General features: G+C 65.9%; 218 protein-coding genes, 3 tRNA genes and 4 pseudogenes (1 of these 225 only partly in view). 93 read left to right on the forward strand and 132 right to left on the reverse strand.

All coding sequences use genetic code 11. The features are described 5' to 3' along the window. The first annotated feature begins 1 nt into the window (after position 1). On the forward strand, positions 2-619 hold the full coding sequence (locus FOB72_RS08320) for a class I SAM-dependent methyltransferase (RefSeq protein WP_150372092.1): 618 nt from the start codon (positions 2-4) through the stop codon (positions 617-619). A gap of 183 nt (positions 620-802) precedes the next feature. Beyond that, on the forward strand, positions 803-1,159 hold the full coding sequence (locus FOB72_RS08325; protein ID WP_317889537.1) for an XRE family transcriptional regulator: 357 nt from the start codon (positions 803-805) through the stop codon (positions 1,157-1,159). A 73-nt stretch (positions 1,160-1,232) separates the two neighbouring features. Here the strand turns inward: FOB72_RS08325 and FOB72_RS08330 are convergent, their stop codons facing one another. Further along, a complete protein-coding gene (locus FOB72_RS08330) occupies positions 1,233-1,433 on the reverse strand; it encodes a hypothetical protein (protein ID WP_223851467.1) in 201 nt (66 codons plus the stop codon). A gap of 91 nt (positions 1,434-1,524) precedes the next feature. Beyond that, on the reverse strand, positions 1,525-2,358 hold the full coding sequence (locus FOB72_RS08335) for an HIRAN domain-containing protein (protein WP_150372093.1): 834 nt from the start codon (positions 2,356-2,358) through the stop codon (positions 1,525-1,527). 229 nt (positions 2,359-2,587) lie between these two features. On the opposite strand from FOB72_RS08335, the gene FOB72_RS08340 reads away from it, so the two are divergent. Beyond that, a complete protein-coding gene (locus FOB72_RS08340) occupies positions 2,588-3,067 on the forward strand; it encodes a hypothetical protein (RefSeq protein WP_150372094.1) in 480 nt (159 codons plus the stop codon). Between the two features lie 133 nt (positions 3,068-3,200). On the opposite strand, the gene FOB72_RS08345 is transcribed toward FOB72_RS08340, so the two are convergent. From FOB72_RS08345 to FOB72_RS08405, 13 genes are all read right to left on the reverse strand, one after another. Further along, positions 3,201-3,277 (reverse strand) — tRNA-Pro (locus FOB72_RS08345). Between the two features lie 56 nt (positions 3,278-3,333). After that, positions 3,334-3,768, reverse strand: coding sequence for a MerR family transcriptional regulator (locus tag FOB72_RS08350; protein WP_150372095.1), 435 nt, complete (start codon positions 3,766-3,768; stop codon positions 3,334-3,336). A gap of 167 nt (positions 3,769-3,935) precedes the next feature. Beyond that, the gene (locus FOB72_RS08355) at positions 3,936-4,355 is read right to left on the reverse strand and encodes an integration host factor subunit alpha (protein ID WP_150372096.1); all 420 of its coding nucleotides are present in this window, start codon (positions 4,353-4,355) and stop codon (positions 3,936-3,938) included. 75 nt (positions 4,356-4,430) lie between these two features. Next, the gene (gene pheT / locus FOB72_RS08360; RefSeq protein WP_150372097.1) at positions 4,431-6,878 is read right to left on the reverse strand and encodes a phenylalanine--tRNA ligase subunit beta; all 2,448 of its coding nucleotides are present in this window, start codon (positions 6,876-6,878) and stop codon (positions 4,431-4,433) included. Between the two features lie 42 nt (positions 6,879-6,920). After that, the gene (gene pheS, locus FOB72_RS08365; RefSeq protein WP_150372098.1) at positions 6,921-7,952 is read right to left on the reverse strand and encodes a phenylalanine--tRNA ligase subunit alpha; all 1,032 of its coding nucleotides are present in this window, start codon (positions 7,950-7,952) and stop codon (positions 6,921-6,923) included. 126 nt (positions 7,953-8,078) lie between these two features. Further along, positions 8,079-8,435 (reverse strand): 50S ribosomal protein L20, encoded by a 357-nt coding sequence (gene rplT, locus FOB72_RS08370; RefSeq protein WP_092595867.1) that lies wholly within the window; start codon positions 8,433-8,435, stop codon positions 8,079-8,081. Positions 8,436-8,462: 27 nt separating this feature from the next. After that, entirely contained in the window at positions 8,463-8,660 is a 198-nt protein-coding gene (gene rpmI / locus FOB72_RS08375; protein WP_011297448.1) for a 50S ribosomal protein L35, read from the reverse strand. Positions 8,661-8,824: 164 nt separating this feature from the next. Beyond that, complete coding sequence (infC, locus tag FOB72_RS08380; RefSeq protein ID WP_150372099.1) at positions 8,825-9,346, reverse strand: translation initiation factor IF-3; 522 nt, start codon at positions 9,344-9,346, stop codon at positions 8,825-8,827. Positions 9,347-9,392: 46 nt separating this feature from the next. Beyond that, on the reverse strand, positions 9,393-11,300 hold the full coding sequence (gene thrS, locus FOB72_RS08385) for a threonine--tRNA ligase (protein WP_150372100.1): 1,908 nt from the start codon (positions 11,298-11,300) through the stop codon (positions 9,393-9,395). A 228-nt stretch (positions 11,301-11,528) separates the two neighbouring features. Continuing rightward, a tRNA-Val gene (locus tag FOB72_RS08390) sits at positions 11,529-11,605 on the reverse strand. Between the two features lie 21 nt (positions 11,606-11,626). Then, positions 11,627-13,876: a RelA/SpoT family protein gene (locus FOB72_RS08395; protein ID WP_150372101.1), complete on the reverse strand. Its 2,250-nt coding sequence runs from the start codon at positions 13,874-13,876 to the stop codon at positions 11,627-11,629. A gap of 16 nt (positions 13,877-13,892) precedes the next feature. After that, positions 13,893-14,261: a RidA family protein gene (locus FOB72_RS08400; RefSeq protein ID WP_150372102.1), complete on the reverse strand. Its 369-nt coding sequence runs from the start codon at positions 14,259-14,261 to the stop codon at positions 13,893-13,895. Positions 14,262-14,304: 43 nt separating this feature from the next. Further along, positions 14,305-15,195, reverse strand: coding sequence for an alpha/beta fold hydrolase (locus FOB72_RS08405; RefSeq protein WP_150372103.1), 891 nt, complete (start codon positions 15,193-15,195; stop codon positions 14,305-14,307). Between the two features lie 123 nt (positions 15,196-15,318). On the opposite strand from FOB72_RS08405, the gene FOB72_RS08410 reads away from it, so the two are divergent. Further along, complete coding sequence (locus tag FOB72_RS08410) at positions 15,319-16,095, forward strand: 3-hydroxybutyrate dehydrogenase (RefSeq protein WP_150372104.1); 777 nt, start codon at positions 15,319-15,321, stop codon at positions 16,093-16,095. 34 nt (positions 16,096-16,129) lie between these two features. Here the strand turns inward: FOB72_RS08410 and FOB72_RS08415 are convergent, their stop codons facing one another. Both FOB72_RS08415 and FOB72_RS08420 read right to left on the reverse strand, forming a co-directional pair. Then, positions 16,130-16,768, reverse strand: coding sequence for a CoA transferase subunit B (locus FOB72_RS08415; protein ID WP_150372105.1), 639 nt, complete (start codon positions 16,766-16,768; stop codon positions 16,130-16,132). A gap of 10 nt (positions 16,769-16,778) precedes the next feature. Then, complete coding sequence (locus tag FOB72_RS08420; protein ID WP_150372106.1) at positions 16,779-17,477, reverse strand: CoA transferase subunit A; 699 nt, start codon at positions 17,475-17,477, stop codon at positions 16,779-16,781. Between the two features lie 188 nt (positions 17,478-17,665). Between FOB72_RS08420 and FOB72_RS08425 the strand changes: the two genes are divergently transcribed. Beyond that, complete coding sequence (locus tag FOB72_RS08425; RefSeq protein WP_150373808.1) at positions 17,666-18,211, forward strand: PAS and helix-turn-helix domain-containing protein; 546 nt, start codon at positions 17,666-17,668, stop codon at positions 18,209-18,211. A gap of 63 nt (positions 18,212-18,274) precedes the next feature. Here the strand turns inward: FOB72_RS08425 and FOB72_RS08430 are convergent, their stop codons facing one another. The 4 genes from FOB72_RS08430 to FOB72_RS08445 form a co-directional block, all read right to left on the reverse strand. Further along, positions 18,275-19,303, reverse strand: a complete 1,029-nt coding sequence (locus FOB72_RS08430) for a DctP family TRAP transporter solute-binding subunit (protein ID WP_150372107.1) — start codon at positions 19,301-19,303, stop codon at positions 18,275-18,277. Between the two features lie 36 nt (positions 19,304-19,339). Then, positions 19,340-20,644 (reverse strand): TRAP transporter large permease, encoded by a 1,305-nt coding sequence (locus FOB72_RS08435; protein WP_150372108.1) that lies wholly within the window; start codon positions 20,642-20,644, stop codon positions 19,340-19,342. Continuing rightward, complete coding sequence (locus FOB72_RS08440; RefSeq protein ID WP_150372109.1) at positions 20,641-21,264, reverse strand: TRAP transporter small permease; 624 nt, start codon at positions 21,262-21,264, stop codon at positions 20,641-20,643. The genes FOB72_RS08435 and FOB72_RS08440 overlap by 4 nt, the downstream gene beginning before the upstream one ends. Before the next feature lie 209 nt (positions 21,265-21,473). After that, entirely contained in the window at positions 21,474-22,259 is a 786-nt protein-coding gene (locus tag FOB72_RS08445) for an SDR family oxidoreductase (RefSeq protein WP_150372110.1), read from the reverse strand. A gap of 332 nt (positions 22,260-22,591) precedes the next feature. Between FOB72_RS08445 and FOB72_RS08450 the strand changes: the two genes are divergently transcribed. Together FOB72_RS08450 and FOB72_RS08455 are read left to right on the forward strand one after the other, a co-directional pair. Beyond that, complete coding sequence (locus FOB72_RS08450) at positions 22,592-24,277, forward strand: electron transfer flavoprotein-ubiquinone oxidoreductase (RefSeq protein WP_150372111.1); 1,686 nt, start codon at positions 22,592-22,594, stop codon at positions 24,275-24,277. A 188-nt stretch (positions 24,278-24,465) separates the two neighbouring features. Then, positions 24,466-25,389 (forward strand): hypothetical protein, encoded by a 924-nt coding sequence (locus FOB72_RS08455; protein ID WP_150372112.1) that lies wholly within the window; start codon positions 24,466-24,468, stop codon positions 25,387-25,389. A gap of 40 nt (positions 25,390-25,429) precedes the next feature. Here the strand turns inward: FOB72_RS08455 and FOB72_RS08460 are convergent, their stop codons facing one another. Continuing rightward, a complete protein-coding gene (locus tag FOB72_RS08460) occupies positions 25,430-26,317 on the reverse strand; it encodes a flagellar brake protein (RefSeq protein ID WP_150372113.1) in 888 nt (295 codons plus the stop codon). A 242-nt stretch (positions 26,318-26,559) separates the two neighbouring features. Between FOB72_RS08460 and FOB72_RS08465 the strand changes: the two genes are divergently transcribed. After that, positions 26,560-27,267 carry a FadR/GntR family transcriptional regulator gene (locus tag FOB72_RS08465; protein WP_150372114.1) on the forward strand — a complete coding sequence of 236 codons (708 nt, stop codon included), beginning with the start codon at positions 26,560-26,562 and terminating at the stop codon, positions 27,265-27,267. A 27-nt stretch (positions 27,268-27,294) separates the two neighbouring features. Further along, positions 27,295-28,392, forward strand: a complete 1,098-nt coding sequence (locus FOB72_RS08470; protein ID WP_150372115.1) for an NAD(P)/FAD-dependent oxidoreductase — start codon at positions 27,295-27,297, stop codon at positions 28,390-28,392. On the opposite strand, the pseudogene FOB72_RS08475 reads toward FOB72_RS08470, so the two are convergent. The 5 genes and pseudogenes from FOB72_RS08475 to FOB72_RS08495 form a co-directional block, all read right to left on the reverse strand. After that, positions 28,320-29,556: pseudogene (locus tag FOB72_RS08475) on the reverse strand (MFS transporter); the annotation flags it as partial. The gene FOB72_RS08470 and the pseudogene FOB72_RS08475 sit on opposite strands and share 73 nt — an antisense overlap. A gap of 77 nt (positions 29,557-29,633) precedes the next feature. Beyond that, positions 29,634-30,731: a chorismate synthase gene (gene aroC, locus FOB72_RS08480; protein WP_150372116.1), complete on the reverse strand. Its 1,098-nt coding sequence runs from the start codon at positions 30,729-30,731 to the stop codon at positions 29,634-29,636. Between the two features lie 80 nt (positions 30,732-30,811). Further along, complete coding sequence (locus tag FOB72_RS08485; protein ID WP_150372117.1) at positions 30,812-31,606, reverse strand: glutathione S-transferase C-terminal domain-containing protein; 795 nt, start codon at positions 31,604-31,606, stop codon at positions 30,812-30,814. A gap of 11 nt (positions 31,607-31,617) precedes the next feature. After that, complete coding sequence (locus tag FOB72_RS08490; protein ID WP_150372118.1) at positions 31,618-33,519, reverse strand: MFS transporter; 1,902 nt, start codon at positions 33,517-33,519, stop codon at positions 31,618-31,620. An 82-nt stretch (positions 33,520-33,601) separates the two neighbouring features. Further along, the gene (locus tag FOB72_RS08495) at positions 33,602-34,078 is read right to left on the reverse strand and encodes a CBS domain-containing protein (protein ID WP_150372119.1); all 477 of its coding nucleotides are present in this window, start codon (positions 34,076-34,078) and stop codon (positions 33,602-33,604) included. A gap of 228 nt (positions 34,079-34,306) precedes the next feature. On the opposite strand from FOB72_RS08495, the gene FOB72_RS08500 reads away from it, so the two are divergent. Then, positions 34,307-35,623 (forward strand): O-acetylhomoserine aminocarboxypropyltransferase, encoded by a 1,317-nt coding sequence (locus tag FOB72_RS08500; protein WP_150372120.1) that lies wholly within the window; start codon positions 34,307-34,309, stop codon positions 35,621-35,623. Beyond that, positions 35,623-36,444, forward strand: a complete 822-nt coding sequence (locus tag FOB72_RS08505) for an alpha/beta fold hydrolase (RefSeq protein ID WP_150372121.1) — start codon at positions 35,623-35,625, stop codon at positions 36,442-36,444. The genes FOB72_RS08500 and FOB72_RS08505 overlap by 1 nt, the downstream gene beginning before the upstream one ends. A 27-nt stretch (positions 36,445-36,471) precedes the next feature. Here FOB72_RS08505 and FOB72_RS08510 read toward each other — a convergent pair whose 3' ends face one another. Continuing rightward, on the reverse strand, positions 36,472-37,782 hold the full coding sequence (locus FOB72_RS08510; RefSeq protein WP_150372122.1) for a YihY family inner membrane protein: 1,311 nt from the start codon (positions 37,780-37,782) through the stop codon (positions 36,472-36,474). 90 nt (positions 37,783-37,872) lie between these two features. Between FOB72_RS08510 and wrbA the strand changes: the two genes are divergently transcribed. Genes wrbA through FOB72_RS08525 form a run of 3 tightly spaced genes read left to right on the forward strand, consistent with a single transcriptional unit; the run spans position 37,873 to position 40,316 of the window. Beyond that, positions 37,873-38,475 carry an NAD(P)H:quinone oxidoreductase gene (wrbA, locus tag FOB72_RS08515; protein ID WP_150372123.1) on the forward strand — a complete coding sequence of 201 codons (603 nt, stop codon included), beginning with the start codon at positions 37,873-37,875 and terminating at the stop codon, positions 38,473-38,475. Then, positions 38,472-38,864 (forward strand): DUF2069 domain-containing protein, encoded by a 393-nt coding sequence (locus FOB72_RS08520; protein WP_150372124.1) that lies wholly within the window; start codon positions 38,472-38,474, stop codon positions 38,862-38,864. The genes wrbA and FOB72_RS08520 overlap by 4 nt, the downstream gene beginning before the upstream one ends. 18 nt (positions 38,865-38,882) lie before the next feature. Next, the gene (locus FOB72_RS08525; RefSeq protein WP_150372125.1) at positions 38,883-40,316 is read left to right on the forward strand and encodes an FAD-binding oxidoreductase; all 1,434 of its coding nucleotides are present in this window, start codon (positions 38,883-38,885) and stop codon (positions 40,314-40,316) included. Positions 40,317-40,476: 160 nt separating this feature from the next. Here the strand turns inward: FOB72_RS08525 and FOB72_RS08530 are convergent, their stop codons facing one another. From FOB72_RS08530 to FOB72_RS08565, 8 genes are all read right to left on the reverse strand, one after another. After that, on the reverse strand, positions 40,477-40,788 hold the full coding sequence (locus tag FOB72_RS08530; protein ID WP_150372126.1) for an ArsR family transcriptional regulator: 312 nt from the start codon (positions 40,786-40,788) through the stop codon (positions 40,477-40,479). Positions 40,789-40,808: 20 nt separating this feature from the next. Next, positions 40,809-42,254: a PLP-dependent aminotransferase family protein gene (locus tag FOB72_RS08535; RefSeq protein WP_150373810.1), complete on the reverse strand. Its 1,446-nt coding sequence runs from the start codon at positions 42,252-42,254 to the stop codon at positions 40,809-40,811. 58 nt (positions 42,255-42,312) lie between these two features. Next, positions 42,313-43,194 (reverse strand): molybdopterin-binding protein, encoded by an 882-nt coding sequence (locus tag FOB72_RS08540; RefSeq protein WP_150372127.1) that lies wholly within the window; start codon positions 43,192-43,194, stop codon positions 42,313-42,315. A gap of 9 nt (positions 43,195-43,203) precedes the next feature. Beyond that, the gene (gene moaB, locus FOB72_RS08545) at positions 43,204-43,707 is read right to left on the reverse strand and encodes a molybdenum cofactor biosynthesis protein B (protein ID WP_150372128.1); all 504 of its coding nucleotides are present in this window, start codon (positions 43,705-43,707) and stop codon (positions 43,204-43,206) included. Positions 43,708-43,722: 15 nt separating this feature from the next. Next, entirely contained in the window at positions 43,723-44,592 is an 870-nt protein-coding gene (gene fdhD, locus FOB72_RS08550; RefSeq protein ID WP_150372129.1) for a formate dehydrogenase accessory sulfurtransferase FdhD, read from the reverse strand. Positions 44,593-44,725: 133 nt separating this feature from the next. After that, on the reverse strand, positions 44,726-47,038 hold the full coding sequence (locus tag FOB72_RS08555; protein ID WP_150372130.1) for an FdhF/YdeP family oxidoreductase: 2,313 nt from the start codon (positions 47,036-47,038) through the stop codon (positions 44,726-44,728). 179 nt (positions 47,039-47,217) lie between these two features. Then, a complete protein-coding gene (locus FOB72_RS08560) occupies positions 47,218-48,441 on the reverse strand; it encodes a cytochrome P450 (RefSeq protein ID WP_150372131.1) in 1,224 nt (407 codons plus the stop codon). A gap of 117 nt (positions 48,442-48,558) precedes the next feature. Beyond that, positions 48,559-50,148, reverse strand: a complete 1,590-nt coding sequence (locus FOB72_RS08565) for a hypothetical protein (protein WP_150372132.1) — start codon at positions 50,146-50,148, stop codon at positions 48,559-48,561. A 204-nt stretch (positions 50,149-50,352) separates the two neighbouring features. Between FOB72_RS08565 and FOB72_RS08570 the strand changes: the two genes are divergently transcribed. The 3 genes from FOB72_RS08570 to FOB72_RS08580 are packed head-to-tail and all read left to right on the forward strand — an operon-like array spanning position 50,353 to position 53,098. Beyond that, positions 50,353-51,324 (forward strand): Bug family tripartite tricarboxylate transporter substrate binding protein, encoded by a 972-nt coding sequence (locus tag FOB72_RS08570; RefSeq protein ID WP_223851270.1) that lies wholly within the window; start codon positions 50,353-50,355, stop codon positions 51,322-51,324. 40 nt (positions 51,325-51,364) lie between these two features. Continuing rightward, positions 51,365-52,720, forward strand: a complete 1,356-nt coding sequence (locus FOB72_RS08575; RefSeq protein WP_150372133.1) for an acyclic terpene utilization AtuA family protein — start codon at positions 51,365-51,367, stop codon at positions 52,718-52,720. A gap of 12 nt (positions 52,721-52,732) precedes the next feature. Then, positions 52,733-53,098: a hypothetical protein gene (locus tag FOB72_RS08580; RefSeq protein ID WP_150372134.1), complete on the forward strand. Its 366-nt coding sequence runs from the start codon at positions 52,733-52,735 to the stop codon at positions 53,096-53,098. Here FOB72_RS08580 and FOB72_RS08585 read toward each other — a convergent pair. Genes FOB72_RS08585 through FOB72_RS08610 form a run of 6 tightly spaced genes read right to left on the reverse strand, consistent with a single transcriptional unit; the run spans position 52,993 to position 58,345 of the window. Then, positions 52,993-53,901, reverse strand: coding sequence for an IclR family transcriptional regulator (locus FOB72_RS08585; RefSeq protein WP_150372135.1), 909 nt, complete (start codon positions 53,899-53,901; stop codon positions 52,993-52,995). The two genes, FOB72_RS08580 and FOB72_RS08585, sit on opposite strands and share 106 nt — an antisense overlap. Before the next feature lie 26 nt (positions 53,902-53,927). Continuing rightward, entirely contained in the window at positions 53,928-54,572 is a 645-nt protein-coding gene (locus tag FOB72_RS08590; RefSeq protein WP_150372136.1) for a 3-oxoacid CoA-transferase subunit B, read from the reverse strand. Between the two features lie 15 nt (positions 54,573-54,587). Beyond that, positions 54,588-55,286, reverse strand: coding sequence for a CoA transferase subunit A (locus FOB72_RS08595; RefSeq protein ID WP_150372137.1), 699 nt, complete (start codon positions 55,284-55,286; stop codon positions 54,588-54,590). A 35-nt stretch (positions 55,287-55,321) separates the two neighbouring features. Further along, positions 55,322-56,377 (reverse strand): phosphotransferase, encoded by a 1,056-nt coding sequence (locus FOB72_RS08600; RefSeq protein ID WP_150372138.1) that lies wholly within the window; start codon positions 56,375-56,377, stop codon positions 55,322-55,324. Continuing rightward, positions 56,370-57,563, reverse strand: a complete 1,194-nt coding sequence (locus tag FOB72_RS08605; protein WP_150372139.1) for an acyl-CoA dehydrogenase family protein — start codon at positions 57,561-57,563, stop codon at positions 56,370-56,372. The genes FOB72_RS08600 and FOB72_RS08605 overlap by 8 nt, the downstream gene beginning before the upstream one ends. A gap of 29 nt (positions 57,564-57,592) precedes the next feature. Then, positions 57,593-58,345 carry an SDR family NAD(P)-dependent oxidoreductase gene (locus FOB72_RS08610; protein WP_150372140.1) on the reverse strand — a complete coding sequence of 251 codons (753 nt, stop codon included), beginning with the start codon at positions 58,343-58,345 and terminating at the stop codon, positions 57,593-57,595. A 101-nt stretch (positions 58,346-58,446) separates the two neighbouring features. Between FOB72_RS08610 and FOB72_RS08615 the strand changes: the two genes are divergently transcribed. Beyond that, positions 58,447-59,154 carry a GntR family transcriptional regulator gene (locus tag FOB72_RS08615; protein WP_223851271.1) on the forward strand — a complete coding sequence of 236 codons (708 nt, stop codon included), beginning with the start codon at positions 58,447-58,449 and terminating at the stop codon, positions 59,152-59,154. 36 nt (positions 59,155-59,190) lie between these two features. Here the strand turns inward: FOB72_RS08615 and FOB72_RS08620 are convergent, their stop codons facing one another. The 7 genes from FOB72_RS08620 to FOB72_RS08650 form a co-directional block, all read right to left on the reverse strand. Next, on the reverse strand, positions 59,191-59,991 hold the full coding sequence (locus FOB72_RS08620) for an HpcH/HpaI aldolase family protein (RefSeq protein WP_150372141.1): 801 nt from the start codon (positions 59,989-59,991) through the stop codon (positions 59,191-59,193). An 8-nt stretch (positions 59,992-59,999) separates the two neighbouring features. Beyond that, positions 60,000-61,022, reverse strand: a complete 1,023-nt coding sequence (locus FOB72_RS08625; RefSeq protein WP_150372142.1) for a Bug family tripartite tricarboxylate transporter substrate binding protein — start codon at positions 61,020-61,022, stop codon at positions 60,000-60,002. Positions 61,023-61,064: 42 nt separating this feature from the next. Then, positions 61,065-61,955: an oxaloacetate decarboxylase gene (locus tag FOB72_RS08630; RefSeq protein ID WP_150372143.1), complete on the reverse strand. Its 891-nt coding sequence runs from the start codon at positions 61,953-61,955 to the stop codon at positions 61,065-61,067. A 10-nt stretch (positions 61,956-61,965) separates the two neighbouring features. After that, entirely contained in the window at positions 61,966-62,904 is a 939-nt protein-coding gene (locus tag FOB72_RS08635) for an SMP-30/gluconolactonase/LRE family protein (protein ID WP_150373813.1), read from the reverse strand. Positions 62,905-62,918: 14 nt separating this feature from the next. Beyond that, entirely contained in the window at positions 62,919-63,899 is a 981-nt protein-coding gene (locus tag FOB72_RS08640; protein ID WP_223851272.1) for a Bug family tripartite tricarboxylate transporter substrate binding protein, read from the reverse strand. Positions 63,900-64,021: 122 nt separating this feature from the next. After that, on the reverse strand, positions 64,022-64,789 hold the full coding sequence (locus tag FOB72_RS08645) for an IclR family transcriptional regulator (protein WP_191002113.1): 768 nt from the start codon (positions 64,787-64,789) through the stop codon (positions 64,022-64,024). Beyond that, complete coding sequence (locus tag FOB72_RS08650) at positions 64,782-65,477, reverse strand: GntR family transcriptional regulator (RefSeq protein WP_150372145.1); 696 nt, start codon at positions 65,475-65,477, stop codon at positions 64,782-64,784. Before FOB72_RS08650 ends, FOB72_RS08645 begins: the two co-directional genes overlap by 8 nt. A gap of 80 nt (positions 65,478-65,557) precedes the next feature. Between FOB72_RS08650 and FOB72_RS08655 the strand changes: the two genes are divergently transcribed. From FOB72_RS08655 to FOB72_RS08665, 3 genes are all read left to right on the forward strand, one after another. Further along, positions 65,558-66,319, forward strand: coding sequence for an enoyl-CoA hydratase/isomerase family protein (locus FOB72_RS08655; protein WP_150372146.1), 762 nt, complete (start codon positions 65,558-65,560; stop codon positions 66,317-66,319). A gap of 82 nt (positions 66,320-66,401) precedes the next feature. Beyond that, positions 66,402-67,397 (forward strand): tripartite tricarboxylate transporter substrate binding protein, encoded by a 996-nt coding sequence (locus FOB72_RS08660; RefSeq protein WP_223851273.1) that lies wholly within the window; start codon positions 66,402-66,404, stop codon positions 67,395-67,397. 16 nt (positions 67,398-67,413) lie between these two features. After that, positions 67,414-68,583 carry a CaiB/BaiF CoA transferase family protein gene (locus FOB72_RS08665; RefSeq protein WP_150372147.1) on the forward strand — a complete coding sequence of 390 codons (1,170 nt, stop codon included), beginning with the start codon at positions 67,414-67,416 and terminating at the stop codon, positions 68,581-68,583. An 18-nt stretch (positions 68,584-68,601) separates the two neighbouring features. Here FOB72_RS08665 and FOB72_RS08670 read toward each other — a convergent pair whose 3' ends face one another. After that, a complete protein-coding gene (locus FOB72_RS08670; RefSeq protein WP_150372148.1) occupies positions 68,602-69,501 on the reverse strand; it encodes a glutamate/aspartate ABC transporter substrate-binding protein in 900 nt (299 codons plus the stop codon). A gap of 275 nt (positions 69,502-69,776) precedes the next feature. On the opposite strand from FOB72_RS08670, the gene ybaL reads away from it, so the two are divergent. Continuing rightward, the gene (gene ybaL / locus FOB72_RS08675; protein ID WP_150372149.1) at positions 69,777-71,534 is read left to right on the forward strand and encodes a YbaL family putative K(+) efflux transporter; all 1,758 of its coding nucleotides are present in this window, start codon (positions 69,777-69,779) and stop codon (positions 71,532-71,534) included. A gap of 67 nt (positions 71,535-71,601) precedes the next feature. On the opposite strand, the gene FOB72_RS32860 is transcribed toward ybaL, so the two are convergent. Then, positions 71,602-73,209 carry a methyl-accepting chemotaxis protein gene (locus FOB72_RS32860; protein WP_150372150.1) on the reverse strand — a complete coding sequence of 536 codons (1,608 nt, stop codon included), beginning with the start codon at positions 73,207-73,209 and terminating at the stop codon, positions 71,602-71,604. A gap of 67 nt (positions 73,210-73,276) precedes the next feature. After that, positions 73,277-74,452 carry a patatin-like phospholipase family protein gene (locus FOB72_RS08685; protein ID WP_223851274.1) on the reverse strand — a complete coding sequence of 392 codons (1,176 nt, stop codon included), beginning with the start codon at positions 74,450-74,452 and terminating at the stop codon, positions 73,277-73,279. Between the two features lie 332 nt (positions 74,453-74,784). Between FOB72_RS08685 and FOB72_RS08690 the strand changes: the two genes are divergently transcribed. Next, a complete protein-coding gene (locus FOB72_RS08690; RefSeq protein ID WP_223851275.1) occupies positions 74,785-75,687 on the forward strand; it encodes an AEC family transporter in 903 nt (300 codons plus the stop codon). Positions 75,688-75,743: 56 nt separating this feature from the next. Here the strand turns inward: FOB72_RS08690 and FOB72_RS32165 are convergent, their stop codons facing one another. Further along, the gene (locus FOB72_RS32165; RefSeq protein WP_191002114.1) at positions 75,744-75,881 is read right to left on the reverse strand and encodes a hypothetical protein; all 138 of its coding nucleotides are present in this window, start codon (positions 75,879-75,881) and stop codon (positions 75,744-75,746) included. A 163-nt stretch (positions 75,882-76,044) separates the two neighbouring features. Continuing rightward, positions 76,045-76,758, reverse strand: a complete 714-nt coding sequence (locus FOB72_RS08695; RefSeq protein ID WP_150372152.1) for a Crp/Fnr family transcriptional regulator — start codon at positions 76,756-76,758, stop codon at positions 76,045-76,047. 96 nt (positions 76,759-76,854) lie between these two features. Here FOB72_RS08695 and FOB72_RS08700 point away from each other — a divergent pair, with 96 nt between their 5' ends. Further along, positions 76,855-77,934: a glycosyltransferase family 4 protein gene (locus tag FOB72_RS08700; RefSeq protein WP_150372153.1), complete on the forward strand. Its 1,080-nt coding sequence runs from the start codon at positions 76,855-76,857 to the stop codon at positions 77,932-77,934. Between the two features lie 11 nt (positions 77,935-77,945). Then, a complete protein-coding gene (locus FOB72_RS08705; RefSeq protein ID WP_150372154.1) occupies positions 77,946-80,156 on the forward strand; it encodes an amylo-alpha-1,6-glucosidase in 2,211 nt (736 codons plus the stop codon). Positions 80,157-80,378: 222 nt separating this feature from the next. Here the strand turns inward: FOB72_RS08705 and FOB72_RS08710 are convergent, their stop codons facing one another. The 7 genes from FOB72_RS08710 to FOB72_RS08740 form a co-directional block, all read right to left on the reverse strand. Continuing rightward, a complete protein-coding gene (locus tag FOB72_RS08710) occupies positions 80,379-81,116 on the reverse strand; it encodes an SDR family NAD(P)-dependent oxidoreductase (protein ID WP_150372155.1) in 738 nt (245 codons plus the stop codon). Between the two features lie 150 nt (positions 81,117-81,266). Then, positions 81,267-82,223, reverse strand: a complete 957-nt coding sequence (locus FOB72_RS08715; protein ID WP_150372156.1) for a phosphatidate cytidylyltransferase — start codon at positions 82,221-82,223, stop codon at positions 81,267-81,269. Positions 82,224-82,228: 5 nt separating this feature from the next. Next, positions 82,229-82,897, reverse strand: a complete 669-nt coding sequence (locus FOB72_RS08720; RefSeq protein ID WP_150372157.1) for a lysophospholipid acyltransferase family protein — start codon at positions 82,895-82,897, stop codon at positions 82,229-82,231. 28 nt (positions 82,898-82,925) lie between these two features. Then, positions 82,926-83,396, reverse strand: coding sequence for a hypothetical protein (locus tag FOB72_RS08725; RefSeq protein ID WP_223851276.1), 471 nt, complete (start codon positions 83,394-83,396; stop codon positions 82,926-82,928). Next, positions 83,383-84,771, reverse strand: coding sequence for a phosphatase PAP2/dual specificity phosphatase family protein (locus tag FOB72_RS08730; RefSeq protein WP_150372158.1), 1,389 nt, complete (start codon positions 84,769-84,771; stop codon positions 83,383-83,385). The genes FOB72_RS08725 and FOB72_RS08730 overlap by 14 nt, the downstream gene beginning before the upstream one ends. Then, a complete protein-coding gene (locus FOB72_RS08735) occupies positions 84,771-86,567 on the reverse strand; it encodes a bifunctional alpha/beta hydrolase/class I SAM-dependent methyltransferase (RefSeq protein WP_191002115.1) in 1,797 nt (598 codons plus the stop codon). Before FOB72_RS08735 ends, FOB72_RS08730 begins: the two co-directional genes overlap by 1 nt. Before the next feature lie 5 nt (positions 86,568-86,572). Then, positions 86,573-87,211, reverse strand: coding sequence for a CDP-alcohol phosphatidyltransferase family protein (locus tag FOB72_RS08740; RefSeq protein ID WP_150372159.1), 639 nt, complete (start codon positions 87,209-87,211; stop codon positions 86,573-86,575). 243 nt (positions 87,212-87,454) lie between these two features. On the opposite strand from FOB72_RS08740, the gene FOB72_RS08745 reads away from it, so the two are divergent. The 3 genes from FOB72_RS08745 to FOB72_RS08755 are packed head-to-tail and all read left to right on the forward strand — an operon-like array spanning position 87,455 to position 90,291. Beyond that, a complete protein-coding gene (locus FOB72_RS08745; protein WP_150372160.1) occupies positions 87,455-88,921 on the forward strand; it encodes an ATPase domain-containing protein in 1,467 nt (488 codons plus the stop codon). Positions 88,922-88,924: 3 nt separating this feature from the next. Then, positions 88,925-89,359 (forward strand): response regulator, encoded by a 435-nt coding sequence (locus tag FOB72_RS08750; RefSeq protein WP_150372161.1) that lies wholly within the window; start codon positions 88,925-88,927, stop codon positions 89,357-89,359. After that, entirely contained in the window at positions 89,356-90,291 is a 936-nt protein-coding gene (locus FOB72_RS08755; RefSeq protein ID WP_150372162.1) for a LysR family transcriptional regulator, read from the forward strand. The genes FOB72_RS08750 and FOB72_RS08755 overlap by 4 nt, the downstream gene beginning before the upstream one ends. On the opposite strand, the gene gcvA is transcribed toward FOB72_RS08755, so the two are convergent. After that, complete coding sequence (gcvA, locus tag FOB72_RS08760) at positions 90,232-91,173, reverse strand: transcriptional regulator GcvA (protein WP_150372163.1); 942 nt, start codon at positions 91,171-91,173, stop codon at positions 90,232-90,234. The genes FOB72_RS08755 and gcvA overlap by 60 nt on opposite strands. A 113-nt stretch (positions 91,174-91,286) precedes the next feature. Between gcvA and FOB72_RS08765 the strand changes: the two genes are divergently transcribed. Next, positions 91,287-92,129, forward strand: coding sequence for a DMT family transporter (locus FOB72_RS08765; protein ID WP_150372164.1), 843 nt, complete (start codon positions 91,287-91,289; stop codon positions 92,127-92,129). Between the two features lie 63 nt (positions 92,130-92,192). Further along, the gene (locus FOB72_RS08770; protein ID WP_150372165.1) at positions 92,193-92,954 is read left to right on the forward strand and encodes an SDR family oxidoreductase; all 762 of its coding nucleotides are present in this window, start codon (positions 92,193-92,195) and stop codon (positions 92,952-92,954) included. A 30-nt stretch (positions 92,955-92,984) separates the two neighbouring features. On the opposite strand, the gene yddG is transcribed toward FOB72_RS08770, so the two are convergent. Both yddG and FOB72_RS08780 read right to left on the reverse strand, forming a co-directional pair. After that, positions 92,985-93,914 carry an aromatic amino acid DMT transporter YddG gene (gene yddG / locus FOB72_RS08775; protein ID WP_150372166.1) on the reverse strand — a complete coding sequence of 310 codons (930 nt, stop codon included), beginning with the start codon at positions 93,912-93,914 and terminating at the stop codon, positions 92,985-92,987. 60 nt (positions 93,915-93,974) lie between these two features. After that, a complete protein-coding gene (locus FOB72_RS08780) occupies positions 93,975-94,577 on the reverse strand; it encodes a TetR/AcrR family transcriptional regulator (protein ID WP_317889521.1) in 603 nt (200 codons plus the stop codon). A gap of 120 nt (positions 94,578-94,697) precedes the next feature. On the opposite strand from FOB72_RS08780, the gene FOB72_RS08785 reads away from it, so the two are divergent. Beyond that, on the forward strand, positions 94,698-95,897 hold the full coding sequence (locus FOB72_RS08785) for an MFS transporter (RefSeq protein WP_411859780.1): 1,200 nt from the start codon (positions 94,698-94,700) through the stop codon (positions 95,895-95,897). 112 nt (positions 95,898-96,009) lie between these two features. Then, entirely contained in the window at positions 96,010-96,606 is a 597-nt protein-coding gene (locus FOB72_RS08790) for a cupin domain-containing protein (RefSeq protein ID WP_150372168.1), read from the forward strand. A 16-nt stretch (positions 96,607-96,622) separates the two neighbouring features. Here the strand turns inward: FOB72_RS08790 and FOB72_RS08795 are convergent, their stop codons facing one another. Then, on the reverse strand, positions 96,623-97,537 hold the full coding sequence (locus FOB72_RS08795) for a LysR substrate-binding domain-containing protein (protein WP_150372169.1): 915 nt from the start codon (positions 97,535-97,537) through the stop codon (positions 96,623-96,625). A 147-nt stretch (positions 97,538-97,684) separates the two neighbouring features. Here FOB72_RS08795 and FOB72_RS32465 point away from each other — a divergent pair, with 147 nt between their 5' ends. The 6 genes and pseudogenes from FOB72_RS32465 (at position 97,685) to FOB72_RS08815 (ending at position 103,456) form a co-directional block, all read left to right on the forward strand. Then, positions 97,685-98,665: a Bug family tripartite tricarboxylate transporter substrate binding protein gene (locus FOB72_RS32465; protein ID WP_223851277.1), complete on the forward strand. Its 981-nt coding sequence runs from the start codon at positions 97,685-97,687 to the stop codon at positions 98,663-98,665. Continuing rightward, a pseudogene (locus FOB72_RS32470) lies at positions 98,650-99,102 on the forward strand (NAD(P)-dependent oxidoreductase); the annotation flags it as partial. The gene FOB72_RS32465 and the pseudogene FOB72_RS32470, both read left to right, overlap by 16 nt. A gap of 102 nt (positions 99,103-99,204) precedes the next feature. Then, positions 99,205-99,570: an NAD-binding protein gene (locus FOB72_RS32475; RefSeq protein ID WP_263364776.1), complete on the forward strand. Its 366-nt coding sequence runs from the start codon at positions 99,205-99,207 to the stop codon at positions 99,568-99,570. Between the two features lie 44 nt (positions 99,571-99,614). Further along, entirely contained in the window at positions 99,615-101,045 is a 1,431-nt protein-coding gene (locus FOB72_RS08805) for an NAD-dependent succinate-semialdehyde dehydrogenase (RefSeq protein WP_150372171.1), read from the forward strand. Positions 101,046-101,082: 37 nt separating this feature from the next. Next, positions 101,083-102,393 (forward strand): MFS transporter, encoded by a 1,311-nt coding sequence (locus FOB72_RS08810; protein WP_150372172.1) that lies wholly within the window; start codon positions 101,083-101,085, stop codon positions 102,391-102,393. Between the two features lie 4 nt (positions 102,394-102,397). Then, a complete protein-coding gene (locus FOB72_RS08815; protein WP_150372173.1) occupies positions 102,398-103,456 on the forward strand; it encodes an amidohydrolase family protein in 1,059 nt (352 codons plus the stop codon). Here FOB72_RS08815 and FOB72_RS08820 read toward each other — a convergent pair. Genes FOB72_RS08820 through FOB72_RS08835 form a run of 4 tightly spaced genes read right to left on the reverse strand, consistent with a single transcriptional unit; the run spans position 103,453 to position 108,465 of the window. Further along, positions 103,453-103,938, reverse strand: coding sequence for a (2Fe-2S)-binding protein (locus FOB72_RS08820; RefSeq protein WP_150372174.1), 486 nt, complete (start codon positions 103,936-103,938; stop codon positions 103,453-103,455). The two genes, FOB72_RS08815 and FOB72_RS08820, sit on opposite strands and share 4 nt — an antisense overlap. Beyond that, positions 103,935-104,792 (reverse strand): FAD binding domain-containing protein, encoded by an 858-nt coding sequence (locus FOB72_RS08825; RefSeq protein ID WP_150372175.1) that lies wholly within the window; start codon positions 104,790-104,792, stop codon positions 103,935-103,937. Before FOB72_RS08825 ends, FOB72_RS08820 begins: the two co-directional genes overlap by 4 nt. Then, positions 104,789-107,152 carry a xanthine dehydrogenase family protein molybdopterin-binding subunit gene (locus FOB72_RS08830; protein WP_223851278.1) on the reverse strand — a complete coding sequence of 788 codons (2,364 nt, stop codon included), beginning with the start codon at positions 107,150-107,152 and terminating at the stop codon, positions 104,789-104,791. Before FOB72_RS08830 ends, FOB72_RS08825 begins: the two co-directional genes overlap by 4 nt. Then, positions 107,149-108,465: an MFS transporter gene (locus tag FOB72_RS08835; RefSeq protein WP_150372177.1), complete on the reverse strand. Its 1,317-nt coding sequence runs from the start codon at positions 108,463-108,465 to the stop codon at positions 107,149-107,151. Before FOB72_RS08835 ends, FOB72_RS08830 begins: the two co-directional genes overlap by 4 nt. Before the next feature lie 222 nt (positions 108,466-108,687). On the opposite strand from FOB72_RS08835, the gene FOB72_RS08840 reads away from it, so the two are divergent. From FOB72_RS08840 to FOB72_RS08855, 4 genes are all read left to right on the forward strand, one after another. Then, positions 108,688-109,449, forward strand: coding sequence for an enoyl-CoA hydratase/isomerase family protein (locus tag FOB72_RS08840; RefSeq protein ID WP_150372178.1), 762 nt, complete (start codon positions 108,688-108,690; stop codon positions 109,447-109,449). Next, entirely contained in the window at positions 109,446-110,432 is a 987-nt protein-coding gene (locus FOB72_RS08845; RefSeq protein WP_150372179.1) for a Bug family tripartite tricarboxylate transporter substrate binding protein, read from the forward strand. Before FOB72_RS08840 ends, FOB72_RS08845 begins: the two co-directional genes overlap by 4 nt. Before the next feature lie 78 nt (positions 110,433-110,510). Beyond that, a complete protein-coding gene (locus FOB72_RS08850) occupies positions 110,511-111,248 on the forward strand; it encodes a TetR/AcrR family transcriptional regulator (RefSeq protein WP_150372180.1) in 738 nt (245 codons plus the stop codon). Between the two features lie 68 nt (positions 111,249-111,316). Continuing rightward, positions 111,317-112,498 carry a thiolase family protein gene (locus FOB72_RS08855; protein WP_150372181.1) on the forward strand — a complete coding sequence of 394 codons (1,182 nt, stop codon included), beginning with the start codon at positions 111,317-111,319 and terminating at the stop codon, positions 112,496-112,498. Positions 112,499-112,508: 10 nt separating this feature from the next. Here FOB72_RS08855 and FOB72_RS08860 read toward each other — a convergent pair whose 3' ends face one another. After that, a complete protein-coding gene (locus FOB72_RS08860) occupies positions 112,509-113,141 on the reverse strand; it encodes a TetR/AcrR family transcriptional regulator (protein WP_317889522.1) in 633 nt (210 codons plus the stop codon). A 182-nt stretch (positions 113,142-113,323) separates the two neighbouring features. Between FOB72_RS08860 and FOB72_RS08865 the strand changes: the two genes are divergently transcribed. After that, positions 113,324-113,797, forward strand: a complete 474-nt coding sequence (locus FOB72_RS08865) for a nuclear transport factor 2 family protein (RefSeq protein WP_150372182.1) — start codon at positions 113,324-113,326, stop codon at positions 113,795-113,797. A 25-nt stretch (positions 113,798-113,822) separates the two neighbouring features. Next, on the forward strand, positions 113,823-115,304 hold the full coding sequence (locus FOB72_RS08870) for an MFS transporter (RefSeq protein ID WP_150372183.1): 1,482 nt from the start codon (positions 113,823-113,825) through the stop codon (positions 115,302-115,304). Here FOB72_RS08870 and FOB72_RS08875 read toward each other — a convergent pair. Continuing rightward, positions 115,290-116,342, reverse strand: coding sequence for a pyridoxal-dependent decarboxylase (locus FOB72_RS08875; protein ID WP_150372184.1), 1,053 nt, complete (start codon positions 116,340-116,342; stop codon positions 115,290-115,292). The two genes, FOB72_RS08870 and FOB72_RS08875, sit on opposite strands and share 15 nt — an antisense overlap. Positions 116,343-116,840: 498 nt before the next feature. On the opposite strand from FOB72_RS08875, the gene FOB72_RS08880 reads away from it, so the two are divergent. Beyond that, positions 116,841-118,301: a benzaldehyde dehydrogenase gene (locus FOB72_RS08880; protein WP_150373821.1), complete on the forward strand. Its 1,461-nt coding sequence runs from the start codon at positions 116,841-116,843 to the stop codon at positions 118,299-118,301. A 66-nt stretch (positions 118,302-118,367) separates the two neighbouring features. Here the strand turns inward: FOB72_RS08880 and FOB72_RS32480 are convergent, their stop codons facing one another. After that, positions 118,368-118,619, reverse strand: a complete 252-nt coding sequence (locus FOB72_RS32480) for a hypothetical protein (RefSeq protein WP_223851542.1) — start codon at positions 118,617-118,619, stop codon at positions 118,368-118,370. Here FOB72_RS32480 and FOB72_RS08885 point away from each other — a divergent pair. Both FOB72_RS08885 and FOB72_RS08890 read left to right on the forward strand, forming a co-directional pair. After that, positions 118,587-118,871, forward strand: a pseudogene (locus tag FOB72_RS08885) (class II aldolase/adducin family protein); the annotation flags it as partial. The gene FOB72_RS32480 and the pseudogene FOB72_RS08885 sit on opposite strands and share 33 nt — an antisense overlap. A gap of 103 nt (positions 118,872-118,974) precedes the next feature. Then, complete coding sequence (locus tag FOB72_RS08890; protein WP_317889523.1) at positions 118,975-120,621, forward strand: methyl-accepting chemotaxis protein; 1,647 nt, start codon at positions 118,975-118,977, stop codon at positions 120,619-120,621. Here the strand turns inward: FOB72_RS08890 and FOB72_RS08895 are convergent. Then, a complete protein-coding gene (locus FOB72_RS08895; RefSeq protein WP_150372186.1) occupies positions 120,604-122,064 on the reverse strand; it encodes an amidase in 1,461 nt (486 codons plus the stop codon). The two genes, FOB72_RS08890 and FOB72_RS08895, sit on opposite strands and share 18 nt — an antisense overlap. Positions 122,065-122,174: 110 nt before the next feature. Here FOB72_RS08895 and FOB72_RS08900 point away from each other — a divergent pair, with 110 nt between their 5' ends. Continuing rightward, positions 122,175-123,116 carry a LysR family transcriptional regulator gene (locus FOB72_RS08900; protein ID WP_223851279.1) on the forward strand — a complete coding sequence of 314 codons (942 nt, stop codon included), beginning with the start codon at positions 122,175-122,177 and terminating at the stop codon, positions 123,114-123,116. Between the two features lie 60 nt (positions 123,117-123,176). On the opposite strand, the gene FOB72_RS08905 is transcribed toward FOB72_RS08900, so the two are convergent. Continuing rightward, the gene (locus tag FOB72_RS08905; RefSeq protein WP_150372187.1) at positions 123,177-124,292 is read right to left on the reverse strand and encodes a tripartite tricarboxylate transporter substrate-binding protein; all 1,116 of its coding nucleotides are present in this window, start codon (positions 124,290-124,292) and stop codon (positions 123,177-123,179) included. A 3-nt stretch (positions 124,293-124,295) separates the two neighbouring features. Then, entirely contained in the window at positions 124,296-125,285 is a 990-nt protein-coding gene (locus FOB72_RS08910) for a LysR family transcriptional regulator (RefSeq protein ID WP_191002117.1), read from the reverse strand. A gap of 84 nt (positions 125,286-125,369) precedes the next feature. On the opposite strand from FOB72_RS08910, the gene FOB72_RS08915 reads away from it, so the two are divergent. The 3 genes from FOB72_RS08915 to FOB72_RS08925 all read left to right on the forward strand — a co-directional run bounded on the left by FOB72_RS08915 (position 125,370) and on the right by FOB72_RS08925 (position 128,660). Continuing rightward, on the forward strand, positions 125,370-126,866 hold the full coding sequence (locus FOB72_RS08915; protein ID WP_150372189.1) for a M81 family metallopeptidase: 1,497 nt from the start codon (positions 125,370-125,372) through the stop codon (positions 126,864-126,866). 142 nt (positions 126,867-127,008) lie between these two features. Continuing rightward, positions 127,009-128,121 carry a catalase family peroxidase gene (locus FOB72_RS08920; RefSeq protein WP_150372190.1) on the forward strand — a complete coding sequence of 371 codons (1,113 nt, stop codon included), beginning with the start codon at positions 127,009-127,011 and terminating at the stop codon, positions 128,119-128,121. After that, on the forward strand, positions 128,118-128,660 hold the full coding sequence (locus tag FOB72_RS08925; RefSeq protein ID WP_150372191.1) for a cytochrome b: 543 nt from the start codon (positions 128,118-128,120) through the stop codon (positions 128,658-128,660). Before FOB72_RS08920 ends, FOB72_RS08925 begins: the two co-directional genes overlap by 4 nt. Positions 128,661-128,671: 11 nt before the next feature. Here FOB72_RS08925 and FOB72_RS08930 read toward each other — a convergent pair whose 3' ends face one another. Further along, positions 128,672-128,914: a hypothetical protein gene (locus FOB72_RS08930; RefSeq protein ID WP_150372192.1), complete on the reverse strand. Its 243-nt coding sequence runs from the start codon at positions 128,912-128,914 to the stop codon at positions 128,672-128,674. A gap of 170 nt (positions 128,915-129,084) precedes the next feature. Between FOB72_RS08930 and FOB72_RS08935 the strand changes: the two genes are divergently transcribed. Beyond that, positions 129,085-129,351, forward strand: coding sequence for a hypothetical protein (locus FOB72_RS08935; protein WP_150372193.1), 267 nt, complete (start codon positions 129,085-129,087; stop codon positions 129,349-129,351). On the opposite strand, the gene FOB72_RS08940 is transcribed toward FOB72_RS08935, so the two are convergent. Then, positions 129,348-130,430 carry a glycosyltransferase gene (locus FOB72_RS08940; protein ID WP_223851280.1) on the reverse strand — a complete coding sequence of 361 codons (1,083 nt, stop codon included), beginning with the start codon at positions 130,428-130,430 and terminating at the stop codon, positions 129,348-129,350. The two genes, FOB72_RS08935 and FOB72_RS08940, sit on opposite strands and share 4 nt — an antisense overlap. Before the next feature lie 200 nt (positions 130,431-130,630). Next, positions 130,631-130,939 (reverse strand): hypothetical protein, encoded by a 309-nt coding sequence (locus FOB72_RS32485; protein WP_223851281.1) that lies wholly within the window; start codon positions 130,937-130,939, stop codon positions 130,631-130,633. Between FOB72_RS32485 and FOB72_RS32865 the strand changes: the two genes are divergently transcribed. Next, positions 130,926-131,972, forward strand: coding sequence for a phage tail protein (locus tag FOB72_RS32865; RefSeq protein ID WP_317889524.1), 1,047 nt, complete (start codon positions 130,926-130,928; stop codon positions 131,970-131,972). The genes FOB72_RS32485 and FOB72_RS32865 overlap by 14 nt on opposite strands. A 129-nt stretch (positions 131,973-132,101) precedes the next feature. Here the strand turns inward: FOB72_RS32865 and FOB72_RS08950 are convergent, their stop codons facing one another. Genes FOB72_RS08950 through FOB72_RS08990 form a run of 9 tightly spaced genes read right to left on the reverse strand, consistent with a single transcriptional unit; the run spans position 132,102 to position 140,034 of the window. Then, positions 132,102-132,986 (reverse strand): alpha/beta hydrolase, encoded by an 885-nt coding sequence (locus tag FOB72_RS08950; protein ID WP_150372194.1) that lies wholly within the window; start codon positions 132,984-132,986, stop codon positions 132,102-132,104. Beyond that, positions 132,983-133,426, reverse strand: a complete 444-nt coding sequence (locus FOB72_RS08955; RefSeq protein ID WP_150372195.1) for a nuclear transport factor 2 family protein — start codon at positions 133,424-133,426, stop codon at positions 132,983-132,985. Before FOB72_RS08955 ends, FOB72_RS08950 begins: the two co-directional genes overlap by 4 nt. A gap of 12 nt (positions 133,427-133,438) precedes the next feature. Beyond that, a complete protein-coding gene (locus tag FOB72_RS08960) occupies positions 133,439-134,224 on the reverse strand; it encodes an SDR family NAD(P)-dependent oxidoreductase (protein WP_223851282.1) in 786 nt (261 codons plus the stop codon). 17 nt (positions 134,225-134,241) lie between these two features. Beyond that, on the reverse strand, positions 134,242-134,778 hold the full coding sequence (locus FOB72_RS08965; RefSeq protein ID WP_150372196.1) for a DUF3833 domain-containing protein: 537 nt from the start codon (positions 134,776-134,778) through the stop codon (positions 134,242-134,244). Next, complete coding sequence (locus FOB72_RS08970) at positions 134,775-136,046, reverse strand: MFS transporter (protein WP_150372197.1); 1,272 nt, start codon at positions 136,044-136,046, stop codon at positions 134,775-134,777. The genes FOB72_RS08965 and FOB72_RS08970 overlap by 4 nt, the downstream gene beginning before the upstream one ends. After that, the gene (locus FOB72_RS08975) at positions 136,043-136,582 is read right to left on the reverse strand and encodes a chalcone isomerase family protein (RefSeq protein ID WP_150372198.1); all 540 of its coding nucleotides are present in this window, start codon (positions 136,580-136,582) and stop codon (positions 136,043-136,045) included. Before FOB72_RS08975 ends, FOB72_RS08970 begins: the two co-directional genes overlap by 4 nt. Positions 136,583-136,607: 25 nt before the next feature. Continuing rightward, the gene (locus FOB72_RS08980; RefSeq protein WP_411859781.1) at positions 136,608-137,864 is read right to left on the reverse strand and encodes a class I SAM-dependent methyltransferase; all 1,257 of its coding nucleotides are present in this window, start codon (positions 137,862-137,864) and stop codon (positions 136,608-136,610) included. Continuing rightward, positions 137,861-138,745 carry a DUF1365 domain-containing protein gene (locus tag FOB72_RS08985; protein WP_150372199.1) on the reverse strand — a complete coding sequence of 295 codons (885 nt, stop codon included), beginning with the start codon at positions 138,743-138,745 and terminating at the stop codon, positions 137,861-137,863. Before FOB72_RS08985 ends, FOB72_RS08980 begins: the two co-directional genes overlap by 4 nt. Further along, complete coding sequence (locus FOB72_RS08990; RefSeq protein ID WP_150372200.1) at positions 138,742-140,034, reverse strand: NAD(P)/FAD-dependent oxidoreductase; 1,293 nt, start codon at positions 140,032-140,034, stop codon at positions 138,742-138,744. The genes FOB72_RS08985 and FOB72_RS08990 overlap by 4 nt, the downstream gene beginning before the upstream one ends. Before the next feature lie 112 nt (positions 140,035-140,146). Between FOB72_RS08990 and FOB72_RS08995 the strand changes: the two genes are divergently transcribed. From FOB72_RS08995 to ada, 5 genes are all read left to right on the forward strand, one after another. Next, a complete protein-coding gene (locus FOB72_RS08995; RefSeq protein WP_150372201.1) occupies positions 140,147-140,770 on the forward strand; it encodes a TetR/AcrR family transcriptional regulator in 624 nt (207 codons plus the stop codon). Between the two features lie 924 nt (positions 140,771-141,694). Further along, complete coding sequence (locus FOB72_RS09000; RefSeq protein ID WP_150372202.1) at positions 141,695-142,159, forward strand: hypothetical protein; 465 nt, start codon at positions 141,695-141,697, stop codon at positions 142,157-142,159. A 178-nt stretch (positions 142,160-142,337) separates the two neighbouring features. Beyond that, complete coding sequence (locus tag FOB72_RS09005) at positions 142,338-142,847, forward strand: hypothetical protein (protein ID WP_150372203.1); 510 nt, start codon at positions 142,338-142,340, stop codon at positions 142,845-142,847. A gap of 426 nt (positions 142,848-143,273) precedes the next feature. Continuing rightward, a complete protein-coding gene (locus tag FOB72_RS09010) occupies positions 143,274-143,681 on the forward strand; it encodes a YybH family protein (RefSeq protein ID WP_150372204.1) in 408 nt (135 codons plus the stop codon). A 13-nt stretch (positions 143,682-143,694) separates the two neighbouring features. After that, complete coding sequence (ada, locus tag FOB72_RS09015) at positions 143,695-144,828, forward strand: bifunctional DNA-binding transcriptional regulator/O6-methylguanine-DNA methyltransferase Ada (protein WP_150372205.1); 1,134 nt, start codon at positions 143,695-143,697, stop codon at positions 144,826-144,828. Positions 144,829-144,933: 105 nt separating this feature from the next. On the opposite strand, the gene FOB72_RS09020 is transcribed toward ada, so the two are convergent. Further along, on the reverse strand, positions 144,934-145,380 hold the full coding sequence (locus FOB72_RS09020; protein WP_011546755.1) for a carboxymuconolactone decarboxylase family protein: 447 nt from the start codon (positions 145,378-145,380) through the stop codon (positions 144,934-144,936). 151 nt (positions 145,381-145,531) lie between these two features. On the opposite strand from FOB72_RS09020, the gene FOB72_RS09025 reads away from it, so the two are divergent. After that, positions 145,532-147,025, forward strand: a complete 1,494-nt coding sequence (locus tag FOB72_RS09025; RefSeq protein ID WP_150372206.1) for a PLP-dependent aminotransferase family protein — start codon at positions 145,532-145,534, stop codon at positions 147,023-147,025. 421 nt (positions 147,026-147,446) lie between these two features. Next, on the forward strand, positions 147,447-148,184 hold the full coding sequence (locus FOB72_RS09030) for an SDR family NAD(P)-dependent oxidoreductase (protein ID WP_150372207.1): 738 nt from the start codon (positions 147,447-147,449) through the stop codon (positions 148,182-148,184). A gap of 70 nt (positions 148,185-148,254) precedes the next feature. Here the strand turns inward: FOB72_RS09030 and FOB72_RS32940 are convergent, their stop codons facing one another. After that, entirely contained in the window at positions 148,255-148,389 is a 135-nt protein-coding gene (locus tag FOB72_RS32940) for a hypothetical protein (RefSeq protein WP_411859782.1), read from the reverse strand. A gap of 128 nt (positions 148,390-148,517) precedes the next feature. Here FOB72_RS32940 and FOB72_RS09040 point away from each other — a divergent pair, with 128 nt between their 5' ends. Continuing rightward, positions 148,518-149,399: a LysR family transcriptional regulator gene (locus FOB72_RS09040; RefSeq protein ID WP_150372208.1), complete on the forward strand. Its 882-nt coding sequence runs from the start codon at positions 148,518-148,520 to the stop codon at positions 149,397-149,399. 78 nt (positions 149,400-149,477) lie between these two features. Here the strand turns inward: FOB72_RS09040 and FOB72_RS32500 are convergent, their stop codons facing one another. The 3 genes from FOB72_RS32500 to FOB72_RS09055 form a co-directional block, all read right to left on the reverse strand. Beyond that, positions 149,478-149,630 (reverse strand): UBP-type zinc finger domain-containing protein, encoded by a 153-nt coding sequence (locus FOB72_RS32500; protein WP_223851283.1) that lies wholly within the window; start codon positions 149,628-149,630, stop codon positions 149,478-149,480. Beyond that, entirely contained in the window at positions 149,575-150,564 is a 990-nt protein-coding gene (locus tag FOB72_RS09050; RefSeq protein ID WP_223851284.1) for an alcohol dehydrogenase catalytic domain-containing protein, read from the reverse strand. Before FOB72_RS09050 ends, FOB72_RS32500 begins: the two co-directional genes overlap by 56 nt. 102 nt (positions 150,565-150,666) lie before the next feature. Further along, entirely contained in the window at positions 150,667-151,848 is a 1,182-nt protein-coding gene (locus tag FOB72_RS09055; RefSeq protein ID WP_150372210.1) for an alkene reductase, read from the reverse strand. A gap of 280 nt (positions 151,849-152,128) precedes the next feature. Here FOB72_RS09055 and FOB72_RS09060 point away from each other — a divergent pair, with 280 nt between their 5' ends. From FOB72_RS09060 to FOB72_RS32945, 8 genes are all read left to right on the forward strand, one after another. Next, entirely contained in the window at positions 152,129-153,130 is a 1,002-nt protein-coding gene (locus FOB72_RS09060) for an LLM class oxidoreductase (RefSeq protein ID WP_150373829.1), read from the forward strand. 48 nt (positions 153,131-153,178) lie between these two features. Then, entirely contained in the window at positions 153,179-154,378 is a 1,200-nt protein-coding gene (locus tag FOB72_RS09065; protein WP_150372211.1) for a hypothetical protein, read from the forward strand. Next, positions 154,350-154,859, forward strand: a complete 510-nt coding sequence (locus FOB72_RS09070; protein WP_150372212.1) for a phosphate-starvation-inducible PsiE family protein — start codon at positions 154,350-154,352, stop codon at positions 154,857-154,859. Before FOB72_RS09065 ends, FOB72_RS09070 begins: the two co-directional genes overlap by 29 nt. 149 nt (positions 154,860-155,008) lie before the next feature. After that, the gene (locus FOB72_RS09075) at positions 155,009-155,581 is read left to right on the forward strand and encodes an HdeD family acid-resistance protein (RefSeq protein WP_150372213.1); all 573 of its coding nucleotides are present in this window, start codon (positions 155,009-155,011) and stop codon (positions 155,579-155,581) included. A gap of 52 nt (positions 155,582-155,633) precedes the next feature. Then, on the forward strand, positions 155,634-156,056 hold the full coding sequence (locus FOB72_RS09080) for a PRC-barrel domain-containing protein (RefSeq protein ID WP_150372214.1): 423 nt from the start codon (positions 155,634-155,636) through the stop codon (positions 156,054-156,056). Between the two features lie 75 nt (positions 156,057-156,131). Next, positions 156,132-158,960, forward strand: a complete 2,829-nt coding sequence (locus FOB72_RS09085) for an ATP-dependent Clp protease ATP-binding subunit (protein ID WP_150372215.1) — start codon at positions 156,132-156,134, stop codon at positions 158,958-158,960. 328 nt (positions 158,961-159,288) lie between these two features. Then, entirely contained in the window at positions 159,289-159,447 is a 159-nt protein-coding gene (locus tag FOB72_RS09090; protein ID WP_317889526.1) for a helix-turn-helix transcriptional regulator, read from the forward strand. Between the two features lie 134 nt (positions 159,448-159,581). Beyond that, positions 159,582-159,692, forward strand: coding sequence for a helix-turn-helix domain-containing protein (locus FOB72_RS32945; protein ID WP_191002118.1), 111 nt, complete (start codon positions 159,582-159,584; stop codon positions 159,690-159,692). Positions 159,693-159,755: 63 nt separating this feature from the next. On the opposite strand, the gene FOB72_RS09100 is transcribed toward FOB72_RS32945, so the two are convergent. Beyond that, the gene (locus FOB72_RS09100) at positions 159,756-160,397 is read right to left on the reverse strand and encodes a hypothetical protein (protein WP_150372216.1); all 642 of its coding nucleotides are present in this window, start codon (positions 160,395-160,397) and stop codon (positions 159,756-159,758) included. Positions 160,398-160,950: 553 nt separating this feature from the next. Between FOB72_RS09100 and FOB72_RS09105 the strand changes: the two genes are divergently transcribed. Then, positions 160,951-161,481 (forward strand): DUF4145 domain-containing protein, encoded by a 531-nt coding sequence (locus FOB72_RS09105; protein WP_223851285.1) that lies wholly within the window; start codon positions 160,951-160,953, stop codon positions 161,479-161,481. A 1-nt stretch (position 161,482) separates the two neighbouring features. Here the strand turns inward: FOB72_RS09105 and FOB72_RS09110 are convergent, their stop codons facing one another. The 8 genes from FOB72_RS09110 to cysS form a co-directional block, all read right to left on the reverse strand. Next, positions 161,483-161,899, reverse strand: a complete 417-nt coding sequence (locus FOB72_RS09110; RefSeq protein WP_191002119.1) for a hypothetical protein — start codon at positions 161,897-161,899, stop codon at positions 161,483-161,485. Then, a complete protein-coding gene (locus tag FOB72_RS09115; protein WP_150372218.1) occupies positions 161,886-162,857 on the reverse strand; it encodes a DUF6538 domain-containing protein in 972 nt (323 codons plus the stop codon). Before FOB72_RS09115 ends, FOB72_RS09110 begins: the two co-directional genes overlap by 14 nt. A gap of 113 nt (positions 162,858-162,970) precedes the next feature. Beyond that, a tRNA-Ser gene (locus FOB72_RS09120) sits at positions 162,971-163,064 on the reverse strand. Positions 163,065-163,195: 131 nt separating this feature from the next. After that, entirely contained in the window at positions 163,196-164,446 is a 1,251-nt protein-coding gene (locus FOB72_RS09125) for an aspartate kinase (RefSeq protein WP_150372219.1), read from the reverse strand. Between the two features lie 87 nt (positions 164,447-164,533). Further along, positions 164,534-165,955 (reverse strand): tRNA lysidine(34) synthetase TilS, encoded by a 1,422-nt coding sequence (tilS, locus tag FOB72_RS09130; RefSeq protein ID WP_411859783.1) that lies wholly within the window; start codon positions 165,953-165,955, stop codon positions 164,534-164,536. Positions 165,956-165,983: 28 nt separating this feature from the next. Continuing rightward, on the reverse strand, positions 165,984-166,955 hold the full coding sequence (locus FOB72_RS09135; protein ID WP_150372220.1) for an acetyl-CoA carboxylase carboxyltransferase subunit alpha: 972 nt from the start codon (positions 166,953-166,955) through the stop codon (positions 165,984-165,986). 124 nt (positions 166,956-167,079) lie between these two features. Beyond that, the gene (locus tag FOB72_RS09140) at positions 167,080-168,000 is read right to left on the reverse strand and encodes a DNA-3-methyladenine glycosylase family protein (RefSeq protein ID WP_191002121.1); all 921 of its coding nucleotides are present in this window, start codon (positions 167,998-168,000) and stop codon (positions 167,080-167,082) included. Next, positions 167,985-169,373 carry a cysteine--tRNA ligase gene (cysS, locus tag FOB72_RS09145; protein WP_150372221.1) on the reverse strand — a complete coding sequence of 463 codons (1,389 nt, stop codon included), beginning with the start codon at positions 169,371-169,373 and terminating at the stop codon, positions 167,985-167,987. The genes FOB72_RS09140 and cysS overlap by 16 nt, the downstream gene beginning before the upstream one ends. Positions 169,374-169,497: 124 nt before the next feature. Here cysS and FOB72_RS09150 point away from each other — a divergent pair, with 124 nt between their 5' ends. The 4 genes from FOB72_RS09150 to FOB72_RS09165 are packed head-to-tail and all read left to right on the forward strand — an operon-like array spanning position 169,498 to position 172,201. After that, on the forward strand, positions 169,498-170,244 hold the full coding sequence (locus FOB72_RS09150) for a tetratricopeptide repeat protein (protein ID WP_411859784.1): 747 nt from the start codon (positions 169,498-169,500) through the stop codon (positions 170,242-170,244). Positions 170,245-170,259: 15 nt separating this feature from the next. Next, positions 170,260-170,865, forward strand: coding sequence for a peptidylprolyl isomerase (locus FOB72_RS09155; protein WP_150372223.1), 606 nt, complete (start codon positions 170,260-170,262; stop codon positions 170,863-170,865). A 34-nt stretch (positions 170,866-170,899) separates the two neighbouring features. After that, the gene (locus FOB72_RS09160) at positions 170,900-171,400 is read left to right on the forward strand and encodes a peptidylprolyl isomerase (RefSeq protein WP_150372224.1); all 501 of its coding nucleotides are present in this window, start codon (positions 170,900-170,902) and stop codon (positions 171,398-171,400) included. Positions 171,401-171,433: 33 nt separating this feature from the next. Continuing rightward, on the forward strand, positions 171,434-172,201 hold the full coding sequence (locus tag FOB72_RS09165; protein WP_150372225.1) for a UDP-2,3-diacylglucosamine diphosphatase: 768 nt from the start codon (positions 171,434-171,436) through the stop codon (positions 172,199-172,201). A gap of 3 nt (positions 172,202-172,204) precedes the next feature. Here FOB72_RS09165 and cysE read toward each other — a convergent pair whose 3' ends face one another. The 3 genes and pseudogenes from cysE to FOB72_RS09180 form a co-directional block, all read right to left on the reverse strand. Further along, positions 172,205-172,948, reverse strand: coding sequence for a serine O-acetyltransferase (gene cysE / locus FOB72_RS09170; RefSeq protein ID WP_150372226.1), 744 nt, complete (start codon positions 172,946-172,948; stop codon positions 172,205-172,207). A 289-nt stretch (positions 172,949-173,237) separates the two neighbouring features. Then, positions 173,238-173,741 (reverse strand): annotated as a pseudogene (locus tag FOB72_RS09175) (PrpF domain-containing protein); the annotation flags it as partial. A gap of 13 nt (positions 173,742-173,754) precedes the next feature. Continuing rightward, positions 173,755-174,618: an RNA methyltransferase gene (locus FOB72_RS09180; protein ID WP_223851286.1), complete on the reverse strand. Its 864-nt coding sequence runs from the start codon at positions 174,616-174,618 to the stop codon at positions 173,755-173,757. 199 nt (positions 174,619-174,817) lie between these two features. On the opposite strand from FOB72_RS09180, the gene FOB72_RS09185 reads away from it, so the two are divergent. From FOB72_RS09185 to FOB72_RS09200, 4 genes are all read left to right on the forward strand, one after another. Then, positions 174,818-175,648, forward strand: a complete 831-nt coding sequence (locus tag FOB72_RS09185) for an inositol monophosphatase family protein (protein WP_150372228.1) — start codon at positions 174,818-174,820, stop codon at positions 175,646-175,648. Between the two features lie 7 nt (positions 175,649-175,655). Further along, positions 175,656-175,904, forward strand: a complete 249-nt coding sequence (locus FOB72_RS09190; RefSeq protein ID WP_150372229.1) for a hypothetical protein — start codon at positions 175,656-175,658, stop codon at positions 175,902-175,904. Positions 175,905-176,153: 249 nt separating this feature from the next. After that, positions 176,154-178,769, forward strand: a complete 2,616-nt coding sequence (gene mutS, locus FOB72_RS09195; protein WP_150373834.1) for a DNA mismatch repair protein MutS — start codon at positions 176,154-176,156, stop codon at positions 178,767-178,769. An 89-nt stretch (positions 178,770-178,858) separates the two neighbouring features. Continuing rightward, complete coding sequence (locus FOB72_RS09200) at positions 178,859-179,854, forward strand: hypothetical protein (RefSeq protein WP_223851497.1); 996 nt, start codon at positions 178,859-178,861, stop codon at positions 179,852-179,854. A 72-nt stretch (positions 179,855-179,926) separates the two neighbouring features. Here FOB72_RS09200 and FOB72_RS09205 read toward each other — a convergent pair whose 3' ends face one another. Continuing rightward, a complete protein-coding gene (locus tag FOB72_RS09205; RefSeq protein ID WP_150372230.1) occupies positions 179,927-180,460 on the reverse strand; it encodes a peptidylprolyl isomerase in 534 nt (177 codons plus the stop codon). 11 nt (positions 180,461-180,471) lie between these two features. Between FOB72_RS09205 and FOB72_RS09210 the strand changes: the two genes are divergently transcribed. Next, the gene (locus FOB72_RS09210; RefSeq protein ID WP_150372231.1) at positions 180,472-181,680 is read left to right on the forward strand and encodes a cupin domain-containing protein; all 1,209 of its coding nucleotides are present in this window, start codon (positions 180,472-180,474) and stop codon (positions 181,678-181,680) included. A gap of 236 nt (positions 181,681-181,916) precedes the next feature. After that, positions 181,917-182,162 carry a hypothetical protein gene (locus FOB72_RS32505; RefSeq protein WP_150372232.1) on the forward strand — a complete coding sequence of 82 codons (246 nt, stop codon included), beginning with the start codon at positions 181,917-181,919 and terminating at the stop codon, positions 182,160-182,162. A gap of 155 nt (positions 182,163-182,317) precedes the next feature. On the opposite strand, the gene FOB72_RS09220 is transcribed toward FOB72_RS32505, so the two are convergent. The 7 genes from FOB72_RS09220 to FOB72_RS09250 all read right to left on the reverse strand — a co-directional run bounded on the left by FOB72_RS09220 (position 182,318) and on the right by FOB72_RS09250 (position 188,196). Then, positions 182,318-183,106 carry an MBL fold metallo-hydrolase gene (locus FOB72_RS09220; RefSeq protein WP_150373836.1) on the reverse strand — a complete coding sequence of 263 codons (789 nt, stop codon included), beginning with the start codon at positions 183,104-183,106 and terminating at the stop codon, positions 182,318-182,320. A 25-nt stretch (positions 183,107-183,131) separates the two neighbouring features. Further along, positions 183,132-184,385, reverse strand: a complete 1,254-nt coding sequence (gene bamC, locus FOB72_RS09225; RefSeq protein WP_150372233.1) for an outer membrane protein assembly factor BamC — start codon at positions 184,383-184,385, stop codon at positions 183,132-183,134. A 64-nt stretch (positions 184,386-184,449) separates the two neighbouring features. Further along, complete coding sequence (gene dapA, locus FOB72_RS09230) at positions 184,450-185,334, reverse strand: 4-hydroxy-tetrahydrodipicolinate synthase (protein ID WP_150372234.1); 885 nt, start codon at positions 185,332-185,334, stop codon at positions 184,450-184,452. Between the two features lie 86 nt (positions 185,335-185,420). Continuing rightward, on the reverse strand, positions 185,421-185,993 hold the full coding sequence (locus tag FOB72_RS09235) for a class I SAM-dependent methyltransferase (protein ID WP_150372235.1): 573 nt from the start codon (positions 185,991-185,993) through the stop codon (positions 185,421-185,423). After that, positions 185,990-186,655, reverse strand: a complete 666-nt coding sequence (locus FOB72_RS09240) for a site-2 protease family protein (RefSeq protein WP_150372236.1) — start codon at positions 186,653-186,655, stop codon at positions 185,990-185,992. The genes FOB72_RS09235 and FOB72_RS09240 overlap by 4 nt, the downstream gene beginning before the upstream one ends. Before the next feature lie 52 nt (positions 186,656-186,707). Then, on the reverse strand, positions 186,708-187,343 hold the full coding sequence (locus tag FOB72_RS09245) for an L-threonylcarbamoyladenylate synthase (protein ID WP_150372237.1): 636 nt from the start codon (positions 187,341-187,343) through the stop codon (positions 186,708-186,710). A 7-nt stretch (positions 187,344-187,350) separates the two neighbouring features. Then, entirely contained in the window at positions 187,351-188,196 is an 846-nt protein-coding gene (locus tag FOB72_RS09250) for a 3',5'-nucleoside bisphosphate phosphatase (protein ID WP_150372238.1), read from the reverse strand. 214 nt (positions 188,197-188,410) lie between these two features. Here FOB72_RS09250 and FOB72_RS09255 point away from each other — a divergent pair, with 214 nt between their 5' ends. After that, positions 188,411-189,463, forward strand: coding sequence for an NAD(P)/FAD-dependent oxidoreductase (locus FOB72_RS09255; RefSeq protein ID WP_150372239.1), 1,053 nt, complete (start codon positions 188,411-188,413; stop codon positions 189,461-189,463). 10 nt (positions 189,464-189,473) lie between these two features. On the opposite strand, the gene FOB72_RS09260 is transcribed toward FOB72_RS09255, so the two are convergent. Beyond that, complete coding sequence (locus FOB72_RS09260) at positions 189,474-190,370, reverse strand: alpha/beta fold hydrolase (protein ID WP_150372240.1); 897 nt, start codon at positions 190,368-190,370, stop codon at positions 189,474-189,476. Positions 190,371-190,486: 116 nt separating this feature from the next. On the opposite strand from FOB72_RS09260, the gene FOB72_RS09265 reads away from it, so the two are divergent. Beyond that, positions 190,487-192,208: an acyl-CoA synthetase gene (locus tag FOB72_RS09265; RefSeq protein ID WP_150372241.1), complete on the forward strand. Its 1,722-nt coding sequence runs from the start codon at positions 190,487-190,489 to the stop codon at positions 192,206-192,208. An 11-nt stretch (positions 192,209-192,219) separates the two neighbouring features. Here FOB72_RS09265 and FOB72_RS09270 read toward each other — a convergent pair whose 3' ends face one another. Further along, positions 192,220-193,092, reverse strand: coding sequence for a ferritin-like domain-containing protein (locus FOB72_RS09270; RefSeq protein ID WP_150372242.1), 873 nt, complete (start codon positions 193,090-193,092; stop codon positions 192,220-192,222). Positions 193,093-193,224: 132 nt separating this feature from the next. On the opposite strand from FOB72_RS09270, the gene FOB72_RS09275 reads away from it, so the two are divergent. Genes FOB72_RS09275 through FOB72_RS09285 form a run of 3 tightly spaced genes read left to right on the forward strand, consistent with a single transcriptional unit; the run spans position 193,225 to position 195,278 of the window. Beyond that, positions 193,225-193,749 (forward strand): gamma carbonic anhydrase family protein, encoded by a 525-nt coding sequence (locus FOB72_RS09275; protein WP_150372243.1) that lies wholly within the window; start codon positions 193,225-193,227, stop codon positions 193,747-193,749. A gap of 31 nt (positions 193,750-193,780) precedes the next feature. Beyond that, positions 193,781-194,803, forward strand: a complete 1,023-nt coding sequence (locus FOB72_RS09280; RefSeq protein WP_150372244.1) for an Hsp33 family molecular chaperone HslO — start codon at positions 193,781-193,783, stop codon at positions 194,801-194,803. Between the two features lie 40 nt (positions 194,804-194,843). Continuing rightward, positions 194,844-195,278, forward strand: a complete 435-nt coding sequence (locus FOB72_RS09285) for a hypothetical protein (RefSeq protein WP_411859785.1) — start codon at positions 194,844-194,846, stop codon at positions 195,276-195,278. A 57-nt stretch (positions 195,279-195,335) separates the two neighbouring features. Here FOB72_RS09285 and ftsB read toward each other — a convergent pair whose 3' ends face one another. The 10 genes from ftsB to edd all read right to left on the reverse strand — a co-directional run bounded on the left by ftsB (position 195,336) and on the right by edd (position 206,879). After that, a complete protein-coding gene (ftsB, locus tag FOB72_RS09290) occupies positions 195,336-195,680 on the reverse strand; it encodes a cell division protein FtsB (RefSeq protein ID WP_150372245.1) in 345 nt (114 codons plus the stop codon). Positions 195,681-195,883: 203 nt separating this feature from the next. Then, complete coding sequence (eno, locus tag FOB72_RS09295; protein ID WP_150372246.1) at positions 195,884-197,173, reverse strand: phosphopyruvate hydratase; 1,290 nt, start codon at positions 197,171-197,173, stop codon at positions 195,884-195,886. Positions 197,174-197,360: 187 nt separating this feature from the next. After that, the gene (gene kdsA / locus FOB72_RS09300; RefSeq protein WP_150372247.1) at positions 197,361-198,233 is read right to left on the reverse strand and encodes a 3-deoxy-8-phosphooctulonate synthase; all 873 of its coding nucleotides are present in this window, start codon (positions 198,231-198,233) and stop codon (positions 197,361-197,363) included. A 25-nt stretch (positions 198,234-198,258) separates the two neighbouring features. Further along, on the reverse strand, positions 198,259-199,911 hold the full coding sequence (locus FOB72_RS09305) for a CTP synthase (protein ID WP_150372248.1): 1,653 nt from the start codon (positions 199,909-199,911) through the stop codon (positions 198,259-198,261). A 46-nt stretch (positions 199,912-199,957) separates the two neighbouring features. Continuing rightward, positions 199,958-200,764 (reverse strand): peptidase, encoded by an 807-nt coding sequence (locus FOB72_RS09310; protein WP_150372249.1) that lies wholly within the window; start codon positions 200,762-200,764, stop codon positions 199,958-199,960. A gap of 108 nt (positions 200,765-200,872) precedes the next feature. Beyond that, the gene (locus FOB72_RS09315) at positions 200,873-201,691 is read right to left on the reverse strand and encodes a transglutaminase N-terminal domain-containing protein (RefSeq protein WP_150372250.1); all 819 of its coding nucleotides are present in this window, start codon (positions 201,689-201,691) and stop codon (positions 200,873-200,875) included. A gap of 75 nt (positions 201,692-201,766) precedes the next feature. Then, a complete protein-coding gene (locus FOB72_RS09320) occupies positions 201,767-202,717 on the reverse strand; it encodes an alpha-E domain-containing protein (RefSeq protein WP_150372251.1) in 951 nt (316 codons plus the stop codon). Between the two features lie 24 nt (positions 202,718-202,741). Further along, complete coding sequence (locus FOB72_RS09325; protein WP_150372252.1) at positions 202,742-204,217, reverse strand: circularly permuted type 2 ATP-grasp protein; 1,476 nt, start codon at positions 204,215-204,217, stop codon at positions 202,742-202,744. A gap of 150 nt (positions 204,218-204,367) precedes the next feature. Beyond that, complete coding sequence (locus FOB72_RS09330) at positions 204,368-204,859, reverse strand: gluconokinase (protein WP_150373838.1); 492 nt, start codon at positions 204,857-204,859, stop codon at positions 204,368-204,370. A gap of 127 nt (positions 204,860-204,986) precedes the next feature. After that, positions 204,987-206,879 carry a phosphogluconate dehydratase gene (edd, locus tag FOB72_RS09335; RefSeq protein WP_150372253.1) on the reverse strand — a complete coding sequence of 631 codons (1,893 nt, stop codon included), beginning with the start codon at positions 206,877-206,879 and terminating at the stop codon, positions 204,987-204,989. A 198-nt stretch (positions 206,880-207,077) separates the two neighbouring features. Here edd and FOB72_RS09340 point away from each other — a divergent pair, with 198 nt between their 5' ends. Then, positions 207,078-208,043, forward strand: coding sequence for a MurR/RpiR family transcriptional regulator (locus FOB72_RS09340; protein ID WP_150372254.1), 966 nt, complete (start codon positions 207,078-207,080; stop codon positions 208,041-208,043). A 78-nt stretch (positions 208,044-208,121) separates the two neighbouring features. Here the strand turns inward: FOB72_RS09340 and FOB72_RS32510 are convergent, their stop codons facing one another. After that, positions 208,122-211,784 carry a ComEC/Rec2 family competence protein gene (locus tag FOB72_RS32510; RefSeq protein ID WP_223851287.1) on the reverse strand — a complete coding sequence of 1,221 codons (3,663 nt, stop codon included), beginning with the start codon at positions 211,782-211,784 and terminating at the stop codon, positions 208,122-208,124. 208 nt (positions 211,785-211,992) lie between these two features. Between FOB72_RS32510 and FOB72_RS09350 the strand changes: the two genes are divergently transcribed. Further along, positions 211,993-212,385 (forward strand): hypothetical protein, encoded by a 393-nt coding sequence (locus tag FOB72_RS09350; protein WP_150372255.1) that lies wholly within the window; start codon positions 211,993-211,995, stop codon positions 212,383-212,385. Between the two features lie 9 nt (positions 212,386-212,394). Here the strand turns inward: FOB72_RS09350 and FOB72_RS09355 are convergent, their stop codons facing one another. The 3 genes from FOB72_RS09355 to FOB72_RS09365 are packed head-to-tail and all read right to left on the reverse strand — an operon-like array spanning position 212,395 to position 215,227. Then, positions 212,395-213,222, reverse strand: coding sequence for a TatD family hydrolase (locus tag FOB72_RS09355; RefSeq protein ID WP_150372256.1), 828 nt, complete (start codon positions 213,220-213,222; stop codon positions 212,395-212,397). A 12-nt stretch (positions 213,223-213,234) separates the two neighbouring features. Then, the gene (gene lolD, locus FOB72_RS09360; protein WP_150372257.1) at positions 213,235-213,984 is read right to left on the reverse strand and encodes a lipoprotein-releasing ABC transporter ATP-binding protein LolD; all 750 of its coding nucleotides are present in this window, start codon (positions 213,982-213,984) and stop codon (positions 213,235-213,237) included. After that, entirely contained in the window at positions 213,977-215,227 is a 1,251-nt protein-coding gene (locus FOB72_RS09365; RefSeq protein ID WP_150372258.1) for a lipoprotein-releasing ABC transporter permease subunit, read from the reverse strand. Before FOB72_RS09365 ends, lolD begins: the two co-directional genes overlap by 8 nt. Before the next feature lie 54 nt (positions 215,228-215,281). Between FOB72_RS09365 and FOB72_RS09370 the strand changes: the two genes are divergently transcribed. Further along, positions 215,282-216,409 carry a hypothetical protein gene (locus FOB72_RS09370; protein ID WP_150372259.1) on the forward strand — a complete coding sequence of 376 codons (1,128 nt, stop codon included), beginning with the start codon at positions 215,282-215,284 and terminating at the stop codon, positions 216,407-216,409. Between the two features lie 22 nt (positions 216,410-216,431). Further along, complete coding sequence (gene recJ / locus FOB72_RS09375) at positions 216,432-218,135, forward strand: single-stranded-DNA-specific exonuclease RecJ (RefSeq protein WP_150372260.1); 1,704 nt, start codon at positions 216,432-216,434, stop codon at positions 218,133-218,135. A 25-nt stretch (positions 218,136-218,160) separates the two neighbouring features. On the opposite strand, the gene FOB72_RS09380 is transcribed toward recJ, so the two are convergent. Further along, positions 218,161-218,892 (reverse strand): M23 family metallopeptidase, encoded by a 732-nt coding sequence (locus tag FOB72_RS09380; protein ID WP_150372261.1) that lies wholly within the window; start codon positions 218,890-218,892, stop codon positions 218,161-218,163. A 109-nt stretch (positions 218,893-219,001) separates the two neighbouring features. Between FOB72_RS09380 and prfB the strand changes: the two genes are divergently transcribed. The 4 genes from prfB (at position 219,002) to FOB72_RS09400 (ending at position 223,418) form a co-directional block, all read left to right on the forward strand. Continuing rightward, a protein-coding gene (prfB, locus tag FOB72_RS09385) for a peptide chain release factor 2 (protein ID WP_150372262.1) occupies positions 219,002-220,106 on the forward strand; the annotation gives its coding sequence in 2 pieces (ribosomal slippage) (positions 219,002-219,082 and positions 219,084-220,106; 1,104 coding nt in all). Between the two features lie 100 nt (positions 220,107-220,206). Continuing rightward, positions 220,207-220,965 carry an SDR family oxidoreductase gene (locus FOB72_RS09390; RefSeq protein WP_150372263.1) on the forward strand — a complete coding sequence of 253 codons (759 nt, stop codon included), beginning with the start codon at positions 220,207-220,209 and terminating at the stop codon, positions 220,963-220,965. A gap of 6 nt (positions 220,966-220,971) precedes the next feature. After that, positions 220,972-222,522, forward strand: a complete 1,551-nt coding sequence (gene lysS / locus FOB72_RS09395; protein ID WP_150372264.1) for a lysine--tRNA ligase — start codon at positions 220,972-220,974, stop codon at positions 222,520-222,522. A 221-nt stretch (positions 222,523-222,743) separates the two neighbouring features. Further along, positions 222,744-223,418: a glycine zipper 2TM domain-containing protein gene (locus FOB72_RS09400; protein ID WP_150372265.1), complete on the forward strand. Its 675-nt coding sequence runs from the start codon at positions 222,744-222,746 to the stop codon at positions 223,416-223,418. A gap of 72 nt (positions 223,419-223,490) precedes the next feature. Here the strand turns inward: FOB72_RS09400 and iscX are convergent, their stop codons facing one another. The 3 genes in view from iscX to hscA are tightly spaced (at most 35 nt apart) and all read right to left on the reverse strand, a layout consistent with a single transcriptional unit that may run on beyond the window. Further along, positions 223,491-223,685, reverse strand: a complete 195-nt coding sequence (gene iscX, locus FOB72_RS09405; RefSeq protein ID WP_150372266.1) for a Fe-S cluster assembly protein IscX — start codon at positions 223,683-223,685, stop codon at positions 223,491-223,493. A 15-nt stretch (positions 223,686-223,700) separates the two neighbouring features. Then, positions 223,701-224,039: an ISC system 2Fe-2S type ferredoxin gene (gene fdx, locus FOB72_RS09410; RefSeq protein ID WP_150372267.1), complete on the reverse strand. Its 339-nt coding sequence runs from the start codon at positions 224,037-224,039 to the stop codon at positions 223,701-223,703. A 35-nt stretch (positions 224,040-224,074) separates the two neighbouring features. Then, positions 224,075-224,767, reverse strand: partial view of a Fe-S protein assembly chaperone HscA gene (hscA, locus tag FOB72_RS09415; protein WP_150372268.1) — the 3' portion only. 1,173 nt of this gene lie beyond the right edge of the window; 693 of the gene's 1,866 nt are visible here — the last part of the coding sequence; its start codon lies beyond the right edge, outside the window — the gene reads right to left on this strand; the stop codon is at positions 224,075-224,077.

Consider the following 224,767-nt stretch of genomic DNA (forward strand, 5'->3'; position numbering starts at 1 on the left):
AATGGCACAGATTACAAGCGGAGTTCGCAGGGTTCTTTCCCATCCCGCCGTCTATGACGCCTTCCAGCTGTTCATGGGCGGCAACAGCACGCGAAACGATTTCGCCCGCGATTCGATTCGCGTGCGTCCCGGCGACAACGTCCTCGATATCGGCTGTGGAACGGCAGAGATCCGCGCATTCCTGCCCGAGGTCAATTACTGGGGATTCGATATCAGCGAAGCCTATATCGAGGCCGCCAGGAAGCGATACGGCGCGCAGGGCAACTTCGTCTGCAAGCTGCTCGATTATTCCGACCTCGAAACGTTACCGAAATTCGATGTCGTGCTTGGATGCGGCTTGCTCCATCACCTGGACAGCGATGCCGCGAATCATCTCTTCCAGCTCGCGAAAACGGCGTTGAAGCCCGGAGGCCGGCTGGTCACCATCGACCCCTGCTACGCCAAGGGGCAGAACCCCATCTCGCGTCTGCTGGTGAGCTACGACCGGGGCCAGAACGTGTTGACCGACGAGGGCTACGTCAAGCTCGCCTCCTCGGTTTTCTCGGACGTCACGGGCCGCGTCCGTCATCAGGCGTGGATTCCCTATACGCACTGGATCATGGAGTGCCGGGCCACCTGATGCTGCCCCGGGGTCGGATCATCATCGCTCCCGCAAATCAAAGCCCGCCGCGAGGCGGGTTTTTCGTATCCGCTATCCATCGTGGGACGCTTACACATTCGTGAATATGCGATTGATCCTGCGCGCCCGCGCGTTAGCATCCGTTGATATCAGCTTGCAACGCCACTGACAAGGCAACCGTACATGCGATATCGACCACCGCAACCGCATGACCTGCGCAAACTCAAGCAGGATCTCAGCCGCACGGGCAAGAGCATGGCCGCGCTGTTCGGCCTCGCCGGCGACCATCAATGGAGAAAATATACGGGGGGTTCACACCCCCGTGAAATGGCGCCGCAGATGCTGTTCTTCGGCGTGGCGCAGCTGGTGCTTGCGCCCGAGGACATCGAACGCGTGTTCGCGCGCATGCGGGAGATCGGCGCCGAGGTCGAACCGGCGGGACCGCGCGAGGCGGGGCTGGCGTACGCGCCGGTTGCGGTGGGGGCCGCGGGGGAGGCTGAGGCTGAGGCCGAGGTTGAGAGCCGCAGCGAGGATGGCTGACGCTGCAAACCTGATAGTGCTTCGGCTTTGCTCCTCGGCTTGACTCCTCAGCATTGCTACCGGGCATGCACCCTCAGCACTGCCCCTTCTTCGCCTTGCCCGGCGGGCAGAACGATTCATTGCCATACGAATCGACCCGGCAATTCCCCTTCTTCGCCTGCCCGGGCGGACATCCGGGCCCACCGCCACCGGCATCGTCGTAGGGGGCGACCACGCATCCGCCCAACATCATCGCACCGGCAGCCATCATCGCCGCCAACAGATATCGCATCATCGTCTCCTCACCGATATGACATGGCGACGAAGCATATCGGACCCGCGTACGCGGGGATGTAACCAATGGTGAAGAACGCGCGTATGCGGCGTCATCCGACATCCGCGGCGGCGACGCGGCGCCCCTCCATGCATTCCCTCTCCAAGTCCCGGTTGAACGAACACTCAAAGCAACGCTCGTCCGTGCATTCGACAGGCGTCGTCGACACAAGCGATACGAAGTCATCGTCCCCGTCGAACGGCACAAAACCGTCCGGCCACGGACAGGTCAGCCGGCACAACACCCACATGGCTGTCGGCGCATCCTGATTCAATTGCCTGACGCGCACCTCCAGGGCCGAACCACATCGATCGAGCAGCCTTTCGATATCCTTCGCAAACATCCGCGGCAGATACCCGACGTAGGGGCTCTCGCCCTCGGCATCCGCGAACAGCTTGTAGCTGCACCACCGGCTCAGCGGATCCTTGATCAGCCAGAGCCGATCGCCCTCCACCAGCCGGCGCGCCGCCTCGATGCTGGCCGGTCCGGCCTCCCACAGGCCTCGCGTAAAAAACTCGGTCACATACTCACCTGTCGGCGTCCGCTCGGGCAACGGCATCGTCTCGAGTGAGTCGGTCACCTTGATCCCCCCGGAAATCCCGAGCTCAGCCATCGCATCGGGCGCATCGAGGCCCATCCACTTCAGAAACCGCGGATAGTCGGGCCGAGACTTGCGCATCCGTCGAATCGACATATCAGGTGGGAGCTCCGGCCAATATTGCACGCGATCGACCTTGGCCTTGCATTCGAACGGCAACAGATACCCGGACCGCCACACGCCGCGCGTGTAGGAAAAGTGGTACGCGCTGCCGTCCCAGTCCAGTCGCGCCACCACCATGCGTTCGCGCGTCTCGTAACTTCGCCAGGACAGGAAAATGGTTTTCATTCGATATCTCCAATCGGAAGTGCACCGCGCCGAACCTTGGTCGCGTTGAAGAAACGCAGACCAAGATAGACAAAAGGCCCAACGATAAGAATCGCCAGGCCTTTAATTTGTGACCGCTGCTCTACGGTGTGACAGCGGTGGTGCGTACGACTTCTACGATCGGCAGGCTATCCTGGCCCAGCAGCACGCATAATTGAGGTGAGCCGAACAAACTCGCTGGAGCATACGAATGGAACCGAAGAAGGGAGAAATGCTGTCGAAGATGCTGCTGCTCGTGACGCAGCAGTTCGACGGCAAGTACGACAAGGCCGGCAAGCCGTACGTGCTGCATCTGCTGAAGGTGATGCACAACGCGAAGACCGAGGATGAGGAATTGCAGTGCATCGCGCTCGGACACGACCTGCTCGAGGACACGACTACGACGCCCGTCGATCTGACGACCATGGGGTTCAGCGAACGCGTCATCACCGCGATCATGAATCTGACGAAGCGGAAGGACGAGTCCGAGGACGAGTATCTCGCGCGTGTCATGCGCTCCCGCGACTCCATCATCGTCAAGCTCGCCGATCTGCGTCACAACAGCGACATCCGCCGCCTGAAGGACCTGCGCGAGAAGGACTTCGAGCGCATGCAGAAATACCACCGGATGTACCTGACCCTCTCCGCGGCACTGGAATCTGGAGCACCAGCACGAGTGAACCAGACCTGATCGAGCGCTTGGCCGACGAGCTCGGCAAACGCCTGAGCGTGATTTTGGAAGTCTTCCGAAATGGCCGTTCGATTCGCTGACGTGCAAAAGACAAAACCCGCCTGGTTTTTACACCAGGCGGGTTTTGAATTTCTGGTCGGGGCGAGAGGATTTGAACCTCCGACCACCTGCACCCCATGCAGGTACGCTACCAGGCTGCGCTACGCCCCGAAAGACAAAGATTATAACAGCAAGATTTAGCCGATGGCTAGTCACTTGCGCACGTTTTATCCGTGCTTCGCGATCTCTCTCAATTGTGCGAGCAGATGCTGCACCTCGACCAGTTCGCCGCGAAGCTGGTTGATGTCCACCGTCAGTACCGCGGCCTCTTCGCGCGGGGTGCCGTCCGGTTCTTCGATCTCTTGTTGCGCTGCCGCGCCGCCGTGATGACGGACTTCGTCGAGGCGGTTGCGGGCACCGTTGATCGTGAAGCCTTGCTCGTAGAGCAGCTCGCGGATGCGGCGGATCAGCAGGACTTCGTGGTGCTGATAATAGCGGCGATTCCCGCGGCGCTTCACCGGTTTGAGCTGCGTGAACTCCTGCTCCCAATACCGCAACACATGCGGCTTGACGGCGCACAGCTCGCTCACCTCACCAATCGTGAAGTAGCGTTTCGCGGGAATCGGCGGCAGCGTGATGCGCTCGCTGGATTTGTCCGTCATGCGATGGTCGTCTGAGTTCGGGAGGAAGATCGGTGCTGGCACGCGCGACGTCTAGACGTGCGCGTTGCACGGCACTGAAGGATACAGACTACAAATTCAGGGGGCAATCACGCGGAAGGAGGAACCCGCCGCGGCCATCGCACGGACACCGCCGTGCGATGTGGGTATCAGTTCGATACCACCGCCACGCCGGCGCGTTCCTCGACGAGACCCTTGAGTTTCTGGCTCGCATGGAACGTCACCACGCGGCGCGCGGTAATCGGAATGACTTCACCGGTCTTGGGGTTGCGGCCCGGACGCTGCGGCTTGTCGCGCAGCTGGAAGTTGCCGAAGCCGGACAGCTTGACGCTGTCGCCCTGCTCCAGCGCTTCGCGAATGACGTCGAAGAAGGCTTCGACCATGTCCTTGGACTCGCGCTTGTTCAGACCGACCTGGTCGAACAGCATCTCCGCGAGTTCGGCCTTGGTCAGGGTAGGCACCTCGGTCGCGCGGGCTTCCGGCGACGCGTCATCGTGGGAGGGAGCGTGCCGGTCGCTCACCTCGCCCAGTCCTGCTGCATTCATGGAAATCGCGTCTCGGTCGTTCATCTTGCTGATTCTATGATCGCTCGTTGGCGTGGGCCCGATGACCACCGGTCAATGAGCCCAGCCTTCACAGGGAGTTCAGCCGCGCAGGCGGGCGTCGAACGCCGCGACCACCGCATCGACCATGCAGCGTACTGCCTGATCGACAGTTTCGTCCTGAAGCGTCGCCCCAGTATCTTGCAAGGTCAGGCGGAACGCAAGGCTTTTCTCGTCCGCGCCAATGGCCGCCGAAGCCGCCTTCGGACGGAACTCGTCGAAGAGCACCAAGCTCTGGCAGTAGCGGCCCAGATCGGCCTTGTCCAGCGCCTCGCGCATGGCGTCGATCATGTCCTGCACGCGGACGGTCTGCTTGACCACCACGGCAAGATCGCGCACCGCGGCCGGGAAGCGCGAGATCTCGGTGTACGTGGGCAGCCCAACGTCGCGCAGCGCCTGCAGGTCCAGCTCGAACACCACCGGCGCCTGCGCCAGTTCGTATTCCTGCAGCCAGCGCGGATGCAGTTCGCCCACCACGCCCACCGCCTTGCCGCCGACGATCACGCGCGCGGCGCGGCCCGGATGCAGCGCGGGATGTGCCACGGCCTCGAAGCGCGGCACGTGCGGATGGAACAGGGTCTCCACGTCGCCCTTGACGTCGAAGAAGTCCACCGCGCGCGTCGGCACGCCCCACTGCTCCTCGAACGCGGGACCGTAGGCGATGCCCGCGGCGACCATCGGCTGGTCGTAACCGGCCACGGTCAGCCCGCTATCCACGGCCTTCGGATCGCGGTGGAACACGCGGCCCACCTCGAACAGGCGCACACGCGCGGCCTTGCGGTTGAGGTTGTAGCGCACCTTGTCCACGAGCCCGCCGATCAGCGTCGAACGCATCACGGCCAGCTGGCTCGCGATGGGATTGAGCAGGCGAATCGGGTTGTCGTTGGCGGCGAAGTCACGCTCCCACTTCTCTTCGACGAACGCGAAGTTGACCACTTCCTGATAGTCACGCGCGGCAAGCGCATGACGCACGACGTGCTGCGAGCGGCGGCCTTCGTTGGTCGGACGCATCTCGTTCTCGGCGACGGGCGGCCGCGCGGGAATGCGTTCGAAGCCATAGATGCGCGCGACTTCCTCGATCAGGTCTTCCTCGATCTCGATGTCGAAGCGGTAGCTCGGCGGCGTCACCTCGAAGACTTCACCGTCGGCACCCTGCGAACGCGTAAACGGCAGATTCAGACGCTGGAACACATCGGCGATCTCCGCCGCCGACAGCTCGATGCCGAGGATGCGCTCGGCACGCGCCACGCGCAGCGACACCGGCTTGCGTACCGGCAGGTTGACGATCTGGTCATCGACCGGACCGGCGGCGCCGCCGCAGATCTGCAGGATGAGCGCCGTGATGCGCTCGATGTGCTCGACCGTCGTTGCGTAGTCCACGCCACGCTCGAAACGATGGCCTGCATCGGTCGAGAAGTTGTAGCGGCGCGCGCGGCCCTGAATCGCCTCGGGCCACCAGAACGCGGCCTCGAGGTAGATGTTCGTGGTGTCGAGCGTCACCGCGGTGCTGTCGCCACCCATGATGCCGGCCAGGCTCTCGATCTCCTTGTCGTCGGCGATCACGCCCACGTTCTCGTCGACCTCCACCGTATTGCCGTTGAGCAGCTTGAGCTGTTCGCCCTTGCGGCCCCAGCGCACGTCGAGGCCGCCATGAATCTTGTCGAGGTCGAACACGTGGCTCGGACGGCCGAGCTCCAGCATCACGTAGTTCGAGATATCGACGAGCGCGGAGATGCTGCGCTGGCCCGAACGCTCGAGCCGCTGCACCATCCACGCGGGCGTGGCCGCATGCGCGTTCACGCCGCGGATCACGCGGCCCGAGAAGCGGCCGCACAGGTCGGGCGCGGACACCTTGACCGGCAGCCGATCGTCGATCGTCACCGCCACGGGCGACATGTCGGGCAGCATCAGCGTGGCGCCGGTCAGCGCCGACACTTCGCGCGCCACGCCATGAACCGACAGGCAGTCCGCCTTGTTTGGCGTGAGCTTGATCGTGAAGATCTGATCGTCGAGGTCCAGGTACTGGCGAATATCCTGGCCCACGGGCGCGTCCTCGGGCAGCACGAGCAGGCCGCCGGCATCCTCGGACAGCTTGAGTTCGCGCGCCGAGCACAGCATGCCGTAGCTTTCCACGCCACGCAGCTTGCCAACCTTGATCTCGAACGGTGCCCCGCCCGCTTCCGCCGGCGGCAGCACGGCGCCCACCATCGCGCACGGCACCTTGATGCCGGGCTTCACGTTGGGCGCGCCGCAGACGATCTGCAGCGTCTCGCCGGTGCCGGCATCCACCTGGCACACGTTGAGACGATCGGCATTGGGATGGCGCTCGGTGGCCAGCACATGCGCGACCACGATCTTGCTGAACGGCGGTGCGACCGGGCCCACCTCCTCCACTTCCAGCCCGGCCATGGTCAGGCTGTGCGAGAGCGCGTCGGTGGAGATTTTTTCAGGGTTCGCGAAGGTACGAAGCCAGGATTCCGAGAATTGCATGGCGCTTCTGTTCGGTAGATATCTGTGAGGTAAATGCCGGCGTCAGGCGAACTGACGCAGGAAACGCACGTCGCCTTCGAAGAACAGGCGCAGGTCGTTGATGCCGTAGCGCAGCATGGTCAGGCGCTCGATGCCGGAGCCGAATGCAAAGCCGATATAGCGCTCGGGATCGAGCCCCATGTTGCGCAGCACGTTCGGATGCACCTGGCCCGAGCCCGAAATCTCGAGCCACTTGCCGTTGCCGAATGCCATATCGATTTCAGCCGACGGTTCCGTGAACGGGAAATACGACGGACGGAAGCGCACCTGGATGTCGTCGCGCTCGAAGAACTTGCGCAGGAAGTCCTGATACACGCCCTTCAGGTCCGCGAAGCTGATGTTCTCGCCGATCCACAGGCCTTCCACCTGATTGAACATCGGCGAGTGTGTGGCATCGCTATCGACGCGATACGTGCGGCCCGGGCAGATGACCTTGATCGGCGGCATAGCCTTGCCGGCGTACTTCTGCACGTGCATGCGCGCGTAGCGGACCTGCATCGGGCTCGTATGCGTGCGCAGCAGCAGGAGCTTGCCGTCGCTGTCGCGGCCATCGATGTAGAACGTGTCCTGCATCGAACGCGCCGGATGGTTGTCCGGGTTGTTCAGCGCCGTGAAGTTCATCCAGTCGGTTTCGATCTCGGGGCCGTCGGCGACGTCGAAACCGATCGAACCGAAGATCTGCTCGATGCGCTCCCACGTGCGCATGACCGGATGCAGGCTGCCGCGCGACACCGCGCGGCCCGGCAGCGTCACGTCGATCGCTTCCGACGCGAGGCGGGCATTCATCAGCGCATCGGCCAGCGCCTGACGGCGCGCCTGCAGCGCGGCTTCCACCTGCTGTTTGGTCTGGTTGATGCGCGCGCCTTCGGTCTTGCGCGCTTCGGGGTCGAGCTTGCCGAGCCCCTTGAGCAGTTCGGTCAGCGCGCCGGTCTTGCCGAGGAAACGTGCTTTCTCGTTTTCGAGCGTGGCGTTGTCGTTAGCGGCTGCGAAGGCGGCCTGTGCGTCGGCGACGATTTGATCCAGATCCAGGGACATGACGGCAAACGTGGAATATGTTGGCGCTACAAAATAAAAACGGGGCTCGGTGAGGAGCCCCGTTCTTACGTGACCTTGCGGTCGGTGCTTGCCCGGCGGCGTCTAGTGACGCTGCCGGAGCCGGCATCAGGCAACGGAGGCTTTCACCTGGTTGACGATGGCAGCAAAGGCAGGCTTGTCGTGAATGGCCATGTCCGACAGCACCTTGCGGTCGAGTTCGATCGAAGCCTTCTTCAGGCCGTTCATGAACACGCTGTAGGTCATGCCATGCTCGCGCGTGGCAGCGTTGATACGTGCAATCCAGAGGGCGCGGAACACGCGCTTCTTGTTGCGACGATCGCGGTATGCGTACTGGCCAGCACGCATGACCGCCTGCTTGGCGATGCGATAGACATTATTGCGACGGCCGCGGTAACCCTTGGCAGCGTCGATGACTTTCTTATGACGGGCCCGTGCGGTGACCCCACGTTTGACTCGAGGCATGAAGCTCTCCTTTCGTGATCGTTAGGGTTACGCGTACGGCATCATTGCGCGAACGGACTTCAGGTTCGTCTCATGGACGTCCTGAGTGCCACGCAGGTGACGCTTGTTCTTGGTGGTCTTCTTCGTCAGGATGTGACGCTTGAAGGCCTGGCCGCGCTTGAACGAACCGTTCGGGCGCGCCGTAAAGCGCTTGGAAGCGCTTTTCTTGGTCTTCATCTTAGGCATGAAAAACTCCAGCTCTATGACATGCATGCAGGTGGCCGGCTGACGCCAGCGCTTGTAAGACCCGCATCCACTTGTTTTTGTACGCCGGCCGGGAGGCCCGCGTACTGCTCCGCACAAAGCAACACCGGGATGCCGAGCATCCCGGTCGTCGCTTCGCACAGGAATTACTTCTTCTTCTTGGGGGCCAGCACCATCACCATCTGGCGGCCTTCCATCTTCGGCATCTGCTCGACCTGGCCCAACTCCTCCAGATCGCTCTTCAGCCGTTCGAGCATGCGCGCGCCGATTTCCTGGTGGGCCATTTCACGGCCGCGGAAACGCAGCGTGATCTTGGTCTTGTCCCCATCTTCCAGGAAGCGCTTCAGGTTGCGCAGCTTGACGTTGTAGTCGCCATCATCCGTGCCAGGGCGGAACTTCACTTCCTTGACCTGGATGATCTTCTGCTTCAGCTTCGCTTCGTGCAAGCGCTTGGCTTCTTCGTACTTGAACTTGCCGTAGTCCATGATACGGGCCACGGGCGGAGCCGCATTGGGAGCGATCTCCACCAGATCCAAGTCCTTGTCCTCAGCCATGCGCAGAGCGTCCATGAACTTGACGATGCCGAGCTGTTCGTTATCAACCCCTACCAGGCGCAACTCGGGCGCGCTGATCTCACGGTTGATGCGGTGACCTTTGTCTGTAGCGATGTTGCGTTACCTCAAGAAGACAAAAAAACAAGCCGTGCTCGTCGCCTCAGGCTTTACTGGAGACGTCCTGTTGCAGACGATCCACAAATGCGGATACGGACATTACGCCGAGATCCACATTGCCACGGGCACGCACGGCCACTTGATTGGCATCCCGCTCCTTTTCACCCACCACCAGCAGGTAGGGGATCTTTTGAAGGGAATGCTCGCGGATTTTATACGTAATTTTCTCGTTACGCAAATCCGCCTTGGCCCTAAACCCTTGTTTTTGCAAGAGTTGAACTACGTTTTCAGCATATTCTGCGTGCGAATCCGCAATGTTCAGCACGATCACCTGCTCAGGCGCTAGCCAGGCCGGCAGCGCGCCTGCGTGGTTCTCCAGCAGAATGCCCAGGAAACGCTCGAACGAGCCAAGAATGGCGCGGTGGAGCATCACGGGGCGCTTGCGCGAATTGTCTTCGGAGACGTATTCGGCATCCAGGCGCTCCGGCAGCACGAGGTCGAGCTGGAGCGTGCCGCATTGCCACGAGCGGCCGATCGCGTCCTTGATGTGGTACTCGACCTTCGGGCCGTAGAACGCGCCCTCGCCCGGCAGCTCTTCCCACTCCACGCCGCAGGCACGCAGCGCGAGGCGCAGGCCTTCTTCGGCGTGATCCCACGTCTCGTCCGAACCGGCCCGCTGATCGGGGCGCAGCGAGAGCTTGACCTTCACGTCCTTGAATCCGAAGTCGTCGTAGACCGAGAACGCGAGTTCGTTGAACGCCTTCGCCTCTTCCACGATCTGCGCTTCCGTGCAGAAGATGTGCGCATCGTCCTGCACGAAACCGCGCACGCGCATCAGGCCATGCAGCGCGCCCGAAGGCTCGTTGCGATGGCAGGCGCCGAACTCGGCCAGGCGCAGCGGGAGGTCACGATACGAACGCAGGCCGTGATTGAAGATCTGCACATGGCCCGGGCAGTTCATCGGCTTGATCGCGTAGTCGCGCTTCTCCGACTCCGTGACGAACATGTTCTCCTTGTAGTTCTGCCAGTGGCCCGACTTCTCCCACAGCGAACGGTCCATCACCTGCGGCGTGCGCACTTCCTCGTAGCCGGCGTCCGTCAGGCGGCCGCGCATGTACTGCTCCACGGCCTGCCATACCGCCCAGCCCTTCGGATGCCAGAACACCATGCCGGGCGCCTCTTCCTGCAGATGGAACAGGTCGAGCAGCTTGCCGAGCTTGCGGTGGTCGCGCTTCTCCGCTTCCTCGAGCATGTGCAGGTACGCGTCCTGGTCTTCCTTCTTCGCCCAGGCCGTACCGTAGATGCGCTGAAGCATCTCGTTGTTGGCATCGCCGCGCCAGTAGGCGCCGGCGACCTTCATGAGCTTGAAGACCTTGAGCTTGCCCGTCGACGGCACGTGCGGGCCGCGGCACAGGTCGACGAAGTTGCCCTCGCGATAGAGGCCGATCTCTTCGCTCGCCGGAATCGACGCGATGATCTCCGCCTTGTACTTCTCGCCCATCGACTGGAACAGCGCCACCGCGTCGTCGCGGCTCAGCACTTCGCGCGTGACTTTCTCGTCCTTGCGCGCAAGCTCCGTCATCTTCTTCTCGATGGCGGCGAGATCTTCCGGCGTAAAGGGACGCTTGTACGCGAAGTCGTAGTAGAAGCCGTTCTCGATCACGGGACCGATCGTCACCTGTGCATCGGGATAGAGTTCCTTCACGGCATACGCGAGCAAGTGCGCCGTCGAGTGACGGATCACGTCGACGCCATCGGCGTCCTTGTCCGTGACGATGGCGAGCGCGGCATCCTGCTCGATGCGAAAACTCGTGTCGACGAGCCGGCCATCCACCTTGCCGGCGAGCGCGGCCTTGGCCAGACCCGAGCCAATGCTCTGCGCCACTTCAGCCACCGTGACGGGGCCGGGGAATTCACGACGAGATCCGTCAGGCAGCGTGATTGCGATCATCTTGCACCTCTTGTGCTCTTGTGGAGACCGGCAGCTTATCAGGCGGCCAGCAAACGACAGACGAAAAAAAACGCGGCCAAGGCCGCGTTTTTCTTAACTTGCCGGATCGCTCCGGCTCGAAGGGCGTACCTCGACTACTGACGCTGTTCAGCGGTAGTAGTTCGCGGTGTCATAACCATGATGCCCCTCGATGTTGATGCTGCAGTTACTTCAGTACTACTTGTTCGTTGGTAGGCTCGATTGGACTCGAACCAACGACCCCCACCATGTCAAGGTGGTGCTCTAACCAGCTGAGCTACGAGCCTAGCGAAGACGCAAGTATAGCATCACTTTCTTTTCGCTTGCAACACCCCTTGTACATCTTCTATCAAAGAGAGTGCGCGTTGCAGTTGCGTGGCCTCCGATACCTCGGCCGTGAACTGCATGCGCGCGACGCCCTTGCTCGTCAGCGTCTTCACGCCCGTCACATTGATCTTCTCGCGCGACAGCACTTCCGAGATATCGCGGAGCAGACCCTGGCGATCGACGGCCTCCACGTGGATGTCCACCGGATACACGGCGTCGCTGCGCTTGCCCCACTCCGTCTGGATCACGCGCTCGGGCGCGCGCGACGACAGCTGCAGGAACGTATGGCAGTTGCGGCGATGGATCGACACGCCGCGGCCGCGCGTGACGAAGCCGACGATATCGTCGGGCGGCGCGGGCTTGCAGCAGCGCGACATCTGCGTCATCAGCGAATCCACGCCCACCACGAGCACGCCGCTCTTCGCGCCGCGCGCCACGCTCGTCGCGCGGCTCTTCTTGGTGACCGCCTCTTCCTCGCTGAACTGCGGCTCGGCCTCCCCTTCGGGATGCCGCAGCGCATGCTCGACGTGGCGCAGGCTGAATTCTTCCTTGGCCACCGCGGCGAACAGATCCTCGGGCGTCTTGAACTGCAGGCGCGTGGCGAGGTCTTCCAGATTCACCGCGGTCTTGCCTTCGCGCTGCAGCGTCTTGTCGATCATCGCGCGGCCCTGCGCGATGGTTTCCTGCGAGTCGAGCGCGTTGAACCACGCGCGCACCTTCTGCCGCGCGCGCGTGCTGGCGAGGTAGCCGAGTTCCGCGTTGAGCCAGTCGCGCGAGGGGCCGCCCTGCTTGAGCGCGACGATCTCGACGGTCTGTCCGTTCTTGAGCGGCGTGTTCAGCGGGACCATCGCGCCATCGACGCGCGCGCCGCGGCAACGATGGCCGAGGTCGCTGTGCAGGTAGTACGCGAAGTCGAGCGGCGTGGCGCCCTGCGGCAGCGCGACCACGCGCGCCTGCGGCGTCAGCACATAGATATGGTCGTCGATCGCCGCATGCTTCAGCTGCTCCCACGGCGAGTCCTCGTGGGCGACCGAATGGTCGGCATCGTCCTTCCATGCCAGCAGCTGGCGCAGCCAGGCAATCTTCTCGTCGTAGCGTTCGTTGGCCGCGAAGTTGCCGCCGTACCCCTTGGCGCCCGCTTCCTTGTAGCGCCAGTGCGCGGCCACGCCGTACTCGGCAAAGTGGTGCATCTCCTGCGTGCGGATCTGGACCTCGAACGCGCGGCCGTCATCGCCGATGACCACCGTATGCAGCGAGCGGTAGCCGTTGGACTTGGGCCGCGAGATATAGTCGTCGAACTCGCGCGGGATGGGCTGCCAGATATGGTGCACGATGCCGAGCACCGTGTAGCAGTCCTTGATGTCGTCCACGATCACGCGGAAGGCGCGCACGTCGTACAGGTCGGCAAAGTCGAGCTCCTTGCCGCGCATCTTCTTCCAGATGCTGTAGATATGCTTGGGCCGGCCGCTGACTTCCGCGCGGATGCCCGCCGCGGCGAGTTCCGACTGCAGACGTTCGATGGCCTGCGAGATATAACCCTCGCGCTCGATGCGCTTCTCGTCGAGCAGCCGCGCGATGCGCTTGTAGGTCTCGGGCTGCTCGAAGCGGAACGCAAGGTCCTCGAGCTCCCACTTCATCTGCCAGATACCGAGCCGGTTGGCCAGCGGTGCATAGATGTCGAGCGTCTCGCGCGCGACGCCGGGCAGCGGCATGGCCTTGGTCTGGGCGAGCCAGCGCAGCGTCTGCAGCCGCGAGGCCAGGCGCACGAGCACCACGCGGATGTCCTGCGCGAACGCCAGCAGCATCTTGCGCAGCGCTTCCACCTGCTCGTGGCGCGCGGCGGCCTCGGTCTTCGAGGACTCCGAAACATCCGCCTGCCGGCTGTCGCGAACCGCCGCGATGGCACCGATGCGCAGCAGCTGGCGCACGCCCTTGACGAGCCCCGCTACCTCGTCGCCGAAGCGCGGCGCGATATCGGCCTCCACGCCATCGACGAACGCGGCCAGCGGGAACAGGCACGCGGCCGCGCGCGCGGCATCGTCCACGCGCAGGCCATCGAGAATGCGCAGCATGCCCTCGGCATGCGACAGCACGGTCTCGCCGGTGGGCAGGTGCGCGGGCGGGCTACCCTCGGGCTCGCCGCGCTCGCGCACATAGGCGAGCGCGCGCTCCACCAGGTGGGCATCGGGGACGCCCGCCGTCTGGCTCGTGAGGTCGGTCGACGTCACCATTTGCTGCCACTCCGCGTTACTTCAGCGCCGCGGTCACCACGACTTCGATCAGATAGTCGGGATTCGCGAGCCGCGCTTCCACGGTGGCGCGCGGCGGCGTGTTGCCCTGCGCGACCCATGCATCCCACACCTCGTTCATCTCGCCGATACGCGTGATGTCGGTCAGGAAGATCTGGCACGAGAGGATGCGCGTCTTGTCGCTGCCCGCCTCTTCCAGCAAGCGGTCGATATGGCCGAGCACCTCGCGTGTCTGGCCGCGCAGATCGGCCTTGGGGTCGACCTCGGGCACCTGGCCGGCGAGGTAGACCACATTGTTGAAGACCGCATATTCCGAAAGGCGCTGGCCCACGTGGGCGCGCTTGAGGGCGAGGGCGTTGGTGCTCATGATTCGTTTCTGATTCAGTGTTGAAAATCTCGGGTGCCGGGGCTCAGGTACCGAGGAAGAAATCCTTCGCCACGGCGACCTGCGCGGGATCGACGAACGTCGGCGCGTGGCCCACGTCGGGAATTTCCACCGACCGCACCTGCTGGCCGCGCGCGGTCATTTCCGCGACGGTCTCGCGCAGCAGCAGATCGGATTGCGCGCCGCGCACGATCAGCGTCGGGCCCGGAATGCCCGCGAACAGCTGCCACAGCATGGCTTCCCCGGCCGCCGCCATCTCGGGCGTGGTCTCGCGGAACGGGACCGCGAGCGCCGGATCGTAATGCGGCCCCCACTCCATGCCGTCCGGCGTCTGGACGGGCTTGAGGATCGCGCCGTTCAGTTCGCGCCACTGCTCCGGCGTATGGCGGCCGAACGATGCGCTGATCGTCTGCAGATACGCAAGGCCTTCCTCGAACGTCTTGAAGCGCACGGGCAGGCCCAGGTAAGCGCCGATGCGCTCGAGCGCCTGCGGGGCGATCTTCGGACCCACGTCGTTCAGCAGCAGCTTGCGGATGGGCGACCTGGGCAGGCCCGCGAGGCTCATGCCGATCAGGCCGCCCATCGACGTGCCGAACCAATCGACCTGCTCGACGTTGAGCCGCGCGATCAGCGTGACCATGTCCGACACGTACTGCGGAATCACGTAGCGGTGCGGATCCGCCAGCCAGTCGGAACGGCCGCGGCCCACCACGTCGGGGCAGATCACGCGGTAGTCGCCCGACAGCGCGCGTGCCACGGTATCGAAGTCGCGGCCCGTGCGCGTCAGGCCATGCACGCACATCAGCACGCGCGGATTCGCGGGATCACCCCACTCGTGATAGGCCATGCGATGCAGGCCGGCGGTGCTGATGCACTGGACAAAGCCAAGGCGCGGACTGGACAGACTCGACGACATCGGGACTCCCTCTGAAGGCCGCTCCCGGCGGCAAAAAAACAGCGTGATGGCGATGCGGGGCAAAACGGGATTGTACGCCGCAGCGAGTACAATGCCACAGCACATCTCTCGACGGAGGCATTCATGCTCAAAGGCAAGACCGCCCTGGTAACCGGATCGACCAGTGGCATTGGACTCGGCATCGCGCAGGCACTCGCCGCGCAGGGCGCCAACATCATCGTCAACGGGTTCGGTGACGCGGACGGCGCAAAGGATGCGATCGCCAAGGCCGGCAACGGCATCAAGGTGGGCTATCACGGCGCGGACATGAGCAAGGCCGGCGATATCGAGGACATGATGCGCTATGCCGATGCGGATTTCGGCGGTGCCGATATTCTCGTCAACAACGCGGGCATTCAGTTCGTCTCCAATATCGAGGATTTTCCGATCGAGCGCTGGGACGCGATCATCGCCATCAACCTGACGTCGGCGTTCCACACGACGCGTCTGGCGCTCCCGGGCATGAAGCGGAAGAACTGGGGGCGCATCATCAACGTGGCCTCCACGCACGGTCTTGTCGCCTCGGCGCAGAAGTCGGCCTATGTGGCCGCCAAGCATGGCATCGTGGGCTTCACCAAGGTGACCGCGCTGGAAACCGCGCAGACCGGCGTGACCGCGAATGCGATCTGTCCGGGATGGGTATTGACGCCGCTCGTGCAGAAGCAGGTGGAAGCCCGCGCGCAGAAGGAAGGGATCGATATCGAGCAGGCCAAGCGCGAGCTCGTGATCGAGAAGCAGCCGTCGGGGCAGTTCGTGACGCCCGAGGAGCTCGGTGGGCTGGCGGTGTTCCTGGCCAGCGATGCCGCGAAGCAGGTGCGCGGCGCGATCTGGAATATGGATGGAGGGTGGGTGGCGCAGTAACCCCCCTCCCGAGGGAGAGGGGAGCGAACCGGCGTTACTTCACTGTGGCGCCGGTTTTTTGCTGGATCTCTTCGCGCGTCACGCCCGGCGCCAGCTCCACCAGTTTCAAACCGTCCGCGGTCACGTCGAGCACGCCGAGGTCCGTGATGATGCGGTTGACCACGCCCACGCCCGTCAGCGGCAGATTGCACTCCTTCAGGATCTTGATGTCCTCGGTGCCGTCCTTCTTCTTGGCCGTGTGTTCCATCAGCACGACCACGCGGCCCACACCGGCGACGAGGTCCATCGCGCCGCCCATGCCCTTGACCATCTTGCCCGGGATCATCCAGTTGGCCAGGTCGCCGCGTTCGTTGACCTGCATCGCGCCGAGGATGGCCAGGTTGATATGGCCGCCGCGGATCATCGCGAACGAGTCCGCCGACGAGAAGATCGACGAGCCCTTGAGCGTCGTCACCGTCTGCTTGCCGGCATTGATCATGTCGGCGTCCACTTCATCCTCGGTCGGGAACGGGCCGATGCCCAGCAGGCCATTTTCCGACTGCAGCCAAACCTCCATGCCTTCCGGCACATGGTTCGCCACGAGCGTCGGCAGGCCGATGCCGAGGTTCACGTAGAAACCGTCTTCGAGTTCGCGGGCTGCGCGCGCAGCCATTTCGTCACGTGTCCATGCCATGGTTGTCTCCTCACTTAGCACGCACGGTGCGCTGCTCGATGCGTTTTTCGGGGGTGGCGTTCAGCACCAGCCGTTGCACGAAGATGCCGGCCAGATGCACGTCGTCCGGATCGATCTCGCCGGTTTCGACGATCTGCTCGACTTCGGCGATCGTGATCTTGCCGGCCATCGCGCAGACCGGGTTGAAGTTGCGCGCGGTGCGGCGGAACACGAGGTTGCCGGCCTTGTCGGCCTTGTACGCCTTGACCAGCGCCACATCGGCGGTCAGCGACTGTTCCATGACGTATTGCTCGCCATTGAACTCGCGCACTTCCTTGCCTTCGGCCACGATCGTGCCGACGCCCGTCTTCGTGAAGAAGGCCGGGATGCCCGAGCCGCCGGCGCGCAGCTTCTCGGCCAGCGTGCCCTGCGGCGTGAATTCGAGCTCGAGTTCGCCGGCCAGGTACTGGCGCTCGAACTCCTTGTTCTCGCCGACGTACGACGAGATCATCTTCTTGACCTGACGCGTGGCGAGCAGCTGGCCCAGGCCGAAGCCATCGACACCGGCATTGTTGGAGATGCAGGTCAGCTGCTTCGCGCCGCTGTCGCGCAGCGCCGCGATCAGCGCTTCCGGGATGCCGCACAGCCCAAAACCGCCCACGGCGATCGTCTGGCCATCACGGACGACGTCCGCGAGCGCCTCGGTGGCGCTGGCGTAGACCTTGTTCATGCTTTGCTCCTTGTTCCTCGGTGATTCCCGCGCGGATGACGTGCCGCCCCGGGATGATCGGCAAGGCACGCCGGGAAATTGTAACGGTACAATCTTTCACGTGCGAGCGATGTCCGGGCCACAGCATACGCCAAGCCGCCGCGCCGACGCCATTACGTAAAAGTACATAAGGGACAAGCCTAGGGATGATGCCGGCCATCGATTACCAGACCGCCTTCCAGCTGGCACCCGTCGGCCTCGTGCTGTCGCGCGAGCGCATGATCGAGGATTGCAACGACGAGGTGTGCCGGATTTTCGGCACCACGCGCGCGGTGCTGATCGGACAGTCGTTCCAGACGCTCTACCCGACCGCCGACGAGTTCGAGCGGACAGGCGCGCGCATCGTGCCCATCATGAATGCGCGCGGCATGTATTCGGACGAGCGGATCATGAAACGGGCCACCGGGGAGCTGTTCTGGTGCCATGTCACCGGGCGGGCGCTCGATCGGCGGCAGGCGCTCGGGGCGGGCATCTGGACGTTCGAGGACCTGTCGCAGAAGCGGCCCGTGACGGCCGAGCTGACGGCGCGCGAACGCGATATCGCGGCGCAGCTGGTGGAAGGCAAGACCAGCAAGGAGATTGGCAAGCTGCTGGCGATCAGCCCGCGCACGGTGGACATCTACCGCGCGCGGCTGATGAAGAAGTACGGGGCCCACACGGCGGTGGACCTCGTACAGCGGCTGGTGAGTCGTTGATTCCCTGCTACGAGCGGCTGCGCCGCCCGCCCTCTCCCCAGGGGAGAGGGGAGCAAACACGCTTTATCGCTTGGCGATCGACTGTTCGGCCTTGGTCACGAGGTCCGCGCCGATCTGCTTCTTCCACTTGTCGTAGACCTTGGCGGTCGCCTTCTTGAACGCGTCGCGTTCGGTCGGCGACAGTTCGGTGACCTTCACGCCGTGCTGCTCCATGGCCTTCCATGCCGGCGCGCCGGCCTCGGACAGGCCCTTGCGGGCGAGCTCGATCTCCTGCTTGCCGGCATCGATGGCGGCCTGCTTGACGATATCGCGGTCCGCCGGGGTCCAGCTTTCCCAGATCTGCTTGTTGACCACGAAGATCAGCGGGTCGGCCACGTAGCCCCACGTCGTCACGAACTTCTGGCCCACGGTGTACAGCTTGGCGGCCGCGAAGATCGATTGCGGGTTCTCCTGGCCGTCCACGGCGCCCGAAGCCATCGCGGGCTGCGCGTCCGCCCAGCTCATCTGCGTCGGGTTGGCGCCCAGCGCGTTGAAGGTCTCGATATACAGCGGCGAGCCCACCACACGCAGCTTCAGGCCCTTCATGTCCTCGGGCTTGCGAATCTCGTGCTTGGAGTTCGACACTTCGCGGAAACCGTTCTCGCCCCATGCCAGCGGCACCACGCCGGCCTTCTCGAGCGTCGTGAACATCTGCTTGCCCACTTCACCCTGCGTCAGCGCGTCGATGGCCTTGTAGTCGGGCATCAGGAACGGCAGCGAGAACAGGTTCAGTTCCTTGACCTGCGGGGACCAGTTGATGGTCGAGCCGACGGCCATGTCGATCACGCCCTGGCGGATCGCGGAGAACTCGCGGGTCTGGTCGCCGCCCACGAGCGAGGTGCCCGGGTACAGCTTGATATTGATGCGGCCGTTGGTGCGCTGGCGCACGAGGTCCGCCCAGATTTCGCCGCCCTTGCCCCAGGGGAAGGCGGTACCGACCACGAGCGACAGCTTGTATTCGGACTTGTAGGTCTGGGCCATGGCGCCCGCGGGCGCGAGCGCCGCGGCGGCGATCGTGGCGGCAACGGACAGCATCAAAGCACGGCGTTTCATGCAACTCTCCTCGTTGGGAATCTTCGATAAGTCTTGTCAATAACCAAGGTAGTCCGGCAGCCACGTCGCCAGCGGCGGGTAGGCCAGCACCATCAGCATCGCGACGAACATCGCGGCCAGCAGCCAGATGACCCATGGCACGGTCTCTTCCATGCGGACGCGGGCAATCCGGCACGACACCATCAGGTTCACCGCGAGCGGCGGCGTGAACTGGCCCAGCGCGACCTTGAGCGTCAGCACCACGCCGAACCACACGGGGTTCCAGTGGAACGCGTTGGCGATGGGCAGCAGCAGCGGCACGAAGATCAGGAAGATGGAAATGCCGTCGAGGAACATGCCCACGGTCATCAGCAGCAGCACGATCAGCGCGAGCACGCCGTATTCGCCGAGACCAGAGTTGGCGATGGCGGCGGCGAGCGGATCGATGACCCCGAGCGTGGACAGCGCGTAGGCGAAAATGCCGGCCAGCGCGACCACGAGCAGGATCACGGCCGAGGTTTCCGCGGCTTCCTGGAAGATCACGAACAGGTCGCGCATGCCGATGGAGCGATAGATCACCATGCCCACGAACAGGCCGTAGACCACCGCGACCACGGCCGCTTCGGTCGGCGTGAACCAGCCCGCGCGCATGCCGCCGAGAATCAGGAACGGCGCGACCAGGCCCCACGCGGCTTCACGCAGGCTCTTCCAGAACGGCGGGCGCGGCAGGCCGGCCTCGATGGCACCCATCTTGTGCTTGCGCGCGAGCCAGACCGCGGGGACGATCAGCGCCACACCGGCCAGCACGCCCGGGATCATGCCGGCCGCAAACAGCGCGGGCACCGAGGCGCCCGGCACGAGCACGCTGTAGATGATGAACGCGACCGACGGCGGGATCAGGATGTCCGTCGCCGCCGCGGCGCCCACCACCGACGCGCTGTACGCGGGCGGATAGCCGGCCCGCGACATCGCGGCGATCATCACGCCGCCGACGGCGGCCGCGTTGGCGGGACCCGAACCCGAGATGCCGCCGAGGAACATCGCGACGAGAATCGCGACCAGCGGCAGCATGCCGGGCCCGCGCCCGACGATGGCGATGGCGAACGTGACGAGCCGCGCCGCGACGCCGGACCGATCGAAGATCGAGCCGACGAGCACGAACATCGGAATGGCCAGCAGCGGGTACTTGGCCAGCCCCGCATAGAAGTTCTGCGGCACGGCCAGCAGGCCGAACATCTGCGTGTCGAGGTTGGACAACGCGATGGCGGCCACGCCGCCGAGGCCCAGCGACACGCCGATGGGCACGCCGAGCAGCATCAGGATGATGAAGACCGCAAACAGGACGATGGCGACGAGGGTCATGGCGCGCGCCCTCCCGCATCACGGTCGGCACGCTGCTGGCTCAGTGCCTTCAGCGCGCGCACGTTGCGCGCCATCAGGCCCAGCGCCCGCAGCACGATGGCCATCGAGAACACCGGCAGCCAGATCGAATACCACCAGCTGGGGACGCCGATGCCCGGCGAGGTCTCGCCGAACGTGTATTCGTCCCACGTGACGCGCGCGCCGAGCACGGCCAGCGCGAGGAACATCACGGCCACGCCGAGCGCGGAGAGGATGGCGAGCCGCCGCTGGCGGGCCTCGCTGCCACGCTCGAAGAAGAATTCGATGCGGATATTGCGATCGCGCGCCACCGCGGCGCTGCCGGCCACGAGCGCGAGCACGATCATCAGGAAGACCGAGAACTCCTCGGTCCAGGCGAACGATTCGTCGGTGAAATAGCGGACGATGACGTTGATGAAGGTGATGGCGACCAGCAATACCATCACGATGACGCCGACCCAGTCCTCGATACGCGGCGAGACGCGGAAATCCTTGTCTTTCGCTTCGTCAACGGCTTCCGGCACCACGGCCGAATCCATCAGGTGCTGCGAACCCGCGTGTTGCGGCCCGGCGTTGCGCCGTGCCTGCTCCTCTTGATCCATCTCCCCGGCCTCCGGTCCGGTCCGCGCGCGCGAGTACATACGTGTGCGTGCGCCGCGCGGTCATGCTCGTTTTTAATGTTTTGACGGCAAAAGCCTGTCGATTATGCCAAGAACTGCCCACCCCGAGGGACCGGATAAGCCCGGAGGTTCATGGACAGCACGCCCGCGCGCGCTTTTGGCGCGCTGCCGGGCGGATTGGCGGACTGCGGTTATACCATCCCGTCGTCGGCGGTCATCACGGCGCCGTTGATAAAGCGCGAGGCATCCGACGCCAGCAGCAGCATCAGGCCGTCGAGATCCTCGGGGCTGCCCAGCCGTTTGCGCGGCAGCATCTGGATCAGCTTCTGGCCCGCATCGGTGTCCCAGTGATGGCGATTGATCTCGGTCTCGATATAGCCCGGGCAGATCGCGTTGGTGTTGATGCCGTGCCGCGCCCATTCGAGCGCCATGGCCTTGGTCATCTGCACCACCGCGGCCTTGCTCATGCAATAGAGGCCGATCTGCGGCAGCACCTTCAGCCCCGCGACCGACGAGATATTGATGATGCGCGCCTGCGGCAGCGGATTGCCGAGCTTTTCCGCGCCCTTGGCCCGCGCGATCATGCGCTTGGCCACTTCCTGCGCCACGAAGAACGCGCCGCGCGTGTTCGTATCGAACACGAAGTCGAAATCGTCGGGCGTGACCTCGGAGAGCCGCTGCGTGGTGGATACCCCGGAATTGTTGACCAGGATATCGATGGAGCCGGCCTCGGTCTCCGCATGGGCAACGGCGGAGCGGATGCTGTCGAAGTCGGTGACATCGAGCCCGACCACGTGCGCGCTGCCGCCGTCCGCCTCGATGGCGGCCCGCAGTTCCTTGAGACGGTCCACGCGGCGCGATGCCAGCACGACCTTGGCGCCCGCGGCGGCCAGTACGGTGGCGAAACGCGTGCCGAGACCGCTCGACGCGCCGGTCACGAACGCGACCTTGCCTTCCAGATTGATCGACAAACCCATGATTACCTCGGTGTGGGGGCACGGCCAGTCAGGCCGGACGTCCGCCGCCTACCCTTGCCTGAAGCGGAAGGCAGCATATCAAAAAAAAGAACGATCGTTCCAAAAAATGTCTTGCCTGAGGGTGTCGAGTCCCGGACAATGCCGGAGATTCTAAGAACTTGGTCCCCAAAGGGAAAGAGGAAAAACGCCTACAGGGCCCGCCTTTTCTCCCGCCACGCCCGGTTCGTCCAGTCAGCCGCAGCATCTCCCACAACCGCAGACCCGCATTCGCATATTGCGCGCTGCATTGCGCGGCAGTCATGCCGCCACGAAAAAGTAGAGGGTTAGAGACAATGGATCAGCAACAGCTCCTGGAGCAGTTCGGCCCCCGCGAAGCCATGGAGTACGACGTCGTCATCGTTGGCGCGGGCCCCGGCGGCCTGGCCACGGCGATTCGGCTCAAGCAGCTTGCCCAGGAGAAAGGTGGCGACGTCAATGTCTGCGTGCTCGAGAAAGGTTCGGAGCCCGGTGCGCACATCCTGTCCGGCGCGATCATGGATCCGCGCGCGCTGACCGAACTCTTCCCGAACTGGAAGGAGCTGGGCGCACCGCTGAACCAGCCCGTGGCCGAGGACAAGTTCCTGTTCCTCGACGAGACCGGCTCGAAGGCGACGCCCGACGCGCTGCTGCCCGAGTGCTTCCATAACCAGGGCAACTACATCATCAGCCTGTCGAACTTCGTGCGCTGGCTCGGCCAGCAGGCCGAGGCGCTGGGCGTCGAGATTTTCCCGGGCTTTCCGGCCGCCGAGGTCCTCTACAACGACGACGGTTCGGTCAAGGGCGTGGCCACCGGCAATATGGGGATCAACAAGGAAGGCGAGCCCACCGAGAACTTCCAGCTCGGCATGGAGCTGCACGCCAAGTACACCATCTTCGCGGAAGGCGCGCGCGGCCACCTGGGCAAGCAGCTGATCGCGAAGTACAAGCTCGATGCGGGCAAGGATCCGCAGAGCTACGGTATCGGCATCAAGGAGCTGTGGGAGATCGATCCGGCCAAACACAAGGCTGGCCTGGTCGTGCACACGGCCGGCTGGCCGCTGGATCCCGCCACGTATGGCGGCTCGTTCCTCTATCACATGGAGGACAACAAGGTGGCCGTGGGCTTCGTGGTCGGCCTCGACTACACCAATCCGTGGCTGTCGCCGTTCGAGGAATTCCAGCGCTTCAAGACCCATCCGGAAATCCGCCAGTATTTCGAGGGCGGCAAGCGCATCGGCTATGGCGCGCGCGCGATCACGGCCGGCGGCCTGCTGTCGCTGCCCAAGACCGTGTTCCCGGGCGGCGCGCTGGTCGGCTGCGAAGCCGGTTACCTGAACGCCTCGCGCATCAAGGGCAGCCACGCCGCGATCAAGACCGGCATGCTTGCCGCCGATGCCGCGTTCGATGCGCTGCAGGCGGGCCGTCAGCACGACGAACTCTCGGCCTACCCGGCCGCGTTCGAGCAGAGCTGGCTCTACAAGGAACTGCTGCAGGCGAAGAACTTCAAGCAGTGGTTCAAGAAGGGCCGCACGACGGCCACGCTGATGACGGGCATCGAGCAATGGCTGCTGCCGAAGCTCGGCATTCGCAACCCGCCCTGGACGATCCATCGCACCAAGCCGGACCACGTGTACCTGAAGCCGGCGGCCGAGTGCCAGAAGATCGAATATCCGAAGCCCGACGGCAAGCTCACGTTCGATCGTCTGAGCTCGGTGTTCATCAGCAACACGAACCACGAGGAAAACCAGCCCGCGCACCTGACGCTCAAGGATGCGAGCGTGCCCGTGAACGTGAACTGGGAAAAGTTCGCGGGCCCGGAGGCGCGCTATTGCCCGGCCGGTGTGTACGAGTTCGTGCAGAACGACGCGGGCAAGGAACGGCTGCAGATCAATGCGCAGAACTGCGTGCACTGCAAGACCTGCGATATCAAGGACCCGACGCAGAATATCGTGTGGGTGACGCCGGAAGGCGGCGGCGGTCCGAACTACGTCAATATGTAAGGCAGTTTCGGGCTTCGGCCATTTCCGATCGTGACGCGCGTGCCTAGGATGGGATTTTTCCTTCGCATGCTTTCACGATGGGTGTTTCGACGCGATGGGCGGCGCTTTGTAGATTGCGATGTTGTTTGCCATGTCGCTTGCTATCCCGCGTGCTGGCGGGCGCGCTGCTGGGCCGGGCGATAACGGCCATGGCCGCTGGCGACCCTGCCGTCGCCACGGTGCCCGGATGCAGTTCGCGCCTGCACGCCGCCTCGCAGCACTTCCTCGACGCCGCGTGCCGGCGTGAGATCCCGGACGCGGCTCCCGCGTCCGACGGCCCCCTCGCCTGCAATGGCAAACCCTCCAACGACTTCGCGCCCGCGTGGTACTACCTGCCGCTGCGGCATTACCGCACGCGCGAGATCGTGCCCGAACAGTGGCGCGTCGCCCCGGCCCCGCCCAACGCGTGGATGCGCGACGAGGCAGGACTGCATCGCGCCGGGATCCGCGCGCAACGCCAGTTTCGCCATGCCCTGCGCTTCCGCTTCGATACCGGCGGTGTCACGCCGTTACAGCCAGCCAGCGAAGTCGTTTCGCCGACGCTCGATGGATGGCTGGCCCAGTTGCACGCGGCACGGAACGACCCCGTCGCCATGCGGTGGCTGTCGTGGAGCATCCGGACGCGCGGGCTCGGCTGCGCGCCCGAGGAGTTGCTCGATCGATGGATCCATCGCGCGCGCGAGATGCAGGAGGATGCTCGCGACGCGGACGATGGGGCCCGCCCGCTGTTCGCGGCCGTGGCCTATGTGGGCGACGAAGCGGCCAGCATCGTCCACTACGTGGTCCATACCGGCACCGACGGCTTCGAACATCTGCTGATCGTGGACAGCATGCCGGCGCCATCGACGCTGCTCGACCCATTCGGGGACCGGACCGTGCACAACGGCATGGTGGCGACGATCCACCATATGAGCGCCGTGGCCGCCGAGAAGACCGACTTCCGCTCGGTCCGCGTCGGCATGAGCCTGCGCGTCAATGCGGAGGCCATGCGCGAAGCGGGGTTCGTGCGCGATGGCCCGGATGACGCCACGCCCCCAGGCGGGACGACCTCGAGCCCGCGGGACGACCTGTAACGCTTCCCGCGCGCGTGCTATGCGTCGAACGATCGGCCCCCTACACCGTCATCCGCGTGCTGCTCAGCAGTTGCTCGTAGATAAAGCACTGCAGCAGCGTCAGTTCGCGTTCGCCCAGCGCGTCGAACGCGACGCCGCATGCCGGGAATTCTTCGTCTTCGCTGCCGGCCGGCGCGCCGCGTACCTGCGCGTTGACCGTGACATCGCTGTCGATCGATGCCGTGCGCAGGCGGAAGCGCAGGCGGATGCGGCTGCCGATGGCGAGGCCCGGGGCCGAGGTCTGGATCAGCGCCCCGCCCGTGCTGAGGTCCGATAGCAGGCCGAGCCTTGCCATCCCGCTTGCCACGAGCCCTTCCATCGGTTCGTCGTCGTTGTCGTGCACGAGGTATGCGGCCAGGCGCGTGGGGACGCGCGCGGCGCTGCGGACCGGCGTGTGTTCGGCTTCCGCGGGCGACGACAGCACCAGATAGCGGAACGGGCTGCGGCATGCGGCCGTGACCGTCGATGTGAAGCTATGGATCGCCTGGCCGGAGAAGCCGCGCAGCAGCAGCGTTTCGCCAGCCTGCACCGTGAGCTCGCGGCCGCCGAGGCTTGGCCATGTCACGAACAGGCCCTGATCGATAAAGCCGATCAGCCGGCTGGCCGCCGCGCGCGAACTTTCGCCGGGCAGTTTCACGTGCAGCAGCGTGCCGACCTGCAGGCCGAGCGGGCCCGCGCTCAGGCGGCCGCCGCGTGGACTGACGGGGTCGTTCTCCGCTTCGGACAACTCGTCCGGGCGGCAGACGACGCCGTGGCGAAACACGAGCGCGAGGTCGCGCTTGTCGGGAATCACGCAACCGCTGCCGAGCATCAGGTTGCCGTCGCCGTCGAGCAGCGACCATGGCAGGGGCGCGCCGACCGGCAGGTCTTGAGGGGATAGCTGGATCATGGCAAGCGTCTCCATGAGAGCGGCTGAAAAGGTCCAACGACCGTTCTCATCCGCAAATGTCACGAGCGGTCGGACGGTGGGCGTCCGCCAGATTTGATATTTATCTGCTATCGACCGTTTGAAGACAACCTTGACCCCTCTCTCGACCCCCATTAGCGGGGGATCGGCCTTGCGGCTTGACGGACCGGCTCGCCGCGGCCACAATCTGTCCATTCAAAGCTGTCTGACAGCCTGACATATCAATGGAACCGCTTTCCCGCCCTGCCTCGCTGGCCAACCGTATTGCCCAGACCCTGCGCGACGATATCGCGGCCGGCCGATTCCCTGCCGGGGCGCGGCTTCCGGCCGAATCGGGGCTGGCCGAAGCGTTTGGCGTAAGCCGGCCGATCGTGCGGGAAGCCATTGCCCTGCTCAAGGCCGACGGCGTGCTCGTGACGCGCAAGGGCTCCGGCGCCTATGTTTCGGAAACGCCGGGCGGGCAGGTGTGGCGGGTGCCCAGCGCGCCGGACGGCGGGCCGACGCTCGAACAGCTGTTCGAGCTGCGGCGCGTGGTCGAGGTGGCCTGCGCGGAGATGGCCGCGCGGCGGCGCACGCAGGCCGATATCGCGGCGATTCGTACCGCGCTGGATGCCATGTACGCGCATGCGATGGATTTTCCGAGTGCTGCGGCGGCCGATGTCGCGTTTCATCATGCGATTGCCGCGGCCGCGCATAACCCCTGCTTTACCGGGCTGACCGACTTCGTGAGCCAGCAATTGCTGATCGCGCGGCAGCGCGCGTGGGAGAACAGCGCGCGCCTGTCCGCGCAGACCGGCGCGCCGCGCGCGGCCGATGCCGAGCATGCGGCGCTGGTCGCGGCCATCGAGGCGGGCGATGCGGCGCGGGCACGGGCCGCGGCGCAGGCGCACCTTGCGGCCGCCGCGGCACGCATGGGGCTCGCTTTGTCCTGACAGATCACACGTATCGAGGAGCATTGGATGGAACAGGTCGATTGCGTCGTCATTGGCGCCGGCGTCGTGGGACTAGCGGTGGCGCGCGCGCTCGCGCTGCAGGGGCGCGAGGTCATCGTGCTCGAGGCCGAGAATGCGTTCGGGACGATAACCAGCGCCCGCAACAGCGAGGTGATCCACGCGGGCATCTACTACCCTGCCGGGTCGCTCAAGGCCGAGCTGTGCGTGCGGGGCAAGGCGATGCTGTACGACTTTTGCGAGAGCCATTATGTCGAGCATCGGCGTTGCGGCAAGCTCATCGTCGCGACGAGCGCGGGTCAGGTGGCGACGCTCGAGGGCATTCGCGCGAAGGCGGCAGCCAATGGCGTCCACGATCTGCGCATGCTCACGCGCGACGAGGCGCGGGCACTGGAACCTCAGCTCGAATGCGAGGCGGCCCTGCTTTCGCCCTCCACCGGGATCATCGATAGCCACGGGTTGATGACGGCGCTGCTTGGCGATGCGGAGAATGCCGGGGCCATGCTGGCGGTGCAGTCGCCGGTGTTATCGGGGGCGGTCACGGCCGAGGGGATTCGGCTCGAGGTCGGGGGCGAGGGGACGACGACGCTGCTGGCGCGCACCGTGGTGAACTCCGCGGGGCTCACCGCGCCGGAGCTTGCGCGGCGTATCGACGGGATGCCTTTGGCGCATGTGCCGCCGCAGTTTTACGCCAAGGGGTGCTATTTCACGCTGGCGGGACGCGCGCCGTTTTCGCGGCTGATTTATCCGGTGCCGGAGGCGGCCGGGCTCGGGGTCCATCTGACGCTGGACCTCGGCGGACAGGCGCGGTTCGGGCCGAATGTGCGGTGGATCGACGAGATCGAATACAGCGTGCCGCCGCACGATGCGGATGGGTTCTATGCCGAAGTGCGGCGGTATTGGCCGGGGCTTGCCGATGGGGCGTTGCAGCCCGGGTATGCGGGGATTCGGCCCAAGATCAGCGGACCTTCGGAGGCCGCGGCGGATTTCCGGATCGATGGGCCGGGCGTGCATGGGGTGCCGGGGTGGGTGAATCTGTTCGGGATCGAGTCGCCGGGGTTGACGTCGTCGCTGGCGATTGCGGAGCGGGTGGTGGGATTGGTTTGAGGCGCCCCTCCAACCCAGCCAATCTCACCCCCAACCCTTCTCCACCTCGTCGTAACGAAAACTCTTCCACGCACAGCACGCGCCGAGCAACGCCGCGATGGCGGCGAGGCCGAATGTGTGCGACGGCGCCAGGGTCTTCCATGTCCAGCCCATGGCGAGGCCGCCGAGGGTGCCGCCCACGCCGTACGAGATACCCGTGTACAGCGCCTGCCCCCTCCCCTGCAGCGGCCCCGCGAACCAGTGCTGCAGCCGCTTGAGGCTTGCGCTGTGGTGCGCGGCGAACGTCGCGGCATGGAGGATCTGCACCGTGGCCATCAGCCACGCGAACTGCGCGAGGTAGCCCGTGAGGCCGAACCGCACCGCCGCCAGCACGAACGTCCCTGCCAGGATCGTGCGCAATGCAAAGCGCGAGAACAAACGGCCCTGGTAGAAGAAGAAAACAATCTCCGCAACCACCCCGATGGTCCACATTACGCCGATGGCCAGCTTGCCGTAGCCGAGCCGCTCGAGATACAGAGAGTAGAAGACATAGAGCGCCGCATGCGCGAACATCATCAGCAATGCGGAAGCGAAGAACCATGCGACGTCGGGACGGCGCAGCAATGGCAATGCGGGCGGCGGCCGAACGCGGGGACCGTCGTCCGTGGCGTCGCGCATGCCCAGCACCACGAGCGCGAACAGGCCCAGCATCGCGCTGGCGAGCCACGGAAACGCGAGAATGCCGAAGTGCTCGAACAGCGCGCCACCCAACAGTACCGCGCCGATAAAGCCCGCCGAACCGAACATGCGCACCCGGCCGTAACGGTGGTCGAACGCGCCATGGCGGCGCAGCGTGGAGATGGTGAGCGCATCGCCGAGCGGCGACATCGCGCTGGTGATCAGATTGAGGCCGATCATCATCGCCATCATGCCGCCATAGGTTTCCACCCCGGGCACGATCAGGAAGGCGAGCAGTGCGGACACCGCCGTCAGGCGAAGAATCCGCACGCGCGTGTGCATGACGTCGGAGAGCCAGCCCCACAGATAAGGGCCGACGATGCGGCTGACCTGAAAGCAGGCCATCAGCACGCCGATCTGCACGGGCGAGAACCCGCGTCCGGAGAAATACAGGCTGATATAGGGCGAGATGACGCCTACATAGCCGTAATAACCGAGATAGAACAGCCCGAAGCGAAGATAGGTCGCGGTATCGATGCCGGTCCGCTCGCTCGCCCCGCCCTGTTTCTCGCTCCGGCTGGCGCTCAAGACTGTGCCGGAATGCGCGGGGTGTCCACGTGCACGTCGCCGTTCTGCGCGCGATGGCGCAGCGCGTGATCCATCAGCACGAGCGCGAGCATCGCTTCGGCGATCGGCGTGGCGCGAATGCCCACGCACGGATCGTGACGGCCGAACGTCTCGACCGTGGCCGGCGTGCCCGCCTTGTCGATCGATCCCTTCGGGGACCGGATGCTCGACGTCGGCTTGATCGCGATGGAGACCGTGATGTCCTGGCCGGTCGAGATACCGCCGAGCACGCCGCCCGCATTGTTCGTGCGGAAGCCCTCGGGCGACAGTTCGTCGCCATGCTCGGTGCCGCGCTGGGCCACGCTGCCGAAGCCCGCGCCGATCTCGACGCCCTTGACCGCGTTGATGCCCATCATCGCGTGCGCGATATCGGCATCGAGCCTGTCGAACAGCGGCTCGCCGAGGCCCACCGGCACGCCGCTGGCCACCACGTTGATCCGCGCGCCGACGGAGTCGCCGTCATGGCGCAGCGCGTCCATATAGGTCTCGAGCTCGGGGACGATATCTTCATTGGGCGCGAAGAACGGGTTCTCCGGCACATGCTTCCAGTCGATGAACGGCACCTGGATCTCGCCGAGCGCCGACATATAGCCACGGATCTCGGTGCCGTACTGCTCGCGCAGCCACTTCTTGGCAATGGCCGCCGCGGCCACGACGGGCGCGGTCAGGCGGGCCGACGACCGGCCGCCGCCGCGATAGTCGCGGATGCCGTATTTCTGCCAGTAGGTGTAGTCGGCGTGACCGGGACGGAAGGTCTCGACGATATTGCCGTAGTCCTTGCTGCGCTGGTCGGTGTTGCGGATCAGCAGGCAGATGGGCGTACCCGTGGTCTTGCCCTCGAACACGCCCGACAGGATCTCGACCTGATCGGGCTCCTTGCGCTGCGTGACGTGGCGCGAGGTCCCGGGCTTGCGGCGATCGAGGTCGCCCTGGATGTCGGCCTCGGTCAGCGACAGGCCCGGCGGGCAGCCGTCCACGACGGCGCCGATGGCGGGACCGTGCGATTCGCCGAACGTGGTGACAGTGAACAGCAGGCCAAGGGTATTGCCGGACATGATCGAAACCGCCGAGAAGTCAAAAACGGCCTACATTGTACGGCTAATTTGGGTCCCGATCGGCGCCCCGCTGGCGTCCCCTACTCCCGGACCGCGCCATTGGCCGCTTTGGGCATGGCGACGCCACCCTCGATGGCGGGCGCGGCCAACGCCGGGCTGGCCGCGACGGGGAACGCAAAGTCGGGATAGAACTCGCGCCGCATGCGCGCGATATAGGCCACCAGATTGGGCCGCGCCTCGGCCGCCGTGCGGATCGGCGTCTCGAACACCGGCGACATCAGCGCACCGGCAAACGCGAACAGCGTGGCGTCCGCGCCGCATGGCCGGTCGCCCATCAGGTACGGCTTGTCCCCGAGGACATCCGCGATCGCGCCCACGCCGTGATTGGCCAGCACCACCAGTTCGTCGTCGGTATAGCGCCCCGCGCCCTGGCTCCACAGCATCTGCCGCACCTTGCGCTGGACCAGCCGCTCCACGAGCCCGCGCACGGGCGCCGGCACGCGGCGGAAGTACATCGCGGGCCCGCGCGCGAAGTTCTCGCGATCCAGCCAGCGCACGCGCGCGACCACCCAGTACAGGTTGTCCTCCATGAGCTTCTCGATGGCCCACGCCGTGCCGCGCTGCGCGGCATCGAGGCCTTCGTCGAAGTCGATGTGATAGGTCTTCTCGAGATACAGCCGGATCAGCGTGGAGTCCGCGACGATCCGCCCCGTATCGTCGAGATACGGCAGCTTGCCCTTGGGCGCGCGGCGGAAGCTGCCGCGCCGCGTCTCGTACGGCAGGCCCGACAGCTTGAGCAGCATCTCCGCCTTGGTGACGAACGGGCTGGCATCGGGCAGCCCGAACGCGGGGCCGAACGTGTAGAGCGTGATCATGGTCTTCCCCTCTAGCGCCACTCGCCGCGCAGCGCGGCCACGGTCTGCTGCAATCCTTCGGGCGTGACCTCCTCGGGCGGCACAGGCGCGCCCACGACGAGTTCGAGCTTGCTCTGGATACCGCGCCGGAACGGCCGCGACATGGCGGGACCGTCCTTGCGCGAGAAGAAGCTGCCCCACAGCCCGCGCAATGCCATCGGCACCACGGGCACCGGCGTGCGGCGGATGATCTGCTGCACGCCGCCCTTGAACGGGTTCAGATCGCCCGTGGCCGTGATCTTGCCCTCCGGGAAGATACAGACGAGGTCGCCCTCCCCGAGCGCCTCCGCCACGGCATCGTACGCACGCTTGAGCATCTCCGGATTCTCGTGCGCGGGCGCGATCGGGATGGCGCGCGCCTGCCGGAAGAACCACGACAGGAACGGAATCTTGAAGATGCGGTGGTCCATCACGAACCGCACCGGCCGCGGGCTCGCGGCCATGAGCACCACCGCGTCGGCAAAGCTCACGTGGTTGCAGACGAGCACCGCCGGCCCATCGTCGGGAATGTTCTCGGCATTGATGCGGCGCAGGCGGTAGATCGTGTGCACGAGAATCCAGGCGATAAAGCGCAGCAGGAATTCCGGCACCAGGGTGTAGATGTAGATCGCGACCACCGCATTGAGCAGGCCGACGACGAGAAACAGCTGCGGAATCGAGTAGCCGGCGGACGTCAGCGCCACGCCGAGCAGCGAGGCCGCGATCATGAAGAAGCTGTTCAGGATATTGTTGGCGGCGATGATCCGCGCGCGGTGGGTCGGCGCGCAGCGGCTCTGGATCAGCGCGTACAGCGGCACGCTGTAGAAGCCGCCGAACATCGCCACGCCGAACAGATCGACCAGCACGCGCCAGTGGCCGGGGGCCCCCATGAATCCGACGATGCCGGACAACGTGCCGGACGACGCCTCGCCGTGCGTGGCCAGATACAGATCCACCGCGAACACGGTCATGCCGATGGAGCCGAAAGGCACGAGGCCGATTTCCACGTGCCGGCTGGACAGCCGTTCGCACAGCAGCGAGCCGAAGCCGATGCCGATGGAGAACACCGCCAGCAGCAGCGTGACCACGTTCTGGTCGCCGCCGAGCACGTCCTTGGCAAAGCTGAAGAACGAGGTCAGGAACGTCGCGCCGAGAAACCACAGCCACGAGATGCCGAGCAGGCTCAGGAACACCACGCGGCGCTCGCGCGCGAGCATCAGGTTGCGCCACGTCTCGGTGAACGGGTTCCAGTTGATGCGCAGGTCCGGCTGCGGCGCCGGAGAGTCCGGCACGCCCGCCGAGACGAGGCGCCCGGCCGCGGCCAGCACCACGCAGACGATGCCGACGTAGAGCGGCCCCACCACGACCCCGTCGCGGGTCAGGCCCGCCAGTTCGCCGCCGATGATCGTGCCGAACAGGATCGCGACGAACGTGCCCATCTCCACGAGCCCGTTGCCGCCGACCAGTTCGGTCTGGTCCAGATGCTGGGGCAGATACGCGAACTTGACGGGGCCGAACAGCGTCGAGTGCAGGCCCATCAGGAAGGTGCCCGTGTAGAGGATCGGCGCGCTATGCCAGTAGAAGCCGGCGAGGCCCAGCAGCATGATGGCGATCTCGAGCGACTTGACGAGCCGGATCAGCCGCGATTTCTCGATCTTGTCCGCGATCTGCCCGCTCGTGGCCGAGAACAACACGAATGGCGCGATAAAGATCGCGGAGATCAGGAACGCGGCGGAGTGGGCATCGACGCCTTCGAACAGTGCCGTGTGGTACGTCACCAGCGACGTGAACGCGACCTTGAAGACGTTATCGTTCATGGCCCCGAGGAACTGTGTCCAGAAAAACGGGGCGAACCGCCGCAGACCCAGCAGGCGGAACTGACTATGTTGGCTCATCGATGGCTTTCTAGACGGCTTCGATTGATGCGCTAGGGAGAAGACGCGCTGATGGCGCGCCCGAGACGCTTCGCGTGCGCGCTCAGGGTTGCGCGGTGCGCTCGTCCGAACGTTCTTCGGTCCGCTCTTCCGGCCAGTCGCGGATATACGCCTTGAGCATCCTGTTCTCGAAGCTCTGCTCCTCGACCACGGCCTTGGCGACGTCGTAGAACGAAATCACGCCCATCAGCGTGCGGTTGTCGAGCACGGGCAGGTAGCGGGTGTGGCGCTCCAGCATCATGCGGCGCACCTCGTTCACGTCGGTCTCGGGCGTGCAGGTCAGCGGTGCGTCGTCCATGATCTTGCGCAGGCTGTGCGTGCCCACCGTGCCGTTGTTCTTCGCCAGCGTCTCGATGATTTCGCGGAACGTCAGCATGCCGACCAGTTCGCCGTACTCCATGATGACCACGGAGCCGATATCGTGCTCGGCCATCGTATTGACGGCTTCCAGCAGCGACGTGTCCGGGTTGACGGTGTACAGGGTGTTGCCCTTGATCTGCAGGATGTCGCTGACTTTCATGACGGTCTCCGGGGCCGCCGGCAGGCGGGCCTGTATCGGTATGTATGTTTCTGAATGGCAAGGGAAAAGCCGGAAAGGCCCGTCCGATGCGCCGATGCTAGCCCAAACCGGGCAGCCAAGTAAAGCGAGCATTCCTTCGGTACGCGGGCGCCTGCGCGTTTCCCTCGATGGCGCCGCACCGCGCCGGTGCTAGGATGCCCACCGGAGACCACTACAAGCGAGACACTCATGTCCGGAACCCGATTCGACACGCTGACGCTGCATGCCGGCGCCGCGCCAGACCCCGCCACCGGGGCCCGCGCCACACCGATCCACCTGACCACCTCGTTCGTGTTCCGCGACAGCGAACACGCCGCCTCCCTGTTCAATATGGAACGCGCGGGGCACGTGTACTCGCGCATTTCCAATCCGACCGTCGCGGTGTTCGAGGAACGGGTGGCCGCGCTCGAGGGCGGCGCCGGGGCCATCGGCACCGCGTCCGGGCAGGCGGCGCTCCATCTGGCGGTGGCCACGCTGATGGGCGCGGGCTCGCATATCGTGGCGTCGTCGGCGCTCTACGGCGGCTCCCACAACCTCCTCCACTACACGCTGCGGCGGTTCGGCATCGAGACCACGTTCGTCGATCCGCGCGATATCGATGCCTGGCGCGCGGCGATCCGGCCCGAGACGCGGCTGCTGTTCGGAGAGACGCTGGGCAACCCGGGGCTCGACGTGCTCGATATCGAGACCGTCGCGCAGATCGGGCAGGATCACCGGATTCCGCTGCTCGTGGACTCCACGTTCACCACGCCTTACCTGCTGCGGCCATTCGACCATGGCGCCGGCATGGTCTATCACTCGGCGACCAAGTTCCTGGGCGGGCACGGCACCACCATCGGCGGCGTGCTCGTGGAAGGCGGAACGTTCGACTTCGAAGCATCGGGGCGTTTTCCGGAACTGTCGGAGCCCTACGCGGGCTTTCACAATATGGTGTTCACCGAGGAAAGCACGGTGGCGCCATTTCTGCTGCGGGCGCGGCGCGAGGGGCTGCGCGATTTCGGGGCCGCGATGAATCCGATGGCGGCGTGGCAGCTGCTGCAGGGCATCGAGACGCTGCCGTTGCGCATGGCAAGGCATGTCGACAATACGCGCAAGGTGGTGGCCTTCCTTGCCGCGCATCCGATGGTGGAGGCGGTGGCGTACCCCGAACTCGCATCGCATCCCGATCACGCGCTCGCGAAGCGGCTGTTGCCGCGCGGGTGCGGCGCGGTGTTCAGCTTCAATCTGCGGGCGGACCGGGTGGCGGGACAGCGGTTTATCGAGAGCCTGTCGCTGTTCTCCCATCTGGCCAATGTGGGCGACGCGCGGTCGCTCGTGATTCATCCCGCTTCGACCACGCATTTCCGGATGGACGCGGCCGCACTGAAGGCGGCGGGGATTGGCGAGGGCACGATCCGGCTGTCGATCGGGCTCGAGGATGCCGATGATCTGATCGACGACCTCAAGCGCGGGCTCAAGGCCGCGGAGCGCGCGATGGGTGCCGGTGCCAAGGGAGGAGCTCGCTGATGGAACTCACGGTTCTTGGCCAGCAGGTCTATGCCTATACCGGCGGCAAGCCGTTCAATCCCGCCCTGCCCTGTGCCGTGTTCGTGCACGGGGCGCAGAACGACCACACGGTCTGGAGCCTGCAGACGCGGTGGTTCGCCAATCACGGGTTCTCGGTGCTGGCCGTGGATCTGCCCGGGCATCAGCGCAGCGCCGGTGCGCCGCTCACGACCGTCGAGGCGATGGCCGACTGGGTCATGGCGCTGGTGGCGGCGGCCGGGGTGGAAGCGCCCGTGCTCGTGTTCGGACACAGCATGGGCTCGCTGATCGCGCTCGAATGCGCGGCGCGGCATGCCGATCGCGTGCGGGGCATCGGGCTGCTGGCGACGGCCTATCCGATGAAGGTGTCCGAGGCGCTGCTCGAGGCGGCGCTGCATCGGGAGCCCGAGGCGATTGCGATGGTCACGCAGTGGTCGCTGTCCAGCCTTGCCAACAAGCCTTCGTCGCCGGGACCCGGGGCGTGGATGCATGGGGGTAGCCAGCGGCTGATGGAACGCGTGTCGCGGCGCAATCCGGGCGCGCATGTGTTCCATACCGACTTCACGGCGTGCAATGCGTATGCGCATGGCGAGGAAGCGGCTTCGGCGGTGCGGTGTCCGGCGTTGTTCGTCATGGGGACGAAGGACCAGATGACATCGCCCAAGGCGGCGCAGGCGCTGGCCGCGCGCATGGCCGATGCGTCCATCGTGACCGTGCCCTGCGGGCATGCGTTGATGGGGGAGCGGCCGGACGAGGTGCTCGATGCGTTGGGAGCGTTTGCGCGGCGGGTGCAGGGCCGTTGAGCGTCGCGCCCGCGCCGTTCGATGCGCCTAAACCTGTCCGTGCCACCCGGGTGGCACCACCTCGAGTACCGGCTTGCCCTCTTCCTGCTGCCGGAACACCACCTCCAGCGGCTGGTCCAGCTGCGGATTGTCGAGGATGCCGCGCAGGCGTTCCACGCCCTGCATCTGGTGCGCGAGCGCGGTGCGCGGCAGGCGCGCGAGGTTCAGCACCAGCCGGTCATGCAGGACCCGCAGCGTGACCTGCGACGGGTCGCACAGCAGTGCCCAGTGCGCTTGCCCGCGCTCCTGCTGGAGCTTGCCGATCAGATGCAGGCCCTTGAGCTTGCCCAGCAGGCTCGCCAGATAATCGGCCTCCACCCGCAGCTTGCGGCCCATATCGAGCTCCCCCACGCTGCGCGGCATCTCGTCGCGCGCGCGGTACAGCAGGTACAGCACGCCCAGCGCGTCGAAGAACTCGCTGCCCGCGAACGTGCGGCGGCGCCAGTAGCCCTGCCGGATCACCGGCAGGTTCGCCGCGATGGTCGCGCCGAGCAGCGTGACGAGCCAGCTGACGTACATCCAGAGCAGGAACAGCGGCAGCACCGCGAACGTGCCGTAGACCGCGGTGTAAGTCGGGATATGCGTGATGAAGTACCCGAAGCCGCGCTTGGCGATTTCGAATGCAATGGCCGCCACCAGTCCCGCGGCGATCGCGTCGCGCCATTCCACGTACGCATACGGCACCGCCATATAGAGGAACGCGAACGCGATAGCCGACAGGGCCACCGGAGTGACGCCGACCAATAGCCCCACGCCGAACGGAATCGTGGATACGTAACCGGCCGAGATCGAGATCAGATAAGAGCTGATCGAGAGGCTTGCGCCGATCAGCACGGGGCCGAGCGTGAGCACGGCCCAGAACACGAGCACGCGCTGCGCGAACGGCCGCCGGCGCTTGACGCGCCAGATCGCATTGAGCGCATCCTCGACGGTCAGCATCGTCAGCACCGAGGTCAGCATCAGGCCGACCAGGCCCAGCGCGGTCAACCCCCGCGCGCTCTTGGCGAACTGCCCGATATAGCGCGAGACCGAGTCGCTGATATTGCCGCCCGGAATCAGATTCTGGTACAGGAAGCCCTCGATTTCGCCACGAAATTCGCGGAAGACCGGGAACGCGGCCAACAGCGCGAACGCGACGGTCAGCACGGGCACCACGGCCAGCACGGTGGTAAACGTCAGGCTTGCCGAGACCTGCGGCAGGCGGTCTTCGGCGGCGCGGCGCAATGCGTAACGGGAAAGCGCGCGCACCTTCTGCAGGTTCCATTCCCTGCGCAGGCGGGCGATGCGTGCAGCGGCCATGCGAGTCCGATATTCCTTGAAATGGGTGGAAAGAAGCACGCAACTATAATACGCGCATTGTTGAAAGCCCCTATCGCCGCCCGAGCCTCCATGTCCGACATTCTGGTCCTGTTCTATAGCCGTCATGGCAGCACCCGCAAGCTCGCCGAACTGATCGCCAACGGCATCGACAGCGTACCGGGCGCCCAGGCGCGCCTGCGCACGGTGCCCCCGGTCTCCACGGTCTGCGAGGCCACCGCGTCCGATATCCCCGACGAAGGCGCGCCCTACGTCGAACTGCGCGACCTCGAGGAATGCGCGGGACTGGCGCTCGGCAGCCCGACGCGCTTCGGCAATATGGCCGCGCCGATGAAATATTTCCTCGACGGCACGGTCTCGCAATGGCTGTCGGGCGCGCTGTCCGGCAAGCCCGCCTGCGTGTTCACGTCCACGGGGAGCCTGCACGGCGGACAGGAAACGACCCTGCTCTCGATGATGCTGCCGCTGTTCCACCACGGCATGCTCGTGATGGGCCTGCCCTACGCCGAGCCCGGGCTCATGACGACGACGGCCGGCGGCACGCCTTATGGGCCCAGCCATCATGCGCATGTCGATAACCGGGGGCCGGTGACCGAACAGGAGGCCGCGCTCGCCCGCGCGATGGGCAAGCGGCTGGCGCAGACCGCGTTGCGGCTCGCGGGAGCCTCGGCATGACCGCCGCGACCGATGGCGCGCTCCACAACGCCGCGCTGCATCGCGCGAGCCTGTGGAGCCTGATCGCGCTGATGGTGCTCTGCATCGCGTGGGAGTGGTTTCTCGCGCCGCTGCGGCCAGGCGGCTCGTGGCTGATCCTCAAGGTCGTGTTCCTGTTGCCCGTGCTGCGCGGCGTGATCGCGCGCAACCGGTATACGCTGCAGTGGTCGTCGATGCTGATCCTGCTGTACTTCACCGAAGGCGTGGTGCGCGCGACCAGCGATCGCGGACCGTCGGCGACGCTGGCGATCGTCGAGGTGGCGCTGACGCTGGTGTTCTTCTTCAGCACGATCTTTTATCTGCGCCCGTACAAGAAACGCGCCCGCGCAGCGCGACCCGACAAACGATAAGCCGGAGACAACCGCCCGATGCCCGCCGCCAAACCCGATTCGTTCCTCGACCTCTGCCGCGCCGCCATCGGTCCGCAGCATGTATTGACCGAGACCGAGGACAAGGCCCCCTTCCTCACCGACTGGCGCCGCCGCTACACCGGCGATGCGCTGGCCGTCCTGCGGCCCGGCAGCACGCAGGAGGTGGCCGCGGTCGTGCATGCCTGTCATGCGCATGGCATGGCGATCGTGCCGCAGGGCGGCAATACCGGCCTTTGTGGCGGCGCCACGCCGGCGGCTGGCGAAGCGGCCGCGAACGGCGTGGTCGTGCTGTCGCTGCAGCGGCTCAACCGCGTGCGGCAAGTAGATCCGCTCAACAACACGGTGACCGTGGAAGCGGGCGTGATCCTGCAGCAGTTGCAGGACGCGGCGCGCGAGCACGACCGGCTGTTTCCGCTGAGTCTGGCGGCCGAAGGCAGCTGCACGATCGGCGGGAATCTGTCGACGAATGCCGGCGGCACGGGCGTGCTCCGCTATGGCAATACGCGCGACCTGTGCCTCGGGCTCGAGGTGGTCACGGCCACGGGCGAGATCTGGGATGGGCTGCGGGGATTGCGCAAGGACAATACGGGGTACGACCTGCGCGATCTGTTCATCGGGGCCGAGGGCACGCTCGGGATCATTACCGCTGCGGTCATGAAGCTCTATCCGGCGCCGCGCGCGCGCGTGACGGCGCTGGCCGCGCTCCAGAGTCCGCGCGACGCGCTCGCGCTGCTCTCCATCGCGCAATCGCATGCGGGTTCCATGCTGACGGGCTTCGAACTGATGTCCGAGCTCTGCATGACGCTGGTCACGCGGCATTATCCGCAGCTGCGCTATCCGTTCGCGCAGGCGTATCCGCAGCTCGTGCTGCTGGAGCTCTCCGATAGCGAGAGCGAGGAACATGCGCGCGCGATCTTCGAGACGATGATGACTGCCGCGTTCGACGCGGGTGTGGTGATCGATGCGGTGGTGGCGGAGTCCGTGCAGCAGTCACGCGATTTCTGGAACCTGCGCGAGCATATTCCGCTGGCGCAGGTCGAGGAAGGCAAGAACATCAAGCACGATATCGCGGTGCCGATCTCGCGGGTGGCGGAGTTCATCGAGACCACGGACGATTTGCTGCAGACCGTGTTTCCGGGCGCGCGCATGGTCACGTTCGGGCATCTCGGCGATGGCAACCTGCACTACAACGTGTCGCCGCCCGAGGGCGGGGACCACGATGCGTTCCTGGCGAACCAGGACACGGTGAACCGGATCGTGCACGACAGCGTGCACCGCTTCAACGGCTCGATCTCGGCCGAGCACGGGCTCGGGCAGCTCAAGCTTGGGGAGAATGCGCGCTACAAGAGCGGGGTGGAGCTTGCCCTCATGCGCGCGATCAAGCAGACGTTCGATCCGCGGGGACTGATGAATCCGGGGAAGGTGGTCTGAGCCCGCTGCGCGCGCTCACCCGGCCCAAAGGCGCCCTCACCCCCGGCCCCTCTCCCCTGGGGAGAGGGGAGCAAACCTAAAACAATCAGTTCTCTCCCCCTCTCCCCCGGCCCCTCTCCCCCAAGGGGGAGAGGGGAGCAAACCCTCAATCGCGAGGGTCTCAATGCCGCGTCAGCTGCGAGGCCTGGCCGTCGAACAGTTCGGCGCATAACGCCTCCCCCTCCTCCGTCAGGTGCGCGGTGCCGCGTCCTTCCTCGTCCATCGTCGTCTCCGCCAGCTCGAGTTGCTCGAGCTGGGTCAGCACGCGGCGCAGGACGCTCATCTGTACGCCCGCGCGCTTGCTGATGCGCGCCAGCGACCAGCGTTTGCCGTCCGTCTCCTGGCTGGCCGTCCATAGCACCTGGAGGATACCGGCGACCGCCGGGTCCATGTCCTCCGCGCCAGTCTCTTCTGCCGGGGTCTGGTCTTCCATGTTGTTGTCTCCGCTCTGGGTTATCCGGACATCTCCTGCACCGGCCCCGTGCGCGCCTGCTGCGATGCCACAAGCTTGCCCAGCGTCACCACGGCCGCCTCGATCTCGGGCGTCCAGGCCGCGCTGTAATTGAGCCGGATGCAGTTCGTATAGGTCGGTACCGCCGAGAACATATGCCCCGGCGCCACCGTGATCTTGCGCTCCAATGCCGCGTGATACAACACCATCGCATCCACGCCCTCGGGTAGCTGCACCCACATCACATAGCCCCCCGTGGGCCGCGACGTGCTGGTGCCGGGCGGGAAGAAGCGCCGCACCGCGGCGGCCATGATGTCGGCCTGCTGCGCATAGGCCTTGCGCACGCGTCGCAGGTGGAAGTCATAGCCGTCGTTCTTGAGGAACTCGGCAATGGCCAGTTGCGGAATGGCGGGCGTGGTCAGCGTGTTCAGGAACTTGAGGCGCTCCACGGTCTCGCGGTACCGCCCCGGCAGCGCCCAGCCGATGCGCCACGCATTGGTCAGCGTCTTCGAGAACGACGCGCAATGCAGCACGATGCCCTTCGTATCGTAGGCCTTCAGCGAAGTCGGGTGCGCATCGCCGTAATAGAGCTCGCCATAGACGTCGTTCTCGATGACCGGAATATCGCGCTCGGTGAGCAGCGCCACGAGCTGCCGCTTGCGCTCGTCGGGCATCTGGAAACCGAGCGGATTCTGGAAATTCGGCATGACCATGCATGCCTTGATGTTCCGCTCGTCGATGAGCCGCATCAGCGACGGCAGGTCCATGCCCTCCACGGGATCGGTCGGCACCTCCACCGCGCGCATGCCCAGCCGCTCGATCGCGTGCAGCATCGCGTAGTAGGTCGGCGACTCCACGGCGATGGCATCGCCGGGCTTGGCCACCGCCTGCAGGCACAGGTTGATCGCCTCGGTCGCGCCGATGGTGATGATGATCTCGTTGGGATCGACCGTATAGCCGTTCTCCAGATACCGCCGCGTGATCTGGCGAATCAGCTGCGGCTGGCCCGGCGGCAGATCGTCGAGCACGCTCCACGTCGCGTAGCGGCGCCCGATATTGTTGGCGTACTGGTTGATGCGCTGCCATGGAAACAGCGTGGGATCGGGATACGGCGACCCGAGCGCGATGGCCTCGTCCGACCGGATCGAACGCAGCGTGGACAGCACCATGCCGCTCACATCCACGGCCGACGGCCGCGGATCGGGCCGCGACGGCCGCAGCTCGACGGGTGGCTCCTCGCGCCGCGCGCGCACGAAATAGCCCGATTGCGGACGGCTCTCGATGATCCCCCGGCTCTCCAGCAGCACGTAGGCGCGGATGACGGTCGTGATGCTGAGCCGATGATGCTGGCTGGCCTGCCGTACCGACGGAATCCGCTCCCCGGGCAACAGCACGCCCTGCTGCACCAGCGCCTCGATGTCCGTCGCAAGCTTCTCGTATAGGTTCACCGCCTGCCAGCCTTTCCACTGAGTCAATGACGGCCAGCCGTCACCCCCATGGGGTGCCTCAGCACAGCCAACGGCTGAGATCGTAATACGGAACGCGGACTTGTGTCCTCTCGGACATATGCGGAGCGATGCGGACCAGGCCCGACGCATCGCCGAGCGTCGCGAGGGAGCCATCCGGCCGGGTATCGGCGCGCACCCAATCGGTGCCATCGGCGGCCGTGGCGCGCTCGACGCGCCAGAACGCATCGCCCTCGCCATGCTGCGGCACGGCAAAACCGGGCGCCACCCGGCTGACGGGCGGATAGATCGACGCGCGGCCCTGCATGCGGCGCAGCATCGGCGTGACCAGCAGGACGAACGTCACATAGGCGGCGGCCGCGTCGGCGGGCAGGCAGACCAGCGGACGGTCGCGCAGCCGTCCCAGCAGGACAGCGCGGCCGGGGTTCATATCGACCTGCCGGCACAGCAGCTCGCCACCGGCGGCGACCAGCGCCGCGGCAAACCGCTGCGGGGCGCCGCTGACGAACACCACGTCGCACTCGCCTTCTTCGACCAGATCGACCAGCGCGTCGTGCAGACGGGCCCCATCCTCGGCGACGTGGCCGCGCCGGCGCACCACGGCGCCGAGCGAGTGGACCAGCGCCTCGAGCATCGGCCCGTTGGCGTCGGGCGCGTGCTCGGTGGGCGCCTCGCCCACGCGCAGCAACGCAACCTCGATCAGCCGGTACACGGGCACCTCGACATACCCCTGCGCGGCCAGCGCGGCGATATGGCCGGGCTGCAGCAACGTGCCCGCACCGGGCAGCGGTTCGCCGGTCCGGGAAACGAGGTCGTCCGCGAGCACGCGGCCGGCCGCGAGTTCGAGCCAGACTTGTTCGGACTCGCGCACGGGCGCCACGCTCGCGGCAAAGCGGGCCTGGGCTTCATCGAACTTCAGCATCGCACGCTCCTAGCGGAAACCGGAGGCGAAATTGCAGGGCCGCGTGCGGCTGTCCAGCTGCGCGCGCAGCAGGCCGTTCCACGCGGTCAGGCACGAATCCTCCGAGCCCGGCACGCAGAAGACGATGCGGCCGTTGGCCGTGCCCGCCAGCGCGCGCGACTGCATCGCGGAGCCGCCGACGGTCTGGTACGACAGCGAGCGAAACAGTTCGCCAAAGCCGTCGATCTCGCGATCGAACAGCGGCCGCACGGCTTCCGGCAGCGCGTTCCTCTCGTGAAAGCCCGTGCCGCCGTTGGTGAGGATGATCTGGATATCGTCCGCGACGATCCAGTCGCTGAGCACGCGGCGGATCTGATAGCGGTTGTCCGGCACGATCGCGCGCCGCACGCAGCGGTGGCCGTCCTCGGCCAGCAGCCGCGCGAGCAGGTCGCCCGACGTGTCGTTATCGGCTGTGCGCTTGTCGCTGACGGTGAGGACCGCGCAGGCCAGCGAAAGGCGATGATCGAGGGCCATGATGGAACTCCTGTGTCAGCGCCCGCCTGGCGCGCGCGTGTATTCGACGTAGCCGTCCTTGCGGCAGAAACTGAGCAGGCGCACGCCCGCCATCTCGGCGATGCGGATGGCCAGCGACGTCGGCGCCGAGATCGTGGCCACCAGCTGGATGTTCATGCGCGCGGCCTTGCGCACGAGCTCGTAGCTCGCGCGGCTGGACAGGAACACGAAGCCGTCGTCGAGCGGCACGCGCGCGCTGGCCAGATGGCCGATCAGCTTGTCCAGCCCGTTATGGCGCCCCACGTCCTCGAAGACGTAGCGCACCGAGCCATCGGCACCGCACCACGCGGCCGCATGCACGCCGCCCGTGGCGCGCATCAGCGTCTGCCAGGCGGGCAGTTCCGCCGCGGCGCGTTCGATCATGTCGCGCGTGGGTTCCAGCACCGCGCGCGGCGCGGCAATCGGCACCGGCTGCAGGTCCAGCAGCTCGATGCTCTCGATGCCGCAGACACCGCAGCCCGTGCGGCCGGCCATGGCGCGGCGGTGCTCCTTCATGGCCATGAACGCGCGCTGGCTGATCCGCATCTGGACTTCGAAGCTGTCGCAGCCTTCGACGACTTCGACCTCGTAGATCTCGGACGCGCTATCGACGATGCCTTCGGTCAGCGAGAAGCCGATCGCGAACGCCTCGAGGTCGCGCGGCGTCGCCATCATGACGGCATGGGAAATATCGTTGTAGACCAGCGCGACCGGAACTTCCTCGGCCACGTTGTCCTCGCCCTCGGTGGCCACGCCGGCCTTGTGGCGGACGATGCCGCGCTCGACGAAGCCGGGCCGCTCGCCCGACGAGGCGTCGAAATCTGGCGGGGAAACGGAGACTGGAGGGGACGGTTCGGTGGACGTCATCGGGTTCTCGCATGCAGAAGGCATGGATCCATGGTATCCGACCTTGACCGGGGAGAGGCGTACAGTTGCGCGGCCGCCGCCCGATGACAGCATCGGGCGGACATCGGCCTGACATCGGGCGGACCCGAGCGCGTCAGGCCTGCAGCGCGGCCCGGCGCAGCAGCACGGGAATCGACTTGGAGGTCGGGGTGCCGGAACGGTCGCCGATGCTTTCCAGCGGCACCAGCGGGTTGGTTTCCGGGTAGTACGCGCCCAGGCAACCGGCGGGAATGTCGTAGTCCACGAGCAGGAAGTCCTGCGCATGGCGTTCGATGCCATCGTCCCACACGGACGTGATATCGACGCGCTCGCCCGCGGCAAAGCCCAGGCGCTCGCGGTCGGCCGCATTGATGAACACCACGCGGCGCAGCCCGAACACGCCGCGATAGCGGTCGTCGAGGCCGTAGATCGTCGTGTTGTACTGGTCGTGCGAACGCGTGGTCATCATGACCATCAGGTCCTCGCCGTACTTCTCGCGCGCGCGCTTGATCGGCGTGTCCTTGTCGATCGCATGCACGAGGAACGTGGCCTTGCCCGACTCGGTGCGCCAGATGCGGTTGCGCGAGGCGGGCGTCAGGTGGAAGCCGCCCGGCTTCGCCACACGCGCGTTGTAATCCTCGAAGCCCGGAATCACCTTCTCGATGGCATCGCGGATGCGGCTGTAATCGCTCGCATACCACTTCCAGTCGACCTTGTCCGAGCCGAGCGTGGCCGCGGCCATGCCCGCGACGATCGCGGTCTCGGACATCAGGTCCGGCGACGCGGGCTTGTTCATGCCGTACGACATATGGACCATGCAGACCGAGTCCTCGACGGTCACGCCCTGCGGCACGCCGTCCTGCAGGTCGATCTCGGTCCGGCCCATCGTCGGCAGGATCAGCGCGTCCCCATCCATGATCAGATGGCTGCGGTTCAGCTTGGTCGCGATATTGACCACGAGGTCGCAGTTGCGCAGCGCTTGCCACGTGCGCGGCGTGTCCGGCGTGGCCATCGCGAAGTTGCCGCCCAGGCCGATAAAGACCTTCGTGCGGCCGTCGAGCATCGCCTGGATGGCGCCCACGACGTCCTGGCCATGGTGGCGCGGCGGCTCGAACTGGAACACCTCGCCCAGCCGGTCGAGGAACTCCTCGCTCGGCTGTTCCTCGATGCCGACGGTGCGATCGCCCTGCACGTTCGAGTGACCGCGCACGGGCATCAGGCCCGCGCCGGGGCGGCCGATATTGCCGCGCAGCATCATCACGTTGGACAGCATCTGGATCGTGCGGACCGAGTTCTTGTGTTGGGTGATGCCCATGCCCCAGCACGAGATGACGCGCGGGCTCTTGACGTACACGTCCGCCAGCGCGTCGATGTCCTCGCGGGGCACGCCCGACTCGGCCACGATATCGGCCCAGCTCTCGGCGCGCAGGTCTTCGATGAACGCGTCGAAGCCGGACGTATGGGTCTCGATGAAATCGACGTCGATGACACGCGGGGCGCCGGCCGCGATGGCCGCGTCGTCGAGTTCCACGACGCGCTTGCCCAGGCCCTTGATCAGCGCGAAGTCACCGGCCAGCTTCGGCGTGACGAACATCGATGCGATCTGCGTGCTGGAACCCGTGAGCATTTCGCTCGGGTGCTGCGGGCTTGCAAAGCGTTGCAGGCCACGTTCCTTCAGCGGATTGATCGACACGATGGTCGTGCCGCGGCGCGCCGCCTCGCGCAGCTCGCCGAGCATGCGCGGGTGGTTGGTCGCCGGGTTCTGGCCGAAGATCATGATCGTGTCGGCGTGCTCGAAGTCGTCCAGCAGCACCGTGGCCTTGCCCACGCCCACCGTCACCGGCAGGCCACGGCTCGTGGCCTCGTGGCACATGTTCGAGCAGTCGGGGAAATTGTTCGTACCGTACATGCGCACGAACAGCTGGAACAGGAAGGCGGCCTCGTTGCTCGCGCGGCCCGACGTGTAAAACGTGGCGGCGTCGGGGTTCGGCAGCTTGCGCAGATGACGCGCGATCAGCTGGAACGCGTCGTTCCATGCTATCGGCACGTACTTGTCGGTCTGCTTGTCGTAGACCATCGGATGCGTGAGCCGGCCATGCTGCTCGAGCTCGTAGTCCGATTGCTTCAGCAGATCAGTGACCTTGTGCTGGGCGAAGAAGGCTGGCGTGACGCGCTTGCTGGTCGCCTCCGCGGCCACGGCCTTGACGCCGTTTTCGCAGAATTCGAACGTCGAGGCGTGCTGGCGATCGGGCCAGGCACAGCCGGGGCAGTCGAAACCGTCCGGCTGGTTTTGCTTGAACAGCAGCTTGTATTTGCCGCCGGCCACCTTTTCCTTGACCAGATTGATGGCGACGTACTTGAGGGCACCCCAGCCGCCGGCCGGGTGCGTGTAGGGGGCCACATGGCCCTTTTCTGGGGTGTTGCTCATAACGGGGGGCGACTTCCTCGGACTCCGCGCGGAGCTCGATTCGGCCCCGCGACATGAGGGGTAGCCTATGGGACTGGAGGGGTGCGGGGAGCACACAGACTGTACCGGATGGAAGGAGTACAGTTGTGCAATGCACGCTCATATATGCGCGAAAGTACACATATTTAGCCTAACTGTACTCATGCACCGAGTTGGACCACCGGCTCGCGCGCTGCCGGCAGCACCTGGAGCCCGCGGATATTGCCCTGACGGCGCCATTGGGGGTGCACGGTGTCGGTCAGCGTCAAATGGGGCACGCGGCGCAAAAGCGTGGTCAGCGCCACTTCCATTTCCAGCTGGGCCAGCCGCGCGCCCAGGCAATAGTGGATACCGCCGCCGAACGCGATCTGCTTGCCGGCATCGGTACGCGTGATATCGAGCCGGTCCGGATGGGCGAAACGCGCCGGATCGCGGTTGGCGGCGCCGATCATCATGAACACCACCGTCCCGCGCGGAATTGTCACGCCCTCGATGGTCGCGTCCTCCAGCGCGGCGCGCGTCATCGCCTGCACCGATGCGTCGTAGCGCAGGCATTCGGCGATGGCCTGCGGCATCAGCGACAGGTCCGCCTTGAGCTTTGCGAGCTGGTCGGGATGCCGGAACAGCGCGAGCAGCGCGTTGCCGATCATGTTCGATGTGGTCTCGTGCCCCGCCGCGAACAGCAGCAGAATCTGCGAGATCACCTCGTCGTCGCTGAGCCGGTCGCCATCGACCTCGGCCGTGACGAATGCCGAAACGAGGTCCGTGCCCGGGGCCTTGCGGCGCGCCTCGACCACGGTGCGGAAGTACGCCTCCAGCTCCTCGGCGGCGGCATTGGCGCGGGCGAGCGTGTCCGGTCCCAGCGGCGCCACATCGAGCGCCATGCTGACGGCGGCCGTGGCCGCGCCGAGACGCAGGCCGTCTTCCACGGGCAGGTCGAGCAGGCGGCAGATGATGGCCACGGGCAACGGGGTGGCGAGATCCCGCATGAGGTCGAACTCGCCTTCCGCGGGGAGCGCATCGATCAGTTGATCGGACGCGGCCTGCGAGACGTTGCGAAGGGAATCGATATTGCGGCCGCTGAAGGCCTTGGTGGCGAGCGCGCGCAGCCGCGTGTGCACGGGCGGATTCATGAACAGGAACATGCGGCTCAATGCCTGGAACACGGGCTGTTCGGGGCCTGTCTCGCCATAGCGCGCGCGCACGCCGGCGAGCAGGGCCTTGCCGAGCCGCCGGTCCGCGAACATCGCTTCGATCAGCGAGAAGTTCGCGGTCATGGCCAGATTGGGTGCCAGATAGTGCAGCGCATCGCCGTTGTGCAGCTGCGCGTACAGCGGGTACGGATTCTCGAAGAACTCGGGGGTCGACAGATCGCTCAGTTTCATCTCACGGGCCGCCCCGCGCGCCAGTACGTCGCGGGGCTATCCTCCTTTGGGGGGGAATTCTAGGGAGCGATGGGGGCCCGTGTTTTCAAATACGACGCGTTTGCGGGTCAAAGGCCTTCATTCGAAGGCCATGCCGGAGGCGGAACGCGCGAACAGCGCGCGTTCGGTCCTCTGGCGCTGCGCGTCGGGCAGCGAGCGGACGAGCCGGTAGAAGGACAGCGTAGCCTCGCAGACCTTGCCCGGCTGCCTCGCGTAGAGCTCGGGGTTGTGGAGTATGCGCGCGTGTTCCACGGGCAGCAGGCGCACGGCGGTGGCGATCATCGCGTCGGCCTCGTGACGGTTGGCGCGTGCCTGGGTGTTGCGCGGGGGCGCCGGGGTCAGCAGCGCGATCATCGTCGCGCGTTCCTCTTCCACGAGCGCGGGGGGCAGCATGGCGGCGGTGCGGATACTGCCGTCGATCAGCGCGTCGCACGCCGCGCCGCCCATGCCGCGCGCGGCGGACAACTGGGCGAGGTGCATGTCCATATACCGGTCGAGCAGCGCGCCGTCGGCCGCGCCGAGCAGGGGTGGCAGGGAGACGCGGATAAAGGCGCGCGCCGCGGCCATGACGTCGGCGTCGGTGCCACCGCCCGCCATCGTGGCCCAGCTTTTGTCCGTGAGCGCGGGCAGCGAGCCGGGGAAGCGGGATTCGTAGGCTTGCACGAGGGCGTCGGCGGCGAGCGCGTCGGCGAGCGCGGTCTTTGGCGCTGCCGTCGATGGGTCCGCCGCTGGGACCGCCGCTGGGTCCGTCGATGGATCCCTCGACGCCGCTCCCGGCGACACAGGCGTCGACGCCCCCAGCAATCCCGCACGCGTGATCACATGCGCGTCGATCAGTTCCTCCCGCGTCGGATACCACGCCGACCGGTTAGGCGTCGCCGCCACGCGCGCGATAAACGCCTCGGGCAACCCCGCCGCGCGATAGGTGGCGATCATCCGCTCCGAGGCCAGATGCTGCGCGGGTGCGTACGTGCCCGGCACCGCGGGCAGATGAAAGCCGATGCGCGCTTCCGGCGAAGCCGTGCGATCCTGCCCCGCGAGAAAGACGAACGTGCACGCGCTGCTGCAGCGCGCATCCACATGCGTATCGAGCCCGCGTTCGCGTACGAGCCGCGCGAGCATCTCGCCCTCCACGAGCCGGCCACCGCGCGAATCGAGCCGCAGCATCCTCGCATTCGGCGTCGCGGCCAGCACCGCCCTCACGCGCGCGGTCACGCCTTCGCGCAGCATGCCCGTCAGCAGGATGTCGCGCCCATCGGGCGACGCCTCCACCCGAACCTCGCCCAGCGGGTCGTTGCCGAGCGCGATATAGGCGAACTCGCGCCCGACAGGCACCATCGACGTCACCGCCAGATAGCCAAGCGACACGGCGCTCAACGCCACCGATCCACGCGCCAGCCATGTCCACACGCGCGACCCGCCGCGCGCCCGATAGCCCCGCGCCGACCGCCAGATGCCCGTCAGCGCCCAGCCCCACAGCAACGCCGTCGCCACGAGCATCGCCACGCAGATCGCGGCGCCGATGCGCAACGGCACGCTGCCGTTGGCGAGCCAGTCCTGCAGCGGCGCCAGCGCGATCAGCAGTACCGCCGGGAGGTTGCCGTTGAGCCAGTAAGACACCGGCAGCGAGTACTCGCCGCGCCAGTGCCGGCGGAAATAGCCCGTCATGTTGTTTGACCCTGAATTGTTGTTGGTGTTTTGAACGCGCGAGCAGCATAGCGCCGGCCGCCGCCAAGCGTCAAAGCCCCGCCCAGCCCGCTGTTGGATTTTCATCCAATGAAAATATCGGGCTTTTGTTTGACGGGGTTTCCGGGCCCTTCCTACCATGTGCCGCACAGAGTTTCGCTACGAAACCACTCCGGAGACAGCCCGATGAAATTCCTGCCTTTCGCGTGCGCCATGTTCGCCGCCACGCTGAGCGCCCTGCCCGCCGGCGCCGCCGAAACGTTCCCCTCGAAGCCGCTGCGCCTCGTCGTGCCATTCACGCCCGGCGGCACCACCGACATCCTCGCGCGGCTCGTCGCGCAAAAGACCGGCGAAGTCCTCGGCCAGTCGATCGTCGTCGACAACCGCCCCGGCGCGGGCGGCAATATCGGCGCGGAAGCGGTGGCGCGCAGCACGCCCGACGGCTACACGCTGCTGATGGGCACGCTCGGCACGCAGGTGACCAACCAGTTCATCTACGCGCGCATGCCGTACGACAGCGCAAAGGATTTCACGCCGGTCACGCTGGTCGCGAACTCGCCCAACGTGCTGCTGATCAACAGCACGCTCGACGCGCATTCGATCGGCGAACTGATCGCGCTGGCCAGGCGCGAACCGGGCAAGATCAACTATGCCTCGACGAGCACCGGCGGCTCGCCTCACCTCTCCGGCGAACTGCTGAACATGATGGCGGGCACGCGCATGCAGCACGTGCCGTACAAGGGCGCGGCGCCCGCAATGACGGACTTGCTCGCGGGGCAGGTCAACCTGATGTTCGACAACCTGCCGTCCGCGCTCGCGCAGATCCAGGCCGGAAAGGTCAAGGCGCTGGCCGTCACGGGCACGAAGCGTGCATCCGTGCTGCCATCGGTGCCCACCGTGCGCGAATCGGGCCTGCCCGGCTACGAGGTGAATTCGTGGTTCGGCCTGCTCGTGCCCGCGGGCACGCCGCCCGAGCGCGTGCGGCAGCTCCAGCAGGCGGTGGATAAGGTGCTCGCGATGCCCGAGGTCAAGCGGCGCATCGAGGAGCTCGGCGCGGAGCCCGGCGGCGAAGGCTCGGCCGCGTTCGCGAAGCAGATCGGCGGCGATACCGAGAAGTGGTCGCGCGTGATCCGCACCGCCGGCATCGTGGCGCAATAGCCATCGCCGTCGCCCGTCGATATCAACCAGGCAGACCATCATGACCCAACCCAGAACGCTGCGCATCGGCTCCGGCTCCGGCTGGTGGGGCGATCGCGTCGAACCCGCGGCGCTGTCCGCGCGCCTCGGCCGGCTCGACTACCTGTGCTTCGAAACGATGGCCGAGGCGACCGTCTCCGCCGCGCAGGTCCGCAAGCGCCGCGACCCGACCTTCGCCGGCTACGACACCTACCTCGACGAACGCATGCGCGCGGTGCTGCCGCACTGCATCGCCCATGGCACGCGCATCGTCAGCAACCAGGGATGGATCCACCCGCTCGGCGCGGCCCGGCGCGTGGCCGCGCTGTGCGAGGAACTCGGCCTGCCCGGCGTGAAGATCGCCGCGGTGACGACGACCGACCTGACAAAGACGATCTGCGAACTCGACCTGACGCTGCTGGAGAGCGGCAAGCCCGTCGCCACGCTCAAGGACACGCTGATCAGCGCGGAGCCCTATGAAGGCGCGGCACCGATCGTCGAGGCATTGCGCGCCGGCGCGCAGATCGTCATCACGGGCCGCGTGGCCGACCCGTCGCTGTTTCTCGCGCCGATGATCCACCATTTCGGATGGGCGGCCGACGATGTCGCGCGGCTGGCCAGCGGCAGCGCGATCGGCCATCTGCTCGAGTGCGGTGCGCAGGTGACGGGCGGCTACTTCGGCGACCCCGGCTACAAGGATGTGCCCGAGCCGTGGAACCTCGCGTTCCCGATCGCCGAGGTCGAGGCCGATGGCACCGCCATCATCGGCAAGGTGGACGGCACGGGCGGCCGTATCGATCTCGAGACCGTCAAGGAGCAGATGTTCTACGAGGTGCATGACCCGCGCCGCTATATCACGCCCGATGTCATCGTCGATTTCTCCACGGCGCGGCTCGAGCAGGCCGGGCCCGATCGCGTGCGGCTGAGCGGCGTGAGCGGCCAGCCGCGCACCGATACGCTCAAGGTCTCGCTCGGCTGCACGGAAGGCCATATCGGCGAGGACATGTTCTTCTATGCGGGGCCCGGTTGCCTCGGCAAGGCCGAACTGGCGAAGACCATCCTCGCCGAACGTTTTGCGCTGGCGAAGCTCGACGCGGAGGAACTGCGCATCGACTTTCTCGGCGTCAACGCCGTGCATGGCGCGGCGTCCCCGGTGCCGGCCTGCGAACCCAACGAGATTGCCGTGCGCGTGGCCGCGCGCACGCGCACACGCGAAGAAGCCGCCAAGGTGGGCCGCGAGATCGACAGCATGGCCGTCTGCGGGCTGGCGTCCACAGGCAAGCGCGTGCCGCATCAGGACCGCACGCGCGAGATCATCGGCGTATGGTCGGCGCTGGTGCCGCGCACGCTTGTCGCTTCCCACGTGCAGTTCGTCTGAAAGGAGACTCCGATGCGTGTTCCGCTGCGCCGCGTGGCGCATACCCGCTCCGGCGACAAGGGCAATACCTCGAACACGGCCGTCATCGCCTACGCGCCCGAGTTCTACCCCCACCTCAAGGCGCAGCTGACGGCCGCCGCGTTCAAGGCGCACTACGGCACGCTGATCGCCGGCGACGTGACGCGCCACGATGTCGATGGCCTGCAGGTGCTCAACTTCGTGGCCGAGGGTGCGCTGGGCGGCGGCGTATCGCGCAGCCTGGCCATCGACAATTACGGCAAGGCACTGGCCAGCGCGGTGCTGCGTTTCGAGGTAGAGATTCCCGAGGCGCTGGCGCCGTTGCTGCGCGGGCCCGGCGCGCGCGGGGATGCGCACTGAGGCTCGCCGGCCGACGCGAGCGTCCGTGCGGAGGTCCCGGCCCCCGGGCCCGTCGATGCACGGGTCCACGCGGTCGCGATCTGGCTCGCTTCCTGTCGGAGGCGGCGCGCGAGCGTGGCCTCGCGGGCGCGTAGCCGCGTGCTCAGCCCGGCCACGCTCAGCGCGCCGATCGGGTGCCCCTCGTGGTCGAGGATCGGCACCGCGATGCCGCCCATGCCGTCGATGACCCAGTCGAGGAACATCACGTGCCCGCGCGCATGCGCGGCGTCGATTTCGCCATCGATCGCCGCCACCGTGAGCCGCGGGTAGTTGACGAGCTTGCGCGCGGTCTGCTGCAGCCGCCGCGCGCGTTCCACGGCGGGCAGCCACGCGAGCACCGCCAGACTGCCCGCCCCGACGCCGAGGGGCCGTCGCGTGCCGACCGTGACGTAGTGCGCATGCACGGGATGCGTCCCCGGTTCGAGGTCCGAGCACACGGCCTCTCCGTGGCTCGCTTCCGTGAGCACGGCCGTGTCCTCGAATGCCTCGACAAGGCGTTGCAACGCGGGCCGCGCGAGCTGCCGCAGATCGACGCGCCGCTGGGCCACATCGGCGAGCTGGAAGATCTCGGGGCCGATGCCGTAGCGACGCCGATCGTCGCGTGTGGCAAACCCTTCCTGCACGAGCATGTCGAGCAGCCGCGACGCCGTGGCCGGGTCGAGACCGGTCGCGCGCGCCACGTCGCTCATGCGGCGGACCTCGGGGTCGGACAGCGCGCGCAGTACCGAAAGCGCGCGCTGGACCGGGGAAGGACGCGATGCCATGGTGGCCTCCGTCGATGGAACCGGTGCTAGGCGAATTGCAGCGCCGCGCCCGTCAGTTCCTGCAAACGGCCCGGCGTGACATCGGGTGCGAGTTCGATGACGCGCAGTCCATCCGGCGTCACGTCGATGACGGCAAGGTCCGTGATGATGCGGCTGACCACGTTCACGCCCGTCAGCGGCAGCGTGCACTGCGGCAGGATCTTGAGGTCGAAGCCGCCGTCTTTGCGCCGCGCCACGTGTTCCATGAGCACGACCACGCGCGCGACGCCGGCCACGAGGTCCATCGCGCCGCCCATGCCCTTGACCATCTTGCCCGGGATCATCCAGTTGGCCAGGTCCCCGCGTTCGCTGACCTGCATCGCGCCCAGGATGCTCAGGTTGATCTTGCCGCCGCGTACCATGGCAAACGCCTGGTCGCTGCTGACGATCGACGTGCCGCACACGGTCGTCACGGTCTGCTTGCCCGCGTTGATCAGGTCCGCATCGACCTCGTCTTCGGTCGGATACGGCCCGATGCCGAGCATGCCGTTTTCCGCCTGCAGCCAGACGTCGATATCGGCCGGCACATGGTTGGCGACGAGCGTCGGCAGCCCGATGCCGAGGTTCACGTAGAAGCCGTCCTGCAGTTCCGCGGCCGCGCGCGCGGCCATCTGTTCATGCGTCCATGGCATATCGGTGTCTCCTGCTCAGGCGGGGCGCGTGGTGCGCTTCTCGATGCGTTTCTCGGGATGGGCGTTGACGACGATGCGATGCACGTAGATGCCCGGCAGATGGATATCGTCGGGCGCGATCGCGCCGGTCTCCACGAGCCGCTCCACCTCGACGATGCAAAGCTTGCCGGCCATGGCCGCGGCCGGATTGAAGTTGCGCGCGGTATAGCGGAAGCGCAGATTCCCGGCGTGGTCGGCCACATCGGCCTTGATCAGCGCGACGTCGGGCACCAGCGAACGCTCCATCACGTACTGGCTGCCGTCGAACTCGCGCACCTCCTTGCCCTCGGCCACCATCGTGCCGACGCCCGTCTTCGTGAAGAAGGCCGGAATGCCGGCCCCGCCCGCGCGCAGCTTCTCGGCCAGCGTGCCCTGCGGCGTGAACTCGAGCTCGAGTTCGCCGGCCAGGTACTGGCGTTCGAACTCCTTGTTCTCGCCGACGTAGCTCGCGATCATCTTGCGGATCTGGCGCGTCTCCAGCAGCTTGCCGAGCCCGAAGCCGTCCACGCCCGCGTTGTTCGAGATCGCGGTCAGGTTCTGCACACCGCTGTCGCGCAGCGCGTCGATCAGCGCTTCCGGAATCCCGCATAGCCCGAAGCCACCGACCGCAATCGTCTGTCCGTCGTGCACGACGCCTTCCAGCGCCGCCGATGCGGAGCCGTAGATCTTGTTCATGTTCTTGTCTCCTGAAATGCGTTGTCTTGTTCTGGCTATCGCATGCTGGCGGTCTGCTCCCATGCCAGTTCGGCCACGCGCGCAAAGCGCTCGCCCATCGCCTGCGCGTCGGCGCTGGCCGCCGTGCCCCGCGCGGCGCGGCCCCTGATGCCGTGCAGGATCGCCGCGAAGCGGAACATATTGAAGGCGACGTAGAAGTCGAGGTCGGCGATGCCGTCGCGCCCGGTACGCGCGCAGTAGGCGGCCACGTAGTCGGCTTCGTCGGGCAAGCCCGTCGCGGCAAGATCGAGCCCGGCGATGCCGCCGAGAATGTCGCGCGGCATGCGGTACATCATCGCGTGGTAGGCAAAGTCGGCCAGCGGATCGCCCAGGGTGGACAGTTCCCAGTCGAGCACCGCGATCACGCGCGGCTCGGTCGGGTGAAAGATCATGTTGTCCACGCGGAAGTCGCCGTGCGTGATCGCCGTCGCGTCCGACGCCGGCAGATGCGCGGGCAGCCAATCGACCAGCCGGTCCATCGCCGGGTGCCGCCCGGCCAGTTCATCGGCAAGGTACTGCTTCGACCAGCGCTCGATCTGCCGCGCGACATAGCCACCGGGCCGGCCGTAGTCGCCGAGTCCGATGGACGCGTAGTCGATACCGTGGAGCGCGGCCAGCGTCGCGTTCATGGCGTCCAGATAGGCGGCGCGTTCGGCAACGGGCACCTCGGGGAAGCTCGCATCCCAGAAGATGCGGCCATCGACCATGTCCATCACGAAGAACCAGCTGCCGATGACCGTATCGTCGGTACACAGGCCATGCACGGCCGGCACCGGGAATCCCGTCTGGCCCAGTGCCGCCATCACGCGCGCTTCGCGCTCCACCGCATGCGCGCCCTTGACGAGCTCGCCGGGCGGCTTGCGCCGCAACACATAGTGTGCCTCCGGCGTGCGCAGCCGGTACGTGGGATTCGACTGGCCGCCGCTGAACTGGTCGATCCGCATCGGGCCCGCAAACCCGGCCACGTTCTCTTCCATCCAGCGCCGCAGCGCCGCTTCGTCGATGCGATGCTGCGCGCGCACGGCGACGGTGCCGCCGCCGCGCTCAGCCATGATGCGCGCCCTCCAGCGTGTCGCGCTTGATCTTCTTGGCCAGCGACCATTTGTGGACCTCGGTGGGGCCGTCGTAGATGCGGAACGCGCGCAGTTCGCGGAAGGCCTGCTCGACGATCGTGTCGCGCGACACGCCGTTGCCGCCGAGGATCTGCACGCAGCGGTCGGCCACGCGGAACAGCGCCTCCGATACGGCTACCTTCGCCATCGAGCTCTCGGTGGTCGCCGAAGACCCGTCGTCGAGCACGCCCGCGCACCAGTCGATCATCAGCGCGGCCTGCTGCAGGTCGATGAGGTTCTCCGCCAGCATGAAGCCCACGCCCTCGTGGTCGATCAGCAGCTTGCCGAAGGCCTTGCGCGTGGTCGCATAGGCGCGGGCGATCTCGTCCGCGCGCGCCACCGTGCCGAACCAGCGCATGCAGTGCGAGAGCCGCGCGGGCGAGAGCCGCACCTGCGCGTAGCGGAAGCCTTCGTGGGCTTCGCCGAGCACCTGGTCCGCCGGCACGCGCAGGTCGTCGATCAGCAGCTGCGCATGGCCGCCGGGCATCGAGCTGTCGATCGTATCGAGCACGCGTTCCAGGCGGATGGCCGGGTGCGGCAGATCCACGAGGAACATCGTGGCCTGCGCGCGTTCGCCGTCGCCGGTGCGCGCCATCACGATGCCGACCTTCGCGCCTTCCGCGCCCGTAATGAACTTCTTGCGGCCGCGGATCACCCACTCGTTGCCATCCTGCACCGCGCGGGTCTGGAGCATCGACGGGTCCGAGCCCGCGCCGCCCTCCTCGGCCGGCTCGGTCATGAAGAAGGCCGAGCGGGCCTCGCCGCTGACCAGCGGCGCGAGAAAGCGCGCTTTCTGCGCGGCGGTGCCGACCTTGCCGATCAGGAACATGTTGCCCTCGTCGGGCGCCATCGTGTTGACGGCCACGGGGCCGAGCGGCGACAGGCCCGAGCGCTTGAGCACCGCGGCCGTCTCGCGCTGCGTCAGGTGCGAACCGTCGGGCAGGATATGGGGCGTCATCACGCCCGCGGCGCGCGCCTTCGCGCGGAGCTCCTCGACCAGCTCGGCCGAGGGGCCGTGCGATGCGGCGCGCGGGTCCTGCTCGTACGGCACGACCACATCGCGCACGAAGCGCTCGACGCGGTCCGCGATCTCGCGGCTTCTATCGGTGGGACACGGCGTAAACATGGAAATCCTTGATGTCGATGCGTTCAGGTTCAGAGGGTGTTGACGAGGTGCCCGCCGTCCACGGCGATCACCGCGCCCGTCATATAGCGCGAGGCATCGGAAGCCAGCAGCAGCAACGGACCGTCGAGGTCCTGCAGCTGGCCGAGCCGACGCTGCGGAATGCGCGTGATGAGCGCGCGGCCGGCATCGGTCTGCCAGAAATCGCGATTGAGTTCCGTATCGATATAGCCCGGCGCGATCGCGTTGACGCGAATGCCGTGGCGCGCCCATTCGAGCGCGAGCGACTGCGTGAGCTGCACGACGCCGGCCTTGGACACCGCATACGACACGACGCCGCCCGCCTGCCGCAGGCCCAGGATCGACGCGATATTCACGATGCTGCCGCCCCCGCGCTCGCGCATGCCGGCCGCCAGTGCCTGCGCGACGAAGAACATGCCCTTGAGGTTCGTGTCGATCACGAGGTCCCAGTCGGCCTCGGTATGCCGGAGTGCCGCGCCTTCGCGCACGAGTCCCGCGTTGTTGATCAGGATGTCGATGGGCCCGGCCGCCTCCACCATGGCCGCGCGCGAGGCGGCGTCCGTCACATCCAGCGCCACGCATTGGGCCTTGCCATAGGGCTCGAGCTGCCGCGCCACCTGTTCCAGCGCGTCCACGCGCCGTGCCGCCAGCACCACTTCGGCGCCCTGCGCGGCCAGGCGTTGAGCAAAGTGCGCGCCCAGCCCGCTCGATGCGCCCGTCACCAGTGCGCGCTTGCCCCGGAGGCCCAGCAGCGTGTCCGTCATTCATCGTCTCCGTCGTTTTTTATGTCAGGACGAAATTGTAGGATGATTTCATCCTATGTCAACGATGGAAAGTCCGGGGGCAATCCATTAGAATCGCCGTCGTGACCCTATCTACCGCCCCTCTCCCCCTCTCGCCCGCCAATGACGCCGCCGGCCGCAGCGCGTCGGACCAAGTGTTCTTCGGCATCCTGAAGGGCCTCGAGCTCGGCAGCTTCGTGCCGGGCCAGCGGCTCGTGGAGACGGACCTCGTGACCGAGTTCGGCGTGGGACGCAATTCCGTGCGTGAAGCGCTGCAGCGGCTGGCCGCCGAAGGCATCGTCGAGCTGCCGCGCCATCGCGGCGCCATGATCCGGCGCCTGAGCCTGCAGGACACGCTCGATGTGCTGGATGTGGCCGAACGCATGACCGGCCTGCTCGCGCGCACGGCCGCGCGTGGCAGCGGCGATCGCGCGCATGCGCAGACGTTGCGCGCGGCGGTGCAGGAGCTCGTGAGTGCGGAGAAAGCGGAGCGAAGCCGGAGCGACGAGGCGCGTGGCGCCGTGGTGTCCTTCTCGACCGCGCGGCGGCGTTTCTACCGCGCGCTGCTCGATATGGGCGGCAATCAGGAACTGCGCCGGCTGTTCCCGACCATCCATATGCCGATCGTCCATGCGCAGCATCGGCTCACGTCGCTGCAGCAAATGCGGCTGACGGACTACCGCCGCATCGCCACGGCGGTGCTCGCCGGCAGCGCCGACGAGGCGGAAGCCGCCGGCGCCGCGCACGTGCAGAACGTGCGAGAGGCCATTCTGGCGGATCGCCAGCCGTAGATCGCACGGCGGGCCGACGGCACGAAAGGCAGGGCCTCAATCCCGCATCGGTGCCAGCGCCGCGGCGAACGCCTTCGCCATGAACTCGCGATCGGAGCCCGTCGTGAAATTGCGCGCGCCGCGCGCGACCCATTGCAGCCGCTCGGCGCGCATCGCCGCCGCATCGGCCGGGCGCAGCCGCGTGACGTACGGCACGCCAGCCCGCTCGGCCGCCGCGACGAACGTCTCGAAGATATCGCCGATGACGCGGCCATATCGATCGCCATCGAGCCCCATCTCGTGCGCGAGGTCGAAGCGGCCGAGCGCGACCATATCGATGCCCGGCACGGCGAGGATCGCATCGAGGTTGGCCAGCCCCTCCTCGCTCTCGACGAGCAGCGTGACCATGACGTTCTCGTTGGACCATGCCACATACCGATCCCATTCGGCCGCGCCCCGCCCCCGTGCCGCGCGGACGGTCGGGCATGCCCCGCGCATGCCGCCGTCGCCATCGACGCGAAAGCGCACGGCCGCCACCGCGGCCACGGCCTGCGCGGCCGTGCGCACGTCGGGCACATAGACGCCCATCGCGCCCGCCTCGACGGCCTTGCGCGCTTCCGACGCGCGATGATCGGGCACCCGCACCACGGGACAGATGCCGCTCGCCTCGGCCGCGCGGATCAGCGCCACGGTCTCGCCGTAGCCGAACGGCCCGTGCTCCTGGTCGATAATCGCGTAGTCGTAGCCGGCGGCCGCGGCAATCTCCACGCAATCGGGGCTCGCAGTCTGGATATACATGCCGGCGATGCATTCGCCAGCGGCCAGCTTGACGCGCAGCGGATTCGGTGCGGGATACATGCGCCTCCTTATTTGGCGGCCATGCCGACTTCGGCGGCCACGCGCCGGAAGCGCGTGATCTCTTCCTGCTGCAGCTTCTGCATCTGCGCGGGGGTCAGCGGAATGCCCTCGCTCCCCTTGGGCGCATAGAGCGTGCGGATGGTCGCATCGCTCGTCATCACCGAGCGGATCATCTCCCCGAGCTTCGCGCGAATGGGCGCGGGCGTGTCGGTGCGCACGTAGAACGCATTCCAGCTGTACTGCGAGAACTCGGAGATACCGCTCTCCTTGATGGTCGGAATCGACGGGAAGTCCGCATGTCGCGTATCGCCGGTAACCGCGAGCGCGCGCAGCTTGCCCGAGCGGATCAGCGTCGAGGCGCCGCCGAGGTCCACCATGCCGAAGTCGAGCTGGTTGCCGATGACCTCAGTCATCACCTGACCCTGGCCCTTGTACGGCACGTTGGTGAACTTCACGCCGGCCAGCTTGGCGAGCCACGCGCCCGTCAGCGCGAGCGTGGGCGAGAACGTGCCCATGTTGAGCCCCGCCGGCGACGCCTTCGCCTTCGCGACGAGGTCGGCAAACGTGTTGAGCTTCGAATCGTTGGCCACGAGAATCACGTTCATGTTGCGGCCATACCCGGTCAGCGGCACGAAGTCGCGCATCGGGTCGTATTGCAGGTCCGCGTTGATGGCCGGGTTGACGGTCATCGGCCCGATGCTGCCCTGCAGGATCGTGTAGCCGTCCGCGGGCAGCGCCTTGACCGCCATGATGCCGATGGCGCCATCGGCGCCGGGCCGGTTCTCGACGATGACGGGCTGGCCGAGCATCGGCGACATCTTCTCCGCGTAGAACCGCGCGGTGGCATCGGCACCGCTGCCACCGGTGAACGGCACGATGATGCGGATCGGGCGGTTCGGCCAGCTGTCGCCAGTCTTCTCGCCAGTCCTGTCGTTGGCCCATGCCGACGTGCCCGCGCCGGCCAGGGTTGCGCCCAGCAGCGATCCAAAGGCGCCGCACGCGGTTAGGCAAAAGCTGCGTCTCGTGGTCATAACCTGTCTCCTCTAATTATCATGGTGTCGCGCGGGGGGCGCTCAGTGCGCCTGCGGCAGAAACTGGCGTTCGAGTTCCTCCACGTCGTCGAAGCCGATCCATCGCTTGAAGTCCATCTCGCGCATCGGGGCGATCGGCACCGCCTCCGGCTGCAGCGTCCGGCGCAGCGCGGCCAGATTGCTCTGCAACGCCGCGGCCGCGGTCAGCAGCGGCAGCAGCGGAAACGTGCAGATACCGCCGAGCGCTTCGATCTGCTGCGTCGTGAGGTTGCGCTGCAGCTTGCCGAGCAGCGAGATCGCGAGCGGCCGCTGCACGGCCTCGCGCAATTGCACCAACCCCTCGAACGAGTCGAAACACTTGCTGATGGGCTTGATCACATCGGCACCGGCCGCCGCATAGGCCTTGCCGCGCGCGAACGCTTCCTCGGGCGTGCGCGCATCGGTCCGCGCGATGATCGCCATCGACGGATCGCGCCGCGCCGCCACGGCCGCGCGAATCTTGCCGACCGCCTCGTCGAGCGGCAGCAGCGATGTGGCATCGCTGACGGCCGGGCACTTCTTGGGCGAGATCTGGTCCTCGAGCGTCACGGATGCCGCCCCCGCGGCCTCGAACTCGCGCACGGTGCGCATCACGTTGATCGCATTGCCGTAGCCGGTATCGCAGTCGGCCATCACGGGCACCGGCACCGCGTGGCAGACCGCGCGCACGACCGACAGGTTCTCGGTCATCGTGTAGAGCTCCGTGTCCGGCATGCCGAGCATCGACGCCGATACGCCAAAGCCGCTGACGACCACGGCCTCGAATCCCGCATGGACGATCATGCGCGCGCTCAGCGCGTCGTACGCGCCGGGCACCCAGAGCGTGCGGCCGGACTCGAGCCGCAGCCGCATCTGCACGCGGCGCGCGGTAACGGTAGGCAGGTCTTGCAGCATCGCGAACTCCTCAGGGGTGGGCATCGGCCGGTACGAGCGCCCGCGCCAGCACCAGACCCGGTTGATCGATCGTCGCGCACAGCACGGTGCCCGTGGACGACTCGGTGCAGTAGACCGTGCGCCGTCCTTCGCCGCCAAAGGCGACGTTGGTCACCGACGTGCCGGCCGGACTGCGCAACACCATGACCGGTTCCGCGCGCGCATTGAGCACCCACACGTGGCCCAGCCCGGGGTTGGCGGCCAGCAGCAGGCCATCGCGCGTCATCGCCAGACCATCGGGTCCGGCAGGGCCGTACGAGGTAAAGAACACGCCGACCTTCGATACGCCGCCGTCCGCATGCAGCGGCACGCGCCAGATGGCATTGGCGCGCGTCACGCCCAGATAGAGCACGCGCTCGTCCGGCGACAGGCACACGCCGTTCGGGCTCGGAATGTTGTCGACGAGGACGTCGAGCCTGCCGTCGGGCGAAAGACGGTAAAGCCGCCCCGCGGGATCGTGCATGCCCGACTGGCCCTGGTCGGTGAAATACAGGTTGCCCGCGCGATCGAAGACCAGATCGTTGAGGCCCTTGAAGCTCTCGCTGTGCCGGCGCGACAGATGGGGCACCACGCTGCCGTCACGCACGTCGATGCGCATGAGGCCGCGCCGGTAGTCGGCCGCGATCAGATGATCGTCGTCGTAGAACTTCAGCCCATTGGGCTCGCCGTCATACTGCGCGACCAGTGTCCATTCGCCGTGGGGCGCGATGCGAAAGATGCGGCCGTGGGGGATATCGCAGACATAGAGGTTGCCCGCGCGGTCGAACACGGGGCCTTCCAGGAACGAATCGACGGGATGGCCCGGCCGGTTGATCCGGCCCCACTCGGACACCGTCTCGCGGCGGAAGCGGTCCGGCAGCCGGGTAAAGATTTCCGCGTCCTGCACGACGGGCGGCTTCGGCGGAAACATTGCATGCATGCTCGTCATTCGGGCTGGATATTCGCGTTGGCGGCCACCGACTTCCAGCGGCCCACTTCATTGCGCATGAACGTCGCGAACTCCGCGCTCGGCATGCCGCCCACCTCCGCGCCGATGGACGCGTAATACGCGCGCACATCCTCGCCTTCCATCGCCTTGGCCACCTGCTTCTGCAGGAACGCGACGATCTCCGGCGGCGTGCCCCTGGGCGCGGCCAGCCCGGTCCAGTAGCGCATCTGGTAGTCGATGCCCGATTCGCCGAACGTCGGCACCTTGGGCAGGACGTCCAGCCGATGCGCGCCGCTGACCGCCAGCGCGCGCAGCTTGCCGGCCTGCACGAGCGTCAGCGCCGACGACGGCCCGCCCATCACGATATCGACGGTGCCCGCGGCCACGGCGGCCACCGCCTCGCCCGCCCCCTTGAACGGGATATGGCGCAGCTGAATGCCCGCGGCCTGCGCGAACTGCTCGCACGCGAAATGCAGCGAGCTGCCGACCCCGCCCGTGCCGTACGTCACCTCGCCCGGATGCGCCCTGGCATAGCGCACGAGTTCCGCCACCGTGTCGAAGCGCGTATTGGGTCCCGCCGCAAGCACCGCGGGCGACACCGACGTCGTGGTGATGGGCACGAAGTCGTTCGCGTGGTCCCACGCGAGCGTCTTGAATACGTACGGAAGCATCGTGTACGAGCCGTCGTTCGCCAGCAGCGTGGTGCCGTCCGGCGTGGCGCGCGCGACCTGCGCGATGCCGATGGTGCCGCTCGCGCCAGCCTTGTTCTCGACGAAGAACGTGTTGCCGGTCTGCTCGGTGAGCTTCTGCGCGATGCGCCGCGACATGGCGTCGAGGCCGCCACCGGGCGCGAACGGTACGACGATGCGAACCGGTTTGGAGGGATAGGACTGGCCGTGCGCGAAGGCGGATGCGCAGGCCAGCAGCAGCGTCGCGAGCAGGCGCGCGCTGCCGAATCGCTTGACGATGGGCTTCACGATGATGTCTCCCGGGAGGGGTGGGTTGTGCTGCTGTTTTTGCTTTGCTTGAGAACGATTATCAAAGCAGCGCACGGTCCGCGGCACCCGTCCCGCCCGGTAAAACTCCACAATGCGGAGTTTTATTCGATCAGCCCCATCCGGCGGGCTTCGCGATGGAGCCGTTCGCGCAGCAGCGCGGCGGTCTCGTCGAGCACGGGACCCGACAGCCGCGTGCTGAGCCCCGAGACGCAGATGGAGAGGTAGGGCACCGGCCCCGGCACCGTGAGGCCGACCACGGACACGCCGCGGATCGTCAGCGCCTGCAGCAGCGCATAGCCGCGCGCGCGGCCGCTGTCCACGAGCGCCTGGACGCCGGCCGAATCGAGCCCGTAGTACGGATAGCGCGTCGCATTGCGCGCGAGGGCATAGGCCACCTCGTCCTGCGGCATCGACATCAGGATGGCCAGTCCGCCCGCGCCCGCGCCGAGCGGCCGCCGCACGCCGACGTCGATCGGATGCGCCTGCACGGGCTGCGAGCCCATTGCCACATCCATGCAGACCGAGTCGCAGCCGTTGCGCCGGTTCAGGTAGATGGTCTCGCCCGTGATCGCGGCCAGATCCAGCACGACGGGCCGCCAGTGCGCGACGTCCAGCGACGTCTCGAGGCCGGTCAGCATGCCGAACTCGTGCGCGAGCTGGCCGAACACGATGCGGCTCGACCGCTCGTTGCGCGCGAGCATGCCGTTGGCCACGAGCCCCTGCACGATGCGCACGACCGTCGCCTCGGCCAGCCCCGCCGCCGCGACGATCTCCTTGAGCCGCATGCCCGTGCGCCCGCCCATCGCGACGACGCGCAGGATATCGAGCGCGCGCTCGATGCTCTGGGTACCGGTGCGGCGCTCAGCCATCTTGCTGTGCCGCGAGTTCCGCCAGCTCTGCCTCCACTTCGGCCGCGCCCGCGAGCAATACGAGGTCGGCAATCGCCTTGCCGCCGGCCGAGACGTGCGTGCGCATGGCGTCCGCGGCGGCATCGGCCTGCCCCGCGAGCATCGCCTCCACCACGAAGCCGTGCTCGCGGTACGAGCTCGGCACGCGCGCGTCGTTGATCAGCCCCTTGCCCTGCCAGTAGATCGCGAGCCGGCGCCGCAGCTGGATGATCTGCTCCGACAGGAACGGGTTGGCCGCGGCCTGATAAACCACCTCGTGGAACCGCCGATTGGCCTCGACGTACGCGGCCGTGTCGCCGCGCGCAACCGTCGTGCCCGCTTCCTCGTGCGCGCGCGCCAGTGCCTGGCGACCCGACGCCGTCATGCGTTGCGTGGCCAGCCGCGCGACCACGCCCTCCATTTCCGCGAGCGTCTCGAACATGGCGACGAGCTCGGCCGCGCTCGGGCGATGCACAAACATGCCGGCGCGCGGCACGATGGTCACGAGCCCCTGCGCCGCCAGCATCAGCAAGGCCTCGCGCACCGGTGTGCGCGAACTGTCGAACTGCTCGGCCAGCCCTTTTTCGTCGATCTGTGCGCCGGGACGCAGCGCGCCGCTCTGGATGGCGGCAATGATGCTTTCTCGAATGCGATCCTGTAACGATTGCACGGGTATACCCCTGTTCGTCCTTAACAAAAATATCTATAGGCTGCGCAAATATATCAATTCGAGTCTGAGATATTACGGCAATGGATGATAGCAAACCCGTTCTGACCGTGGAGGGCCGCATCGCCACCGTGTCGCTGCAGCGCCCCGCCGTGGCCAACCGGCTGTCTCCCGAAGACGTACGTACGTTGCGCGACCACGTGACGGCCGTCAATGAGATGGAACACGTACTCGTTCTGCGCTTCACTGGCGCCGGCAAATATTTCTGCAGCGGCTACGACATCGGCGCACTGGCCGGCAAGGCGGACGAGGGAGCCGTCAACTTCGGCGACGCGATGGACGTCATCGAGCAGGCGCGCCCCATCACGATCGCGGCCATCCACGGCGGCGTCTATGGCGGCGCGACCGATCTCTGCCTGGCTTGCGACTTCCGCATCGGCGTGCCCGACTGCGACATGTTCATGCCCGCGGCCCGGCTCGGCCTGCACTTCTATCGCGGCGGCCTGGAGCGTTACGTATCGCGGCTCGGCCTCAACGCGGCCAAGCATCTGTTCCTGACCACCGACCGCATCGACGCGCAGACGATGCTGCGCATCGGCTTCCTGACCGAGATCGTGCCCGCCGACGGGCTGCAGGCGCGCGTCGGCGAACTGTCCACGCAGCTGGCCTCGATGGCGCCGATCTCGCTGCTCGGCATGAAGCGGCACCTGAACGCGATCGCGCGCGGGGAGCTCGACGCGGCGGCGCTGGCGCGCGACCAGCATCGGTCGGAAACGTCGCAGGACCTTCGCGAAGGCGCGGCCGCGTGGAAAGAAAAGCGCGCACCGGTTTTCACGGGCAAGTAGTCGGCACGGAAAGTCAGCACGGAAATCGCAGCATGTTTGGGCAATGACCAGCAGTGGCGAGACAGCCACGGAGGAGACACGCATGACCCAGCAGTTGCATCACCGCAAGATCGCCGTCACGGCACTCATGGCAGCGGCGCTCGTGCCGATGGCGGCCGCCGCGCAGAACGCCGCGGCCGGCTATCCGAACAAACCCATCCGCCTCGTCATCGGCTTTCCGCCCGGCGGCGGCGCGGACAACTCCGCGCGGCTGTACGGCGACGCGCTGAGCCGCGAGCTCGGCCAGCCCGTGGTCGTCGATAACCGCCCCGGCGCGGGCACCACCATCGCGGCCGAATTCGCCGCCAAGTCCGCCCCCGACGGCTATACGCTGCTGATCGCCACCGCGAGCCTGATGGGCGGGGACAAGGTCATGTACCCGAAGATCAGATATGAAGCGTCCGACTTCGCGCCGATCACGAAGCTCTCGGCCGCGCCGCTGATCCTCGCCGTCAACAAGGACGCCGGCATCAAGAGCGTGACGGACCTGATCGCGCAGGCGAAGGCCAGGCCGGGCAAGCTCAACTACTCGTCGTCGGGCAATGGCGTGATCACGCATCTGGCCGCCGTGTATTTCACCAAGCTCGCCCACGTGGAGATGACCCATGTGCCGTACAAGGGCGGCGCGCCTTCGGCACAGGCCGTCGCGGCCGGCGACGTGCAGCTGACGTTCGGCACCGCGCCGTCGGTCAAGCCGATGATCGACACGCACAAGGTCATTCCGCTCGCGGTGACGTCGATGCAGCGCTCGAACTCGAGTCCGCAATTGCCGACCATCGACGAAAGCGGCCTCAAGGGCTATGACCTCTCCGTCTGGTACGGCCTGTTCGCGCCCGCGAAAACCCCGCCCGAGATCATCGACAAGCTCTACGCGGCCACCGCGAAGGTCATGTCCGATCCGGAACTCAAGAAACGCTTCCTGGTGCAGGGCGACGAGATCTCGATCTCCTCGTCGGTCGCCGAATTCCGCGAGTTCGCCGCGCGCGAAGGCAAGGTCGGCGTGGACCTCGCGGTCTCCAGCGGCGCAAAGATCGATTGAGCAGGAGCCACGCTTCATGACGCAGGACACCTCGCAGCAACTTCCGCTGGCCGGCATCACCGTCGTCGATCTGACGCGCGTGCTCTCGGGCCCCTACTGCACGATGATGCTCGCGGACCTGGGCGCGCGCGTGATCAAGATCGAGAACCCCGACGGCGGCGACGACTCGCGGCAGGTCGGGCCGTTCGTCGATGGCGAGTCCGCGTACTTCGCCTCGATCAACCGCAACAAGCAGTCGATCGCGCTCGACCTCAAGCGGGCGGAAGACCGCGCGGTACTCGACCGCATGCTGGAGTCGGCGGACGTGCTCGTGGAAAACTTCCGCGCGGGCGTCATGGAGCGTCTGGGCTATACGTGGGAGGCACTGCACGCGCGCCATCCGCGGCTGGTCTTCGCGTCGATCTCGGGCTTTGGACAGACCGGGCCTTATCGCAACCGACCCGCCTACGACATGGTCGTGCAGGCGATGGGCGGCCTGATGAGCGTCACGGGCGAGGCCGGTGGCAACCCCGCGCGCGTGGGCGTATCCATCGGCGATATCGGCGCGGGACTCTACGCGACCATCGGCATCCAGTCCGCGTTGCTCAAGCGCGTGCGGACGGGGCTTGGCGAGCGCGTCGATATCTCGATGCTCGACTGCCAGGTGGCGCTGCTCGAGAATCCGATCGCCCGGTACTCGGCCACGGGGAACGTGCCCGCACCGCTCGGCACGCGGCATCCGTCCATCACGCCGTTCGACATGTTCGCCACCGGCGACGGATTCATCGTCATCGCCGTGGGCAACGATGCGCTGTTCGCCAAGCTGTGCGAAGCGCTCGACCGCCCCGAGTGGATACGCGATGCGCGCTTCGCCAATGTGCCGGCGCGCAACGCGCATCACGTCGCGCTCAAGGCCGTGCTCGAGGAACGCCTGGGCCACGACACTACCGCGCACTGGGAAGCGGCGCTGGAAGCCGCGGGCGTACCGCACGGCCCGCTCAACGGCGTGCCGCAGATCCTCGACAACCCGCATGTGGCGGCGCGCGAGATGCTGCTCGATATCGGCATCGGCGACGACAAGACGCTGCGCGTCGCGGGCAACCCCGTCAAGGTGGGTTCGGCGGGCGCGCTGCGCGACGTGCGCAACCCGCCCGCGCTCGATCGGGACCGCGAGGCGTTGCTGCGCGAGTTCGGCAACAACGCCTGACGCGCCTGTACTGCCAGATCAGTCGAGTGCCTTGTCGTTCGGGGTCTTGAACAGCGCCTTCATGTCTTCCGACAGCGGGAAGTCGAGGTTCAGCCCCTTCGGCGGCACGGCCGCCTGGAACCACTTGGTGTACATCGTCTTGATCTCGCCGTCCTTCATCAGGCCGGCAATCACGTTGTCCGACAGCTTCTTGAACGGCGCGTCGTCCTTGCGCAGCATGCAGCCATAGGCCTCACGCGACTGCGGCTTGCCGACGACGACCCAGTCGTTCACGTTGCGGGCCTTCGCGCGCTCGCCGAACAGTAGCGCATCGTCCATCATGAACGCCACGGCACGGCCGGACTCCAGCGTCAGGAACGACTGGCCATGGTCCTTCGTGCTGATGATGTTCATGCCCATCTGCTGCTCGTCGTTCATCTTGCGCAGCAGGCGCTCGGACGTCGTGCCGGCCGTCGTCACGACGTTCTTGCCCTTGAGGTCGGCCCAGTCCTTGATGCCGCTGCTCTTGTTCACCATCATGCGCGTGCCGATGATGAAGATGGTGTTCGTGAACGACACCTGCTTCTGGCGCTCGAGGTTGTTCGTGGTCGAACCGCACTCGATGTCGATCGTGCCGTTCTGCAGCAGCGTGATGCGGTTCTGCGCGGTGATCGGAATCTCCTTCACCTGCAGGTTCGGCAGCTTCAGTTGCTCCTTGATGGCCTCCACGATCTTCGTGTTGATATCGTAGGAATACCCCACCTGGCGCACGCCACCGAGGTTGTAGTTGAACGGAATCGAGGAATCCCGCACACCCAGCGTGATGACACCCGTATCTTTGATTTTTTGCAGCGTGCCCGTGAGCGGCTCGGCGGCTTGTGCTGCGCCGCTCAACATACCTGCCGCGACCATCAGGCTAGCCAGCTTGGCAAAACTCATTACGACTCCTTGACCTTGTTTGACCTCGTTGACCCCTCGTTGACCCAAGGGGAGCACGATGTGCAGCAAGATCGATGCCTGCCGCGCGCACCGCAACGGGGCATCGCGCCAGCCGTGCCGGATGCGGCTTATTTGAGGCTTATCCGAGGCTTTCGGCATTCATGGGATACCATGTGGCTTGCGCAGCCGCGATCCGCCAAAGCGCGACGCCCTTCCCAATCATGCGAAAGCCGGCGCCACGCCCGTTTTCAGCCCGCTAGGTAAATGCCCGCTGAATGGACCACAACATCTCCCTCATCACCACGCTCGCTGCCGGTTTCGGTATTGCACTGATCCTTGGCTTTATCGCCGAGCGCCTCAAGGTTCCGGCTCTGGTCGGCTACCTCCTTGCCGGCATCATCATCGGCCCGGCCACGCCGGGCTTCGTTGCCGACGTCAACCTCGCTTCCCAGCTTTCCGAGATCGGCGTGATGCTGCTGATGTTCGGTGTGGGGCTGCATTTTTCATTGAGTGACCTGCTTGCGGTCAAGCGCATCGCCGTGCCCGGCGCCGTCGCGCAGATGACGCTGGCCACCGTGCTCGGCATGGGTATCGCCTGGTGGTGGGGCTGGAGCTGGGGGGCGGGGCTGATCTTCGGCCTGTCCCTGTCCTGCGCGAGCACCGTGGTACTGCTCAAGGCGCTGGAGACGCGCGGCGTGCTCGAGAGCATGAATGGCCGGATCGCCGTGGGCTGGCTCGTGGTGGAGGATCTGGCCACGGTGCTGGTGCTCGTGCTGCTGCCGCCGCTGGCCGGCGTGCTCGGCGGCGACATGGCCGGTGCCGCGGGCGCGGCCGGCACGCCCGGCGCGCATACCGCCGCGGCCGCGGCCGAAGCGGCCGGTGGCGACCTCTGGCTCACGATCGGCAAGACGCTGCTGCAGGTGGCCGCGTTCGTGGCCGTGATGCTCGTGGCCGGCCGCCGCATTCTGCCGTGGCTGCTGTGGCAGGTCTCGCGCACCGGTTCGCGCGAGCTGTTCACGCTGTCCGTCGTCGCGTCCGCCATCGGTATCGCCTATGGCGCGGCCGAGCTGTTCAGCGTGTCGTTCGCGCTGGGCGCGTTCTTCTCGGGCATGGTCATGCGCGAGTCCGAGTTCAGCCATCGCGCGGCCGAGGAATCGCTGCCGCTGCGCGATGCGTTCTCGGTGCTGTTCTTCGTGTCGGTCGGCATGCTGTTCGACCCGCATATCCTGATCGAGGAACCGATTCATGTGCTCGGCGTGGTGCTGATCATCATGTTCGGCAAGTCCATCGCGGCGCTGGCCCTGGTGCTGGCCTTCCGTTATCCGCTCAATACGGCGCTGACGGTATCGGCCAGCCTGGCGCAGATCGGCGAGTTCTCGTTCATTCTGGCCGGGCTCGGGCTGTCGCTGAAGCTGCTGCCGCAGGAAGGCATGAGCCTCGTGCTGGCGGGCGCGCTGATCTCGATTGCGCTGAATCCGGTGCTGTTTGCGTGCATCGAGCCGCTACGCAAGTGGATACTCGAGAAATCGGAACTGGCGCGCCGGCTCGAACAGCGCGAGGATCCGTACGCCGAACTGCCGATGACGACCGAGCGCAAGTACCTCGAGGGTCAGGTGGTGCTGGTGGGCTACGGCCGCGTGGGCCGCCGGATCGCCGCGGCGCTGGAGTCGAACGGCGTGCCGTACGTGGTGGCCGAACAGAACCGCGAACTGGTGGAGAGCCTGCGCAAGCGCGGTATCGCCGCGGTGTCGGGCGATGCGGTGGATCCTGCCGTTCTCATTCAGGCGCATATCGCGAACGCGGCGCTGCTGGTGGTGGCCACGGCCAACCCGCTCGACGTGCGCCAGATGGCCAATATCGCGCGCGCGCTGAACCCGACGATCGAGATCGTGCTGCGCACGCATAGCGAGGAAGAGTCCGCGCTGCTCAACAAGGAGGGCGTGGGCAAGGTGTTCTTCGGCGAGGAAGAGCTTGCCAAGGGGATGTCGGGCCATGTGCTGGCCCGGTTTGCACCGAGGACGCACGCCGCCTGATCACGGGCGCCCCCCCTCTCGCCCTCTCCCCCCGGGCCGGGGGGGGAGAGGCCCATCCTCCCTGGCCTCAGGCGATGGCCAACCGCGGCTGCCCCCAGCTCACCGCCCGCGTCTCGCCACGATTCACCTCCCCGCCCTCGACCCGAAACGCCCCCACCGCCCCATCGAGCATCATCGCCTGCTCCTCCAGCGAGTGCGATGCCGCCGCGGCCTGCTCCACCAATGCCGCATTCTGCTGCGTCACGCCCTCCATCTGGTTGATCGCCTCGTTCACCTGCTCGATCCCGCGGCTCTGTTCGTCGGAGGCCGAGGCAATCTCGCCGATCAGGTCGTTCACCCGGCGGATCGCGCGCTTGACGTCGCTCATGGTCTGGCCCGCCTGCGTGGCCTGCACCGAGCCCTCGCGCACGGACGCGACCGAATCGTCGATCAGGCCCTTGATTTCCTTGGCCGCCGCCGAAGACCGCTGCGCCAGGCTGCGCACCTCCCCCGCCACCACCGCGAACCCACGACCCTGCTCGCCAGCGCGCGCGGCTTCCACCGCCGCGTTCAGCGCGAGAATATTGGTCTGGAAGGCAATACCTTCGATCAGCGCCGTGATCTCGGCGATCTTGGCCGAGCCGCCATGCAGGTCTTCCATCGTGTGCACGAGGCGATCGACCACCGTGGCGCCCGCTTCCGCGACGTCATTGGCCTCCAGCGCCAGCGTGTTTGCTTCGCGCGCGTGGTCGGCGTTCTGGCGCACCGTGACCGTCAGTTCCGTCATGCTGGACGCCGTCTCTTCAAGCGAGGCCGCCTGCTGCGCCGTGCGCCCCGACAGGTCCGCGTTGCCGCTGGCGATCTGGCGCGACGCCGTGCTCACCGCCGACGTGGACTGCTGCACCAGCGTCATGGCCTCCCGAATTCGCCCGAGCAGCTGATTGAACGCCGTGGCCGCGTGGCCGATCTCGTCCATGCGCGCCACCGGCGCACGCACCGACAGATCGAGCGATTCGTTGACCTGCTCGATCGACGCGCGCATGCCTTCGAGCCCGCGCCGCACCACGCGGCACAGCAGCCCGCCGAACACGAATGCCGCAATCGCCGCGACGATGGAACCGCCCACGACGTTGGCCACCGCCCAGTGATAGGCCTCGGTGTTGTCGGCCACCTGCAGGCCGGCAATCTTCGTGTTGTAGTCGACGTGGTCGTTGATGGCCTGGCGCAGCTGCGCGGCGCCCTTGTCGAGCGCGCCGCCCGGCGACAGCACCTGCCGCGCGGCCTCGATATCGTTCGCGTTGGACGCCGCGTAGAACGGCACCAGCGCCGTGCGATACGCCTGCATGCCCGCGCGATCGGCCGCGAGCATCTTGCGGTCGTCCTCGTCCTTGATGTCGTTCTGCTCGTAGTCGCGCAGCGCGGCGTCAAAGCGCCCCACGGCGCCCTCGATCACCTTGTCCAGCTGCGCCTTGGCCTGCGGGTCCGACAGCACGAGGTGCCGGTAGCCGAAGACGCGCATATCCGCCACGGCGCCCTTGGCGGCGTCGAGGTCCTTGAAGCTGGGCAATACCTTCGACTGCAGGTACAGCAGCCGCTCCTGCGAGCGATGAATCTGCCAGAGCGCGCAGGCGTTGACGGCCGAGAGCACGAGGGCGATGAGGACGAGCGTCAGGACGATACGTTTGACGATGGTCATTGCAATGAAATCCTGGTTCTGTGTTGGAAGGGTCGACGCGACGCGCGGGTGTGCCCCCGCGCTGCCGTCACGCCGTTTGGAGCCGCGCTGCCACGCCGGTCTCGGCGCGCATCGGCACATTGGGAACAGGTGGGGATGCAGGTTGTAGGACCGCTGGCACGGCCGGCTGCCGCAGCAGGTCGCCATGCTCGGCGCAGAAGGCCATGCCGGCGTCATGCCCGATCTCGAACAGCCGCCGCAGGTTGGAGCGCGACCAGTCGGTGACTTCGGGCCAGTGCTCGGGCGGAATGCCGCCCATCAGATCGACCTTGAGCAGATTGCGCCTGGGCTGCCCCGTGGCGGCGTCGACGTTGTGCTCGAGCTCGAACAGCCGCACGTCCTGCCGCGCGAGCGCGACCAGCGGCGTGATGATCGACTGCACCCACGCGTCGTAGAGCCCGCGCGGCTTGCGGATCAGCTTCTCGGAGCCGAGGATGTCGAAGATCACGAGCGTATCGAGGTCACGATGCAGCCCCGGCGTGTCGGCGCTGTCGGAGACCAGCGCGCCGAAGTTCACGGGCTGGATCGCCGCGCCCTCGATGTAGTCGCTCTCGCCGATGCGATACGGCGGATAGATAAACGGAAACGCGAACGCCGCGCGGATATGGTCGGGCGTGATGTCTTCCTTGCCCCAGATTTCCATGCGCGACTGCGTGACGTTGTACGCGTTGATATAGAAGTGCGTATTGCCCGCGCGCAGCGCGTCGAAGTCGATCGCTTCCTCGGCAAACGGCAGATGCGCGCACAGGCCGAGACTGTTCGGCGTGAGGCTGCTCGGCGACAGGCTCGCCAGCATCAGCCGCATCCAGTCCGCGTGCATGCCGTTGGGACTGTCGGTGCCGAACGCGTCGAAGAACGGACGCGTCCACGGCATCGCGGCGAGCCACTGCCGATAGACATCGGCCGTGTCGCCCGGCTTCATGAAGACTTTGTAGTTGACCGGAAAAACGCGGTAGATCTCGTCGGAGACGCCGGCTTCCATCCAGCGTTCCAGCGCGGCGCGCCGGTCGCCGCCGCGTGGCACCGTGTAGAGCAGACCCATGAGGGCCCCGGCGCCCGCAGTGGAGATGACATCGAACTCGATGCCGTTATCGAGAAATGCCGCTAGTGCGCCGGCAATCAGAGTGGAATTCGGCGCACCGCCGCCAATCAACAACGCCTTTCTGGCCCCGCTGGATGCGGGACGCATTGCTGCATCGCTCATGTTTTCGGCCTCTTGTTGTGCAGGCTGCCCCGTCGGCTGCCCACCGTGCCGTCTCCTCCCTCCGCTGGCGCCCCGCTATGGCGCCCCGTCTTTTGGTGAATACCTTTCCATGGGTAACGGCACGAATCGCCAGCGCCCACATCCATCCTTCGTGGGGTGTCTACTCCGTCACCTTTGGTGCGTGAACGCCCCACTGCCCCAGTGTGGTTCACCGCGCACCGGAATGGCCGGACGCTGGCGACAATGTAGCAACGTCAATACAATGCACGACTTCTTTCTTCTGCCCGCCGTCCCGCGTTTTCCCGATGGACCTCACCCAGCTGATCCTTCCCATGTTCGCCATTGTTATCGCGGGCTGGGCGCTTGCGGCCATGGGCGTGATCTCCCCGCGCGTGGGCGAAGGACTTTCGGACTATGTGTTCGCGGTGGCGGTGCCCGCGCTTATCGTGCAGACGATGGCGCAGCCGAACGAAGGCGCGGCCATCCATGTTGGGTACTGGATCGCGTACTTCGGCGGTTGCGCGCTCGTGTGGGGACTGCTGACGGCGTTCATGCGCTGGCGCGGCATGTCCGAAGGTCAGGCTGCCGTCATTGGCGGCTTTGCCTCGAGCCAGTCGAATACCGTGTTCTTCGGCGTGCCGATCATCCTCGCGGTGTATGGGGATGCGGGCAAGGTGCCGCTATTCCTGCTGCTGGCCGTCCACCTGCCGATCATGATGACCGCGGCCACGGTGCTGATCGAACGCGGCGATGGCGGCACGATGCGCGCGCGGCTCGGGGGCGTGGCCAACCGGCTCGCGCGCAACCCGATCATCATCGCGCTCGTGCTGGGCGGGATTCTGCGCACGCTGCGTATTCCGCTGACCGGCACACCCGCCACGATCGTGAACGCGTTCGGCGTCACGGCATCGACGTGTGCCCTCTTCTCGCTCGGCATCTCGATGCAGCAATACCGCCTGCGCGACGGGCTCGGCGTGGCGGCGCTGATCACGTTCGGCAAGCTCGTGCTGCACCCGCTGTTCGTCTGGGTCATCGCCTTCCACGTGTTCGACATGCCGCCCGCCTACGCGGGCGTGGCCACGATGTTCGCGGCCATGCCGGTCGGCATCAATTCGTATCTGCTGGCATTGCGCTATCGCGCGGGCGAAGCCGCCGTATCGTCGGCGGTGGTGCTGTCCACGATCGTCTCGAGCGTGACGATCGCGGGGTGGATCAAGTGGTTGATGCGGGGGTGAGGGAAGCCTCGTCCACGCCCAATATCACGTCAACCGCCGCACGGCCGGCGATCCGACTACACCTTCTTCTTGCCCGCCACTTCATTTCGAACACGCGACTGCAGCGTACCGAAGGGTGCGGCCGGAAGTTGCGGCTTGGGTGGCTGTTTAGGTTTTTTGGCTTCGCGATTGCCGCGCAACTGACCCTTGGCCATAGCGGTACTCCTTAGTCATTGTTTGCCGACTGGCAGTCCGAGCATACGCGCATAAGGGTCGCGAAAGGGAAATATCTTCCCTGACGCCCGCGAAGGGCCGGAAGTCTTTTCGTCCGCTACCGTACCGATTCAACGATCGCCCACGATCACAATCGAGCCGGAATCAGAACGCTGTCGGCAGAAGCCGCTCGAACTCGGTCTTCACGACGGCATAGCACTCGCAGACGCGTGCCTCCAGCCCTGCGCGATCCAGAATCACGATATGTCCGTGGCTGTAGCGAATCAGCCCCGAAGCCTGTAGTTTCAAAGCGGCTTCTGTCACGCCGGATCGCCTTACTCCGAGCATGTTGGCAATGAGTTCCTGCGTCATCGCCAGATCGTCGGTGGCGAGCCGGTCGCGGCTCAGCAGCAGCCACCGGCAGAGTTGTTGATCAATGGAGTGATGTCGGTTGCAGACCGCCGTCTGTGCCATTTGAGTAATGAGCGCCTGCGTGTACCTCAGCAACAGCTGCTGCATGGCGCCCCCGTGCCGAAACTCCTGCTTCAGTTTCGCGGCACTCATGCGATAAGCAGGACCCGCGCTTTGCACGACGGCGCGGCTCGGCGTGGTCTCCCCGCCCATGAAGATGGCGATGCCAACGATGCCCTCGTTGCCCACGATCGCAATCTCGGCGGAAGCGCCATCCGCCAGTACGTACAGCAGGGAAATGATGGCATCGACAGGAAAGTACACCCACGGTAGCCTGTCCCCCGATTCATGGACGACGTGTCCCAGGGGCATGTGCACCAGCTCCAGGTGAGGAGCAATACGGCTCATGTCGGCAGTGGGCAGCATCGCGAGCAACCGATTGGAGATTGGATCAGGGGCGATCGTCATCACTTTTCTCCAGATCGTTGGCGGATGGCCGGGAGGGAGCGTGAAACCGGCGCCACCGACAGGCGTCGCCATCTTTTGCCAGACCCAGGAAGAACCATGAGAATCGCCCAGATCGCGCCCCTTGCAGAACGCTGCCCCCCCAGCCTATATGGCGGCACCGAACGGATCGTCTCTTATCTCACAGAGGAACTTGTGGCGCAAGGCCATGATGTCACCCTGTTTGCAAGCGGGGACTCGCTCACCAGGGCCGCGCTCGTATCGAGCTGTGACGTGGCGCTGCGCCTCGATGCAAGGATTCGAGACCCCTTGCCGTATTACGCCATGATGCTCGATGACGTCATGTCGCGCGCACACGACTTCGACGTGATGCACTTCCATATCGACATGCTGCACTACCCATTGCTGCAGCGGATGCCCTCAAAGGTCGTCACGACGCTTCACGGGCGACTCGACCTTGCAGATCTCCAACCGTTCTACAGACGATTTCCGCAGTTCCCCGTGGTGTCTGTGTCGGCCGCCCAGCGTCACCCGATGCCGCCCGTCAACTGGGCAGGCACGGTGCTCCATGGTCTGCCTGGAGACCTGCTCGAATACCATGCCGAGGCGTCGGGCGGCTATCTGGCATTCCTGGGACGCATCTCGCCGGAAAAACGCCCCGACCATGCGATCAATATCGCAGCCCGCGCCGGACTGCCGTTGAAGATCGCGGCGAAAATCGACGAGGTCGACCGCGTGTATTGGGAAGGAACGATCAAGCCCATGCTGGACTCCAACCCCTGTTGCGAATACGTGGGCGAGATCGACGAGAACGAGAAGGCGGCGTTCCTCGGGAACGCCGTTGCGCTGCTATTCCCGATCGCGTGGCCAGAGCCTTTCGGCCTGGTCATGATAGAGGCGATGGCGTGCGGCACCCCCGTGATTGCGTTCCGGTGTGGCTCGGTTTGCGAGGTCATCGAGCCCGGCGTCAGCGGCTTTATCGTCGAGACTGTCGATGATGCGGTGGCAGCGGTACATCAGCTGGGCCAGCTGCCGCGCGGTCGCGTGCGCGCCGCGTTCGATGCGCGCTTCACCGTGGGACGCATGGCACGCGATTACGTGCATATCTACCACAGCCTGGCTCTCCCCGCCGCGAGAAGCGTGCTGCGGGACGAGCCTGATGAACTCGAGCTCGCTTGAAGGGAGAGTTTATGCAGGTTGATTCGTTGCCCCATGGCGGCAATGCGACACTGGTCGCAGGTGCGCCTCGTGTGGCGCAGTTCTACATCCCTACGACGGCATCGCTTCAGGAGCGCCGGCCACGCACACTCAAGCATGGGGATACCTTCGGGCTATTCGATCACAACGGCGACGCGATCGGCGCGGTGGGAAGTCCGGAGGGTCTCTACCACCTCGATACCCGCCATCTGTCGTTCCTGCGGCTGTCCATCGATGGCGCACGTCCCATGCTGCTATCTTCGACGCTGAGCGACGACAATTCCGCGCTGACTTGCGATCTGACAAATCCGGACCTCTCGGACGAAGACGGACGCCTCAGGCTGGAACGAGACCTGATTCACCTGCGCCGCACGCGTTTCCTGTGGAACGGCACTTGCTACGAGCGGCTCGCGGTACGCAACTTCGACGAACGCGCGCGCCGCGTACGCATCGAGATCCACTTCGCCGCGGACTTCGCCGATCTGTTCGAAGTGCGAGGCACCCAACGCGCGCGGCGTGGAACCGATCACGACGCGGCGCTAGCGCCGGCGGCCGTCACGTTGTCGTATACGGGCCTGGACAATGTCTTGCGCAGCACCGCGCTTGGCTTCCACCCGACACCGGATGACCTGAAGAAAGACTGCGCAACGTTCGATCTGGTGCTCGATCCGTTGTCGTCGAAGCAATTGTTCGTCGAGGTCCGCTGCACTTCGCCGTCGGCGGATCCTGCGGGCCCCGTGACGTTTCTCTCGGCGCTGCGTAAGTCCCGGCGAGAGCTGCGACGGATGACCAGGCGCGAAACCGCCATCAGGACGTCGAATGAATCGTTCAACGAGCTGACTCGCCGCAGCGTCTCAGACCTGCATATGCTCAGGACGGAGACACCTCACGGCCCCTACCCTTATGCCGGGATCCCATGGTTCAGCACCGCATTCGGGCGAGACGCGATCATCACGGCCCTGCAGATGTTATGGCTGGATCCGCAGCTGGCGCGTGGCGTGCTGCAGTACCTGGCGGCAAAGCAGGCAACCACGATCGATGCGAGCGCCGACGCCGAGCCTGGAAAAATCCTCCACGAGACTCGCCATGGCGAGATGGCGCGACTGGGAGAGGTGCCATTCGGGCTCTATTACGGAAGCGTCGACGCCACGCCACTGTACGTCGTCCTCGCCGGCGCCTACCTCCAGCGCACCGGCGACATGGAAACCATCCGGGCGCTCTGGCCGAACATCCGTGCCGCTCTCGATTGGATCACCGATTTTGGCGATCGCGATGGCGATCTGTTCGTCGAGTACGGTCGACAGTCCTCGGAGGGGCTGATCAACCAGGGGTGGAAGGATAGTCGCGATTCCGTCTTCCATGCGGATGGACAGCTGGCGCCGGGACCCATCGCGCTGGTCGAAGTGCAGGCCTACACCTATGGCGCGTGGAACGCGGCGTCGCTTATCTGCTCGGCGCTTGGGGATACAGCGGGGGCGGCGACCCACGGCGCCAGGGCGGAGGCCCTGCGCGATGCGTTTGACGCCCGCTTCTACGATCAGGAGCTAGGGACGTATGTCCTGGCGCTGGATGGCGACAAGAAGCCTTGCAGAGTCCGGACTTCTAACGCAGGTCACGCGCTGTTCACGGGCATCGCCCGGCCAGAGCGCGCCCAATCGGTGATTGCGGCGTTGATGGATTGCAGGACATTCTGTGGATGGGGGGTTCGCACGGTCTCGTCCGAGGCGGCGCGCTTCAATCCGATGAGCTATCACAACGGATCCGTCTGGCCGCACGACAACGCCCTGATCGCGCAGGGCATGGCGCGCTATGGCCATCACGCGGAGGCCATTCGCATATTCGAGGGTCTGTATTCCGCATCGAACTACATCGATCAACGCCGGCTCCCCGAGTTGTTCTGCGGGTTCCCGCGTCGGCGCAGTCAAGGCCCGACATTCTACCCAGTTGCCTGTTCGCCGCAGGCATGGGCGGCCGCGGCACCGGTACTGCTGTTGCAGGCGTGCCTCGGTCTGGACTTCGATCCGTACGAACCCGCGATAACGTTCAATACGCCGACCTTGCCGTCGTTCCTCGATGAAGTGCTGCTAGACAACCTGACGGTCAGCGGGACAAGTGCGAACGTGGCGATCCGTCGCGTGGAGGGGCGCATCGTCGTCGACGTGATAGCGCGCCGCGGCGCAATCCAGGTGCGCACCCGAGCCTGAGCCCCCGAACGTCGGAGACGAGATCGCCCGCCCCGCCCCTCCAAAAAAAGAAGCCCGCCAAAAAGGAGCGGGCCCGGAGCGACTTATCGCAATGCTGTGCGCGCCGTCGCCGCGCACGGACGAAAATGTATGGGCTTGTGCGTAGGCCGGCTGTCGGCGTTCGTCTGATTCGTTCGATTCGTTTCGTTTGATTCGTCCGGTTCGTCCGATGCGCCATGCGACTCAGTGGCCCGCGCTCTGGCCGCCGTCCACGTGCAGGATCTCGCCCGTGATGAACGGGGCCGACTCCAGGAACAGGACCGCTTCCGCGATATCGCTCATTTCGCCCATATGGCCCACGGGGTGCAGCTTGCCCAGCGCCTCATAAGTTTCCGGTGCGTGCATCGGCGACTTGATGATGCCGGGAGACACGGCGTTCACGCGGATATTGCGCTTGGCGTATTCGATGGCCAGCGACTTGGTGGCCGAGTTGATGCCGCCCTTGGTCAGCGACGCGAGCACCGAGGGCACGCCATCCACGGCGTGGTCGGTCAGGCTGGTCGTGATGCTGACCACATGGCCCTTGCCCTGCTTCTCCATTTCGGCCACGGCCAGTTGCGTGATGTAGAAGAAGCCCGCGAGGTTCACGCCGACCTTCGTCGTGAAGTCCTCCTGCGTGTAGCTCGTGAACGGCTTGGCGATAAAGATGCCGGCGTTGTTGACCAGCGCGTCCACGCGGCCGAACTTTTCCACGGCGGCGGCCACGGCGCGGCGCGCGGTGTCCGGATCGGCGATGTCGCCCGCCACGGCGACGACGTCCTGATCGTCACCCTGCCTGATGCCACGCGCGGTGGCGACCACGCGATAACCGCGTTGACGATAGGCCTTCACCAGCTCTGCGCCGATGCCTTGCGATGCGCCGGTAATGATGGCGACCTTCTGCGTCGCTTGCGTGGATTGCGTGGTTTGCGTTGTGCTCATGATGAACCTCTTCAATATTGGGATTGACCTTGGCGTCTTGCGCTTGCCAATCGAACCGTCGTGGTCGATGGCGTAAATCTAGGTCAGCCCCGGAGATTCATGAACGGCCTGCCTCCACAAACACTTGTGCGCGGCGGTAACAAATGCGGATTACGGTACCCACCAGAACCGCGTGATATGGAAGAACACGGGCGCCGCAAACACCACGGAATCGAGCCGGTCCAGCATGCCGCCGTGGCCCTGGATCATGTGCCCCCAGTCCTTGATGCCCCGGTCGCGCTTGATGGCCGACATCACGAGCCCGCCGAAGAACCCCATCAGCGCGATGACCAGCGCCACGGCCCCCGCCTTCAGCGGCGAACCGTAAGGCGTGATCCACCACAGCGACGCGCCCAGCGCCGTCGCGCTCAGCACGCCGCCGACAAACCCCTCGACGGTCTTGGAAGGCGACAGCGTCGGCGCGATCTTGCGCTTGCCGACGAGCTTCCCCCATACGTACTGCAGCACATCGCTGCCCTGCACCACGATCACGAGAAACGCGATCAACAGCAGGTTGCGCTCCTCGAAATCGGGAATCGGCAGCGTAAGCAATGCGGGCACGTGGGAGATGCAGAACACGCAGATCATCACCGCCCACTGCACGCCCGCGCATCGCTCCAGAAAGCGCGTGGTCTCCGAAGACACCGCGGCGAGAATCGGCAGGAACAGGAACGCATAGACCGGGATAAAGATCGAGAACAATCCATACCAGCCGATGTACACGAGCACGTACTGCGCGGGCAGAAAGAAGAAGAACGCCGCGACGATCGCGCGATGGTCGCCGCGCCGCGTGGTGGTGATCGTCACGAACTCGCGCAGCGCATAGAACGACAGCAGGCCGAACAGGATCACGATCGCGCCGCGTCCCATCGCGAACACCACGCCAAGAATGCCGATCATCCACCACCACGCGGAAACGCGCGACGCGAGGTTGTCGATCACGTTGTTGGGCTGGCCCTTCGCCACACGCCAGCGCAGGATCGACGTGACCAGCGACGCGAAAATCAGCACGCCGAACGCGCCGGCAAACAGCAATTGGGTCTCATGCATCATGTGCAGGCTCTGCATGGTGATCAGTCTTCCAGCTCGGGGGCGATCGACAGCAGCCCATTCCGGGCGCGCTCGAGAAATGCTTCCTTGGACTCGTCAGGGGCCAGCGTCAGCGGCGTGCCGAACGTCACCGTACAGAGCAGCGGCACCGGCACGATCTCGCCCTTCGGCATCACACGATTGAGGTTGTCGATCCAGACGGGCACGAACTCGACGGGCGCATCGACGGTATCGGCCGTGCAGCTGCGCGCGAGGTGGTAGATGCCGCTCTTGAACGGAAGCAGCCGCGCGTCCGTCGTGTTGCGCGTGCCCTCGGGGAAGATGATCAGCGACGATCCGGCGGCCAGCGCGTCCTTCATCTGCGAGACCGGATCCGCGACCGCACCGCCGGCCGCTCCACCCTGCCCGCCGGTCCGATCGATCAGTAGCGCATGGAACACGTCACGCCCGATGAATCGCCGGAGCGGCGACTTCAGCCAGTAATCGGCGCCCGCCACGGGCCGCGTAGAAGGCCGCAGATCGGGTGGCAGGCTGCCCCAGATCAGCACGAAATCGCCATGGCTGCTGTGGTTGGCAAAGTACACGCGCTGCGCGGCGGACGGGATGCAGCCGTTCCATCGCGCCTGCATACCGGTCAATAGCCGCGCAAAGCCGATGATCGCGCGCGCGACGAGTCTTGCTATCCAGTTCATGCGGTAAAGACGTCCAGGAGAAAAGAAGTCATGACAGCCGCGCGAACAGGATCAGCATCGCGGCCACCCATTGCCATGCGGCCAGCAGCGCCGCGTATTTGAGGAAGCGGCTCGCGCCGCGCACACGATCGGCCAGCGGACGCGGCGGCAGCTTGCTCGCGTCGCTGGCGGAGATCCACCCGAGCGCGACCATCGCGGCATCCAGCGAACGCAGATCGCCCTCGCCCTGCATATGCGCCAGTGCCGCGAACAGGCCCCGATCGATCTCGATGCGGATAAGCAGGACCAGCTGCGTCAGTGCGGCGAGTCCGCACAACGCGCCGATCCATAGCCACTGCGATCCGGCCGACAGCATGATGCCGGCCAGCAGCACATCGGCAAACGCAAGCACGAGGCCCACCACATTGAGCCGCGCGGCCGCGCGCAGCGAAGCGTTGGCCGCATGCACGAGCCAGCGCGCGTCGAGGGGCGGCAGGGTAGCGTCGTCACTGTGCGGCATGCGATGGCTCCACGAACTGCTCCACAAACGTTGTCAGCGCCGCCACGCTGGCGGGCCCCAGCACCACATGCGGCCGCGCCGCGCGCAGCGCGGCAAGCGCCTGCTCCGCCGTGCATCGCCGATGCACGGCCAGCCAGCATGCCACCACGAGCGCGCTGCGCGAATACCCGAGCGCGCAGGTGACCAGCACGGTCCGCCCCTCGCGATGCCATGCCTCGATCTGCCGCACGGCGCGCTGCAACTGCGCCTGCGACGGCACCGTCAGGTCCAGCACGGGCACGCAGCAATACGCATCGCTCTCCACTCGCCGCGGAAACTCGGCGGTCAGGTCCAGCAGCGCATCGGCATCCGCCTGCCGCATCTCGGCTTCGCCAGGCAGGCGGCCGATCCACACGCCATCCGCCACGTGATCGACCGCCGCATGCCCGCGCGTCCACCAGCGCGAGTTGAGAAACGCGCCCGCCAGATACGGGGCGAGCATCCACCAGGCCGCCATCGGCAACGCGCCGTCGTCGCCCTTGCCAAAGCCTTCCGCGCGACCCATGCGATAGATCCATGCCACGCACAGCAACGCTAGCGCGACCCAGACGAGTACGAGCCATGCGGTCACGGAGACCTGCAAGGCGGCCAGCGACAGCAGCAGCACCACGCCGGCGCCGATGCCATAACGCAAGGCCAGCGCGCGCGCCCGCGGATCGATGCCCGACGGCTCGACGCCCACCGCCAGCCCCGTGGCTTCCGCGGGCACGACCGCGCGCGCGAGCGGAAACGCGAACACGCAGAGCCATCCCACGAGCCAGCCCGTCGGCAGGTCGATCAGGTGATGCTGGTAGGTCGTCAGCACCGACACGCCGATCAGCGCGAACCAGCCATGCAACAGCCACCGCCAGCGGCCGGACAGATGCAATGCATAGGCGACCCACAGCACGACCAGCAGGCTGATATGGAGCGACGGCGCCTGATTGAACGGCTTGTCGAACCCGCCGAGCAGCGTGAACAGCTGGCCCGCCCATCCATCGGCGGGCGGACGATCGAACGCAAACCGCAGCGGGAACGCGACAAAGCACACGACCGACACGACCTGCGCCATCAGCAGGCGCTTCACGTGCGTGAGCAACCCTTCGCGCGTCCGCCACAGGAAGAACGAGAGACCGTACAGCAGATCGATCGACCAGTACGGCAGGATGGTCCACGGCACGAACGGGATATACCGCTCCCAGTCGTAGTGGAAGTACGGCACGTTCGCGCGCTGGCTTGCGAGCCAGTTGGCGGCGTTATAGGTGCCGAAGAAGAGCACCGCCATGCCGGCCAGCAGCGTAATGGCCAGCCCCCACGGGCGGCGTGCCGGTATTGCGCTGGCGACGACGCTTGCCATCACGCCACCCGCCGCGCGAGGCTCACGGTAAAGATGCCCCAGGGATCGATCCGCTGCGCGACTTTTTCGAACCCCGCTTCCCGCACGAGTTCGTCCATCTCCGCCTGCGAGCGGCGCCGCATGACCCATGCCGACCCCGCGCGATGGCTGGTCAGCGCGCGCGCGATGAATTCCAGCTGCGGATGCCACGGCTGCCCCGTGTAGACGAGGTACCCGCCGGGCCGCACCGCGCGAGACAGACCGCCGAGCGAGCGCGCCACCATCTCGTTGTCGCCGAACAGCTCGTACAACCCGGAGACGATGGCCAGCGTGGGCGCGGGATCCAGCGCGGCCAGACTCTCGGCATCGAACGCATCGCCGCGCACGAAGCGCGCCATATGCCCGAGCCCTTTCGCGCGGATCAGCGCGCTGCCCTGCTCGACATTGAGCTCGCTGTAGTCGCGCAGCAGGATGCTCTCCACGGCGGCGCCATTGAGCGCCCCGAGCCGCTGCTGCTGCGAAGCGAGCGCCTCCAGCACATAGCGGCCATGGCCCGCCGCGATATCGACGATCCGCGCCGGTGTGCCGGACGCATGCAATCGCGCGATCGCCTCGCCGATCAGTTCCTCGACGTGCACCTTGCGCTGCCGGATACCGCGCCAGCCGATCGCATCGAGGTAATTGCGATCCATCACCTTGCCGATGCCGAATCGCCCCGCCGCCTCGTTGCGATACACGTAATCGAGCGTCGATCCCGAATCGAATCCGGTCTCGTGGCCCAGCCGCACGCCGCGCGACAAGGTGCCGCCGAAGCGCAGGCCCGCGCGCGTGACCGCCCAGTACAGACCTGCCGGGCTCATCGGCGCCAGCGGTTGCGCGAGGCGATCGGACTCGTCGCGGAAGGGCCCTTCCCGGTCGGCGTGGCGCAGCGATACGCGCGCGGACGGCGCCTCGCACTCCTGCACGATAAACCGCCGCGCCGCGCTCACGGCCTTTGCGCGATCGCGCTCGCCCAGCGTGTCGTGATAGAAGCCGTCGAGCACGATCTTCTCCTTGACGCGCGCGCCCAGGCGATCGAAGAACGCATCCTGCGGTCCGCGATGGACTACCCAGTCCGCGCCCGAGATCAGCAGTTGCGTCGGCACCGTGATGGCCGCGGCATCCGCCACGATGCGCTCGGCCGCGTCGTACAGGTCGAGCAGAATGTTCACGGCGATCGGCCGCGTGATCAGCGGATCGGTGTCGTAGCTCGCGATGCGTTCGGGATCGTGCGTGAGGAACTTCGCCTTGACGTAGCTGTTGACGAAGAACTTGCCGCGCAGCTTGTGCATCAGCCTGAGCCCCGGCCGCGCGAACGGCACATAGAGCTTGACCTTGAACGCCGGCGACGCCAGCACCAGTGCGCGCAGCGGCGGTGCGTAGTCGTGGACCCATGTGGACGCCAGCACCGCCCCCACGCTCTGCGCGACCACGGCCATCTCCGCGACGGCAATCCCGTAGGTGGCGCCGATATGATCGACAAAGGTCTGGATATCGCGCACCGATGTGGCCAGGCTCGGGCTGTAGCCGCGCTCCCCGGGCGACCGGCCATGCCCGCGCGCGTCCCACGCAAAGAATGCGTGCCCCGGCAGATCGAATTCGTCCACGAGGTGCGCGACGCGCCCGGAGTGTTCATGGCCGCGATGGAACAGCAGGACCGCGCGCTTCGGCAAGGCGTCATCGACCGCCGCCCAGTATCGGTAGAACAAGGTCTGGCCGTCGTGCGTCTGGAACTGCGATTCGATCGGGGTTCGCGGGGTTCGCGGGATAGAAGCCACGGCACTCACTCCTCGGTGGACGGCGTGCTGCGCGATGATGCGGCGCGCGCTACGGTAGCTTCCTGCACGCCACGCTGCACGCGCCGTACGATGGTGGCGATGGAGAGCAGGCACAGCACGCCCCAGATCCAGCCGCCATAGTGACCGGGACCGAAGCCGAGGCCCAGCCAGAGCCCGAGCGCGCCGAGCACGAACGCGCGGTCGCTCTTGCCGAGCGGGCCGTCGTAGCGGCGGCTGGCGCCGACCATCGGCCCGATAAGTCCCGCGCACTCGACCATCACGGCGAGCACGGCGAACGGCAGGACGCCGGTACCGAACGGCAGTACGAATGGAATCACGAGCGCGAGGTCGGAGACGATATCGCCAAGTTCGTTGAGGTAGGCGCCGAGCACACTCTGCTGGTTGTGCTCGCGGGCCAGCATGCCGTCGATGGCATTGAGGGCCATGCGCAGGAACAGCCAGACCGGCATCAGCAGGAATATCCCCGGCAGCCAGATCAGCGCGCCCACGAGGCCGCCCACGACGATCGACCCCACCATGGCCGCGAGGGTCACCTGATTGGCGGTAACGCCGCGCGCGGCCAGCTTTTGCACGAGCGGCCGAAGCCGCGCCTGGAATTTCGGTTTGATCTGGTAGAGCGTCATCTTGGCTTGTGTGTTCTTGTTCCCGATGCGTGCCGCCGACCTGCTGCCGGCGATCATACTGCGTTCGCCCGCCGCGATTGTCTCCCATAAGCGACATTCAGGGAACCGTTTGGCGTTGACATCACCGGATCGAACCCATAAACAGGTGTCAGCCGCCGGCAGGACGGCCGCCGGAAATCTGGGGTAACCGCCCACTCGTCTACAATGACGCGCATCGGCACACTGCGGGCAACCTACTGACCTATGACCAAGCAACTCGTACGCGTGGAATCGGGCGTACCCGGACTGGACACCATCCTGTGCGGCGGCCTGGTCCAGGGGGCGTCCTACATCGTGCAGGGCAGTCCCGGCGCCGGCAAGACCATCCTTGCAAGCCAGTTCGCGTTCCGTCAGGTGCGCGGCGGTGGGCGAGTCCTCTACGCGACGCTACTTGCCGAGTCTCATGACCGCCTCTTCCAGGCGCTCTCGACGTTCGACTTCTACGACCCATCGATCGTCGGCCAGGACATCTTCTACATCAGCCTGTTCAAGGTCCTGCGCGACGAAGGCCTCCCCGCGCTCGTCAATGCGCTGCGCGCCGAACTCGCGCGCCAGCGCTGTACCACGCTGGTCCTCGACGGCCTGCTGATCGCAAAGGATCGCGCGGAGACCGCGCTCGACGTCAAGACGTTCGTCGCCGAACTGCAGAGCCATGCCGCGTTCACGGGCTGCACGGTGCTGTTCCTGACCAGCGCGCGCGTCGATGACGTGAGCCCCGAGCACACGATGGTCGATGGCGTGCTGCAGCTCAAGGAAGAACTGGTCGGCATCCGCACCGTGCGGCTCATTCGCGTGTCCAAGTCGCGCGGCAGCGCGGCGCTAGGCGGCTATCACCAGTACCGCATCTCCAATCAGGGCATCGACGTCTATCCGCGCCTGGAGGCACAGCACGGCAGGCCGTCCGAGGACGAGGTGGTCGTGCACGCGCGCGCCGCGAGCGGCGTCGATGGCTTCGAGGCCATTACCGGCGGCGGCATTACCGCTGCATCGGTCTCCCTGCTGCTGGGGCCCGCCGGCAGCGGCAAGACCACGTTCGGCCTCAACTTCCTGCACCAGGCCACGCCGGAGGCGCCCGCGCTGTATTTCGGCTTCTACGAATCGCCGAAGCGGCTGCGCGCGAAGGCGCAGGCCCTGGGCATCCCGCTGGAGCCGCTGGAACGGTCGGGCGCGCTGCATATCGACTGGCATCCGCTCACGGAGAACCTGCTGGACTCGCTCGGCCATCAATTGCTCAATACCGTGCGCGCGAAGGGTATCCGCAGGCTGTTCGTCGATGGCATTACCGGCTTCGAGCGCGCGGCGGTGCACCCTGCCCGGCTCGTCGAGTTCTACACCGCGCTCTCCAACGAGCTGCGCACCCTCGGCGTGACGGCCATCGGCACGCTGGAGACGCGCGACATCCCGGGCGTGACCGGATTCCACACGCTGCCCGAGTATTCGAGCCTGATGGACAACCTCGTGTCGCTGCGGCACGCCGTGATCAACGGCGAACTGCGACGGTTCATCAGCATCGTCAAGATGCGCGACAGCGCGTTCGACAATGGACTGCACGAAGTGCAGATCGGCCAGGGTGGCCTGCAGGTACGCAGTCGCATGACGATCACGTCCGACGCGTTCGGCGGACAGCAGGCAACCTTTGAATCCGGCCAGCAACTTTCCGCGCGGATCTGATCCATGGCAACCGTAGTCGTCATCGACGACGAAACGATGAATGCCGATGCGCTGGCGTTCATGCTCTCCACCGAGGGCGTGCGCGTGGTGACGGCCGCCGACGGTGCGGAGGGGCTGCGCGTGATTGCCGCGGAGTCCCCCGACGTCGTCGTGACCGATTTCATGATGCCGGTCATGACGGGGCTCGAACTCGCCCGCGCGTTGCGCACGGAGCCGCAGTACGCGGCCTATGCCCATCTTCCGCTGATTCTGCTGACCGCCGCGCAGGCCGATATCGGCCGCAGCCATCCCGAACTGTTCGATGCGGTGCTCGAGAAGCCTTGCCCGCCCGCCGACGTCATTGCCACCGTGCTCGAATGGATCTGCAAGCGTGGCGGCCCCAGCGGGGACGGTGGCAATACCGGCGGCAACAACGGCGGCAATAGCGACGCACCATGATCGTCCCCGCCGGCGGCGCCAATGCGATCCAGCCGATGGAACTCGGGTTCTTCTCGTCGCTGGTCGCGGCGGGCAGCCTGAGCGCCGCGGCGCGTGACCTCGGCGTGTCCACCGCGGCCGTCAGCAAGCGGCTCTCGCAAATGGAAGCGCGGCTCGGCATGCCGCTGGTCGTCCGCACCACGCGGCGCATGAGCCTGACGCCCGAGGGCGAAGTCCTCCTCGAACATGCGCGGCGCATCCTTGCCGATATCGACGACCTCCAGCAACTGCTGTCGAACGCCGCGGGACGGCCCAGCGGCCTGCTGCGCGTGAACGCGACGCTCGGTTTCGGCCGCATGCATCTGGCGCCCGTCATCGCCGAGTACAGCCGCATGTACCCCGACGTCGATGTGCAGCTGCAGCTGTCGGCCGACCCGCCGCCCTTGTCGGAAGACGCATTCGATGTCTGCGTGCGTTTCGGCGAACCACCCGATGCGCGCATCATCGCGCGCAAGCTTGCCCCGAACCGCCGCCTGCTGTGCGCCGCCCCGAAGTACCTGCGCGAGCATGGCGAACCGCTGACGCCCACCGATCTGCTGCGTCACAACTGCATCGGCATCCGCCAGGGCAGCGATGCGTATGGCGTGTGGCGACTGACGCCGCTCAAGGGGGCCAAGTCGCGCACGGAAACCATCCACGTGCGGGGCAACCTGACCACCAACGATGGCGAGATTGCCGTGACGTGGGCGCTCGGCGGGCTCGGTATCGTCATGCGCGCGGAATGGGATATCGAACGCTATCTGCGCAGCGGCCGCCTCGTGCAGGTATTGCCGCAGTACGCGACGCCGGAAGCCGATATCTATGCCGTGTATCCGCACCGGCACCGGCTGTCGTCACGCATCCGGCTGTTCGTGGATTTTCTTGCGACGCGGTTTGCGAAGCTGGGCCACTAGCGCGCCCTCCGCTTCCAGCCAGCTACGGAACGTCGAGATCAGCGGATCGCCCTCGCGCGCCTCCGGCACGTAAGTGCAATAGCTGCGCGACGGCAGCCGCGGCCCCGCGAACGGCATCACCAGCCGCCCCGCCTCCAGATCGCTGGCCACCAGCGCGGAAGGGGCCACCGCCACGCCCACACCGTCGATTGCCGCCTGGATCGTCAGATAGAAATGGTCCAGCGTCATCGACGAGGCGGGCCGCAGCGCGGGCAATCCGGCCTTGGCCAGCCAATCGGGCCACAACCGCGGCAGGCTCGTCGTATGCAGCAGCGTATGCCGCTCGAGATCCGCGGGTGCGCGCAGACGTCCACGCTGCTTCAGCGCGGGGCTGCAAACGGGAACCCGTTCCTCGGTCAGGAACGGCCGCATGACATACCCGTAGAACGTGTCGGGCCCACCCCGCACGATCAGGTCGTACTCGCCCGTCAGGCTCTCGACGGGTTCGTTCGACGTATCCATCGTGATTTCGACATCGGCATGCGCGGCCCGAAACGCCGCGAGCCGCGGCACCAGCCAGCGCAGCGCGAACGTGGCCGACGCGTTGATCGTCAACCCGCGCGGCGCGGCGCGCGGCAACCCATACCGCGACGTCGATTGCGCAAGGTGCGCGAACAGCGGCCCGATATCGTCGAGATACGCGCGCGCGGCCGCGGTGAGGGCGACGCCGCGATGCTGCCGCTCGAACAATGGCGCGCCGAGCCATTCCTCGAGGGTACGCACCTGCTGGCTCACGGCGCCCTGCGTCACATGCAGTTCGGCCGCCGCCTCCTTGAAACTGCCCAGACGGCCCGCGGCCTCGAAAGCGCGCAGGGCATTGAGCGGCGGCAGCAATGGCTTCATCGGTTTAGCTTTTCTATTGCAAAAGCCCAATTTATCTGGTTTGCGCGCCCATCACAAGATAGATATTCTGCACCGATTCGATTTCCAACCCATCCCGCTCCAAGGAACCCCGCATGTTCGGCATCACCGGAGGCCTGGTCCTGCTGGCCGCAGTGCTCCACGCAAGCTGGAACGCCCTCCTCCACGGCAATCGGGACCGCGCGTTATCCATGACGTGGATGAGCATCGCGATCGCGGCCGTCGCCACGGCCGTCATTCCGCAGGTTCCGCTCCCTTCCGCCGCGGCATGGCCGTATATCGTCGCGTCGGGGCTCGTGCATAACGCGTACAACCTCGCGCTGATCCAGTCATACAAGCGCGGCGATCTCGGGCAGGCCTATCCGATCGCCCGTGGCACATCGCCGTTGCTCGTGGCGCTGGGCGCCGCGCTATTCGCGGGCGAGCGCCTCGACCCGCTGCATGCGTTCGGGGTGTTGCTGGTCTCGGCCGGCATCGTCGCCCTGGCGCTGCAACGCAGCCATACCACGCGCGCCGGCATCGCCATCGCACTGGTCACGGGTGCGACCATCGCGCTCTATACGGTGATCGACGGCATCGGCGTGCGGCATACCGACGGACAGCCCATCGCCTATACCGCGTGGATGTTCGTGTTCTACTGGGCAATGCCGGCCTGGTTCATCGCCACACGCGGCATCCGCGCGCTGTGGGCGCCCGTCCGCGCCAACCCCGCATCGATCGGCGCCTCGATCGGCGGCGGCCTGCTGTCCATCGCCGCGTACGGCATCGTGATCTGGGCACTGCAGTCGGACGCGATGAGCGGCGTGTCCGCGCTGCGCGAGACGAGCGTCGTCTTCGCCGTGCTGATCGGACGCGTGGCCCTCAAGGAAACCGTGAGCGCCATGCGGTGGGTGGCGTGCAGCGTGGTGACCGTGGGCGCCATATGCCTGGGGGTCTGAACCCACCGTTGCACCGCGCGCCGCCATCCCGCAATATCCCTTTATAACGTGGAGAACAAACGCATGACCACCCCATCCGAATCCCCCCTGATCCTGGTCACCGGCGGCAGCCGGGGCGTCGGCGCGGCCACGGCCAGACTGGCGGCCGCAAAGGGCTACGACGTCGCCATCAGCTACGTCTCGAACGCATCGGCCGCAGACGCGGTCGTCGCCGATATCAAGGCGATCGGCCGCCGCGCGCTGGCCATCCGCGCCGACAGCGCCGACCCGAAACAGGTGGAAGGCATGTTCGACGCCATCGACCAGAAATTCGGACGCATCGATGTGCTCGTGAACAACGCGGCCATGCTGTCGCTGCAGTCGCGGCTCGAAGACCTGAGCTACGAACGCATGCAACGGATCTTCGCGGTCAACACGATCGGCCCGATCCTCTGCGCCCAGCAGGCCATCCGGCGCATGTCCCACCGCCACAACGGCAAGGGCGGCTCCATCGTCAACGTGTCGTCGGCGGCAGCGAGGCTAGGCAGCCCCAACGAATACATCGACTACGCGGCGTCGAAAGGCGCGCTGGAAACGTTCACCACGGGACTGGCCAAGGAACTCGCCCGCGAAGGCATCCGCGTGAACTGCGTCCGTCCCGGCCATATCTATACCGAGATGCACGCCAGCGGCGGCGAACCGGGCCGCGTGGACCGCGTCAAGGACTCGATCCCGATGGGCCGCGGCGGCCAGCCCGAAGAAGTCGCACGCGCGATCCTGTGGCTGGCGAGCGATGAGGCTTCGTTCGTGACGGGGACGTTCCTCGATGCGACAGGGGGGAAATGATCGGGGGAAACGAGCGGCGCGCGCGGCCGGTCAGGCCGCCGGCTTTTTCGCCGACGCGAGACGATTGCCCTTCCCCCGCGTGGCCAGCCAGCAAAGAATCGACCCCGCCACGACCATTGCCGCGCCCTTCCAGAATGCCAGCGACAAGGGTGCGCGCAGCAACATGGCCGCAAGCGCGGCAGACAGCACCGGGATGAAATACGATGCACCCGCCAGCACGGTCACGTTGCCATGCAGGATGCCAACGTTCCACGCGGCATAGCCAAACCCCATGGCGCAGGCCGCGAGCGCAAGGTAGACGACACCCGCGACATCGAACGCCATGGTCTCCCCGCCCGTGAACAGATACTTGCCCCACAGCACGAGCGCGGTCAGGATAAAGAACAGCGTGACACCGTTCTTCCCCTCCGCCATCCGCGCGGTCACGGCGCAATACCCGGCCCAGATCATCGCGCCAGCAAACGCCAGCCCATAACTCAGCGGGTTGTCCCGAACATTGGCCGTCATGCTCGCGACATCGAGCCCGACATCCCCGCCGAGCACGGAACAGACACCCAGTATCGCGACGAGAACGCCGGGCACGATGAGCCAGTTGGCCCGCTGCCCATTGAACACAATCGCCGCCAGCATGGTGAACGTCGGCCAGAGGTAATTGACCATCCCCACCTCGATGGCCTGCCGGCCGGTATTGGCATAGCCAATCGACAGCGACAGGCAGACCTCGTACGAGACGAAAAGAAGACTGCCCCAGACGCGATACGCGCGCGGCAATGCGTTCAGCCTCACGGGGCCGACCGAGAACCACAACAACACGGATGCGACCGTATAGATCAGCGCCGCCCCACCCGTCGCGCCGAAATGATCGCTGACGCCACGGATCAGACCGACGATCGAACTCCAGAGAACGACGGCGAGGAGGCCGACGAGGGTGGCCTGTTTCGGGGTGGGTGGGACTGCCATAACGTCACCGGCTTGAACGGAAGGGCGAACATTCTACTGGACGCCGCCGGCGGCCTCGTGTCACACCTTCGATGCGTCCCAGGCCGACAGGATCCGCGTGATCGCGGCATCGAGCGTCGCGTGCCGGGCGCCATCGCGCGCCAGCGTGGAAACGCCGAGCAGGAATCCGTCGAACACGGCCGCCAACGCCCTGGGGTCGGTATCCGGATACAGTTCACCGTCGTCGATCCCGCGCTGCACGCACGCCACGAAGCCCGCCCTGGTCCGCGCCCGTGAGCGCGTCAGCGGCTCGACCAGCGCCGCGTGTTCTTCGGACGGTGCGCTCATGGTGCCCAGGGCGACCATGCACCCCTTGGGATGTCCACGCTCGCACTGCATCCGTACGGACTGGCGCAGCGCGGTCTCGATGGCATCGCGCGGCGCGAGTTCCGTGTCCCACAGGCATTCCGTCACCTGCGCATAGGTAGAGAGGTATCGCTCCATGCATTCCTGGAACAACGACTCCTTGGAGCCAAACGCGGCATAGAAGCTTGGCGCCGAGATGCCATCGCCTATACCGGCCTTCAGCTGGCTCAGCGAGGTCGATTCATAGCCATGTTTCCAGAAGATATGCAGCGCTTGTTCCACCGCCTTGTCGCGGTCGAACGTTCGAGGGCGTCCCATGACGGCCATGACGAACTCCAGAAGACTGTCCTGACTAACATACTAAACGATACAAAAGTTGTTGACCATCCCTTTCCGCGCTAGTAATGTACCGATCATTACATATGTTGGACGACCTCCGTGACCACGCTTACCTCGACAGGCATCAACACCGGCGGCGAGCGCCTGCCGCTGGGCGCGCTTCTCGCACTCGCAATGACCGGTTTCCTCTGCATCATCACCGAGACCCTGCCGGCCGGGCTCCTGCCCCAGATCGCGGCGGGGCTCGGTATCTCGACGTCGCTGGCCGGCCAGACGGTCACGGCCTATGCGCTGGGCTCGCTGCTCGCGGCCATTCCGCTGACCATCGCCACGCGTGGCTGGCCCCGGCGGCACGTGCTGTTGCTGACCGTCGCCGGTTTTCTCGTCTTCAATTCGATTACCGCCGTGTCGTCGAACTACTGGCTGACCCTCGCGGCACGCTTCCTTGCCGGTGTGGCGGCGGGGCTCGCGTGGAGCCTTCTTGCCGGCTATGCACGCCGGATGGTGCCGCCGCATCAGCAGGGCAAGGCACTCGCCGTGGCAATGGTCGGCACGCCAGTCGCGCTGTCTCTGGGTGTTCCGGTCGGGACATGGCTCGGTACCGTGCTCAACTGGCGCATTGCATTCGCGATGATGTCGGGCCTGACACTGGTGCTGATGGTCTGGATCCTCGCCAAGGTGCCGAACTACCCCGGACAAGCCGGCCACGAGCGCCTGCCCCTGCTCCGGGTGTTCACCACGCCCGGCGTTCGCCCCGTGCTGGCGGTGGTCATCGCGTGGATGCTGGCCCATAACCTCCTCTACACCTATGTGGCCCCATTCGTTGCGCAGGCGGGTCTGGCCGGGCGCGTCGACGCGGTACTGCTGATCTTCGGCGCGGCCGCGCTCGTCGCCATCGGCTTCGCGGGCCGCCTCGTCGATCGCCACTTGCGCGCGGCGGTGCTGGTCAGCCTGCTGACCTTCGCCGTGGTATCGCTGCTGTTTATCTGGTTCGCGCGCGCACCGGCGGCCGTGTATGCGGGCACCGCGGTATGGGGGCTGACCTTCGGCGGCGCGGCGACGCTGTTGCAGACCGCGCTGGCGGACACGGCCGGCGACGGCGCCGACGTCGCCCTGTCGATGAATGTCGTGGCCTGGAACGGCGCCATCGCGGGCGGTGGCCTTCTCGGAGGCGTGCTGCTGAATATGTGGGGGGTGTCGTCGTTTCCGCCCGTGCTCGTGCTATTGCTGGCCATCGGATTTGCCATTGCATGGTCGGCGCGCGCGCATGGCTTCAGACCGGGGGCGCGCCATGGATGACGACGCCGGTTTCCACGCGCATATATCGCATCAGGCACCTTCATGGAAAGTGTTTGACTGATCGAACAGTCAGCATTTAGACTGATCAGACCTTCAACGCAAAGGACGAGAAATGGAAAATCAAACACCGAGGCGCGCGCAGGATCCGGTCATTCGCCGCATCGTTACCGGCCATGACGCCAACGGCCGCGCGATCGTTCTCGAAGATCGCGCCGCGCCTTCCATCCGGCACAACCCCGCCCATCATGGGCATGTCTCGGTGGAAATGTGGAAGACGGAAGGCGCACCGGTCGCGGTAACGGCCGAGGAAGCCGATCCGACGACGGGCCCCAAGCAGATCCACCCGCCGGAACGCGGCACGGTGTTTCGGATTTCGGAGATTCCTCCCGAAACCGAGGAAATGCGAAACATGGGTCCAGAACAGGTCGCGGAAGTCTTCAAGGCCTTCGGCAACGACACCATTTCCACGTTCGGAAAAGCGCAGCGGCATCCGTTCATGCACCGCACCGAGTCCGTGGACTATGCGGTGGTCCTGGAGGGCGAGGTCTATCTGGTTCTCGACGATAGCGAAGTGCTGGTTTCCGCTGGCGACGTGGTCATCCAGCGCGGGACGAACCATGCATGGAGCAATCGCTCGGGCAAGCCCGTGCGCATGCTCTACGTCCTGATCGACGGCAAGTTCGACGACGCGCTCAGGACGAAGTTCTGAGCCGCGCGCGACGCGCCTAGCTTCCCTGCGTCGATGTCGCGAAATAATGCGCGTGCCGCCTGATCAGGTTGGCCATATGGTCGGCGATCGGCAGCAGTGGCGTGCTGCTGCGCCTGACCAGGCTGATGCTGTAGCTCGGCAGCGGCTCGACGAGCCTCAGGGCCTGCAGGGAGTCGGACGACCCCGGCTGCTCGATCATGATGCGCGGCAGCGCGCAGAGCATATCGCTCTGCACGAGCAGCGTGTTGAGCGTCCACGTCATGTCGCACTGGAGCAGGCGCGTCGGCCGCGGTAATCCGCGCTGCCGGAACGCTTCAAGAATCGCCGACCCGGGACCCTTGCCCACGGGTCCCGTCAGCACCCATACGGCGCCGGCGAGCTCGGCCAGCGATCGCGCCTGACCGAGCGGATGGCCGCGACGGCATACGACGACCAGGTCGTTATAGAAAAGGTGCTCGACGTCCAGCGTGGATTCCCGTTCCTCCGGGACGGCCACGATGGCCATGTCGAGACTGCCCTGATGCAGCGGGCCGATATGGTCGAAGTAGGACCCCCCGAACATGTTGACGTTCACGGCCGGATACCGCCGCTGGAAGTCCTTCAGCACACCGGGCATCAGCGCGACGCCGGCCGACGGGCCGACACCCATCGAGAGCGCCCCCTCCAGCTTGCCGTGCCGCTGCGCGATGTCCTCGGCAGCCTTGTTGGCCTGCGAGTCAATCAGCCGGGCGTGCGCGAGCAATGCCTCGCCGGCCTCGGTGAGCACGACGCCGCGCGACCGGCGCTCGATCAGCACCACATGCAGCCCCTCCTCCAGCGAGCGAATGTTCTTCGCCAGCGCTGGCGCCGTCACGCCGCGGCTCCGGGCCGCGCCTCTGAGGCTTCCCATATCCGCCACGGAAATAAAGTCGCGTAGTTGCTGCAGTGTCATCGCATCGAGCCGGAAGACTGATTACCCTGGGTATACGAAGTGTGCTCAGAGTACACCAACGGCTTTCTTGCCGTTGGTAAATTTCCAGTCATGGCCCCGTTGCCACAAAAAAGAAACAGCCCTTCAGGCTGAGACGAGGAGACAGACATGGAACGCATCAGGAAGGCCCTCGCGGCCGCGATATTCGCTATGGCGTCGATGCTCGCCGCCACGTCCGCACCGGCCGCGGAGTACCCGGCCAGGGCGGTCACCGTCTACGTCGGATTCGCGGCGGGCGGCCCGACCGACGCCGTCGCGAGGCTGCTTGCGGAAGGGTTGACCAGAAAGTTCGGCCAGCCGTTCGTGATCGACAACCGCCCCGGTGCCAGCGGCGAGCTCGCCGCCAACCTGCTGAAGAAAGCCGCCCCCGACGGCTACACGCTGATGGTGGGTGCCAACGGCACGCTCGCCATCCTCCCCGCGGTGAAGAAGGGACTCGGTTACAACCCCCTTGTCGATTTCACTTCCATCGCGCCGGTTGCCCGGTTTCCGTATTACCTCGTCGTCTCCCGCGACTCCACGCTGACCTCGTATCAGGATCTGGTCCAGGCGGGACGCACGCCGGGCAAGGGCCTGACCTTCGGCTCCGCGGGACCCGGATCGGCCAACCATCTGGCGGGCGAATGGTTCTCGAAAAAGGCCGGCATCCACGCCACGCATGTTGCGTACAAGGGCGACGCCGCGGCGCTGAGCGACCTGATCGCCAACCGCATCGACTTCGCGTTTCTCGCCGGCTCGCTGGTCCTCGCGCAGGCCCAGTCGAAGAACCTCAGGATCCTGGGGTCGTCCGCATCGTCGGCCGATGTGGGCCGGCCAGGCATCCCCGTGCTGGGCAGCGCGTCCCTGCCCGGATTCTCGGCCGAACCCTGGAATGGGTTGCTCGGCCCCGCCGGCCTGCCGCGCGACATCGTCGGCAAGCTCAATGCCGCGGTCAACGACATCATGGGGAGCGAGCGCGTGGCCACCCGCCTCAGGGAAATGGATCAGTACCCGTTCCCCGGTTCCCCCGGCAGTTTTGCCGATCACATCCGCGTGCAGACGCAACGCACCGCGGACATCGTCCGAACGTCGGGCCTCACGTTCGAGTAATCAGGAGCATTCACATGAAAGCAGGATTCATCGGCCTTGGCCGAATGGGATTCGCATTGGCAACGCATCTGCGACGCAACGACGTGAACGTCGCCGTGTTCGATCTCCATCCGGACCCCGTGGAAAAACTTGCCGCGCTGGGCGCGCGCGCCGGCACCAGTGTCCGGGACGTGGCCGAACAGGCGGATGTCGTCTTCACGATGCTGCCCGGACCGCGGCAATCGCGCGACGTCGTGCTCGGCGCCGATGGCGTGCTGGCCCATATGCGCCCCGGTGCGCTGTTCGTCGAGCTCAGCACGATCGATATCGATACCGTTGACGACATCGCCCGCGCCGCCAACGAAAAGGGCATCCGGTTTGCCGACGCCCCGGTCGGCCGGCTCGCGACGAACGCCGATCGCGGAGAGTCGCTGTTCATGGTCGGCGCCAGCGATGCCGACTTCGAAGCCGTGCGGTCCATTCTGCTCAGGATGGGCACCACGGTCCAGCACTGCGGCAATCCGGGCGCCGGCACGCGGATGAAGCTCATCAACAACCTCATGGTGCTGTGCTACTGCCAGCTCAATTCCGAGGCGCTGGTCCTCGCCAGTTCGCTGGGCATGGACGTGAAGAAGACCTTCGATGTGCTGACGGGCACCACGGCCTCGAATGGCCAGCTCAAGGAGAAGTGGCCCATCAAGGTACTCAAGGGCGACCTCACGCCCGGCTTCGACATTGCCCTCGGATTCAAGGACCTGACGCTCGCCTGCCAGGCCGCGCAATCCAGCGGCGTCTCGCTGCCCGTCGGCAACCTCGTGCGGAGCATGTTCCAGCTGGCACGCAACGCCGGCTACGACGGCAACGACACATCGTCGATGACGGAGTTCTGGGCGAATGCCAACGGCATCGCCGCCCCCCGCTGCTAGTCGGCACCGCGACTCTGGTGTCCCACTTTGTAAAGGCCTGACAATTGAACTACGCACAATTCATCGCCGGCCAGTTCCGGCAAGGCGCCTCCGGCAAGTACATCCACATCTTCAACCCGGCCAATGGCCAGCCGCTGGGCGAATACGCCTGCGCGTCCGAAGCGGACGTCGAGCAGGCCATCTCCGCGGCTGCGGATGCCTTCCGCAGCTGGCGGGTCAGGTCGCCGCTGGAGCGCTCTTCCCTCTTGCGCCGCGTTGCCGAGCTGATGAAAGAACGCGAGGAAGCATTCGCGCGGCAGATCTCGCTGGAACTCGGCAAGCCCATCGCGGAGTCCCGCAAGGAAGTCGCCACGGCATGGGAGATGTTCGAATGGTCGGCGGAGGAAGCCCGCCGGCTCTACGGGCGCGTCATTCCCGCGCGCACCCGTGGCACCACGCAGACCATGCTGCTGGAACCCATGGGTCCCGTCGCGGCGTTCGCGGGGTGGAACGCGCCGGCCATCACCCCCGCGCGCAAGATCAGCGGCGCGCTCGCCGCCGGCTGCACCGTCGTGCTGAAGCCATCGGAGGAGACGGCCGGCGTAGCGCTGCTCCTGGCGCAGGCGATCCAGGACGCCGGCATTCCCGACGGCGTCGTGAACATGGTGTTTGGCGACGCCGCGGAGATTGCCGGGCAACTGTGCGGCTCGCCGAAGATCGCCATGCTCACCTTCACCGGGGCGACCGCGGTCGGCAAGACGCTGGGCGCCAAGGCGGCCAGCACGCTGAAACGGGCAACGCTGGAACTGGGCGGCCATGCGCCCGTCATCGTCACGGCCGACGTCGATGTCGATCGCGTCGTCAAGGCTGCGGTGGCCACGAAGTTCAGGAACTCGGGCCAGTTCTGCGTATGCCCGACGCGGTTCCTGATCGACGAACGGATCTTCGCGCGGTTCTCGGCGCAGTTCGCCAGCGCTGCCCAGGCGTGGCGCGTCGGCGACCCGTTCGATCCGGCCACGCAGATGGGCCCGTTGAAAAACCAGCGCCGTCTCGACGCCGTCGAACGGCTCGTCGACGATGCGCGCGGCCGCGGGCTCGAGATCGCGGCAGGCGGGCAACGCATCGACGCACCGGGCTTCTACTATCGCCCGACCGTGATCCTCCAGCCTGGCGCGGACAGCGACGTTTCCAATATCGAGCCGTTCGGCCCGATTGCGCTGCTGAGCGCCTTCACGGACCTGGACGCGGCGATCGCCGAAGCCAACCGGCTGCCTTTCGGCCTCGCTGCCTACGGCTTCACGAACCATCTGGGTACCGCGGACCGCCTCGCGCACGAGATCGAAGCCGGCGCGGTGTGCATCAACGAGTGGCAGGCTTCGCTGCCAGAGACGCCTTTCGGCGGCTACAAGGATAGCGGACTGGGATCCGAGGGCGGCATCGAGGGACTTCGCGAGTTCCTGCGCGTCAAGTGCGTTCGCCAGAGCGCAGGCACCTGACACGTCGGGCATCCGAGCAGGCATGGAGACAAACAACATGAATACCCTAAGCAATGTCGCGACGGTCCCGGAGACCGTCCGGACGCCGGCGTCCATCCGCAAGGTCGTCTGGGCGGGTGCCATCGGCACGTTGATCGAGTACTACGACTACACCGTCTACGCGTTTCTCGCCACGACCCTCGCCACCCTGTTCTTTCCGGACATGGGGGAACTGGCGCTGCTCTACACGTTCGCCGTGTTCGGCGTCGCATTCGTCGTTCGCCCCCTGGGCGGCATCGTGCTGGGCGCGCTGGCCGACCGCTATGGCCGCAAACCGGCGCTGCTCGTGTCCGTCGTGATGATGGTCGCCGCGACCGCCCTGATCGGCCTGCTTCCCGGTTATGCCAGCGCGGGGCTCGTCGCGCCGGTGCTGCTTTGCCTTCTGCGATGCGTGCAGGGCTTTGCCGCGGGCGGCGAGATGGGCGGCGCGGTGGCATACGTGGCCGAAGTCGCGCCGGCCCCGCGGCGCGCGGCCCTCACGAGCGCGACGCAGATCGGTTGCCTGGCGGGCACCATGGGCGGCGCGATCGCCGTGGCGCTGCTCAACGCCGCCCTGACCCCCGAAGACCTGCATGCCTGGGGATGGCGCATCCCGTTCCTCGTCTCCGCGCCCATGGGCGTGATTGCGCTGTTCATCCGCCACCGGATGGAAGAGACGCCCGACTTCATGCGCATGGAGAACCAGAGCAAGCTCGAGAAGGTGCCGACGCTCGCGCTGCTGCGCGACTATCCGAAAGGCGTGCTGGCCATCGCCTGTATCGGATGCTGCGCGATGGCGGGCTACTACATCCCCTTTACCTACTTCGTCACGTATTTCCAGAAGCAGCAGATCATGTCGGCCCAGATGGCGGGCTGGTCCGCGACCCTGTCGATGATCGTCGCGGCAATCGCGATCTATCCGTTCGGCGTGCTCTCCGACCGCATCGGGCGCAGGCCGATGCTGATCGGCGCGAACCTCTGCTTCATCGCGTTCAGCTATCCGCTGTTCATGGCGATGCAGACATCGCTGTCCTGGGCGATCTTCGCGCAGATCGCGCTCGGACTGTTCGAAGCCGCCTATCTGTCCACGAACTACACGCTGTACTGCGAGCTGCTTCCGACCAAGGTCCGTACGAGCGGCATCAACCTCGGCATCAGCGTTGCCGCCATCGTCGCGGGCGGTTCCGCGCCGTACCTGGCCACATGGCTGATCGCGACGACGGGCTCGACCACGTCACCCGCGTGGATACTGATCGGTGCGGCGCTCATCTCCTGCGCCGTCGTCCTCGGCATCGGGGAAACGGCCGGAAAGGCCTTGCGGACGGAGTAAGACCATGACGCTGCGATCGCAAACCCCTGCCGCGGAGGATCCGCCCGTCCTGCACCCTCCCCGGCTGCCCCACGCCTGGTACACGACGGCGCCTGAAGCGCCGATCGACCCGGAGCGCCCCATCATCGACGCGCACTTTCATTTTTCCGATCACTGGGCCGGCTATCGGCTGGAGGACCAGTTGCGCGACGCGGCGGCCGGCCATCGCATCGACGCGACGATTTTCATGCAGGTCGGCTGGAAATACCGGACCCGTGGCCCCGAGCATCTTCGGCCCGTAGGCGAAACGGAAGCCGTCGCGGCACTGGCGGAACAGGCCACATCGCGCCGCACGCCGACGCGGATTGCCGCGGGCATCGTCGGCTATGCGGACCTGTGCCTCGGCGATGCCGTGACCGAAGTGCTGGACGCGCACGAAGCGGCCGCCCGAGGCCGATTCCGGGGCATCCGGTGCGCCGCGGCACGGCATCCGTCGTTCCGCTTCGGCGTGTTGCCGCGGCCTCCGGCCGGACTGTACGCCCTGCCCGGCTTCCGGGCAGGATTGCGCCGGCTGTCCGCGCGAAACCTCGTTTTCGATGCCTGGATCTACCACACCCAGCTGCAGGAAGTCATCGACCTGGCGCGCGCGGTACCGGACGCCACCATCGTGCTGAATCACGTCGGCGGCATCCTCGGCGTCGGCGATTACGCGGGGCGGCGTGACGAGGCCTTTCGCGAGTGGATCACGCCGATCCAGACGCTGGCCGCATGCCCGAACGTGTTCGTCAAGATCGGTGGCTACGGCATTGCCACGTTCGGGTTCCAGACCGAATCGATGCCCGCGCCGCCGTCTTCGGCCACGCTCGCCGAGCTGTGGCGCCCGTCCGCGGAGGTCGTGATCGAAGCATTCGGCGCCGCCCGATGCATGTTCGAAAGCAATTTCCCCGTCGATCGATCATCGGGCCATTACGCGACGGTGTGGAACGCGTTCAAGAGAATCGCGCAGCTTGCCACGGAGGACGAGAAGGACGACCTCTTTCATGGCACGGCCGCGCGCGTGTACCGAATCGGGGCTGCCGCCTAACTGACCGAGACGGTCCCGTCATCGCCATCGTGCGCGGCATGATGGATGGCTTCGACGATTGGCTCGTACGCCGTGCATCGGCAGAGATTGCCGCTGATGGCATGGCGTATCTCGTCTCGCGTGGGAGACGGATTCCTTCTCAACAGGTCCGCGGCCACGACAAGCATGCCGCTCGTGCAGAACCCGCACTGGAACGCATTGTGGGAAATGAACGCCCGCTGCAGCGCTTCGATGGCATCGAGGCCCTCGATGGTTCGCACGTCGTTGCCGTCGATCGACGCCGCGAGCACCAGGCATGCTTTCCTGACCTCGCCATCCAGCAGCACACTGCAGGCCCCGCAGTCCCCTGTCAGGCATCCGACCCGGGTGCCCTTTGCATCGAGCCCGTCACGAATCAGTTCGACGAGCAGCAGCCGGCTATCCGCTTTTGCCGCGCGCGGCGTGCCATTCAGCACGAGGTTGATCGTCTTCGTCGTTGTCATGCGTCTACCTCTTCGATCGCGGCGCGGAGGTTGCGCCTGATTGCCGCTGGCAATACCGCGCGGCGATAGGAGGCGTCCGCGAGTTCGTCGCTCCAGCCCTCGCCCGCGCCAGCCATGGTCTCCGCGACGATGGCGTCGAGCCATGCATCGCCGTGGAGGCCCGCGCCCGGGAAGGCACGAGACACGACGACCGGGCGCGGCGTGGCCGCCCCCACGGCGAGGCGAACGCGCGCGGGCTCGCCCAGTCGCACCGCGCAGGCCACGGCCACGATGGGCCACGAGCTCGCACACGGCTTGTACTTCTGGTATCGCCAGACCTCCGGGGCCCGCGCAAGCGGAATCTCGATATGCGTCAGCAACTCGTCGGGCCGGCGCGCGGTGTGGAACGCGCCAAGGAAGTAATCGCCGGCCGCGACACTGCGCGTGCCATCCGCGGAATGCAGCAGGAAGGCGGCCTCTAGTGCGCAGAGGCATGCCGGCGCATCGGACGCCGGGTTGGCGAACGCAGCGGAACCGCCCAGCGTGCCCTGGTTCCAGATCGACGGGCCGCCGGTGACCTGTTCCGCCATCATGCGGAGCAGCGGCAGATGTTCGGCCACGACGGGCGAGGCCAGCAATTGCGCATAGCTCGTCATCGCGCCAATGCGCACATGCGTGTCCGTCAGCACGACCGTGTCCAGATGCAGGCGCGACAGGCCGACGACGTGCTTCCAGCGGACCTGATTGGCCGACATTGCCGGAACCAGCATGGTGCCGCCGCCGATGACCGTGGCCTCTCCCGCGAATTGCCGCAGCAGCCCGGCGGCCTCCTTCAGGGAGGCCGGCCGATGAAACTCGAAAACCTCGCCGATCATGCATGCCTCCCGCTCAACGCCGCGATCACTCGCGCGGGGGTAGCCGGCACATGCTCGAGCTGCGTCTCGCCGCCCAGTGCATCCGCCACCGCGTTGGAGACGGCCGCGAGCGCGCCGCCCACGCCCGATTCGCCCGCCCCTTTCATGCCGAGCGGATGAAACGGATTCGGCGTCGTAAGGTGGCCCACACGTATGGGGGGAAGGTCCGTCGCGCGCGGCAACAGATAGCTCTTGAATCGGTCGGTGATCATCCGGTGCCCGGCGTCGTACTTCAGTTCCTCGTAGAGCGCCGTGCCGATCCCCATGGCCACCGCGCCCCGCAATTGCCCCTCCACCAGCTGGGGATTGATCATCACGCCACAGTCGTGGACCACGGCGTAGTCGAGCAGGCGGGAATTTCCCAGCTCCGTATCGACCTCGATCGCCACCGCATGCACGGAATAGGAGAACGTCGGATATGTCGCGATCCTTCCCTGCGCGTCGGGTTCCACCCGGACATTGGCGGGCGCGAAGCTGCGCGTGACCTCCAGCGGCAGCTCGACATTCGCGGCCACGGTGAACGGCCGGACGTGCACACCGAGCGCAATGTCCGCGATCGACACCTTCCGGTCCGTATTGCCAAGCCATGCAAAGCCGTCCCGCAGCGCGATGTCCGCCTTGCCGCCGCCGAGCATGTTGGCGGCACACTGCGCCAGCTTGTCGCGCAGGTCGCGCGCGGCAAGCAGCGCGGCCGTTCCGCCATACATCAGTGCCCGGCTGCTCGCATTGCCGGTGCCTACCGGCGTGACATCGGTGTCGCCCTGCGTGACCATGACCTGGTCGACGCGCAGGCCCAGTTCGCCCGCCACCATCTGCGCGATGCCGGTGTCGCTGCCGCTGCCCGGCGAGGTCACGCCGGTCAGCACCTGGATATCGCCCGATGGCGTCAGCCGGACCGTCGAGGTTTCGTAACCGTTCGGGAAATTGCCGGGTCGCGCCCCGCCCTCCGGCGTCAGCTCGAACGCAATGCCGACACCGATGCGGATCGCATCGGCACGGGTCTCGCGCGCGCGGGCTCGCCATGCGTCGTAGCCGAACATCGGCAGCAGCTGTTCCAGCGCGGCGGGATAGTCGCCGCTATCGACGTTGAGCCCTGAGGGCAGCAGTCGCGGGAGCGCGTCCCTGGGCACGAGGTTGCGCCGGCGAAGCTCGACCGGATCGATGCCCGTGCGCCGCGCCATCAGGTCGATGGCGCGCTCGATGACGAGGTTGCCGATCTCCTTGCCGTACCCGCGAATCGCCTGCCATGGCGCATGATTCGTGATCGCAAGCGCGCACTCCACGTCGCAGTTGTCGATCGTGTAGACGGTCGGGAAGACGGCAGGCGTGACCAGTGCCATGGCCCAGCTGTGGCCCGCGGCCATGATGCCCACGTCGGCCAGGATGCTGTCGCGCCATCCGATCAGCCGCCCGTTCTCGTCCGCCGCGAGCGCGAAGGTGTGGTGCTGCGACCGCGCGCCCGCGAGCAGCGTTTCTCTCCGCTCTTCGACCCACGCCACCGGACGCCCGGTGAGCCTGGCGAACAGCGCGACCAGGACTTCCTCCGGATGCCCCGCCATCTTCAGCCCGAAGGTCCCGCCGATGGCCGGGGCCACGATGCGTACCTGCGTCTCTTTCACGCGCAGGGCGGCCGCAACGAGCCACCGGCTCGTATGGGGATTCTGGAAGGTGCCGGTCAGCACATAGCACTGCGCCCGCCGGTCCCACTCGCCCACGTAGCAGAGCGGTTCCATGGGCGCACTGGTGGAAGGCGCGATGGTCATCGTGCCCTTCACGACATGCGCGGCCCGGGCAAACGCGTCGTCCGCATTGCCCGCACGGATGCGGTCGCGCATGAGCAGATTGGTTTCCCAGCCCGGCTGGACGATCGGCGCGCCCTCGCGCAACGCGTCGCGGGCATTGACCGTCGGGGCATGCACCGCGTACTCGACCGCCACCTTCGCGACGGCCGCCTGCGCGGCCTGCACCGAGTCGGCGACGATCGCGGCGACGGGCTGGCCAAAATACACGGCCTGGTCCACGGCCAGGCATCGGCTTTGCAGCGGCCCGCGGGCGGCGGCCGCGGGCAACGCCATCGCCGCCGGCATGGCATCGCACAATTCGGCAGCCTGGGCGCCCGTCAGTCCCGCAACGACGCCCGGCATCCCGAGCGCCGCCGTCATGTCGATCGACACGATCGTCGCGCTGGCATGAAGACTGCGCACGATACCGAGGTGAAGCGCGCCAACCGGAATCAGGTCGGCGCTGTAGGCGATGCTCCCGGATACGAAACGATCGCCATCGAGGCGCGTGACGCTGGCGCCCGGTACGGTTTCACTCATTCGGCCCTCACCCGTTTCACGTTCACGCACAGCATCAGGACGGCGCCGCATACGAGCAGCCCCGTCATCAGATAAAGGCCACTGTTGAGCGTACCGGTCCACGTCTTGAGCCAACCCATCGCGAACGGGCTCACGAACCCGCCCAGCAAACCGATACTGTTGATGAAGGCAATGGCGCCGGCCGCGGCCGGAGACCCGGCAAGGTAATCCGACGCCATCGACCACAGCAGCGGCAGCGTCACGAAGACGGTGGTCGATGCCACGGCAAGAAGCACCAGCGTGACCGTCAGGTCGTGGGCGAAAGCGGGCAACAGCGCCAGTGCCGCGGCACCGACGATCGCGCACAGCGCGCCGTGGATGCGTCGCTCCAGCAGCCGGTCTGAGCTGCGGCAAATCAGGACCATGCCCACCGCGGCGATCCCATAGGGAATCGCGGACAGCCAGCCGATATGCACGACATCCGTCGCGCCGGCGGTTTTCAGGACGGTCGGACCCCAGAAGCTCAACGCATACGTCCCGCAGATGAACGTGAAGTAGGCAAAGCAGATCCGGTACACCTTCGCATCGGTCAGCACCTCGCGCCAGAGCCCGTGCGCGCCGGAGTGAGCGGGCTCGCCATCGGCCTTCAGCGCCGCGCGCAGTTTGTCCTTTTCGGCCGCGCCGAGCCATCGCGCGCCCTCGAAACTGTCATCGAGCGTGAACCAGACGACGAGCCCGAGCAGGACCGCCGGCGCCGCTTCGACGATATACAGCCATTGCCATCCCGCAAGGCCCGCGACATCCGCGAGGCGCGACATGGCCCACCCCGATACGGGACCGCCGATCAGGCCGGCGATCGGAAACCCGGTCATGAACAGCGCGAGGATCTGTCCGCGGCGGCTACGCGGAAACCAGTTGCTGAGGTAATAGACCACGCCGGGAAAGAATCCCGCCTCGAATACGCCAAGCAGGAATCGCAGCACGTAGAACTGCGTGGGCGTGGCGACGGTGGCCATGCAGCAACCGATGATCCCCCAGCAAATCATGATGCGCGCAATCGTCCGTCGCGCGCCGATGCGCTGCAGCAGCAGATTGCTCGGCACTTCGAAGAGAAAGTAGCCGATGAAGAAGATGCCGGCGCCGAGCCCATAGACGGCGTCGCTGAAGCCCAGTTCCTCCTGCATCTGCAGCTTCGCGAACCCGACATTGATGCGGTCGAGGTAGGCGATCACGTAGCAGACGATCAGAAGCGGTATGAGGCGTAGCGCCACCCTGGTGTACAGCGCACGCGGGGACTCCCCCGCGTGCGCGGCGTCAACGCTCAGTTTCATCATGTCCTGTCTCCGGATATAGTTAGTTGACTGATCGAACAGTCAGTAGCATAGGCAAGGCCATCCGCCATGGTCAAGCTCGCTCAGCGCAGGGGATTACCCTGAGTTTTTTGAGGTTGACTGATCAATCAGTCAGCTCCTACTATATCCGAACCGGGACGACCTTGCTGGCGTGTGCTTCCAGCGGGTCTCGCGCTCTTCCATCCATCGATTAGGGAATTTCTCGTGAGTACTTTCGACGAATACGCAAACAAGTTCGAGACGATCCGCATGACGCGTCACAACGGCATCCTCGAGATGCACTTTCATACCAACGGCGAGCCGCTGGTATGGAACCTGACCGCGCACCGCGAGTTCGAACAGGCATTCCTCGACGTGGGACGCGACCGCGAGAACGACGTGGTCATCATGACCGGCACCGGCGATGCGTTCAGCGGCCCCGCCATCGCGCCTGGCATGCACCAGAACCGTAACTCGATGACGCCGTCGATCTACGACCCGATCTACTGGGAAGCGAAGCATCTGCTGATCAACCTGCTGAACATCGAGGCGCCCGTCATCAGCATCATCAACGGGCCGGCCGTGCGCCATTGCGAGATTCCACTGCTCGGCGATATCGTGCTGGCGTCGGACACTGCGCTGCTGCAGGACACGGCGCACTTCCAGGGTGGCATGGTGCCCGGAGACGGCATGCACCTGATCATGCCCCTGCTGATGGGCCGTGCGCGTGGCCACTACTTCCTGTACACGGGCCAGTCGATCTCCGCCGGCGAGGCGAAGGAGATGGGGCTCGTCAATGAAGTCATGCCGGCCGCCGACCTGCTGCCGCGTGCCCGCGAACTTGCCGAGCAGATGCTGCGCCAGCCGCGTCTGGTGCGGCGCTACACGCGTACCTGCCTGAATCAGGAGCTCAAAGGCCGCCTGCACGACGTCCTTGGATACGGACTCGCCCTTGAAGGCGTCGCGCGCATGAAGGAGCCAGCTTGAAGCCGCTGGCCCGGCTATGCGTGCTGGCCCCGGTCGCGTGTCTCGTCATCGCGGGCACCGGGGCGGCGGCCGCCGACAATGACACCGCGTTCCCCGCACGCGTGGTCAAGATCGTCGTGCCTTACACGGCGGGCGGCGCGACGGATGCCGTCGCGCGGAGCCTCGCCAATCGACTGGGCGCGGTATGGAAGCAGCCCGTCGTCGTGGAGAACCGCGGCGGCGCGTCCGGCATGATCGGTCTGGACTACGTGGCGAAGGCCGCTCCGGACGGCTACACGCTCGTGCTGAGCGATAGCGCGCCCTTCGTCATCCTGCCGGCGCTGTATCCGAAGATGTCGTATGCCCCCCAGCGCGACTTCGCGCCGATCACCGTCGTGGCGCGCCAGATCCCGATACTGGCCGTCTCCTCGGCGGTCCCCGCGAAGACCGTCGGCGAGTTCCTGGCCTATCTGAAGACGCATCCGGACACGGCCTACGCTTCGCTGGGGGCGGGTTCCTATCCGCACGTCGCGATGGAGCAGTTCCTGCAGCGCAGCGGCGCGCGGATGCTGCACGTCCCGTACAAGGGCACGTCGCAGGTGGTCACCGATATCATCGGCGGTCAGGTCAGTGCGTACATCGGCACGCTCGGCGCCTTCGAGACGTACGAGAAAGCGGGAAAGGTGCGCATTCTGGCCGTCGCGACGGAAAAGCGCGTGGCCTTCCGGCCTGACCTGCCGACCGTGGCCGAGTCCGGCGTGCCGGGCTTCGCGGTCAACACCTGGTTCGGACTGGCCGCGCCGAAAGGCACGCCGCAGCCCGTGCTGGACAAGATCCAGCGGGACGTCGGCGCGCTGCTGGCGGACAAGACCTTCGTCGATCAGGCCCTGACACCGCAAGCCCTGCTGCCCGGCGGGGACTCGCGCCGTGACTTCGGAGAGCTCGTCAAGACCGACACGGCGCGCTGGGCCGATGCCGTCAAACGCGCCGGCATCAAACTCTGACGTTGACGAAACGGCGACGTGCGCTATCCTTCCACCCCAGAACTGACTGATCAACCGACTAGCACCATCGGAACGACCATGAAAACCACCCGAGCACGCAAGCCCTCCGCCGCCGACGAAGCGCGTCAGGAAGACAGCCGGCCTCAGCCCGGGTCGCGCATCGCGGCCATTCTCAACGCCGCGGAGCGGGTCTTCGGCACGCATGGGTATGCGGGCGCCAGCATGCGTCAGATCGCGGAAGACGCGGGCGTCGCGCAGGCGCTGCTCCACTATCACTACGCATCGAAGGACAGGCTGTACGAAGCCGTCTTCGAGCGCCGCTCGGCGGCAATCAACCAGCATCGCGGGCAGTTGCTCGATGCGCTGTTCGCGGGCACGGAGCCGGCAACCGTCGAGGATGTACTCACGATCGCGTTCACGCCGCTGTCCGAGATGTTCCGGGGGGAGGATGCCGAGAACCTTGCGCTGTATGTGCAGATGGTCGCCGCCATCAGCCTCGGCAGCGACGAGCGCTCGCGCCGATTGCGCGAGCAATACTACGATCCCATTGCCGAGCGCTTTATCGACGCGATTCAGACCGTATTGCCCGCCATCTCGCGCGAGGATGCCGTCTGGGCCTACCTGTTCTCGGTGGGCGCAAGACAGCAGGCGCATGCACTGAATGGCCGCGCGGAGCGCCTGGGCGCTTCCGTGCGCACGCCGAAATCGACGTCCCACTACTCGGCGCTCGTGCGGTTTGCAGCCGCCGGTATCCGCGAGATGATCGCGGACGACCACGAGAGTCGTTCGCAGCGGCCCCGCAAGCGCCGCGCCTGACGTCAAAATAGATTAGTATCGTCATGTAAAGTTATCCTTTTCCGATGTTGATCACGAGGAAACCCGACATGTCGATACCTGAAGTAGTGCTCTGCCATCCGGTCCGAACGGCCATTGGTGCTTTCCACGGCGCACTGGCGACCGTCCCCGCGACCGACCTCGGCGCCGCCGTGATCGCCGAGGCCGTCCGTCGGTCGGGCCTGGACCCCGCGGCGTTCGGAAGCGTCACCATGGGCAACGTGGTGCAGGCGGGCAATCGAATGAATCCCGCGCGACAGGCCGCCATCCACGGCGGCATACCCGTCCAGGTTCCGGCGCTGACGGTCAATCGGGTCTGCGGGTCGGGCGCCCAGGCGATTGCGACGGCTGCCGACGAAATTCGTCTCGGCTATCTGCCCGTGGCGATCGCCGGCGGCATGGAGAACATGGACCGCGCCCCCTACCTCCTGCCCTCCGGACGCTGGGGTAGCCGCATGGGAGACGCCGTCATGCATGACAGCATGCTCCATGACGGCTTGAACGATGCCTTCTCCGGGCAGGCTTCCGGGTGGCACACCGAAGACCTGGCATCCCGCTACGAACTGACGCGCGAGAGCCAGGACGCATGGGCGCTTCGCTCCCAGCAGCGCTTTGCTTCGGCCAAGGCCGCGGGACGGTTCGCACGCCAGATCGTCGCCGTCCAGACGCGCGACAAGAAGCCCGTGTCGTTCCAGGAAGACGAAGCGAACCGCCCGGACACCACGCTGGACATCCTCGCGAAACTGCGGCCGGCGTTCCGCCCCGAAGGCACGATCACGGCCGGCAATGCGCCGGGCCTGAACAGCGGCGCGGCCGCGTTGATCGTGTCCGACAGGCAGTATGCCGAGACGCATGGACTGGCCCCGATGGCAAGGCTGGTGGCCTATGGCGTGGGCGCGGTGGAGCCCGGGCTGTTTGGACTGGGGCCTGTTCCCGCGGTCCGGCAAGCGCTTGCACGCGCAAACTGGTCGCTGTCCGACGTGGAACGTTTCGAGATCAACGAAGCCTTCGCCGCGGTGCCGCTGGCGGTGGCCGCGGAGCTCGGCATTCCGCACGACATCGTCAATGTCGACGGCGGCGCCATTGCGCATGGGCACCCGATTGGCGCGACGGGCGCGGTCCTGACCACTCGCCTTCTCCATTCGATGGCCGATGACGGCATCCGCCGCGGCATCGTCACGCTCTGCATCGGCGGTGGACAAGGCATTGCGCTGGCACTGGAGATGCTCTGAGGTCTCTGCGCTACCGGGGCGCCGGCTGGTCCAGCGCGGCGTCCCACATTCCCATCGCGTCGTTCACGGCCTTCTCGATGACGGCATAACGAACGCGATCGCGGGCGAGCACGGAGAGCCCCTGGAAAAAGCAGTCGAACGCCATCGACAGCGAAACCGGATCCGTGCTCTTGCGCAACTCCCCGCTCTTGATGCCGCGCTCCACGCAGGCACGAAAGCCGGCGCGCGTGCGGCTACGCACCTCGCGAAGCAACTGGGTGACACTTTCGCTGCCGGTGGAACTGGCCCCGACAACGCCCAGCGCGACCATACAGCCTTTCGGATGGCCACTCTCGGTCTGCATCTTCGCCGACCGGAGCAGGGCCAGGTACACGCCCTCCCGCGGCGCAAGCGACGTGTCATGGAGGCTGCGGGTCAGCTTGCCATGAATCTCCATGTATCGCTCCAGCGCCTCCTTGTACAGCGCCTCCTTGGACTCGAAGGCCGCATAGAAGCTGGTCGCGGAAATGCCTCCGCCGATCGCCGCCTTCAGTTGCGACAAGGACGTCGACTCATACCCATGCTCCCAGAACAGATGCATCGCCGAAACGATCGCCGCATCGCGGTCGAATTCGCGCGGCCGACCCCGCTGAACCATGAACATCTCCGTCAGTAAAAGAAATACAGACTAATCGATACACAATCTTAGAGCAAGTTGACAAGGCTCGCTTCGCCCCCTTATATTTGTACTACTCGGTACGGAATTACGGAGAAGCGCGGGGGCACCACACAATCCCTCGCAATTTTTTTCACTATTTGTGTACTACTTGGTACGGAAAACAGCCAATGTCCAAAGAACTCGAAGCACGTCTTGACGCCATCGAAAGCCGCTTCGCCATCGATGCGCTGATCGCCAACTACGCCGAGGCGTTCGACACCATGAACATGGAGCTGCTGGCGACGCTCTGGCATCCCGACTCGCGCCTGCTGCTGGGCGCGAACGGCAATTCCGAGGGCCTGGAAGCCATCCTCGCGCAAGCACGCGTGAACATGAAGCGCATGCCCCACATGCATCATTGGATGGCGAATGCGCTGATCACGGTGGACGGGGACAACGGCCACGGCCTCGTGGCGGCCGACTGTCTTTTCTACGACGTCGAGCAGGGTCCGCTACAGGTGAGCGGCCAGTACCGCGACGTCTATCAGCGACGTGAAGGCCGCTGGGCATTCGTGGAGCGCGTCTTCACAATGCACTACGCCACGCCGCTCCAGAACTGGCATCCCATCATGGGAACGGAACGCTTCGGCCGTCCGGCCTGACACTGCCCCCTAGCCGCCGAAACTTATGTCTACGACAGCCCTGACAACCTCTTCCACGCGTCGATGGTCGGCGTTCGCGGTATTGCTGGTGGGCGCATTTCTGCCTCCGCTGGACTTCTTCATCGTGAACGTTGCCCTGCCCTCCATCCAAAGCGACCTCCACACGAGCGCCGCAGAACTGCAACTCGTCATTTCCGGATACGCTGCGGCCTACGCGGTTTTCCTGATCACAGGAGGACGGCTGGGCGATCTCTTCGGACGTCGGAAGATCTTCCTGCTCGGCGTCGCGGGCTTCGGACTGACATCGGTGATCTGCGGCCTGGCAACGTCACCCCTCCTGCTGATCCTCGGGCGTGTGGTCCAGGGCTTGAGCGCCGCCGCCATGGCGCCGCAAGGACTGGCCTCCATCCACGCCCTGTTCCCCGAGAAAGAGCGCGCACGCGCGCTGGGCCTCTACGGCGCCGCCGTGGGATTGGCCGCCGTCGCCGCGCAGGCGCTCGGCGGCGCGTTGATCTCCGCGGATATCTTCCATCTGGAGTGGCGCATCATCTTTCTCATCAACTTGCCCGTGGTCGTCGGCGTCCTGATCTTCGGGCTGCCGTTGCTGCCCGACGTTCGCGGTGACAGCCCCGCACCGGTAGACCGCATCGGCGTGCTGCTCTGCGCGCTCGCGCTGGGCTTGCTCATCGTGCCCCTGATCGAAGGGCGGGAGCTGGGCTGGCCGTGGTGGGCCTGCGCAATGTTGGTCGCGTGCCCCGTCGCCGCGGTGGCCTTCTGCCGATACGAGGTAGCCTACGCCCGCCGAGGCGGCGTGCCCCTGATCAGCATGGACCTGATCCGCAGGCCGGGCCTGATGAGCGGGCTGACGGGCGTCCTCTTCTTCTACGTCGTCTCTGCATTCTTCCTCACGTTCTCCGTCTACCTTCAGGGGGCGCTTGGGATGAGCCCATTGGAGACCGGGCTGGTGTTCCTGCCGTTCGGGGTCGGCGCCTTTATCGGGCCGCTGACGACCCCACTGGCCATTCGCCTCTTCGGCGACCGCGTCCCCGCCATCGGCATGATGCTCGAGGTCGCCGGCTGCGCACTGCTCGCCGCCCTCGTGGCCGGCGCGCCCGGGCAGATGCCGGCTCATCTTCCGTTGATCGCGGCGGTGGGACTTCTGGGGTTCGGTCAGGGCTGGGCGTTGCCCACGCTGGTGCGCGCGATCATCAATCGCGCACCGGCGAGCGGCTCCGGGATGATCGCGGGCATTACGAACTCGGCGTTGCAGATCAGCGCGGCACTCGGTGTCGCGGTCATCGGCGGCATCTTCTTCAGTGTCGCGGGCACTACACCGAGTCCGGCGACCCTGGCCAGGGCGCTGGTCGTCGCCATGTCGTGCGTGGGCGGCAGTCTGATCGTTGCCGCCGTCCTGTCCATGGTCGCTTCGAGATCGAGCATCCATGCGGCCTCGAGACCGGCCTCGGTGGCGCAAGGTCCGCTCGAGGTCCGTTCAGGGTCCGACTAGCGTGTGAAACAAGACGGAAGGGCTCGATTCCCATCGGGCCATCTCCGCTGCCTGCATGATGGCCTGCAGGGCGAGTTCCATGTCCGCATCGGTGGATACCCAGGCAGGAACGCCCACGCGCATCGTCAACTGCCCTTTCCACACGATGCCATCGCACCAGCTGGCGAACTCGGTCTGAAGCGTGTCGATCACAGCGCGCGAGGTGTCGTCAGAGCCGAAGGAGACGAGGACATACTCGAGCAGCACGTCGCTCTGTATCGTGTATCCGACGCGCGAGAGACGCTCCGCAAGCATGCGAGCAAAGCGCCTCGATCGTTCAATGCGCTTCACAATGCCGTCACGCCCCGCATTGAGCAGTGCAGCCGAGACCTCGACACCGCTCGCTCGCAGCGCATGACTCGCCGGGCTGGCGGCTTCGAGATCCGATGCGCTTCGGGTCAGAACGATTGCGCTGTCGTGAGGAACGCCGAGCCACCGGTTGGCGTCCGTGGTCCAGGAGTCTGCTTCGGCAAAGCCGTGGGTCAGCGTATCGAAACCGCGATGCGATAGCGCCAACAGACCGAGCGTTCCATCCACGTGCACCCATGCGCCTGCCATTCTTGCCAGACGGCAGATTTCGGCGGCGAAATCGAAGTCCCCGGTTTTCGGGGTGCCCGCATGCATACAAACGATCGTCAGATGATCGAGCTGGGGAAGACATTCCGTCTTCATCCGCCCGCGATGATCGGTTGGTACAAAGACGATGCGATGACGCCCCAGGCCCAGAAGTAACAGCGCGTCAACGATGCTGGCGCGGACGTCTTCGCTGACGACCACCGTCAGTTCGGGCGCGCCATACAGCCCACTGGCATTGACGTCCCACCCGGCCCGGCCAAGCAGGGCGTGCCTCGCCGAGGCCAGCGCGATGACGTCGGCCGCCGACACGCTGCCTGCCGAAACGCCAACGACGTCCGATGGCAGCCGCAGCAGGTTACATAGCCATCGCAACGCGACGGTGTCTTGCAATGGGAGGTCCGCGCAGAAATTTTCCAATGCCATTTCTGATTCCCTGGCGACGTGCCTCTATATTACCAACTCGAAAACAATAAAATCGTTCATAACGGCCAATACGATTATTCAGATACCATCGATCCATCGATGACGACTATCTTCTCGTCAGCTGGGCAAAGCGTGTTTCATAAAAGAACGACGGCATAAGCATCGACCCCGCCGAACTTATCGGTCAATCAACCGATGGCGCTTCGCGAATCGATACCGATCGAGGCATCGCCGGCGCGCCCTCTGTGCCTTCTTCCCGGCGCCATGAATCGCCCGCAATGGCGCGCCAGCGCGCGGTTTGCGCACGTCTTCCCGCCGCCCTCGCATGCCCTGTCATGCCGGTTTTTTCCGGCCCCGCGATGCCGCGTCCCTTGCCTTGACGGCCCCGAGGCGGCGGGCATAGTCTCCGCGCTACCGGATTTCACCGATGTTTTCGCAACGATATTTCCGATTCAGTCCAGCAAGTCTTTATTCAGCAATGCCTGCGGAGCGCAAGCCATGGAAAATAGTGTTAAAGCGATATGGGAAGGTCGAATTTATTCGAATGGCTGGCGAGCCGGGACGGGATATGTCACCGATGTCGTCGAACCCGCGACAGGCGAGACGCTCGCCACGCTCGGGACGGGTTTCATCGAGGACATCGACCACGCGGCGGCATCGGCCGGCGCCGCGCAGCCGGCATGGGGCGCGACGAGCTTCGACCGCCGTGCCGAGATCATCCGCGAGGCGGCGCGGCTGTTGAAATCGCGGGCCGCCGACATCCATGCATGGAACATCCGGGAGTGTGGCTCGACGCCGGCAAAGGCGGAGTGGGAGCTTCATGCCGCGTATGAGCAGTTGCAGATGGCGGCGGCCATGCCGATGCAGCCGGAAGGCGCACTGTATGCGTCGTCGATACCTGGCCGCCTCAATCTGAGCCGACGCGTGCCGATCGGTGTCGTCGGTGTGATCGCGCCGTGGAATTTTCCGCTCCTCCTCGCCATTCGCTCGGTCGCGCCGGCGTTGGCGATGGGCAACACGGTCATCCTGAAGCCCGATCCGATGAGCGCCGTCACGGGCGGCCTGCTTCTGCCCGAGATTTTCGAGGAGGCCGGTCTCCCGGCAGGCGTGTTCCATGTGATTCCCGGTGGCCCAGCCGCGGGCGAGGCCATGGTTCGTCATCCTGGGATCGACATGATCTCCTTTACCGGATCGACGGCCGTGGGGCGCGCCATCGGCGAAGCGTGCGGACGAACGCTCAAGAAAGTCGCGCTGGAACTCGGCGGCAACAACGCGATGATCGTACTCGACGATGCCGACCTCGATGCCGCGGCGTCCAGTGGCGCATGGGGATCGTTCCTGCATCAGGGGCAAATCTGCATGCAGACCGGGCGTCATCTCGTGCATCGCTCGATCGCCAGCGCATATGCCGCCAAACTGGCCGAGCGCGCGCGCAACCTGAAGGTGGGCGATCCGCATCGGCAGGCGGTACATCTCGGGCCGCTGATCAGCGAACGGCAGCGCGACCGCGTCGATGACATCGTCAGACAAAGCCTCGCGTCCGGTGCCACGCTGCTGACCGGCGGCCGCTATGAGCGCCTGTTCTACGAACCGACCGTACTGACCGGCGTGACACCGCATATGCCGGCGTTCACGCAAGAAGTCTTTGGACCCGTCGCCCCCATCACCGTGTTCGACGACGAAGATGAAGCCGTCGCGCTGGCGAACGCTTCCGACTACGGGCTGGCTGCCGCCATTCACACCGGGTCGCTGGGCCGGGGCCTTGCGCTCGCTTCGCGCATCCGGGCGGGGATGGTCCACATCAACGATCAGACCGTCAACAACGAATTCCATGTGCCATTCGGCGGCATGGGGGCATCGGGCAACAGCAGCAGGTTTGGCGGACCGGCCAACTTCGACGCATTCACGCAGACGCAGTGGGTCAGCGCCCGCGACGAGCCGATCCTCTATCCGTTCTGACGGCGCGACACAGGCGAGCGATCGTGCCGAACCCGCGCGACGGGGACCCGGCAGTGCGCCCGTCTGTCAGCATTCGGAGCCCGCCATCTCCGCCGCAACGGCCATCACCTGAGCGCGAAGCCACGTGATGGCCGCATCGCCCGCGGCCCGTTTACTCCACACCATATCGATACTGAACCGGTCCGGCCCGAGATCGGCGGGCAAAGGGTGCACGGTCAGGCCTTCGGTGACGGCCAGCCGAACCGCGGCGCGCCCTGCCAATGTGGCAATCAGATCCGTGCCGGCAAGGTCGGTCAGGTGCCGCTCGTCCCCTACCACCGGCCGGGGGATCCGGCCGTGGGCGAATGGGTCGCCCGGTGCATCGTCGCGCGGCGCAACGCTGGAAAGCCGATCCGCGCGGTCATGCTCGAACGGCTAGGCCCCAACGTCTGGCATGACTCGCCGGCGCAGGCCAGCGGCGTGCTCGAGGAGCTGGAGGAGACTGCACGACTCTGGCTGATGACCCGACCCGCGCCGCTCGACGACGCCAGCCTCGAAGAACTCCGGACAACCTTCCGCGCGATCTGGTAGGTCGCGATCGGGCCCCACGGCTGTTCTCGCCGAACTTTAGCCCTACTGAAGTCGGGTTGAGGACGTCGCCGGCGCTGCCGTTCTGGTGGCGACAGTGCGCATCTTGCTCGCGAACCACGCGGCAGGGGCCGACAAATATCAAACGGGAAACGGGGGAGAAGGTATGGGGAAAGGTACAGGGTTCATCGGCAACATGAAAATCGGCAGGCGACTCGCGCTTGGCTTTTCATTGATTCTGGTATTTTCGATTGCGATTACCGCGATCGCCATCTGGCGACTCGAAAACGTTGCCACCGCGACGCGCGAGATGATGTCGGTGCCGCTCCTCAAGGAAAGGCTCATCGGCGACTGGTATGCGAACCTGGCATCGGGCATCCGGCGCACGAGCGCCATTGCAAAGAGCAGCGATCCCGCGTTGGGTCCCTATTTCGCCGAAGAGGCCGCGGCTTCGTCCAAGAGCTCGGGCGAACTGCAGAAGCGTGTAGAGGCCCTGCTCTCCACGGACGAAGAAAAGGCGCTATTCAGCAAGCTCGGCGAATCGCGGAAGGCTTACCTGAGCTCTCGCGACGACATCAACAAGGCCAAGGCGGCCGGTAATGTCGAGGAAGCCATGCGCCTTCTGGACAAGGTCTTCACGCCGGCGGCAAACGCCTATCAGGGCGCCATGCGCGAACTGGTCGAGATGCAGCGCCGGTCCATCGACGATACCGCCCGGAAGATCGATGGCGTTTCCGCCCAGAGCCGCACGCTGCTGCTCGTGCTCGAAGCCCTTGTGCTGGTCCTGGGCATCCTCTGCGCGTACTTCCTGACGCGCAGCATCAGCGGTCCGCTGGCGCTGGCTGTCGGCGTCTCACGTCGCGTGGCCGACGGGGACTTGTCCAGCGAGATCGTCGTGACGTCCAGCGACGAGACCGGCGAGTTGCTGCAGGCGCTGAAGGACATGAACGACAAGCTCGGCGGCACGGTCGGCAATATCCGCGCCGCCAGCGTGGCGGTCGCCAGTGCGGCCGGTCAGATCGCCTCCGGCAATCTCGATCTGTCTTCCCGCACCGAGGAGCAGGCTGCCTCGATCGAGCAGACGGCGGCCAGCATGGTCCAGCTCACGGAAACGGTGAATCAGAATGCCGACCATGCGCGCCAGGCAACGTCCCTCGCGGGCAATGCCAGAGAGATGACGGAGTCCGGCCGCTCCGACGTGGCCGCGATGGTGCAGACCGTCAGCGAGGTGAGCGCCGGGTCGGCGAAGATTGCCGAGATCACCGGCATGATCGAAGGCATCGCATTCCAGACCAATATCCTCGCGCTCAATGCCGCGGTCGAAGCGGCACGTGCGGGGGAGCAAGGCCGAGGTTTCGCGGTCGTTGCCGGCGAGGTACGCTCGCTCGCGCAACGGGCATCGGGCGCGGCCAAGGAAATCAAGGAACTGATCGAGACCTCGACCGTCAAGGTGCAGGTGGGGGCTCAGCAGGCCCAGGGGGTCAGCGCCGCGATGGAGCGGATCAGCACGGCCATTGCGCACGTCTCGGATATCATCCGCGAGATTTCCGCGGCCTCCGACGAGCAAAGCAAGAATCTCGAGCAGGTGAGCCTTGCCATTGCCCAGATCGATCAGGTGACCCAGCAGAACGCGGCGCTGGTCGAGGAATCGTCCGCGGCCGCGCAGGCGCTGCGCGAGCAGGCAGTCGGCATGAAGGACGATGTCATGTACTTCAAGACCGCAGGCCAGTTCGCGCTAGCGCACATCGGCTGATCGTCCCGCCCACACCAGTGGCCGGCGATCCTTCCAGGGCCGGGCGCGTTCGAGTTGCCCGGCAAGGCTGAGCAACGTGTCCTCCCGCCCGAACCCCGCTGCGAACTGCATGCCGATCGGCAGCCCGGTTGCCGGATGCGTTTCGAGCGGAACGGACGCGGCCGGGACGCCGGCGACGTTGAACGGTGGCGTGAACGGCGAATGCCGGAACACCCGCTGCGTCCAGTCGAGGCCGCTCATCGATCCGGCCCCCTCTCCATAGGCGCCGATCGCGAGTGGCATCTGCGGCAATGTGGGGGTCAGCAACACGTCGACGTCCCCAAACCACGCACCGACCGATCGCGAGACCACGTTGCGCATCGCCAGCGCCGCGGCAAACTCCGACGCCTTCTCCTCCTTGCCATAGCGGAAACAGGCCAGCGTGGCGGGCTCGAGCATGGTGTCGTCGATCGGACGGCCGGTCGCGGACGCCAGGCCCTCGATCCAGCCGACGAGCGTGGCAGTCCATATCGTTGCATTCATCCGCACGAAGGCGTCCCAGGAGAGGCCGAGCGTCGGCTGGAGCTCGATGACCGTATGGCCAAGGTCTTCAAGAAGATGCACGGTCGATAGCGTCGCGGCCGAAATCACGGGATCGGTGCGCTCGCCGTTCCACGGGTCGAGCATCAGGCCGATGGTCAGCTTGCCGGGCTCACGGCTGACTTCGGACAGGAAGCTTCGTGCCGGCGCCGCGGTGACATAGGGATCGCCGATCGCGTGGCCATGGATGGCATCGAGTAGCGCGGCGCTGTCCCGCACGCTGCGGCTCACGCCCAGTTGCACACCGAACCCCGCGAAGACTTCATCAAGCGACGGTCCATTCGAGCTGCGGCCACGTGTCGGCTTGAGCCCGAACAGGCCGGTGGACGCGGCCGGCACGCGAATGGAACCCGCGGCATCCGTCGCATGGGCGAGCGGGACAACGCCCGCCGCGACGGCCGCGGCCGCCCCGCCGCTCGAGCCGCCAGCACTCAGCTCCGGCAGCCACGGGTTACGGGTCGCGCCTTGCAGCACGGATTCGGTAGTCGTGCTGAACGCCATCTCGGGCGTTGCCGTGCGTCCGACGGTGACGAGTCCCGCCGCGCGAAAGCGCGACATCAACCACGAATCCTCCGCGGCGACGACGCCTCTCGCCAGCCGGCTTCCCAGCTCCAGCTTCTTGCCTTGCATGCTGACCGCGAGATCCTTGATCAGGAACGGCACGCCGGCAAGCGGCCCGCCCCGCGGATTTGCGCTCCCGCTTTCGGCCGCGGGCCAGCATTCGATGACGGCGTTGAGCGCCGGGTTGACGGCCTCGTTGGCCTCGCGCGCGAGGTCGGCAAGTTCGACGGCCGTGACATCGCCGTTTGCGACCAACGCAGCCAGCCCCATCGCATCGTATGCCGTGTATTCGCTGAGCTTCATATTTCCTCCGTGTCATGTGAAGGAAACGATAGGGCAGATCGCTCGCGTCGATTAGTGGGCCTGCGTGGCAAGGATTGCGCCATTAATGAGACAATGCCGCGAAGCCTTGCATGCCGAATCATCCCAGCGAGTACCACGGTCCGATGATCAGAGATCTGAACGACACCCTCATCTTTGTCCGCGTCGTGCAGTCGGGTAGCTTCACCGCTGCCGCGAGCGCACTGCAGATTCCCAAGGCGACGGTAAGCAGGCGCGTGCGGGCACTCGAGACGCATCTCGGCGCATCGCTACTGCATCGGACGACGCGCAAGCTGCGCGTGACAGAGGCCGGCGCCGCGTATTTCGAGCGATGCAACGGCATCGCCCAACAACTTGCCGAGGCAGAGAACGCCGTCCAACGCATTCGCGGCGCGCCCGGTGGCTGGCTGCGCGTGACCCTTCCCTATTCGTTTGGCGCCACGTGGGTTGCGCCGTTGATCTCCGGCTTCTGCACGCGATACCCCGATGTACGCGTCGAGATTGTCGCGACGCATGTGCCGCTCGACTTGTTCGGCGAGAACGTGGATGTCGCGCTGCGTCTGGGTGCGCTGCCGGATTCGAGCCTGGTCGCGCAGCGACTCGGCAGTTTCCCGACGTCCCTTTACGCGAGCCCCGCATTCATCGAGGCGCATGGCGCGCTCGAGAGTCCGGACGATCTGCATCGGCTTCCCGCGCTCGCGCTGCATCAGGCGCGCACCGACAGCGGCTACGCATGGCCATTGCGCAAGGCGGGGCGCAAGCCAAAACACTTCATCGTGGATCCCGTGATCGTCGCAAGCGACCCGATACTGCTACTGGACGCCGCGCGCGCCGGTAACGGGGTGCTGCTCGCGATGGACGCCAGCATGGCGGAGGAAGTCGAAGCCGGGCGCCTGCGCAAAGTGCTGCCCGAATGGATCGGCCCCCAGCAAGATCTCAATGCGCTCTATCCACGCGAGCGCGTGTCATCGCCAAAGCTTCGCGCGTTCCTGAGCTACCTGAAGACGCAGCTGCGTTTTACGCGTACGGCGTAAGCGCTGGCTCGAGTTCATCGGCGCCGACGGATGCGTGGATCGCCCTCCACGCATCCCCTCTCAGTCCACCGATATCTGAAGCTTTTCCACGATCGGCTTGTTGCGCTTCAATTCCTCCTTGATGAAAGGAATGATCGCGGCCTGCTCCATCGCAAGAGGCTGCACGCCCTGGCGTCGCATCGTGGCGATCATTTCCGGCTGAGCCAGTGCCTGCAAGACTTCCTTGCGCCGTGCCGCAACGTCTTCAGGCTTCAGCCCGCCAGGCCCCATGATGGCGAGCCAGACATCCACGTTATAGCGCGGGAAGCCGCTTTCCCTGAGCGTGGGGACCTGTGGGGCCACGTCGCTGCGCACGGCGCCCGTCATCGCCAGGGCTTTCAGCTTGCCCGTCGCCACCAATGGCGCCACGGCCTGCGCCGCCACAAAGGCAATATCGATCGTGCCCCCCAGCAGGTCCGTGATGATCTGCGTCGAGCCCTTGTAAGGAATCGGACTCGTCGTGATCCCGGCTTGCTCCTTGAACACCTCGCTCGCCAGGTGATAACTGGTTCCCGCGACCACACCTTCCACGAGCGATTGCCTCGATGACCTGGCGAGCGCCACCAGTTCCGTTGCCGAGTTTGCCGTCACGCGGTTGTTGGCAACCAACATCGACGGCACCGTGCCGATCATGGCAATCGGCGTGAAGTCGGCAATCGGGTCATAGGGCAAATGCTTGTAGAGCCACGGATTGATCGTGTGGTTGGAGCTCATGACCCCGAGTGTCAATCCATCCTTTGCCGCGCGCGCGATCTGGCGCGTGCCGATCGTGGTCCCCGCGCCGGCATAGTTCTCCACCACGATCGGATGCCCGCTCGCGCTTCCCCACGGCGTCGCCAACGCACGCGCGAGCGCGTCGGACGCGGACCCGGGAGGCGTGGGAACGATCAGTCGAATCGGACGGCCATCCTCGGCCGCGTGCGCGCCCGCACAGGTCAACGCAAGCGCCAGCCCCGCAAGACAAGCCCGCAATGGAAGTGAAAAGATCATCATGCAACTCCTAGTGTTGTCACCCGCCGCGCGCTCCCCGGCGCACCACCATATTGCAGTGCGGCAGGGGCAGGAAACAACATCGCTGTAGTTGCAGGCACCGAAGTAAAACTTTATTCGCTCCCGCGCGGCCGGCAGCGCAGCCAACCGCTAGACCGTCTCCACATGCTCGCTGTCGAAGAGCGAGTCGCGCTGCGCGACAAACACATCGGCCTCGCCGCGCAGCCAGCTGCGGATCGTCGACGCCTCCGGATGCTGCGCATTGATAATCATCCGATAGCTGGCATCGAGCCGGACACGTTGCCGGAACGGCGTGACGAGCCTGCCTTGCAGGAGATATCTGAGGACCAGGGCGACCCTGCCCATGGCCACACCCTGCCCTCCAAGCGCCGCCTGCATCGCGAGCAGCGAATGATTGAACTGGGTGCCGCGGCGCAAGTTGGCCGCCGGCATGTCGTGACCGATCGCGGATAGCCATGTCGCCCACTCCTGTGCGGGCTCGGTACCCTCCGAAGGATCCGCGGCGTGCAGCAGATGCTCGCCACGGAGATCGCCGACAGATTGCACCTCCGGATGCGCCTGCATGAACGCAGGCGTGGCCACGGGCACGAGCCATTCATCGAACAGAACGTCGTCGTCGGTTGCCTGGTTGCGGGGCAGCTCGAAGCGAATGGCGGCCGCAAGACTCTCCTGAGAGATTCGCACGCCTTCCGGGTGCTGTGAGTCTCCCACGACCCGAAGCGTCAGATGGGGATATGCCCGGTAGAAGTTGTCGAGCCGTAGCGTCAGCCAGAACATCGCGAACGACGGAGAGCAACTGACGTTGACCGGCTCCCCGATGCGGGCAACATGCAATCGATGGACTGCCGACTCCAGCCCCCGGAACGATTCGCGCGTCGCCGCGAACAGCTGCTCACCCTCCCGCGTCAGCCTGAGACCTGCCTGCGTACGCAAGACCAGTGGATGCCCCAGCCGCTCTTCGAGCTTCTTCACTTGCTGGCCTACGGCACTTTGCGAGATGTGAAGCTCGCTGGCTGCCTTGGTGAAACTCGCGCACCGGGCCGCGGCGTCGAAGCAGCGCAACCAGGCAAGTTCGGAGGCAGACAACGCGGGCGGATCACCGGGGGACAATAGTTTCATTACGGGCCACCGTACTAAGAAGCGATTGTGCATCAGTGTATTCACGACAAGAATCCTGTCAACGAAACCCTTATCGAGCTCAACATGCGCGTACTCGTCGCAGGCTTCAAGCACGAAACGAATACCTTCGCCGAGAATCTGGCCGACTGGGCCGCATTCGAGCGCGGCGAGACGTTTCCGAAACCGACCCATGGTCAGGCCACGCTCGACATGATCGCCAGCGTCGAGGTCTCCGCCACGGGCTTTGCGAGGCAAGCGCGGCAACGTGGCTGGACACTGGTCCCCAGTCTCTGGTGCGGCGCCGTTCCTTCCTCGTATGTCACCGACGAAGCGTTCGCGCGCATCTGCACGACCATCGCCGCGGATGTGCGACGGCTCGACTTCGATGCGATCTATCTCGAGTTGCATGGCGCGGCGCTGACGCAATCCCACGACGATGCGGAAGGCGAGTTGTTGTCGGTCATCCGTGCAATCGTGGGCAAGGATATGCCCATCGTCGTCAGCCTCGACCTTCACGCGAACGTCACCCGCACCATGCTCGATATGGCGGACGCCATGGTCGCGTTCCGCACTTATCCTCACATCGACTACGTCAAAACCGGGGAGCGCGCAGCGGAGCTGCTCGAGCGACTGGTTGCGAACGGCGGCGCGGAGAAAACAAGCTCGCATCGGCTTCCCTATCTCATCTCCATCAATTCGCAGGGCACATCTTCCCAGCCAGCGAAGGGCTGCTACGAGCTTGTCGCCGAAGTCGATCGCGAATTTGGCACCGTATCGAGCTTTTGCATGGGCTTTCCGGCATCCGACTTCGACGAGTGCGCGCCGGTCATCTGGTCTCACGGAGACCGTGCCGAGGCCGCCGCCGCCAGACTCTTCGCGCATATCTCGGAGCCGACCCAGTGGCAGCTCACCGCGCAGACCGCGGACGACGCCGTGAAGGCCGCGCTGGCACGCGCCGCCGTGACCAAAGGCACCGTCATGGTTGCGGACACCCAGGACAACCCGGGCATCGGCGGAACGGGCTCGACAACGGGCGTATTGCATGCGCTCGTCAAGGCAGGCGCGGGGACCGCGTTGCCGCGGCGCGTGGCACTCGGGGTGCTCTACGACCCGGTTGCCGCGGACGCGGCGCATCGCGCCGGTGTCGGCGAGTACCTCGACATGGCAATCGGCGAATCGGTGTGTACCCCGGCGGGACCGAGCGAGCCGCCCGTGCAGGGTCGCTTTCTGGTCCGCGCGTTGTCCGACGGCATCACGACCTTCAAGGGTCCGAAGATGACGGGATTCCAGACCCAGCTGGGCAAGACTGCGTGCCTCGAACTGGAGGGCATCCTGATCGTGGTGGCGAGCGGCAGGATTGGCGCTCAGGACCGCGAGCTTTTCCGGATGGTCGATATCGAACCGGAAGCGATGAAGATCATCGTGGTCAAGAGCTCCCACCACTTCCGCGCGGATTTCGATCGCCTGGTGGAGAACCCGGAGCGGGACATCCTGTTCGCGTTGGCGCGCGGACAGCTGCTTGTCGACCCCGCCGAGCTCCCGTGGAAAAAGATCTCCCCGTCAACGCGTCTGCGACCCTGAACAAGAAACGCATTGCCACGGCGCGCATCGCCGCGGATCCGTTGGGTGCGGTGCAGTTATCACAGAAAGTTTAAGGTTTGGCGAGGACTTGGCGACACACAAGCGCGTACGCTTGCCCGGATCGAATCAGGCTTGAGTGACCATGGATCAGGACAAGCGGAACCCTCCGGGGCTTCCCCCCAGACTCGGCCCTGCCGCGCTGGCGATACGCCTCGGCGCGATCGGACTTGCAACGCTGTGCCTCGCCGGCGCGTTTGCCTACACGGGCGGATGGCTGACACCGGAGCGGCTCTCGCCCCATCGCGTGGTCGATGGCTTCGAGGCCACCAGCGGCCGACATATCGGCTTTCGCCGCAACCACGCCAAGGGCGTCTGTGCCACGGGCTGGTTCGACGCCTCCGGCGATGGCGCGCCGTTCAGCCGGGCCGATCTGCTGAAACCCGGTCACTACCCCGTGACAGGCCGCTTCGCCTTTGCCGGTGGCATGCCGTACGTGTCCGATGGCCCGGCGCTGGTCCGCAGCCTGGCGCTGCAGATCAAGCCCCCGGGTGGCGAGGAATGGCGCATGGCCATGATCGATATTCCGGTCTTCCCGGTCGCCGATGCCGACACGTTCTACGCGCAGATGATGACGCGCGTGCCGGACCCCAGGACCGGCAAGCCCGATCCCGAGAAGATGAAGGCCTTCGCGGCCGCCCATCCCGAGGTGCTCACGGCGATGGGCATCGTCGGCAAGCGCCGGCAATCGTCCGGCTTTGCCAACACCACCTACAACGGCCTGAACACGTTCCTGTTCGTGAACCGCGACGGTGCCTCGGCACCGGTGCGCTGGTCGTTCGTCCCCGAGCAGGCGTTTGCTCCGGTCGGCCCGCAGCAGGCGGACAAGAACTATCTGCTCGATGCGCTGATCGCGGACGCGGCCAGGCCGCTCAAATGGAAGGTCATCGTGACGATCGGCAATCCCGACGATCCGGTGCGCCCGGATCTGCCCTGGCCCGAAGGTCGAAAGCAGGTCGATATCGGCACCGTCACGCTCGATACGCTCGCGAGCGAGGACAGTGCCGGCGGGAGCTGCACCGATATCACGTTCGACCCCACCGTGCTGCCGGCCGGCATTCGCGTATCGGCCGATGGCATCCCGAGCGCGCGTTCGGCCGCCTATGCGCGATCCTTCCAGTTGCGCGAGCACGAGCGCGGGGCCAAGCCGCCCAGCGCCATCACCGAATCCGACGTGAAAGCCGGAGGCAAATCATGAGCGACCGTGTCCAGGGCTTTTCCTTCCTCTCGCGTCTGCTGCACTGGGTCATGGCCGTGCTGATCGTGGCCATGCTGTTTATCGGTATCGGCATGGTCTCGACGGTATCCGGCCGTTACACCACGTTGCTGACGTTGCACCGCCCCATCGGCATCGCGATCCTGCTGCTTGCCGTGCTGCGCCTGGTCAACCGGCTGACGCACCGGCCGCCGCCGCTGCCCGCCTCCCTCCCGGCACCGCAGCGCATCGCCGCGCATGCGTCGCATCTGCTGCTGTATGCGCTGATGATCGCCATGCCGCTGGTGGGCTGGGGCATGCAGTCGGCGGGCGCATTCCCGATCGTGCTGTGGGGCACGACCGAACTGCCGCCGATCCTGCCGCACGATCCGCAGCTTTACGCGTCCCTGCGGCAACTGCACACGACAGGCGCGTTCGCGTTGTTCCTCGCCCTGCTGTTGCACTTCGCCGCGGCGCTGTTTCACGGACTGATTCGCCGTGATGGCGTGCTGGCGTCGATGACGACGGGCAAGGCGCGGTAGCGTCCCGGAGCTTACTTCCCCTCTTCCGGCACGTTGTAAGCCGCGCGCAGCTGCGTCACGTACGGCTGGATCGCCGCCAGGCAGGCGGCGCAGTTGCCACCTTCCATCGTCGACAGCTTCCAGTTGCAGCCTTCGTCATCGGCCGCGTGCCAGCAGACATCGCCGAAGCACGACCCTTCGCATTCCGGATGCCTGGCCTGTTCGGCACGCAGCATGGCGCGCAGTTCGGCCTTGTTCTTGATCTGTCTTGACATGATGTCTCCCTCTCGCTGTGGCGAAGCAATACCTGCGACGACCCGCTGTCGCTATCGAGCATACGCCCATATTGGGCCTGCGGGCTGATAGTCTTACTATCGCGGGAAGCCCATACTGGGTCGCCCTCGTCAATGGCGCGTCAAGTTTGCTCAACGATCCGGAGGATACGGTGCCAAAACTGCTGGACAAGTCGTGGGTGGTTTTTGAAAGCCTGGAGAACCCGGAAGGGAATCGCTGCGTCGACCTTTTCACGCGTCCAGACCGGACGTTCGGCTTCGAGGAATTCCGAAAGGACCCCGAGGACGGCGGCGTCTGGACATCGGTTCGGCATTTCGCCAATCAGTCCTTCGCTTCGCGTGCGGAAGCACTCGCGGCAGCCCGCCGCGTCGTCCCGTGGCTCATCGCTTCGATGGCGCCGGACGGCCAGCGCTCTTAGAGACCGTAGTACCGGCAATTGCCCATGATGCGGTCGCGTTCATGCTGAGGAAATTGCCCACCCGCAAGCAGCCGCCGAAGAGCGTCGCGGCCCTGTTCGATGGCGCCGACGTAATATGCGCTGACGACGAGCTCATCCAGTGCGCGCCATGCATAGACGCCATCGTCAATGAATAGCGAGTCGGCCGGACGCGGCACGGCGGCGGCCTGCTGCGCATAGAGGTGGGCCAGCGCGAATTCGCCTCGCAGCCGGTGGTAACGCGCCAGCGCGCAAAGCGGCTCCGCGCGCGCAGGGCGGAACTGGTAGGCATCGAGATAGGCTGCCTGAACGTCCTCCCGCGCGTCGCCGCGCCGTTCCCGCAGCGCGCCGATTTGAAAGCGCGCGTACCAGACTTCCTCTTCCCAGCCGCCCATCGCGGCGCGGTCCTGGTAGTGCTGGATGGCCTCGCCCAGCTTGCCCGCATCGCGATAGCTTTGCGCGAGATAGAAGCGATAACGCGTGTTGTCGGGCACCTCGCGGACTGCATTCTCGAGGACCTCGATGTCGCGCAGGTACGTCTGCGGATCGCGCGCTCGCGCGCCGTCGCGTGACACGACGATGGTGGCGTGCGGGAGCGCCTCCCAGCGGTGCGGCCCGTCCTGCGTCAGAAATTCATGCAGCACGCCTTCCCACCGCCATGGCTGACGCGCGCGTACCAGCGCGTTGCGCAAATAGTGCCAGCCATCCAGTTCGCAGCGAAACTGGTAGCCGTCGGCCTGCAGGTCGGGCCACGCGAAGCCGTGTTCCATGCGGAGCGTTTCGTCGGCATCGATACACAGCACGTAATCGTCCACGCCTGCCATGGCCGTGCGGGCAAGCGCCATGGCCTCGTTGCGGTTGTGCGCGAAATCGCGCCATGGCCGCTCATGCAGAGTACCCGGCAAGTCGGCCATGAACCGGCGGATCGCGTCCTGCGTGCCATCGCTCGACCCGGTGTCCACGATGACCCAATGGTCGATCCACGGCTTCACGCTGGCCAGGCAGCGTTCGATGACCGGGGCTTCGTCCTTGACGATCATGTTCAGGCAGATGCGGGGCACGTCAGACTCTCCGAGTGGCAAAAATCCGGGCGAAGGATACCCGCTTTGCCGGTCCCGCGCGAATCGCGCGCGCGTTCTGTCTGCCCCTCCGAGGGGGGGCAACAATGCAATAACCCGTTTGAACCGTTCATGGCTAACATGCTGGCCGCCACGGGCAGTGGTCCGCATAACCGCGCCGGAGGCCGGGTCTTCGAAATCTATCAATCTTTGACGGGAATGGGAAAAATGAAACAACGACAATGGGCTGCCGCCCTTTCGATCGCCACGGCTGTACTTCTTGCAAGCTGCGGCGGCGATGACAGCACAGGAACCAGCGCAAGCACCCCCACGGCCCTGCCGGCAGCCACGATTTCCGGTACGGCGGCCACAGGTGCGCCGATCACCAACGCCGCGCTGACGATCAAATGCGTCAGCGGGCAAGCGACCGTCACCACCGGCACGGATGGCAGCTGGAGCGCTACCACGGCAAATCTGGCACTGCCTTGCGTATTGCGCGTGACCACTGCCACCGGTGAAGTGTTGCATTCGTACATCGAAAGTGCCGGCACGACCAACGTCACGCCGATTACCGAGCTCGTCGTCGCCGCAGCGTCCGGCAGTGCCGATACCGAGGCGTTTTTCACCAGTTTTTCCACGGTCTCCGCCGCAGCCGCCAGCGACAAGCTCGCGCTGGCCATCACGCAGGTCAAGCAACGCCTGGCGTCCCTTGGTGTCGACGCCGATTCGCTGAATCTGCTGAATCAGAAGTTCAACCCCCGCAACGGCGACAAGTACGACGATCGCCTTGAGGAAATCGCGGCCAAGCTCAAGCAGGCCAATTCGACGCTGGCCGCGCTATCGAGCGATGTGGCGCAGGGCAAGGTAGGTCCGGTAGGCCCCACTGGCGCGACGGGGGCGACCGGGGCGACGGGCGCCACGGGTGCGACGGGCGCGAACGGCGTGGATGGGTCGCCCGGCGCGACGGGTCCGCAGGGGCCGACAGGCGCCACCGGTGCAGCGGGTGCCACCGGCGCTACCGGCGCCACGGGGGCCACAGGTGCTACGGGTGCTACGGGTGCTACGGGCCCGACCGGCGCCACCGGTGCCACCGGCGTATCCGGTTCAAACGGCGCGACCGGCGCGACAGGGGCAACGGGTGCCACGGGCGCAACGGGCGCAACCGGGCCCACAGGCGCTACGGGTGCCACCGGTGCCACCGGTGCCACGGGCGCGACCGGCTCGACTGGCGCAACGGGCGCCACGGGACCTGCTGGCACGGTTCCCGGCCTGGGCAATCCCGACACCACCGTGAGCGATGGCACCGGCGCTGACTGCACGATGGCGACCGTGTGGCTGTCCGCCGCCAGCTTCGCGGCTGGCGGGACGCATGCCGACGGCCGCATCCTGAGCATTCAGAGCAATCAAGCCCTGTTCGCGCTGCTGGGCACGAAGTTCGGCGGCGACGGCGTCAGCAACTTCCGGCTGCCGGATCTTCGGCCGCTGGAGCCTACCGGCCTGTACTACGTGATCTGCACGCAGGGTATCTTCCCCACCCGACAATAAGGTCCCCTCCTTTTGGCTCCTGGCAGCGCAAATGGCAAGGCCGCCCCACTCTGTCGGGCGGCCTTTTTGTCGCTGTCGTGACCATCGCCCCGGCGCATCCAATCCGCCTGGAAGGCAGAGCGCGCGCCATCACCCCTTGCCGCCGCATCCGCTGCCGCTCAGCACGAACGCCGACACGTCGTCGCTGACGGGAGACAGCCAGCGCAATGGCGTGGAAAACACGCCGATGAGCAGCGTGTGCGAGAGATGGCCGTATTCGCGATGGGTCACCGGCACGCCGGCCGCGCGCAACTTTTGCGTCATCTGCCGCGAATTGCGCTCGGGATCCACGAGCCGGTCGCCGATGTCGACACCGATGAACGAAGGCGGCGATTGCCGGGTGACGAGGTCGATCGGCTGCGAGTCGGCTGGATAGTTCGGATGATGGAAAACCGGTTGCGCATCGGGATTGACGATCGGCAGGAAGTCGTAAGGCCCCGCGAGGCCGATCCACCCGCGCAGCTGCGTCGGCGACGCCCCCGCCGCCGTCAGCCACCGCTTGTCGAGCGCGATCATCGCGGCGTTGTAGGCGCCCGCGCTGTGGCCCATGACGAAGACCCGCGAGGGATCGCCACGGTAGGCCGCGATGCTGCGCAGTGTCCATGCCACGGCCTGCGCGCTGTCGGTCAGGAAATCCGGATAGGTGACCTCGGGATAGAGCCGGTAATCGGCGATGACCGTCAGAATGCCGTGGCGCGCGAGATTGGCGCCCACGAACGCATAGTCCGCGCGCGACCCGGAATTCCACGTGCCGCCGTAGAAGAACACGACGACGGGCGCCTTGTCGCCACAGGCCGGTTCACGCGGCACATAGACGTCTAGCTGCCCGCGATCGCCTGCCGCGTAGGCGATGTCCTTCAGGTGGATGTAGTCGCCCGACGGCGTCAATGCATTCAGCGCATCGACCGTCGAGCATCCACCGATGGACAGCAGGAACGCCGTCGCCGCCACGCGCCACATCGCTCTCGCGCTCATCGGGTCGGGGGCGCGGCAAAGTGCCGCTGAAGCCAGCGTACGGGCGCGCCGATCACCGGGAGCTGCCGCCACAACGCGGCGGCGTCCCAGTAATCGCAATGCATGCACACGCGCCCATCGTCGTCGAATTGCAGATGCGTGCTGCCGGGCACGACGAACGCATGGCCACGCACCGCGCCCGTGAACACCCATGTGGCGAAGGCTTCCTGGTCGCCCATGACCTGGCGCTCGATCGCGAAGCGGGGAGCGTCGACGGTCTCGAACATATGCGCGAACAACGCCTGAATGGCCGCGTGGCCCCGCACGCTGTTGAAGGGATCGGTAAAGCGCGCATCGTCCGCGTAGTAGCGCGGGAGGTCGTACAGCGACTGGGGCGTCAGCGAGGCGTACCAGTCGAGCAGCGCCGAAAGCGTTTGCGAATCTCGGGTGGCGGTAGTCATGTCATGCCATGTTCAGGAAGAGTTCATCAATCGTTGCAGCAGCGAAAGCCGCAACCGATACGGCAGCATGCTGAGCAGGCGCATGACCGAGGTGAATCGCGACGGGAATGCGATCTCGAACCGGCCGCGCGCGAGGCCGGACAGGATCGACGCCGCGGCCTCCTCGGTGGTCTGCAGGGCCGGCATCGTGAAGTCGTTGCGCGCCGTGAGCCGCGTGCTCACGAACCCGGGGTTGACGAGGTACACGCCGATGCCGTGCGGATGCAGCTCCGCGTATAGCAGCTCCGCCAGGTTGATCATGGCGGCCTTCGTCGGTCCGTAGATGGTGGCGTTCGGCAGGCCGAGGTAGCCTGCCACGCTGGCGAGCATCACCAGGCTGCCGCCACGGCGCGACATCATCGCCGGCAGCACGGCGGCCAGACCGTAGTAGACGCTCGACAGGTTCGTCTCGATCGTATTGCTCGCCTCGGCCGCGTCGATTTCCCACGGACGCAGCGGCCGGTAGTCGGCGGCGCAGAAGACGATCATGTCTACCGCGCCCCACGCCTGGCACAAGGCATCGTGCGCGGTCACCCAGTCGGACGGGACGCGCGCGTCCATCGGCGCGACCAGGCCGCATGGATGACCGTCGATCACGGCAGCCAGGGCGCCGGCCCGCCGCGCGGAGACCGCGACGCGCGCGCCCCGCGCCAGCAGCGCCTGCGCCAGCGCCGCGCCGATGCCGCTGGAAGCGCCGACGATCCAGACGCGCTTTCCGGCCCAGTCCGTCCAGCGAGGGTTCATGGAAAAGCCATGCATGGCGACATCCGCCTGATTCAGGGAGCGGGACGGCGGAAGAACACCGTCACCTGGCCGACTTCGAAACCGAACTTGGTGACACGCGCGCGATTGATCAGCGTGCGGTCGTCCACGAGCACCATCCAGTCGTCGAACTGCACGTCATAGGTCTTGTCATCGACGGGCAATTGCAGCGTGTACCGCCACCGCAGGACGTTGCCAGCGGCCTGGCCGCTCGCGCTGCCCACGACATCGGGCGCGGTGCCTTGCCAGCTGCCATCGGCGGCCCGCGTCAGCGTCCATGTGCGATGCTGCGTCGTGCCGTCGCTGTAGCGGAAATCCTCGTCGAGCACGAAGCGCCCATCGCGCTCCTGCCCCTGCAGGTCGACGTAAAAGCGCTTGACGATCTCGCCGCTCCGCTTCTGGAACATGCCCCACGCCTCCGTGCGTCCCGCGAAGAAGCGGGCAACGTCGAGGGCCGGCTTCTGGTCGGCGTAGTGGGCGACGTCCGGCGCGGAGCATGCCGTGCAGAGCGCGGCGACGGCGATGGCGCCCAGAGTGGCAACGAATTTCATGAGGACATCTCCTGCGCCGGATACCGGGCGGAACGAAGCAGCGCCATCGCGGCAAGTTTGAGAACGCAAGGAAGACCGGCATACATGAACGCCAGCGCGTGCCCCGTCGCGCCGATGGCCGGCGTTCCCGGCTGGTAGCCCAGCCATGCGAGGACGGGCAACGTGAGCCCTGCGATCGCCAGGCATAGCTTGGTCAGCAGCGTCCAGACGCCGTAATAGACGGCGGGTCCCTCGCCCGCGGGAATGCGCGTGGCCAGCAGGACCGGTGGCAGCGCGAGGTCGGCGCCCACCGCCAGACCCGACATGGCGCAGATGAGCAGGAACGGCAGGACGCCGCCGGGCTCGAGCAACGCCGCCCACACGAACGCAACGATGGCGAGCGCCATGGCCAGCCGCCACGCATGCATGGCGCCGATGCGGTACGCGATGTGCACCCACGCCGGCAGGCCGGCCGCGCCCGCCACGAAATACAGCGTCAGGCAGGGGGCGACCCACTGCGGCGCCATCAATCGGTCTTCGATGAAGAAGATCGCAAGGGTAGCGGGAATGGCGACGGCGATGCCATTCAGGAAGTAAGGGGCCAGCAGCGCGCGAAAGGCGCGGTTGTGGCGCACGGCATGCCATGGCCCTGGCGCGGCGCCCGCCAGGGCGGCTTTCGCATTCCACGGCGGGGCCAGCCGAAAAAGCAGCCACAGCGCGGCGACGAGCAGCGCGGCGAATAGCGACGCAAAGGCGGTCATCGCCAGGCGCGCGTCGGTGCCGGCGATCGTGATCAGCGTGGCCGGAATCGCGGTGGCAAGCAGCACGCCAACGAGGCCCGCACCCTCGCGCCATGCGGCGGCGCGCGCGAGCGTATCGTCATCGCCGAGACGCGCGGCCCATGCCAGGTAGGCGATGTTGATCAGGCTATGGGCAAGGTAGACCGCGACGAGCGTCGCGCCCAGCCATGCCGCCAGCCAGGCGTCGCCCGAAACAGGCGGCAGCCACAACGCGGCGAAGGCCACGGCGAGGCAGAGCGCGGCGCCTCCCATGACCGGAGTCAACGCATGGCGGCGCGCCAGCTTGTCCACCCACAATCCAAGCAGCGGGTCTTGCGCGGTATCGATCAGCCGCGCGGCGAACAGGACGATACCCGCCAGCGACAGCGACATGCCCATTCGCGTGGTGTAGTACGCCGGCGCCTGAATGTAGACGGGCAGAGCCACCATGGCGAGGGGCAATCCCAGGGCGCCATAAGCGGCAAGTCGGCTGGCGGTGGGCGCGGTCATGACGGCAGGCCCAGCAGGTGCCTGCGCAGCGCCGGCGCGCGCGTGGACGGATCGAGCCAGATCGAGAAGAATGCGCGGGCGAGCATGGGGTCCTCCAGTGCGCCAAGGGCGCGATCCCCCGCGTAGAAGCGCGCCCCCTGGCCGGGCAGATAGACGCCGGTCAGCACGTCGCCGGCGCGCACATCGGGCAGCACGCGCGACAGCGCGGCGCGCCACTGGTCCAGCGTGGCTTCCGGGATCGTCACCGCGGCGAGGCGTTTGATCTCGTCCATGCTGGTATCGGTGAGCCGTTCGCCCGAGATGCCGCGGGCGTAAGTCAGTCGCAGCGCCAGCGGCGTATCGAGCGTGACCGGGGTCTGTGCCGCCCAGAGCTGCGCGGTGTAGATGCGGATGCCGAACCAGCGGAAGTCGCCTTCGCCTACCATCCGGACGTCGGCGGTACCCGGCCATGCGTCCCGCCACGCCTCCGCTCGCGCGGCGGTCACCGTCGCCATCATCGCGATCGTCGCCATCGTGGCAAGCAGAGCGATCGCCATGCGCTGTGGCCGGGTATTTCGCACGTCAGGCCTCGCGCGTGAGCAGGAACTGCATGACGTCGGTGCGGCCTTCGTCGAAGCCCGCTTCGCAGTAGCAGAAGTACAGATGCCAGAGCCGCAGGAAAGCCGCGTCGAAGCCCTGCGCGGAGACATCGTCGCGCCGCGCCTGGAACGCGTGGCGCCAGCGCCGAAGCGTCTCCGCGTAGTCGGGACCGAAGGCCAGCACGCTGCGCGCCGTCAGCCCGGCCCGCGCCGCGACGCGCGATAGCCGCTCGGGGCTCGGCAGCATGCCGCCCGGGAAAATGAATTCGCGAATGAAATCGCTGCTGGCGCGATACGCGTCGAAATGCGCATCGGCGATCGTGATGGTCTGGATCACGGCCCGGCCGCCGGGACGCAGGCAGGCGCGAACGATGTCGAAGTACTTGCGCCAGTAGGCCTCGCCGACGGCTTCGAACATCTCGATCGAGACAACCGCGTCATAGTGGTCGCCGCGCGCGGGGAGGTCGCGGTAGTCGCACAATGCCAGATCGATATGGCCACCGATATGGCCGCCAATATCGCCACCGATGCCCGCCTGCGCGACACGCTCGCGCGCCAGCGCCAGTTGCGCGTTCGAGATCGTGACGCCATGCACGTGAATGCCGCGGCGTGCCGCGTGCATCGCGAAGCCGCCCCACCCGCAGCCGATCTCGAGCACGCGCATGCCGGGCCGCAGTTGCAGCGTGTCGACGATATGGGCGTACTTGGCCTCCTGCGCGTCGTGCAGCGTCCGGCCGGAATCGCCGTCGAACAGCGCCGCGGAGTAGGACCACGTGTCGTCCAGCCACAGCGCGTAGAAGGGATTGCCGAGGTCGTAGTGCGCATGGATATTGCGGCGGCTGCCGCGCGGCGTATTCCGGCGCAGCAGATGGCGCAGCTGATACCAGCGGCGGGACAGCCATGTGCCGACGATCGTGCGCGGCAGCACGGACTGGTTGCGCATGGCCAGGCGCAGCAGCGCCGTGACGTCGGGACTATCGACCCACTCGTCCCGCCACGCCTCGGCAAAGCCGATGTCCCCGGCACGCAGGATCTTGCCGCAGGCGCGCCAGTCCCGCAGCGTGAGCCGCGCCCCGGGCGCGGCATGCGGATCCCCGAAGATCGTCTCGCGGCCGTCGGGCAGCGTGACCACGAGGTGCCCGATGGTCAGGCGACTGAGCATGGCCAGGAATGCGCCGGCGGCGATCGGCATGTCGCCGAGGCGAGACTGCACGCGGAGGCCGGAGGAGGAACGGTTCATGGGCGGATATCGTTGGGCAGGAGATCGGACAGGGGTTCGGCTGCGGAAGCTGGCGCGGATAGGGGCGCCGTCGGGGGCATGGCGGCCATCGCGGCCTCGGGATGCGCGGGCGGCGCGGCGCGCGATGCGGGCGGCTCGCTGCCATGGAACGGCACACCGCGCACCCACAGCCGCAAAGCCTGCCAATGGATGCGCGCCGTGACGGACAGCGTCACCCAGGGCTGCCGCAGCAGCGCGGCAAACATCGCGCCACCGGTCAGCGGGCGCTTCCATCCGGCAATCGACGTGCGGAGCAGCAGCCCGTCATCGTCGAAGTAATCGATTCCGACGAAGGACGTATCGGCCGTCTCGCGCAGATGAAACCCGTAGTGTCCGCGCACGTCGTTGAACGGCGACACATGCAGGCACTTGCGCGTGGCGAGCACGGTCGACTCGTCGATCGGTCCCAGATTCGGCGCCGTGACGAGGTAAGCGTGCCGTCCGCCGAACGTGTTGGTCACCTCGGCGACCAGCGCGCGCAACGCGCCATCGCGATCGTGGCAATACCAGAAGCTGACCGGATTGAACGCATACCCGAAGATGCGCGGAAACGTCTGCAGCCAGATCTCGCCGTCCTCCGGCAGCCCCGCCTCACGCAGCCCCGCCTCACGCAGGCGCGCGCGCATCCAGGTTGCGAGGTCGGTACCATCGCGCGGGCCATAGTCGGCCGTGCGCAGGCTCACGATGCGCGCGCGGTTCACGCCGAACCACCAGCGCTCGAGCCCGGGCAACGCATCGAGATTCACGCGCAGGCAGAACACCGGATAGACGAAGCGGTTCCGCACCGGCCGCAGGCGGTCGTGCATCACGCGGGAGGCAAGGAGCCATGCGATGGGCGTCATAGCCGTGCCCACGCAGGCAGCAGGCCGAAGTCATCGACCACGCGCAGTGCGGATTTCAGGCCGTCTTCATGGAACCCATAACCGGTCCATGCCCCCGCGTACCACGTACGGCGCTCGCCCTGCAATGCGGGCAACGCGCGCTGGGCGGCGATCGCCTGCAGGTCGAATAGCGGATGCTGATAGTGGAAGCGGCGCAGCTCCGTGCCCGGCGCGGGCTCGCGGAATGCGTTGAGCGTGACGACCACCGGCGTTCGGAACGGCAGCGGCTGCAGCTGGTTCACGAGATAACTGACGCAGACCGCGCGCGAGGACGCGTCGCGCTGGCCGCCCAGGTAGTTCCAGGCGGACCACACGCGCTGCCGCCGCGGCAGCAGCGTGGGGTCGGTATGGAGGATGGCGACGTTCGGCGCGTAGCGCACGGCGCCGAGCACCTCGCGCTCCGCGTCGCTCGCATCGGCCAGCATGCGGAGCGTGTCGGGCGCATGGGTGGCCATGACGATGGCATCGAACCTGGACGTCCCTTCGTCCGTCATCACGCTGACGCCCTCCTCATCGCGCCGGATCGCGCGCACGGGCGTCCGCAGCCGGATGTCGCCGAGCTCGGCCGCGATGCGCCGCACGTAGGCACGACCGCCGCCGGCGACCGTGCGCCATTGCGGGCGGTTGGCGATCTGCAGCAGCGCGTGGTTCAGGCAGAACCGCAGGAACGTGGCCGCGGGAAAGCGCAGCACGTCGGCGGCGGCGCACGACCAGATCGCGGCGGCCATCGGCAACAGGTAGTGCTGCTGGAACGGCTGGCCATAATTGCCCGCCACGAGCAGGTCGCCAAGCGAGCAGTGCGTGGTCTCCGCATCCGCAAGGTGGCGCCGCGCAGCGCCGTTGAAACGGACGATGTCGCGCAGCATGCCGAGGAACGTCGGAGAGAACGCGTTACCGCGCTGGGCGAACACGGTGTTGAGGTTCGTGCCGGCCCATTCCATGCGGCCATGGTCCATCGACACCGAGAACGACATGTCGCTCGCATGGGAGGCTATGCCAAGCTCGTCGAACATGGCGATGAGGTTGGGGTAGGTGCGCTCGTTGAACACGAGGAAGCCCGTATCCACGGGCGCGGTGTGCCCATCGAGCGTGACGTCTACCGTGTTCGTATGCCCGCCCAGGTAGTCGCCTGCCTCGAACAGCGTGACGCGATGGCGACGCGACAGCAGCCATGCGCTGGCCAACCCTGAAATGCCGGCGCCCACAACCGCGACGCTTTGTCCCTGTTCTGTGCTTTTAAAGGCTCTCACGACCCACCATCCTCTCTGCTTTTGTTCTTTCTGGCGCCCTTGGGCACTGCGAGTGCTAAGATGAGGCTACCGCTTCGGAAAGAAGACTACTACATAGTAGCGAGATTTACTAATGAGTATTTTCGGCAGGCTCAATTTCAAGGATCAGGCGTTTCAATTGCGCGAGGACGCGATCCTCGACGCGGCGACGCGCATCCTGGCTGGCAAGGGGTTCGATCTGATGACCATGGACGACGTGGCCACGGAGGTCGGCATTTCCAAACCGAGTCTCTACAAGCACTTCAAGTCGAAAGATGCGCTGGTGGGCGCGGCGATGATCCGCCTGATCGACGGAGCGCTGTCGTTCCTCGAGGAACTGCCGGCCGATCTCGATGCGGTGGGACGCCTGCGGGCGTTGCTGGAGTGGGCGCTGCGCGTGCGGCTTCAGGGAGGGCTGCCGTTCCTGCCCTCGACGAGTCCCGGTGTGCGGGACATGCTCACGCGCAACCTGGGCTATGTCACGCGGGTGCTGAAACTGAACGGCCAGTTGAAGGGACTCGTCGCCAAGGCAAAGGCGGCCGGCGCGCTCGACGCGAGCCTGCCCGACGACGTGATCCTGTTCAGCTATTACTCACGGACCTGCGATCCGGCAGTGGAGTACCTCCGGATCTATGCGAAGCTCGACGACGAGGCCATCGTCTCGCACATGCTGGACGTGTGCTTCGGCGGTATCGGCGCCGTAAAGCGGGCGCCGTAAAGCGCGCTCGATAGCTGACCGCCCTGCTCGGCCAGCAGGCGCTGGTTCTCCGTGGTCTGTTCTTCGGTAGAGACAGGCGCGGCCCTTGGTGCGGACGCTTATCGGCGCGTGAGGTGCCTGGGGACACGGCGGCGAATGTGTACGTACCGGAAACCCGCGCCCAAAAAACAAAACCCCGGAAGACCGCGATCTTCCGGGGTTCGCCGCCATTACTCCCTCGTACAGGCTCGCCGGACAATGCACCCATGGTGATGCGCATATTCCGGTAGCCATTGATGGGCCCGTGCGTGACAGTTTCCCAGCGAGATGGTGGATGCACGTTTGAGCGGGGACTCTATCGGGTTCTGCGACTCACAGACGTTCCGAAAGTGAAGATGCTGGTCGACGCGGGATTCCCGTTCTTGGCAAGACGAATCCTGCCGTTTTCTACTGACTGGCTCGGCCGCGTTTTCGCCGCTGACGCCGGCAGGCTCGACAGATGGGAGCCGATGGTGCTTATGCTGGAGCCCGGGACAGGGGAAGCGCTAGAGATCCCTTGCACCATTAAGAGCTTCCACGACCGCGAGCTGATCGAAAATAGGGATGCCGCACTTGCTGCCACGCCAAAGTCCTGCCAGCGGTCCTTCACCCAACTCGGCGCAGTCGTCCGAGGACGGCCAGGAGCGGCCGTTCAATCGCCCAATGAAAATGGCAAGTGTGTGTTGTTTGCGCGACACCCCTCGTCAGCATAGGGGGAGCGGCGTGGCGGTTTTGCTAAATTCCCTGCCACGTGAGCCAGCGACACATTCCTCCGCGGGACCAAGCAACAAAAAACTCGTTCATCTCCCCCTGAGGTATATCAACCTTCCAATCGCGAGCGAGGTTCCGCTCGTAGCGCCCGCTGATTCGTGCTGCAACTGCGGATCCATATCGAAGATCAGCCCGATGGCTACGGACCTGCGCCGCATGCCTTTGATGGGACTGGCCGGCACCGAGATTACGGTGGTGCTTCCGTTCCCCTATTGCGACGTGTGTGCCGTTACAGCGCGCCGGCGGAGGCCATCTCCGCTCGGGGTCATGGCCATTACTTGCTTGTTATCGCTTTGCTTCGGAATGACCTGGCTTTTCTTCGGCCCTCTACTTTCGGAAGCAATGACAACGTATGTCCTTGGTCCGATTGTCGTTAGCATGAGTTTGGCCTTAGTAGTGATCTACTATCGCCTGCGTAAGCCGAACTCTGGTCAGACCAGCTACTACCAGCCTGTGAAACTCAAACATACAGGCCACAAGTGGCCAGCGGATATTAGCGGGCTCGAATTGGCATTCACGAACCACGCATACGCAACTGCCTTTGCTACTGCGAACCAAGCTGCGATCGCGGTCAAGAAGCTGAAGGTCTCTCTCGAGTGACGTCTTCGGTGATGTTGTCCGAAGTCGAGCGTCCGGCGGTCCGCCATCGGCTCAGCCTCGTGGGCCGAGGCCAGCAAATAGCAGTCGCCCGGTACACCTCTGCCCGAGGTGCAACGCTCGCCAGCCAAGCGAACGGTATCTTTTCCCTGTCTTTCGAACAGAGGTTTAGGAGTGGGATATGAAATTCAGTTACTCGTTTACGATTACGGCCCCGCCCGCACCGCCAAAAAAATCACCGGAGAAGCTCATTGAGTATTCTTACAGTGAATTCCTTCTTGATCTGCCTGAGCATTGGGAGCAGATGGGCACATCCGAAGATGCCTCCCTGACTTGGCAATCTGACGTTGACGGTGCGGCGATTACTGTAAGTTGCGATTTTTACGAAGTGCCAAACGAAAAATTTTCTAAATTGGCTGAAGTATGCCTGCATGCACGGCATGAAGCCATGGCAGTGCAAGCACCAGGTCAAGTAACGGTGCTGTCCCGAAGTGTCAAACCATACTCTGGAGGCGGCGGGCTGGAGATGAGCTACTCGGCTCAGATTCCCGGCAGCACCTATCTTTACTTGGGCTATGTAACATCGAGAAAGGTCTTCAACTTTGCTCTTACCTATGGCCCGGACAGGTTTGCCGCGGCTAACCTGTACAACCTCATCATGAAAGAACGTCTGCGCGTCAAGATTCCTTGATGTCCAAAGCCGGATGCGAATCTGTCCAAGAGCGGCCAGAAGCGGTCATGTTAGGTCCGCACTCGATTGTATGCAATCGCCGTCGAAAGTACGCTTTGGGGGCGGTGTGCCCCAGGAGCGTCGGGCCATAGACGGTCGAACCAACAAATGAGATTGTGATGGCACGCGGCCACGTGATGTCGTTCGGATATCCGCGATGCCAACAAGATCAGCCACTTATACGGCGCCTGCCGGGATTCCGTGACGGTCATTGCGATGACAAGTACCGATCTAGAGGGCCGCGCTCAGGTGGCGGTTCGCCGGGAGTGGAGCAGATACGGCTTTAGTCCCCAAAGTTTGAAAGCACAAAACGGAGTGCGCGGAGCGGGTTGCCTTCTTAAACTTGCGGTAGTTTGCTATCTACCACCAGGAAACGAGGATCCGTTCATGTCACCCTATTCCCTGTCCACAACGCCAGAAGGCATTGTTGATTCGCTGCTTGCCCACATCAACTCCCTAAATGTGGACGTAATGCTCGAGTTTTACGATCCCGAAGGGATGCTAATCGACGCGGCAGGTGTACCGCAGATCGGACGCGAGGCCATTGCCGTGGAACTGGAGAAGTATTTCCAGCTCGGCCTGAAGATGCAAATTGTCCAAAGGCATCTGTTCGTGGCAGGCGACATTGCTTCACTTGTACTCGACTGGTCTCTCATTGGAAAGGCGCTCGACGGCCAAACCGTGCATATGGTGGCCACTGCGAATGACATTGCACGCCGTGGAGCAGACGGCTACTGGCGGTACCTGATCGACAATCCGTTCGGAACGCAATTGCGCATGCTGGGCGCAGCTTGAGATTCCGCCGTTCATGAAGTCCAAACCGCCCGACCTAACCGAATCGATTGCTAGCATTGATTGTCGTTCCGATCTATCAGCCACCGCGCGCGATCCTCGCTGGCAGTTGGTGCTGAAGCGAGACGCGTCTGTGGACGGGCGGTTTTGGTGCTCCGTCAGCACCACGGGAGTGTATTGCCGTCCGTCTTGTCCGAGCCGACATGCGCGCCCGGAGCATGTACGCATACACGACACACTTGAAGAGGCTCGAGCGACGGGCTGTCGGCCTTGTCGCCGCTGCGACCCAGACGGTCCAACCCTGCGCAGTCGCAATGCCCGATTGGTTGCAGAGGTTTGTCGCATGATCGAACAGCGTATCGATCGGGACAATGCCGAACCAGCGTTGGCAACGCTAGCTGCGAACGTGAACAGAAGCACTCGTTACCTGCATCATCTCTTCAAATCACTCACGGGACTGACGCCCAAGGCCTATGCCGCAGCCCATCGCGCGATGAAGTTACGAGGCTCCCTGGAACATTCGGAAAGCGTGACCGAGTCTCTCTACGAGGCTGGGTTCAACTCGAGCGGTCGCTTCTACGAGAACGCGACTCGCATGCTGGGGATGACGCCCACGAGCTATCGCGCGGGAGGCAAGAATGAAGAGATTCATTTCGCCTTGGGACAGTGCTCCCTAGGCGCAATCCTCGTGGCTGCCAGTCGCAAGGGAATCGTATCCATCCTTCTGGGCGATGATGCCGAAGCTCTCTTGCAAGGTTTGCAGGATCGCTTTCCTCAAGCCCATCTGATCGGTGCCGATCAAGAGTTTGAAGCGTTGGTGGCAAACGTCGTCGGTATGATCGAGCAGCCCGCTATCGACAAGAACCTCCCCCTCGATATTCGAGGCACCGCTTTCCAACAGCGTGTTTGGCAAGTGCTTCGCAAAATTCCGGTGGGAAGCACACTGAGCTATGCGCAGGTCGCGCGCCTCGTTGGAACTGACGTGTCGGAGCTTGATATTGCCAGCGCTTGCGCTGGCAACCCGCTAGCCGTTGCGATCCCTTGCCATCGCGTAGTCAGAACTGATGGAAGGTTTTGGGGCTATGCATGGGGCATTGACCGCAAGCAGGCGCTGCTTGACCGTGAACGTTGCACTCACGTGCAATCGTGAGCGACGATAATCATGAACGATTGCCGTGCCTCCGGTTTGAAGCGTCCGGCATAACGCAGCCCAGAGAGGCTCGGCAAAACGATTTCAGGGTACGCGCCGCGTTAATTACGCCACGGCAGCAACAGGCACCCGGAAAGGCGCACCGAGACGATTGAACGCGTTCATCGCGGCGATGGCGATCGTGAGGTCAACCAGGTCCTTCGGCGAAAATGCCGCCGCAGCAGCGGCATAGGCTTCATCCGATGCATGCGTTTCGCTGACACGCGTGACTTCCTCAGACCAGGCCAGCGCGGCACGCTCCTGATCGGTGAACAAGTGCGCAACCTCATCCCACACTGGCACCAGCGTAATTTTGTCGACGGACATGGTTTTTCTGAGATCGCGGCTATGCATGTCGATGCAATGCGCGCACCCGTTGATTTGCGAGACGCGGAGAAACACGAGGTGGACAAGTTCCTCGGGGAGATTCGTCTTCTTCGTGACGTAGTGGTGGATACCAAAAAGCGCCTTTGCGCCGTCCGGTGCGGTCTCTTGCCAGTTCATGCGGGTCATCTCGGTCCTTCTCCGTGGGTGATGCGAATAGTGTCGCCGTCGCGTCCAAGCCGCCTATCGACTTGCGCCGCGATCCATGTCATAACGCAACGTTACTCCGCTGGGCATTAGAGAAACAGGCCCAAAAACTGGCGAAACGACTGGCCCAAAAATGAATCAACCGAATTCGCCCGCTGCGCTGTCCATCCTGGTGGACCGTGCCATCGCCGAGCCGATCGGCGACCAGATCCATGCGAGCCTGCGCCAGGCAATCGTCGAGGGCCGGCTCGTACCCGGACAGCGCCTGCCTTCCGGCCGGGACCTCGCTGCGCAACTTGGCGTCGCCCGCGGCACCGTCCGCGTGGCCTACGATCGGTTGATCGCCGAGAATCTGGTATTCGGTGCAGGCTCCTCGGGCACACACGTTTGCGCGCGGCTGCCCGCGGAGCGAGCGGATGGCGAGGCTTCCCTTGACGGGCCTCTAGCGGATTTCACCCGCCCATTTTCGAGCGCCCCGCTTCCATTCCAGATGGGCGTACCGGCCCACGACGCATTCCCAGCCAAGCTCTGGGCCCGCATGCGCACGCGTGCCGTACGCGCCGATGCCTTCGCTTACACGGCCTATGCCGATCCGCGCGGCGAACCTGCCCTGCGAGCCCAGATCGCGAGCCACCTGGCCGTAAGCCGGCAGATGCAATGTCATCCCGATCAGGTCATCGTCACCAGCGGATACCGGCAAAGCCTGATGCTGGCACTGACCGCACTGCGCGCGCATGGACGCAAGGCGTGGCTCGAGGAGCCAGGCTATCCACTGGGAAGACGCGCGCTGGAAATCATCGGTGCAGCGGTCATACCCGTACCTGTCGATGCCGATGGGCTGCGAGTGGAGGCTGGCGTCGCCAGCGCGCCAGATGCTTTGCTGGCGTTGGTCACGCCGGGCCAGCATGCCCCGCTCGGCGTGACCCTGTCGCCGGCACGAAGGCATGCGCTGCTCGACTGGGCGGCGACAAGGGGTGCCTGGATCATCGAAGACGACTATCTCGGAGAACTACAGCTCGAAGGCCGCGCCGCACCGGCCCTTGCTGCAGGCGAAGGTGCCGAGTGTGTGGTTCACATCGGCGCGTTCAGCAAGACGATCAGCCCGGGGCTCGGCCTGGGTTTCGTCGTTGCCCCACGCTCAGTGGCGGAGCGTCTGGTTGAGGTAGCCGCCGTGTTGTCCCCAGCTCCGAACCGGACCACCCAATTGGCGGTGACGGAGTTTCTGAGGAATGGACACTACCTGCGGCACCTGCGACAGATGAAGGCGCTCTATGCGGAGCGCCGACGCCTGACGCTGGCGCATGTCAACAAGTTTCTGCCGGGCACCATGATGGCGGGCCTGGGGGTGATCGCACCGCTGCCACAAACCGCCGACGACCGCATGGTTGTCGGCATTGCCCGGGCGCATGGCCTCGCGCCTTCGGCACTCTCCGCCTGGTACCTTCGCCGCAGCAACGCACAAGGTGGCTTGCTACTCAGCGCGACAAACCTCCGCCCAGACAACATCGAGACCGTCTGCGCGACGCTTGCGTGTATCGTTGCGTCATCAAGTCGTAGCCCACATGAGTCCAACGGTCGCCAACGCGGCGTCGAACGTCCGCTTTCTAGAAATATCGACGGCCGCTAAGGGTTGGAAACGGCCACCGCCGGCGGCTTCCCGAACGCCTGTCAAGGGTCGATCGCGGACCGTTGCAGGGCTGCAGCCGCTCCCGGGCGGCCCTTCAACTAAATTGCATCAATTTGGCATCAACGCCCCATCGCTATCTCCCTTCGAGCCGCCCTCCCCGCACAAACCGCACGCTCGTGCCGACATTTGAGTTTGCCGCGCACTCCGACATCTGAGAACGACCTAGACATTGGGATGGGGCCAAATCAATGGCGTGGCTGCAGAGCGTCCTCGCCGGCGGGCGAGGCGATGCCGGAAAACCATACGCGGCTTACATAACTGTTAGATGAATCCGAGGTCTACTGACGGGTCGGATCGCTCCTATCTTCGAAGTCTGCGACGCAGTTCGTGTCGCATTGAAGACAGAATGGAGCACATCAGCATGACTCGTAAGCTTGAAGGAAAAATCGCCCTGGTCACGGGCGCTAGTGAAGGCATTGGATTCTCGATCGCTCAGCATTTCGCAGAACAAGGGGCGCGCGTGTTTTTGACCGGTCGCCGTCAGGCACAACTCGATGCGGCCGTCGAGAGGATCGGGCACGGTGTCGTCGGCATTCGCGGCGATGTTGGCAATCTCGACGACCTCGATCACCTCTATCGCGAGATCCAGGTTCAGGCGGGAAGGCTCGACATCGTTGTGGCCAATGCCGCTGTGTATGAGTTCGGTAAGTTTGGGGATATCTCCGAAACCCATTTCGACAAGATCTTCGATATCAACGTACGGGGCACGCTGTTCTCGGTACAGAAGGCACTTCCCTTGCTGGTCGACGGTGGATCGGTCATCCTCGTCGGCTCGATCGCCTCGAACAAGGGGTATGACCAGTTCTCTGTCTACAACGCGTCGAAGAGCGCCATCCGTTCGTTTGCGCGAGGCTGGACCAACGACCTGCGTGACCGCAAGATCCGCGTCAATTCGCTGGCGCCTGGCCACACGCAGACGCCGGGTCTTGATGTGCTGATCACGCCCGAGCATAAGGCGCAGATGATCGCCGTTGCGCCGTTGGATCGCCTTGCAACCGGCGATGATCTCGCTAAGGCAGCACTGTTCCTCGCGTCTGACGATAGCGCCTTCATCACGGGCGTCGAACTTTACGTTGACGGCGGCGCCGCGCAAGTCTGATTTGCATGGCCGCGAGCCGGAGCAACGCGCGGAAATGTGCGCGACTCCGGCTCGAGAATTGCCAACCTTGTTACATGGCCCGCTCGGCCTTCATCCGCTCCAGCGTCGGCAGCAGTTCGCTGGGGTCGGGCCGATGGGTATAGTCGGGGTTGATTTCTGCATAGGCAATCAAGCCATCCTCGCGAACGATGTAGCGGGCGGGCATGGGCAGCGTTCGACGTTGCAGTATGGGCACCAGACGCCGCGGTAGAACGTCAGTACGGCGGGGCCGCGTGCTAGCACGGTTGCCAATGCGACGGGCTCACCCGAAGTATCGGATAAATAAGGGGGCTTATGATCGAGAACCTGGCCGCATTGAGAGTCTTCGTTCGCGTTGCGCGAAAAAGGAGCTTCTCCGCTGGCGCGCGGGACATGAATCTGCCGCAGCCTACCGTGTCGCGCATGATCGCCGCACTCGAGCGCGAGATCGGTACGCCGCTGTTGACACGCACCACACGCGCCGTGGTCCTGACTGATGCTGGCATCGAGTTTCTCTCGCGCGTGGAGTCGATCCTCGCGCAACTCGATGAAGCCGAGCAGGCCGCGCGCGGTACGCATGCGCTGCGGGGTGTGCTACGCGTTGGCACGTCGGCAAGCTTCGCGTCCCGTGAACTCTTGCCGGCGTTGCCAGTATTCCGTGCGCGTCACCCACAGTTGTCGATCGAGTTGCTCGTCGATGACTATCGGCAAGACCTGGTCACCGAGAACGTAGATGTGGCATTCCGCTTCGGTGTGTTGCCCAACTCCTCGGCGATGGCGCGCAGGCTGGCCGTGTGGCCATGCATTCTGGTGGCAAGTCCCGTATATCTTGCCCACCGCGGAATGCCGGCGACGCCAGCCGATCTAGGAGCGCATGAAGTCATTGTCGGCCCGGCGCCGGCAGGGCGAACCTGGACTTTCACGCAGGGCGGAAAGCAGGTGTCGGTCGAAGTGAAAGGTAGCCTGGCCGTGACGAATGCCGAGGTTGGCATCCAAGCCGCGCTGGCCGGGCAAGGCATCGTGGCGGCGGCCTCGCATGCATTCGAACCCGATTTATCAGAAGGCCGACTCATCCAGCTATTGCCCTCCTGGCAGATGGCCATGCTCGAACTTAATGCTGTATTTGCTGCGGGCAAGCGTGCACGGCCTGCAGCCAAGGCGCTTGCCGATCATATCGCAGGGCGACTCACGACGTGAGCAATGACCGGTAATGGCCGGTCTCGGCCTGCTGCAAGCGCTACGCAGCGCGTTCATGTACACCTGATAGGCGCTCCGTCAGACGAATCGCGGGATGGGTCCTCGCTGCGGCGTCTGGTCCGGGAGCGCGACCACTTCCTGATCGATGTAGCACCACCCCCAACCCTCAGGGGGATCATAACCCTCGATGATTGGATGTCCAGTCTCCTCGAAATGCGCGCGGGCATGCATGAGAGGCGAGGCATCGCAGCAGCCAACGTGACCGCAGATTCGACACAATCGAAGGTGCACCCACGGGCTGAATCAGCGTGTTGATGACCGCCTCCGAGTGCTCGTTGTTCGCCTCCGGGCCGCTGCCGTGCGCTTCGAGCCCGACGCAATCCACGCCGCAATCGACTTCCCGCTTGCCCAGGATCGCTTCGATCTGGTCGGGCACCGGCGTGTCGCTGGTGAGATCGACAATCTCGCAACCATTGTTCTTCACCAGGTCCAGCCGCTCCCGATTACTATCGGCCACGATGATGCAGGACGCGCCGATCAGGCGGGCCCCCGCCGCGGCACACCGGCCCACGGGCCCGGCCCCGGCGATATAGACCGTCGAGCCGACTCTGGCCCCAGCCTCCATCAGGCCATGGAAGCCAGTCGGCAGGATGTCCGACAGCAGCGTGAGATCGCGGATCTTCTCCATCGCCTGATCCTTGTCCGGGAAAGGCAGCAGGTTCCAGTCGGCGTAAGGCACCATGAGGTAGTCGGACTGGCCGCCCTGCCAGCCGCCGAGATTGAAGCCATACGCGCCGCAATCGACGGCGTCGTTGACGTTCATGCACACATCGGTGTGCCGCTCCTTGCAATTGCGACAACGCCCGCAGGAGACGTTGAACGGCACCGAGCACAGGTCGCCCACCTTGATGTACTCGACCCCCTTCCCGACCTCGATGACCTCCCCCGTCATCTCGTGACCCATCACCATCCCCTTGGGCGCGGCAAAGCGGCCCCGGTAGATGTGTTGGTCGCTGCCACAGATGTTCGTCGTCACGATCTTGAGGATGGCGCCGTGTTCGGCTTTCTTGCCCGTCGGGGTGATCAGCTTTGGATAGTCGAAGGTCTGAAGCTCCATCTTCATCGGACCCATGAACGTGATTACGCGATTGCCGCTCGCAGCCATGATTCAACTCCTTGTGTTTGTGATGACAGTGACCTCAAAGCCAGGCGCTTGGGGGTGGTACCTCTTCCGTATTCCTGCAAAGACTTGTTGCCTCTCCGCGGCCTACCTCCAGCGCCCGTCGGTGACGGAGCGAGGGGATTCCCCGCGCTCCTGCGCGAGCGTCGGATAGTCGGTATATCCGCGCTCGCCGCCGCCGTAGAAGGTGGTGGGATCCGGCGAATTGAGCGCCGCGTGTAGCCGCAAGCGTTCAGGCAGGTCGGGGTTGGCAATGAACAATCGTCCGAACGCAATCAGATCCGCGTTGCCATCCTCGATCCATTTTTCCGCATCGCGCCCGTCGAACCCGCCGGCGACCATCAGCACACCGCGATACGTGCGGCGTATCATCTGGCTCATGCGTTTCGCGCGCTCGATGGCGGCCACATCCTCTCCCGTCGACGCCAACGCGGGGTTCACGATGTGCAAGTAAGCCAGGCCGTATCGATTCAGCTTCTCCACGACGTAAGAGAAGGTGGCCTCCGGATCGTCATCGTGCATGTCGTTGAAGGTGCCAAGCGGCGAGAGCCTGACGCCCACTCTGTCTGGCCCCCACACTTCGCAAACCGTCTCGACGACCTCGAGCAACAACCTGGCCCGGCGCTCGATCGATCCGCCGTATTCGTCCGCGCGGCTGTTCGTGCCCGACAGCAGGAACTGGTCGAGCAGATAACCGTTCGCGCCATGGACCTCGACGCCATCCATGCCCGCGGCCTTCGCGTTGCGCGCACCGCGGAAGTACTGGCGCACGACATACGGCATCTCTTCGGGCTGCAGTGCGCGAGGCTTGACGCAAGGCGCGATGACCCCTTCGCCCCGCTCGTTCTCGATGAACGCCTCGGCTTTCGGCTGGAGCGCGCAGGGCGCGACGGGCAGCATCTCATCGGGTTGCAGCGACGGGTGCGAGATCCGTCCTACGTGCCACAGCTGCATGAACATCAGCCCTTGCGCCTCGTGCACGGCGTCCGCCACGAGCCGCCAGCCTTCGACCTGCGCCGGGCTGTGTATGCCCGGCGTCCATGCATAGCCCTGCCCCTGCATCGATACCTGGGTCGCCTCGCTGACGATGAGCGCGGCCGTCGCGCGTTGGGCGTAATAGCAAGCGTTGAGCTGCGACGGAATGTTGCCCGGCCGGAGTGCGCGCGAACGCGTCAACGGACCCATCACGACGCGATGAGGCAGCTTGTACGGGCCGACCTTTATAGGCTTGAACAGCTTGTACAGGGGGCCGGCTTCCTTATCGGGCATATTCGTTCCTTGTGTGATCGACTTGGGCCGAGAGAGACGAGGCCCCTAGCTCTATACGCAGTCTAGCCGCGACACTGCGCGCGGTTCTTGTCGGTTACTGCTCCACGATGTCACGTTCCTGCTGTCATCGGCGCGATGCGAGGGCCATGAGACACGATGGCAGAAGGCCAACAAAACACGGCAGAATCGCGACAGACATCCCTCCGGCGTGGGTCTAGCCTTGGCACAGGAAGTCCTCGTGGTCTCTGGTTGTCCTGGTGTCTTGGTGAGGGGGATGCAGATGTTCCAGCCCAGTACTGTTCCTTACCAGCGGCATCGGGGTTTCGAACGTGCCTTCTCGCCAGGGACGCTCAGCCTTGGATTGTTTTTTCCCATTGAAGCGTTCGAGGGAGATCGGCCAACGATGCTCAACCAGGTCGCGCTGGCCAAGCGAGCCGAGGCGGCCGGTTTTGCGGCGTTATGGTTTCGCGATGTGCCACTGAGAGATCCGAGCTTTGGCGATGTGGGCCAGGTGTTCGATCCGTGGGTCTATATGGGATTTATCGCCGCCCACACTTCGAACATCGCCCTCGGCACGGCGTCGATCGTGCTACCGCTGCGCAATCCCCTCCATACGGCCAAGGCGGTCGCGAGCGTCGATCAACTGAGTCATGGCCGGCTGCTTCTGGGGGTGGCCTCCGGCGATCGCCCAGTCGAGTTCCCGGCATTCAACATCGACCCGGAAAAGCGAGCCGATATCTTCCGCGAAAGGATAGCGGTGATCCGACAGGTGCAGCGCACGAGCTTCGAGCCCGTGCGCTGGAGCGAAGGCGAGCTGATCGGGGCCGACCTGATTCCAAAGCCCACGACGAACGAGATTCCGCTGTTCGTGACCGGGCATAGCCGCCAATCGCTCGACTGGATCGCCAGGCACAGCTGTGGGTGGATCACTTATCCCCGCCCGCCTCACCTCCAGCGAACGAGCGTCGACAAATGGCGGCAGGAAGTGATCGCGCAATCCGGTAGCGTGTACAAGCCGTTCATGCAGTCGCTGTATGTCGACCTCGATGCATCGCCGACGGCCGCGCCATCACCGATTCACCTCGGGTTCAGGCTTGGTAGAAGCCATCTGATCGACTTGCTGGATGTCCTGCAGGCCATCGGCGTCGATCATGTCATCCTGAATTTGAAGTACGGAGGCCGCGGCGCAGCCGAGGTCGTCGAGGAGCTTGGCACGCATGTGGTGCCGCGCTTTCCCGCGCGGAATGCTACCGGCGCGGGAGCCGATACACGCGTCTGGTGAGGCGTTCGTGCCAGGGCGCCCCGCATAAGCTAACGATACGAGTTGACCATGGAAGCGATCACGGATCCCGTCCAGCTGAGCGCCAGCCGACTGCTCGACTGGGTCTGCCAACCGCGCAGGAACGGCGATAGCTTCAACCTGCTACCCGACCCATCGCGGCTGTCCGCGCGTGCGCTCACGGCGCGCGCCCAGCATCGTTTGCCCGGCGCGCTCGGCGAGGTCCAGATCGTCTCGGCGATACGCCGGCAATACCGTATCGAGCGCTTCAGGCAGCCGCTTGCCGATTGCTTCGTCCTGGTTCCCATGCGGACCACCCTTGCTGTCCACGCCAACACCATCCTCGGCCTTCAGGGCTCGCTCGATGCCGGTTTGGGTCAGACCATCGCCGATGCGTTTCTGGCCTATTCCCCTGCGCGCCACGGTGCGGCGCTGCCCTATCTGGCGGCACGGCTCGGTGACTTCAATCGTGATCATCCACCGGGACTCAGCGGCGAGGAGTTCGGCCTCTTTCTGGATCCCACGTTCACCTGGCGCGGCGTACAGAAGAAGTTCGACGACGTGGAATGGCTTCATGCCGTCTATGAGGGCAACGCGCAATCCATCATCCCCGAGCTATGTCCGGAACGCGAAAAAAATCTTGGCGATGACGGTTACCGACTCGTCTTTATCGGGGAGGAATACTTGCAGGGCATTCCCCCCGCGATGGCGTCGAAGAACGTCGTGACGATCCTGCACGGAGAGTCCGAAGACCAGGCCGTGGCGACACGCGCGCAGGAACTCGCTCGCGTCAAGAAGAGCGATTGCCAGTTCATGGATTTGCACAAGAGCCGTATCACGTCCATCCGGCTGATGGACGAAAAGAGATGCGTGCACGAACTCGGGTATCTGAGGCACCCCAGCTGTGGCGTCCATGTGTCCATGCCGACGCTACACACGAGGTCGGCGCAGAACTTTCTCTATGCGACGGTCATATGGCCGCACCGGCATGACGATATGAAGCGGATCTTTACGGAAAGCGCCCATGAGGCGGCCATCCTGGCCGCGCCCGTTGCGTTGGTCAATTTCGAGGCGGGGCTTGCAATCTTCAAAGTCGAGTTCTGGAGACTCGTCAAGGACCGGGCGCTCCATAGCTTCGACTGCCTGATTCCCGAACTCATTCTGGTCAGGCAGGCAGGCGGATGGCAGCCTGCCGGCTGGCCGGAACCCAACGAGTCCGAAGATGAGGCCGACCACTCCCTTGAATCTTGACAAACTGCGGTTGCAATGGCGCATGCTGACGTTCTATGAGCGCTTCGAGCAGATCATCTCCCACATCTTGAGCCTCGTGATCTCGGTGGTCATTCTCGTATCGCTCTGGCAGCTGATTCGCGCCGTCATCGCACTGCTGTTTTCGGGAGCCATCGATATTCTCGACCATGCGGTCTTCCAGGCGGTCTTCGGGATGGTGATGACGCTCCTGATCGCGATGGAGTTCAAGCATTCGATTACCCACGTCGTACTACGGCGAGGTCACATCGTACAGGTCAAGACGGTGATCCTCGTTGCGATACTGGCGATCGCGCGCAAGTTCATCATCCTCGACCCGGCCACGGACCCGCCTCACATCGTCGCACTCGCCGCGGGACTACTCGCGCTCGGCAGCGTCTACTGGCTGATGCGGCAACGCGACGACGCGGTCGATGCGGTGGCCGCCGAGCTGGCCGCGCGGGAGAACGAGGAGCGCGGGTGATGCCCGGGGGCGCAGGATTCCGAAACCTCTGCGCAGAAACCCGGAAGAACCGCATGACGCCCGGACATAAGCTTGAGGACAGTCACGGCTCACCCATCCCGCCTGCCTTGCCAGCCGGGCCCCTGTCGACTCGACCGAGGTACCCAACAATGGAAGAACTGCTCGGACGTGCATGGTGGATGCTGGCGCTGCGCGGCGCCGCAGGCATCGTGTTTGGTGTCCTCGCGCTTCTCTGGCCTGGTCTCACGCTGCTGGTGCTCGGCGCGATGTTCGCGGCTTATGTCGTTATCGCAGGCGCCGCGGCAGTCAGCGCGGCGGTGCGACATCGCGCAATACGCTCGGACTGGTGGATCCCTTTGCTGCTGGGCCTGTGCAGTATTGCCGCGGGCGTGATCGCCATCGCCGTGCCAGGTCTGCCGACGCTCGTGCTGATCGCTGTCATGGGCGCGAACGCCATCGTCACGGGCGTGCTCGATCTCACCGCCGCAATGCGGCTGAAGCGGCGCGGGCGCAACCACTGGCTGCTGTTTGCCATCGGCATCCTGTCGGTGCTGTTCGGCGTCGTCGTGTTGCTGGCCCCCGGTGCCGGCGCACTCGCCCTCGTCTGGATGGTCAGCACCTACGCGATTGTCACGGGCGTGATGCTCCTCGTCCTGGGCCTTGGCGCGCGGAACTGGCGGTCCGTCCTTCGCAACCGGCGGAACGTCCCACTGCACTCGTGAGGGCGCCGCACGCCCGGCGTCCATCCTCCCTGTGCGCATATCGGAGAACACCATGAAGACCCGCCTGACTTCAGTCGCAAAGCTGTCAACGCTTGTGCTCGCGCTATCCGCTGGGGGCCTGTTGACCGGCACCGCGACCGCGCAGGATCCGCCCATCGCCGGCAAGGCGACGCTCGGGGTAACCGTCACCGAGGCCCAACTGGTGGCAACGGGCTGGCGTGCATCGAAGATGATCCACACCGATGTCTATAACGAAAAGAACGAGAAGATCGGCCGGGTCGATGACCTCATCGTGGCACCGGACGGTTCGCTTTCGACCGCGGTCATCGATGTCGGTGGCTTTCTCGGCGTGGCCACGCATCGTGTCGCGATCCCCGTTCAGCATTTCAAACAGATCGCACCGAAGGCCATTCTCCCCGGCGCAAGCAAGGACGCGCTGAAGAAGCTGCCCGTGTTCGAGTACGCCAAGGGCTGACAGCCCTGCACCTCGAGGGCTCTTTAGCAGGCCCTCTCCCTCAATCCTCAACTGCCCTCTTCAACGGAGATCATCATGGCAACTTGCAGTGTTTGCGGAAAGCCGGCGACCTCGCAGATTACGATTACCGAGAACGGTCAGCGTCGCCAGTTGACGCTGTGCAACCAGCACTACGTCGAGTTCATGGCGCGCAACCAGCGCAGCCTCTCGCCGCTCGAGTCGCTTTTCCGCGGCGGCCTCTTCGATAGCCTCTTCGACGACATGTTGTCGCCGCTGGAAGGCGGCCGGAGCGGCTTGCATGCCGTCGGCAAGGCCGACGAGTCGCGAACAAGTGCCGGGGAGGACGGCAACGGCGACGCAGGTGCGGCCACGCGCGGGGGCTCACCCGGCGGTCGTCCGCGTCGGCATCGCCGCGCGCGCGAAGCCGTCGACCTCCAGACGTTCCTTAGCGAGAGCGGCCTGGACCGCCTGCAGGCTGCCGCCCAAAAGGCTGTCGATCTCGGCAAGTCCGAAGTCGATACCGAACACCTGCTGCTTGCGCTCACCGACAATAACGTGGTGCAGGAGATCTTTCGCGAGTTCAAGCTGGACCCGGAAGAGATAAAGAGGACGGTCGATCAGAGCGCGCCACGGGGCAACCGCGGGGAGAGAGCCGACGATGAACACATCGGCGTGTCGCCGCGCGCGAAGAGCGCGCTGGAGAATGCGTTGACCGCATCGCGGGAGCTCGGCCACAGCTATGTCGGGCCGGAGCATATCCTGATCGGACTCGTCGAAGAGGAAGATGGCTTCGCGGGCGAGTTGCTGCGCAAATACGGGCTGTCTTCGCATGCGCTCCGGCAGAAGACCGTCAAAGTGGTCGGCAAAGGCGCGGAGGAAGGCACCGTCGAGGGGCGATCCACCACGCCGACGCTCGACAAGTATGCGCGCGATCTCAGCGACCTCGCGCGGCGCGGCAAGCTCGATCCGGTGATCGGCCGCGACAAGGAGATCGAAACCACGATCGAGGTGCTGGCCCGCAGGCGCAAGAACAACCCGGTGTTGATCGGCGAGCCGGGCGTCGGCAAGACGGCGATCGTAGAGGGACTCGCCCAGCGCATCGCGCAGGATCAGGTCCCGGAAGTGCTGCGGGGCAAGCGTGTCGTCGAGTTGAACATCAACAGCGTGGTGGCGGGCGCGAAATATCGCGGCGAGTTCGAAGAGCGCGTGAAACAGGTACTCGACGAGATCGTCGCGAATCAGGACAGGCTCATCGTCTTCATCGATGAGCTGCATACGATCGTGGGTGCCGGCCAGGGTGGCGGTGAAGGTGGACTGGATATCGGCAACGTCTTCAAGCCCGCGCTCGCACGCGGCGAACTGCACCTCGTGGGCGCCACGACGCTTAATGAATACCAGAAGTACATCGAGAAGGACTCGGCGCTCGAGCGCCGCTTCCAGCCAGTGAACGTCCCCGAACCGAGCGTCGCGGAAACCATCGAGATCCTGCGCGGCCTCCGGGATCGCCTCGAGGCCCACCACAAGGTGAAGATCAGCGAGGAGGCCATCTCGGCCGCGGCGAAGCTGTCGGACCGGTATATCGCCGCGCGATTCCTGCCGGACAAGGCCATCGACCTGCTCGACCAGGCGGCTGCCCGCGTACGAATCGCCTCGAACTCCAGGCCGACGAAGCTGCGCGATATCGAGGCCAGCATCCGCCGCACGCGTCAGGAACAGGACGCGGCGAGCGCCGCCAAGCAGTTCGACAAGGCGAAGGAACTGGAAAACAAGCTCAGCGTTGAGCAGGAGCGCCTCAACGATGCAACCGAAGCGTGGAAAAAAGAACGCGGCACAAGTTCGCAGGAGGTGACGGCAGAAGACATCGCGCAGGTCGTAGCGTCGCTCACCGGCGTTCCGGTGTCCGAACTCACCGCCGAGGACAGGGAGAAGCTGCTTCGCCTCGAAGACCGCCTGATGGAGCGTGTGGTCGGCCAGGACGAGGCCGTGAGCGCGGTGGCGAGGGCCGTCCGGCTCTCCCGCGCCGGTCTCACGGAAGGCGGCAAGCCCATCGCGAGCTTCCTGTTTCTGGGGCCGACCGGCGTGGGCAAGACGGAGCTTGCCAAAGCCCTTGCCGCCGCCGTATTCGGCGACGAGAACCAACTGGTGCGTATCGACATGAGCGAGTACGCCGAGCGGCATACGGTGTCGCGGTTGGTGGGCTCTCCCCCTGGATATGTCGGCTATGAAGAAGGCGGTCAGTTGACCGAACGAGTCCGCCGCCGGCCGTATAGCGTGGTGCTGCTCGACGAGATCGAGAAGGCGCACCCGGAGGTGCACAACATCCTGCTGCAGCTGTTCGACGAAGGCCGTCTCACCGACGGAAAGGGACGCACGGTGGATTTCACGAACACGATCATCATCGCGACGAGCAATATCGGGTCGCAGATGATTCAGGACAACATGCGTGCCGACAAGGCGCAGCTGGACTACCCTGCGCTGCGCGACCGCCTGATGGAGGTGCTGCGGCATCATTTCAAGCCCGAGTTCCTGAACCGCGTCGATGAAGTGGTGGTGTTCCACGCGCTGGGCAAGGCACAGATCCGCAGCATCGTCGATCTGCAACTCGCGCGCGTGCAGCGCACCGCGGCCGGACAGAACATCGAGCTATCGTTCGACGATTCGCTGCGGGATCACCTCGCCGATATCGGCTATGACCCCGAGTTCGGCGCACGGATGCTAAAGCGAAAGATCCGGGCGGAAGTGGAGTCGCAACTCGCGGATGCGCTGCTGCGGGGCGATGTACGCGATGGCGACAAGGTGACGATCGCCTACGATGCGGGCACGAATGCCGTGCGCGTACAAAAGGCGACTGCCGATGCGGCGGTGGCGCGTCCGACGGAAGAGGCTGACGCCGCGCACGCGTGACCGACGTGCGCAGGGGCGTGAAGCCGGTTTCGCCACCATTCAGGCTACCGATCAGGGGCGTAGCGGGGTTCCAGCGAGCGCGGCTGACAGGGAGGTCGCGGTGCAACGGGTAGCGTTCCAGCGCTGCCCGCGCCTGACCCTGGCGGCCGCGGCTTGCCAGCCGTAAGACCACTCACGGGCGGCTCGTCGCCTTCCGAGTACGGTGCCGACTGCCGCGACGCTGCGCGCGCAAGCGGTACCGCGCCAGCCAACTCTCGGGCAAACAGGATGACGCAGGGTACTTAACCGCCATTGGCGCGGTGGTCCGCGCTCGCCGCCTGGAGTTCGCGTGTCTCAGGAAGCGCTGGCCCTTGCGACGGGCATCGACCGCAGCCATATGGGCCGCATCGAGCGCGGCGAGCGCAATCTGTCCGTGCTCAATCTCATCCGGATTTCGGCCGCGCTCGATATCGCCCCCTCCCAACTCCTCAAGAGATCCGGCCTGTAGGCTGTCACACTGCCATGGCGAGACAGATCACGACGATCGAGCAGGCCTTTGGCAAGTCGGTACGTATCCGACGCAAGATGCTCGGCTGAAATCAAAGCGAACTCGCCCGGCATGCGGGCCTGCAGACGTCCGCCGTGAGTCGCATCGAACGCGGCGAGGGCGCCCCCACCCTGCACACCCTGGCACGCATCGCCGTGGCACTCAGCGTCCCGCTGGCTTCGCTGATGCAGCGAGCGCCACGGTGAGCGGCCCAACTTCGTTTATTTCGACTGGGCAGCACGCCTTCGATCGCAAGCCGCACGCCCTCGCTAAAGCGGGAAACCTTTGATCACCAGCTTGTCCATCCAATATGCCCGCGTTTCTATGGGCGTGTGGCCATACTTGGCGCCAACCGAGCCCAGGGCATGCCCGTCGATCACGAAACGGACGGGCTCGTCCAGCCGACGTATTCGCCAGTTTGTAGCGAAGCCATGCCGAAACGAGTGAAACGTCTTTCGCGTATCCGTGATGCCAATCTCATGACGCAGAAATTTCGCGAACCATGCCCCCCAGCTGCCGCTGAGCTTCCCCAGCTTGCTCAGCTTGAGGAGGGGAAACAGAGGCGCGTCTGGGCTCGGCAGCGATGCCACATAGTCGAGCAGTCCAAGCCGAGTCAGTACCGGATGAACAGGGACTGCGCGATTGGACGCTTTATTTTTCGTACTACCTTTCGCGTTGTGGATCGCGAAATAGTCGGCCCCGGACTCCCTCTTAAAGTCTTCCCGCCTGAGTTGCGCGATTTCTTCCAGTCGTGCCTTAGAGAAACAGGCGATCAACGGCATCCAGTGGGCCGCGATGCCTCCCGCTGCGCCTTGGGCGGGCGTCGCGTGCGTTGTAAAGGTAGGATGACTGAAAATTTTCTGATAGTCCTCGGGATCGAAGCTGACGCGCGGGTCGTCAATGTTAATCATGCGATGCCTGTTAAGCCTTGCCACGCCAAGGGATGCCCCGCGCAGAGCGTGACCTGTGGCCGTGCTACTAGCTCCGGGACTGGTGCCCCGGTCATGCTAGAGGGTTGTTGCGCGTGGGATGCGCGGGGGCGTACGGGGGAGCGCGCGAGTCATTTGATTTCACAACTGCGCGCGGATTAGCAAAACGGATTTTTTGCCCGAACCAAAATGCAGATTATTCAAAGTGTGATAGGATTTTCACACCACGCCAATTCTCTAAGAAAGGGAAATGATGTCTGATTCGTATTCTTGGCAATGTCCTTTCTGCGGTCACCACGCAACCATTACCATAAACAATCGGTCTGTTGATCATCATGTTTTCGACAAGGGCAATAAGGATGGCAACTCGGTCCTAGTTACTACCGTCATCACTTGCCCCAACCCGGCGTGCCGAGAGTATGAACTAAAGGCTGCTCTCTACAGGTATGCGACCCCGCCTGGAGGTGGCTCGTATGCCCCTAGGGGCGCGGCCAGGCAGACTTGGACTCTGCGCCCAGCTTCCGCTGCCAAGCCAATGCCAGACTATGTTCCTCATCCGATCGTTGAGGACTACAACGAAGCCTGCCTGATTCAGAGCCTCAGCCCGAAAGCGTCGGCAACCCTATCAAGGCGATGCCTGCAAGGAATTATTCGCGATTTCTTTGGAATAAGTAAGGGGACTCTCGCTGAGGAGATTAAGGCAATCGAAGATAAAGTCGATGCCGAGACGTGGAAGTCGATCGATGCCGTGCGCAGCATTGGCAATATCGGCGCACATATGGAAAAGGATATCAACGTTATCGTCGAGGTTGACGCAGACGAGGCGGCACACCTTGTTTGGCTAATTGAACTCCTAGTAGAGGACTGGTACGTTGCCCGCCACGAAAGACAGCTAAAGCACCAAAGCATCCGTGCCATTCGGGACAAGATGAACGCGGCCAAGAAGGCAAAGCCGTCAAACGTTGACAGCGAAAGCGCGGGAAATGCTAGCCAAGACGACATAGCAGGTATCGCCTCCTTAGCAGCACAGAAAGGAATTCGATTCGTTGAAGACGATAAATTCTAGTCTACCGACTGATTTGATTTATCGCTTCGAGTAACCGTGTGGCAGGCATTCCATCGCCTGCCCCATAGGCGGCAGATACTCCCTGTTCAGCGTGCCCCATCAGGGCCATTCGCACGTCCGGCGTAACACCAGCGGTCCGACACATGTCGGCGAACCCATGCCGCCAAGAATGGAAGGTGATGCGCTTGTCCGTGATCTTGAGGGTATTGCGCAGCAATCGCCCGTACCGCTTCGAAAAGGCGGCGGATACGATGCCGTGCATATCCGCCTTGGCGGGGAATAGCGGACCATCCTGCCGAGCCTGCGCCCATTCCACGAAGTCTCGCACTGGCTCGGCCAGTGGCACCCATCGGCGGCTACCTTGATTCTTGAGGCGCATTGCCGCACCCTCGTCGTGCTCACCCTCATCGGCAATCATGAGGCCAGGCATTTCCCTCGCGGGTCTGCAAATCCTCGCGGCGTAGCTGGTGCAATTCGTTCAGCCGGGCACCTGTCCAGCGGGCCAGTCGTGGTAGCCAGTACATAGCCGGGTCCGATTCGCGCATGCCCTTGGTGGCATCCATGACGGCCTCCGCCTGCTCGGGGCTGTAGGGCAGACGTAGCTCGACCGCGCGCTTAGGCGGCGGCAGTTCTGCACCCTCTGCGTGGTTCGCTTCGATCAAGCCGCGAGACTTGGCGACACCCAGCAGCAGACGGATAAATCCAATTGTCTTGTTCGTCGTGGCGACACTGTTGCCCGCCTCAATCCAGCGATAACGCATGGCGATGATGGCCGCTCGCGTAATGGTGTGGATATCGGGGTCTCTCGCCTCTCGCACGGCGCGCGTCACTGCGTCCACAGTCTTGGCCGTGGGCTGTCTGTCGCGCTGCCAGAGCGGGATGATTTGCTCAAGCGTGAGGCCCGATGTCTTGGTCTTGGCTTGCTGGGCCGTGGGCGCATTTTGCGTGGAAACAGCTTGGCGAATGGCGGGTGGAATCGGGGCATGCCCTGCCTCGGACCTACGCCGCTCTACGATGGCCCAAACCCGCTCCAGCCGGTCCGCCTCGGCCTCGTCCTTTTCCTGCTGCTCGTCCTCGGCATCCCAATGCGCCGCTGTTTCCTCGGCCTGCTCATGGCTCGCTGCCTCGTCCCAATAGGCCGGGTCGATGCTGTCTGCTGGCATCGGCTGCGGACGCTGCGTCATGGTCTGCTCTGCCGTCGCAAACTCGTTATCCAATTCCACAGATATGGCTCGGGACAAGCGCAATGCTTCGGCCCGGTCCTTGGTGCGGAGGCTTCTAACGATTTCGGCTTTGCCCGGATAGAGGGGCGTGAGGTGCTTGGGGATAGGGCGGCGAATGTAGTACGTACTGCCGCGTTTGATGAGGTGTGCCATGTCTTCTCGCTGGTCCGTGTGTAACACCCGCGTGGCAGTGTATGTACCGGAAACCCGCGCCAGAAAAACAAAACCCCGGAAGACCGCGATCTTCCGGGGTTCGCCGCCATTACTGGCGGAGACGGAGGGATTCGAACCCTCGATCCAGGTTTTGGCCCGGATGCTCCCTTAGCAGGGGAGTGCCTTCGACCTCTCGGCCACGTCTCCCAAACTTGCGTTGTGCGAGGGAGTCCACACAACGAAGCGCGTATTCTAGCGAGTGACTTTCAATTGGTCAACGCCAAATCGATGACATTGACCACAATTTCGCTCGCCAGAAAATTCCTGGCGAAATTCGATCACGCCTGATCGAGTTCGAACACCTTGTGCAGCGCGCGGACGGCGAGCTCCATGTACTTCTCGTCGATCAGCACCGAGATCTTGATCTCCGACGTCGAGATCATCTGGATGTTGATGCCCTCTTCCGACAGCGTGCGGAACATCTTGCTGGCGATGCCGACGTGCGAGCGCATGCCCACGCCAACCACGGAGACCTTCGACACCTTCGGGTCGCCCGTCACGCTGCCGGCGCCGATATGCGCCTTCACGCCATCGTTGAGGATCGTCAGCGCGCGCTGGTAGTCGCCGCGCGGCACGGTGAACGTGAAATCGGTCTTGCCGTCCACGGACTGGTTCTGGATGATCATGTCGACGTCGATGTTCGCGTCGGCGATCGGGCCCAGGATCTGGTAGGCGATGCCCGGCTTGTCCGGCACGCCCAGGACAGTGATCTTGGCCTCGTCACGGGCAAATGCGATGCCGGAGATGACGGCTGCTTCCATGTCAGACTCTTCCTCAAAAGTAATCAGCGTGCCCGAATGCATTTCCTGCTCGAGCGGCATCAGGGGGTCGGTCAGCGACGACAGCACGCGCGTCTTCACGCGGTACTTGCCGGCGAACTCCACCGAGCGGATCTGCAGCACCTTGGAACCGAGGCTGGCCATTTCCAGCATTTCCTCGAAGGTGATCTGGTCCAGCCGGCGGGCGTCCTCGACCACGCGCGGATCGGTCGTGTACACGCCATCCACGTCGGTATAGATCAGGCATTCGTCGGCCTTGATCGCGGCCGCGATGGCCACGGCGGACGTATCCGAGCCGCCACGACCCAGCGTCGTGATATTGCCCTCTTCGTCGATGCCCTGGAACCCGGTGATCACGACCACCTTGCCAGCGTCCACGTCGCCGCGGATGCGTTCGTCGTCGATCGACTGGATGCGCGCCTTGGTGTAGGCCGAATCCGTCTTCACGGGAACCTGCCAGCCCGTGTAGCTCACGGCGTCGATGCCCTCGCCATGCAGCGCGATCGCGAGCAGGGCCACGCTGGCCTGCTCGCCGGTCGAGGCCAGCATGTCCAGTTCACGCGGGTCAGGCTGCGCGGAGAGTTCCTTGGCAAGGCCCAGCAGGCGATTGGTCTCGCCCGACATGGCCGAAGGCACCACGACTACGCGGTGACCTGCGCGGTGCCACTTGGCCACGCGCTTGGCGACATTCTTGATGCGTTCCGTGGAACCCATCGAAGTGCCGCCGTATTTGTGAACGATGAGAGCCATCTTCTTGTCGACGCCAGCGATTGTGCAAAGCCCTTGAAAATACACGAACGGCGCCGCTCCGGCAAGGCCAGGCTTGCATCGGCGTGATCAGGGCGTGGCGCCGGGGCGATTTTCCAGCCGATCCGGCACCCACTCCACCCGCCACCGTGGCGCCGGCGCGGCGTCCGGCCAGCGACGATGCTGTCCGAGCCCGGCCGCCAGCACCAGCGCCTCCCCCGCCCACAGCAGCGGCAGGCACTCGCGGCGCCACGCGGGCACGCCGGCTTCCTGATAGGCCTGCTTGAGCGCGCGCGCCGGGCCGCCCGGCCGCAGCACGATCCGCTCGCCGCCGGCGCGCGGCGTCACGCGCATCGGCGCCCGCAGCACGGCCTCGGGCACGCCGAACGTGTCGTCGCGCGTAAAACGCAAGACACCGCGCCAGTCCGGCACGGCAACCTCGGCCGCTTCCTGCCACGCAAACGCGAACACATCCGGCACCGCGGCAAGCGGCGGCCGGCAGGCCAGCACGCGGTCACGAAAACGATGGAGCACGAGCCCGTCGTGCGCGATGGCCGGCTCGCCACCGTCATGGTCGATCAGTTGCCTGCGCATATCCGCGAGCCGCGCCGTCGAAGGCGGCTGCGCGCCCAGGTCGCGCAGCCAGGTCCGCAGCACCGCGTCCGCCCGCGCGGGCGGCAACGCGCGCAATCCTGGCAGATCGAGTTCGCCGTAGGTATCGCCATCGCGCCCCGCCCGCACCAGCGGCGCGAGGTCGTGCTGCGTCATGGCGTCGAGCATGTCCGCGGCCTGCGCGATATGCGCGGCGGCCTGCACCACGTTCTCCTGCAATCCGGAAAACGCCGCCACGAGGGCAGGCAGATGGGCGCGCAGCGCATTGCGCGCATACCGCGTGTCGGTGTTGGAAGGATCCTCGATCCAGCGCAGCGCATGGCGCGCGCAATATGCATCGATCTCCGCGCGCGGCATGTCGATCCACGGGCGCAGCAGCTGCACGTCGCCGGCGGCATCGAGCGCGCGCATTGCCGGCATCCCGGCGAGACCCGCAACGCCGGCACCGCGGAACAGGCGCAGGAGCACCGTTTCCACCTGATCGTCGCGATGATGCGCGAACATCAGCACGCGGGCACCGGCCGCGCGGCACATGCGGCCCAGCGCGTCGTAGCGCGCGCGTCGCGCGGCCGCCTCGATGCCCTCCCCGCCTAGCGCGGAGACCTGTACGCGTTCGGTATGGAACGGCACGCCCCACTCGCCGCACAGCGTCGCGCAGAACGCGTCCCATGCATCGGCTTCCGCCTGCAGGCCATGATGCACGTGCAATGCGACGACGGTCGCGCCGAGCCGCGCGGCGGCATCGCGCGCGGCGTGGAGCAACGCCACGGAGTCCCGGCCGCCGGACAGGGCCACGGCAATCGGCAAAGCGATGGGCGCAACATCGCTGGGAGCCGAAACAACAAAGGCCGCACTGGCTTGCACAGCCCGTGCGACCTTGTCGATCAGGTCCGGTGACATCGTGGATGTCACCGCGTTGGCGCCACCGTCATTCGGTCGCGCCGGTTTCCTTGAACTTGCCATACGCGAGCAGACGCTCATGACGGCGCGCCTGCAGTTCCTTCACGCTCATGCCCTGGAACTGGCGCAGCGATTCGGCCAGCGAGCGCTTGAGCATCGTCGCCATGTTCTTCGGGTCGCGATGCGCGCCACCGAGCGGCTCGTTGATGATCTTGTCGATCAGGCCCAGCGCCTTCAGTCGATGCGCGGTCAGGCCCAGCGCCTCGGCGGCTTCCGGCGCCTTCGCGGCGGTCTTCCAGAGAATGGACGCGCAGCCTTCCGGCGAGATCACCGCATACGTCGCGAACTGGAGCATCTGCACCACATCGCCGACGGCAATCGCGAGCGCGCCGCCCGAACCGCCTTCGCCGATGATCGTCGCGATCAGGGGCACCTTCAGGCCGGCCATCACGTAGAGGTTATGGCCGATCGCTTCCGACTGGCCACGCTCTTCCGCGTCGATGCCGGGGAACGCGCCCGGCGTGTCCACGAACGTGAAGATCGGCAGGCCGAACTTGTCGGCCAGCTCCATCAGGCGCTTGGCCTTGCGATAGCCCTCGGGCTTCGACATGCCGAAGTTGCGCAGCGCGCGTTCCTTCGTGTCGCGGCCCTTCTGGTGACCGATGACCATGCAGGCCTGGCCGTTGAAGCGCGCCAGACCGCCCACGATCGACAGATCGTCGGCAAACGCACGGTCGCCGTGCAGTTCATGGAAGTCGGTAAAGATCTCCCGCACATAGTCCAGCGTATAGGGACGCTGGGGGTGACGGGCGATTTGCGCAACCTGCCACGGGGTCAGGTTGGCGTAGATATCCTTGGTGAGCTGCTGGCTCTTGCCAGCCAGCCGCGAGATCTCTTCGGAAATATCGACGGCCGAATCGTCCTGAACAAAACGCAGTTCTTCGATCTTTGCCTCGAGCTCGGCAATCGGCTGTTCGAAATCCAGGAAGGTGGTTTTCATAGAAACGCGGACCTGTCTGTGAAGGGGCGCATTCTACCGGAAAAAGAACCCGGTCCGACCGCCCTGAAAGTTGAACTTCCTACACTTCCCGGCAAATTTTCCCTGCCGGCCCTGCCAGACACTCCTAATACGTCACTGGAACCGGGTCCAGACTGCGCCACATATACCACGTCGCTACCGTGCGCCACGGCTCCCAATTGGCGGCCACTTCACGTGCCTCGCTCCGGGTCACGGGCTCGCCACTGAAGTAATTGGCCGAGATTGCATTGATCAGGCCAACGTCGTCGAGCGGCAGCACGTTCGGGCGCATCAGGTTGAACATCAGGAACATTTCCGCCGTCCAGCGCCCGATACCGCGAATCTGGGTGAGCTCGGCGATGACGGCCTCGTCCTCCATCGCGGCCCACTCATTGACATGGACGCGTCCGGCCTTGAAATGTTCGGAAAGATCGATGATGTATTCCGCCTTGCGCCGCGACAATCCGCAACTGGCGAGCTGGTCGTTGCCGGCCTTGAGGAACTGCGCGGGCGTCAGCCGCGGGCACATCGTCACGAGCCTGTCCCACACGGCCTGCGCGGCCTTGACGGAGATCTGCTGGCCAACGACAGAGCGCGCGAGCGTGACGAACGGATCGCCGCGCGAGATCAGATGCGCGGGGCCGTATGTCGGGATCATCTTGCGCAGGATGCGGTCCCGCTTCATCAGGTCCGCGCACGCTTCATCCCAGTAGGCGGGACGCACCGCATCGACGACCGTCTCCACCGGTAAGGGCATGCCCTCGGCTTCCGGCAACGCCGGCCTGGCGGCGCGGGCGCCCTTCGCGGCGGCGCCGCTCTTGCCGGTCGCCTTGTCGGTACGCTTCGCGGCCGCGGTCTTGGCGGCCTCTTTCCCGGTCACGGTCGCGGCAACCTTGGCGAGCACCTTCGCGGGCGCCTTGCCCTGCGCGCTGCCCGCCCCCTTGCCGGATGCCTTCGAGGCCGGCCTGCTCGCGGACTTGCCAGCTACCGTGGGCTTGCGCGCGGCAGCGTTCAAGCACGCCTCCACTCGGTCGCGCCGCCCGGCTTGTCTTCCAGCACCACCCCCGCTTCGAGCAGTTCCGCGCGAATGCGGTCGGCCTCGGCGAAGTTGCGCTCGACCTTGGCCGTCTTGCGCGCCGCAATGCGCGACTCGATCTCGTCGGGCGTCAGGCCATCGGTCACGTGGCCGCCCTGCAGGAACGTGTGCGGATCGCGCTCGAGCAGACCCAGCGTGCCGGCCAGCCCCTTGAGCTGGCGCGCGGCCACCGTCGAGCCCGTGCGATTGACCTCGCTCGCGAGGTCGAACAGCACCGACATGGCGATGGGCGTATTGAAGTCGTCGTTCATCGCGTCCGCAAAGCGCTTCGCGTGCGGCTCTTCCCAGTCCACCGCGCAACCGCCCGGCTGCGTCTCCTTGAGCGCCGTGTACAGGCGCGTCAGCGCGCCGCGCGCGTCGTCGAGGTGGGCATCGCTATAGTTCAGCGGGCTGCGATAGTGCGCGCGCAGGATAAAGAAGCGCACGACCTCGGCGTCGTACTGCTTGAGCACTTCGCGAATGGTGAAGAAGTTGCCGAGCGACTTCGACATCTTCTCGTCGTTCACGCGCACGAAACCGTTGTGCATCCAGAGGTTGACGAACGGCTTGCCGCTCGCGCCCTCGGACTGCGCAATCTCGTTCTCGTGGTGCGGGAACTGCAGGTCGGCGCCGCCGCCGTGGATATCGAAATGCTCGCCCAGCAGCGTGCAGCTCATGGCCGAGCATTCGATATGCCAGCCCGGACGGCCCGAGCCCCACTTCGACGCCCACTTGGTCTCGGGCGGCTCCGATTCCTTCGCGGACTTCCACAGCACGAAATCGAGCGGGTCCTGCTTGGCGTCGTTGGCCGACACGCGCTCGCCGGCACGCAGATCCTCGAGCGACTTGCCCGAGAGCTTGCCGTAGCCGGGAAACTTGCGGACCGAATAATTGACGTCGCCGTCGCTGGCCTGATACGCGAGGCCGTTGGCCTCGAGCTTCTCGATCAGGTTCAGCATCTGCGGCACGTAGTCGGTCGCGCGTGGCTCGTAGTCGGGACGGATGATGCCCAGCGCCGCGGCATCCTCGTGCATGTACTGGATGAAACGCGTCGTCAGCTGGCCGATGGTCTCGCCATTCTCGGCCGCGCGGCGGATGATCTTGTCGTCGATGTCCGTGATGTTCTGCACGTACGTGACGTCATAGCCCGCGGCGCGCAGCCAGCGATGCACCATGTCGAACACCACCATCACGCGCGCGTGGCCGACGTGACAGTAATCGTAAACGGTCATGCCGCAGACATACATGCGGACCTTGCCCGGTTCGATTGGCACGAAAGGCTGCTTCTCACGCGCGAGCGTGTTGTAGATGTTCAGTTGCTGCATGAAGGAAGTTCAGTGGTGAAACCGCGGGACCTGCGTCGAGGCGCCTATCTTACCGGAACGGCCTTGTGCGGGGGGACGGCCGCCCTTTGCTAGAATGCCGCGGAGTATAACGGACCGCACTTACATGAGCTTGCCTCTGCCTACCTCGACCGCCGGTCGACCCTCAGCCGCTGGCGGTCGATATTCCGCCGCGCCGTTCGCGCGCGTGGCCGCGACGCTCGCCATGCTGGCGGCCTTCGCCGCGCAGCCCGCCGCCGCGCAGAATGGCCCGCTCTCGCTGCAGCCGCCGCCGGCGCCGGCCACCGGCCCGGTGTCGAAGGACCCCGGCATGGTGCCCGCCGAGAAGGCGCTGCGCGAAAAGCGCTACAGCGACGCGGTGGCGGCGTTCGACCGTGTGCTCGCGACCAATCCGCGCAATGCGCAGGCCCGCTTCGAGCGCGCCTGGGCGCTGGCGCAGTCCGGCCGCGAGGACGAGGCGATGCGCGCGTTTGCCGAAATGGCGCAGGACTTCCCCGAACTGCCCGAGCCGCACAACAACCTCGCCCTGCTGTACGCCAAGCGCGGCGACCTCAAGCGCGCCGAGTCCGAACTGCTGCTCGCGATCGAGGCGCGTCCGGACTTCGGCGTCGCCTATACGAACCTGGGCGACGTCTACCGCCGCATGGCCGAGCAGGCCTACAACAACGCGCTTCGCCGCAACCCCGGCGACGCGCGCGCGGCCGAGTCCCTGCGTCACGTGCGCGAGAGCGCCCCGGCAGGCGGTTCGGATAGCAGCGCCGACGCCGCGCCGGCCTCGGCACCGGCCGCCACGCCCGCGCCGAAATCTTCGTCGAAGGCGCCCCGCAAGCCTGCCAAATCGGATAATCGTTAAACCGGAGTTACGTTCATGACCGTTTCCCGCCGCATCGTGCTCGCCGGCCTCGCGGCCGCCACCGTTGCCCTGTCCCCGTTTGCCGCGCTCGCGCAAGGCGCGTCGGCTGCTGCGACGCAAAAGACCGAACGCGTGCAATTTGTCACCAACAAGGGCAATTTCACGGTGGAGGTGTACCCCGACGCCGCACCGAAGACCGTCGCGAACTTCCTCGAGTACGTGCGCAGCGGCTTCTACGCCGGCACCACGTTCCATCGCGTGATCAACGGCTTCATGGTGCAGGGCGGCGGCTTCGACCGCGACATGAAGGAAAAGCCCACGCGCGCGCCCATTCCGCTCGAGTCGCAGAATGGCCTGAAGAACACTGCCGGCACCGTGGCGATGGCCCGGACGTCGAATCCGAATTCGGCCACGGCGCAGTTCTTCGTCAATGTGGTGGATAATCCGAACCTCGACTACCCGCAGCCCGATGGCAACGGGTACGCCGTCTTCGGCAAGGTGGTGGACGGCATGGACACGATCGACAAGATCAAGACCGTACCGACCACGGCCTACGGTTCGATGCGCAACGTGCCGGCCGCGCCGGTCGTCATCGAATCGGCCACCATCGTCACCAAGTAATGCCGGCCTCGCCGGCTACGAACAGAGGAATACCATGAGCAAAGTCCAGCTGCAGACCAACCAGGGCAATATCGTCATCGAACTCGACGAAGCCAAGGCGCCCAAGACCGTGGAAAACTTCCTCGCGTACGTGCGCAAGGGTCACTACGACAACACGATCTTCCATCGCGTCATCAAGAACTTCATGATCCAGGGCGGCGGTTTCGAGCCCGGCATGAAGCAGAAGGACACCGACGCGCCGATCGAGAACGAAGCCGGCAACGGCCTGAAGAACGAGCGCTACTCGGTGGCGATGGCCCGTACCAACGCGCCCCACTCGGCCACGGCCCAGTTCTTCATCAACGTGGTGGATAACGACTTCCTGAACTTCACCGCGCCCACGCCGCAAGGCTTCGGCTATGCCGTGTTCGGCAAGGTGAGCGAAGGCACCGAGATCGTCGACGCGATCAAGGGCGTGCGCACGGGCAGCTCGGGCTTCCATCAGGACGTGCCGCTCGAGGACGTCGTGATCCAGAAGGCCGTGGTCCTCGAGTAATCGCGACCCGCCTTGCAAGTATCGACATCAGAGATGCTTGATTTCACGCCGGTGGCCGCACCGATCGAGGTGCCGGCGCCGGCGTGGTTCGTTTCGGACCTTCATCTGACCGAAGGCATGCCGCGCACGCGCGCCGCGTTCGAGCGCCTGCTCGACCGTGCGGCCGCCAATGCGCGCGCGCTGTTCATCCTCGGCGATTTCTTCGAATTCTGGGTCGGCGACGACGCCCTGAACACGCCGTTCGCGCGCGATATCGCGCAGCTGCTGCGTCGCCTGACCACCTGCGGCGTGCCCGTGTACCTGATGCACGGTAACCGCGACTTCCTGCTCGGCAGGCGCTTTGCCGCCGCGGCCGGGGCCACGCTGCTGCCCGATCCCGCCGTCGTCGTCTGCGGCGGCCGGCGCGTGGCGCTGAGCCATGGCGACATGCTGTGCCTCGACGACGAACGCTACAACCGCTTTCGCCTCTGGACGCGCAAGCGCTGGGTGCAACGGCTGTTCCTGGCCATGCCGCTGTCGATGCGGCTGGGCGTGGCGCGCCGGCTGCGCGCGGACAGCGAGGCGAGCCGTACGCATCAGGTCATGTATGGCGATGCCACGCCGGCGGCGGTGGATGCCCTGCTTGCGGCCACCGGCACGCATACCGTCGTGCATGGCCACACGCATCGTCCCGCGCATCACCAGCATGGCGAGAACGATCGCTGGGTGCTGACCGACTGGGACCTCGATACCCGCAACCCGCGCGCGGCCGTGCTTCAGCTGGACGCGAACGGGTTCACCGAGCTCAGTCAGGCCGACTAGGCCTTATTTCATCAGGCTGCGCAGCTCGCTCGCATCGAAGCGATCGTTGGGCGTGTTCTCGAGGTGCTCGCCCAGCCGGTCGAGCGCGGCCAGCACGGACTTGATGCGTTCGTCCTGCTGCGCGGCATTGTCGATCAGGCTCTTGAGCGCGAGCGATACCGGATCGTCCGCATTGGGCGTGATGCCGTATGCCGAGAACTCCTGCCTGGCCCCCTGCTGCTGCGTCGGCGCATCGGGCAGGATGATCCGCGCCGGGATACCGACGGCGGTCGCGCCCGGCGGTACCGGCTTGAGCACCACTGCGTTCGATCCCACGCGCGCCCCCGCGCCCACTTCAAAGCCCCCGAGCACCTTGGCGCCCGCGCTGACCACGACGCCGGGTCCGAGCGTCGGATGCCGCTTCTGGCCCTTGTAGAGCGACGTACCGCCGAGCGTCACGCCCTGGTAGATCGTGCAGTCGTCGCCGATCTCGGCGGTCTCGCCAATGACGACGCCCATGCCGTGATCGATGAACACGCGGCGGCCCATGCGGACGGCCGGATGGATCTCGATGCCGGTGAGAAAGCGCGACCAGTGCGAAATCCAGCGGCCAAGCCAGTGAAGGCCCGCGCGCCAGCAGGCATGCGCCACGCGATGAAACAGGACGGCGTGAAGGCCGGGGTAGCAGGTGAGGACCTCGAGGCGGCTGCGCGCGGCAGGGTCGCGCAGCATGATCGAGTCGATATCTTCCTTCAGGCGTGTGAACATCTTTGTCTTGTCGTGATGCCGTGCCGTGCGCCGCGCGGCATGCGGCGTCCATCGGAACGAAGGTCCGAGGCACCGCTGCGGGCGATCGCCGGCATGGTCGTTGGCCGGTCTGAGTGGGGGTGAATCAGCGGCCAGGGTCAGCGCAGGATCAGGGAGTGTAAGAGATTTGCCCGCCCGACGCCGAGCCCTGACGCTGTCAGGGACATTCGCGCATGCGCGCTCAACATCGCTCCGGCACGTGCACGATGCCCGTCATCAGGCGCCGCGCACTGTGATGCACGACCTCGGGCGGGTCCTGGTAGGCGAGCACGATCTCCGCGCAGGGAAACGGCACGCCGTCCTCGCTGAACTCGCCCGACTCCACCGGATGGCCATTGCGGCAGGGCACATGGGAATGGATGGTCTGGCCGACATTGGCGTGCCAGATGCGCACGGTGGCGCCGCCATCGCGCGCGGGCACAAAGCCGCGCCAGATCGCGAACGGACCGGCCGCGGCGAGCAGATCGCCGCAGTTCGCGGTCCAGTCGATATGCGCGGCATCGACCGACACCGCGCCAAACACGAATTCGATATCGCAGTCTTCGCGACGCGAGGCTCGCACGAGCGCGACCTTGCTCGTGCTGGCGGTGGCGCCGCCCATGCCGTCGGCATGGCGCGCATACGGGTCGGGCGAACCGATCACGCGAAGCAGCAGTGCATCGCGGGCTTCGGCATCCTTCGGCAGATCGTCCGCCAGAAAGAACATGCCCTTGCTCGTGCCGCCTCGCATGTAGTACGCCGGAATCTCCGCCACGCTTCTCGCTCCTTTACAGATCCTGCTCGTCGCCCGCCTTGTTGTCCCCTGCCTTGCGATCGCCGACGCGCAGCATATGCCGCGCGACGCCTCGCAGGATATTCACTTCCTCGCGTTCCAGCCCGCTGCGGGCCAGTAACCGCCTCAGCCGCGGCATCAGCTTGCGCGGGTTGTCCGGATCGAGAAACCCGATCGCGACCAGGCCCGTCTGCAGATGATCGAACATCGACTCGATCTGCTCCGCCGTGGCGGGCTCACCAGCATAGCCGATATTGAGCGCACCGTGCGCCACCGCCGCGGGCGCCTGACCCGCCTCCAGCAAGGCGAGGCGCATCTCGTAGGCGATCAGCTGCACGGCCTGCGCGAGATTCAGCGAGGCATAGGCCGGGTTGGCCGGGATATGCGTGACCGCCGAGCAACGCTCGACCACGTCGTTCGGCAGGCCGTAGCGCTCGTTGCCGAACACGAAGGCCACGCCGGCTGTGGTCGCGCCAAACGGGGCGGCGCCCGCGAGCAGCGCTCGGGCCTGCGCGGCCGCGTCGCGCGGCAGCAGCCGCGGCGGGCCGAACTCGCGCTGGCGCGCGGTCATCGCCACGGTCAGGCTGGCGCCGGTCAGCGCGGGCTCGATACTGTCCACGATATGGGCGCGCGCAAGCACGTCGTCGGCCCCGCTCGCCATGGCAACCGCGTCCGGATGGGTCAGCACATCCGGCTCGCGCGGCGACACCAGCACCAGGCTCCCCGGCGTGTCGCCAAACCCCATTGTCTTGATGGCGCGCGCGACCGAGCCGACGTTGCCGGGGTGGCTCGTCTCCACGAGCACGAAGCGCACGCGCCCGAAAATGTCGGATGCGGCACTCCCGGCGGGGTCGGTCATGGCAGCGGAGGAAGATTGGCTTTCTGAATTCATGTGGGCAAGAACCGGGGCGCAACGGCCCCGTGTGTCATCGGCTGGCGTCCTGTACAATGCAGCCTTCATTGCCGACGCGGCCACATGGCCACGTCGTTCGTTCTTCGACAATTCGTTGTGTTGCCGCCGCGCTGCGATCGCGATCCGCACCGGCCTGGAGAGATTCATGCATCCGATGCTCAATATCGCCGTCAAGGCGGCCCGCAAGGCGGGTTCCATCATCAACCGCGCTTCGATCGACGTCGATCTGGTGCGTGTTTCCCGCAAGCAACACAACGACTTCGTGACCGAAGTAGACCGCGCCGCCGAGGCCGCGATCATCGAGATCATCCGCACCGCCTACCCGGAGCACGCCATTCTAGCGGAAGAGTCGGGCCAGTCCTGGACCGAAGGCGAGCTGACCGACCACGAATACACCTGGGTCATCGACCCGCTCGACGGCACCACCAACTTCATCCACGGCTTTCCGCAATATGCGGTGTCCATCGGCCAGCTGCACAAGGGTCAGCCCGTGCAGGCCGTGGTCTACGACCCGACGCGCGACGAACTCTTCACCGCGACCAAGGGCGCCGGCGCCTTCCTGAACAACCGCCGCATCCGCGTCACGCGCCGCGACAAGCTGGCCGACTGCCTGATCGGCACGGGCTTCCCGTTCCGTGACCTCGAAGGCATGGACGAATACCTCGAGATGTTCGCGCTGATGACGCGCAGCTGCGCGGGCCTGCGCCGCCCCGGCGCCGCCGCGCTGGACCTCGCCTACGTGGCCTGCGGCCGTCTGGACGGCTTCTTCGAGCGCGGCCTCAAGCCGTGGGACATGGCCGCCGGCATGCTGCTCATCACCGAAGCGGGCGGCCTGGTCGGCAACTATACCGGCGAAGCGCGCCAGATCGAACAGGGCGAGATCCTCGCCGGCAACCCGAAGGCCTTTGCCCAGATGGTCCGCCTGCTGACGCCGTTCTCGCTCGACAACGCCAAGCCCTCCACGCCCGCTATCTGATACCCGTATGGAAAACAACGCCACGCCCTACATGGCGATCATCCAGGCCCACCGCGAGATGCTCTCGCTCGCGTTTGCGCTGATCGCCCGCGACAGCAAACGGGACCTCGACGGCCTGCTCACGGCGCTCGCCGAGGCGGGCCGCAACGCCCTGACCTCCCCCAACATCCCCGAAGACGTGCCGGAGGTGTTCAGCGCGGAAGTGCTGGCGGTGCTGGCCAGCGCAAAAAAGCTGACGGCGCCCCGCGCCGAATAAGCGTTCCGCGTACCTGTCTCTCGTAAAAGTCGCGCACAGGATCAAGGCATTCGACGCCGCAGGCAGTAAAATGCGCGTTTTATCCTGACTGACAGGCGGCCCGCCCCATGGCGCGTGGCCGCCCGAGAGGAATGCATGTCTGCTGAAGCCCTATCCCAACGCAACGAAGAAGAAGACCTCGGCGACGCCGAGGTTGCCGCGAACGATGCCAAGCGGGTAGCGTCCGCCAAGGACAAGCAGCACACGCCGATGATGCAGCAGTACCTGCGTCTCAAGGCCGACCACCCGGACACGCTGCTGTTCTACCGGATGGGCGATTTCTACGAGCTGTTTCATGACGACGCCGAGAAGGCCGCGCGTCTGCTCGATATCACGCTGACCTCGCGCGGGCAGTCCGGCGGTGTGCCGATCCGCATGGCCGGCATTCCGTTTCATTCCGTAGACCAATACCTTGCCAAGCTCGTGAAGCTCGGCGAATCCGTGGCGATCTGCGAGCAGATTGGCGATCCGGCCACGAGCAAGGGCCCGGTCGAGCGCAAGGTCGTGCGCATCGTCACGCCCGGCACGCTGACCGACGCCGCGCTGCTGCCGGACAAGGTCGATACGTTCCTGATGGCCGTGCACCAGCAGACCACGCGCCGCGGCGTCAGCAAGACGGGCCTCGCCTGGCTCAATCTCGCGAGCGGCGAACTGCGCCTGATGGAATGCGAGGCCGCGCAGCTCGCGCGCGAGCTCGAACGCATCCGCCCCGCCGAACTCCTGCATGCCGACGGCATCGACCTGCCGCAACTCGCCTGCGCGCGCACCCGCCTGCCGGAATGGCACTTCGATCAGGACGCGGGCACGCGCCGCCTGCGCGAGCAGATCGGTGTGGCCAGCCTCGAACCGTTCGGCTGCGCGGGCCTCGGTGCCGCGCTCGGCGCCGCGGGCGCCCTGCTCAACTATGCCGCCACCACGCAAGGCCAGTCGCTGCGCCACGTGCAGGGCGTACTGGTGGAGCGCGAATCGGAGTTCATCGGCCTCGACACCGCCACGCGCCGCAACCTCGAACTGACGGAGACGCTGCGCGGCGGCGAATCGCCCACGCTGTTCTCGCTGCTCGACACCTGCGCCACGACGATGGGCAGCCGCGCGCTGCGCCACTGGCTCCATCATCCGCTGCGCGACACCGCGATTCCGCAAGCGCGCCAACAGGCCATCGGCGCGCTGATCTCGCAGGGCCCGGACCGCGTGCGCGGCGTGCTGCGCCGGCTGGCCGACGTCGAACGCATCACGTCGCGGCTCGCGCTGCTGTCGGCGCGGCCGCGCGACCTGTCTTCGCTGCGCGACACGCTGCGTGCATTGCCGGAAGTCCAGGCCAGCGTCACGCTCGACGACGACGCCCCGCTGCTCGTGCAGACCGTCGGCGACCTTGCCGTGCCGCAGGACTGCCTGGACCTGCTCGTGCGTGCCGTGGCCGAGGAACCTTCGACCGTCGTGCGCGACGGCGGCGTGATTGCGCGCGGCTACGATGCAGACCTCGACGAACTGCGCGATATCTCGGAAAACTGCGGCCAGTTCCTGATCGACCTGGAAACGCGCGAACGCGCGCGCACGGGCATCGCGAACCTGCGCGTCGAATACAACCGCGTGCATGGCTTCTATATCGAGGTCACCAACGGGCAGGCCGACAAGGTGCCCGACGACTATCGCCGCCGCCAGACGCTCAAGAATGCCGAGCGCTATATCACGCCGGAACTGAAATCGTTCGAGGACAAGGCACTGTCCGCGCAGGACCGCGCGCTGGCGCGCGAGAAGCTGCTGTACGACGCGCTGCTGCAGCAACTGCTGCCGCATATCGGCGGCCTGCAGCGCGTGGCCGGCGCCCTTGCCCGGCTCGACGTGATCGCCGCGCTGGCCGAGCGCGCGCAGACGCTCGACTGGACGCAGCCCGAACGCGTCGGCGAGAACGTGATCGACATCGTGCAGGGCCGCCACCCCGTGGTGGAGGGCCAGTTGGCCGCGGAATCGGTGGCGTTTATCGCCAACGACGCGCAGCTGAACGAAGCGCGCAAGCTGCTGCTGATCACGGGCCCGAACATGGGCGGTAAGTCGACGTTCATGCGCCAGACCGCGCTGATCGTGCTGCTCGCGTGCGTCGGCGCATGGGTGCCCGCGCGCCGCGCGGTCATCGGCCCGATCGACCGCATCTTCACGCGTATCGGCGCGGCCGACGATCTGGCGGGTGGCCGCTCGACGTTCATGGTCGAGATGACCGAAGCCGCCGGCATTCTCCATCACGCCACACCGGCAAGCCTCGTGCTGATGGACGAGATCGGCCGCGGCACCTCGACGTTCGATGGCCTTGCGCTGGCATGGGCCATCGCGCGCCATCTGCTGACGCACAACCGCAGCCATACGCTGTTCGCCACGCACTACTTCGAGCTCACGCAACTGCCGCAGGAATTCCCGCAGGCCGCCAACGTGCACCTGTCTGCCGTCGAACACGGCGATGGCATCGTGTTCCTGCACGCGGTACAGGATGGCCCCGCGAGCCAGAGTTACGGCCTGCAGGTCGCGCAGCTGGCCGGCGTGCCGCAACCGGTCATCCGCGCCGCGCGCAAGCATCTGGCATGGCTCGAGCAGCAATCGGCCGACGCCACGCCCACGCCGCAGATGGACCTGTTCGCGGCACCGGCCACGCCGCCCGAGGACGACGATGCGGGCGACGGCCACGATCACGCGTACGGCAATACCGATACCGTGTCGCCCGCGCAGGCCGCGGCGCTCGATGCGCTGCTCGATATCGATCCGGACCGCCTGACGCCGCGCGATGCGCTCGACGCGCTGTACCGGCTCAAGGCGTTGTCCGAGGGCAACGGCTGATCATGTTCGCATCACGGCGGCCGGGACTCATGTCGCGCCTCATGCCGCAGGCGCGACGCGCGGCATGCGCGTCGCTGCTGACGCTCGCGATGACAGGGCCAGTGCTCACCCCCCTCCCCGCGCTCGCCGCCAGCACGTCCAGGGTCGCACCGCCCCCCGCCCCCACCGTCAAGCCACTGCGCATCGCGCTACTCGCCGACGTCCCGCAGTGGCCCGCGGCCGAAGCGGAAACCGCCACACTGCTCAATCAGCTCGGCAACCGCCAGGTCGATCTGGTCATCCACGCGGGCGGCATCAAGGGCGATACGGAATCTTGCGGCGACGCCCTGCTGTCCTCGCGCGAACGCCTGCTCGACGACTCGCCGGTACCCCTGCTCTACGTGCCGGGAGAGACCGACTGGGCCGAATGCCAGCACCCGATCAACGGCCAGTTCGATTCGGTCGAACGGCTCAATCGCCTGCGGGAGCTGTTCTTCCCCGCCGATGCCACGCTGGGACGCCGCACGCTGCCCGTCGTGCGGCAATCGGATCAGGCACTGTTCCGCAGCTTTCGCGAGAACGCGCGCCTGGTCACGGGCAACGTGCTTGTGGTCGGTCTCAACGTGCCTGGCGACAACAACCACTACCGCACCGAAGGCGGCCGCAACAGCGAGTTCGAAGATCGTCGCGAAGCAAACCGCCAATGGCTGTCGCGCGCATTCACGATCGCCGAACAGCGCGACCTCGCGGGCGTGGTCGTCGTCATCCACGGCGATCCGCAGTTCGGCAACGGCTGGGAAAAACGCGGCAAGCCTTCGATTCTCGACGGCTTTCTGCGGCACGGCTCGCGCGACGGCTACCTCGAGTTCAAGAAGCAGCTACGCGAGTTGAGCGCGCACTTCGACGGCCAGGTCCTGCTCGTGCATGCGAGCCTCGGCGGCTTCAGCGTCGACAAGCCGCTGCGCGACAATGCGGGCAAGATCGTCGCCAACTTCACGCGTGTGTCGCTGCCGGTGGGCACGCCCACGCAGTGGACCGAGCTGATGGTGACGCCGGGCACGAAGTCGGTATTCCAGGTGCGGCTGCAGGACGGCCCGAAGGACTAGGCAACAAGGCAACAAAAAAGCCGGCGCTAGGCCGGCTTTTTTGCAGGTACTGCTTCCGCTCAGTGCATGGGCTCAATGAAGCGTGTGACGGCCGCTGTCGCCATCGTCCTCGTCGTCATCGACGACTTCGACGCCCGACGCGCCGTGCGCGTGACCGTGCTCGACTTCGTCGGCGGTGGCTTCGCGCACGTCGGCAACCTTCAGGTAGAAACGCAGCGCCATGCCGGCCAGCGGATGATTGCCGTCGAGCACGACCTTGTCTTCGGCCACGTCCGTCACCGTGTAGACGATGGAATCATCCTCGTCGCCATCCTCGGGCACGCCTTCGAACTGCATGCCCACTTCGAGCGGCTCGGGGAAACGATCGCGCGGCTCCACCTTGACGAGCTCGGCATCGTAATCGCCGAACGCATCTTCGGGCTCGAGCTGCAGCTGCGTCTCGAAACCTGCGTCGTGGCCGTCGAGCGCTTCCTCGATCTTGGGGAACGTGCCATCATAGCCGCCGTGCAAATAGACCATCGGGTCGTCCGATTCCTCGATCAGATTGCCCTGCGCGTCCGAGAGCTTGTACACCACGGACACCACCGTGTTCTTAGCGATTTTCAATTCTTGACTCCATGAGCGATTCCGCATTATACGCGCAGGCCTTGCCTGCGGGCCCCATTGATCCCGATGCGCCGCTCCCACTTCTCGGCGGCTTGACGCCCGCGGCATTCATGCGCGACGTCTGGCACCGCAAACCGCTACTGATTCGACAGGCTGTGCCGGGAATCGTGCCACCGGTGTCGCGCGAAGCGCTTTTTTCGCTGGCCGATCGCGATGACGTCGAGTCACGCATGGTGTCGCACTTTCGCAACCGCTGGAAGCTCGACCACGGCCCGTTCGCCGAAGAGAACCTGCCTTCGCGCAAGACGCGCCAATGGTCGCTGCTGGTTCAGGGCGTGAATCTGCACAGCCTGGCCGCCGCGGAACTCATGAGCCAGTTCCGCTTCATTCCCGACGCGCGGCTCGACGACGTGATGATCAGTTACGCCACCGATGGCGGCGGCGTCGGTCCGCACTTCGATTCGTACGACGTATTCCTGCTGCAAGTCTCGGGCCGGCGCCGCTGGCGTATCTCGTCGCAGACGAAGCTCGATCTCGTGCCCAATCTGCCGCTCAAGATTCTTTCCGACTTCACCGCGGAAGAAGAGTTCGTGCTCGAGCCCGGCGACATGCTCTATCTGCCGCCGCAATATGCGCACGACGGCGTGGCCGAGGGCGAATGCATGACCGCGTCCATCGGCTTCCGCGCGCCCGCGTTCCGCGAACTCGCGGGTCACTTCCTGGCGTGGCTGTCGGAAACCGTGGAAGACAACGAGGACCTCTCCGGCCGCTATACGGACGCGGGTGAAGCCGCCACCGTGCATCCCGCGCAACTGCCCGCCAATCTCACGCGCGCCGTGGCCGAGCGTCTTGCGGCCATGCGCTGGACCCCCGGCATGGTGTCCGAATTCCTCGGCACGCATCTGTCGGAACCCAAGCCAGGTGTCGAGTTCGCGGAGGTCGCCGAACTCACCGCGCGCAAGTACGCCAGGCTCGCGCAGTCACATGGCGTAGTCCTTGCTCCTGCTTCGATAGCGCTCTACGACAAGACACATTTCTTCCTCAACGGGGAAGCGTACGAGCCGCCCGCGGCGTTGGCCAAATGGCTGCGTCGGCTTGCCGACAAGCGTTGCCTGACGCCTGAAGAGGTGACGGCGTGCGCGCCGCTGCCCGACCTTCTCGACACGTTCCATGACTGGACGATGGAGGGCTGGTTGCAACTATTGCCAGCACGGGTGTAATAAGTCGTAACAAAGCGAACCGTATAATTTCGCCTGTACACAAGCCGGGAAAACGCGGATATAATCGCCCGCTGGCTGGTACTGTGTACCGCTGCATATCTGCAGATAGGCAGTTTGAGAACAGCCTCAGCTTTTGCTTCTGGCAGCTGCGGAAGAAGATTTTGCAGTTGAAGAGCGATAATTACCGGTAATTATTCATCGCCTGTTTTGGTTTTATAAAAGTTAAAGGACGAACAATGAAGAAGTCTCTCCTGATCGCTTCCCTGCTGGCCGCTGTTGCTCTCGCCGCTTGCGGCAAGAAGGAAGAAGCTGCCGCTCCGGCCGCTGACACCGCAGCTCCGGCTGCTGCTGCTCCTGCCGCTGACGCATCGGCTCCCGCCGCTGCTCCGGCTGCTGACGCTTCGGCTCCCGCTGCTGAAGCCCCGGCTGCTGACGCATCGGCTCCGGCCGCTGACGCTTCGGCTCCCGCAGCCAAGCAGTAATCGGTTCGTTCCGAACAAAAAAGCCGGCTTTAAGCCGGCTTTTTTGTTTCCTGCCTCGCCTCGCTCGACGCTCGCATTCGACACTCGCATTCGCCCCGCATACTGCCGTTTGATTAACCTTTCAACCGGCTTTCATTTTGCGCGCGATGCGGTTCTCAATCCCGCACCGGCTGCCATCCGAGCCCCAGCTCCTGATCGGCAATCAGAATATCTTCAAGCGCGGCACCCAACACCTCGGCAAGCGCACCCGCGGCAAGCTCGGGGGTATTGTTCTGCTTGCTCAGATGCGCGGCAACCACGCGGCGCAGTCCGCCATGTTGCACTTGCTGCAGGATACTCGCGGCAATCTCGTTGGCCAGATGGCCGAAATCTCCGCCGATGCGCCGCTTGAGCGAGTACGGATACGCCGAGTTGCGCAGCATCTCGCGGTCGTGATTGCACTCGAGCACGAGCGAATCCACGCCCGCGAGCTTCGCGATCACATATGGCGTTTCCATGCCCGCGTCGGTCAGCACACCGAGCCGCGCGTCGCCATCGGTCAGCACGAACTGCAGCGGCTCGCGCGCATCGTGCGGCACCGTGTAGGGCTGCACGTGCAACCCCTCGATGTCGAACCCGCGATCGGCGCAGCACACGCGCACGTCGGCCACATCGGCGCCACGCAGATGCGACGTGGCCATCCAGGTACCGTGACTCGTGTAGACCGGCAAGCGATGCTTGGCGGCGAAGGAATAGGCAGACCCGATGTGGTCGCCGTGCTCGTGCGTCACGAGCAGGCCATCGAGCTGATCGGGCGTCACGCCGAGGCGTTCGAGCCGCCGGGCGGTCTCGCGGATACCGAAGCCGCAGTCGAGCAGCACGCGCGTCGTGCGCGTGCCGTCGAACGACTCGATCAGCAGCGAGTTGCCCTCGCTGCCGCTACCCAAAAAAGCAAAGCGCATTATCGATGCGCTCGCACGACAGTCGCCATCAGTGCAGCTGCTCGTCCAGCAGGGACAGGATGCGCTTGCCGATCTCGGTGTTCTCCGGCTGGCCCGCATCGTTCTGCACGGTCACCGTGGTGCCCGTGCCGTTGCCCTTCAGCGCGACGCGATACTTCTTCGCGGTCTTGCCGTCGTTGGCCTTCGAGAAGATGCGCGAGAAGAAACCACGGCTATCCACTTCGGAGCGCGGATCGACGTAGCGCACGTAGTACAGGCCCTGCGCGCGATCGCGATCTTCCACCGTGAAGTTCACGCGGTCCAGCGACAGGCCGACCGAACGCCAGGCGCGATCGAACGGCTCGGGGATCTGCAGCGCGGGCGAGCCGTTGACCTGCGACAGGAACGACTTTTCGCCATCGGCGCTGGCCGCACCGGTTGCCGCGACGGCACCAATGCCGGTCGCCGCGGGCGACACGGCCGGGGTGGCCTGCGCGGCGGCGCTGTTGCCCACCGGCGTCGGGTTCTTGGCCATCAGGTCGGCCTTTTCCTTCTGCACGCCCAGACGCTGCGCGAGACGCGAGAGGAATTCGGCTTCCAGATCCGGATCGGCCGGACGCGGGGTCCACACCGTCTGGGTCTTCTCCACGCCGGTCAGCTGCTCCTGCGCGCCACGGTGGCTGATGAACACTTCGAGCTGGCCGTTCTGCGAACGCTCGACGCGCGTACGGAACTTGTCGCGTTCCGACGTCGAGTACAGGCCGTCGAACACCTTGCCGATCGTGTTGCGGATGAAATCCTGCGGGATCTTCGCGCGGTTCTCGGCCCAGTCCGTTTCCATGATGCCGGTCTCGGGCGAGTCCTGCACCAGCAGGAAACCGTTCTCCTGCCAGAAGCCGCGCAGCGACTGCCACAGCTGGTCGGCGCGCATGCCGTTGCTGATCACGAGCCAGCGCTGGTTGCCGTCGCGTTCCATGCGGATACCGCTCGCGCTCGGCAGCACGTTCTCGGTACCGGTCTGTTCGCGGGCGACCTTGTTGGCCTGGTTGTACGTCGACAGCGTGGACGTACCGGCCGCGTCGGGCACCGTGTAGCGGCGATCGCCGTCGAGCTTGGTCAGATCGGGCGGCACGTCGAGCGACGCGGTCTTCTTGCCTTGCGACTTGTAGTCGATCTTGTCCGGCTGCATCGCTTCGTTGATGCTGCTGCAGCCGGCAATCAGGGTCATGGCCAGCACAGGCGCGACCACTGCGGCGCGGCGACCGACTTGCGTCGCGCCACGGCGGTTAAGCTTCAGTTTCATTGACACACAATCCTATTCAACGGGATATCGGCAGGTCGGGCCAGGGCCGGACGGTTTGGATACTTCAACCGAGCAGGCCGGCGGCAGCCAGCGCGCGGCGCACGTACTCGTGCTGGTTCTCGGAGAGCGGCGTCAGCGGCAGGCGGATACCACTCTTCATGCGGCCCATCTGCTGCAGGGCCCACTTCACGGGAATCGGATTCGCCTCGACGAACATCGCCTTGTTGAGGTCGATCAGTTCCATGTGCAGACGGCGCGCGGTCACGACATCGCCCTTCAGCGCCGCCGCGCACATCTCGTGCATCTTGCGCGGCGCCACGTTGGCCGTCACCGAGATATTGCCCTTGCCACCGAGCAGGATCAGCGCGACCGCCGTGGGATCGTCACCGCTGTACACGGCGAAGTGCGCGGGCGCGTCCTTGATCAGCTGCGCGGCACGGTCGATATTGCCGGTCGCTTCCTTCACGCCGACGATGCCGGGCACCTGCGCGGCACGCAGGATGGTCTCGTTGGTCATGTCCGCGACCGTGCGGCCGGGCACGTTGTACAGCAGCACCGGCAGATCCACCGCTTCCGCGATCGTGCGGAAATGGCGGTAGATACCTTCCTGCGTCGGCTTGTTGTAGTAAGGCACCACCTGCAGCGAGGCGTCGGCGCCCACCTTCTTGGCGAAGGCCGTCAGTTCGATGGCTTCCTTCGTGGAGTTGCCACCGGTACCGGCGATGATCGGGATGCGTTTGTTGGCCTGCTCGACGGCGACGCGGATCAGCTCGCAGTGCTCGTCGACATTGACGGTCGGCGACTCGCCGGTCGTGCCGACGATCACGATGCCGTCGGTGCCTTCGGCCACGTGCCAGTCCACCAGGGCGCGCAGGGCCGGGTAGTCCAGGCTGCCATCCTCGTGCATCGGGGTCACGATGGCCACGATGCTGCCGGTAATCTGAGTCATAAGTTCGGGAAATCCGGGATACGAATAACCGGGATTGTACCGGAACCGTTCGCGGTTCCGACCACCCCCGGGATGAGGGAAAACGTCTAAAAGGCGACCGGGGGCAGGACGTGACGCGGAGGAGGTGCATCGCCAGCCACCGGAACCTCCCGCACCGCACAAATTCGCTGCACGAACGCGGGCGAGGCGCCGGCGCCGCGCGCCTCGAGCACCCCGTCCTCGTAGCCGATCACGCGCAATTGACCGCGAACCACCTCCAGCAGTTCACCGGGGCGGAGCAGGAAATCGGGCCGGGACGGTTTGCCGACCGTCTCGTTGCCCGCCGCGAAGGTCTCGTAGACGAACACCCCGCCCGGCGCCACGGCGGCCAGCAGGTGCGGCCAGAGCGGCCGATGGAGGTAGTTGGTGACGACGATGCCATCGAGCGGCGCCACGTCGCCGAGCGGCCAGGCGCCCTGCTCCAGGTCCGCCACACGCCCGGTGACGGTCGCCGGTAGCGCGTCCACCGCGGCCGCGTCGCGGTCCACGGCCAGCACGTCGAAGCCGCGCGCAGCCAGCCATGCCGCATGGCGGCCGCTGCCGCAGGCCAGATCGAGCACGCGGCCGCCGGCCGGAAACAGATGGGCCCAGCGCGTGACCCACGTCGAGGGCGCGCTCATTGCAACAGCAGCGTAAATGGCTGGAGCATCAGCTCGACGAGCGAGGCCAGCAGCTTGATCACCGGCCACATCCAGATCTGCGTGATCACGCCGGCCGCGACCAGCGCCATCACGACGAAAATGCCGTACGGCTCGATGCGCCCGACCGCCATCGCGATGCGCTGCGGCAGCAGCGCCGTCAGCACGCGCCCGCCGTCCAGCGGCGGAATCGGAAACAGGTTGAACGCCGCCATGACCAGATTGACCAGCACGCCCGCGCGCGCCATGTCCGCGAAGAACGGCTCCTGCACGCGCGCCCAGACCAGCCCGATCGTGACGAGCGCCCACGCAAAGGCCTGGATGAGGTTGCTGCCTGGCCCCGCCAGCGCCACCCACATGCCGTGCCAGCGCGGATTGCGCAGGCGGCTGAACACCACCGGCACGGGCTTGGCGTAGCCGAACACGAACTGGCCCTTGGTCAGGAAATACAGGAGCAGCGGGACCGCGATGGTGCCGATCGGATCGATATGCCGCACGGGGTTCAGGCTCACGCGGCCGAGCACATAGGCGGTGTTGTCGCCGAAATGCTTCGACACGTAGCCATGCGCGGCCTCGTGCAGCGTGATGGCGAAGAGGACGGGTAGCGCGTAGACCGCGAAGGTCTGGATGAGAGAGGAATCCATGACGGCTATTGTACCCAGCGCGCCGACGCCCGCGCGTCCGGACCGTGCGCCGTCAGACCGACGCCGTCAGCCCGAAATAAGCGAGATCGCCGCGACCCGCGCGCACCAGCTCCGGCTCGCCGCTGGTCAGGTCGATCACGGTGGTCGGCTGCGCGGGCGCGGGCCCGCCGCAGATGACGAGGTCGAGCTGTTTTTCCAGCCGCGCACGGATTTCGGCCGGGTCGTTCATCGGCACGTCGTCGCCGGGCATCTGGAGTGTCGCGGAGATCAGCGGCTGCCCCAGGTCCGCCAGCAGCGCCAGCGGAATCGGATGGTCGGGCACGCGCACGCCGATCGTCTTGCGCGCCGGGTGCGAGAGCCGGCGCGGCACTTCCTTGGTCGCCTCGAGAATGAACACGTAGGGCCCCGGGGTGGCGCCCTTGAGCCAGCGGTACTGCCGGTTGTCCACGCGCGCGAAGTTGCCGAGCTCGGACAGGTCGCTGCACATCAGCGTGAGGTGATGCTTGTCGTCGATGCCGCGCAGCCGGCGGAGCCGCTCCACCGCGGCCTTGTCGTCGAGCTGGCAGGCCAGCGCGTAGCTGGAGTCCGTGGGCAGCGCGATAAGCCCGCCCTGCCGGACGATCTGCACCGCCTGCTTGACGAGCCGCGACTGCGGATTCTGCGGATGGATATCGAAGTACTGAGACATCGACCGGTCACCAGTTGTGCCAGATCGGCGTGACCGTGGAAGGCAGCGGCGGCAGCGTGCCGATTTCCACGCGCCCTTCGCCCGGGCCGTGGAAGTCCGAGCCGCGCGATGCCAGCAGGCCGTAATGGCGCGCCACGTCGGCGTAGCGCTGGAACTGATCCGGCGTATGGCTGCCGGTTACCACCTCGACGGCGCGGCCGCCGAGTTGCGTGAATTCGTCGAACAGTGCGTCGTGCTGGAGGTCCGTGTAGTGATACCGGCCCGGGTGCGCCATCACGGCAATGCCGCCGGCCTTGAGGATCCAGCCCACCGCGTCGGACAGCGTGGCCCAGCGATGGCCGACATAGCCGGGACGCCCTTCGGACAGGTACTTGTCGAAGACTTCGCTGATGGACTCGCAATAGCCTTCATCGACGAGCCAGCGCGCGAAGTGCGTGCGGGAGATCAGGTCGGGATTGCCCACGTGGCGCAGCGCGCCCGCATAGGCGCCCTCGATGCCGATGCGCGCGAGCGCGTCGCTGATGTCGGCGGCACGGCGCGCGCGGCCGTCGCGCGTGCGCGCCAGGCCATCGATGAGGTCCGGATGGGTCGCGTCGATCTGCAGGCCCACGATATGGACGGTCTGGCCCGCCCAGGTCACCGAGATCTCCACGCCGGGCACATAGCGCATGCCATGCGCTTCCGCCGCGGCGCGCGCTTCGGCCTGGCCGCCCAGTTCATCGTGATCGGTCAGCGCCCAGAATGCCACGCCACCGGCACTGGCACGCGCCGCCACCGCGGCGGGGGCGAGCGTACCGTCGGAAACGGTGGAATGGCAGTGCAGGTCGGCGTTGATCGCGTGGGCGTTTTGCATGCCGTCATTCTACTCCTGACGGTGCACTTTCCGCGCGACCGATCCCCGGCCTGACGCGGATAGCCCTGCCGCCATTGCTGGCACGGGCGGCCGGGGGTGCGCCGCACGGTATAGTGACGGCATCGCGGCGGCACGAAGCCCGCCATGGGCGCCGCCCCGCGGGCGCTTTGCGCAGTTTCCCGCCATTCTCTTTCTGCCCTTTCCGCCATCCACCATGTCCACCTCCCCCGCTCCTGAAACCGTTCGTACCGACGTGCTGATCGTGGGCGCCGGCCCCGTCGGCCTGTTCGCCGCGTTCCAGGCCGGCGTGCTGGGCCTCACCTGCGAGATCGTCGATGTGCTAGACCGCGCGGGCGGCCAGTGCACGGAGCTCTATCCCGAAAAGCCCATCTACGACATCCCGGCGATTCCGGGCTGCAATGCGCAGGAACTCGTCGATCGCCTGCTCGAGCAATGCGCGCCGTTCGCGCCGCCGATGCACTTTGGCCAGCGCGCCGACAGCGTGACCGAGATCACAGGTGAAGACGGCCATCCACGCCTGCTCGTCACGACCGATGCCGGCAAGCGCTTCGACGCGGCGGCCGTGCTGGTGTGCGCGGGCGCGGGCGCGTTCGCGCCGCAACGCGTGTCGGTGCCCGAAGCGGCCGCGCTGGAAGGCAGGCATATCCACTACGCGGTGCGCGAACTGTCGCGCTTCGCGGGCAAGCGCGTGATCGTCGCGGGCGGCGGCGATTCCGCGCTGGACTGGGCGCTCGCCCTGCGCAACGTCGCGGCGCGCGTCACGCTGCTGCATCGCCGCGAGGGCTTCCGCGCGGCCGATCACACGGTGGCGTCGATGCGCGCGGCCGTCGAGGCCGGCGAGATGGATTTCGTGATGGGCATGCTCGGCGGGCTGTCCACCACCGACGGCGCGCTGACCTCGGTGGTCGTCAAGACGCGCGACGGCGACCGCGACATCCCCGCCGACGACGTCATCGCGCTATACGGCCTGGTGTCGGAGCCCGGTCCGATCGCGCAATGGGACATGGACATGCACGCGGGCCGCGTGCTCGTCGACACCACGACGTACGAAAGCTCGCGGCGCGGCGTGTTCGCGGCCGGCGACATCGCCTACTACACGCACAAGCAGAAGCTCATCCTGTCCGGCTTCCATGAAGCCGCGCTCGCGCTGCGCAAGGCCTATCACTACGCGTTCCCGGACAAGGCGCTGGTCCACATGCACACGAGCAACAACCCCGCGCTGAAGGCGAAGCTCACGACCGCGTGAGCATGCCTCGCTAACCCAGCAGGAAGGCCTCGGTGAGGCGCGCCACGGCTTCCGGCTGATCGTGATGGATCATATGGCCCGCGTCATCGACCGTGGCCTCGCGGAAGTCGCGGAACGCGCGGAAGCGCTCGCGGAATTCGGGAATCGGCTCCTTGTGCGCGAGCCGCGCCAGCGTGGGGGAATCGCGCCCCTCCACATGCAGGACCGGCGCCGTGACCTGCTCCCAGATCGCCATGATTTCGTCGATCCGGTACAGCTGCGGATTCACCATCTTGTGCGCGGGATCGGCCAGTAACGCCCATTGCCCGTCGGCATTCCGGCGCGACCAGTGCGCCGCGAGGAACGCCGCGCGATCGTCGCGCAGGCGCGGGTTGGTTTTCTGCAGACGTTCGGCCACCTCGCGCTCGCTCGCATAGGTACGCAACTGCGGCCGCTCGCGAAGTTCGTCGAGCCATTTGGCCAGCCGGCCCGGGGCCTGCGCGGGATGCGTGCGCGTCATGCCGAAGCCTTCCAGATCCACCACGCGGCGCACGCGCTGCGGCCGCACGCCCGCGTAGATGCAGACGAGATTCGCGCCCATGCTATGGCCCAGCAGATCAACCTGTCCCTCGGGCTGATAGTGGTCGACCAGGGCCTCGAGATCGGCCACGTAGTCGCCGAACCAGTACGACTCGGTGCCCGGAAAGCGGCTCGGCCAGTCGGTTTCGCCAAAACCGCGCCAGTCCATCGCGATGACGTGCCAGTCGTGCGCGAGCGCATCGACGAGAAACTGGAACGACGCGGCGACGTCCATCCAGCCATGGAGCATGAACAGCTTGCGGGCGCCGTCCTGCCCCCAGTGCCGGACATGAGTGCGCAGACCGCGCAGCGTGATAAATTCCGAACGCGATGTTTCCGTGATGGTCATGGTGCTCCTCGTACCGCGGCCCGGCGCGGGGCGTCGGGACAAGAATAGAACGATCGTTCGTTTTACCCGGCGATTATGCGGTAAAACGGACGCGAACGACAACCGGAGACACCCGCATGACCGCCCTGCCCGCGGACCGCCGCGACGACTATCGCGCGCTGCACGACACATTCCGCTGGAACGTGCCCGATGAATTCAACCTTGCCGAGGTATGTTGCGGCCGCTGGGCGCGCGACCGCAACACGATGCTGCGCGTGGCGGTCTATACCGAGCACGAGGACGGCCGGCGCGGCGCGCACACCTACGCCTATATCCAGGCCGAGGCCAACCGCCTGTCGCGCGCGCTGCGCAACCTCGGCGTGCGGCGCGGGGATCGCGTCGCCATCGTCATGCCCCAGCGCATCGAGACCGTCATCGCGGGCATGGCCGTCTATCAGCTTGGCGCGGTGGCCATGCCGCTCTCGATGCTGTTCGGCCCGGAGGCGCTCTCGTATCGCATCGATCACAGCGAGACACGCGTGGCCATCGTCGACGAGACCTCGATCGACAATCTGCTCGCCGCGCGCCACGAGTGCCCGACGCTCGCGACCGTGATCGCCGTCGGCGATGCGCAAGGCCGCGGCGATCGGGACTGGGACACGCTGCTCGCGGCACAGTTGCCGACGTTCACGGCCGAGGTCACGAAAGCGGACGAGGCCGCGGTGCTCATCTACACGAGCGGCACCACGGGACCGCCCAAGGGCGCGCTGCTGCCGCACCGCGCGCTCATCGGCAACCTGACCGGCTTCGTTTGCTCGCAGAACTGGTATCCGCAGGACCACGACGTGTTCTGGAGCCCGGCCGACTGGGCATGGACGGGCGGACTGTGGGACGCGCTGATGCCCGCGCTCTATTTCGGCAAGCCGATCGTCGGCTATCAGGGCCGCTTCACGCCGGAGCGCGCGTTCGAGATCCTGCAACGCTATCGCGTCACCAACACGTTCCTGTTCCCGACCGCGCTCAAGCAGATGATGAAGGCGTGCCCCGAGCCGGCGAAGCGTTACGACCTGCGCCTGCGCGCGATCATGAGCGCGGGCGAAGCCGTCGGCGAGACCGTGTTCAGCTGGTGCCGCGACGCGCTCGGCATCGTGGTCAACGAGATGTTCGGGCAGACCGAGATGAACTACATCGTCGGGAATTGCACGGCGCAGCACGACGAGGGACGCCTTGGCTGGCCCGCGCGGCCGGGGTCGATGGGTCGGCCCTACCCGGGGCACCGCGTGGCGATCATCGACGAGGATGGCGCGCCCGTGGCCGCCGGCGAGGACGGCGAGGTGGCGGTCTGCGCGACCGATATTCACGGCCATCCGGATCCGGTGTTCTTCCTCGGCTACTGGAAGAACGAGGCGGCCACGCAGAACAAGTATGTGGAACGCGACGGGCTGCGCTGGTGCCGCACGGGGGACCTTGCGCGCATGGATGCCGATGGCTACCTCTGGTATCAGGGCCGCGCGGACGACGTGTTCAAGTCCTCGGGCTATCGCATCGGGCCGAGCGAGATCGAGAACTGCCTGCTCAAGCATCCGGCGGTGTCCAATTGCGCGGTGGTGCCGTCGCCCGATCCCGAACGGGGCGCGATCGTCAAGGCGTTCATCGTGCTGACGCCGTCGGTCCAGCGCTCGGCGGAACGCGACGCGGCGCTGATCGTCGAACTGCAGCAGCACGTGCGCGGCCAACTCGCGCCGTACGAGTACCCGAAGGCAATCGAATTCATCGACCAGTTGCCGATGACGACCACGGGCAAGATCCAGCGGCGCGTGCTGCGGCTGCTGGAGGAAGAGCGCGCGGGCAAACGATAAGAGATGGCGGTCTAGCCGGCCGCCCCCTCGAGCCAGGCCAGTTCATCGTCATCGAACCCGGCCGCGCGCCGCGCCTCGACGTTGAACGGTCCCCGCGGCTTCGGCGCGCCGTATTGCCGCGAAAGCAATGGGTAGGTCGCCACCGGATCGAGCCCGCGCCGCGCGCACAGATACCGGTACCAGCGATTGCCGATCGCCACGTGCCCGACCTCGTCGCGCAGGATGATGTCGATGATCGCGGCGGCCGCGTCATCCCCCGCCTCGGCCAGCTTGGCCCGCACGGGCGGCGATGCATCGAGCCCGCGCGCCTCGAGCGTGCGCGGCACCAGCGCCATGCGCGCCAGCACGTCGCCGGCGGTCTTGTCGCACATCTCCCAGAGCGAGTTGTGCGCCGTGAAATCGCCGTACCGCGCGCCCAGCGTCTCGAGATGGTCCGCCAGCAGTGTGAAGTGGTAGGCCTCCTCGTCCGCCACGCGCATCCAGTCGGTATAGAACGCCGCCGGCATTCCCGAAAACCGCCATACCGCGTCGAGCGCGAGGTTGATCGCGTTGAATTCGATATGGCACAGCGCATGGATCAGATTGGCGCGCCCGGCCGTCGTGTGGATCGACCGCCGCCGCTCCACATGCTGCGGCGGCACGAGTTCGGGCCGCTCGGGCCGCCCCGGCAGCGCGCGGGCAGGATCTGCAACGATGCATGCATCGGTGTCGATCGAACCTGCACCGGCCGCGCCCTCCCCGCTACCCTCCAGCGCCGCGTACAGCGCCCGCGTGGCCGCCGCCTTGGCCCGGGCATCGTTCATGCATAGCAGCTCGAGCGCCTGCGCGCGCACGGGACGCGGCAGCGGTGGATGTGACGGCAAGGCGGGTGGGATCACTGGCATCGGCGTAAAATCTCGTATGGCCGCCATTTTAACGGCGGCGGCGATGCGAGCCGGCAGTTCCCGCATCGGCCGGAAATTTGAAATCCGCGCGGCCACCCCCACTTATCACGAATGCCTCAGGCAGGAGACTCCATGGCGCTTTACCAGCTCGGCGACCTCACCCCCATCATCGACGACGATGCCTACGTGGCGAAGGAAGCGACGATCATCGGCAACGTGACGCTCAAGGCGCGTGCAAGTGCATGGCCCGGCGTGGTGATTCGCGGCGACAACGAGCCGATCGTGGTGGGCGAGGACACGAACCTGCAGGAAGGCGCGGTATTGCACACCGACCCGGGCCGTCCGATGACGCTCGGCAACAAGGTGTCGGTCGGCCATCAGGCCATGCTGCATGGCTGCACGGTCGGCGACGGCTCGCTGATCGGCATCCAGGCCGTGGTGCTGAACGGCGCCGTGATCGGGAAGGAATGCCTCGTCGGCGCCGGCGCGCTGGTGACCGAAGGCAAGGTGTTCCCGGATCGCTCGCTGATCATCGGCACGCCCGCCAAGGTCGTGCGCCAGCTGACGGACGAGGACGTGGCCAACCTGTACCGCAATGCAGAAACCTATGCCAAGCGCCAGGCGACCTACAAGGTCGCGCTGAAGCGCATCGACTGAATTGATTGAAGCAAACCAGAAGGACCGCTTAGTGACCGCCTCCACCAACCCCGACATTCTCCAGAAATTCCTGTTCGACGCCGCCCCCGTGCGTGGCGAACTCGTACGCATGGAAGCCACCTGGCAGGAAGTGCTGAACCGCCACGCCTATCCGCTGGCGGTCCGGCACGTACTGGGCGAGATGATGGCGGCCGCGGCGCTGCTGTCCGCCAACCTCAAGTTCAACGGCGCGCTGGTCATGCAGGTCCACGGCGACGGCCCCGTGCGCATGCTCGTGGTCGAATGCCTGTCCGACCTGTCGATGCGCGCCACGGCCAAGCTGGCCGAGGGCGCCGAGATCCCCGACGACGCCACGCTGCGCCAGATGGTCAACGTCAAGGGACAAGGCCGCTTCGCGATCACGCTCGACCCGCAGGACAAGCTGCCGGGCCAACAGGCGTACCAGGGCATCGTGCCGCTGTCCGACGCGCATGGTCCGCTGAACTCGGTCAGCGAAGTGCTCGAGCACTATATGCAGGCGTCCGAGCAGCTCGACACACGCCTGTGGCTCGCGGCCAACGACCAGGTGGCGGCCGGCATGCTGCTGCAGAAGCTGCCGTCGTATGGCGGCACGCTCGAAGCCTACGGCAACGCGCCCGCGCAGGTCGGCGAGACCGGCGAGCCGCTGAGCGACGATGCCCGCGCGCAGGACCTCGACACGTGGGATCGCGCGTGCCAGCTCGGCGCCACGCTGAAGCAGGAAGAACTGCTCGGGGAAACGCCCGAGACGCTGCTGCGCAAGCTGTTCTGGGAAGACATCGAGGCCACGGGCCTGCGCGTGTTCGAGCCGATGCAGCCGCATTTCCAGTGCTCGTGCTCGCGCGAGAAAGTCGCTGGCATGCTGCAATCGCTGGGCCGCGAGGAGATCGAAGGCATCATCGCGGAGCGCGGCCACGTCGAGATCCATTGCGATTTCTGCGGCCAGCGCTACGAGTTCGACCCCGTCGATAGCGCGCAGCTGTTCACGGCACCGGTCGCGACCGGCGCGGGCGACGGCGCACATCAACACCACTGAGGCACCGCCCGAGCGCGGCCATTGTTTGGAGGAGGCTGAGATGAAGACCTTGCCAGACCGGAAGATCGTTTCCCGCGCGTTGGCCGCGCTGCTAATGGGTGGGTCGATGGCCGGCCTGCTTGGCGGCTTGCTGGGCGGCTGCGCGGCGGACCTGCCGCGTGACATCAATGGCGCACCCTTCACCTCGCGGCTCGCGCCCAACGCGGTGCCGCCCCCGCCCGTCACCGCCGAGCAGAAGCAGCAGCTGACCGCCCTCAACGCGCAGATCCTGCGCGACCAGGAGTCGGTCATCGCGCGCCAGCAGGAGGCGCAGGCGTGGGCCTACGCGGCGTATCCCTACACGAACTGGAACATGTACTACGGGGGCTGGGGTGGCGGCTGGGGTGGCGGCAGCCGCTGGGGCTACGGCGTCAGCGTCGGCTCGCCCGGATACTGGGGCGGCGGCTGGGGGGGTTACCCGTACGGCTGGTGGTGACCGGGGGCAACCGGGGTGACTGGGGGGTGACCGGCAGCGAACGGCGGGAGATGCGGTTCAGTGATGCCCGCCCATGCCGGCGACCGAGTTCGGCGGCGGCGGCAGCGGCGGCGTGGCGCTGACCTTCGGGGCCGGCGCGACGAACTGCACGAACACTTCGCCTTCCTTGACCATGCCGAGCTCGTAGCGCGCGCGTTCCTCGATCGCGCCCGTGCCATCCTGCAAATCCTTCACTTCCCCTTCAAGCTTGGCGTTGCGCAGCTTCAGCGACTGGTTGCGGCTGGCCTGCTCTTCCACCTGATGGTTCAGATCCCAGACGCGCAGCCATCCGCCCTTGCCCAGCCAGAGCGGGTACTGGATAGCCAGCAGCAGGATAAACAGCAACAGCGAGATCAGGCGCATCTGAGACAGGAAGGGGCGCTAGTCAAGGGGCGCTAGTCAAATTCGGAGCGATATGAGCCGGCACAATCATGGCGCATGCCGCACGAGAATGCAAAGCAAAAGCGCAGGAACGCCTGTAAAAGGTGTTCCAACATGCAACGAAAAACGGCGCCGCCCTCATCTCGAGGACAGCGCCGTCTTATCGGCAGGCAACCGCCAAAGGTTTAGCGCAGGTTGTAGAACGCGCTCTTGCCGGGGTAGCTCGCGATATCGCCGAGGTCTTCCTCGATGCGCAGCAGCTGGTTGTACTTGGCGATACGGTCCGAACGCGACAGCGAACCGGTCTTGATCTGGCCGGCGTTGGTGCCCACCGCGATGTCGGCGATCGTGCTGTCCTCGGTCTCGCCCGAACGGTGCGAGATCACGGCGGTGTAGCCCGCGCGCTTGGCCATCTCGATGGCGGCGAACGTTTCCGTCAGCGTGCCGATCTGGTTGATCTTGATGAGGATCGAGTTGCCGATGCCCTTCTCGATGCCTTCCTTCAGGATCTTCGTGTTCGTCACGAACAGATCGTCACCGACCAGCTGCACGCGCTTGCCCAGCTTCTCGGTCAGCGTCTTCCAGCCGTCCCAGTCGCCTTCGGCCATGCCGTCCTCGATCGACACGATCGGGAACTTGTCGCACAGGTTGGCCAGGTAGTCGGCGAACTGCGTCGAGCTCAGCTTCAGGCCTTCGCCTTCCAGCTGGTAGACGTCTTCCGCCTCGTGGTAGAACTCGCTCGCGGCGCAGTCCAGCGCCAGCAGCACGTCCTCGCCCGCGCGGTAGCCGGCCTTTTCGATGGCTTGCACCACGGTGTTCAGGCACTCCTCGTTCGACGAGAAGTTCGGCGCGAAGCCGCCTTCGTCACCGACCGCCGTGGACATGCCCTTGTCGGCCAGGATCTTCTTCAGCGCGTGGAACACTTCGGCGCCGCAGCGCAGCGCTTCGCGGAAGCTCGTCTGCGACACCGGCATGATCATGAATTCCTGGATATCCAGGCTGTTGTTGGCGTGCGCGCCACCGTTGACGATGTTCATCATCGGCACCGGCATCTGCATCGCGCCCGAACCGCCGAAGTAGCGGTACAGCGGCAGGCCGGCTTCTTCGGCGGCAGCCTTGGCCACGGCCATCGACACGGCCAGCATGGCGTTGGCGCCCAGGCGGCCCTTGTTGTCGGTGCCGTCGAGGTCGATCAGCGTGCGGTCGAGGAATGCCTGCTCGGAGGCATCCAGACCCATGATCGCTTCGGAGATTTCGGTATTGATGTGTTCGACGGCCTTCAGCACGCCCTTGCCCAGATAGCGCGACTTGTCGCCATCACGCAGCTCGATGGCTTCGCGCGAACCCGTGGACGCACCCGACGGCACCGCGGCACGGCCCATCACGCCGGACTCCAGCAGCACGTCGCATTCGACCGTGGGATTGCCGCGCGAGTCGAGAACCTCGCGACCGATGATATCTACGATTGCACTCATGAATTCCTCTCTCTACTGTTGATTCTTGATGCTGCTCGATTGGGAAACCGGGAAAGCATAGGCCAAGTTGCGCGCGGCGGCCATGCAGTATCTGCGAATTCTGTACGAAGTTTCAGTACTGACTGCCGATACCCGACACCGAAACGACATCGCCCGCGGCAGGCGCGGGCGATGGGAGCGTCATGGCTTACGCGCAGGCGGCGGGCCAGCCGAAGTTGTCCTCGAGGAAGCCCGCGCGCTTGACCAGCGCATCGAGGTCCCGGAGAACGGCCAGCAGTTCCTTCATGCGCGACAGCGGCACCGCGTTGGGGCCGTCGGACATCGCCTTGCTCGGATCCGGATGGGTCTCCATGAAGAGACCCGCCACACCGGTTGCCACCGCGGCGCGGGCCAGCACCGGCACGAACTCGCGCTGACCGCCCGAGCTCGTACCCTGTCCGCCCGGCAGCTGCACCGAGTGCGTGGCGTCGAATACCACGGGCGCACCCGTCTCGCGCATGATCGCGAGCGCGCGCATATCGGAAACGAGGTTGTTGTAGCCAAAGGAGACACCACGCTCGCAGGCCATGAACACGTCGTCCGGCAGACCCGCGTCGCGCGCGGCGTCACGGGCCTTGTCGATGACGTTCTTCATGTCGTGCGGCGCGAGAAACTGGCCCTTCTTGATATTCACGGGCTTGCCGCTCTGCGCGCAGGCACGGATGAAATCGGTCTGGCGGCACAGGAACGCGGGCGTCTGCAGCACGTCCACCACGGCGGCGACGGGCTTGACCTCGTCCACCTCGTGGATGTCCGTAAGCACCGGCACGCCGATCTCGCGCTTCACCGTCGCCAGGATCTCGAGGCCGCGCTCCATGCCCGGACCGCGGAACGTCTTGCCCGAGGAACGGTTGGCCTTGTCGAACGACGACTTGTAGATGAACGGAATGCCGAGCGCCTTCGTGATCTCGCGCAGCTCGCCTGCCGTGTCGAGCGCCATCTGCTCGGACTCGATCACGCACGGACCGGCGATCAGGAAGAACGGATGGTTCAGGCCGACGTCGAATCCACACAGTTTCATGATGTCTCCTCAGTGGGGCCCGGGCTCAGGCACCCTTGCGCTGCTGGCTGGCCAGCGCGGCTTCCACATAGGCCTTGAACAGCGGATGGCCATCACGCGGCGTCGAAGTGAATTCCGGGTGGAACTGCACGCCCACGAACCACGGATGCAGCGTATCCGGCAGCTCCATCATCTCGGGCAGGTTCTCGGTCGGCGTGCGCGCCGAAATCACGAGGCCGGCGTTCTCGAGCTGCGGCACGTAGTGGTTGTTGACCTCATAGCGGTGACGATGGCGCTCGTTCACTTCGGCGCCATAGATCGCATTGGCCTTGGTGCCTTCCTTCGTGGGCACGCGCTGCGCGCCCAGGCGCATCGTGCCGCCCAGGTCGGACTCGGCCGTACGCTGCTCGACCTTGCCTTCGCGGTCGACCCACTCGGTGATCAGTGCCACGACCGGATGCTCGGTCTCGAGGTTGAACTCGGTCGAGTTCGCGTCGGCCATGCCGGCCACGTGACGCGCGTACTCGATGACCGCGAGCTGCATGCCCAGGCAGATGCCGAGGTACGGCACCTTGTTCTCGCGCGCATACTGGATCGCGCGGATCTTGCCTTCGGTCCCGCGCTTGCCGAAGCCGCCCGGCACCAGGATCGCGTCGAGCGGCTGCAGCACTTCGAGGTGACCCGACTCGAGTTCTTCCGAGTCGATGTACTCGATGTTCACGCGCGTCGACGTATGCATGCCGGCGTGGCGCAGCGCCTCGATCAGCGACTTGTACGACTCGGTCAGATCGACGTACTTGCCGACCATGCCGATGCGGATTTCGTGTTCGGGGTTTTCCTGCGCGTTCACCAGGCGCTGCCACATCGACAGGTCGGCCGGCTTCGGGTCCAGGCGCAGCTCCTCGCAGATCAGGCGGTCGAGGCCCTGCTCGTTGAGCATCTGCGGAATCTTGTAGATGCTGTCCGCATCCCACACCGAAATCACGGCTTCCTGCGGGATGTTGGCGAACAGCGAGATCTTGGCGCGCTCGTCGTCGGGAATCGGACGGTCGGCGCGGCACAGCAGCGCCGTCGGCGAGATACCGATCTCGCGCAGCTTCTGCACCGAGTGCTGCGTCGGCTTGGTCTTGAGCTCGCCCGCGCTCGCGATGAACGGGACCAGCGTCAGGTGCACGAACGCGCAGTGGTTGCGGCCGAGGCGCAGGCTCATCTGGCGCGCGGCTTCGAGGAACGGCAGCGACTCGATGTCACCGACCGTACCGCCGATTTCCACGAGCGCCACGTCGGCCTTGCCGTCGTGCGACGCGGCGGCGCCGCGTTCGACGAATGCCTGGATCTCGTTCGTGATGTGCGGAATGACCTGCACGGTCTTGCCGAGGTACTCGCCGCGGCGTTCCTTGCGAATCACCGACTCGTAGATCTGGCCCGTCGTGAAGTTGTTCGACTTGCGCATCTTGGCCGAAACGAAGCGCTCGTAGTGGCCGAGGTCGAGGTCGGTCTCGGCGCCATCTTCGGTCACGAACACCTCGCCGTGCTGGAAGGGGCTCATCGTGCCGGGATCGACGTTGATGTAGGGATCTAGCTTGAGGAGGGTGACTTTGAGGCCGCGCGACTCGAGAATGGCCGCGAGCGAAGCAGCAGCGATGCCCTTGCCGAGAGAAGAGACGACGCCACCGGTGACGAAGACGAATTTGGTCATAAACCGAGCTTGCCGGGGAAATCGGGATTATACATGAGCGAGCCCTTCATGCGCGTTCGCGCTTGGCTCGTACGGGCTGTCCCCAGCGGTCGGCGTCGTCACGCGCGAGCGGGAATTCCGCGGGCTTGCCGGCATCCCATTCAGGGTTGCAGATCTCGCCGAACACCTGGCGCAGACGCTGCCCCCACGTGTCGCGGATCATACGGAAGTACGAATTCTTCTCGTCGATGGTGACGAAGCGCGTCACGCGCAGCGAGTCGGCCTCGTACACGAGCAGGTCCAGCGGCAGGCCCACCGAGATATTCGACTTCAGCGTCGAATCCATCGAGATCAGCGCGCACTTGGCACCCTCCCCGAGCGGCAGCGACGGATGCACGACGCGATCGATGATCGGCTTGCCGTACTTCGCCTCGCCAATCTGGAAGTAGCAGTTCTCGGGCGTCGCCTCGACGAAGTTTCCGGCCGCGTAGATATGGAACAGCCGCGTGCGTTCGCCACGAATCTGGCCGCCGAACACGAGACTCACATTGAATTCGATGCCGGCGTCGCGCAGCGCGTGCGCATCGCGCTTGTGCACGGCGCGCACCGCGTCGCCGACGATCGTCGCGGCTTCGTACATGTCCCGCGCGGTCCAGAGGGAGCGCTTCTCGTCGCGGCCTTCGGCCAGCAACTGGCGCACGGACTGGCTGATGGCAAGGTTGCCGGCCGTCATGAGCACCATCACGCGGTCGCCGGGTTCCTCGAACACCGTCATCTTGCGTGCAGTGGAGATCGCATCCACACCGGCATTGGTGCGGGAATCGGAAAGGAATACCAGGCCGGCATCCAGCCGCATGGCTACGCAGTACGTCATGGCTATGATTTTGGGGGCGCCCGCCCGCGCGATGGCGCGTGCGGCATAAACCTGCATTCTAGCGCCCCGGGGAAAGCTCGCGCCCGTTTGAGGGATGGCGCAGCCGGGTCAGGCCACCTCGGAGATGTCGATCGTCACGGTCATGGTCTCGCCGGTACCGCCCTCGAGAATGCCCCGGATTGGTGCGGCGGACGCATAGTCGCGCCCCACGGCAAGGCGCACGTGGCGGCCGTCCGTCACGCAGCGGTGCGTCACGTCGATGCTGCACCAGAGCCCGCTTTCGGGGTCGAGGCAGATATCGGCCCAGGCGTGGCTGGCCATCTCGGTAGCGGCGGGATCGTAGAAGTAACCGCTGACATACCGCGCCGGAATACCGAACGCGCGGCACGCGCCGACCATCACCTGCGCCTGGTCCTGGCACACGCCGCTGCCGAGGTGGAAGGCCTCCGCCGCGGACGTGCCGACATCGGTCGTATTGGCCTTGTAGCGCACCCGGCCGGCAATGCCGTCGGCCAGTGCGAGCAGCGCGGGCAGTTCGTGCCCGGCTGCGAGGAACGGCGCGGCAAATGCGCGGATTTCCGCGGGCGCGGCCGTCATCGGCGTGGGTGCGACGAAGTACAGCGGCGAGACACGTGCCTCGCCCTCCTCGGGCAGGTCGTGGAAGCCCGTGGCGCCTGCCGTCGCGATCACCTCGACCTCGCCCGCGGCGACGATCTCGATGCGGCTGGCGGGGCCGGCCAGCGTGAAGTTGTGGATGATGTTGCCGAATCCGTCACGGGCTGCCGACAGATTGCCCGGGGCCGAGACTTGCCACGCGTGCACCAACTGCAGCGGGCCCGTCCGCGGCTCCAGCCGCAGTTCGTGCACGCTGCGGCGCACGGGCTCCGCGTAGCGGTAGACGGTCTTGTGATGAATCTTGTATTTCACGGTAGATGCGAGCGCGCAGACCCGCGTGTGGGCAAGTCTGCGCGCGCCGCGCGCTCGGGGGGCATCGTATGTGCCTCAGGCAGCGAGCGGCACCAGGAAATCCCGGCTGATACCGTTGCCGAGGTCGCCGATGCGCTCCAGGAAGCTCGTCAGGTAGGCATGCAGACCACACGCGAAGATATCGTCGATCCGCGCATATTTCAGGTCAGCGTGGAGTTTACCAGCCTGACGCTCGGTCTCCGACGACTGCTGGTTGGCCACGAGCGCGAGAATCGACACCACCTCGTCCATGCTGGACACCAGCGAACGCGGCATGTCGGGCCGCAGGATCAGCAGTTCCGCCACGCGCTGCGGCGTGATCACGGCACGATAGATCTTGCGGTAGACCTCGAAGCCCGACACCGAGCGCAGCACCGCGGCCCAGTGATAGAAGTCGTTCTGCTCGCGATTCGGATCGGTGTCGTCGCTGCCCGATGCCTGGAACTTCACGTCGAGAATCCGCGCGGTGTTGTCCGCGCGCTCCAGGAACGTGCCCAGGCGCATGAAGTGGAACGCGTCGTCCTTGAGCATGGTGCCGAACTGCACGCCGCGCGCGAGGTGCGAGCGGAACTTGACCCACTCGAAGAAGCGCGAGGGGTCGTTGTGCAGCTCGCCGTCGGCGATCTGGCGCTGGACGTCGAGCCACGTGGTGTTCAGCGTTTCCCAGACCTCGGTCGTCAGCGAGCCGCGCACCGCGCGCGCGTTCTCGCGCGCCGCGCGCAGGCAGCTCATGATCGACGACGGATTGGTCATGTCGCGCACCATGAAGTCGATGACGTCATCGCGCGTAAGCAGGCCGTACTTGTTGTCGAACGCGTTGGTGAGCTCGGAAATATCGAGCATCGCCCACCAGCCCTGCTCCGCCACTTCGGCGGACTGGGGTAGCAGCGAGGTCTGATAGTTGACGTCGAGCATGCGCGCGGTGTTCTCCGCGCGCTCGGTATAGCGGGCCATCCAGAACAGGTGGTCGGCGGTGCGGCTCAGCATGATGTTCTCCCGGCGAATGACCTGTTAGCGTTCCAAGACCCACGTATCCTTGGTGCCGCCCCCTTGCGAGGAGTTCACCACCAGCGAGCCTTCGCGCAATGCCACGCGCGTCAGGCCGCCCGGCACCATGCGCACCTCCTTGCCCGACAGCACGAACGGCCGCAGGTCGATATGGCGCGGCGCGATGCCGGACTCCACGTACGTCGGGCACGTGGACAGCGCCAGCGTCGGCTGCGCGATGTACTGCTCCGGCCGCGCGCGCACGACTTCGCGAAACTGATCGATCTCCGCGCGCGTGGCGGCGGGACCCACGAGCATGCCGTAGCCGCCCGCGCCGTGCGTTTCCTTGACCACGAGTTCGCCCATATGGTCGAGCACGTATTGCAGGTCGTCGGGGCGGCGGCACATGTACGTCGGCACGTTCGAGAGGATGGCCTCCTCGCCGAGGTAGAACCGGATCATGTCGGGCACATACGGGTAGATCGACTTGTCGTCGGCCACGCCGGTGCCAATCGCGTTGGAGATCGTGACGTTGCCCGCGCGGTAGACCGACAGCAGCCCCGCCGCGCCGAGCGCGGAGTCCGGCCGGAACGCGAGCGGGTCGAGAAAGTCGTCGTCGACGCGGCGATAGATCACGTCGATGCGCTGCGGCCCCTGCGTCGTGCGCATGTACAGGTGCTCGTCCTCGACGAACAGGTCACTGCCCTCGACAAGCTCCACGCCCATTTGCTGTGCGAGGAACGCATGCTCGAAGTAGGCCGAGTTGTACATCCCCGGCGTGAGCACGACCACGGTCGGATCGGCGATGTTCTGCGGCGAGACGCCGCGCAGCATGTCGAGCAGCAGGTCGGGATAGTGCGCGACGGGCGCCACGCGGTTGCGCGCGAACAGCTCCGGGAACAACCGCATCATCATCTTGCGGTTCTCGAGCATGTACGAGACACCCGACGGCACGCGCAGGTTGTCCTCGAGCACGTAGAACTCGCCCTCGCCCGCGCGCACCACGTCGATGCCCGCCACATGGGCATAGATATCGCGCGGCACGTCGATGCCGAGCATCTCGGGCCGGTACTGGGCGTTGTTGTAGATCTGGTCCGCGGGAATCACGCCCGCGCGGATGATGTCCTGGCCGTGATAGATGTCGTGGATAAAGCGGTTCAGCGCGGCCACGCGCTGCCGCAGCCCACGCTCGAGCGTGGCCCACTCGCTGGCGGGGAAGATACGCGGGATCACGTCGAACGGTATGGTCCGCTCGGTGCCGCTGTTGGACTCGTCCTTGTCGCCGTAGACCGCGAACGTGATGCCCACGCGGCGGAAGATCAGGTCCGCTTCCGCGCGCTTGTTGTCCATGACCGCGCCAGGCTGGCGTCCGAGCCAGTCGGCAAAGCTCCGGTAGTGCGCGCGCACGGCACTGGCCGGCAATGTCTCCCCTGCCTGCACGACGCTCATCCCACCGTCGTCCCTGGCTTCAAGCATCTCGTCGAAAAAACGCGCCGCCATGATGGCCGCTCCTCTCGTTGGAAGGGTTATCGATGCTTTTTTGATGCCTCTCGATCAGCATATCCGCATCAGGAAATCCCGCAAGATGGGGCCCTCCCGATGCATGGCGACAATCTAGCAAGATGCTTGCCAACCTGGCAATGGCGCGCGTCAGCAGGTGGGCGGGCAGCGGTCGAGGATGTCCTGCACCAGTTCATCGGGAGACCGGCGGATATCGAGCACCAGCGCGTCGCGCGGCTCCTCGAGCGTCTGGAACTGGCTCTGCAGCAGCGCCGGGTTGAAGAAATGGTCCGTGCGCACGGACAGGCGGCCGCCGATGGTCTCGGCGTCGCCCTTCATGTAGACGAACGTCACGCCGCCATCGGGCGGCGTCAGGCGGTCGCGATAGACCTGCCGCAGTGCGGAACAGGTAAACACGTGCGGACGGCGTTCCGCGATGGCCGCATCGATGGCCGCGCGCATGGCGGCCAGCCACGGCCAGCGGTCCTCGTCGGTCAGCGGAATGCCCGCGTGCATCTTGTCCTTGTTGGCGGCGCTATGGAATTCGTCGGCGTCGTGGAAGCCGCAGTGCAGGCGGCTGGCCAGCAGCTGGCCGACCGTGGTCTTGCCGCTGCCGGAAACGCCCATCAGGATATAGATCATGTCTGCTCCGTCGATCATGGTCGGATGGTCGTGCCATCCTTGTCGGTAGCCCTCGCGCGGCGTTCGGATGCCGGGCACGGGGGTGCCCGCCGGCACGCGCCGGCGGGAATGCATAAAACGGGCGTCCCTATTGTGCGACGACCGGTGCCGTTTGGACAGCGTCCGCTTCGGAGAGGTCCATCGCGCTGCCGCCCTCTTCCGCGGTGCGCGCATGGCGGCGGAACAGGCCGAAGAGTCCCCGGCCCAGGCTGAAGCGCGCGAAGTCGTCGGCCGGTGCGGTCGCGGGCGTGCGCGCCGCGAACTCGGCCTGCGCCTCGGCGCTGCCGACCAGTTCCAGCGTGCCGGCCACCGCATCCACGCGGATCAGGTCGCCGTCGCGCACGCGCGCCAGCGGACCGCCGGCCAGGGCCTCGGGGCCGACGTGGATCACGGCGGGCACCTTGCCCGATGCGCCCGACATGCGGCCGTCGGTCACCAGCGCGACGCGGTGCCCGGCATCCTGCAGCGCGCCGAGCGCGGGGGTGAGCCGGTGCAGTTCGGGCATGCCGTTGGCGTTCGGCCCCTGGAAGCGCACCACGGCCACGACGTCGCGATCGAGTTCGTCGGCTTCGAATGCGGCCTGCAGCGCTTCCTGCGATTCGAACACGCGTGCCGGGGCCTCGATCACGCGATGTTCCTCCGCGACCGCGGACACCTTGATCACGCCGCGGCCGAGGTTACCCGCCATCAGGCGCAGGCCGCCTTCGTGCGAGAACGGGGCCGACGCCGGGGCGAGGACGGTGGCGTCCCCGCTCGTGGCCGGACCGTCGCGCCATTGCAGCGTGCCGTCGGTCATCACGGGCTCCTGCGCATAGCGGGCGAGGCCGCGGCCGGCCACGGTCTCCACGTCTTCGTGCAGCAGGCGCGCATCCAGCAGCTGGGCGATGACGTAGGCCACGCCGCCGGCCGCGTGGAAGTGGTTCACGTCGGCCGAGCCGTTCGGATAGACGCGCGCGAGCAGCGGCGTCACGCGCGACAGGCGATCGAAGTCGTTCCAGTCGATGACGATACCGGCGGAGCGCGCCATCGCGACGAGGTGGATCGTGTGGTTGGTGGAGCCGCCGGTGGCCAGCAGGCCGATCATCGCGTTGACCACCGCGCGTTCATCGACGATGCGCGAGATGGGCGTGTATTCGTTTCCGCGCGCGGTAAGGGCCAGCGCGCGCTGCGCGGCCGCCACGGTCAGCGCGTCGCGCATACCGGCGTCCGGATGGATAAACGCCGCGCCCGGCATATGGAGACCCATGATCTCCATCAGGAACTGGTTGCTGTTGGCGGTGCCATAGAACGTGCAGGTGCCCGCGCCATGATAGGCCGCGCATTCGGCTTCCAGCAGCGCGTCGCGACCGACCTGCCCCGTTGCGTAGAGCTGGCGCACGCGCGCCTTTTCCTTGTTGGGCAGGCCGCTCGCCATCGGGCCCGCGGGCACGAACACCACGGGCAGATGGCCGAACTGCAGCGCGCCCATCAGCAGGCCGGGCACGATCTTGTCGCAGACGCCGAGCATCACGGCCGCATCGAACGTATTGTGCGAGAGCGCGACCGCGGTGCCCATGGCGATGGCATCGCGCGAGAACAGCGACAGTTCCATGCCCGCATTGCCCTGCGTGATGCCATCGCACATGGCCGGCACGCCGCCGGCCACCTGCGCGACCCCGCCCACCGCGCGCGCGGCTTCGCGGATGACGGCCGGATAGCGCTCATAGGGCTGGTGCGCGGACAGCATGTCGTTGTACGCGGTGACGATGCCGAGGTTCGGCGCATGGTCGACGCGCAGGCGCAGCTTGTCGTTGGCCGGCAGTGCCGCGTAGCCATGCGCGAGGTTCGCGCACGACATGCCGCGCAGCGGGCCGAGTTCCTGCTGGGTCCGCTCGCAGCGGGCCAGATAGGCGGCGCGGCTCGCGCGGCTGCGCGCGATCACGCGTTCGGTGACGGCGGCGACTTCGGCAACCACATTGGCATCTTGGGAATCGTGGGGCATGGACGTTCCGTATCTGTAGATTTTCTACATTATATCCATGGGCGCTAGGGCCACGGAAGCCGTCATGCGCGGCGAATCTGCTTTTTCCTGCGCATATCCGGCATGAACTGGGGAAAGCCCTAGGTGCAGTCCCGTGTCTGCTGGCCGAGAATCGCGCCACCTCGCGTGTAGAATCTCTACACAAATACGACACCGATCATGCGCGACCGAATTCTTGCCGTCTACGACACGCTCCGTCCCTCCGAGCGCCGCCTGGCCGACTACATTGCCCGCCACGGCGCGAGCGTGATTCGCCTTTCCATGCCCGAACTGGCCGAACGCGCCGGCGTTTCGCAGCCGACCATCGCGCGGTTCTGCGCGGCACTTGGCTATGACGGGTTTCGCGAGTTCAAGCTGCAGTTTGCGCAGAACGTGGGGGGCGGCACGCCGTTCGTCCATCAGGATGTGGAGGCCAGCGACCGGCCGGCCGATATCGCGGGCAAGGTGTTCGATCGCACGATTGCGACGCTGATGACCGTGCGGAATGCGCTGTCGGCGGATCAGATCGAGCATGCGATCGCGCTGCTTGCCAATGCGCGGCGCATCGAGTTCTATGGGTGCGGCAATTCCGGGATTGTGGCGCTCGATATCCAGCACAAGTTCTTCCGGCTTGGAATTCCGACGACGGCCTATTCCGATTCGCATGTGTTCAGCATGTCGGCGGCGTTGTTGCGGCCTGGCGATGTGGCGGTGCTGGTGTCCAATAGCGGGCGCACGTGGGATATGCTGACCGCGGCGACACTGGCGCGCGCGAGCGGGGCCAGCGTGCTGGCGCTCACGCACAGCGGGTCGCCGCTGGCGGGGCTCGCGGATATTTGCGTGTTCTCCGATGTGGAGGAGGACAGCGATATCTATACGCCGATGACGTCGCGCATTTCTCACCTCGTGCTGGGCGATGTGCTGGCGGCGGGGGTGGCGCTGCAGCGCGCGGACACGGTTGCGCAGGGGTTGCAGCGCGCGAAGGCGCATTTGCGGGAGCGGCGGATTGCTGGGGCGGAGCCGGCGGTTTATGGGGAGGCGGCGCCGGGCGTTGCGGCGGCGGGTGCCGCGAAGCCGGCGCGTGCCAGGCTTGCGAAGCCCACCGCGCGCGGCACACGCACGGTGCCGCCCCGTCGGCGCGCCTGACTCCCCTGACCCACCTGGCTCACCTGACGCAAGGGGGGGGCCATCGGTCAATCCCGCGCTGGCAAGCGCCGTCACGCGCTACCGCGGCGCGGGTGGCGCGTCGCGCCAGTAACGCCTGACGTGCTGGCGGTAAGGAGTGACGTCATACGCGTCGCCCCGCGTGACGATGGTGATCGCACCGGTCTCGTCGGTGCGGTAGCGCTTGATATCCCGAGCCTCGTAACGCGCCCATACATCGGCCCGCGGATGGCCATAGCGGTTGCGATATCCCAGCTGAAACACCGCGATCTCGGGCGCGACCGCACGCAGTAGCGCCGCGCCCGACGATGTGCCGCTGCCATGATGCGGCACCACGAGGATGTCCGCGCGCAGGGGCGCCCCTTCCTCCTCCGCGCGCCGCACCATGGCCCGCTCCTCGGCCACGCCGATATCACCGGTCAGCAGCACGCTGCGCCGCGCGGTGGCCACGCGCAGCACGCAGCTGCGCGCATTGCTCGCGACGCGGGGGTTGCCGGATTGCGTTGCCGGTGGGTGCAGGAACTCGAAATGCACGCCGTCCCATACCCACGCCATTCCCGCCTCGCATGGCGCCCATGACCGCGTCATCCACGCCTGCCCCGGCGGCGCGCCGGTCAGCCGCGCGGTCTCGACGTCCCGCACACCGCCCGTGTGGTCAGCGCCCTTGTCGCGGAGGGGCACTTGCCCCAGCGCCGAACCGGTCAGCCGCGCGGTCTCGACGTCCCGCACACCGCCCGTGTGATCGGCGCCCTTGTCGCGGAGGAACACTTGCCCCGGCGCCGAACCGGTCAGCCGCGCGGTCTCGACGTCTCGCACACCGCCCGTGTGATCGGCGCCCTTGTCGCGCAGGGACACTTGCCCCAGCGCCGAACCGGTCAGCCGCGCGGTCTCGACGTCCCGCACACCGCCCGCGTGGTCAGCGCCCTTGTCGCGGAGGGACACTTGCCCCAGCGCCGAACCGGTCAGCCGCGCGGTTTCGACGTCCCGCACACCGCCCGTGTGGTCAGCGCCCTTGTCGCGGAGGGACACTTGCCCCAGTGACGAACCGGTCAGCCGCGCGGTCTCGACGTCCCGCACACCGCCCGCGTGGTCAGCGCCCTTGTCGCGGAGGTGCACTTGCCCCAGCGCCGAACCGGTCAGCCGCGCGGTCTCGACGTCTCGCACACCGCCCGTGTGATCGGCGCCCTTGTCGCGGAGGGACACTTGCCCCGCCGCTGAACCGGTCAGCCGCGCGGTCTCGACGTCCCGCACACCGCGCGTGTGATCGGCGCCCTTGTCGCGCAGGGACACTTGCCCCGGCGCTGAACCCGTCAGCCGCGCGGTCTCGGCACCGCGTGCATCGCCCGCCGGCATCGCATCGTCATCCCGCCTGCCGATTGGCACCACGGCCTCGATGTCCCGCACACCGCCCGCATGGTCGGCATCTTCGTGGCTGACGATCAGCCGGTCGAGCCGCCGCACGCCCGTGGCGCGCAGATACGGCACCACGACCTGCGCGCCCGCGCTGGTGCCCGACAGATAGCCCGGCCCGGTGTCGTACAGCAACGCGTGCGCTTGCGTTTCCACAAGCACCGCCGTGCCCTGCCCGATATCGAGCGCGGTCACGCGCATCTCGCCCTGCGCCACGGGCGTGCCGCTGGCCAGGATCATCGGCGCCATCAGCAGTGCGCCATAGGCGCGCATGGCGCGGTCGCCATCGGGCAGTAGCAGCAGGAACACGCCGATCGATGCGAGCCCCATGGCAAGCGGGCCTGCCTGCGCGGCTTCCCACACGGCCCACGCGGGCGCGGCCAGCCAGGCGAGCGCATCGGCTAGCCACGCCATGGCCTGATGCGCGACCGTCAGCGCGAGATGCGCCACCGGCGGCGGCGCCACGGCGCCGAGCAGCGACAGCGGCGTGACGACGATACTGACGATCGGGATCGCCACGGCGTTGGCGATGGCCGAGACCACCGATACCTGCCCGAACAGCAGCAGCGAAAACGGCACGAGCCCGATGGTCACGGCCCACTGTACGCGCGCTGCGCTCACGAGGGCTGCGCGCCAACGCAACAGCCGCCGCTGCAGTGCCGACGGCTCCTCCGCCAGGTCGTCCGCCGCAACAGCCTCCGCCTCGCTCCCGACACCCCTGGCCGCGCGGGCCGCCGCGCCATGGGGCTTGCGATTCGCCGCGCCGCCGGCGCCCAGCAAGCCGCCGAACAGGCGCGCCACTGCATGGGCGCCGGCACGCTTCGGCCCGCCGGACATGCTGGCGGTCGCATGAGCGTGGCTACGTTTCGGCCCGTCGTTCGACGTGCCACCCACCGCGGAGTCCGGCGCGCGCGGCGCGGCACGCGCCACGTCATGCGATGCGCGACTTGCCGAGCCGTGCTGGCCCGGCAAGCCGCCGGACATGCTGGGCATCGCATGCGCGCCGGTACGCTTCGGCGCGGCTTCGGGGGTCGCTTCGGGCGACAGGCGGCGGCGCCGCGTTGCCGGCCTCGCTGTGGCGGCCGGCTCGGGTCGCGCTGCGGCGAGGAAGATCACGGCCACGGCGCCGAACGAGAGCCAGAACCCCGGGGCCATGACCGCCCATGGGTCGATGACGACGGCAACGGCGGCGGCCCATGTCAGCACCAGCGTGGCCGGCGGCGCGCGGCCGCTCCAGAGTGCCACGGCCGCGACGGTCAGCATCGCCACCGTGCGCATGGCGGGAATCTGCATGCCCGCGATCAGGCCATATGCAAGCGCGGTCGCCACGGCGGCGACCAGTGCCGCCTGCCGCGCGGGCCAGCACAATGGCAACGGGCGCCGCAACCTGCGGCCAAGGCCGAACGAATGGCGCCAAAGCCAGTGCACGATCCCGCCGACCGCGCCCGACAGCATCGTGATATGCAGGCCCGAGATGCTCACCAGATGCGAGATGCCGGTGCGCCGGAATATCTCCCAGTCCGCCTGGGCGATGCCCCGCTGGTCGCCGATGGCCAACGCCACGAGCACGCTGCCGAGCCGCGCGTCGGCGGGCATGGCCGCGTGCATGCGGTCGCGCAGTGCGGCACGCCAGCGGGCGATGCGGGCGCCATCGCCGGGCATCGGGCCCGCGCGCGCGGCACGCACGTGGCCGGTGGCGCCGATGCCTTCGCTCAGGAGCCAGTATGCGTAGTCGAAACCATGCGGATTGGCGAGCCCGCGTGGGCGCTTGAGGCGGACGGTCAGTTGCCAGCGTTGGCCGGGGACGAGGGGGATTGGGGGATTGCGCCAGGTGAGCAGCACGCGGGGCGGGACCCGCCCTTCGGGCAAGAGCGCACCGAGCGCACCGGGCGCCGCTGGCGTGGCAAGCGCGTCGTATGCGCCGTGCGTGGCGGGCGCGGTATCCGGAGCGAAGAGGAAGCGCGTGCCGTGCGCGGCCACATCCGGCAGCCCCGCGACTTCGCCCGTGATGACGAGGTTCTGGCCGGCCAGTGACTCCGGCAGCCAATCCGCCATGCGCACCGCCGCGCGCCAGTTGGCCCATGCCGCGCCCAGCACGAGGGCCAGCACGGTGGCCATCGCGAGCGGGCATAGCGACCGCCTCGGCCCGCGCGCCTGCACGGACTGCGCCATCACGCGCCCCTTGAAGCGCCACCCTAGCGCCCACACCAACACCCCCGCCATCGCCCCCACATACCCGTGCCACGACGCCAGCGCCCCCTGCTGCTGCAGCCACCAGCACCCAGCCACGAATGCCAGCAGGCAAGCACGCATCGGCCTCTCCTTCGTCGAACGGAAAAGCCGCGTTGTAACGCGAAAACGCCGAAGAAAACGTGTCCAGGCGTTGCGCGAACGTGGCGAATTGATTCCGCCGCGTTTACACACGCAGCCGAAGAATTGCCAGGGCCTTTACGCGCGAAACGATATCGTCTCCGTCCCAATGTCGCGGCCATGCACCCGCGCATTTCCGTGGAGATATTCAATGTTTGAGATCGGCAAGGACTACACGCGCGAACAGATTCATACCGTCTGCGGCGGCAGCAAGCAGGCGTTCCTGCCCACCAGGAACGGCAAGGTGGTAGCGGTCTGCCTCCGCCCGGACCTGAACCCCGCCGCCCCCGACGCCATCGTCTGCAGCAGCAGCGCCGCGGCCCGCGCGGCCGGCAGGACGCTGGCCACGCAAACGGAGCCCGTGCCCGTGTTCATCAAGGGCGCAACGGACAAGTATCGCTATGCCGGCCATTTCACGGCCGCAGGCTCGCTGACCACGCCGCCCGAATGCGCGCCGTATGTCGTCAACAGCGGCTTCACGCTCGGTCAGGTATCGCGCGTGGTCAAGCTCAGGCGCGCGAACGGCACAACCGGCGCCAGCTGAAACAGACGCTCACCGCGGCGCCATCGTCGCCGCAAACGCGGCCAGCCGCGGCATCGCGGCGACCGAATTGGCCCACATCGCGTGGGCCAGCGACTCGAGCGGCAGACCGCGCAACTCGCCCAGCACGCGCGCCACGCCGACGACCTCGCCCGGCGTATTGCGCGCCTTGTGCTGTTCGCCGAAATGCCCATCGGACAGCCACGCGGGCGCGATATCGGGCGCATCGGTCTCCAGCACGATGGCCTCGAGCGGCAGCTCCACCGCCAGCCTGCGAATCTGCTTCGCGCGCGCGTAGGTCATATTGCCGCCAAACCCGAGCTTCATGCCGTGCTCGACATAGCGCCGCGCCTGCTCGTTGCTGCCATTGAAAGCATGCGCAATGCCCTGCCGCACCCCGACGCGCCGCAGGCCCGCATAGACCTGATCCTGCGACCGCCGCACATGCAGCAGCACGGGCAGATCGAACTCGCGCGCGATCTTCAGTTGCTCGGTATAAAGCCAGGTCTGATGCGCGGCATCGAGCCCCGGCACAAAGAAATCGAGCCCGATCTCGCCGATGGCCACGAAGCGCGGATCGCCGATCGACGCCTCCACCTCCATCCGCAGCGTATCGAGATCCGCCTGCCCCGCGCCAGGCGTATAGAGCGGATGAATCCCCAGCGCATACACGCATCGCGCATCGCCATGCGCCAGCGCGCGCACCGCGCCGAAATTCGACACGGCCACCGCCGGCAGCACGATGCCCGAGACGCCGGCCGCACCGGCGGCATCGGTGACCGCACCGCGGTCACCGTCGAACTCGCCCGCGTCCAGATGACAATGCGTGTCGATCCACATGGCCGGATGCGATCAGCGCTCGCGATGCAGATGCCCGTCGCGCAGCCGCAGCACGCGATCGCAACGGCCCGCGAGGTCCGTATCGTGCGTCACGATGACGAAGCTCGTGCCCAGCGTGCGCGACAGCTCGAGCATCAGGTCGTACACCCCGCCCGCCGTATGGTCGTCGAGATTGCCCGTCGGCTCGTCGGCCAGCACGCAGGCCGGCTGCCCCACGAGCGCGCGCGCGATGGCCACGCGCTGCCGCTCGCCGCCGGACAGCTCGCCCGGCCGGTGCTTCGCGCGACCGCCCAGCCCCACGCGATCGAGCATCGCCTGCGCGGCCTCGCGCGCCGCATGCTCGGTCAGCCCGCGAATGCGCATCGGCATGCCGACGTTATCCAGCGCCGTGAACTCGGGCAGCAGATGGTGGAACTGGTAGACGAAGCCCAGCGAGCGATTGCGCACCGTGTTGCGCTCCTTCTCGCGCAGCGCCGTGAACGGCTTGCCGAGCAGCGCCACGCGCCCCGAATCGGGATTGTCGAGCCCGCCGAGCACATGCAGCAGCGTGCTTTTGCCCGACCCCGACGCGCCGACGATGGCGACCTTCTCGCCCGCGTCCACGCGCACATCGACGCCGCGCAGCACGTCCACGTCGAGCCCGCCCTGACGGAACCGCTTGGTCAGGCCCTCGGCCACGAGCACGGGCGCACCCTGTTGCACGGCGAGACCCGGCACCGCCGGCACGGCCGACGGATCCTGCAGCAACGTGGTTTCACTCATAGCGCAGGGCCTCCGCCGGGTTCACGCGGGCGGCACGCCAGCTTGGGTAGATGGTGGCCAGCGTCGCCAGCACGAAGGAAATGACGCCGATCGTGGCAATGTCGTTCACGCGCGGATCCGAAGGCAGTTCGCTGATGAAATAGATATCGCGCGGCAGGAACTGCACGTGCAGCAGCCGCTCGATAAAGGGCACGATCACATCGATATTGGTCGCGATCAGCGTGCCGCCGGCCACGCCGAGCAGCGTGCCGATAAAGCCGATGGCCACGCCCTGCACGATAAAGATCTTCATGATCGAGCGCGGCTGCGCGCCCATCGTGCGCAGGATCGCGATATCGGGCTGCTTGTCGGTCACGGTCATGACCAGCGTGGACACGAGGTTGAACGCGGCCACGGCGATGATCAGCGTCAGGATGATGAACATCATCCGTTTCTCGGTCTGCACGGCCGCGAACCAGTTGCGGTTCTGCTGCGACCAGTCGCGCAGGTACAGGTTGCCCGTCATCGTGGTCGCCAGCTGCCGCGCCACTTCCGGCGCGCGTTGCATATCGACGAGCTTGAGCCGCACGCCGGTCGGGCCGGCCTGGCGGAACAGCGTCTCCGCGTCCTGGATATTGATCAGCGCGAGCGCGCTGTCGAATTCGTAGTGGCCGGACGAGAACACGCCCACCACCGTGAACTGCTTGAGGCGCGGCAGCACGCCGGCCGGGGTGATCGTGCCCTGCGGGGCCACCAGCGTGACCTTGTCGCCCACGCGCACGCCCATGGCCGCGGCCAGTTCGCTACCGAGCGCGATATCGAAGCCGCCCGGCACCAGCGCGTTCATATTGCCCGCGGTGAACTGGGCGCCGACATCGGAAACCTTGGGCTCCTCGGCCGGATCGACCCCGCGCAGCAGCACGCCGCGTACGGCATCCTCGCGCGTGAGCATCGCCTGCGCCGCCACATAGGGCGCGGCGCCGATCACCTCCTTGTTCTGCATCGCCTCGGCGGCGGTTTTCTGCCAGTCGCTCAGCGGCTGCTCGCCGACCACTTCGATATGCGCCAGCACCGACAGCATGCGGTCGCGCACTTCCTTCTGGAAGCCGTTCATCACCGACAGCACCACGATCAGCGCGGCCACGCCAAGCGCGATACCGAGCATCGAGATCATCGAGATGAACGAGATGAATGTATTGCGGCTGGCGCGCTTGCTTGCGCGCGTGTATCGCCAGCCGATCTGCCACTCGTAGGGAAAGTTCAAGAGAGGTCCTGTTGATTCGCGGAAATAGGAGCACAGTTTACAATCACGGCCACTATGATGACGCACCTGACTCTGATTGTCCCCTTTTCCGTCCCGCCCGGTCCCGGTGGCGACGGTGCCGACGGCATCGACGAGCGCGTGTCCGACGCCCTGCTCCGGCAGTTGGAGCTGCCCGCGCTCGGAAAGTTGCTGACCCGGGCCACGCCGGGGCCACGCGAGCGTCACGACGACCCGTTTCTCCGCAGCCTGCCTCAGGAGCGCTGGCTGGCCGCCCGGGCCGGCCTGCCGACCGATCGCGTGCCCACCGCGCCCTACATGCGGATGGCCGACCTGCGGCAATCGGACACAGCACCGGGTGCGTCAGCCCCCACGGAGGGCGCATGGGCCTGCCTGCAACCGGTCCATATCCACGCGGCGCGCGACCATCTGGTGCTCGTGCATCCCGGGCAGCTCGACCTCCGCGCGGACGACGCCACGGCGCTGCGCGCGGCGATCGACGACCTGCTGACCGAAGCCGGCATTCCGCTGGAGGCGCCCGTCCCGGACCGCTGGTACCTGCCCGAAGCCACGTTCGGCGAACTCGAGGCCACCACGCCGCTGCGCGCGGCCGGGCGCAATATCGATATCTGGCTGCAGGCTGGCGCCCGCGCGCGCGACTGGCGGCGCCTGCAGAACGAGATCCAGATGACGTGGCACGACCATCCGGTCAACGACGCGCGGCAGGCCGCGGGCCGGCTGCCCGTCAATTCGGTCTGGCTCCACGGCGGCGGTACGATGCGCCCGGTGCCGAAACTGGCCGACACGGTCCTGAGCGACGACGCCTTCCTGACCGGCCTCGCGCTGGCCGGCGGCAGCCGTGCCGCCGCGCTGCCCGCCCGTTTTGCCGATATCCATACCGAGGGCAGCGTGCTGGCCCTCGTCGAACGCGCGAGCGAACCGTATCTGGCGTCGGACTGGCACGAATGGCTGCTCCGCATGCACGCGCTCGACGCGGACTGGTTCGCGCCCGCGCTGCAAGCGCTCGCCGCCGGACAGATCCAGACCCTGACGCTCGTGCTCGCCGGCGAGAACCATTTTGCCGAGTTCACGGTGCGCCGCGCGGATCTGCGCAAGTTCTGGCGCGGCGTGGGCGCACGCGGCAACTGGCGCGCGCTGCTGTCCGACCTGGCCATGGCGGCCTGACCCGACTCTTTCCCCTCTGCCCATGACCCGGATCGCCATTCGCCAATACTCCGCCCCCAACGCCGACACGCTGGCCGCGTCGGGCCTGCATCCGACACTGGCGCGCATTCTGGCCGCGCGCGGCGTGCTCCACCCGGACGAACTCGCGACCGAGCTCGCCGTGCTGACGCCGCCCACCGCGATGAAGGGCATCGCCCACGCGGCCGAATACCTCGCCGATGCGATCGCCGCGCAAAAATCGCTGCTGATCGTCGCCGACTACGACTGCGATGGCGCCACCGCCTGCGCGGTGGGCGTGCGCGGGCTGCGCATGCTCGGCGCGCGAGTCGATTTCATCGTGCCCAACCGGTTCGAGTACGGCTATGGCCTGACGCCCGAGATCGTCGAACTCGCCGCGCAGCGCAACCCCGACGTGATCGTGACCGTGGACAACGGCATTGCGAGCGTCGATGGCGTGGCCGCCGCCAATGCGCGCGGCATCGACGTCGTCGTGACCGACCACCATCTGCCCGGCGCGGTGCTGCCCGAGGCGGCGGTCATCGTGAATCCGAACCAGCCGGGCTGCGAATTCCCGAGCAAGAACCTCGCGGGCGTGGGCGTGATGTTCTACGTGCTGCTGGCCGTGCGGGCCGAACTGCGCCGCCGCGGCGCGTACGAGACCGCCAAGGCGCCCAATCTGCAGACGCTCCTGGACCTCGTGGCGCTCGGCACCGTGGCCGACGTGGTCAAGCTCGACGCGAACAACCGCATCCTCGTCGCGCAGGGGCTGCGCCAGATGCGCGCGGGCCGCATGCACGCGGGCGTGGCCGCGCTGTTCCGCGCCGCCGCGCGCGATGCCACGCGCGCCAACACGTTCGACCTCGGCTTCGGCCTCGGCCCGCGGCTCAACGCGGCCGGGCGGCTCGCCGACATGTCGCTCGGCATCGAATGCCTGCTCACCGACGATCACGAGCGCGCTTGGAACATCGCGCAGGAACTCGACGGCATGAACCGCGAGCGCCGCGATATCGAGGCCGGCATGCAGCAGGAAGCGCTCAAGATCCTCGAGGCGCCGCTCGATGGCATCGATCCCGCGTCGCGCTTCACGGTCAGCGTGTTCAACGACACGTGGCACCAGGGCGTGATCGGCATCGTCGCGTCGCGGCTCAAGGAGAAATTCCACCGCCCGACCATCACGTTCGCGCCCGGCGACGATCTGCATATCAAGGGCTCGGGCCGCTCGATTCCGGGTTTCCACCTCCGCGACGCGCTGGACCTCGTGTCCAAACGCCATCCGGGGCTGCTGGTGAAGTTCGGCGGCCACGCGATGGCGGCGGGCCTGACGCTACGCGCCGATCAGTTCGACACGTTCATGGCCGCATTCGAGGCCGTGGGCCGCGAATGGCTGACCGACGACCAGCTCGCGCGCGTGGTGGAGACGGACGGCGACATCGACACCGATTGCTTCGATCCGGCCTTCGTGACGCTGCTCGAGGAGCAGGTCTGGGGCCAGGGCTTCCCGCCGCCGACGTTCAGCGGCGAGTTCGACGTGCTGCGCGAAACCATCCTCAAGGGCAAGCACCTGAAGCTCCAGCTGGGCCGCGGCGGCCAGCGCTACGACGCCATCTGGTTCAATCACGCCGAGGCGCTCGGCAGCGCGAGCGCCACCATCGCCTACCGGCTCGACAACAACACGTTCAACGGCGTCACGCGCGTGCAGCTCGTGATCGAGCACGCGCAGGCATAGCGCCCCGCGCCGTCGTGCAGCGCCCTCAGCGCGCGGGCAGGTAGCGCAGCGGGTCCACCGGCTGCGTGCCGCCGCGCACCTCGAAGTGCAGTTCGGCGTCGGTCCCCATGACGCCGATATCCTGCCCGGCCGAGACCTGCGCCCCTTCCTTGATCAGCGGTTTGTCGAGGTTGCCGTACACGGTCAGCCAGTCGTCGTTGTGCTTGACGATCACGAGCATGCCGTAGCCGCGCATCTCGCCGACGTGAATGGCCCAGCCCGACGCGGCCGCGCGCACCTTGCCGCCGGTGGGCACCGCGATGCGGATGCCCTTTTCGCCCGGCGGCGCAAAGCGACCGGTGATGCGGCCGTCGGCCGGCCATTGCAGGCGGATGGTGGTGGTGGGCACCTTGCCCTGCGGTGCCGGCTCGGATCGGGCCGGCGCCGGGTTGTAGGCGGGTCCCGGGGAGGATGCGGCAGCCGCCGCGCCGGCGGGCGGCCGCACGCGGATCAACTGGTCCACCTCGATCTGGTCCGCGCTCGCGAGATTGTTCCAGCGCGTCAGTTCGGCCACCGAGCGCTTGTGGCGGCGCGCGATCGAATACAGCGTATCGCCGCGCTCGACGCGATAGAAGCCGTCCGGCGCGGGGCCGCCGGTGGTGCCGCAGGCCGCCAGCAGCGCGGAAGCGGCCCCGGTGCCAAGCACCAGAAGCGCGCGCCGGCGGGACAATGTGGCAGATTCGGGGGAAGCCAATCGGGGTGATGCAATAACCGTCATGCGTCTGGGTTTCCATACGGGGGTGAGCCCCTATTTTCCCTCAAGTGACGTTCGCAGCGGTCGCCCCGCTATCCGCTATAATTCCCGGTTTTGGAAGCGCAGGAACATCATGGAAGCAGAACGCCTCAACGCCATCTCCGGTGCCATCTCCGATCTCCGTTCGCGAACGGAAGATCTACGGGGGTATCTTTGACTACGATGTCAAGGTAGGACGCCTCGACGAAGTCAATGGTTTGCTGGAAGATCCCGACGTCTGGAACAACCCCAAGAAGGCCCAGGACCTCGGGAAAGAGAAGAAAATGCTCGAGGGCGTCGTTGGCGTGCTCAGCAAGCTCACGGACGACCTGAGCGGCGCGGACGAACTGTTCGAACTCGCGCGCGAGGAAGCTGACGACGAAACGCTCGAGTCGATCGAGACCGACGTCAAGGGCTTCGAAGCGATCGTCGCCGACATGGAATTCCGCCGCATGTTCGCGGGCGAGATGGACCAGGCCAACGCGTTCATCGACATCCAGGCCGGCGCCGGCGGTACCGAAGCGTGCGACTGGGCCTCGATGCTGCTGCGCCAGTACCTCAAGTACTGCGAGCGCAAGGGCTTCAAGGCCGAGGTGCTCGAGGAATCCGAGGGCGACGTGGCCGGCATCAAGAGCGCCACGATCAAGGTCGAAGGCGAATACGCGTTCGGCTACCTGCGGACCGAGACCGGCGTGCACCGCCTGGTGCGCAAGTCGCCGTTCGACTCGTCGGGCGGCCGTCATACGTCGTTCTCGTCGGTGTTCGTGTATCCCGAGGTCGATGATTCGTTCGAGGTCGAGGTGAATCCGGCCGACCTGCGCGTGGACACGTACCGGGCTTCGGGCGCGGGCGGCCAGCACATCAACAAGACCGATTCGGCCGTGCGGATCACGCACATCCCGACCGGCATCGTCGTGCAGTGCCAGAACGACCGTTCGCAGCACCGCAACCGCGCCGAAGCCATGTCGATGCTGAAGTCGCGCCTGTACGAGCATGAAATGCGCAAGCGCCAGGCCGAAGCCGACAAGCTGGAAGCGGGCAAGACCGATGTGGGCTGGGGCCACCAGATCCGTTCCTACGTGCTGGACCAGAGCCGCATCAAGGATCTGCGCACGAACGTCGAAATGTCGAACACGCAGAAGGTACTCGACGGCGACCTCGATCCGTTTATCGAGGCCAGCCTGAAGCAGGGTCTGTAAGCAGCATCCGCATGACCGCCGCGCGCCATCGACGCGCGCGCGGCGGCTCCACAAAAGCAAGACTTACCAACACCGATCGACGAGAAATCCGGGGATTGTCATGAGCGCAGCCAAACACCTTTATATCGTGACCGGCGCCTCGCGCGGGCTGGGCGCGGCCCTCACGCGCGCGCTGCTCGTGCCGGGCAACCGCGTGGTCTGCGTGGCCCGCAGCCGCAACCCGGAGCTCGAGGCCGAGGCCTCGGCCAGCGGCGTGCCGGTGGCCTGGCATCTGCAGGACCTGGCCCAGCCCGGCCCCGCCGCAGGCTGGCTCGGCAGCGTGCTGGACGCGGTGGACGACACCCCGGCGAGCATCACGCTGATCCTCAACGCCGGCGTGGTGGAGCCGATCGGCCCGATCACGAAGCTGCACGAGAACTCGCTGATCCCGCATCTGCTGACCAACCTGGCCGCGCCGATGACGATGACCGCCGCGTTCATCGAACACACCGCGCGCTTCGACTGCCCGCGCAAGATCCTCGCGATCTCGTCGGGCGCCGCGCGCAATCCGGTGCAGGGCTGGAGCGCCTACTGCGCCGGCAAGGCCGCGCTCGACATGTTTATCCGCTCGGTCAACGCCGAGTACCGCGACGTGCCCGCGCCGCGCACCATCCGCGCGGTGGCGCTGGCGCCCGGCGTGGTCGACACCGACATGCAGGCGACCATCCGCGACGCGGAGTTCGCCGACGTGCAGCGCTTCCGCGACCTCAAGGCCAACGACAAGCTGTCGTCGCCCGACGAGACCGCAAAGCGCATCGCGGCCTATCTGTCCCGCCCCGATTTCGGCACGACCGAACTCGACGATATTCGCAATTACTGAACCATCATGACCGAACCCACGCGCGCCAATCCCGCCGCCCCCGCCAACGCCTCCGACACGCCCGCCGTCGACGAGAACAAGATCATCGCGGAGCGGCGCGAGAAACTGCAGGCACTGCGCCAGCAGGGCGTGGCCTTCCCGAACGATTTCCGCCCCACGCACCAGGCCGCCGCGCTGCACGCGCAGTTCGGCGAGACCGATCAGGCCGCGCTCGAAGCCACGCCGGTCGAAGTGGCGATTGCCGGCCGCATGATGCTCAAGCGCGTGATGGGCAAGGCCAGCTTTGCCACCGTGCAGGACGGCAGCGGCCAGATCCAGTTCTACATCACGCGCGACAAGGTCGGCGAGGACGTCTACGCGGCGTTCAAGCACTGGGACCTCGGTGACATCATCAGCGCGCGCGGCGAACTGTTCCGCACCAACAAGGGCGAGCTGTCGGTGCAGGTGCGCGAGCTGCGCCTGCTGTCGAAGGCGCTGCGTCCGCTGCCGGACAAGTTCCACGGCCTGGCCGACCAGGAAACGAAATACCGCCAGCGCTACGTGGACCTGATCGTCTCCCCCGAGACGCGCAACACGTTCCGCGCGCGCACCAACGCCATCTCCTCGCTGCGCCGCCATATGGCCGACGCGGGCTTCATGGAAGTGGAAACGCCGATGCTGCACCCGATTCCGGGCGGCGCCGCGGCCAAGCCGTTCATCACGCACCACAACGCGCTGGACATGCAGATGTTCATGCGCATCGCGCCCGAGCTCTACCTCAAGCGCCTGGTCGTCGGTGGCTTCGAGCGCGTGTTCGAGATCAACCGCAACTTCCGTAACGAAGGGGTGAGCCCGCGCCACAACCCCGAGTTCACGATGATGGAGTTCTACGCGGCCTATACGGATTACCGCTGGCTGATGGACTTCACCGAGAACCTGATCCGCCAGGCCGCGATCGATGCGCGCGGCAGCGCGACGGTGATGTATCAGGGCCGCGAACTCGACCTCGCCAAGCCGTTCCACCGCCTGACCATCACGCAGGCGATCCAGAAATACGCGCCGCAGTACACCGACGCGCAACTGGCCGACGTGGAGTTCCTGCGCGCCGAGCTCAAGAAGTTCGGCGTCAACACCAGCGCGCCGCAGTTCCTGAACGCCAAGGTGGGCACGCTGCAGCTGGTGCTGTTCGAGGAAACGGCCGAAAGCCAGCTGTGGGAGCCGACGTTCATCATCGACTACCCGGTCGAGGTGTCGCCGCTCGCGCGCGCGTCAGATACGGTGCCGGGCATTACCGAGCGTTTCGAGCTGTTCATCACGGGCCGCGAAATCGCCAACGGCTTCTCGGAGCTGAACGACGCCGAGGACCAGGCCGAGCGCTTCCGCGCGCAGGTCGAGCAGAAGGACGCCGGCGACGAGGAAGCGATGTACTTCGACGCCGACTATATCCGCGCGCTCGAGTACGGCATGCCCCCGACGGGCGGCTGCGGCATCGGCATCGACCGCCTGGTCATGCTGCTGACGGACAGCCCCAATATCCGCGACGTCATTCTCTTCCCGCATCTGCGCCGCGAAGAGTAACCCGGCGCTGACCGCGGTGTTTCGGCCCCTCTCCGCCCGGAGAGGGGGTCGGCCCCTGTTACAACCGATCGTCGGACACGCACCGACAACGGAGCCAAGCCCTTGATTTGACGGCGCTTTTCGGCTCACAACTCCTTACAAAATCCAACGGCATTCCGGCTTGCGTTGCGCCAAACTATGTTCATCCATCCGGCATTCCGGATCGCTTTGGAGAACAAGAGATGCAAAGCCCTGTGCCCTCCCCCCGCCGTATCCACCCGCTGATCGCCGCCGCCGCCGTGGCCGTTGTCATTGCGAGCCTGACGGCCGTCGCGGCCGTGACCGGCGTGCTGCCGATCAGCAAGGCCAACCAGGGCCAGGGTGCCGACTCCGACCCCGTCGCCACCGCGCCCGCACCTGCCTCGGCATACACCTCGCAGACGACCGCGCAGACGCCGCCGCCGGGCTCGACGACACGCCCGCCCGCCTACGGTCCGGCCACTTCCACCCAGGCCGCCAACAACGTTCCGCCGCCGCAGCAAGCCGCGCAGCCGGTCGAACAGCAGGCGCCCGCCGCCAAGCCCAGCCATACCGCGGGCCGCGTGGTGGCCGTGACGCCGATCCAGACCGAGAAGCCCACGAGCGGCCTCGGCGCCGTCGGCGGCGCGGTGGTCGGTGGCCTGCTCGGCAACCAGATCGGCCGCGGTAACGGCCGGATTCTCGGCACCGTGGCCGGCGCGGCCGCCGGCGGCTACGCGGGTAACGTCGTCGAGAAGCACGTGAACAAGGACACGCAGTACCGCGTCAGCGTGAAGATGGACGACGGCACGCATCGCACGTTCACCTACGAGCGGGAGCCGGGCGTGCAGGTTGGCCAGCGCGTGCATATGGAGCGCGGCGTACTGGTGACCGGCTGACCGGTTGAACCGGCTCCGCCACGAAAAAAGGCGCGTCGATCGACGCGCCTTTTTTTGGTCCTGCGAGGGAGCTTACTCGGCTTCCTCGATCCACGCCTGCTGGATCGCCTCGAGAATCTTCTCGCCCGAGCGGTCGGGCAGATCGTCGAAGCCATCGAGCTCCATCACCCACTTGTGCAGGTCCGTGAAGCGGATCGTGGCCGGATCGACGTCCGGGAACTTGTCGTACAGCGCCGCGGCGACGTCGTAGGTATCAGTCCATTTCATGAGCGTGCTCCGGCCTCAGTGGCCTTCCTTGGCATGGTTGATCGTGTATTTCGGAATCTCGACGGTCAGGTCCTCGTCCGCGACGATCGCCTGGCACGAGAGCCGCGAATTGGGTTCGAGGCCCCATGCCTTGTCGAGCAGGTCCTCTTCCTTCTCCTCGGCCTCGTTCAGCGAATCGAAACCTTCCCGCACGATGACGTGGCAGGTCGTGCAGGCGCAGGACTTCTCGCACGCGTGCTCGATCTCGATACCGTTGGCCAGCAGCGCGTCGCACACGCTGACGCCCGTCCTGGCTTCGATCACGGTCCCCTCGGGACAGTATTCGACGTGGGGCAAAACAATGATCTGTGGCATGGTCTTCCTGGGTATTTCTGTGTCTGGGGCGCCGGTTAGCCGATTTCCTGGACCTTGCGGCCCGCGAGCGCGCTCTTGATCGACCGGTCCATGCGCCGCGCGGCAAACTCGTCGGTGCCATGCGACAGCGCATCGACGGCCGCCTTGATCGCGCGATGGTCGTCGCCCTTCGCGGTCTCGCGCACGGTGACGATCAGCGCATCGATAGCCGCGCGTTCGGCGTCGTCGAGCAGCGTACCGTCGGACTCCAGCGCGCGCGTGGTCGCTTCCACGAGCCGCTCGGCTTCCACGCGCTCTTCGGCGAGCGCGCGGCTCTTCATGTCATGCTCGGCCTCGCGGAAGCTTTCCTGCAGCATGCGCGCGATATCGTCGTCGGCCAGGCCGTACGAAGGCTTCACGGCAACCGACGCTTCCACGCCCGACAGCATTTCGCGCGCGGACACGGACAGCAGGCCGTCGGCATCGACCTGATACGTCACGCGAATGCGCGCGGCGCCGGCCACCATCGGCGGAATGCCGCGTAACTCGAAGCGCGCGAGCGAACGGCAGTCGCTGGCCAGTTCGCGCTCGCCCTGCAGCACGTGAATGGCCATCGCGGTCTGGCCGTCCTTGAACGTCGTGAACTCCTGCGCGCGCGCGACCGGAATCGTGCTGTTGCGCGGGATGATCTTCTCGACGAGGCCGCCCATCGTCTCCACGCCCAGCGAGAGCGGAATCACGTCGAGCAG

Origin of the sequence: Cupriavidus pauculus, assembly GCF_008693385.1 — a bacterium.
Taxonomy (GTDB): Bacteria; Pseudomonadota; Gammaproteobacteria; order Burkholderiales; family Burkholderiaceae; genus Cupriavidus; species Cupriavidus pauculus_D.

Excerpts from the sequence above, each read along its gene's own strand:
- FOB72_RS09320 (WP_150372251.1), bottom strand. The coding sequence starts at position 202,717 with ATGCTGAGCCGCACCGCCGACCACCTGTTCTGGATGGCCCGCTATACC.
- FOB72_RS09370 (WP_150372259.1), top strand. The coding sequence starts at position 215,282 with ATGATGACGCACCTGACTCTGATTGTCCCCTTTTCCGTCCCGCCCGGT.
- wrbA (WP_150372123.1), top strand. The coding sequence starts at position 37,873 with ATGTCCGACATTCTGGTCCTGTTCTATAGCCGTCATGGCAGCACCCGC.
- ftsB (WP_150372245.1), bottom strand. The coding sequence starts at position 195,680 with ATGCGCCTGATCTCGCTGTTGCTGTTTATCCTGCTGCTGGCTATCCAG.
- FOB72_RS09010 (WP_150372204.1), top strand. The coding sequence starts at position 143,274 with ATGTCACCCTATTCCCTGTCCACAACGCCAGAAGGCATTGTTGATTCG.
- FOB72_RS08685 (WP_223851274.1), bottom strand. The coding sequence starts at position 74,452 with ATGAGCGATGCAGCAATGCGTCCCGCATCCAGCGGGGCCAGAAAGGCG.
- FOB72_RS08425 (WP_150373808.1), top strand. The coding sequence starts at position 17,666 with ATGCCGGCCATCGATTACCAGACCGCCTTCCAGCTGGCACCCGTCGGC.
- FOB72_RS08670 (WP_150372148.1), bottom strand. The coding sequence starts at position 69,501 with ATGAGTTTTGCCAAGCTGGCTAGCCTGATGGTCGCGGCAGGTATGTTG.
- FOB72_RS09105 (WP_223851285.1), top strand. The coding sequence starts at position 160,951 with ATGCCAGACTATGTTCCTCATCCGATCGTTGAGGACTACAACGAAGCC.
- ada (WP_150372205.1), top strand. The coding sequence starts at position 143,695 with ATGAAGTCCAAACCGCCCGACCTAACCGAATCGATTGCTAGCATTGAT.
- FOB72_RS09185 (WP_150372228.1), top strand. The coding sequence starts at position 174,818 with ATGCATCCGATGCTCAATATCGCCGTCAAGGCGGCCCGCAAGGCGGGT.
- FOB72_RS08445 (WP_150372110.1), bottom strand. The coding sequence starts at position 22,259 with ATGGGTTTGTCGATCAATCTGGAAGGCAAGGTCGCGTTCGTGACCGGC.
- FOB72_RS09180 (WP_223851286.1), bottom strand. The coding sequence starts at position 174,618 with ATGACCGACCCCGCCGGGAGTGCCGCATCCGACATTTTCGGGCGCGTG.
- FOB72_RS09050 (WP_223851284.1), bottom strand. The coding sequence starts at position 150,564 with ATGGCTGCGAGCGGCAATCGCGTAATCACGTTCATGGGTCCGATGAAG.
- FOB72_RS09005 (WP_150372203.1), top strand. The coding sequence starts at position 142,338 with ATGAAATTCAGTTACTCGTTTACGATTACGGCCCCGCCCGCACCGCCA.
- FOB72_RS08660 (WP_223851273.1), top strand. The coding sequence starts at position 66,402 with ATGACCCAGCAGTTGCATCACCGCAAGATCGCCGTCACGGCACTCATG.
- FOB72_RS08695 (WP_150372152.1), bottom strand. The coding sequence starts at position 76,758 with ATGACGATCGCCCCTGATCCAATCTCCAATCGGTTGCTCGCGATGCTG.
- FOB72_RS08985 (WP_150372199.1), bottom strand. The coding sequence starts at position 138,745 with ATGACGCCCATCGCATGGCTCCTTGCCTCCCGCGTGATGCACGACCGC.
- FOB72_RS08795 (WP_150372169.1), bottom strand. The coding sequence starts at position 97,537 with ATGACACTGCAGCAACTACGCGACTTTATTTCCGTGGCGGATATGGGA.
- FOB72_RS08340 (WP_150372094.1), top strand. The coding sequence starts at position 2,588 with ATGGAACCGAAGAAGGGAGAAATGCTGTCGAAGATGCTGCTGCTCGTG.
- FOB72_RS08395 (WP_150372101.1), bottom strand. The coding sequence starts at position 13,876 with ATGGTGACGTCGACCGACCTCACGAGCCAGACGGCGGGCGTCCCCGAT.
- FOB72_RS09055 (WP_150372210.1), bottom strand. The coding sequence starts at position 151,848 with ATGCCCGATAAGGAAGCCGGCCCCCTGTACAAGCTGTTCAAGCCTATA.
- FOB72_RS08880 (WP_150373821.1), top strand. The coding sequence starts at position 116,841 with ATGGAAAATAGTGTTAAAGCGATATGGGAAGGTCGAATTTATTCGAAT.
- FOB72_RS08820 (WP_150372174.1), bottom strand. The coding sequence starts at position 103,938 with ATGACAACGACGAAGACGATCAACCTCGTGCTGAATGGCACGCCGCGC.
- FOB72_RS08700 (WP_150372153.1), top strand. The coding sequence starts at position 76,855 with ATGAGAATCGCCCAGATCGCGCCCCTTGCAGAACGCTGCCCCCCCAGC.
- FOB72_RS09380 (WP_150372261.1), bottom strand. The coding sequence starts at position 218,892 with ATGACGGTTATTGCATCACCCCGATTGGCTTCCCCCGAATCTGCCACA.
- FOB72_RS08325 (WP_317889537.1), top strand. The coding sequence starts at position 803 with ATGCGATATCGACCACCGCAACCGCATGACCTGCGCAAACTCAAGCAG.
- FOB72_RS08320 (WP_150372092.1), top strand. The coding sequence starts at position 2 with ATGGCACAGATTACAAGCGGAGTTCGCAGGGTTCTTTCCCATCCCGCC.
- tilS (WP_411859783.1), bottom strand. The coding sequence starts at position 165,955 with ATGTCACCGGACCTGATCGACAAGGTCGCACGGGCTGTGCAAGCCAGT.
- cysE (WP_150372226.1), bottom strand. The coding sequence starts at position 172,948 with ATGTTCACACGCCTGAAGGAAGATATCGACTCGATCATGCTGCGCGAC.
- FOB72_RS08440 (WP_150372109.1), bottom strand. The coding sequence starts at position 21,264 with ATGGATCAAGAGGAGCAGGCACGGCGCAACGCCGGGCCGCAACACGCG.
- FOB72_RS08825 (WP_150372175.1), bottom strand. The coding sequence starts at position 104,792 with ATGATCGGCGAGGTTTTCGAGTTTCATCGGCCGGCCTCCCTGAAGGAG.
- FOB72_RS08705 (WP_150372154.1), top strand. The coding sequence starts at position 77,946 with ATGCAGGTTGATTCGTTGCCCCATGGCGGCAATGCGACACTGGTCGCA.
- moaB (WP_150372128.1), bottom strand. The coding sequence starts at position 43,707 with ATGGCCCTCGATCATCGCCTTTCGCTGGCCTGCGCGGTCCTCACCGTC.
- FOB72_RS08955 (WP_150372195.1), bottom strand. The coding sequence starts at position 133,426 with ATGACTACCGCCACCCGAGATTCGCAAACGCTTTCGGCGCTGCTCGAC.
- FOB72_RS08960 (WP_223851282.1), bottom strand. The coding sequence starts at position 134,224 with ATGCATGGCTTTTCCATGAACCCTCGCTGGACGGACTGGGCCGGAAAG.
- FOB72_RS08830 (WP_223851278.1), bottom strand. The coding sequence starts at position 107,152 with ATGAGTGAAACCGTACCGGGCGCCAGCGTCACGCGCCTCGATGGCGAT.
- FOB72_RS09340 (WP_150372254.1), top strand. The coding sequence starts at position 207,078 with ATGCGCGACCGAATTCTTGCCGTCTACGACACGCTCCGTCCCTCCGAG.
- FOB72_RS08350 (WP_150372095.1), bottom strand. The coding sequence starts at position 3,768 with ATGACGGACAAATCCAGCGAGCGCATCACGCTGCCGCCGATTCCCGCG.
- FOB72_RS08575 (WP_150372133.1), top strand. The coding sequence starts at position 51,365 with ATGACCCAACCCAGAACGCTGCGCATCGGCTCCGGCTCCGGCTGGTGG.
- FOB72_RS09265 (WP_150372241.1), top strand. The coding sequence starts at position 190,487 with ATGACCGCCCTGCCCGCGGACCGCCGCGACGACTATCGCGCGCTGCAC.
- FOB72_RS08415 (WP_150372105.1), bottom strand. The coding sequence starts at position 16,768 with ATGGCATGGACACGTGACGAAATGGCTGCGCGCGCAGCCCGCGAACTC.
- FOB72_RS08560 (WP_150372131.1), bottom strand. The coding sequence starts at position 48,441 with ATGAAACTGAGCGATCTGTCGACCCCCGAGTTCTTCGAGAATCCGTAC.
- FOB72_RS09240 (WP_150372236.1), bottom strand. The coding sequence starts at position 186,655 with ATGGATTCCTCTCTCATCCAGACCTTCGCGGTCTACGCGCTACCCGTC.
- FOB72_RS09305 (WP_150372248.1), bottom strand. The coding sequence starts at position 199,911 with ATGACCAAATTCGTCTTCGTCACCGGTGGCGTCGTCTCTTCTCTCGGC.
- FOB72_RS32165 (WP_191002114.1), bottom strand. The coding sequence starts at position 75,881 with ATGGCCAAGGGTCAGTTGCGCGGCAATCGCGAAGCCAAAAAACCTAAA.
- FOB72_RS08530 (WP_150372126.1), bottom strand. The coding sequence starts at position 40,788 with ATGGAAGACCAGACCCCGGCAGAAGAGACTGGCGCGGAGGACATGGAC.
- FOB72_RS08400 (WP_150372102.1), bottom strand. The coding sequence starts at position 14,261 with ATGAGCACCAACGCCCTCGCCCTCAAGCGCGCCCACGTGGGCCAGCGC.
- FOB72_RS08810 (WP_150372172.1), top strand. The coding sequence starts at position 101,083 with ATGAATACCCTAAGCAATGTCGCGACGGTCCCGGAGACCGTCCGGACG.
- iscX (WP_150372266.1), bottom strand. The coding sequence starts at position 223,685 with ATGAAATGGACTGATACCTACGACGTCGCCGCGGCGCTGTACGACAAG.
- FOB72_RS08435 (WP_150372108.1), bottom strand. The coding sequence starts at position 20,644 with ATGACCCTCGTCGCCATCGTCCTGTTTGCGGTCTTCATCATCCTGATG.
- FOB72_RS08920 (WP_150372190.1), top strand. The coding sequence starts at position 127,009 with ATGGATCAGGACAAGCGGAACCCTCCGGGGCTTCCCCCCAGACTCGGC.
- FOB72_RS08975 (WP_150372198.1), bottom strand. The coding sequence starts at position 136,582 with ATGGCGATCGCTCTGCTTGCCACGATGGCGACGATCGCGATGATGGCG.
- dapA (WP_150372234.1), bottom strand. The coding sequence starts at position 185,334 with ATGACTCAGATTACCGGCAGCATCGTGGCCATCGTGACCCCGATGCAC.
- fdhD (WP_150372129.1), bottom strand. The coding sequence starts at position 44,592 with ATGACGTCCACCGAACCGTCCCCTCCAGTCTCCGTTTCCCCGCCAGAT.
- FOB72_RS09040 (WP_150372208.1), top strand. The coding sequence starts at position 148,518 with ATGATCGAGAACCTGGCCGCATTGAGAGTCTTCGTTCGCGTTGCGCGA.
- FOB72_RS09080 (WP_150372214.1), top strand. The coding sequence starts at position 155,634 with ATGAAGACCCGCCTGACTTCAGTCGCAAAGCTGTCAACGCTTGTGCTC.
- FOB72_RS08850 (WP_150372180.1), top strand. The coding sequence starts at position 110,511 with ATGAAAACCACCCGAGCACGCAAGCCCTCCGCCGCCGACGAAGCGCGT.
- bamC (WP_150372233.1), bottom strand. The coding sequence starts at position 184,385 with ATGAAACTGAAGCTTAACCGCCGTGGCGCGACGCAAGTCGGTCGCCGC.
- FOB72_RS09285 (WP_411859785.1), top strand. The coding sequence starts at position 194,844 with ATGAAGACCTTGCCAGACCGGAAGATCGTTTCCCGCGCGTTGGCCGCG.
- edd (WP_150372253.1), bottom strand. The coding sequence starts at position 206,879 with ATGCCCCACGATTCCCAAGATGCCAATGTGGTTGCCGAAGTCGCCGCC.
- FOB72_RS08725 (WP_223851276.1), bottom strand. The coding sequence starts at position 83,396 with ATGCCGCACAGTGACGACGCTACCCTGCCGCCCCTCGACGCGCGCTGG.
- FOB72_RS09270 (WP_150372242.1), bottom strand. The coding sequence starts at position 193,092 with ATGCCAGTGATCCCACCCGCCTTGCCGTCACATCCACCGCTGCCGCGT.
- FOB72_RS09390 (WP_150372263.1), top strand. The coding sequence starts at position 220,207 with ATGAGCGCAGCCAAACACCTTTATATCGTGACCGGCGCCTCGCGCGGG.
- FOB72_RS09070 (WP_150372212.1), top strand. The coding sequence starts at position 154,350 with ATGAGGCCGACCACTCCCTTGAATCTTGACAAACTGCGGTTGCAATGG.
- FOB72_RS09200 (WP_223851497.1), top strand. The coding sequence starts at position 178,859 with ATGACAGGGCCAGTGCTCACCCCCCTCCCCGCGCTCGCCGCCAGCACG.
- FOB72_RS32465 (WP_223851277.1), top strand. The coding sequence starts at position 97,685 with ATGGAACGCATCAGGAAGGCCCTCGCGGCCGCGATATTCGCTATGGCG.
- cysS (WP_150372221.1), bottom strand. The coding sequence starts at position 169,373 with ATGCAGCAACTGAACATCTACAACACGCTCGCGCGTGAGAAGCAGCCT.
- FOB72_RS09100 (WP_150372216.1), bottom strand. The coding sequence starts at position 160,397 with ATGATTAACATTGACGACCCGCGCGTCAGCTTCGATCCCGAGGACTAT.
- FOB72_RS08585 (WP_150372135.1), bottom strand. The coding sequence starts at position 53,901 with ATGGCATCGCGTCCTTCCCCGGTCCAGCGCGCGCTTTCGGTACTGCGC.
- FOB72_RS08665 (WP_150372147.1), top strand. The coding sequence starts at position 67,414 with ATGACGCAGGACACCTCGCAGCAACTTCCGCTGGCCGGCATCACCGTC.
- FOB72_RS08570 (WP_223851270.1), top strand. The coding sequence starts at position 50,353 with ATGAAATTCCTGCCTTTCGCGTGCGCCATGTTCGCCGCCACGCTGAGC.
- FOB72_RS09135 (WP_150372220.1), bottom strand. The coding sequence starts at position 166,955 with ATGAAAACCACCTTCCTGGATTTCGAACAGCCGATTGCCGAGCTCGAG.
- FOB72_RS09350 (WP_150372255.1), top strand. The coding sequence starts at position 211,993 with ATGTTTGAGATCGGCAAGGACTACACGCGCGAACAGATTCATACCGTC.
- FOB72_RS09160 (WP_150372224.1), top strand. The coding sequence starts at position 170,900 with ATGAGCAAAGTCCAGCTGCAGACCAACCAGGGCAATATCGTCATCGAA.
- FOB72_RS09000 (WP_150372202.1), top strand. The coding sequence starts at position 141,695 with ATGGCTACGGACCTGCGCCGCATGCCTTTGATGGGACTGGCCGGCACC.
- FOB72_RS08595 (WP_150372137.1), bottom strand. The coding sequence starts at position 55,286 with ATGAACAAGATCTACGGCTCCGCATCGGCGGCGCTGGAAGGCGTCGTG.
- FOB72_RS08555 (WP_150372130.1), bottom strand. The coding sequence starts at position 47,038 with ATGAGCAACACCCCAGAAAAGGGCCATGTGGCCCCCTACACGCACCCG.
- FOB72_RS09250 (WP_150372238.1), bottom strand. The coding sequence starts at position 188,196 with ATGCAAAACGCCCACGCGATCAACGCCGACCTGCACTGCCATTCCACC.
- FOB72_RS09210 (WP_150372231.1), top strand. The coding sequence starts at position 180,472 with ATGAGCGATTCCGCATTATACGCGCAGGCCTTGCCTGCGGGCCCCATT.
- FOB72_RS08710 (WP_150372155.1), bottom strand. The coding sequence starts at position 81,116 with ATGAGCACAACGCAAACCACGCAATCCACGCAAGCGACGCAGAAGGTC.
- aroC (WP_150372116.1), bottom strand. The coding sequence starts at position 30,731 with ATGTCCGGCAATACCCTTGGCCTGCTGTTCACTGTCACCACGTTCGGC.
- FOB72_RS08405 (WP_150372103.1), bottom strand. The coding sequence starts at position 15,195 with ATGTCGTCGAGTCTGTCCAGTCCGCGCCTTGGCTTTGTCCAGTGCATC.
- FOB72_RS08420 (WP_150372106.1), bottom strand. The coding sequence starts at position 17,477 with ATGAACAAGGTCTACGCCAGCGCCACCGAGGCGCTCGCGGACGTCGTC.
- FOB72_RS08505 (WP_150372121.1), top strand. The coding sequence starts at position 35,623 with ATGGAACTCACGGTTCTTGGCCAGCAGGTCTATGCCTATACCGGCGGC.
- FOB72_RS08815 (WP_150372173.1), top strand. The coding sequence starts at position 102,398 with ATGACGCTGCGATCGCAAACCCCTGCCGCGGAGGATCCGCCCGTCCTG.
- FOB72_RS08565 (WP_150372132.1), bottom strand. The coding sequence starts at position 50,148 with ATGACGGGCTATTTCCGCCGGCACTGGCGCGGCGAGTACTCGCTGCCG.
- FOB72_RS09065 (WP_150372211.1), top strand. The coding sequence starts at position 153,179 with ATGGAAGCGATCACGGATCCCGTCCAGCTGAGCGCCAGCCGACTGCTC.
- FOB72_RS08490 (WP_150372118.1), bottom strand. The coding sequence starts at position 33,519 with ATGAGCCAACATAGTCAGTTCCGCCTGCTGGGTCTGCGGCGGTTCGCC.
- FOB72_RS08525 (WP_150372125.1), top strand. The coding sequence starts at position 38,883 with ATGCCCGCCGCCAAACCCGATTCGTTCCTCGACCTCTGCCGCGCCGCC.
- FOB72_RS09030 (WP_150372207.1), top strand. The coding sequence starts at position 147,447 with ATGACTCGTAAGCTTGAAGGAAAAATCGCCCTGGTCACGGGCGCTAGT.
- FOB72_RS08900 (WP_223851279.1), top strand. The coding sequence starts at position 122,175 with ATGCCGAATCATCCCAGCGAGTACCACGGTCCGATGATCAGAGATCTG.
- FOB72_RS08865 (WP_150372182.1), top strand. The coding sequence starts at position 113,324 with ATGTCCAAAGAACTCGAAGCACGTCTTGACGCCATCGAAAGCCGCTTC.
- FOB72_RS08855 (WP_150372181.1), top strand. The coding sequence starts at position 111,317 with ATGTCGATACCTGAAGTAGTGCTCTGCCATCCGGTCCGAACGGCCATT.
- lolD (WP_150372257.1), bottom strand. The coding sequence starts at position 213,984 with ATGAGTGAAACCACGTTGCTGCAGGATCCGTCGGCCGTGCCGGCGGTG.
- kdsA (WP_150372247.1), bottom strand. The coding sequence starts at position 198,233 with ATGAAACTGTGTGGATTCGACGTCGGCCTGAACCATCCGTTCTTCCTG.
- FOB72_RS09190 (WP_150372229.1), top strand. The coding sequence starts at position 175,656 with ATGGAAAACAACGCCACGCCCTACATGGCGATCATCCAGGCCCACCGC.
- FOB72_RS09155 (WP_150372223.1), top strand. The coding sequence starts at position 170,260 with ATGACCGTTTCCCGCCGCATCGTGCTCGCCGGCCTCGCGGCCGCCACC.
- FOB72_RS09115 (WP_150372218.1), bottom strand. The coding sequence starts at position 162,857 with ATGGCACACCTCATCAAACGCGGCAGTACGTACTACATTCGCCGCCCT.
- FOB72_RS09085 (WP_150372215.1), top strand. The coding sequence starts at position 156,132 with ATGGCAACTTGCAGTGTTTGCGGAAAGCCGGCGACCTCGCAGATTACG.
- FOB72_RS08835 (WP_150372177.1), bottom strand. The coding sequence starts at position 108,465 with ATGATGAAACTGAGCGTTGACGCCGCGCACGCGGGGGAGTCCCCGCGT.
- FOB72_RS08610 (WP_150372140.1), bottom strand. The coding sequence starts at position 58,345 with ATGACGGACACGCTGCTGGGCCTCCGGGGCAAGCGCGCACTGGTGACG.
- gcvA (WP_150372163.1), bottom strand. The coding sequence starts at position 91,173 with ATGAAGCCATTGCTGCCGCCGCTCAATGCCCTGCGCGCTTTCGAGGCC.
- FOB72_RS08745 (WP_150372160.1), top strand. The coding sequence starts at position 87,455 with ATGACCAAGCAACTCGTACGCGTGGAATCGGGCGTACCCGGACTGGAC.
- FOB72_RS08910 (WP_191002117.1), bottom strand. The coding sequence starts at position 125,285 with ATGAAACTATTGTCCCCCGGTGATCCGCCCGCGTTGTCTGCCTCCGAA.
- FOB72_RS08335 (WP_150372093.1), bottom strand. The coding sequence starts at position 2,358 with ATGAAAACCATTTTCCTGTCCTGGCGAAGTTACGAGACGCGCGAACGC.
- FOB72_RS09150 (WP_411859784.1), top strand. The coding sequence starts at position 169,498 with ATGAGCTTGCCTCTGCCTACCTCGACCGCCGGTCGACCCTCAGCCGCT.
- FOB72_RS08330 (WP_223851467.1), bottom strand. The coding sequence starts at position 1,433 with ATGATGCGATATCTGTTGGCGGCGATGATGGCTGCCGGTGCGATGATG.
- FOB72_RS08620 (WP_150372141.1), bottom strand. The coding sequence starts at position 59,991 with ATGTATCCCGCACCGAATCCGCTGCGCGTCAAGCTGGCCGCTGGCGAA.
- FOB72_RS08510 (WP_150372122.1), bottom strand. The coding sequence starts at position 37,782 with ATGGCCGCTGCACGCATCGCCCGCCTGCGCAGGGAATGGAACCTGCAG.
- FOB72_RS09310 (WP_150372249.1), bottom strand. The coding sequence starts at position 200,764 with ATGACGTACTGCGTAGCCATGCGGCTGGATGCCGGCCTGGTATTCCTT.
- FOB72_RS08790 (WP_150372168.1), top strand. The coding sequence starts at position 96,010 with ATGGAAAATCAAACACCGAGGCGCGCGCAGGATCCGGTCATTCGCCGC.
- FOB72_RS08600 (WP_150372138.1), bottom strand. The coding sequence starts at position 56,377 with ATGGCTGAGCGCGGCGGCGGCACCGTCGCCGTGCGCGCGCAGCATCGC.
- FOB72_RS32500 (WP_223851283.1), bottom strand. The coding sequence starts at position 149,630 with ATGCATGCCCGCGCGCATTTCGAGGAGACTGGACATCCAATCATCGAG.
- FOB72_RS08450 (WP_150372111.1), top strand. The coding sequence starts at position 22,592 with ATGGATCAGCAACAGCTCCTGGAGCAGTTCGGCCCCCGCGAAGCCATG.
- FOB72_RS09110 (WP_191002119.1), bottom strand. The coding sequence starts at position 161,899 with ATGATTGCCGATGAGGGTGAGCACGACGAGGGTGCGGCAATGCGCCTC.
- FOB72_RS08875 (WP_150372184.1), bottom strand. The coding sequence starts at position 116,342 with ATGGCATTGGAAAATTTCTGCGCGGACCTCCCATTGCAAGACACCGTC.
- FOB72_RS08470 (WP_150372115.1), top strand. The coding sequence starts at position 27,295 with ATGGAACAGGTCGATTGCGTCGTCATTGGCGCCGGCGTCGTGGGACTA.
- FOB72_RS09260 (WP_150372240.1), bottom strand. The coding sequence starts at position 190,370 with ATGACCATCACGGAAACATCGCGTTCGGAATTTATCACGCTGCGCGGT.
- FOB72_RS08590 (WP_150372136.1), bottom strand. The coding sequence starts at position 54,572 with ATGCCATGGACGCATGAACAGATGGCCGCGCGCGCGGCCGCGGAACTG.
- FOB72_RS08715 (WP_150372156.1), bottom strand. The coding sequence starts at position 82,223 with ATGCAGAGCCTGCACATGATGCATGAGACCCAATTGCTGTTTGCCGGC.
- FOB72_RS08995 (WP_150372201.1), top strand. The coding sequence starts at position 140,147 with ATGAGTATTTTCGGCAGGCTCAATTTCAAGGATCAGGCGTTTCAATTG.
- pheT (WP_150372097.1), bottom strand. The coding sequence starts at position 6,878 with ATGCAATTCTCGGAATCCTGGCTTCGTACCTTCGCGAACCCTGAAAAA.
- lysS (WP_150372264.1), top strand. The coding sequence starts at position 220,972 with ATGACCGAACCCACGCGCGCCAATCCCGCCGCCCCCGCCAACGCCTCC.
- FOB72_RS09025 (WP_150372206.1), top strand. The coding sequence starts at position 145,532 with ATGAATCAACCGAATTCGCCCGCTGCGCTGTCCATCCTGGTGGACCGT.
- FOB72_RS32860 (WP_150372150.1), bottom strand. The coding sequence starts at position 73,209 with ATGACCATCGTCAAACGTATCGTCCTGACGCTCGTCCTCATCGCCCTC.
- FOB72_RS08765 (WP_150372164.1), top strand. The coding sequence starts at position 91,287 with ATGTTCGGCATCACCGGAGGCCTGGTCCTGCTGGCCGCAGTGCTCCAC.
- FOB72_RS08950 (WP_150372194.1), bottom strand. The coding sequence starts at position 132,986 with ATGAGCGCGAGAGCGATGTGGCGCGTGGCGGCGACGGCGTTCCTGCTG.
- FOB72_RS08465 (WP_150372114.1), top strand. The coding sequence starts at position 26,560 with ATGGAACCGCTTTCCCGCCCTGCCTCGCTGGCCAACCGTATTGCCCAG.
- FOB72_RS08625 (WP_150372142.1), bottom strand. The coding sequence starts at position 61,022 with ATGACCACGAGACGCAGCTTTTGCCTAACCGCGTGCGGCGCCTTTGGA.
- FOB72_RS32940 (WP_411859782.1), bottom strand. The coding sequence starts at position 148,389 with ATGCCCGCCCGCTACATCGTTCGCGAGGATGGCTTGATTGCCTATGCA.
- FOB72_RS09075 (WP_150372213.1), top strand. The coding sequence starts at position 155,009 with ATGGAAGAACTGCTCGGACGTGCATGGTGGATGCTGGCGCTGCGCGGC.
- FOB72_RS08635 (WP_150373813.1), bottom strand. The coding sequence starts at position 62,904 with ATGTTTCCGCCGAAGCCGCCCGTCGTGCAGGACGCGGAAATCTTTACC.
- FOB72_RS08755 (WP_150372162.1), top strand. The coding sequence starts at position 89,356 with ATGATCGTCCCCGCCGGCGGCGCCAATGCGATCCAGCCGATGGAACTC.
- FOB72_RS08690 (WP_223851275.1), top strand. The coding sequence starts at position 74,785 with ATGTTCGCCATTGTTATCGCGGGCTGGGCGCTTGCGGCCATGGGCGTG.
- rplT (WP_092595867.1), bottom strand. The coding sequence starts at position 8,435 with ATGCCTCGAGTCAAACGTGGGGTCACCGCACGGGCCCGTCATAAGAAA.
- FOB72_RS08485 (WP_150372117.1), bottom strand. The coding sequence starts at position 31,606 with ATGATCACGCTCTACACGTTCGGCCCCGCGTTCGGGCTGCCCGATGCC.
- FOB72_RS09275 (WP_150372243.1), top strand. The coding sequence starts at position 193,225 with ATGGCGCTTTACCAGCTCGGCGACCTCACCCCCATCATCGACGACGAT.
- FOB72_RS09255 (WP_150372239.1), top strand. The coding sequence starts at position 188,411 with ATGTCCACCTCCCCCGCTCCTGAAACCGTTCGTACCGACGTGCTGATC.
- FOB72_RS08605 (WP_150372139.1), bottom strand. The coding sequence starts at position 57,563 with ATGTTTACGCCGTGTCCCACCGATAGAAGCCGCGAGATCGCGGACCGC.
- FOB72_RS08740 (WP_150372159.1), bottom strand. The coding sequence starts at position 87,211 with ATGACGCTCTACCAGATCAAACCGAAATTCCAGGCGCGGCTTCGGCCG.
- FOB72_RS08930 (WP_150372192.1), bottom strand. The coding sequence starts at position 128,914 with ATGTCAAGACAGATCAAGAACAAGGCCGAACTGCGCGCCATGCTGCGT.
- yddG (WP_150372166.1), bottom strand. The coding sequence starts at position 93,914 with ATGGCAGTCCCACCCACCCCGAAACAGGCCACCCTCGTCGGCCTCCTC.
- FOB72_RS09165 (WP_150372225.1), top strand. The coding sequence starts at position 171,434 with ATGCTTGATTTCACGCCGGTGGCCGCACCGATCGAGGTGCCGGCGCCG.
- FOB72_RS08730 (WP_150372158.1), bottom strand. The coding sequence starts at position 84,771 with ATGGCAAGCGTCGTCGCCAGCGCAATACCGGCACGCCGCCCGTGGGGG.
- FOB72_RS09330 (WP_150373838.1), bottom strand. The coding sequence starts at position 204,859 with ATGATCTATATCCTGATGGGCGTTTCCGGCAGCGGCAAGACCACGGTC.
- FOB72_RS09400 (WP_150372265.1), top strand. The coding sequence starts at position 222,744 with ATGCAAAGCCCTGTGCCCTCCCCCCGCCGTATCCACCCGCTGATCGCC.
- recJ (WP_150372260.1), top strand. The coding sequence starts at position 216,432 with ATGACCCGGATCGCCATTCGCCAATACTCCGCCCCCAACGCCGACACG.
- FOB72_RS08580 (WP_150372134.1), top strand. The coding sequence starts at position 52,733 with ATGCGTGTTCCGCTGCGCCGCGTGGCGCATACCCGCTCCGGCGACAAG.
- FOB72_RS08780 (WP_317889521.1), bottom strand. The coding sequence starts at position 94,577 with ATGGGACGCCCTCGAACGTTCGACCGCGACAAGGCGGTGGAACAAGCG.
- FOB72_RS08965 (WP_150372196.1), bottom strand. The coding sequence starts at position 134,778 with ATGAAATTCGTTGCCACTCTGGGCGCCATCGCCGTCGCCGCGCTCTGC.
- ybaL (WP_150372149.1), top strand. The coding sequence starts at position 69,777 with ATGGACCACAACATCTCCCTCATCACCACGCTCGCTGCCGGTTTCGGT.
- FOB72_RS08520 (WP_150372124.1), top strand. The coding sequence starts at position 38,472 with ATGACCGCCGCGACCGATGGCGCGCTCCACAACGCCGCGCTGCATCGC.
- FOB72_RS32475 (WP_263364776.1), top strand. The coding sequence starts at position 99,205 with ATGGTGCTGTGCTACTGCCAGCTCAATTCCGAGGCGCTGGTCCTCGCC.
- FOB72_RS08720 (WP_150372157.1), bottom strand. The coding sequence starts at position 82,897 with ATGAACTGGATAGCAAGACTCGTCGCGCGCGCGATCATCGGCTTTGCG.
- FOB72_RS08460 (WP_150372113.1), bottom strand. The coding sequence starts at position 26,317 with ATGATCCAGCTATCCCCTCAAGACCTGCCGGTCGGCGCGCCCCTGCCA.
- FOB72_RS08645 (WP_191002113.1), bottom strand. The coding sequence starts at position 64,789 with ATGGCTGAGCGCCGCACCGGTACCCAGAGCATCGAGCGCGCGCTCGAT.
- FOB72_RS08495 (WP_150372119.1), bottom strand. The coding sequence starts at position 34,078 with ATGAAAGTCAGCGACATCCTGCAGATCAAGGGCAACACCCTGTACACC.
- FOB72_RS09325 (WP_150372252.1), bottom strand. The coding sequence starts at position 204,217 with ATGGCGGCGCGTTTTTTCGACGAGATGCTTGAAGCCAGGGACGACGGT.
- rpmI (WP_011297448.1), bottom strand. The coding sequence starts at position 8,660 with ATGCCTAAGATGAAGACCAAGAAAAGCGCTTCCAAGCGCTTTACGGCG.
- FOB72_RS08915 (WP_150372189.1), top strand. The coding sequence starts at position 125,370 with ATGCGCGTACTCGTCGCAGGCTTCAAGCACGAAACGAATACCTTCGCC.
- FOB72_RS08860 (WP_317889522.1), bottom strand. The coding sequence starts at position 113,141 with ATGTTCATGGTTCAGCGGGGTCGGCCGCGCGAATTCGACCGCGATGCG.
- FOB72_RS09235 (WP_150372235.1), bottom strand. The coding sequence starts at position 185,993 with ATGAGCGCGCCCTCGACGTGGGTCACGCGCTGGGCCCATCTGTTTCCG.
- FOB72_RS08980 (WP_411859781.1), bottom strand. The coding sequence starts at position 137,864 with ATGAACCGTTCCTCCTCCGGCCTCCGCGTGCAGTCTCGCCTCGGCGAC.
- FOB72_RS08770 (WP_150372165.1), top strand. The coding sequence starts at position 92,193 with ATGACCACCCCATCCGAATCCCCCCTGATCCTGGTCACCGGCGGCAGC.
- FOB72_RS08455 (WP_150372112.1), top strand. The coding sequence starts at position 24,466 with ATGGCCGCTGGCGACCCTGCCGTCGCCACGGTGCCCGGATGCAGTTCG.
- FOB72_RS08655 (WP_150372146.1), top strand. The coding sequence starts at position 65,558 with ATGGATGATAGCAAACCCGTTCTGACCGTGGAGGGCCGCATCGCCACC.
- FOB72_RS08430 (WP_150372107.1), bottom strand. The coding sequence starts at position 19,303 with ATGAAACGCCGTGCTTTGATGCTGTCCGTTGCCGCCACGATCGCCGCC.
- FOB72_RS08500 (WP_150372120.1), top strand. The coding sequence starts at position 34,307 with ATGTCCGGAACCCGATTCGACACGCTGACGCTGCATGCCGGCGCCGCG.
- FOB72_RS09355 (WP_150372256.1), bottom strand. The coding sequence starts at position 213,222 with ATGTGGATCGACACGCATTGTCATCTGGACGCGGGCGAGTTCGACGGT.
- FOB72_RS08970 (WP_150372197.1), bottom strand. The coding sequence starts at position 136,046 with ATGACCGCGCCCACCGCCAGCCGACTTGCCGCTTATGGCGCCCTGGGA.
- FOB72_RS32505 (WP_150372232.1), top strand. The coding sequence starts at position 181,917 with ATGAAGAAGTCTCTCCTGATCGCTTCCCTGCTGGCCGCTGTTGCTCTC.
- eno (WP_150372246.1), bottom strand. The coding sequence starts at position 197,173 with ATGAGTGCAATCGTAGATATCATCGGTCGCGAGGTTCTCGACTCGCGC.
- FOB72_RS32510 (WP_223851287.1), bottom strand. The coding sequence starts at position 211,784 with ATGCGTGCTTGCCTGCTGGCATTCGTGGCTGGGTGCTGGTGGCTGCAG.
- FOB72_RS08540 (WP_150372127.1), bottom strand. The coding sequence starts at position 43,194 with ATGCTGAAGTTCGATGAAGCCCAGGCCCGCTTTGCCGCGAGCGTGGCG.
- pheS (WP_150372098.1), bottom strand. The coding sequence starts at position 7,952 with ATGTCCCTGGATCTGGATCAAATCGTCGCCGACGCACAGGCCGCCTTC.
- FOB72_RS09125 (WP_150372219.1), bottom strand. The coding sequence starts at position 164,446 with ATGGCTCTCATCGTTCACAAATACGGCGGCACTTCGATGGGTTCCACG.
- FOB72_RS08355 (WP_150372096.1), bottom strand. The coding sequence starts at position 4,355 with ATGAACGACCGAGACGCGATTTCCATGAATGCAGCAGGACTGGGCGAG.
- FOB72_RS08895 (WP_150372186.1), bottom strand. The coding sequence starts at position 122,064 with ATGAAGCTCAGCGAATACACGGCATACGATGCGATGGGGCTGGCTGCG.
- FOB72_RS08925 (WP_150372191.1), top strand. The coding sequence starts at position 128,118 with ATGAGCGACCGTGTCCAGGGCTTTTCCTTCCTCTCGCGTCTGCTGCAC.
- FOB72_RS09245 (WP_150372237.1), bottom strand. The coding sequence starts at position 187,343 with ATGTCTCAGTACTTCGATATCCATCCGCAGAATCCGCAGTCGCGGCTC.
- FOB72_RS09020 (WP_011546755.1), bottom strand. The coding sequence starts at position 145,380 with ATGACCCGCATGAACTGGCAAGAGACCGCACCGGACGGCGCAAAGGCG.
- FOB72_RS08410 (WP_150372104.1), top strand. The coding sequence starts at position 15,319 with ATGCTCAAAGGCAAGACCGCCCTGGTAACCGGATCGACCAGTGGCATT.
- thrS (WP_150372100.1), bottom strand. The coding sequence starts at position 11,300 with ATGATCGCAATCACGCTGCCTGACGGATCTCGTCGTGAATTCCCCGGC.
- FOB72_RS08630 (WP_150372143.1), bottom strand. The coding sequence starts at position 61,955 with ATGCTGCAAGACCTGCCTACCGTTACCGCGCGCCGCGTGCAGATGCGG.
- fdx (WP_150372267.1), bottom strand. The coding sequence starts at position 224,039 with ATGCCACAGATCATTGTTTTGCCCCACGTCGAATACTGTCCCGAGGGG.
- mutS (WP_150373834.1), top strand. The coding sequence starts at position 176,154 with ATGATGCAGCAGTACCTGCGTCTCAAGGCCGACCACCCGGACACGCTG.
- FOB72_RS08870 (WP_150372183.1), top strand. The coding sequence starts at position 113,823 with ATGTCTACGACAGCCCTGACAACCTCTTCCACGCGTCGATGGTCGGCG.
- FOB72_RS09060 (WP_150373829.1), top strand. The coding sequence starts at position 152,129 with ATGTTCCAGCCCAGTACTGTTCCTTACCAGCGGCATCGGGGTTTCGAA.
- FOB72_RS08750 (WP_150372161.1), top strand. The coding sequence starts at position 88,925 with ATGGCAACCGTAGTCGTCATCGACGACGAAACGATGAATGCCGATGCG.